This window comes from Xanthomonas sp. 4461 (assembly GCF_024806475.1).
Classification (GTDB): domain Bacteria; phylum Pseudomonadota; class Gammaproteobacteria; order Xanthomonadales; family Xanthomonadaceae; genus Xanthomonas; species Xanthomonas arboricola_F.
Genome location: NZ_JANTYV010000003.1, coordinates 1 through 230,686 on the forward strand (window position 1 = coordinate 1; position 230,686 = coordinate 230,686).

Sequence of the window (230,686 nt, forward strand, 5' to 3'; positions counted from 1 at the left end):
AGAGGAAGTTGCCGCCGCTGCACCTCAATCCGCCGTAGCGTCTTTCCGTGTAGCGAGCCGCCCATCATAGCCGGCTTTTTCGTTTCGTCAACACCTTGTGATGTTTTCGATTCGACCCGTTCGTTGTTGCGGTGCTTGAAGAAGCGCCGCCGTCCTGAGCGAGGCCGCGCAGTTTATCGAGCCTGCGCAGAAGTGCAAGCACTTTTTGACACGGCCATGACAGCAGCATGTTTTTTTTGCGTGTCTGTGCCTCGCTATGGCAAGAGCACAAGCACGCTCCAACGAAACCACTCTCCAGAGTTCGCTCTATAGAAGCGCGCTGCAGTACCGCCGATGGGATGGCGCGGTAAGAATGCATGGCCCGGAGGAGCCATTCGATGCCGCCAGCCCGCAACCTGTTCCGCGATCTGTCCCTGTCTGCGATTGCAGCGGGCTTTGTCACCGTCCTGGTGGGGTTTGCCAGTTCCGCGGTGATCGTGTTCGAGGCAGCGCGGCACTTGGGTGCCGATCAGGCACAGATCGCATCGTGGATGTGGGCGCTGGGCATCGGCATGGGCGTGACCTGCATCGGGTTGTCGCTGCGCTATCGGGTGCCGGTGGTGACGGCCTGGTCCACGCCGGGTGCGGCAATGCTGATCGGCAGCGCCGCAGGGGTTCCGTTGCGCGAGGCGGTCGGTGCGTTCGTGGTCGCGGCGGTGCTCGGACTGGTGGCCGGGTTCTCGGGCTTGTTCGAGCGGGCGATCAAGCGCATGCCGGTATCCCTGGCGTCGGGCATGTTGGCCGGGGTGCTGCTGCGCTTCGGACTGGATCTGTTCGTGGCGATGCAGAGCCAGCGGGTGCTGGCGGTGGCGATGCTGGCAACCTATCTGGTGGGCCGGCGCTGGTTTGCGCGCTACGCAGTGATTGCGACCCTGCTGGCCGGCATCGCCATTGCGGCGGGCAGTGGGCTGCTGCACTGGGACGGCGTGCAGCTGGAGCTGGCCCATCCGGTCCTGGTGGTGCCGTCGCTGTCGTGGGCGGCGGTGGTCGGGCTGGCGATCCCGTTGTTCGTGGTCACGATGGCCTCGCAGAATGTGCCCGGCGTGGCGGTGATCCGCGCGTCCGGCTACACGGTACCGATCTCGCCGACGATCGGCTGGATCGGGGCGGTCAATGCATTGCTGGCGCCGTTCGGCGGCTTTGCATTGAACCTGGCCGCGATCACCGCTGCGATCTGCATGGGCAGGGAGGCGCATGAAGACCCGGCCCGGCGTTATGCCGCTGCGGTGAGCGCAGGCGTGCTGTATCTGGTGATCGGTTTGTTCGGGGCGACCGTGGCGGCGGTCTTTGCGGCGTTCCCGCGCGAGCTGGTGATGGCGATTGCCGGAATTGCGCTGCTGGGCACCATTGGAAACAGTCTGGCGGCCGCCTTGCGCGAAGACGGCGAACGCGAGGCGGCATTGATCACCTTCCTGGTGACGGCCTCCGGGCTGACCTTGGGCGGAATCGGTGCGTCGTTCTGGGGGCTCGTGGCCGGAACCATCACCTTGTTGCTGCTGCGGCCACGCAGTTGACGAAGCGGTTGCCTCCCGGCGACGGCGGCGATGCCGGCGCTCGATGTGCTTTGCTGTGTTCTCTCCGGCTTTGAGTAGTACGTCCACTCATCGACACGCAGATGCTCAATCCGTGATCTCGACGCGGCGCATCGCTGGCCGGGTCGCTGGTGATGCGGCCCGTAACGACTGATGCGGCGACGGCGCCAGCATGCACCCCCATCTCCACGTCGGTGTGTCGCGCTGCGCCTATTCCGGATCGCGCAGCTGCAGCAGCCAGTGGGCGATGACGCCATTGGGGCTGGGCAGCGGTTCGAGGTGGAATTGACGGTAGATGGGCGAGCCATCGTGCACGCGCAACGGCAAGGTGACGTAGGCGGCGCGCCCCAGGCGCAAGGCGTCCTCGAGCAGTTCGACCTTGGATCTGGCGGCATCGTCGGCCACCAGGGTCAGGATGTCGCGCCCGATCAGGTCGGCGACCTCGGTCTGGCTGAGGTCGGCGAATGCCGGGTTGACGAAGATCAGCCGATGCGCGGCAGCGTCGGCGCCCCGCTCGATGATGGCCACGCCATCGCGCAGACGCGACAGCGAGGCTTCGAGCAGGGTGAAGTCCTGCTGGAAGCGCTTGCGCTCCATCAGTTCGATCAACACGCGCAGGCTGCGCGCCGATTCCAGGTGCAGCGGCGACCAACGCCGCGCGCGGCCGCGCACGGTTTCCTGCCACAGATCGAAGCTCTTGCGCGGCGACAGGCGTGAGTTGGGAATGTCGGCCAGCTTGGCCAGCTGCGGATTGCCGGCCCAGTTGACCGTCTGCACCTTTTCGCGGCGGGTCCACAGCAAGGCGCTGCGCGACTGCGGCATCAGCGGCACGAAGATGAAGCCGGCGGCCAGCGGTGCGAGATCGGCCAGTTCAGGGAATACCTCGCCGATCGCCTCCACATGCAGGGCGCCGACGGCATCCTCGCGCAAGGCATCGTGGTGCGCCGATTCGATATGGTCGCGGATGCGCAGCAGCGCGGCTGCATCGGGCACGCTGCCGTGCCGGCTGATCTCCTTGCCATGGAAGATCGCCACGCCATCGGCATCGACCACGTCCATCAGGTCCGGTGCCATGTCGGCGAGCATCTCTACCGTCATCTGGGCGGCGTCGTTGAAGTCGGTGATCAACTTTTCGCGCACGGTGAGCAACACCGATTCCATGCGCGCGCGCTCGACCGCCTGCAGGGCGCCGATGCGACCGGACAGCGCGCGGGTCACCGCATCGGTGGCATCGCGCATGGCATGGCTGGTGAAGTGCGGGCTGTAGTGGTGACAGGCGATCAGCCCCCACAACGCATCGTTGACCACCAACGAAGAGACCAAGGTGGCGCTCACGCCCATGTTGGCCAGGTATTCCAGATGTACCGGCGAAACGCTGCGCAGGCTGACATCGCTCAGATCCACCGGAGTGCCCAGGCGCGGATGCAGGGTGGGCACGATCGGCGACGACTGGTAGCCGACATCGGCGATCTGGCGGACGCGGTTGCGCAAATACAGCGCGCGCGCCTGCGCCGGGATGTCGGTGGCGGGATAGCGCTGGCCAAGATAGGCCAGCAGCTCGGGGTTACGCGCTTCGGCGATGACTTCGCCGTTCCACTCTTCGTCGAAGCGGTAAATCATCACCCGGTCGAACCCGATCATGCTGCGCAGGCCCTTGGCCGCCCGCACCGCCGCTTCGTCGATGCCGGGATCGCGTTCGATGCTGCGCAACAGCGGCAGCGCTTCGCGCAGGGTGACATCCATCAGGCGGGCGTCGCGCGGCTCGATTTCGACCAGCCATTGCTCCGGATACAGATGCCAGGCAGCCACCCAGGCGTGCTCGGGCGGCACGGCGCGCGCGGGAAAGCGCGCCTCGGCGTGCAATAAATGCTGGGGCTGCGCATCCACCGCGAATGGCTGCGCCTCGGGCACCTCCAGCACCTGGACGTACGGCATGCCCAACAGCGTCTGCAGCGGCACGCCGAGCAGGTCGGCGGCGGTGCTGCTGGCCTGCACGATGCGACCATCGGCCGGTTCGATCACCAGCAGCACGCCGTAAGGCTGGATCATGCCGGGGATGTGGATCGGCTCGCGCGCGCAGACATCCATGTCCAGGGGTTCGGTGGGCTGATTCACGGGCGCGGCTCCGCTGCGAGGCAGGTATGGAAGTGGGCGAACATGGCTTGCGCGCCCTCGATGGCGCCCGCGCGCGCGCGCGGGCTGTCCAGGCAGTGATCGAGCACCGTCTGGAAACGGCGCCAGCCGGCGGTATCGTCGTCGGCCAGCTCGAAATATTTCAGGGCGTCGGCCAGCGCGGGGCGATGCCGGCGCAGGCTGCGGGCAATCATCCGGCCGCCCAGCTGCGAGCCTTCGATCACGTACAGCATGCCCCAGCGCGTGGCGGCGTCGGCGCCGGCCGGTGGAGCCAGCGGCGTATCCGGTGCCTGGTCGAGCGTGCGCAGATCCGTGCGCAAGGCCGGCGCACGCCGGCGGTAATGCCAACCGTTGCCGACCAGGGTGTCCAGCCAGTCGCCAAACCGGTCTTCGAAACCGGCCAGCACTGCGTGGTGTCGGCGCAGGATCAGCGCGTAGCTGGCGCGCTCGACCTGCCCCTGCCCGAGCGCCTGCATCAGCGGGATTGCTTCGACCAGACGATGCGTGTCCTGGGTGGCATGGCGCAGCGCGCGCGCAGCCGAAGCGGGGACGGCCAGGGTGTCGGAACGCATAGGAAATCGAGGCGGTGCCGGAGCACGGGAGACACCAGCCTAGCAGTGCCCGCGCAAATCAGAAAAAGCGGGCGCGAGCATTATATGAATGCGTTGCCATCAGCCAGGTGCCGCATCGGCCTGACCACGGTCGCGCCCCGCCCTTGCCCATGCCATCAACCACCCGGCGGCGAGCAGTACGCCGGCCAGCAACCACGGCGCGCCGGGCAGGTGTAACGGCGCGCCGCTGCCGATGAACCAGGCAAACACGTTGGCGAACAACAACGGCCCGGCGATACCGGCCAGACTGACCAGGCCGCTCAAGGCGCCCTGCACGCGGCCTTGCGCATCGGCGCCGACTTCGCGGGTGATCAAGGCTTGCGCGGCCGGCGCGGCGATCGCCCAGAACGCGCTGATCGGTACGCCGATCAGGAAGGCGGTACCGCTGTCGGCCAGCCCGTAGATGACGAAGCCCACCACCCCGCAGCCCAGACCGAGCAACAAGGCGCGACGTTCGCCCAGCCACCGCACGATGCGGCCGACCAGCAGCGCGTTGACGATGATGCTGCAGACCCCGACCCCGGCCAGCACCCAGCTCACCTCGCGCGGGCCCCAGTGATACTGGTAACCGGCGAACAGCACAAAGATGCTGGGATAGACGTAATGCGCCAGGTTGGCCAGAAACACCACCGCCGCCAGACCGAACACCTGCGGGTAGCGCCGCAATAGCTTTAGCGCGCCCAGCGGGTTGGCATGCGCCCACTCGAGCCGCGCGGTGCGGCGCTCGGGTGGCAGCGATTCGGGTAGCACCAACCAGCCGTACAACACGTTCAACAGGGCCAAGCCTGCGGCAAACCAGAACGGCCAACGCAAGCCGATGCCGCCCAGCCAGCCACCGATCAACGGGCCGGCGACGAAGCCAATGCCGAACGCGGCGCCGAGCATGCCGAACGCGCCGGCGCGTTTGTCGGCCGGAGTGACGTCGGCGATGTAGGCATTGGCCGTGGAAAAACTGGCCGAGCAGATGCCGGAGATCACCCGTGCCAGCAGCAACATCGGCAAGCTGTGGGCGATGGCCATCAGGATGAAGTCCAGCCCCAGCCCCAGGCACGAGAGCAGGATGACCGGGCGACGGCCGAACCGATCGGACAGGGCGCCTTGCAGCGGCGAGCAGACGAACTGGATGGAAGCGAACAGAAAGCCGAACCAGCCGATCCAGCCGGCGGCCACCACGTAGTCGCCACCGGTGAAATGGCGCACCAGATCCGGCAGTACCGGGATGATCACGCCGAAGGACAGCACGTCGATCAGCACGGTGATGAAGATGAAGATCAACGCGGCGCGGCGACGCCCCGGGGCTGGAGCGGAATCGGCGGAGGGAGACATCGCGCGGCCCAGGGTAGCGAGGCGGGAAGTGTAGCTGCCGATTGGGTCGGATCGGACCTGGATGCGTGACGCGGCCCCGATGGAAGAAGGAGGTTGGGCGTGCGAGGTGTTTCTAGTGCCCCTCGCCTGCCGACCCCGAGACAAGATTCAAAAACCTGCTGGACTCGGCTGGGCAGTTGCAGAAACCGTGCCCTCATCCGCCCTTCGGGCACCTTCTCCCGGTGGGAGAAGGGAGGTGGGCGTGCGAGCTGTTGTTAGTGCTCCTCCTCCTGCCGGGTGAGGGCTTGGGGTGAGGGTGCGGCGGCGCGTGTGGTGAAGCTGGGCTGCTTACCCCCGTCGGGAGGCCGCGCGGCCGATCTGGATCTTTCGCCCGTCTGAAGTCTGCCGGCTTTCGCCGGCTACACCCCTCTAGCAGGTTTAAGACACTGCACGACGATCAGACGGAGCGCGCTCGGTCGCAACGCTCCGCTCCAGATCGACTGGATGCGACATCAACGCGCAAGCATCCATTGACCAGCCGCCGTCGGTAGACGATCTGCGCGCCCGGTTGGGTGGCCGCGGCGGCAACGACCGATGGGTTATTCGACGCTGATGGTCTGGCTCAGGGTATGGCTGGCGCCGGGGGCCAGTTCGATCACGTCCGGGCCGGCGTTGGCCGCTTCCAGGCAGACGTAGTTGCGCCAGCCCTCGCCCACGTCGGCCATCTTCTTGCCGGCCTCTTCGCCCGGGTTCCAGGCCACCAGCGAGCGGCTGCCCTCGGTGGCGATGACGATGCGGCGGCCGAGCACCGGGTCGGTCAGGGTATAGCGGCCGCCGGCGTTGACGTAGATGCGGTCGCTGCGGCCGGGGTCGCGCGGATCGCGCAGGCTCCAGTCGCCTTGCTGGCGGTGGGCGGTGGCGTAGTTCTCGTATTTGTCGAGGTAGTCCAGCCCGTCCAGGCCCTGCACGCTGACCTTGAGTGCGTCGCCGACGCGGAAATAGTTGTGCAGCGCCTGGGTGAAGCGCACCGGAGCGGGGCTGGTGTTTTCGGTGATCAAGCGTTGTTCGAGGGTGCGGCCGATGCGCAGGGTCATGCGCAGGCGCAGCGCCAGGTCGTCGAAACTGGGCGGGGTCAGCGTGAGCACCAGCGTGCCGTCGTCCTCGCGCCGGCTCTCGGTGAGCTGCCAGGGCACGGTGCGCACGAAGCCGTGCGCAGGGACCTCGCCGGTCTGGTCCTGGCGGCCGAAGTACGGCCAACACACCGGGGCGCCGCCGCGGATCGGGGTGGGCGGCTGCTTGGCGAGCGGCGACAGCCACATCACGTCCTGGCCGCCCTTGGGCACGAACGACAGCAGCTGGCCGCCGAACAGGCTGATCGCCGCAGTGGAGAACGGGGTGTCGATCAACAGTGAGGGAAAACCGTGGAAGTCGCCTGTGGTCAGGCCGGTGGTGTCGGACATGGGGGATGCCTTGTGGACGATGGGAGATTGGGCGAATGCGGGATAGGCGGCCGGCAGCTTGAAGGCGGTGCCGCGCACGGCCGCCATTCCGGTGAGAGGCGGCGCGGCGCGCAGGGCGGCGAGGATGCGCTGGCCGGGGCGGCCATCGGCCGGCTGCAGGCCCAGCCGGGTCTGCTCGACCTGAATGGCGCGGCGGGTGGCACTGCCGACCATGCCGTCGGCCTCGCCGATCTGGTGGCCGCGGGCCAGCAGCAACTGTTGCAGGTCGCGGCGCTCCGGGCGACCCAGGCCGGGGTCGTCGGTGGGCCAGGCGGCGAGCAGGCCGGGGCCGCCGCGCAGGCGATCGGCCAGCAACGCGATCGACAACGCGTAGCTTTCGGCGGCGTTGTAGGCGTAGATCGCATCGTAGTTGCGGAATACCAGGAATGCCGGACCGGTCGCGCCGGCCGGCAGCAGCAGGGCGGCCGGAGTTTCTGCGGGCAGGCCGGCCGGCGCCAGCACCTTGCCGTCGGTGCCGAGCAGACCGGCGCTCTGCCAGGCCTGCAGCGGCTGGCGCCGGGTACGGCCGGCCTTGCTGGCGTCGAAGCCGCGCGGCAGGGTGACTTCCATGCCCCACGGGCGGGCGCGCTCCCAGCCGGCCTTGACCAGGTAGTTGGCGGTGGAAGCCAGCGCGTCGGGAATGCTGGCGACCAGGTCGCGGCGGCCGTCGCCGTCGCCGTCCACCGCGATGCGGGCATAGGTCGAGGGCATGAACTGGGTCTGCCCGAAGGCGCCGGCCCAGGAGCCGGTCAGGCCATCCGGCGACAGGTCGCCGCGTTGCAACAGGCTGAGCAAGGCCAGGAACTCGCCGCGGAAGAACGGTTGGCGGCGGCCTTCGCACGACAGCGTGGCCAGCGACACCAGCAGCGGGCGCTTGCCGGTGACCCGGCCGTAGTCGCTCTCCACGCCCCAGACCGCCACGATGGTGGCCGGGTCGACGCCGGTCTGCTCAGACAGGCGGGCGAGCAAGTCGCGGTGGGTGACCAGCATGGCTTGGCCATCGGTGACGCGCTGGCTGTCGACCAGGCTGGCCAGGTAATCCCAGATGGGCGTAGTGAACTCCGGTTGCGCGTCCAGCAGCGGCAGGACACTGGGATCGGGCGCCAACCCGGCGGTAAAGCGCTGGAAATCTGCGGTGTCCACACCTTTGGCGGCGGCCTGGGTCTGCAACCCCGCCAGGCAACGGTCGAAGCCCGGATCGGCGCAGGCGACCAGCGGCAGCAAGGCCATCAACAGCGGCAAGGCGCGCCGGGTCGGCGTCATGGCGCGGTGGCCGGCGGGTGGACGGAGGTCATGCGGTACTGCACTCCAGCGGTGAGTCGATCCGCGAGGATAGCCAACCTGGCTGGATCCAGGCGTGCAAGCGGCGGTGCCGGGAGCAATGCGGTGGCTGCCGCGCGAGGCGCTGCGAGCGTGATGGAGGCCAGACCGGCGGGCTGGCTCGGCGGCTGCGGGGCTGGCGCCGGGTGTCTGCTGCCACCGAATAACGACAAACGCCCGGTGCCAGGACCTGTCCACCGGGCAACCGCTCCACTCAGGAGTGTGCTGGCTGCGGCCTGCTTGCCATTGCGGCTGGGGTAAAGCGCGCCTCAGCGGTGACCTATCAGCTGCGGTCGCCGGTGATGCCGCTCAGCAGCGACAGCGCCGGCGTGGAGGTGCCGGACTCGGCGACGCGGCGGGGACGTGCGCGGCGCGGCGCATCGTGGCGCGGCCCGAAGCGGACCATGCAGGTGGCCAGCAACGCCGGCAACACGATTGCAAAGACCACCACGGCCATTAGCGCCCACTGCCAGAAGTTGAAGGTTCCCATGATCGCTGTCCGCCCCCGCGGCGAGCTCCGCCGCGCGGCAAGCTTCCTGGATCGGCTGCGAACGCCGTGTCGACAAAGTGGCGCCATGGGCGCCGTTGGTCGGGGAACGCGGCGATGGGCGAGGTGCGCGGAGTGAGGTGCACGATGCCTGTTTGCGACGGCGCCGGCTGGAGGCGGCGGGGCCCGGCTGGAAGACGTCAGGCCGGGGTGCAACGGCAGAGCTGGAGGCTGTTGTCCGCCGACGGCTTGGGGAATGTGCCTGGGTTGGCGTGGAGCGCCAGCGCTGGTCCGCGCATCGGGCAGCTCCTGCTTGCGCACACTCCGGCGCGGCTGGCTGCGCTCAGCGCGCGTCGAGGTAGTACCAATGTCCGTGTTCGCGCACGAAGCGGCTGTGTTCGGTCATGCGCACCGCGCTGCCGCCGCCGATGCGGTAGCGGGCCAGGAACACCACCTCGGCGGTGTCGGTGCCGGTGACGATGGCGCGTTGCACGGTCAGGCCGAGCCAGGTGGTGCGGCCGCCCTCGTCCAGCGACAGTTCGGCCGGACGCGTGGACGGGTGCCAGCTGGCGAGCAGGTAATCCACATCGCGGCGGACGTAGGCGCTGTAGCGCGCACGCATCAGGGTTTCGGCGTCGGGTGCGGCCGCGCCGGCGTGGTATTGCCCGCAGCACTGCGCGTAGTCGGCGGCGCGGCCGCAGGGACAGGGATCGGTGGGGATGGAGGTCGGCATCGGGCAATTGTGCGGGAATTGGGAATTGGGAATTGGGAATTGGGAAGTGGGAATTGGGAAGTGGGAATTGGGAATTGGGAAGTGGGAATTGGGAAGTGGGAAGTGGGGAACGGGGTTTCTGCGCGTTTATGCTGTCGCCCCTGTCGTGCGGAGCGCCGCCTTGCTGGACCTGATTCCCACCGAGTTGCCGTGGCTGCTGTGCATCGCCTTCGTCGCCGGGCTGGTGGATGCGGCGGTGGGCGGCGGTGGCCTGATCCAGTTGCCGGGTTTGTTCGCCACGCTGCCGCAGCAGGCGCCGTCGCTGATTCTGGGCACCAACAAGTTCAGCGCGATGTTCGGCACCGGTGCGTCGGCGTGGCGCTATGCGCGCAATGTGCGCTTTCCGTGGCGGCCAGTGCTGTACGCGACGGTGGCGGCGTTTACGTTTTCGTTTCTGGGCGCGACTGCGGTCAGCCTGATGCCGAAGCAGGCAGTGCGGCCGCTGATCCTGGCGCTGCTGATCGCGATGCTGGTCTACACGCTGATCAAGAAGGACTTCGGTGCGCTGCATCGGCCACGCCAGATCGGCCGGCGCGAACTGGTCACTGCCCTGGCGATGGGCGCGGCGATCGGGTTCTACGACGGGTTCTTCGGTCCGGGCACCGGCAGTTTCCTGATCTTCCTGTTCATCCGCTTTTTCGGGCTGGACTTTCTGCGCGCCTCGGCCGCGGCCAAGGTGGTGAACCTGGCCACCAACCTGGCGGCGCTGTCGTTCTTCCTGCCCAGCGGCCAGGTGATGCTGGCGATCGGCATTCCGATGGCGGTGGCGAACGTGGCCGGTGCGGTCGCCGGCACGCGGATGGCGCTGCGCGGTGGCACGCCGCTGATCCGCAAGTTATTCCTGGTGCTGGTGATCGTGCTGATCGGCAAGATGGGCTGGGATCTGCTGCACTGAGGCCGCAGGCGAACACGTGACACGTGATGCGTGACCGCTGATGCAACCCGATGGTGCACACGCATGCCTCAGGCGAACAAAAAGACAGCGTCGGTGCGCGCTGTCATCCGCTTCATGGAACCGATCGAACACGCTGCCCATGCGATGGCGATTGTTCGGAATCACGGGGTTGCATCCGTCCGTTGCGGCGGCGGGGCACCGGCCGCACATCGGGCAACCGCCTGCTGCCGCACCGACAGGATTTAAAAATCCACGCTCAGCGTCGCCGACAAGGTGTGCGGTGCGCCTGGATAGTTGGTGGTCTGCGTCACCGGTTGCTCGATGTAGAACCGGTTGGCGACATTGCGCAGCATCAGCGCCAGCTGGTACCGGCCGCCGAAGCGGTACGCCGCCGAGGCATCGAAGCGCGTGTAGCCGGCAATGCGGTAGCTGTTGGCGAGATCGCCTTCGCGCTCGCCCACATGCACCGCGCCGGCGCCCAGGGTCAGGCCGTACAGCGGTCCGCTGACGACGTGATAGGTGCTCCATAGACTGGCGCTGACCCGCGGCACGCCGCGCAGGCGATTGCCGACCGGGATGACGGTGTCGCGGGTGACCTGGGCGTCCAGATAACCGGCGCCCAGGATCAAGCGCCAGTTCTGGGTGAGCTCGCCGGTGATGTCCAGCTCCAGCCCGCGCACGCGCTGCTGGCCGGTGACCAGCACGAAGCCATCGTTGTCCGGATCGCTGCTGGCGACGTTGTCCTTGGTGATCTGGAATGCGGCAGCGGTGGCGAGCACCCGGTTGTCGAACAGCGCGCTCTTCAGCCCGACCTCGTACTGGCGGCCGGTCTCCGGTGGCGCGCTGCCGCCGGAAAACAGCGAGGCGCTGCGCGGCCGAAACGAGGTGGAGGTGTTGGCGTACAGCGACAGCTGCGGCGCCGCCTTCCACACCACGCCGATGCGCGGAGATGCACGCCGGCCGTCTTCGCGGGTGCGCGCGCCGTTGTCGATGGTGGTCTGCTGCACATCGTCCCAGCGCACGCCGGCCAGCACGTCCCAACGCTCGCCGATGCTGATCTGGTCCTGCAGGTATAGCGCGGCATAGCGCGCATCGACGTCGATCTCGCGCGCCGGCACATAGGTACCCGGCAAGGCGCCCTGCACCGGGTTGCGCAGGCTGATGCGGGCCAGCGGCGCGCGCGCTTCGTCGGTGTGGCGATGCGCATCGACGTACTCGGCGCCGGCCAGCAGCTGATGGCGCAGCGGGCCGGTGGCGAAATGCGCCAGCGCTTCGGTCTGCGAGGTCGTTGCGCGCACCTGCTGGTCCTGGCGCACGGCGCGGCGCTGCAAAAACGCGCGGTCGGCGCTGAAGCCGGTGAAGTCGGCCACGTCGCGGCCGCTGTCGCCGTCCTGGTGGTTGAGGATCTGGCGCAGCGTCAGCCAGTCGGTGGCGTCGTACTCGATGCGGCCGCGTGCGGTGCGCGCGCTGCCGTGATTGCGCGACCACGGCTCGCCGAAGCTGCGCTGCGCCGGGCCGCGCACCACCCCGTCGATGGCGACCAGCCCGCGATCGCCCGGGCTGGTCTGGCGGGTGTATTCCAGATCCAGATCGGCGCGCAGCTGCGCGGTCGGCCGCCAGGCCAGCGAGGGCGAGACGAACACGCGATCGCCATCGGCCTGCGCGTCCCGGAAGCTGCCGGTGTCCTGCGCGGCGGCGCTGAGCCGTGCCGACAGCGTCGGGCTCAGCGGGCCGGTGAGGGTCGATTGCACGCGGCGCAGGCCGTGTTCGGCCACCTGCACCGAGGCGTTGCCGCCGAACACCGCGTCCGGGCGCAGCGTGACCAGATTGATCACCCCGCCGGGTTCGCCGCGCCCGTACAGCACCGCCGCCGGGCCCTTGAGCACTTCCACCTGGGCGACATTGGCCAGATCGCGCACGGTCTCGGTGAAGTTCTGCGCCGGGTTGAGCAGGATGCCGTCGACCGCATACGAAGACGCCTCGAAGCCGCGGATGACGAAGGTCTCCGACCGATTGCCCTGGGTGCCGCCGGGCTGCACGTTGGAGACATTGGCCACCACATCCACCAGCCGGGTGAGCTGCTGTTCGTCGATGACCGAGCGCGGCACCACCTGGATCGCCTGCGGAATGCGCTCCACCGGGGTCTGCGTGCGGGTGGCGCCGGCGGCTTTTTCGGGCCGGTACAGGGCGCGCTTTTCGCTGACCACGATGGCATCGAGCAGGCTGGCCTCCTGGGCGGCGGCCGGCAATGCAGCAAACAGGGACACGAACAACAGGTGGCGAGGCGCAGGCAGTGGGGTCATCGGGATCTTCAGCGGGGCGATGCGCGCACTGGCGAGCACATCCGGGCCGATAATGATAACGATTCTTATCTGCGCATGCCGGCTTGCGGTGCCCTGCCGCATGACGCCTGCGACCGCTGCGCGGTGAGGCAGGCTTCCCGGGAAGCGCGCTCAGCGTTTTCCGCGCGGCTTGCTTGCAGACCCGCGCGTGGACGCAGGACGCCCTTTGGCTGTCGTGGTTTTGGCCGGCGCGGGCCTGGCAGCGCGCGCCGCGGTTGGCCTGGTTGCGCCACGCAGCGCCGTGGTGGCGCGTCTGCTCGCCGCGGCCGGCTTGGAAGCAGGCGACTTCGGCGCTGCAGTGGTTGTCGCGGCCTTGTTCGGCTTGGCAGTCGGCTGGACGGACGCGCTCGTGCGCCGGGAAGCCGCCCTGGTGGTTGCCGGCGTCTTGGCGGCTTTGGTCGGCGTTGCCGGCTTGCGCGGTGTGCTCGCGGCAGGCGAGGCACGCCTGGCTGATGCAGGTTTAGCTGATGCAGGTTGGGCGGATGCGGCCCTGGGCGCTGCGGTCTTTGCAGATGCCGACCGGGGTGATCCCGCACGTTCGCTGGACGCCGAAGTTTTCGAAAACTTCGGCGCGGCTTGAACGGCTGGCGCCGATGCCGACGCGACCTTGCTGGCGCGCTTGCTCGCCTTGGCCGCCACGTCGTCCTGGGCAGGGGCATCCTGCACTACCGCATCCTCTTCGCCAGAAGCGGGACCGACGCTGTCCACCGGCGCCTGGCCCTGGCCCGCATGCGCTGCATGCTCGCGCTGCGTAACGCTTGCAGCCTGCTCCTCGCTTGCAGGACCAGCCTCGTCCCCACGCGAGCGCTCGGGCAATTGGAGTCGCTGCGCCTGCGCGTCGTATTCGATCAGCAGCACGCCGGAGTTGTGCCGGCCGCTGATTTCCACGAAGCAGGCACCGCCGATGAACGGCTCCAGCGTCATCACCGATTTCAGCGGTGTGGCCACCACCATCTGGAACCCGAAGTTCTCGAAGATGTTCATCGCCAGCGCGGTGAATTCGTTGTCGGCCTTGTCGAAGGCTTCGTCCAGCACCACCGCGCAATAGCGCGGCAGCTCGCCGTCTTCGCCGCCGAGCTGGTAGCGCAATGCGGCGGCCAGGCAGGTGGTCGCCAGCTTCTGGCGTTGACCGCCGGATTTGCCGGCGCCGCTGCGGTAGATCTCCACCTGCGCGCGGGTCTGCGCCTCCAGCTCGACACCGATGAATTCCACATGCTGGCGCACGTCCAGCACCTGCTCACGCCAGCGGCGTGCGTCCGGTTCCTGCGCGCCCAGGCGTGCCACCAATGCGCGCAAGGTGGAAAACTGCGCTTCGGCCAGTGCGCGGTCTTCGGTCTGTTGATGCGACAGCACCGCGCGCAGCTGTTGCTGGAATTCCTGCACCTCGCCCAGGCGACGGTCGCTGACCTCGATGGTCAGCAGCGTGCCGCGATTGAACGGCACCTGCTCCAGGCTGGCATTGACCTCGTCCATGCGCTGCTTGATGCCCTTGTGGGCCTCGGCGGTGTGGCGCTGCAGGGCGAGCAGATTGTTCTTGCTCTGGGTCTGCAGCAGGTCGAAGAAGCGGTGCTCGTGGCGCGGCAGGCCATCGCTTTCCAGGCGATCCAGGCGCGCGAGAAAATCGTCGGCACTGGCCAGGCTCACGGTGAAATCGCCGCTGTCTTCCGGCCATTGCTGGCAGTACTTGCGGAAGCAATCGAGTAGCTGCGCGCTGAGCCGGCTGTCGCGGCCCTGGCTCTCAGCCAGCTGCTCGGCCAGGCCGCGCTCGACCACGCGGAAATGCGCTTCCAGGTTGTCCAGCGACAGCGGTGCCAGCGCCGCCAGGCGTTCACGCAGGCCCTGCAGCTGGGTGGGCGTGAGCGCGGCGGTGCCGGCACGGCTGGCACAGGCGGCGTGCTGCTGTTCCAGCCGGACCCGCTCGCGTGCCAGCTGCGCGCGCTCCAGCCGCACGTCCTCGTAGGTGCGCTTGGCCTGGTCGCGCAGGGTGCGTGCGGTCTCGATCGCCTGGCCGAGTGCGCGCAGGCCGCTGTTGCCTTCGCGCAGCTGCAGCAGCTGTTCGTCGATATCGCTCAGGCGCTGCAGCTTGGGGCCGACATCGATCTCGTCCCAGTCGCGCTCCACCAGCGTGTGCGCGGCCAGCTGCCGTTCCTGATCCTGCTCGCGTTGCTTGCGCAGCGCGGCCACGTCGGCATCGCAACCGGCGATGCGCTGGGCCAGCGTCTGCGCTTCGCGCTCGAACACCTTGAGCTTGTCGCGGTTGTCGTGGCCCAGCAACCAGCGCTTGCGGTCGTTGACCGCGTGGCGGTCGTCCTTCTCATAGCGATCGCCCGGATGCTTGACCTGCCCTTCGCGGGTGATGGCGCGGTCGGCATTGCGCAACGCGGCGGCGTTGTCGACGCATTCGTAATCGAAGCGACGCATCAACTCGTTGCGCAGCCACTCGGTAAAGGCATGCTCGCGCAGCTGCAGCTTGCCCGGCAATGCACGTGCATCCGGCGTGCGCACATGCAGCGCATCGTTGCGACGCACCCGGAAGTACACCAAGCGCGTGCCGATGTGGGTGCGGTTGACCCACTCGCTGACCTGCGCGTAATGCCGGTCATCCACCAGCAGCGACTGCGCGAAACCGCTCAGCACGCGCTCGATCGCACCGCGCCAGGCTGCCTGATCCTCGCGCACCTGCACCAGTTCGCCAACGAACGGCAGCGCCGCTTCGGCAATGCCGGTGTCCTCGCACAGGCGCGCACGCAAGGCCTGCATCGGTGCCGGCATGCTCGATGGCGCGCGCTTCAACGCCTCCAGTTCGGCGCGGATCTCGGCAAAGCGTCGCTCGTCGTCGCGGCGCGCGCCCATGCGCTCGGCAATCGCCTCATCCAGCGCGCTGGCGTCGTGCCTGCCGTTCTCGAGCACGGTCTGGGCATGCTCTACCTGGGCGGCAAAGCCGCTGGCGCCTGCGGCCAGGGCCGTGCCGAGCTGGCGGCAGGCCTGTTCGATCTGCGCGCGCCGCCGCAGTCGCTCGTCGCGCTCGCGTTCGACCCGTGCGCGCTCGCGCTCCAGTTCCTCGATCTGCTCGCCACCGGCGGCGCGTTGTTCGCGTTCCAGCCCGGCAAGTTTCTGTTCCTGATTGTCCAGCGATTCGCGCCGCTGGCCTTCCTCGCCGGCCAATCCGCGGTCCTGGCTGTCGAGCTCCTGCAGCCGCGTCTCCAGCAAGGCCAGACGCTGCTGTTCGCGGTAGCTGTCCACGCCCAGCTGCAGCTCGCGCAGCTCGCCGACGCTGTGACGCAAGGCCATCAGTGCCGCATGGTGTTCGCGTGCCGGGCTCAGCGTTTCCACCTGGCGCCGTGCGGTCACCACCGCATGATGGGCGCCATCGAGTTCGGCGAAGTCTTCCACCAGCCGGTCGGCGGCTTCGAACGTGCGCGGCTCGTCCAGCATGAAGCCGCGCAGGAACACATTGAGATCGCCCAGGTTCTTGGCCGACTGGGTCTTGTGCAGCAACCGCAACGCCATCTCGTTGCCGATGCCCAGCGCGTGCCGGAAGCGCTCTGCGTAGCCGGCGAAGCCGTCGAAATGCGCAACCTCCTCGCCCAGACGCGCCTTGAGCTTGCGCAGATCCAGGTCGAAGCCATCCAGCTCGCTGGCCACATCGAAGCTGCGCGGTGCGACCATGTAATGACGGCGCACATCGGCCGCGGCATTGCCGCTGCCGGCGATCCAGAACAGGCGAATCAGGCTGACCGTCTCGCCATGCGCGTTGCGGTACTCCAGCACAAGCGCCGACCAGGTGGCGCCCTTGCGCAAGTATTGGGTGGCGATCTCGCCCGAGGCGCTGTCCTGCTGATCGGCCCAGGCACCACGCACATACGACACCAGGCTGCGATCGCGCCCACTGCGCTCGGCCTCGCGTGCGGCAGCGTTGAAGTCGACGATGCTGGGCGGGGTCAGCAATGCCGACATCGCATCCAGCAGGGTCGACTTGCCCGACCCGGAGCGCCCGACGAACAGGAAGCCCTTCTCGGCAATCGGCACCTCGGTCAGGCCGTTGAACGTGCCCCAGTTGTGCACCTGCAACCGCCGCATGCGGAACTGCTGCGCGCGCTGCTCGGCAAGCGAATCAGTGAACAGGGACGCGCCCGGCTGCGCCGGCGACAGGTTGGACTGGGAATTCATGGCTCACTCACCAAAAACGGGATGACGGGTAACGCTGAGGACGAAGCACATCACGCATGTTTGAAGCGGGGTGTTGCTGGACAAGCATGGACTGCGGTGGCTGACGGTGATCGGGTACGTCCCTTCGCGGCCTGGGCCGCTCCTACGGGGCGCGGTGATCTGGATGGACACGGGTGAGTGACGAGAGCGGGTGCTGACCGATGCGCGGGACGCTGATGCCTCAGTGCCCGCCCATGAAGAAAGTCGCTTGCGCTTGACGGGGCGTGGGAGCTGACTTTCATCGCGCAACGCATGACGCACGGCTACACACACTCCAGACGTCACATATCAGGCATCGCGATCGGCCGTACCCTCATCCGCCCTTCGGGCACCTTCTCCCGGTGGGAGAAGGGATTGGACGTCCTGGATGCAGGCGACATCACTCCGACACAACGTCTCCCTCGCGCAAGCCGCGGTACGCCACCACCAGGGCCTGCACGTCCTCGGCCGAGAACAGCAACTTCAGCACCGGCGAGACCTCGTAGCGCTCTTCGCTGCCGCGCAGGCGCGACAGCAACTGGTTGTCGCGCATCTTGCCGATCGCCGTCATCACCCGTCGCGCGAATCCGGCGCGGTCGGTGGACACGTTTTTCTCGTAGACCGACAAGGCCTCCAACAGCTGTGCCTCGTCCACCACCGCACGCTCGCCGCGCGTGTCGGCCTCGGCCAGTTGCTGGCGCAGGAACAGCAGCAGCACCGACTCGATAAAGGTCAACGGCGCGCTGCGCAGCAGGGTCGGCGATTCCAGCTCGGCGGTATCGGCCTGACGGGTGAAGGCCACCCCGCCCTCGCGGTCCAGCACCAGTTCCAGGAACAGCTCGCACAACACCTGGCGGATCGGCGCTTCGTTGCGCAGCAGCGCAGGCCACAACGCACCGTGGCGTTGCGCGTCGATGCTGGGGCCGGCCAGCAGCTGGCACAGCGCGCGCCGCGCGTCGAACGGCAGCGTGCCGGTGTCGCCCAGAAACAGCTCGCCGCGCGGCTGTGCAGGCGATGGCTCCGTCAGCGGCGTGCGGCCGGCATCGGCCGACGCGCCCGTGTCCTCGTCCGCATCCAGGCGGGTGTCCTCAGACCAGTTCATTGCGTTTCTCCCGGGTGAACCACACCAGCGGAATGCGTGCGCGCCGCAGCGCGCCGTCGCCGCCTTCCCATTGCACCGTTTCCATCTGCCCGTCGATCACCACGCCATGGCGCGTGCCCAGCGACAGGTAGCCGATCACGCTGCCCAGGCCCTGCGCGGCCGGGCGCTGCTGCAGCGCATCGCCGATGGTGAGCCGCGGCTGTTGGCCAAGCAGTACGTAAAGATCGTTGCGCAAGGTGCGCACGTCGATCTCCGATTGCGCGACCAGATCGCCCACGCTGTCGAGCGAGATGTCCGCCGCATCGGCGGCCTGCACGCGGCCATCGACCTGGGTCAGGCGCGGGTCGTGCAGGCGCCATTGCGACAGCGACCGCAGGCGGGCAGCGCTCAACGCCTGGGTGTAGCCGGTGGCGGCGGTGGCGTGCAGGCTGTCGCGCAGCTGCAAGGCTTCGCCCTGCGCCTGCCTGAGCAATTGATTGAGCCGGCGCTGTTCCAGATAGCCGCGGCTCTGCACGAAACCGCGCAGGCTGCGCGCGAAGTGCTGCATCACCGTGTGCACCTCGCCGCCGCGCTCCAGCAGCGTGCCGGTCAGCCCGCGCAGGAAGGCGCGTTCGCGCCGGTCCAGCTTGCGCGCAAAGCCGCGTGCCAGCAGCGCATCCAGTGCCTGATCGAGCTGGCTGCTTTGCTGGGTGTCGTTGAGCAGGCTCCAGAACGCCTCGAAGGTGCGCCCGGCCTCGCTGTCGGCGATGACGTCCACGCCGTTGAACAGCTGCTCCAGCACATCGCCGCGCGCGCCCTCGTCGTCGATGATGCGCTCGCGGAACTGGCGGTTGAGCTGTTCGAAATCGTCGCGGACGCGATGGAAGTCCTCGGCCAGCTCGTCGGAGAGATGGATCAGGTCGCGGGCGCGCTCCAGCGCGCGCTTGCCGTCCAGCGCGGCCACGCGGCCCGAAGCCACGCGTTCGATCTCGGCATCGATGCGCGCGCGTTCTTCGCGCAAAGCGGCCAGGCGCAGCTCCGGGTCGGCTTCGGTCTGCCCGGCCAGCTGCACCAGCTGCTGGATCACCAGCGACAGGCGGCTTTCGGTGGCGCTGCTGCTGCTCTCGCGCAGGCCGACGATGAAGCGGATGGCCTGGGTGGCCGCGCGCGACAACTCGTACTCTTCTTCGGCCGCGCCTTCAGGCAGGCGGCGTTCCAGCCAGCCCTGCGCCAGCCAATGCGCCAGATAGGCCTGCGCGGTGCGCGGCAACTCGCGCGAGAGCTCGTCGGCACGCAGCACGTCGAGCTGGCGCTGCAGGCGCTCGTGCAGCACGGCCGAGGGCAGGCGGCGTTCGCCGTCCAGCAACACCGTCTGCAGCAGGCCGATCAGCTCCGGCGCGTGGTCGGCGGCCAGCAGTTTCCACACCGGCTGCTCGCGCAATTGGCGATAGCCGGCGATACGTGCCTGGTGCTTCATGGCGACGGCAACGGCTGCCTCAACGCTTGCCGCCCACTTCGATGAACTGCAGGAATTCGGCGCGGGTACGCGCGTCTTCGCGGAAGCTGCCCAGCATCTTGGAAGTCACCATGCTGACGCCGCGCTTGTGGATGCCGCGGGTGGTCATGCACTCATGCGCGCCTTCCACCACCACGCCGACGCCGCGCGGCTGCAGCACGTCCTGGATGCACTGGGCGATCTGCGCGGTCATCTTTTCCTGCACCTGGAAGCGCCGCGCATAGCTTTCCACCACGCGCGCCAGCTTGCTGATGCCCACCACCTTGCCGCGCGGCAGGTAGCCCACGTGCACCTTGCCGATGATCGGCGCCATGTGGTGCTCGCAATGGCTTTCGTAGGAGATGTCGCGCAGCACGATCAGCTCGTCGTAGCCGGCCACCTCTTCGAAGGTGCGTTCCAGGTATTCGCGCGGTTCCTCGCGGTAGCCGCTGAACCAGTCGCCATAGGCTTCGGCGACCCGGCGCGGGGTATCCAGCAGGCCCTCGCGGGCCGGGTCTTCGCCGGCCCAGCGCAGCAGGGTGCGCACGGCGTCTTCGGCCTGGGCCTGGGTGACGGAAGAATCGGGCTGGTCGGACTGGCTCATGCGCAGGGTGCACCCAAAGGGGGCGAGCATGGTACCCGAGGACGGGCCGGCGGCCCCAGTGGCGGTTGCGCCGGCTTACGCGGGTTCAGTGACTATTGATTCATTGTTGAATTGATAGCATCCTAACTATTATGACGGACAGTGTTCTCTCCCCTCGTGCCCAGCTCAGCTCCGGCCTGCTGGTCGCCGCCCGCCAGTGGCAACGGCTGGCCGACCAGGCATTTGCCGAATTCGACCTTTCCAGTGCCTGCACCGGCCCGCTGTTGATGGTCGGCCGCTCCGGCGGCGGCATCCGCCAGGTGACGCTGGCCCAGCAACTGGGCATGGAAGGCCCCTCGCTGGTGCGACTGCTGGACAAGCTGGCCGCGCAGGGCCTGGTCCGGCGCGAGGCCGACAGCAGCGACCGCCGCGCCAACCAGCTGTGGCTCACCGACGCAGGCCAGGCGCTGGTCGGGCGCATCGAGATCCGCCTGGATGCGCTGCGTGCGGAGGTGTTCGGCGCACTCAGCGAGGCGCAGGTGCAGACGGTGCTGACCTTGTGGGAGCAGATCGCGCAGGCGCATGCGCGGCTGGGCCAGTCCGACCCGAGCGGCTGACGGAACGCGGCTAACGGAACGCGGCAAGCGGGCGTGCGGCAGCAACCGACAGCGCGGAGGCACCTTCCCGTGCGCGGTACGTACCGCTTCCCCATTGGCCGCGCCGGCCAGCCGGCCTGGCGGCCACGCAGCAGGTTTGTTGGTCGCCAAGCGCGTCAAGCGTGCAAGGCGGCGCACCTGCGCTGCCCAGTGGTGGTTTTTTTCTTTAGCTATTGCAGGACGTCCCGATGTACGGCGAATTCAGTCTCTACGGTGTGTTCGTTCCCACCTTGCTGGCGTTGATGACGCTGGCCTACCTGCTCAACAGCGCCATCGGTGCGCTGCTGACCCGGGCCGGCGCGTACCGGCACATCTGGCACCCGGCGCTGTTCAACCTGGCGCTGTACATCGCGCTGCTGGGCGGCCTGTTTTCTTTTACCCGTTGGATGCAATCGTGAAAAAGCTGATCAAGAACGCGGGGCCGGCGCTGCTGACCCTGGCAATGGTGGTGGTGGCCGCGCTGGTGCTGCAGCACCTGTGGCGTTATTACATGGACGCGCCGTGGACGCGCGATGCGCACGTGGGCGCCGATGTAGTGCAGGTGGCGCCGGATGTGTCCGGGCTGGTGGAATCGGTGGCGGTGGCCGACAACCAGGCGGTCAAGCGCGGGCAGCTGCTGTTTGTGGTGGACCGCGCGCGCTATGCGATCGCGCTGGAACAGGCGCGCGCCGCGCTGGCCGAGCGCCAGGCCACGCTGAGCCAGTTGCGCCGCGAGATCGCGCGCGACCGCAGCCTGCAGGACCTGGTGGCCGCCGAAGATGCCGAGGTGCGACGCTCCAATGTGCAAAAGGCGCAGGCCGCCGTGGCCACCGCGCAAGCGGCGGTGGACCTGGCCCAGCTCAATCTGGACCGCACGCAGGTGCGCAGCCCGGCCGATGGCCACATCAGCGACCGCACCGTGCGCGTGGGCGATTACGTCAGTGCCGGGCGCCCGGTGGTGGCGGTGCTGGATACCGGCTCGTTCCGTGTCGATGGCTATTTCGAGGAGACCCGTCTGCAGGGCGTGCATGCCGGCCAGCGCGTGGACGTGCACCTGATGGGCGAGCCGGCCACCTTGCACGGGCATGTGCAGAGCATCGCCGCCGGGATCGAGGACCGTTACCGCAGCGGCAGCGCCGGCGCCTTGCCCAACGTCACCCCGGCGTTCGACTGGGTGCGGCTGGCGCAGCGCATCCCGGTGCGCATCGTGCTGGATCAGGTACCGGCGCATGTGCAGCTGATCGCCGGGCGCACCGCCACGGTGACGATCCTGCCCGATGCCACGCAGACGCCGTCCGCTGCCTCGCCTGCGCACGTGCAGGCAAAGGCCGCGCCATGAACCGCTTGCGTCTGCTCGGCCTGAGCGCTGCCGTCACCTTGCTGGCCGCCTGCACCACAGTCGGCCCGAACTATGCCGTGCCGGACGATTCGGCCTACCAGCGCCCAGCCGCCAACGCGGCGTTTCTCGACACCGGCAACGCGCAGGTGCAGGCCGGCGCGCCGCTGCCGGCACGCTGGTGGGCGCTGTATCAGGACCCGATGCTGGACGGCCTGATCGAACAGGCCTTGCGCGACAACGTCGAGCTGAAGGTGGCCGGTGCCAACCTGCGCCGCGCCGCCGCGGTGTACGAACAGGCGCTGGACGCGGGCGGCTTCGATTACGAGGTGGAGGCCGGCGTCAGCCGCGCGCAGGTGTCGGCCGAGGCCTTCCTGCAGCAGGAAAAGCTGCCGGTGTTCAACCTGGCCGACGGCAAGTTCGGGGTGTCGTATCAGTTCGATCTGTTCGGCAAGCTGCAACGCGGTGCCGAGGCCGCGCAGGCCGATACGCAGGTCGCCCAGGCCGCGATCGATCTGGCGCGCGTCAACGTGGCCGCGCAGGTGGCCGGCAGCTACGTGGAGATCTGCCACGCCAACCACGAGCTGCACGTGGCCGAGCATTCGCTGCAGTTGCAGCAGCGCAGCCGCGACATCACCCAGCGCCTGATCGCTGCCGGCCGCGGCACCCCGCCCGATCTGGCCCGCGCCACCGCACAGGTGGCGATGCTGGAAGCGGCGCTGCCGCCACTGCGCGCGCGCCGCCAGGCCGCCGGGTATCAACTGGCCGCGCTGCTCGGCAAGACCCCCGGCGAGGTGCCGGCAGGCGTGGACGGCTGTGCGCACGCGCCGGCCTTGCAGCAACCGATTCCGATCGGCGACGGCCGCGCGCTGCTGGCGCGTCGCCCGGATGTGCGCCAGGCCGAGCGGCGGCTGGCGGCAGCCACCGCGCGCATCGGCGTGGCCACTGCCGAGCTGTATCCGGATATCCGTCTGGGCGGCTCGATCGGTGCCACCGGCCTGCTGGCCGACTTCGGTGAGCCGGCCACGCATGCCTGGTCGTTCGGCCCGCTGATCTCGTGGACGCTGCCATCCGGCGGCGCGCGTGCACGCGTGCGCGCCACCGAGGCAGGCGCGGACGCGGCGCTGGCACAGTTCGACCACACCGTGCTGCAGGCGCTGCGCGAAGTGCAGACCAGCTTGTCGCGCTATGCGCAGGACTTGGACCGCCTGCACCTGCTGGAGCAGGCGCAGCAACAGGCCGAGCTGGCGTCGGCACAGAACCGGCGCCTGTATCAGGGCGGGCGCACGCCGTATCTGTCCAGTCTGGATGCCGAGCGCACGCTGGCCACCGCCGACATGACGCTGGCCAATGCGCAGGCGCAGGTCTCGCAGGATCAACTGCAGCTGTTCCTGGCGCTGGGCGGCGGTTGGGAAGCGGCCGCCGGCCACACCGACGCCACGGCCGCGCGATGAGTGCGCTGCTGCGCGACCGCCAGGCCTGGCTGTTTTCGGCCAAGACCTTCGCCGCCTCGATCGCGGCGTTGTACGTGGGGCTGGCCGGCAATCTGTCGCGGCCGTACTGGGCGATGGCCACGGTCTACATCGTCTCCCAGCCGCTGCTCGGCCCCACCCGCGCCAAGGGCGTGTACCGCGTGCTCGGCACCTTGCTGGCCGGCGCGGCGACCCTGGTGATGCTGCCGAACCTGGTGGAGACGCCGCTGCTGCTCAGTGCGGCGATGGCGCTGTGGCTGTCGGCCTGCCTGTTCCTGGCGCTGCTCAATCGCGGCCCGCGCGGCTATGCGTTTCTGCTGGCCGGCTACACCACCGCCTTCATCGGCTTCCCGGCGGTGACCGCGCCGGAAGGCATCTTCGACACCGTGGTGGCGCGCAGCGAGGAGATCATCCTGGGCACGGTGATGGCGGTGCTGTTCGCCGCGCTGGTCTTCCCCGCCTCGGTCAAGCCGATGCTCACCGCGCGCATCGGCAACTGGATGCGCGACGCCGCGCAATGGTGCCGGCAGGTGCTGCAGCGCGGCCCGTCGCAGGCACCGCGCAATCGGCTGGCCGCCGATCTGGTGCAGTTCGAGGCCTTGATCGCCTTCGTGCGCCACGACGACCCACGCCATGCCGGTGCCGTACCCACGCTGGAACAACTGCGCGCACGCATGCTGATGCTGCTGCCGGTGCTGTCGTCGATGGCCGATCGGCTGGATGCGTTGCAGCGCGATGGGTCGGCGTTGCCGGCTGAGATTGCAGCGCTGATGGAGGACGTCGCGGCCTGGGTGGATCAGGACGAGGACGCACGCAGCGATGCGGACGTCGACGCCTTGCGTGCACGCATCGCCGCACTGCGCCCGGCGGTGGACCAGGACATCGAGCATCTGCTGCTGGCGAGTTTGCTGCTGCGGCTGGAAGAGCTGCTCGACCTGTGGCAGGACTGCCGCGCGCTGCAGCAGGCGGTGGTGCACGGCACGGCGATGCCGGTGCTGCGTGCGATGCCGGCTGCGGCGAGACAAGCTACAACGGCGGATTCATCCGAACGGGCTGGCACTGCACAAAGCGAACCTGCTGTGCGTTCGCGCATGCAGCCTTCATTGCTGCAGCGCCTGGGCTGGCCACGACGCGATGCTGCAATGGCCGAATCACCCGAAAGGACCGAGGCTGCGCAACGCGAACCTGCCGCGCGTTCGCGCACGCAACCCTCGTTGCTGCAGCGGCTTACCCGGTCACCGCGCGACCCAACCGATGCACCGGTACCTGCCAGCGGCACGCGGCACATCGACTTCGGCATGGCCGCGTTTTCCGCGGTGAGCGCGGGCTTTGCGTTGATGGCGTACTGCGTGCTGTGGATCGGCATCGGTTGGGAAGGCGGCGGCAACGGCGCGATGATGGCCGCGGTGACGGCAGCGTTCTTCGCCGCGCAGGACGACCCGGCGCCGAGCATGCTGTCGTTCCTGACCTGGGCGGTAGTCGCCAGCGTGGTCGCCGGCGTTTACCTGTTCGGCATCTTCCCGGCCATCCACGATTTCCCGATGCTGGTGCTGGTATTGGCGGCGGTATTCCTGCCGATCGGCGCGTTGCTGCATCGCCCCAAGAGCATGTTGATCGCGCTGCCGCTGGTGGTAAACCTCACCGCCCTGCTCAGCCTGCAGAACACCTACAACGCCAATATCCAGAGCTTCGTCAACGCGGCGGTGGCGATGGTGCTGGGCATTGGTTTTGCGGTGGTGCTGACGCGATTGTTCCGTTCGGTGGGCGCCGAATGGAGCGCGCGCCGGCTGGTGCGCCAGGGTTGGCGCACGCTGGCCGATGCCGCCGAGGGCCGCGGCGTACAGAACCGGCAGCACTTTGCCGCCCGCATGCTGGACCTGCTTGGCCTGCTCGCACCCCGGTTGGCCTTGGCGCCGGAAGGCAGCGACCTGGCCTCGATGGACATGCTCAACGAAGTGCGCGTGGGCTTGAACATCCTGCAACTGCGCAGCGCGCGGCATGGCTTGCCGCAGTCGAGCGTTGATGCGGTGGATGCGATTCTGGCCGATGTCGCCGCACATTACCGGCAACAGATCGCGCACAAGCGGCCGTTGCCTGGGCCGGATGCGTTGCGTGATCGTCTGGATGCGTCGCTGGCGCGTGTCGGCAAGGTGCCGGCAGGTGCGCATCGCGATGAGGCGCTATTGGGTTTGATTGGTTTGCGTTACAGCGTGTTTGCACAGACGGCGCCGCACACCCAGAGAAACACCGGTGCTGAGCCGCCCTTGGCCCCTCTCCCCGCGGGGCGATAAGGCACTGCCTGCGCGTCACGGGTGCGCGTGCCTTGGAGCGCCCGCGCTGCTGGCGCGGGCCGGGGCGCGGAGCGGGGTTGGGGTGAGGGTACGTGTACCAATCCACGACCGCAGTATCGATGCTTCACCTTGGCGGCACGTGGCGACGCGCTCACCACAGTCGGCGTGCCAGTCACCGGAGGCGCACCCTCATCCGCCCCTCCGGGGCACCTTCTCCCGACGGGAGAAGGGAGCTAGATCTCAAGCTTGCGGTTGCATCAACACATCAGCGCTTGCGCTGATGCATCGCCGCTTCGTCGTCCAGCCAGTTGCTGCCCTTGTTGGTCAGGAAGAACATGTAGACCACCAACGACACCGCGATCACTGCCGTTGCGTAGATCACGAACTCGCTGACGTGGCCGGTCTTCAACGAGGCCTGGTACAGCAACGGCGCAGTGCCGCCAAAGGCGGAGTTGGCCAGCGCATAACCCAGGCCCACGCCCAGCGCGCGCACATGGGTGGGGAACAGTTCGGCCTTCACCACCGCATTGATCGAGGTGTAGCCGGTCAGGATCACAAAGCCCACGGTGAGGATCGCGAACGCGGTCAGCCAGTCGGTCTGCTTGGGCAGTTCCATCACCAGGAACCAGGTGTAGAGCACCCCGCCGATGCCGAAGAACACCAACAGGCTCTTGCGCCCGACGATGTCCGACAACCAGCCGCCCACCGGCTGCATCAGCATCAGCACCGTCAGCGCGACCAGGTTGATGATGGTGCCGGCCATCACGTCGCCACCGGCGAATGCGGTCTGGATCATCTTCGGCCCGGTCACCGAGTAGGTGTAGAACGCGATGGTGCCGCCGGCAGTGATCAAAAAGCACAGCAGCAACGGGCGCCACTGGTTGACGAACAGCTCGCGCATCGAACCCGACGCCTTGGCCTTGCCGGTGCGCGAATCGGCGATGGATTCGGAGCTCAGCGACTCGTCCATGGTCTGGCGCAGCCAGAACACCACCAGCGCACCGATGCCGCCCAGGCCGAACGCCACGCGCCAGCCCCACTCCGACACCTGCGGCGCATCGAAGAAATGCAGCATCACCAGCAGCGTGGTCTGCGCCAGCACGTGCCCGCCCACCAGCGTGACGTAATGGAACGAGGACAGGAACCCACGCCGGCCCGGAATGGCCGCCTCGGACATGTAGGTGGCGCTGGTGCCGTACTCGCCGCCGGTGGCAAAGCCCTGCAGCAGGCGCGCCAGCAACAGGATGATCGGCGCGGCGATGCCGATCGTGGCCACCGTCGGCGTCACTGCGATGACGAACGAGCACAGCGCCATCATCGACACCGAGATGGTCAACGCCAGGCGGCGGCCGTAGCGGTCGGCGAAGCGGCCGAAGTACCACGCACCGATCGGCCGCATCAGGAACGTCATCGCAAAGATCGCCCACACGAACATCGTGGCGTTCTTGTCTTCCTTGGAGAAGAACTGCGATTCGAAATAGGTGGCGAACACCGAGTAGACGTAGACGTCGTACCACTCGACCAGATTGCCGGCCGAGCCCTTGAGCGTGTTAGACACCGAACGGCGAAGGCTACCGGGCGCTGCGCCAGAACCGGCGGCGATCGGAGACGTTGGGGGTGCGCTCATGCAATCAGAACCTCGTGGGTGGGACACCCGGGGAGTATAGGTGCGCGCTTGTGTGACGCATGTAAGCATTTCGGCGCATAGGCAGGCGTCGTGCAAGCGGCTAGTCCGTCCGGTTTGTGCCTGGGTGGCGACCAACCCGGAGCGTTTGCCTGTATCGCTCCAAGGCGACATCTACCGAGATCTTTTTAGCGCTTCAGTCCGCTTTCGGCGTCGGCGCGGCAAGCGCTTTGCTGTACATCCCCGACCGATCGAAACAGCACGCACGCCGCTTGCCGGAGGCGAGCATGTCGCAGGCGGAGGCGATGCGCGTGACGCGCGTCTGGGCCTTTTTCCCCGAGACGATCCAGAAGATCCAGTCGCGCCGCGCCACCGCGGTGATGTCGTCCCAGGTCGAACGCGCGCCTGGGTGCGCGGCCAGCGCGGCGTGCAGATCGTCCGGCACCACCGGCTCGGGTTCTTCTGCGACCGGCGCGATCGCCAACGCAACCTGCGCGCCGGCTGCAACGCCTGCGGCCTGCTGCAATGCGTGTTCGACCTTGAGCCAGTGCCCACCCTGCCCGTCGGGCTGCAAGGTCGCCTGCAAGGGATGACCGGCCAGTGTGCCGTCCACGCTGACCATGCTGCGCGTCGGCAGCTTGTTGCTGGCGGTGGCGGGCAACTGCAGAAACAACCATGTGGCATCGGCCGGCGCTGCCGGTCGCAGCAGCGTCGCCTTGAAGCCGATGGTGGCGGCTGGCTTGACCATTGCGCGGACGATAGCACCGCGCGGACAGACGCGCAGCGACCAGGCACGCCGCGCGCAGAAGCCGCACCAGCGCCTTGCACACCGCCGGACAGCAGCACCGAACGCGCCTGCCCGGCGCTCAGGCAACCGCTCCATCGCCACCTGTAAACTGCGGCGTCCCGGGCACACGGATCGTCCAGCGCAATCAGCATGAGCAAGCACCACACCGAGACCAGCAAATTCCTCAGCTACGTCTTGCGGCATGCACCGGAGTCCATCGGGCTGGTGCTGGATCGCGACGGCTGGGCCGACATCGCCACGTTGATTGCGGCAGCCAATGCCGACGGCAAGGCGCTGGATGCGGAGTTGATCCGCGCGGTGATCTCCAGCAGCGACAAGCAGCGCTTTGCGCTGTCTGCCGACGGCCTGCGCATGCGTGCGGTGCAGGGCCATTCGACGGCGAGCGTAGCCCTTGCGCACGTGGCAAAGGCACCGCCAACGCTGCTTTACCATGGCACCGCCACGCGTTTTCTCGATGCGATCCTGCGCGAAGGCCTGCGCCCTGGCCAACGCCATCATGTGCATCTGTCCGCCGATTCGCAGACCGCCATGGACGTGGGCGCACGCTATGGCACGCCGGTATTGCTGATCGTCCATGCCGGACAGATGCACGACCAGGGCCTGCAGTTTTTTCAGGCCGACAACGGCGTGTGGCTCACCGACGCGGTACCGGTGGCATTTCTGACCCGCGCGAGCTGACGCGCGCACGCCGACAACTGCCGCTGTTCGCAGCGGCGTGTGTCACAGCACCGCGGCAGTGCCTCGCAACGCAGCACACGCGCCTGCCTTCACAACCCCCATGCCGCCCGCCTTGCCAGAATGCCGGCCGCTTGGGGCTGTCGATGGCAGGGGAACCGGAGTTGGATGCATGACATGGATCATCGTGGCCACGGTCGTCGCCACACTGGTGGTGGGGCTGCTGCTGCTCAACTTCGCCACGCCCGAGAAAAAGCTCGAGCACATCCCCAGCCACTGCTACGACGTCTCCGACCCGCAGTTCAAACGCGAGATGTCGGTATTGCTGGGCCCGGCGATCCTGCCGGGCAACAAGATCCAGGCGCTGCACAACGGCAGCGAGATCTTCCCGGCGATGCTGGCGGCCATCCGCAGCGCGCAGCAGACCATCACCTTCGAAACCTACATCTACTGGTCGGGCGAGATCGGCCGCGAGTTCAGCCAGGCGCTGTCCGAGCGCGCGCGTGCCGGGGTCAAGGTGCGCGTCACCATCGACTGGGGCGGCAGTTTGAAGATGGACCCGTCGCTGGTCGAGGAGATGACCGATGCCGGGGTGGAGGTGCACCGCTACCGTCCGCTGACCTGGTACAACCTGCACCGGGTCAATAACCGCACCCATCGCAAGCTGCTGGTGATCGACGGCCGCATCGGCTTCACCGGAGGCGTGGGCGTGGCCGACCAGTGGATGGGCGAGGCGCAGGACCCGGAGCACTGGCGCGACTCGCATTACCGCATCGAAGGCCCGGTGGTGGCGCAGGTGCAGGCCGCCTTCAACGACAACTGGATCAAGAGCACCGGCCGCGTGCTCAACGGCGCCGAGTATTACCCCGAGTTGTCGCCGGCCGGCGACAGCGACGCGCAGCTGTTCGTGGCCTCGCCCGCCGGCGGCAGCGAGAGCATGCACCTGATGTACCTGATCGCCATCGCCGCGGCGCGCAGCTCCATCGACCTGGCCGCCGCCTACTTCGTCCCCGATGCGCTGATCACCCGCGCGCTGCTGGAAGCGCGTGCGCGTGGCGTGCGCATCCGCGTGCTGCTGCCGGGCAAGCACATCGATGCGGTCTCGGTGCGGCTGGCCTCCAAGGCCAGCTGGGAGCCGCTGCTGCAGGCCGGCATCGCCATCCACGAATTCCTGCCCACCATGCTGCATACCAAGCTGCTGATCATCGACGGCCTGCTGGTCTCGGTGGGCTCGACCAACTTCGACATCCGCTCGTTCCGCCTCAACGACGAGGCCAGCCTGAATGTCTACGACCGTGACCTGGCCGCACAGATGACCGAGGTGTTCGAGCGCGACCTGCAACGGGCCGAGCTGTACACGCTGGAGCGCTGGCGTGCGCGGCCGCTGCGGCAGAAGCTGGGCGAGAAGCTGGTCCTTCCGTTCCGCTCGCAGGTGTGATGCCGCCTCGCCCGGGCCTCTTACACCCGTGCGGACACCCCGGCCTGCAGACGCAGCTGGCGCAGGCGCCACCACACCCCGCCCACGTGCACCAGCGAATACAGCACCAGCGCAGCGGCAATCCCCATGGTCAGCGGGCTGGCCTGCGACCCGGCAGCGGCCGCACCCTCGCTGAAGGCACCCGACGCCCAGCGCCAGGCCAGCCGGCCCAGCAGCACCAGCATCAACGCGCCGCCGATCCATGGATTGGGCGTGTACCAGCCCTGGCCGTCCACCCATTCGGCATGCGTATGGCGCAACGACAACGTACCCAGCCCGATACCGGCCGCCGTTCCCAGCGCGATGCCCAGCCGCACCTGCGGCAATCCGTAGAGCGCAAACGCCAGCGCGGCGGCGGCGATGACCAGCACGACCGCCCGCACCGCCGTGCTGACCGGCTTCCACTGCTGGCGGCCGAAGCTGCGGCGCAGGCGCCGGTAGTAAATGAAGGCGATGGCCGCCATCGACAGGTACGGGGTAAACGGCGCGATGGCAGCAGCGGGCATGACCAGTCCTTTGTGGGTGAAGTGACCGCTGCAGGATGAAACCCGCCCGCACCGCGGACAAGGTGCCAAGTGTCACTTTCTACGACCGGGCGCGTGTCGCCGCGGCGGGCACCCTTGCGGCCCGGCGCTTGCGGGCCGCCGGTGCCACCGCATCCGGTGAACGCCGCGCACGCGCGCCAGCCATTGCCACACGCGGATCCGGGCCGCGGCGGTAGACTTGCCGGCAGTACTCCCCCACCGCAGTGCCATGTCCACCATCAAGCACCACGCCCAGACGCTGATCGACACGCTGCCCGAGACGGCAGGCTGGCAGGACGTGGTGCGCGTCGTGGAGGCCGCCAGCTTCCAGGCCGCGGTGCTGGACGGGATTGCCGCAGCCGACCAGGGCGCCATCACCGCACCGGCCCAGGTCACCGCACTGTTCGCCAGATGGGGCGTTGATGTTGCGGCGTGACTGGACCGTCCCGGCCGCCAAGCAGCTCGCCCACGCCCAGGATCACTACCACGCGCTCAACCCGACCATTGCCGCGGCGATGGCGCGGCATGTGCTGGAAGCCACCCGCACCCTGGCCGAGCAGCCGGGGCGTGGCCATGCCGGCCGCGTGCCGGGTACCCGCGAGTGGGTGGTCAAGCACACGCCTTACGTGCTGGTCTACCGCGTGCGCGAGGACGCGCTGCAACTGCTGCACGTCCATCTGGACTCCGGCGACTGGCTACCCCGCAGCGAGCCGCTGATCGAACGCATCGAGCCGTGGATTGCCGCGCTGATCAGCGCGCTGCTGCATGTGCTGATGTTGCTGATCCTGCTCTCCGCCTCCACCCCCAGCATGACCCCGCCGCAAGGCTCGGCCAGCGGTGGGCGGACCAAGGTGGATTTTGTCGGCGACACCGACCAGCCGCAGCAACCCACGCCCTCGCCGACGCCCACCCCGCCCTCGCAGACCCCCGCGCCGGTGCAGCCGCCGCCGGCCGCGTCGCCGCTGCAATCGACGCTGGTCCAGAACGCCAGGAACCCGGTGCCGCCGCAGGGCGATACCCGCCGCGGCAGCCTGGCCGAGCAACGCCGTGCCCAACCGGTGCAGCGCCCCACCCCGCCGCAGCCGCCGGCCGAACCGTCATCGCCACCGCAACGCCGCCCGGAAACCTGGACCGGCCGCCCGCCGGGCATGCTCGACGAACCCGCCGACGCCGCCGAAGACGGCAGCGCCAACACGCCCACCATCAGCGAAGGCCGTCGCCGCGACCGCAGCAATGCCCAGCCCAGCATGGATATCGGCGGCTTCCAGGTCTATTACGACGTGCGCAGCGAAACCCAGCTGCGCGCGTGGAAGGAACAAGGCATGCAGGAGATCGCCATCATCCTGCCCGGCACCCAGCAACGCATGGTCTGCCCGCTGGATGTCGCGCTCAAGCGTGGCTCCAGCAAATGCCGCCTGCTGCCGCCGGATTCGCCGGAACTGAAATCCATCGGCGATGCCCGCGAGGTCATCAACATGATGGAGGTCTATCGCCAGGGCGAACCGGTCTGGCGTGGGCCGGGGCCGTATCGGTGAGAGGTGGGGGGCTGTCTGGTAGCGGTCTATCCCGATTCCCCTCCACGCACGCGTGCCGAAACCGCCATTTCGGTACCCCCCCCTGAAGTGCCGTGTTGAAAGCAGCGACCGCACGAGCCGATGCTGGCTTCGGCTCGTGCGTCGATTACCTGGCGGTCGCAGGCATCAGCTCCCCTGGTCTTTTCCGAGCTTTGTACCCAGTGCTCCCTTGAACGGCGCCGGATTGCTGGTCACCAGGCAGTTGTAGGGTTTGTCGCTGTTGAGAACCAGCACGGACGACTGCGGCCCCTTGAAATCCAGCCCGACCGAGAACAGCACATAGGTGTTGGGCAGCGCGCTCGGTCGAAACGCGCCGAAGGCATACTCCCCCGCCACGCCCAACGGCGGCAGCGGCACCGTCAGCATCAGCGGCTGTGTGGCCACAGGAGAGGGCAGCGACGAGGAAGCGGACATGATCTTAGACTGCACGTCGATCGAATACTTGGTCGTAACTGTCACTCCCAGGTATTTAGAACTCGGCGCCGAGACCTGCTTGCGACACGCCGCAATGTCCTCCGGCTTCTGATCCTGCTGTCCGGTCTGCAGCGTGGCAAAGACATGGGTCAGCGTGACCTTGTCCGTCCCGGTGACCGGTGCTGCAACGGCAGCATCCATGCACAACGCGGCGACGACGAGTGAGAGGCCGCAGGCCGCAAGTGCAGCGCGAGAGCTGGTTTTAGGTGTCATTTCGATCACTCCTTCATCTGTGATGCAAGGTGCCGACAGCCGCCAGTCGCGCGGCTGCCGCTTGCGCCTTGAATGGACAATCGCAACGGCACCTGTGCATACCGCCAAGCGGCAGATGATCGATTGCGTTCGATGACGACATGCGTCTGTGTGGGAGCGCCACACCTACGCCACCCAGCTGGCTGCGCCGCTGGTGTGTTCATCGTTGAAGACCCACACCTCGCAAACCCGTCAAATCGTCTCAACGACGTCGTTGCGTGATGCAGTTAGGCATTCAAAAGCGAGCACGGCGATGTCCATCGCTCACACCAAGCAGCATTGGAGGCAAGCCACCATCTGAAGTGCCTGGGGGCCTGCAGTTTCCAGTAATGCCACTGAAGTGTGGTCGCCTACTTGAAGAGGCATTGGAGTGCAGGAAGATCCCAATGCACACACTTGAATGCGCACACCTGGACGCGGCGCAAAGCGGTTCTCGCCAAGGCAAGCCTGACGATCCAGCTGAGCTATTCGGCAACCCTCAGGAGCCCGCAGTACGCTGGTATCGTCTGCATGGAAGCAGTGTTGCTGTGCCAGCCTGCCCGGAAAGGCTCAAAACCTCGCGGACATTCCATTCAAGTGAGTGGTTATCAGGAGAGCGCCATGCCCCGCATCGTACTGAAACGGTTGGCTGCAACACTTGCACTTACGGGGCTTGCGGCGGCCCCGCCTTCATCCTGCGCGACTGCAGATGCTGCACAGACAGCTTCGTCACGGCAGGACTCCATGAAATCCGGAGCCGGCCAGATGCTTGACGAAATCTATGCATCCAGAAAACCCGTTCGATTCGAACAGGTCGACGTTAGTCGCATCGTTGCCAAGTACGTCCCGGTGGGAACGGCAAAGTTGGTGGTGCTGGAGATGTTCGGCAACTCTCCAACGTCAAAGATTGTTGAAGACACCATAGGCAAGGTGGTCGTCAGGGACGACAAGGGGTCGGTGATGGACCTGTACAACTACGATGACGAGCCCCGCCCGGCCGATACCTCGACCTGGAAGAGCGGCTACCTGGGGTGCGACTTCATGCGCGCCAACCGGGCGGTGATCGACTTCGCGTCGGGCTTGCTCTTCATCAAGGCCGAGCCTTCCGCGCACCGCTGACCGCGCCGATCGCCAGGCACGGGCGGGTCTTCGCGCCGCCGGCGCGCCCGTGCCGACGGCGCTGGATGTCTGTGCAGGTCGCCGCGCCACCCAAACCAGCGCAGCAATTACCGCCACGCTGGCGCTCCACGGGCGGCGCGTTGCCGGTCGCGCATTGTGGGCAGGTCGCATGGAGCAACCTCATCTCGCGCCGCTGCCGCGCGGCAGGCAGGAAAGTGGCTACAGTCGGCCCAGGGCCATCGCGCCCACTCCATCCACTTGCGTTCCAAAGGATCTGCATGTCCCTGCATCGTCTTGTTCCCCGCCTGGGTCTGGCCATTGGCCTGTTATGCGCCTGCGCCGCACATGCCGCCGAGCCGGCGGCCGCGCATCGCCTGCTGCGCGTCACCCTGGGCGGCGCCACCGACCAGCCCGCCTCCGGGCGCCTGCTGGTGTTCGCCACCCTGGCCAAGGACGCGCAGGCGCAGGCCAAGGACGGCAAGGTGGAGGCGGTGGACACCAACCCGTTCCGTCCCAGCGACACCGCGGTGGCCGCGCAGGAGGTCGCCGGGCTTGCGCCGGGGGCCAGCGTGCAGATCGATCTGGACAACATCGCCTACCCCAGCGGGTTTTCCGCGCTGCCGGCCGGCGCCTATCTGTTTCAGGCCGTGCTGGACCCGGACCATAGCTACGGCTACAGCGGCCGCGATGGCGGCGACCTGCTCAGCGCGGTGACGCCGGTCACCCTGGGCAAAGGCGCAGCGCTGCCCGCACTGACGCTCAGCACGCAGCTGCCTGTCTCGGACGACCCGTGGCAGGTGTCGCCACGCGCGCCGCAGGCCGTGCGCGATGCCGTGCCCGAGGCCAAGCTGCACACCACCGATGCCTCGATGGTGAGCCCGTCGCTGAGCGCGTTCTGGGGCCGGCCGGTGTCGCTGCGCGCCCGCGTGCTCACCCCGCCCGGCTATGACGCCAAGGCCCGCACGCGCTACCCCACCGTGTATGTCACCCACGGCTTTGGCGGCAACTACGACCGCTTTGCCGGCAGCATCGCCGCCACCTGGAGCGCGATGGCGGCCAAGCAGATGCCGCCGATGATCTGGGTGTTCCTGGACCAGGCCACGCCCACCGGCACCCACGAGTTCGCCGACTCGGTCAACAACGGCCCCTGGGGCACGGCGCTGACCGAAGAGCTGATCCCGACGCTGGAGCGCCAGTACCGGATGGACGGCAAGGCCAGCGGCCGGTTCCTGACCGGGCACTCGTCCGGCGGCTGGGCCACGCTGTGGCTGCAGACGCGCTACCCCAAGCAGTTCGGCGGCACCTGGTCCACCTCACCCGACTCGAGCGACTTCCACGACTTCACCGGGCCGGACCTGTACGCACCCAATGCCAATGTCTACCGGCGCCCGGACGGCAGCCAGTTCCCGCTGGTCCGCGATGGGGGCAAGGTGGTGGCCGAGCTGGAAACCTTCGCCAAGCTCGAACGCGTGCTCGGCCCGTACGGCGGCCAGCTCACCTCCTTCGAGTGGGTGTTTTCCCCGCGCGGGCCCGACGGCCGCCCGTTGCCGATGTTCGACCGCGACACCGGCAAAGTGGACCCGGCCGTGGTGGCCTACTGGCGCACCCATTACGACATTTCGGCGCGCGTGGCTGCGCAGTGGCCCATGCTCAAGCCTGACCTGGACGGCAAGATCCACCTGATCGTCGGCACCGCCGACACGTTCTACCTGGATGGCGCGGCACGTAAATTCCAGGCGGTGCTGGACGGGCTGGGCGCCAGGAGCGACTTCCGCTATCTGGAAGGCCGCAGCCACTTCGACCTGTACAAGGAAGGCGACGACAGCAGCGCGCTGATGAAGAAGATCGCCGCGGAAATGTACGCCGTGGCGCGACCGAAGCAGTAAGAGCGGCTACTACAACGTCGCGCGCAGTGGCCAGGTGGATGTGGGCGGCGCGGAGGAACCGGCGGGTACCAGGGGTACATGCCGCACCGAGCACCGGCCGCACCCGCCTGGCAGTGAACACAGTCGTTCATGGGCCGCTCCAGGCACCTTCGTACCGCCGATGGCGCGCCGGCGGTACGCGCAGGAGTTTCGCATGGGCGGTTGACGCACTCCCGGTGCCGGCGATGCAACGCCGCAGGCGCAGCATCGCGTTCGTGCAAGCGCATGCACGGCCGCTGCATGCGTTAACGCGCATCCGCATCGCAATGCCTGCAACCCACTGCACAACGCGCCCGGGCAGACGTACACGCAGCGCGGCATTGGCCACGACGCAGCATCGCCGCGCCCCTACGCCGAGCGCTTGGGCAACTCCCATTCCATCTGCTGGCGCAATACCAGCAGCAACACCTTGAGGCTGCCGGCGCGCACCAATGCGGCGGGGGTCTGCCCATCCAGCGCGTTCATCGGCTCGCGAAACCAGCGGATCAGCGCCTCGTTGTTGCCGCCGTGCAGTGCCCAGGCGTGGCACACGATCTCGCCCAGCGCCTCGATCCCGGCACTGCCCAGCAACTTGAGATGCTCCGGGGTGAATTTGAACAGCGACAGCACCAGCTCGGCATCGGCGGCCTTGCCGTGGTCGGCCGCCATCTGCGCGCTGTGCGCGGTGCTGTAGCTGGACGGTTGCGCGCGCAGCGCTTCGGCCCGGCGCATGCCGATGAGCAGGGAGTCAATCAGGTCGGCGCGTTCCACGGTGCAGTCCGGCAGGGTGTTGCGCGCACGCTAACGGTGCCGATGACCGCGCTCAATCGGGAGTCTCCCGACAGCCGCGGCGTCAGTCAGCCGGCATTGCCATCGGCGGTCTTTAACGAACCCCTTGCTAGCATCTGGGCGCGTTGCTGGCGGCGCACCGGGTGACCCGGGCCGCCGGATCTGGAGTGCCATCTCATGAGGAGTCGCCGATGAACTGGAAGTCCGCCGTTACCCTGCTTGCCCTGTCCAGCGCCGCCATGCCGGCGCTGGCCCAGCCCGACCGGCAGGTCGCCGAAGACATGATCACCCGCTCGGCCAATGTCTGCCCCGGCCATAGCACCGACCGCACCAGCCCCACCGTCAAGGCCGTGCCCGTGGGCGCGCTGCGGGTGATGCTGGAGCGCGGCCTGGTCATGTGCCCGGACCGCCGCCTGGATGCCGCCGCGCCAGCAGTGTTCTACGGCCGCCTGGGCGTCTTCGCCTGGAACCCGGAAGTGCCCGCCGCCACGACAGTGATCGTCAAGCAGATCGGCAGCATGACCCGCAACGATGACTACCCGGTCGAGACGCTGGTGTGGGATGCCAAGGGCACCGCGCTCAAGCAGCAGACCGTGCCGATGTTCGAGCCCCGGCCGGGTGCGGCGGTGTTGTACAAGGTGCGCTAAGCCGCGTCTGCGCCTCGCACCGGGGCCGTTTCAGCCGGCGTCCATGCCGACGCCGGCACCCGCCGCGGCTGCGGACAGACGCATGTGCCGGCGCGCGGCGTTGGCGTTGGCGATTGCGCTCACCACCACATGGATCAGCAACGGCACCGCCCAGCTGGCCCATAGCAGCGCCGCGATCGTGCCCGGCGACGGCGCAATGCCGGCCCCCACCGCCGCATAGAGCGCGATGCGAAATATCACTGGCGCCAGGGTCACCAGATACGCCCGCACCATCCAGCGCCGATGCCGGCCAACCTGCCCGCGGCGGATGGCCACCAGGCCGACGGAGGCCACCACCAGCCACGCCGCTTCCGTCGCCGCGAAGGCCACGCGGATGACCATTGGCGCTGGCGAGCTGGCGATCAACCCGGTGGCGCCAAGCATCGCCACCAGCATGCCGACGAAATAGGCACGCCCCACCCAGCGGTGCACCCATGCGTGCCTGCGCCAGCGTTGCGTGAGGAACTGCAGCGTGCCCAGTGCGATGCCGGCGGCGCCGCCACCGAGGTGCAGCCACAGCCAGCCACGCCGAGTGAGGAACATGGCGTATGCCGGCGACTCCAGCGCGGCGTACTTCAGGTACACGTGGCGCACGAACTCGGCCGCGAATGCGGCCAGCGCAAGCCACAGCAGCGCCCACGCCACGCGGGCGACCGGCCTGCCACCAGCAACCGCAACACCGTCGCGCATTGGATCGACCCGCATGCCCCGCTCCTTCGGCCAGCCGGCTCTCGGCAGCGGCACGCTAGCATGGACACGCCGCGGGAGCGCTGGCGCAGATCCTGGGAGCGATGCGGGACGAAGGCTTACGCGTGCCGCTGCACGTCATGCGGCAGGTCCCGCCACTCGCCGCCGAGCCGCTGCTCATAGATTTCGTCCACGACACTGCGCGCTGCACGGGCGGCATTGAAGATGCTCTCGCCCAGAACCGACAAGCTGGTGGCATCCAGTGGCTTGCCGCTGCACACCGCCACCATGTCGCTTTGCGCGGTGATCGTGCGCAGCAGCGTGTGGAACTGGTCGATCTGCTGCAGGGTGACGCCGAAGGTGAAAGGCTCTTGGTGCGGTTGCAGCTTGGCCGCTGGCGTGGCGCGTCGCCGAGCGGTAGTCGAAAGGGCTTTCGAAGCAGTCATGGCGTCCATCCTCGACGTGAGCGGACGGGATGTCCGCAAGCCAGCGTAACGCGCTCTTTCGAATATCTGAAAACCAGATATTTCGCCTGGATTTCCAGCGAAATGGACGCTCGCGTCTCAAACCAGTTTTGTCGGTCCGACCGTCGCGATGAAGCGCCGAGGCTCACCAGTGATCGGGTCATCGAACGCCAACGTATGCGCGAACAACTGCAGCGGCCGCTCCGGATCATCGGGCCGCTGATCTTCCAGTTCTGGATAGAAACGGTCATGCAGGATCGGCGCGCCCAGCGCGGCCATGTGCACGCGCAACTGGTGCTTGCGCCCGGTGACCGGCTCCAGTCGGTACGTCCACATATCTACGCCACGCGCTACCACATCGATCACCGTCTCGCTGTTCGGCTCGCCCACGCCCTCGCGCATGCGGAAGAACGGTTCGCCCGGCTCCAACCGGCTGCGATGCACATACGGAAACGTCAGCCCAGGTAGCGGCGGCGCCACTGCCAGATAGTGCTTGCGGATGCGTCGCTCGCGGAACAGCGCCTGGTAGATCCCGCGTGTTGCGGGATTAGCAGAAAACAACACCAGCCCTGCAGTATCGCGATCAATGCGGTGCAGCGGTACCAACGCGGGATTATCGAAGCGGCGCACCAAGCGCGTCAGCAACGTCTCGCGCACATACGCGCCGGCTGGCACCACGGGCAGGAAGTGCGGCTTGCAGGCAACGATCACGTGCGCATCGGCATGCACCACGGTTTCCGTCGCCGTGATGATCGGCTCACCCGCTACTTCGCGGAAATAATAGATTTCTGCACCCAAGCGATACGGCGCCGACACATCCAGCACCTGCGCATTCGCGTCCAGCACACGCCCACGCGCGAAGCGGTCACGCCATGTGGCCGCATCGATGCTCGGGAAACACGCGCATAGTGCCTCCAGTACCGTCGCCCAGCTTCCCACCGGGAGCTGGAACTGGCTGGCGGCCATGCCATCAAGGATCGGGCGTGGTGGAACCATGGCGGCAGCGATGCGCACTCAAACAGATAGGGCTGGATCGTACCTTGCCCGCGTTGGACTATTGCGCAATCTGCGCAAAGACATGCGCACCTTACCGGCGAAGAATGACTTTCGGGCGATACGCGCGACGCCGCGTTAGGCAATGCTGCGGCTCTTTGCCGAGAGAGGGAACTCGATGCGCCGTCCTACGTTCTACGCGGCCCTTGCCTGCCTTGCGGCATTCCTTGCGCCGCTTGCCGCCGCAGCGCAGACGCCGCCGTCGTCATTCACCGCCTGCACCGACGCAGCACCGCACACACCGCTGGCCGGTAGCGAATGCCTGCTCGCCCAGGTGCCGCTGCGTCACGAAGCACCGGATGCCGGCACCATCGACCTGTTCGTCCGCCGCTTGCCAACACCGGACCAGCGCAAGCGACGCGGCGAGGTGTGGCTGATTGCGGGTGGGCCAGGCGAAGCCGGCGCCTCGCTGTACCCGATGATCAGCACCTACCGGCGGGCATTTCCCGGCTATGATCTGATCATTCCGGACCATCGCGGCACCGGGCGTTCCACCCGCCTGTGCCCTGTGCAGGAAGCGCCGCAAAGCGCAGACGGCGTGGGCCTGGCTGGTGCCGAATGGGGCCCGTGCATCGGGGCGCTGTATGCCGACGCGCAACGCACCAAGGACTTCACCATCACCGAAGCTGCGCAGGATCTCGCACTGCTGGTCCGCCAACAGCGACGCAAGGGCAAGGTGCTGCTGTACGGCGTGTCCTATGGTACGCAACTGGCACTGCGCACCCTGCAAGTGGCGCCCGTGCCACTAGATGGGCTGGTGCTGGATGGACTGGTGCCGCCGGAAACTGCAACACAATGGGACTTGAGCCACCGCACTGCGGTGGTCGATGCAGTTGGGCGCGCGCTGCTGGATGACGCACACATCGCCACCTATCGCAGCGTGCTCGATCGCAGCGACAGCGCCGCATGGCACACGCAAATTCCCGGCAACGACCTCAAGCGCTTTCTCGGCATGCTGCTCAATTTCCCCACCCTGCGCGACCGGATCCCCGCGATCATCGATGGCTTGGCCCGCGACGACGCCACGTTGCTCACTGCCACCATCGCCGATCTGAAGGCAGCGCTTGCAGCGATGGGCCAAGGTGGCGACAACCAGCCCGCATTGCCGCTGGTCATGCTGATCGCCGGGTCCGAAAACAATGCACGGCCAAACCTCACTCACGAAACCGTCGCGGCCGAAGCCAAGGACGCCCTGTTCGTCAGCCCCATCCCCGGCCTGCTGGTGGACACCGCCCTGCCCATCTACCCGCGCGACGCCTGGTTCGGCCGCAGCCCCACCACCCTGCCGCGCACGCTGATCATCCACGGCACGCTTGACCCCAACACCCCGTATGCCGGCGCGCAGGCGCATGCCACATTGCTACAGGCGGCAGGCCCGGTGACCTTCAGCACCGTTGAGCGTGGTGCGCATTGGCTGGCGTTTGCTGCGCCTAAGTGTTTTGCGAGTACGGTTGCGAAGTTTGCGGCGGACCGAAAAGTTGCTGGGCGCTGTCGTGAGCCTGGGGAATGATGATGGGTTGCAAAAATCCCACTGTTGCTCAGGGCACTGCCAGTCTGCGGCGCTCGAAGATCGGCTATAGCAACACAAGCAAACTCAAGCATTAGCGTGACGGCAAGCTCTACCGCTTCGTATCGCTTGATGCGGCGCATTTGATGGGATGCGGATCACAACGACGGTTGGTTTGCTGACAAGCCTTGTTCCAGCGGTTATGTTCGAACCTGGAACGGGGGTTCTGGCATGGGACGCAGAAAGAAGCAAAACGGGTTTGAAGCGATGGCTGCATTGCCGTGGCCGGTTGGCTTCGTTATGGGAGTCGCTGCGTATCTGGTGGTGCGCTACGGCATCGGCTGGTGGTTCTCTCATCAGGGCGGAATGCTGTCGCAAGGCTTCGCCCAGCAATCGAGTGGAATGTTCGCGCCATTGGCGTGGACGCTGCTCGGTGTCTGCTGGCTTGCTGCGCTGTTCTCCTACCTGGGCACACGCAGCCGGCGGCGCTTTCTGGAGACGCGTACAAGCCTGCAGAGCCTGGCCGCCGGCGGCTGGCGCCAGTTCGAACAATTGGTGGGTGAAGCATTTCGCCGCCAGGGCTACAGCGTCGAAGAAACCGGCCTGGGCGGCGCCGACGGCGGCATCGACCTGATCCTGCGCAAGGACGGTCGCCGCACGCTGGTGCAATGCAAGCAATGGACGCGCCAGCGAGTCGGCGTCAGTGTCGTACGCGAAATGTTTGGCCTGCTCGCTCATCACCAGGCCCATGCTGTAAAGATCGCCTGCATCGGCACCTATACGAAGGACGCAGAGCGCTTCGCCGAAGGCAAGCCGATTGAGTTGATTGGCGGCGAGCAGTTGTTGGACCTGATCCAAGCGGTGCAACAACAGGCGACAGCGCGGCCGATGCCACAAGCAGCGCGCGTCGAACCTATCTTTTCTTCAACTGATTCCGCCGCATACAAATCTATCGTCGCGCCGAGCTGCCCAAGCTGCGGCAGCGCGCTTGTGCAGAGAACGAATCGGCGCACTAGCGAGAACTTCCTTGGCTGTAGCCAATTCCCAAGGTGTAGAGGTACTGCGTAAGTGAACCCGTCTCCTTTTCCCAAGCCAGAAACAGGCGCACCAGTGAGATTTTCCTAGGGTGCAGCTAGTTTCCCACACGCAGAGGAAACGTCTGAGTGAACCTGATTCACCATCTTAATAACGAAATATGATTGAGGCACAGTAATGGAAGAAACTTTTACCATCAATGCGTTGAGACCTGTACTTTCTCAGTTTCGGCCGAAAAATTCTCACAACCAAGTCGACATTCGAGAATCAATTGCTCTCGTTGACTTTCATGTTCGCCTTATATACACGCTTGATGCTTCTTTCAGTAAACGTCCCGAAGGCACCCCTATTAGGATTTCAGCGACTCCCGGTTTCGGGACTATGCTGTCGAGAGTTCGAGAATATGGCTCTCATAAAGAGCCAGGCCCGTCATGGATCCCGCATCTCGTATGTGCATGGTCCAAAGAGACCACGATTGCAATAGACCGCTTTAAAGCACCTCGGTACAGCTCGTTTAAATCTCTCCGAGACCGCCTTTCACATGGCCAACCGCTTCCCAGCGATCCAGCCATCATTTCCTCTATTAACCAAGAGCTTTTGAAATTATTAGAAAAACTTGAGGAAATCTTAGGACGCCACCTCTCGGACACTACAGTGGCCCTGCGTGATGATAGGCTAATCCTGCATAAGCCAAAAGAAAAGTCGACGTTTGAAATTTCACCACTGTGGTCTTGGTCAAGCGTTCACGACGCAATTCAAATTTACTCACACCTGTCTAGTGACGGGCTTCACTACATCGCACCCGACGGTGATATCTTCTCTGAAAACTCGGATTTAAAAATAACAAAGTTCAAGAGGGCGTATCTTGGGGATGGAGCAGCATCCCAAGCAAGCTTGGGACGGCTTTTAAAGGACGTTCTTGCTGACATCGGCGCTTATACCGAAGATTACTCAAAACCTAGCTATTTCTTCGGCGATGACGTCGACATTGGCGTGCTTTTTATTCCTTGGACTAGATCCACTAGTGAAGACAACGTCCCGCGCATCGACGCTTTTCGCATCGGATTGGACGACCGCAGGGAGTGGCGGCGCAAGCCTAACGAATGGGTCACCTATGCTGAGTTTCTAAAGCATATTTCAAACTGGGAAGTTCTCGCTCGAAGAATGGCGATAGGGCTTGATGTTTTTTCACAGGAACGAGCCGAAGAGGAAAAATCCCGACTTGGATTTCCAAAGCGCACGGCTGTCCGCGGCCCAACTCTCATTAAAGAAAAAAAGGAGACCGGCCTCGCATCTGATCATAAAGAATTCGATCTGGTAGCTCGAATTGATGATTCGTGCCGCATCGTGAAACCTTCGACGTCAGTCTTTTTTTTGATTGGCCAGGCAGGCCTAGGAAAAACTGAATTAATGGTGTCAGCAGCAATGAGGCGGGCGAAAGAAATCGAGGCAGATCCAAAATCTATACTACCCCTTTATTTATTCATTTCTTCTTCCGGACGTACGCTTTCCAGTTTGGAAGATGCAGTAAACAGCGCACTGACTATAACTAAATTATTGTCTAGCCATAGCGCCAAAGCGCTCTGCAGAAATGGACTACTTGTTTTGCTAGTTGATGGCTTCGATGAACTTCTTGGCAGCAGTGGTTATGAAAACGCATTGGGGTCCTTGGAGCCTTGGTTCAATGAACTAAAGGGCAAGGGTGTGTTAGTTGCTTCTGCGCGCTCTTCATACTATCTCACGCAGTACAGAAAATCTTTGGCTCAAGCCACACATCTAAATGTAGACCATACTTTGGTAGAGCTACAACCTTGGTCTAAGACAGAATCGAAAAGATATCTTCAATCCATGGGTGCCACGGAGGCAACTCTTAGATCTGTTAAAGAAAGAGAATGGCCAGTTTTAAGTGTTCCATTCTTTGCCAAAGCGTTCGCGGCATGGCTCGAAAGGCAGTCTACTTCCGAAGCATTTTTACCTTCCGTCTATGAAATCGTGATTGAGCAGTACCTTGAGCGAGAGGCAATGAAGCTTAAGGATCCAAATGCGGGAGAACTTCTTAGCGCTAACGAATTGCGAGAGCTGTTCTCGGACATTGCGGAAACGATGCAGGCCAGTACTAGCCGTGAAATTGAGCAAAGTGATCTCGCCGCATGTGCAGAAGCCGTCGTCGGCACATCGTCGTTAGACCAAGCCCGACCCGGATTAAGCAGACGACTCTCTTCGCTATGTGGCCTTGGAGTTGCATATGACACCTCAGGACAGAGCCAGTTTAGCTTTTCTCACGAAGTTCTTTTTGATTGCTTTCTTTCTCTGGCGTTGCAACGAAAACTTTCGGGCGTCGTGAGTGTGCCGTCGCTACTACGATTGCTCGGCACTAGCAAAGTCAATCCAGTTGCATTTGAGTGGCTTATCGAGAAAATGCCAACTGCAATAACAATTTTAGCGAATAGCGTGAATTTTTCAGTTGAGCGTGGGCAGGAAGGGACTGTCATTTCCTCGAACTTGGGGGCTTTATGGGAAGCAATGTTATCTGCCCGTTCAGGAGTTCCACCGACTCCGACAGCGCTAGGTCTTCAACTAGATAATCCGAACTTTGCCGAGAGCGGATGGAGCGTTCTGGACCTCAGTCGGAGTAACATTTCTTCTTTGGCCGTTCCTGCTGAGTCCCCAGTTACCCTAAAGATCAATGAAACCACTATCGAATTTCTCAGCGCAAGAACGGAAGATCAAGCATGCAAAGTACTTAAGGGGGTCGAGTCCGCAAAGATTCTAAGCCTTCACATTGGGGAGAGATTCGCGGACAATAACTCAGAGATACGAGATTTTTTCGAGGGCCTTGGGCTCATTACAAGATCCGCACAACCTGATGATGATGGTTTCAGGGAATCTGTCAGCTACTTCATCGATCGCCTTACACGCAAATCCGAGACTCCTGTCGTTTTCGATCGAGGAGACTACAGTGCGGAGGACTATCGATTGTCGTGGATAGCACACGCTAATCAGAGTGACTGGCGTAGATTTCTGGATATATTGCAACGGTCTGAGATGGCGAGATTGGAACCAATTTCTGCTTCAGGTTCAGCGAAAGTGAGGCTTGCCTTCAATAAACCGCTAGCTTCTCTACTTGAGCCTGAAGTAAGCCCTGAGGCTTCGGCATTTTGGGCGATGATTCCTTAGACTTCAGAGGATCTGGTGGTCTCCGCCGAGCGGTGCCCAGCGGGGCATAAGGTATGGGCTTCGTTCGAATTCGAGCAGCCGCTGCAGGAGACTTTGACCCTTTGTACATCCCCCACACGCCATCCTCGCCGCAGCCTCAACTGGAGAAACACACGATGATGAAGTGGATGGGCACCGCGCTAGCCGCGGCACTGTTGGTGAGCGGTTGCGCCAAGGAGGAGGGCGAGAAGTTCGTCGGCCACTGGGTCAACGTGCAGACGCAGGAAGAGACGATGGACATCGAGCGCAATGGCGAGACCTTCATGGTCCGCAGCACCACGCCGAAGTTCTTCAGCCGCAAGCCCAAGACCGAGAGCTACCCGGCGGTCTACAAGGACGGGGCGCTGGAGGTCACCAACGATGGCGAGACGGTGAACTTCGCCATCGACGCGGCCAACGGCCACCTCAACACCGGCGGTGAGCAGTACCAACGCGTGGCCGCCAAGTAGGGCCGCCGCTGTCGCCAACGCACGCGGGCGTTTTGCATTTGTGGCTTTGCCGGCCGCGCCTAGGGGGGACGGCCCCCACTACGTTGAGCAAACGCCGGTCCGGACGCACCGCCCGTCGCCCGGCATCGCTGTCCCAGGGGTAAGCGGGGTCAAGTTGAGTTTCCACCTGAAGGCAGTTGCATCCAGCACTCGGGCCAGCACTTCGAGGCGGCGTTTGGCGCCCATAAGCCCCACCCGCTATCGGTACCAAGGCCCTAGTTAGAAAGAGCGCACGATGATGAAGCGAATGGAATGACACTGGCTGCGGCGCGTTGGAGAGCGATGTGCCAAATTGGAGAGATAAGTTCGCCGGCCGCTGAGTCGAGCTTCCAGACAAAATTTTCAGCTGCTCAGACCATTCGATGTTGGGGCGCACTCAGCTGCTGTTGATCCTGCTGCTGGCTTTGCTGCTGGGTCTGTTGCTGCTGCTGCGTTTCGCTCAGCGCCTGCAGCTGCGAAAGAGATTGCTCCACAGGCTGTGCGATAGCGGCGCTCGTCTTCATATGCGCCATCAGGTGAGCGGGGTTATCCAATGCGCCCTGGACGACAAACACGTTTTCGCCGCGTCCCACGGACGCTGTCTGATTGCTCAACACGACATGGTCGATCTGCGTCAGTCCGTTCGCTTTAGCCAGGTGGGCGCTACTTGCCGCCAGTCGCGCGCTGTTGTCGTCATAGTCACGGCCAAGGCTCTGCTCCAGGCGGCGCACAGCGTCTTCGGCCTGACGATGTAGCGGGTCTTGCGAGGGCACGGCGCCCTGGATATTGCGGTAGGTTGGCGCAGCATTGTGATCTTCCCGGTTCAACTCGGGCGGGAAGGTACGCGGGGCAATCTGCTGCAATGTCGCAGGGTCGATATCTCCCGTTCGAGAGAGACCATGCGCCTGCTGGTAGTTGATCACTGCTGCCTGCATCGACAGGCGGTAGACGCCATCTTCCTGAAGTGGCTGATTGTCTGCGCCGCGATACCCTTCGGCGTTCAAGGTTTGCTGCACCTTGCGAACCATCTCGGACGATTCACCGATACGAAGTGTTCCGTCATCCACGAACGGCCTGGGTTCAATGCCACGATCCCGCCTTTCTGCATCGATCGACAGGCGGCCGCTGACCAAATCGCCTATGTAGTTCTCGTAGTGTTGGTAGTAGCGAGTATCAACTTCCATGTGTACGTGGATCTTTGCAGTTGATTGCTTGCTCTGGACGCCTAGTGCCTGACCGTACTCGACCTGATCACCAACCTTTACGTGAAGTGGAGACATGTGCCGGACACGCAGGATGACGTCACCACCTTGTCTGTCCCGAACCTCCACCAACCCCCCGGTCGTATCGACGGCGCCTACTACTCCCGCAACAGGTGATGGGACATCGAGGGCTCTTGAAGCCGGCCCGGTGGGGGACCTGGAATCTTCAAGTATGAAATCCTTCTTCAACAACACCTGGTCAGCACGAAGGCCATAGGACTTGCCCGGTTTGGCGACCTCAATTTCCTGCATTTCTCCCCCAATCAGCCCCATCGTGCGACCTGGCTCACCGCCAACAGCGCTACCGTTGACTAGGCGAGCGAATCTGTTGCTATTTGGGTGGTGAGTTACTAAGCCGTCGAAGTTTTCGACAGGCTCGTTGGTATATCCCTTCTTAGCTTCCCATTCGAGTTGGATGACGCGATACGGGACCTGCTGGTTAGCATCTGATGTTGCCATGGACCAACTCCCTGTCAGTCTCTGAGGTTGATTACGCGAGTCAAGTACCAGCAGCCCCTACTTCGCTTGAAGACATAAGTATCCATCTCATACTCCATACCAAAGTCCACCCTGCGCCCGTCGCCGGCGGTCGCCTCAATGGACATTGGATAGCCAACCTCACTTTGTCGCTCGGGACCCTTTGCCCCTGGAATAGTTTGATCAAAGACTTTTGCATCCTTGAAATAACGAAAAGGGAATAGGTCGAGGCGAGAAGGTCCTTTCCGCTTGGAGATGTGCGTGGCCGGCGATGATGGCGTTACGTCTTGGACAGTGTAAGTCGGGACCTCATACTCCAGCGGATCATCCGTGAAGCGGCGACGTACGTCATCGTTTGCAACATCGGCATAGCGCTGAAGAAATGTGGCGAACTCCTGCGAGGGACAAGCGACCGACGCTTGCCTGTTGTTCTGCCTCGGATGCTCGCGCTGCGGGGCGACTGCCTGGGCGGGCGATGTGCATCCCGCCATAGAGAGACAAAGCACCGCAGCAAAGGCGATAGATGGATTCAAGTGGTAGACACCCATGCTCATCATTCTTCCTTTATTCATGGCGGTGGCATCTGAAAGACCCATCTCGGCGGCTGCTTCAAGACCACCTCAGCTTACCCATAGCTCAAGCCGTTTGGTGATCTTCCATCCTTTCCCGGTGCGCTCAAGCAGATAGAGCATGCCCGTGCCGCACCGTCCGCCGCAACGCTGTTCCGCATACGCCAGGGAGTGGGATCCATCGACGACGACCGGCACACTGAGTTGCAGATATCCGGCTGTACCCGGGTAAGCCTGATAAAAGGCAGGCCAATTGATATCCGTCAGCAGTGCGTCGACGTGATCGGTAGATGCCCCATGGACATAGGTGCTCTCTGGCAGCCGTACCTGCACCTGCGCTGCATTTGCCAGCAATAGCGCCTGTCGCGCGTTTGCTGATACGAACCTATGTGCAGCAGTGGACGAAAGTAACTTCTGATCCAGATTCGAGCTGCACGCCTTCTCTGCCCTCTCAACAGGACAGGTCTGGGTAGACCGATCGAGCAACACCACGGGTTTGCGTTTTGCACGCACGCGAGACTGGTCCACCTCTGACGCACCAGCATAGACGGGGTACCGCTGCTCAGCGACTGCTGTCCAGATCAGGATCACGTCCTGCTTTAATAGAGCTGCAGGCGGCGACGGTAATGCTGGTTGTTCGGCAGATCCTGCAATTGAGGAAGTGATCGGCTTTGCCAACAGCACGATGGCGAGCAACGGCGCAAAAAGTAAACAAACACGCAGGATGCGAGGCCAGCTTATCCGCCTTGGCGACAGGTCGGCTGGTGACGATGGATGCACAGCGTGAGTGTCGTTGAAGGGAGACTCCTTGGACATTTTGTGTTGTTCCGACTCGTGTGGCGGTAGTTGAGAGGTCACCGGTTGTTCTTCGTAGGGGATTGGTCGAAACAGCATGTCTTTGCGGCGGCTTGGCGAACGTCACCGGGCTCGCGACGGCACCGCTAGCTTCCGCTCGCTCCTGAAGGGTTGGCAAGTCAGATCGGTTTTGGCACGTCATCGGACCGGGCGGAGCGTCGTTGCCAATGAAGCATTCGAGACGTCGGTGGTTTTCCCCTGGGAGCATTCCTGTCCCTTGACCTGCCGTACATCCCCCACCCGCCATCCTCGGCTCCATACTCAACTGGAGAACACACGATGATGAAGTGGATGGGCACCGCGCTGGCCGCGGCACTGCTGGTGAGCGGTTGCGCCAAGGAGGAGGGCGAGAAGTTCGTCGGCCACTGGGTCAACGTGCAGACGCAGGAAGAGACGATGGACATCGAGCGCAATGGCGAGACCTTCATGGTCCGCAGCACCACGCCGAAGTTCTTCAGCCGCAAGCCCAAGACCGAGAGCTACCCGGCGGTCTACAAGGACGGGGCGCTGGAGGTCACCAACGATGGCGAGACAGTGAACTTCGCCATCGACGCGACCAACGGCCACCTCAACACCGGCGGCGAGCAGTACCAGCGCGTGCCGGCCAAGTAAGCCCGACGCTGCCGCCAGCGCCCGCGTGTGGACCTTGCCGGTCGCACGCGGGCGTTTGCGTTTGCGGCCCTGCCGGCCGCGCCGAGGGGCTGCTGGCGCTTGCTACGTTGATCAAACGCCGGGCCTGACGTACCGCCTGTCGCCCGGCCTTGCGCTGCCGCTGCCATTCCACCCCGCGCAAGCCGTACAGTGCGCAGGCACGCCAGGGTCATGGCGCTGCCCGACCGATCAATCCAGCAACTACGAGGGTGTCATGAGCAAGGGGATGGACCAGAAGAAGAGCCAGAAGAAAGAGCCGACCAAGACGCTGAAGGAAAAGCGCGCGGCCAAGCAGGAAAAGAAGGGCAAGTAAGCCGCCCGGGCTGCGAAACGGCAGACGAGGTCAGGCGCAGGCCTGGCCTCGCGGTGTGATGCCGTGCCAGCCTCAATGACCGCCCAGGCGTAATGGGTGCTCAGGGTTATCACGGATGAAGCGATCGACCTCCGACAGCTTGGCTGGGAGAGCAACGCACGGGTGGCTGCGGTAACTGAAGAACCGAAAGCCTGCGCGATACAGGCGCTCGACCTTGCGCCATTGCGCCTGGTTGCGGGCTGCGGGTGCCTTGAACGAACGCCCCATCACGCACAGCGCGTTACCGCAGCCGGGACACGGAGCCATCTGCTCGCGCGGAGCGATCTTGAAACTTCTGCGGCAACCGAAGCAGGCGTGCGCCAGCCGATAGGTGGCGCCGGTGACGGGCGCCTTGGCCACACGCGGCTGACGAGCACCGACGGCATAACGCAATGCGGTGCGATGCGCTTTGTCGGTGGAACTCACTGGCGGACCTCCGCGCCGACCATGGCGGGCTGACGCTGCACGACATACCAAGTACTGCCATCGCATGACGCGGTGCCAGCCCGATGCGTGGCGGGCAGTATCGCTGCAACCTCGACAGGCAGAGCCTGCTGCCAATCCAGGTTAGGGAAGGTTGCAGGGAAGGTCGTGCCGTTCGGATTGGCAGAGTGCGCGTAGATGCCCGTGTCCACCGTGTCCGAATTGAGGTCTGCCCACAGCTGCACCGCTGCCCCACGATGCGCCAGACGTTCCTCCAGGTAGCACAGCACACGCACTGCAACCGCGTTCACCATCTGCCGATCTTCCACAGAGGCGCGGCCGCGACCGTCCCAGTCCAGATGCGTATGCCACAGATCGAACCAGCTCTCCTGATCCAACCGGTCGACCGCTGCACGTGCCTTGGCTTCTGCACGCGCCCAATAGCGCTCCATCCGTTTGCGGCGACGTCGGTCCATCGGTGCGGTCCTGTTCCGGGAGCGCAGTTTCCGTCAAAACACGGCACAGCGTCACCCGCGCTGGCGTCCCAAAGCTCTGCAATCGGTCAACCAGCCCAGATGCGCTAATGTGGGTTTGTGGATTTAGGAGCTCGTCATGGGCCGTTTGATCATTGTTCTGAGCGCCCAGCAGCACCAGAGCCTCAAGGCGTTGGCCGCTCTGCAGGGCAAGACCATCAGACAATACGCGCTTGAACGTCTCTTTCCTGGCGAAGCGAGCGCCAATCAGGCATAGCGGGAGTTGGAAAACCTGCTTGAGGGACGCGTCGAGGAAGGCCTTGCCGGCAAGTTTTCCACCAAGAGCGTCAGCGCCATCCTGGATGAAGAGTTGGCCGAGAGCCGTCGCGGCTGATGCATGGCTAAGTCCTTACCGACGCAGGCGAAGCCGATCTACGCGGAATCATCAGTCACATCTCAATAGGCCGGGCGAGGCCAGGTTCGCCTATACATCGCTGACCTATCGAGGTGTGATCTCGAGGATGTTGGATGTAGCAGTCTTCAGAGACACCATGTCGGCTGAGGTGCTTTTACTTTTTGATCCCGATTGCTCCCGATAACGCACAAATGGTTGGACCGCGACCGATTTATGGCTTTGGCTCGCGTTTTCTATTGGGGACCTGACGCTTCGGCACTTCCTGCACAGCCTCCGTTTCGCGCAAGTCCTCGTTGGTTCCGTCCACCCGGTCTCCTGCATCAAGCTGCTGCAACACGCGATCGAAATCGCTCACGAACAGCTGGTCCTGCACGATGCGGTACTTTTCGAACTCGCTTTCCGCATGAGCTTTGGCGATCTCGGCGGTGACGCGCCCTGTGTCCTGCAACACCTGCCGGTCGGTCGCTTCGATGAAGCGATTCAGACGTATTTCCCAATCCTGCATGGTCATCGGAATTTGCCGCAATGCCATGTCCTCGGCCAGGTCAAGATAGGCCGATACGAGGCGTTACAACTGCGCCATCTCGCCGGTGGTCAGGTAGTTCTTGGCGACGGCCACATCGAACTTCTGGACCTTCCAACGTGGTGCATCGGCCCAGGTGGTCAGACCCATGTGTTGCTTGCCGGCATCGGCACGGTGGTAGACGACTTCCGCCGCGGTGCGCCCATGGATGGCCCAGTGCAGCTTGTTCTGCACTGTGGCGAAGAACCGCTGGGTTGCCTGCGCGGTGGCATCGTAGTCCAGGGCGGTGGCGTAGATGTCGGTGATCTTCTGGTAGAACTTGCGCTCGGAGAGACGGATCTCGCGGATGCGCTGCAGCTGCTCTTCGAAGTAGCGCTTGCCGAGCACTGTGCCATCATTCTTCAGGCGCTCGTCGTCCATCGCGAAGCCCTTGATCGTAAAGGACTCGATGATGGAGGTGGCCCACTTGCGGAACTGCACCGCGCGCTCTGAATTGACCTTGTAGCCCACGGCGATGATGGCCGCGAGGTTGTAGTGCTTGGTGTCATAGCTCTTGCCGTCGGCGGCAGTTATTCGAAAATTTCGAATAACTGCATCTGCCTGCAACTCGTTGTCAGCGAACACCTTTTTCAGGTGGTAGTTGATGGTGTGGGTTTCGACATCGTAGAGCTGGGCCAGCATCTTCTGCGTCAGCCAGACGTTTTCGTCGGCATACGCCGCCTGTACGCTGCCCTCGCCTGCGGCGGCCACGAAGGTCAGGTATTCGGCCGCGGACGAGCGGACGAGCGAAATTTCATGCTTTTTCGCCATCGATGCCTCCCATGCTGGCGATACCGCACAACCAGGCCTTCTTCGGCCACGAGGTTATCCGGGCACGCCCGATGACGGTGATAGGCGAACGTGCCGTTCTTCCGTAAGTGATGCTGCCATTGCGCCGGCTCGCGTCCATCAGAACAACGACCCCTGTACGGGCATGACAGTGGATGGTTCTGCTGCTTGCGTAGCGGGTGCCGCCTGCTGCTGCGCACCCAGCCGCCACGCCAGGCCCGAGATGCGTGCGGCATGCCGTGCCAGCGCGGCGCGGATGACCGCTTCGCTGCCGGCCAGGTGCAGGGCGCGGCGGGCGCGGGTGATGCCGGTGTAGAGCAGCTCGCGGCTGAGCACGCGGGCGTCGCGGGTGGGCAGCTGCAGCCAGACGGTGTCGAACTCGCTGCCCTGGGCCTTGTGCACGGTCATGGCGAAGGCGCTTTCGTGCGCGGGTAGCGCGGCGGGGTGGAAGCCGCGCACCTGGCCGTCGCCGTCGCCTTCGAACCAGGCGACCAATGGGCCCTGGGCACGACTGTCTGTGCCTGGGTCGTGGCGGTTGGCGGTGGCGCCGGACTGGCTGGGCCCTGAAGACGGGCTTTCGTCACTGCGCCCCGAAGAGGGACTCGCGTCGCTTCGCAGGCAGATGCCCACGTCGCCGTTGAACAGGCCGTGGCGGTAGCTGTTTTCGGTGATCAGCAGCAGGCGGCCCTGGAACCAGGGCGAGGCGCTGCCGAGGCGGCGGGCGGCGGAGCCGGTTTCGGCCAGCAGTTGTTCGATACGGGCGTTGAGGCCGCGCGCGCCTTGCGGGCCGGCGCGCACGGCGGTAAGCAGGCGCAGGCGCGCGGCATCGCGCAGGGCGGCGGCCGGGTCGTGTGCATCGGCCAGCGCGCGCCAGTGCGCGAGCAGTGCGTCGCGGCCCAGGGTGAGCGGGTCTTCGCCGTCTTCGTGGAAGTGCACGCCGGCCAGCTCACCGCTGCGCAGCAGGGCCAGGGCGGTGTCGGCATCGCCGGCGCGCACGGCGTCGGCCAACGGGGCGAGTGCGAAGTCGTGCGCTTGCCGGTAGCCGCGCAACAGGTGCACACGGTGGCCGGCCAGGCCGCCGCTGTGGGTGGCGGCAGGCGTGGTGCCGCCGGGCGCGTTGCCGAGCAGCGCTTGCAGCGCCTGTGCATCCTGCGGCTGCAGGGTATCGCCGGGGCCGGCGGCCTGCAGGATGGCGGCGAGCACGTCACCGGCTTCCACCGAGGGCAGCTGGTCGGCGTCGCCGAGCAGGATCAGCTGGGTGCCGTCGGCCACGGCTTCGACCAGCTTGCACATCAGTGGCAGGTCGACCATGGAGGCCTCGTCGACGACGATCAGGTCGAATGGCAGCGGGTTGTCTGCGGTGTGGCGGAACTGCGGGGAATCCGGGATGACGCCGAGCAGGCGATGCAGGGTGCTGGCGCCGGTGGGCAGGGCGTCGGCCAGGGCCGGGTCGATGCCGCCAGCGATGGCGCGCGCAACCGCAAGGCGCAGGCTTTCGGCCATGCGCTCGGCGGCGCGGCCGGTGGGCGCGGCCAGGGCGATGCGCGGGGCCTGGGTGTTGGCTGCGTGTGCCTGGGCGATGCGCAGTAACAGCAGGCGGGCGATGGTGGTGGTCTTGCCGGTGCCGGGGCCGCCGGTGACCAGCAGCAGGGCGCGGCGCAGGGCCAGGGCGGCGGCCTGGGCCTGGCGGTCTTGGGGGTGGGATGGGGCGGGCGGGACCGTGCCTTCTTGATGGACAGATGGCTCGGGCAGGCCCGTACCCTCACCCGCCCTTCGGGCACCCTCTCCCGGGAGAGGGGTTGGGTCCACGGGGTGAGTGGCTGGGGTCGCGTTTGGGAACAACTGCGCGAACAGCGGGGCCAGCGTGGCGGCGTCGAAGGGCGGCGGCGACTGGGCGGCGATGCGTTGCAGGCCCAGCGCCAGGCGGCGTTCGTACTCGCGATAGCGGCGTAGGTAGAGCAGGCCGTGTTCGAGGACTAGCGGGCAGTCGGCGGCGGCGGGGTCTTCCTGGTTCGGTTGGTCGACCCAGCGCGAGGCGGCGAGCGCGCGTTGCCAGTCGGCCGGGTCTGGCAGGGGGGGCGCCGGGCCGTCGCGTTGGTCCAGCAGGATGCTGGCGCGCGCCGGGTCCAGCCCGGCATGGCCGCTGGTGACTGCCAGGGACGCGAGGGCGGCACCGGCCAGGACCAGGGCGTCGGTCTCCGGAGCCATGCGTTGCAGGCTTTGGGCGAAGGCCAGGTCCAGCGTGCGCAGGGCTTCGGCCTTGATCAGCGCGCTGAAGAGGTTTGGGTGATTCATGAGGTGAAGGCCTGACGGGCGGACGGACCCTCACCCCAACCCCCGCTCCGCGCCCCAGCCCGCGCCAGCGGTGCGGGCGCTCCAAGGCATGCGCGCCAGTGGCGCGCAACCAGTGCCTTATCGCCCCGGGAGGAGAGGGGCTTTGGTGCGTCGGCGCTGACCGGGTGTGCACTCTCCCGGTGCGAGCGCGGCCTTGGTGCATCGGCGGTCAGGAGCTGTGCACTAGTGGGCATCGGGCGTGCCTGGGTCGCTGGATATCGGCTCCGGGGCGCTGCCGGCGAACAGGGCGTCCAGGGCGTCGACCAGGATCGGGTCGAAACGCCAGGCGTGGACGCCGGGGGCCGGGGTGCCGGGATCGGTGGAGGCCGCCGCGTCCAGGCCGCGGCAGAACAGGTAGCGCACGCCGCCGAAGTCGCGGGTGTAGTCGTAGCCGCCACCGTCGGCGGCGTCGCCCAGGCGGAAGCGCAACCAGCGGTGCAGCGCGACCGTGTAGATCAGCGCCTGCAACGCGTACTCGCTGTGCGCCATGGCGCGGGCCAGAGCATCGGCGTCGTAGCTGGGCAGGCGGTTGGACTTGTAGTCGAGCACGTACCAGCGCCCGTCCACGGTGTAGGTGAGGTCGATCAGGCCGGTCATCAGGCCTTCCAGGCGCTGGCGCGCGCCGAAGGCCTGGCGCTCGCCGACCACGCCAAACCGGTGCAGCAGTGCCAGCAGCGCATCGACCCGGGTGGGCCGCATGGCGAAGTGGAATTCCATCTCGTTGCGGCGCTGCGGTTCGGGGACCGCGGCCAGGGGGGTGCCTTCGGGCAGCACCACGGTGAGGGTGTGGCCGATCAGCGCGGTGAGCAAGCGCAGGCCGTCGTCGAGTTCGTCCTGGGCATAGCCGCCGCGTTGCAGGGCCTCGACGATGGGCGCGGCCTGGCCCTCGGGCGCGGGTTGGCCGGGCTGCCACGCGTGCCAGGCGGCAAAGTCGCAGCGCTCGAACACGTCGTGCATCACCACGCCGAAGCGATTGCCGGCAAAGCGCGGGTCGAACGGTTCGGCCTCGGTGGCAGCGGCGACTGCCACCGCCTCGCTGCCGGCCGGCTCGTCACTGCCGCCGCTGCCGACCACCGTGGCGCTGGCCATCGGGTCGCTGGCGGCGCCGGCATCGGCATTGGCCAGCTGGGTGAAGCTGTAGACCCACCAGTCCGGGGCGATATGCCGCTGCGGGGCGCGCGCGGGCGGCACCTGCGCCTCGACCGGCGGCGGCAGGCGCGGCAGGTTGGTGGGCGGCGTGGACGTGTCCACCACCACCGCGCCCTCGCCTGCCGCGCCCTGCAGCGCGTCGAGCGCGCGCAGCATGCCGGACAGGGCGGTGCGCTCGTGCTGGTGGAACGGGCCGCTGGCGATCCACAGCGCGTGCTCGGCGCGGGTCAGGCCGACGTAGAGCAGGCGCGCGTCTTCGGCACGTTGTTCCTGCTTCCAGGCGGCTTCGGCGGCGCTCCAGCTTGGGTCCTCTTTGTCTGTCTTCCAGTGCAGCTGGCGGCCGAGCTCGGGCGCGTGCACCACGCAGTGACGGCCGGCGCCCTTGTCGCTGCGGCCGATGCCGATGTACGGCAGGAACACCAGCGGGTATTCCAGGCCCTTGCTCTTGTGCAGGGTGACGATCTGCACGCGGCGCGCGTCCGATTCCAGCCGCAGCTGCTGGGCTTCGTCGTTGTCGTCGGCATTGGCGATGCGGCGCGACAGCCAGTCGACCAGGCCATGCGGGCCGAGCGCGCGGGCGTCGGCTTCCTGCAGCAGTTCGGCCAGTTGCAGGTAGTTGGTGAGGCGGCGTTCGCCATCGGTCAGGGCGAGCAGGCGTTGCCCGTGCGCGGCGCCCAGCTCGCCGATCAGGGCGAGCGGGCCGCCGCGTTGCCAGCGCTCGCGCCAGTCCAGCGCCTGCTGCTGCCAGCGACGGTGACGCTCGCCATCGTGTGCAAGCGCGGCGATGGCGGCGGCGTCCGCGCCGATCAGCACGGTGGCCAGGGCGGCACGCAGGCGGCTGTCGTCGCCCGGGTCGAGCAAGGCCTGCAGCAGGGCCAGCAGCTCCAGCGCCTCGTCGGTGGCGAACAGGCTCTGTTTGCCGGCCGCCACGGCGGGAATGCCCACCGCGCCCAGCGCGTGTTGCATGCGCGTGGCCTCGCCGTGGCTGCGCACCAGCACGGCGATATCGCCGGCCTGCACCGGGCGCGCGTTGATGGTGGCGGTGCCGTCGCGGCCACCGGCCAGCCAGCCGCGGATCGCCGCCACGCAGGCGGCAGTGGCCAACTCGCGGGCGCGGCCGGCGCTCCAGGGTTTGGGCTTGCCTTTCGCAGGCGGCGGCGGTTCCGGCGCGCGCCACAGCGTCAGCGCTGGGGCGGTGGCGCCATCGCGCTGCAGGTCGGCATCCACCCGCTTGGTGCCGGGCCGCACCGGGTGGAAGGCGATGCCATCGGTGAGGAAGGCGTCGGTGTAGCCGGCCTGCGCGTACAACGCGTCGATGGCCGCCAGCACGCCGGGGCGCGAACGGAAGTTGTGGCTCAGCGGCGGGGCGAGTTCGGCAGTGACTGCAGCAGCCAGATAGGTACGCACGTCGCCGCCACGGAAGCCGTAGATGGCCTGCTTGGGGTCACCGATCAGGAACAGCGCCGGTTCCAGGCCGGCCGCACGTGCGAGCGGGCCGTCGCCGAACACGTTCGAGAAGATCGCCCACTGGCGGTCGTCGGTGTCCTGGAATTCGTCCACCAGCGCGATGGCGTATTGCGCGCGCAGCCGAGTGGCCAGGGCCTGGGCCTGCGCGCCTTCCAGCGCGTGCGCAACGCCATCGACCAGGTCGTCGTAGGTCTGCACGCGGCGCTGGCGCTTGAGCAGGGCGAGCCGTGCGATGGCGTCTTCGCGCAACGCGTGCAGCAGACGGATGCGGCGACGCGTGCGCCATTGTTCGACACGCGCCAGCGCGGTGAGATAGCCGTCGATCTCGTGGCTCAGCGGCGAGGCCGGCGTGCGCTCGACGAACTTCTTGTTGGTGCCGGCGGCCAGTTCCGCGGCGGTCAGCTTGATCAGTTTGGGATGCGGGGCGGTGTTGACCGATGGCGCGGCGGCGAAGCTGTCGAACCAATGCCACAGCGATGCCAGCCACTCGGGTTTGTAGCTGACCTTGCTCAGGATGCCGCCGTCGATGGCGGACATGATGGATTCGAAAAACGCGGTGCCCTGCGCGTAAAACGCACTTGCCAGCGCGCGGCTTGCATCGTGCACGGCCTGCAGCAGTGCGTCGGCATCGTCGCTGCCAGCGTCGGACGCTGCCGGCAGGATCGCCGGATGCCGCACCAAGGCGCGCAGGTCGGTGGCCAAGGCCGGCGGGCCGCCCGACCACAACGCGATCAGGTCTTCGGCCATCACCGCATCGGCCGCGCGTTGGCGCCACAGGTCGGCGGCGACTTCGCCGAGCAGTTCGCGATCGTTGGCGAGCAGTTCCGGTGCGGCAAAGGCCTGGCCGCTTTCCAGCGCGTGCTCGCGCAGCACGCGCGCGCAGAAGCCGTGGATGGTGAACACCGCGGCCAGATCGATTTCTTCCACCGCCTGTTGCAGGCGGCGGCGCAGGGCGGTGGGTGTTTCGGTGCCGTTGGCCAGGTGGGTGGCGAGGATAGCGCGGGTGAGCAGGACGTCGGGCGGCTCCTGTAGGAGCGGCCCCGGCCGCGACGGGTCGTCGGCCAGGTCGGTCGCGGCCAAGGCCGCTCCTACGGGGGGGGTGGTGCTAGTGAGCAGGACCTCGGGCGCGTCCTGTAGGAGCGGCCCTGGCCGCGACGGGCCGTTGGCGAGGTCGGTCGCGGCCGAGGCCGCTCCTACACGAGCCGATGCGCCATTAGGCGCAGGCGTTGTGGGTTGGTCGGTCGCGGCCGGGTCCGCTCCTACGGGAGCGTCGGGGACCAGGGTCGCGGCCAGCACCAGGCGCTCGCGGATGCGGCGGCGCAATTCCTGGGTGGCGGCCTCGGTGAAGGTGACTGCCAGGATCTGGCCGATGCGCAGGCCGCGCTCGACCACCAGCCGGGTGAACAGCGTGGCCAGCGTGAAGGTCTTGCCGGTGCCGGCGCTGGCCTCGATCAGGCGCACGCCGTGCAATGGCAGGTGCAGGTACGGGTCGGTGACGGGGTTGGCGCTCATTCGGCGTCTTCCTGCGCGCCGTGCCAGTGGCGCCAGCTCTCGATCAGACGCTCCGGCTCCAGCGTGGCATCGGCGTTGCCGCGCTCGAGCAGGTCGTAGACACGATGGCTGGTGATGGCGAACTCGGCGAAGCGCTGCGCATCGGCGAACGGGTCGCGGCCGCGGTGGACCAGGCGCAGTTCCGGGCTATGCGATTCGCTCCAGCCGAAACCGGATTGCCACTGCCCGGCGGCGTCCTTGATGGCCTTGTCCAGGTCGTCGCCGCGTGCGGCCTGGTGGTATTTCCAGCTGCTGTAGGGCGCGAATGCCAGCGGCATGTGCAGGCCATGGCGATACAGCTGCAACAGCTCGCCCAATGCGTGTTGCGCCTGTGTCTGCGACAGCGGGTCGGCGTCGATGGGATGCGGGCCCAGGCCGTCGTCCTGCTCGAAAAAGCGCACATACGGCACGCGCTCGCCGGCGGCGCGCAGCAGCAACCATTCCAGGCCGTAGCGGATCGCGCTGCGGCCACTGAGCGCACCGACCTGCACGCGCCCCACGCCATCGGCATACCAGCCGGGCACGCGACCGTGGACGTCGGTATCGCCGATGCGCACCTGCAAGCGGCGCGAATCGGCCGGCGCATCGCCGCGCCACTGCCGAAAGGCGTCGGCATACGGGCGCAGCTGCGCCACGCGTTCGTCGAGTTGACGACGGCCGAGCGGGCCCGATGGCAGCAATGCGCGCGCGCGCAGCCGCTCGTACAGCCCATCGACCTCGCCCGCCAATGCCGCCTCGAACACCTGCTGCTGCAAGCCGTATTGGTCCAGCCCGCGCGTGGGCGCGAGCAGCGGTTCCAGATCGCTGTCTTCGCTGGCCGGGTCGGGCAGCCGCATCCCCAGGCGATGGCGCAGGAACTGCCCGGCCGGGTCGCCGAACAGCCGGCGCAGATCGTCGATGGACACGCTGGCAGGCAGGCCGATGTGATCGGCCGGCAATACACCGGCCACCCACGGCGCCAGCGGCTGGCGCTGGCCGGCAAGGCTGTCCACGGCCGGGCGCCACTGCCGGCGATAACTGAAACGGCGCGGGTCGGTGCCGTGATCACCCGCCGCACCGAAGGCCGCGGCGGCAAACGGCTGCAACGGGTGGTGCACCACCAGCGTGTCGATTGCCGCCGGGTCGGCGTGGTACTGCGCAGCGCTGCCCAGCAGCTCGCTGACCAGCACCGACGGTTCGCGCGCGCTGCCGTCGCGCGCATCGGCACCGAGATAGCTCAGGTAGAACACCTCCTGCGCGGAGGCGAACAATTGCAGGAACAAGAACCTGTCGTCCTCGCGGGTTGAACGATCGCCATGCCGGCGGCGCTCGGTGCCCAATTCTGCAGTGAGGCGATTGAGCCCGGCGGCCGGGTCGCGGCGCGGAAAGTCGCCATCGTTCATGCCGAGCAGGCAGATCACCCGGAACGGCAGCAGGCGCATCGGCACCATGCGGCCGAAGCTGATGCCACCGGTGAGCAGCGGCGCGCGCGTGTCCGACTCGCCCAGCACCGCAGCGAAGTGCGCACGCACCACCTCGGCCGGCACCTTGCCGGCGTACTCTGCACGCACCGCATCGCGGGCGAACTGGTCGATCAAGGTGCGCAGCCGATCCAGCGCGCGCTGCGCACGCGGGGCCGATGGCGCGTTGGGAATCAACGCCTCCAGCAATTCAAGCAACCGCTCGCGCCATAGGCCGGGCGGCATCGGCTCGGCCAGGATGGACTGATGGCGTTCGAGCACGCGCAGCAGGCGCAGCAGCGTGTCCAGTGCGGCCACCGCGCTGCCTTCCAGCTGCGGCCAGGGAGCCACGCCATCGATGTCGTCGTCGGCGCCGCTGGCATGACCGAGCAGCAGCCGGTCCAGCGCGAAGCGCCAGGTGTAGGCGTCGTCGCCCGGTGCCTGGTGCTGACGCCGATGCGCCGCATCCAGCCCCCAGCGCGCGCCGGCAGCGTGCAGCCAGGTCCGCAGGCGTTCAAGCCCGGCTTCGTCCAGGCCGGCGGCCTCGGCAATCGGCGCGCTGGCCAGCAGGTCCAGGATTTCATGCAGCCCAAAGCGTGCGATCGGCAGCTTGAGCAAGGTCAAAAACACCTCGGCCAACGGCTCGCTGGCCAAGGGGCTGGCATCGGCCAGCGCGTACGGCAGCGCGTCGTCGTTGCCGTGGCTGCCGAACACCGCGTCCAGGTACGGCACGTACGGGTCGATGTTGGGCGACAACACCGCAATCTCGCGTGGCTGCAAGGGTGGGTCGAAGCGTGGGTCGTCGAGCAAGGCGCGCAAGTGGTCGTGCAATACCTGCAACTCGCGCAGGCGCGTGTGGCAGGCGTGCACCTGCAGGCTGGGGTCGTGCAGATTCACCGTCGGCAACACTGCAGGCACGCCTGGTGCGCGGCGGTGGAACAGGTCGCTCTGCATGCGCCGCAGCAGGCTGTCGCCCAGGCCGCCGTCGGCCAGTGCGCGGCGGCCGGACTCCAGCGGATCGGCATAGGCGGCGATCTCGGCCAGCGGATGCACCACCTCGTAGTCGCCGACCAGCGCCATGAAGTCGCGTCCGGCCGCGCCCCAGGCCTGTAACAGCGGATTCTCTTGCACCTGATCGGCAAACAGCTGCACGGCGCCGTCTTCGCGGCGACGCTGCCACAAGGTCTGCAGATCGCCCCAGTAGCCTTGCGTGGGCGTGGGCAGGTAGAAATGCAGCGTGCCCACGCGCGCCTGCGTGGCCAGTACGCGCAGCACGTCGGGCGAAATATTGAGGATGGCGAACGCAAACAAGCGCTTGGGCAGGCCCTGCGGCAACGGCCCATCGGCGCGCGCGTAACGGTCCAGATACTGGCCGATGCGCCGCGCGCGGTATTGCCGCCCGGAGGCGATGCTGCGCCATAAGCGCGCCTGCGGGTCATCGGGGTCCGCGCCGCCTTCCCAGCGCAGCAGCCAGTCGCGTCGCCAGGCCTGGTATTTCTCGAACACGTTGCCCAACTCGCCGGCCAATGCCCAGGGCTTGAGCGCATCGCCGTCGGACAGATAACCGGCCAACGGCGCCAGCGCCGCATCGCTGCCCAGGTCGGCCTGCAACGCGGCGTACAGGCGCCACTGCGTGGTGGCCATGTCCAGATCATCGTCGGCCGCGCCGAGGTTGCACTCCAGCGCGCGCGCCACGAATTCGCCGGGAGTGAGGAATTCCAGATTCGCCGCCACGCCATGCTCGGCCGCCAGCGTGGACTGCAGCCAGCGCCGCATCGCCACCTGCGGGATCAGCACCACCTCCGGCTGCAACACCGGTTGACCGCGCACCGGCTGCCGCAACTCCTGCGCGAGCAAGGCAGCCAGGGTATCCAGCGCATTGGAAGGATAGAGACGGAAATCGGGCGCGGAGGTGGCGTGCATGCGTGGGCGCATTGTGCCGGATGCCGAGGTAATGCGCGTTGACCTGCAGGGTGCAGGCCCGTCGATGTGTTCGCTCCTGCTGCGCAGATGCGCGGCGTGCGTGGAATGGACATGCAGCAACGCTCAGGCGAGCGCGGCCAGTGCCTGCGGTCGGTATCGCGTCGTCGGTGCGCTGGATGCGCGAATGTTCATGCATTCGCCGACGTGCTTGCTGCCTGCGCGCATGGTCAATTCCACGCGACAGGCAAGAGCCGCTCTGGTCCAGACAGACGTCAATGACGGGGTTGCCGCCGCACTGTGCGGGATCTGCCATGCCAGCTCGCCGGTGCGGGTGCCTGTGCGATCGCTGCACTCCACCGGCCACGATTGCAGCGGCCGCAAATGCGATGGGCCGAGCATTGCCCGACCCATCGCATGGCCTTTACTGCGGCGCGTGCTGCGCGATCAGTATTTCTTTTCCAGATTGATCATCCAGGTCTGGTCGTTGCCGCTGTCGCCATCGGTGATGCCGCGGTATTCCAGGCGCGTGGACAGGCCTTGTTCGGTCAGCAACGCCGCGCCGATGCCCACCATCAGGCGATTGCGATCGAACGCGCTTTGCCCGGTGCGATAGAACGGCCCGCCAGACAGATCGGCGTAGCTCAGCGTGGCATCGCCGCGGCCCTGGAAGTCGCGCTGATATTCCACGCGCAGCTGCGGGGTCGGGTGTCTACTGGAGGCTACTGCCAACCACGCTAGAAAGATGCCGATCTCCTCTATCCACGTCAGCTGCAGAAAAGAGACGCGAGACCCACTGCGCAAAATCTAGGGTCAATAGCGTCATTGCGATCTTTGTGCGCCCTTCCACTGCCGCGCTTGCATCTGCATGATGCCGCAGGCTCTCAGCAGGTAAACCCTACCGCCGCGTATGTTGAACCGCGATGCCACGCCGTGCGGCAGTTCGTGCGTTGCGGGACACGCTGTTACGCAGATGGCGACATGGTCGGCCACATCGCCCGCGGCATGAATGCGACAATACTGCACGCAGCGGTTCGGTTATGTTCAGCCGTGTGACGGCTACTCTATTGCGTTGGAATTCTGTTAAAGGCTTCGATGACGGCGTCCGCCTCTCCTGTCGTGCAATTGTCCGGTGTCCGCATCGATCGCGGCGGTCGCACGATCCTGCGCGACGTTTCGCTCGATGTGCCGCGCGGCAGCATCACTGCCGTGCTCGGTCCTTCCGGTAGCGGCAAGTCCACGATGCTGGCGGCGTTGACCGGCGAACTGCGCCCGGTGGCCGGCACGGTGACCTTGTTCGGCAACGCGATCCCACAGGGGAGCCGTGCGCTGCTGGAGATGCGCCGCAACGTCGGCGTGCTGCTTCAGGGCAATGGCCTGCTGACCGACCTGAGCGTGGCCGACAACGTCGCGCTGCCGCTGCGCACGCATACCCGTCTGCCGGCGCCGGTGTTGCAGCGCCTGGTGCAGATGAAGCTGCATGCGGTGGGCCTGCTGGCTGCCGCCGATGCCTGGCCGCGCGAACTGTCAGGCGGCATGGCACGGCGTGTGGCGCTGGCGCGGGCGCTGGCACTGGATCCGCCGCTGATGATCTACGACGAACCGCTGACCGGGCTGGACCCGATCGCCTCGGGCGTGATCATGAGCCTGATCCAGCGCCTCAACGACAGCCTGGGCCTGACCAGCATCATCGTCAGCCACCACGTGCACGAGACCCTGCCGATCAGCGACCAGGCGGTAGTCATCGCCAATGGCGGGATCGTGTTCGCCGGCACGCCGGCGCAATTGCAGGACAGCACCGATCCGCTGGTGCAGCAGTTCCTGCATGGCCAGCCGGATGGGCCGATCGCCTTCGACGCGGCGCCGCGGCGCGACCGGAGTGCTGCCTGATGGCCATGGTCGAATCGATCCGCGCCTTCGGCCGCGCCGGGCTGTTCTCGCTGACCGTGCTGCGCGGCTCGGTGCCCACGCGCGACTTCATCGCCGAGCTGGTGCGCGAGATCTACAAGGTCGGCGCGCGTTCGCTGCCGATCATCGCCGTCGGCGGCGCCTTCGTCGGCCTGGTGCTGACCCTGCAGGGCTACCGCACGCTGACCACCTACGGTGCGTCGGATGCGCTGTCCACCTTGCTGGGGCTGTCGCTATACCGCGAGCTGGCACCGGTGCTGACTGCGCTGTTGTTCATCGGCCGCGCCGGCAGCTCGATCGCCGCCGAACTCGGCCTGATGCGCGCCACCGACCAGATCAAGGCGCTGGAGCTGATGGCCATCGATCCGGTCGCCAAGGCGGTGGCGCCGCGCTTCTGGGCGGCGGTGCTGACGGTGCCGCTGCTGACCGGCGTGTTCTGCTCGCTGGCCATTACCGGCGGCTACTTCGAAGCCGTGCACGTGCTGGGCATCGACAACGGCACATTCTGGTCGGGGTTGAGCAACAGCGTGGACTTCTGGGACGACTTTGGCGTGGCGATGCTCAAGTCGGCGATCTTCGGTGGCACCGCCGCGCTGGTGGCCGCCTACGTGGGTTTCCATGCCGAGCCGACCATCGAAGGCACCTCGATCGCCACCACCCGCGCGGTGGTGAACGCCTCGCTGCTGGTGCTGATGTTCAACTTCGTCCTTTCTGCAATGTTGTTTAGGTGAGATAGCCCATGGCCATGCGTGGACCACGACTCGAATTCGCCGTCGGCGCCTTTTTGCTGCTGACCCTGGCCTCGCTGCTGGTGCTGGCGGTGGCCTCGACCAACCAGCGCTGGGGCTTCGGCTCCAGCCAGTACACGCTGACCGCGCGCTTCAGCCAGATCGGCCAGCTGCGTGCGCAGGCGCCGGTGAAGATCGGCGGGGTGACCATCGGCAAGGTGGCCGATATCAGCCTGGATCCGACCAAGTTCGATTCGGTGGTGACGCTGTCGCTGGACACCAAATACAAGGACCTCCCCGCCGACACCTCGGCCGGTATCTTCACCAGCGGCTTGCTGGGTGAGAGCTATATCGGCCTGCAGCCGGGCGGCGACCCGGAAACGCTCAAGCCGGGCGAAGAGATCGGCTTCACCCAGCCGGCGGTGGATCTGCTGCAGCTGGTCGGCAAGTACATGTTCAGTGGTGGCGGTAGTGGTGGCAGCAATGCCCCGGCCGCCACCGATGGCCAGGCCCCCGCGCCTGCCCAGCCCGCTCCTCCCTCTACGGAACCACACCAATGAAGATCACCCTGCTCTCCACCATCCTGGCCTCGACCCTGCTGGTGTGCGCACCGGCCACCGTGCTGGCGCAGCCGGCTGCCGCCAGCGCGCCCGCGCAAGGCGCGGCCACCAAGACCGTCATCGACAGCAGCACCCGCATTCTGACTACGCTGGACCAGCGCCGCGCCGAGTTCCGCAGCAACCCGGCCGCCCTGCGCCAGTACATCAACGGCGAATTGAACAAGGCCTTCGACCGCGACTACTCCGCCCGCCTGGTGCTGGGCGTGCACGGCCGTGGCGCCTCCGACGCGGACATCAAGCTGTTTGCCGACGCACTGGCCGAGAACCTGATGCAGCGCTACGGCACCGCGCTGCTGAACTTCGAAGGCAAGCCGACCTTCCGCGCCAAGTCCGAGAGCGCGCTGCCGGGCAACCGCGGCGTCAAGGTCTCCACCGACCTGCTGCGTGCCGGCAACGACCCGACCCCGGTCGATTACCTGATGCGCAACAGCGGTGGCCAGTGGAAGATCTTCGACGTGATGATCGAAGGCATTTCCTACGTACAGACCTTCAAGACCCAGTTCGATGGCCCGTTGCGCGAGAAGGGCATCGCCAAGGTCGCCGCCGATCTGCGCAGCGGCAACCTGCAGGTTGGTGCGGCACCGGCCAATGGCAAGTAACAGCACCGTGCAACGCAACGGCGACACGCTGGCGCTGAGCGGCGTGCTCGACCGTACCGCGGTCACTGCGGCCTGGCCGCAGGCGATCGCCCAGCTCGATGGCGTTCGCACGCTGGACCTGACAGGTGTACAACGCCTGGACAGTGCCGGCGTTGCGATGCTGGCCGAACTGGCCGCGCGGCTACGCGGCAACGGCACGGTGGCGGTGGTGGGCGAGGCGTCCGGTCTGGACGAATTGCGCGCCGCCTATCGCTTGTCTCCCACTCTCGATTTTCAGGCCTGAGCGCCACGCCATGACCCAGTTACGCCCCCTCCCCTTGCTGGCCTGCCTGTTGCTGGGCGCCTGCGCCAGCCAGGCGCCGAAGTCGGCGCCGCCGTCGGCCAGTGCCGATACCCCATCCAGTACGGAAGCACCGGTGCGTGACGATTCCGGAGTGACCGCGCAACCGGCCGCCGCCGGTTTTGCCGCGCCCGATGCGGTGCCTGCCAGCGTGGCCGCGGCACCCGCCCAGCAACCCGCTGGCGATGCCGGTACCGACGCGGCAGGTGCGCCGACCTCGGCCGAAGACGACTTCGCTGCGCTGTATGGCACAGCCGCCCCGCAGGCCGGCGCCGACGGTGCGCCGGCACAGCCGGGCGCCGCACCGGCCTACGACCCGTGGGAGCGCTACAACCGCGGCATGCACCGCTTCAACCTGGCGGTGGACCGCGGCGTGGCGCGTCCGCTGGCCACCGGCTACACCAAGGTGGTGCCGCGTCCGGCCCGCCTGGGCGTGACCAACTTCTTCGACAATCTCGGCACGCCGCTGACCATGGTCAACCAGCTGCTGCAGGGCCACCCGGTGTATGCGGTGCAGTCGCTGGGCCGCTTCGTGATGAATTCCACGCTGGGCGTGGCCGGCCTGTTCGACCCGGCCTCCGCAGCCGGCATTCCGCGTCGCAGCGAAGACTTCGGTCAGACCCTGGGTGTGTGGGGCTGGCGCAATTCGCGCTACTTCGAATTGCCGCTGTTCGGCCCACGCACCGTGCGCGACACCTTCGGCCTGGGCGGCGACATTCCGCTCTCGCCGTTGCGTCAGGTCGACGACAGCGGCGCGCGCTTCGCCCTGCAGGGCCTGCAGTTGGTGGATACGCGCTCGCAGCTGATGTCGCTGGATTCGCTGCGCGACCAGGCACCGGACGAATACGCACTGACCCGCGATGCGTGGATGCAGCGCCGCAACTACCAGATCGTGCGCGATCTGCGCAGCCATCGCGACAAGAACAACGAGCTGCCCGACTACCTGCGCGAAGACAAGGACAGCACGGTGCCGGTGGATGCGATGCCGATCCCCAACTGGGTGCGTTGATCGGCTGCGCTGCGGTTTGCAATCAATACGAAAGCCCGGGAGCGATCCCGGGCTTTTTTTGCTTCGTGTGGATGTCCATCATTGACTGCCGCGTGGCCGCGCTTGATTCCCGTCCCTGGCCTGGTCCGACGGACTCGATGCAGACGTCTGGTCTCGTTCTTCGATCGAAAGACCACCGAAAAACTGTTTAGGCGTGGTCACATCCGCTTGCGGAGACCTTGGATTTTGAACGAGAGCCACGAAGACAACAGGCAAAACGCAAAACCGACCACAAGCGCAACCGCCACCATTGGCCATCCTGTGGTCCATTGGACACGGTAAAAGCAAGTTGCCGGCTCGCTATTGATGAGCGCGCCATCAGGACATGGATTGGCCAGGCGGCTGTGATACAGCAGCACCACGCCCGTTACACAGGCAAGGGCGCTGCTCAGGATAAGCATCAGAACACCGGCTCGAACGAGTAACTTGCCTGGCATTGAAGGACGACTGCCTGCGTCATGCAGTGGCGGCCAGTGCCGCATCCACTGCCTGACGCAAGCGCGCATCGTCTGCCGGCACGTCGGGAGCGAAGCGCTCGATAACCGTGCCGTCGCGGCCGACCAGGAATTTTTCGAAGTTCCACAGCACGCCCGGCGCGGGGTTTGCGGCAATGCCGTAGCCGGCGAGTTTCTCGCGCATCGGGCCATCGCCGGTGGCGCTCGGGCGTGCGCTGGTCAGGGCCTGATACAGCGGATGGGTGTCGGTACCGGTGACGGCGATCTTGGAGAACAGCGGGAAGGTGACGTCGTAGGTGAGCTGGCAGAACTGCGCGATCTCCGCCTCGCTGCCGGGCTCCTGTCCGTTGAAGTCGTTGGCTGGGAACGCCAGCACTTCCAGACCCGCGGCGTGCCTGTCGCGGTACAGCGCTTCCAGGCCTTCGTATTGCGGGGTGAGGCCGCACTTGGAGGCGACGTTGACCACCAGCAGCACCTTGCCGCGGTAGTCGGCCAGCGTGGCGGGCTCACCGTCGATGCGGGCCACGGGGATGTCGTACAGCGTCTGGCTCATCGATACGTCCTGGACAGGTAGAGCCGAGAGCATAAACCGCCACTGGCTCATGGCGCTTGCAGTTATCTCCAGCGACGCGCACGGGCCAAGCGGCTGATCGGCCCGTGCAAGCGCTTGGACATATTTGAAGCCATCAATCGATGCACAACGCGGCCTGGCCCATGCCGCCGATCACTTCCTGGCGGCAGCCGAAGCGGTCGCTGTCGCGCTGGCAGGTGCCGGTGGTGGCGGTACCGGTCGGCACGATGCTGGTGGCCAGGCAATCGCCGCTGCACTCGGCATTGTCGGTGCAGGTCTTGCCGGCATCGGCATACGGCACGATACAACGCGGAATCTGCATGCGGCCTACCGGACGCAGTTGGCCGCCTTTTGCGGTGCAGGCGGCAGCATCATCGGTGGAACCTGCGTTCGCAGCCGGTGGCGCGCTCGCTGCAACGCCGGACTTGGCGGCAGGCGTATTGCTACATGCGGCCAGCAGCAGCGCGCACAGCATCGGGTGGATCCATCGGGCCGCCATGGGAATCTCTCTGGGACAAGGGGCCTACAAGCATCGCGGTGGCGATGTCTGCGTGGCGTGGTCGGCATGGGACGCCCAAAAAAATCTGCCGTTGTAGGAGCGCACCTGGCCGCGATGAGGCGTTATCGGCAATGCCCTGTCGCGCCCGGGTGCGCTCCTACGGTGTGCTGTCTGTTGACTGTTGCGATGCCATCTGTGGATCGCTGCTGCCTGTCGCTGGAAGTAGCGCCAAGCCATTGCCGTTTGCTGCAGCCGGCGTTGTAGGAGCGGACCTGGCCGCGATGGGGCGTTATCGGTAATGCCCTGTCGCGCCCGGGTGCGCTCCTACGGTGTGCTGTCTGTTGGTTGTTGCGATGCCATCTGTGGATCACTGCTGCCTGTCGCCGGAAGTAGCGTCAAGCCATTGCCGTTTGCTGCAGCCAGCGTTGTAGGAGCGGACCTGGCCGCGATGGGGCGTTATCGGTAATGCCTGTCGCGCCCGGGTGCGCTCCTACGTGTGCTGGGTGTGGGCTAGCGTCTGAGGGTGGATCATTCCTGCTCGTCGCCGGGGTCGTCGTCGATGCCGTTCGCGGCATCGTCCAGCAGCGCCTGGGATTGGTCGCCGGAGAGCGTTTCCACGCCACGCAAGCGGCGTTCGATGGTGCGGGTCTTGCGGCTGGCTTCGCCCAGGCTCTTGCCGACGGTGCTGATCTGCCGCTCGGCCTTCTCCAGAATGCCGGCGAACTTGCCGAACTCGCTCTTCACCGCGCCCAGCACCTGCCAGACCTCGCTGGAGCGCTTTTCGATCGCCAGCGTGCGGAAGCCCATCTGCAGGCTGTTGAGCAGGGCGGTAAACGTGGTCGGGCCGGCCAGTACCACGCGATGTTCGCGCTGCAGCAGATCGACCAGGCCGGCGCGGCGGATGACCTCGGCGTACAGGCCTTCGGTCGGCAGGAACATCACCGCGAAATCCGTCGTGTGCGGCGGGCAAACGTACTTGTCGCTGATGGATTTGGCCTGCACGCGGATGGCGCGCTCCAGCTGCGCGGTGGAATTCTTGATCGCGTCCAGGTCGCCTTTTTCCTGCGCGTCGATCAGCCGTTCGTAGTCCTCGCGCGGGAACTTGGCGTCGACCGGCAACCACACCACCGTGTCATCGCCGCGCCCTGGCAGGCGGATCGCGAAGTCCACTGCTTCAGCGCTGTCGGGTTTGACCCGCACGCCGCGCGCGTACTGCTCCATCGTCAGCGTCTGCTCGAGGATGTTCTCCAGCTGCACTTCGCCCCAGCCGCCGCGGTCCTTGACGTTGCTCAGCACGCGCTTGAGATCGCCGACGCCGGTGGCCAGCTGCTGCATTTCGCCCAGGCCGCGCTGCACCTGCTCCAGGCGCTCGGAGACGAGTTTGAAAGACGCATCCAGCCGTGTGTTGAGCGTGGTCTGCAGTTTTTCGTCGACGGTGGCGCGCATCAGTTCCAGCTTGCTGGCGTTGTCGTACTGCAGGTTGGCCAGCTGTTGTTCCAGCGTGGCGCGCATTTCGCCGATGCGCAGTTCGTTGCGCTGGGTGAGTTCGGTCAGGCGTTGGCCCAGCGCCTCGGTGAAGCGCTGCTGCGACTCGCCGGCCTCTTGCCGGCTCTTGCGGGCATCTTCGGCCAGCGCATCGCGCAGCGCGGCCATATGGGTGTCGGTGCGTGCGATCAGCTCGGTCAGTTGCTGGCCGAATACCTGGATGCGGGTTTCCTGCTGCTGGCCGAAACCGTCGAGCTGGGTGCGCAATTCGGTGAGCCGCAGGGTGAGCAGTTCGCCGGTACGTTGTTGCGCGAGGGCGCTTTCCTCGCGCGCCTTGCGGGCGTCTTCGCCAAGCGCGTCGCGCAGCAGGTCCAGGCGCTGGTCGGTGCGGGTGGACAGTTCGGTGAGATTGCGCGCAAAGGTTTCCAGGCGGCCGTCCTGCTGCCGCGCCAGGCCTTCGAGCTGCTCGCGCAGTTCACCGCGGCCGTCACGTTGTTCACTGCGCAGCGCATGCTCCAGCGCAGTGGTGGAGGGACGCCGCAGCAGGGCCAGCAGCTGCAACACCAGGACTACCACGAGGAGTCCGAGAAGGATCAGGGATTCGGATGACATGCGTGCAGTGTAGCCGGGCCGGTCGCAGCGGCTGCGTCGGTGCGAGGCGGCCTGGGTGGTCGGTGATCAGGCCGCAGGCGCTCGGGACGTTGCGCCTGCGGCAATGCGCATCGGCGACTTCAGTGCGGCTAGCGACGTGGCGAGCCGGGCCGTGCGCCACTTAGCTTGTCGGTAGCCAATCGTTGCCACGCGCCGACAGCTGCGATCTGCAAGCGGTGGCGATCGCCTGCGCGCGGGATGAGCGCGGCGGTCGTCGCAGAAGACCATGCAGGCCATCCGGCAACGACATCGCTTCGGTCGCATCGTCGCACCGACACGATCGCCGCATGACGTACTGCGACGCGCGCAGTCGCCCACGACGACCTGGCGCATATCGCTCCGCAATGCACATCGCCCAGCGGTGCGCGTGCGCAATGCCGTGTCTGGCGATCGCACGACCTGCGCCCGGCAGGGTCGCACGCGGCGACACGTCGCCACAGACGCTGACGCGTAGCGGCTCCCGGGCGCTGCACGTCGGCGATTCCGGGCGGCGGCTGGACACTGCAGTGCGCCGCGTCCTGTGCATCGCGCTGCGCCCGGCCCTGTTCGAGGCCGACCCCGCCCAGACGCCCGCTCTACGGCAAGCACGCATTGCTCGGCGCACCGGAACATGGCGCGATCCATGCCTGGCTGCAGTCAGAACCCTTCCAGTACCAGCTTGCCGCGGGTGCGATGCGATTCCAGGGCGGCGTGGGCGCGGCGCAGGTTGTCGACGCTGATGCGGCCGTAGTGCTCGCCCAGCGTGCTGCGCAGCGTGCCGCTGTCCACCAGCGCGGCAACGCGGTTGAGCAGGTGGTGCTGGGCGATCATGTCGTCGGTGGCGAACAGCGAGCGGGTGAACATGAATTCCCAGTGCAGCGACGCGCTCTTGCGCTTGAGCGGCAGCACATCCAGCGTGGCCGGGTCGTCGATCAGCGCCAGCTGGCCCTGCGGCGCGAGCACGTCGACCAGCTGGGCGAAATGCTGGTCGGTGTGGGTCAGGCTGGCCACATGCTGGACCTGGGCGATGCCGATGCGCTGCAAGCCCTCGCTGAGCGGCTGGGTGTGGTCGATGACATGGTGGGCACCGAGCGCATACACCCAATCCTGGGTCTGCGGGCGCGAGGCGGTGCCGATCACGGTCAGCCTGGTCAGCGTGCGCGCCAGCTGCACCAGGATCGAACCGACCCCACCGGCGGCGCCGACCACCAGCAGGGCCTGGCCGTGGCCGCCGCCTTCGGCGATGCGCAGGCGGTCGAACAGCAGCTCCCAGGCGGTGATGGCGGTCAGCGGCAGCGCGGCGGCGGACGCGTCGTCGAGCGTGGCAGGCTTGCGGCCGACCAGGCGCTCGTCCACCAGGTGGTATTCGGCATTGGTGCCCGGGCGGGTCAGCGCGCCGGCGTAGTACACCGCGTCGCCAGGTTGAAACAGGCTCACCTCGCTGCCCACTGCATCGACCACGCCGCTGGCATCCCAGCCCAGCACGCGCGGCGACTCCACCGGCGCATTGGCGCGCACCTTGGTGTCGACCGGATTGACCGAGATGGCATGGATGCGCACGCGCAGGTCGCGCGGGCCGGGCTCGGGCAGCGGCAGCTCGAGTGCGACCAGCGCGCGCGGGTCGTCGATGGGCAGGCCGTGTTGCGGATAGGCGATGGCTTTCATGGGGCTGACCGTTGGGCGGGGAACTGCAGGGTGCGCCATCGCGATTCCCGGAAAAACCGGCAAACTGCGCAAGCAGTTTCACCACTGGAGAGAAGATGGTCCGGTTCGATGACCTGGCAATGTTCGTGCGCACCGCCGCGCTGGGCAGTTTTTCCAGCGCAGCGCGCGAGGCCGACCTGCTTCCCGGCCAGGCGAGTGCGGCCGTCGCCCGGCTGGAGCGGGCGCTGGACCTGCGCCTGTTTGCGCGCTCCACGCGCAGCCTGCGGCTCACCGCCGAGGGCGAGCAATATCTGCCCTACGCACGCCAGGTGCTGGAGCTGCTGCGCGATGGGCGCGAGCAGGTGCGCGGCGGCGACCAGGCACTGCACGGGCTGTTGCAGGTGACCGCGCCTTCGGATCTGGGACGCAACGTGCTGCTGCCCTGGCTGACCGCGTTCCGCGCGGCCCATCCACGGCTCACCTTGCGCCTGCACCTGTCCGACCAGGTGGCGGACCTGTATCGCGCGCCGGTGGATGTGGCGTTCCGGCTCGGGCGCATCGACGATGCCGAGCATGTGGCGCTGCCCTTGGCACCGGACAACCGCCGGGTGCTGGTGGCCGCGCCGGACTATCTGCGCCGGCATGGGCGACCGGACACGCTGGAGGCACTGCGCGACCATGCCTGCCTGCTGTACGTGCTGGCCGGGCGCCCGTATGAGCGCTGGCAGTTCGAGGTCGATGGCCGCCGCCAGACCGTGCCGGTACGCGGGGCGATGCTGTGCGACGACGCCGACGTGGTGCGGCGGTGGGCGGTGGCCGGCGAAGGCATCGCCTACAAATCGTGGCTGGATGTCTGCGCCGATGTACAGGCGGGGCGCCTGGAGGTGGTGCTGCCCGTATACGGCGACCGGCTGCCGCTGCAGTTGGTCTGCCCACATCGCAAACAGTTCTCACCCGCCATCCGCCAGCTGCATGCAGAGTTCGCGCAGCGCTGCCAGGCGATGACGGCGTTGTACCCGCTGGCTTCCGATGCGCGTTGACCTGCTGCGCCGGAAGATGGACGCAATGGATGGACACGCGCTTCGGCAAGCCGCGCGTATCGTTGGACGGGCCAGGCGCATTGCGCCCGCAGCGGATGCATCGGCGTTCCTGCGCCCGCTGGTGCGGGATCGATACGCTTCGGTGGTGGATTCGGCGGCCTCGCCAGGGGCGATTCCGTTGAGGAAGGCGAAGCGTCGGTTACGACCAACATGCCATCGCAGCGCGGCATAGGTCTGCGCGACTGCCGCGCTCGTTGAGGCGCCCGTCACTGCGCGGCTTCCGGCCTGCGTGCATGTCAGCCCGCCGCTTGCCGTCGATGCAGCGCTACGGCAATCGCCAAGGCCACTCCGGCGTGGTGGCCTATGCGTCGGCAGACGGAGCGATCGCCGTGCGCTTTGGCAGTGGCCAAACCTATGTGTACACCGCCGACAGCGCCGGCGCAGAGGTGGTGGCGACCATGCAGCGCCTGGCCAAGGCGGGACGCGGCTTGAGCACGTATATCAGCCAGAGCGTGCGCGACAGGGATGCGGACAAGAGTGCGTTGTAGCCGAGCGGCGACGGAGCAGGTTGCACGCGTCGCTCTGCACGGTTGCACGAAGATACAACTGCACATTGCAGCAGCCGCTGCGTTGAACACAGACGCGGCAGCCGTGCTGCTGCGATGATGCATCGACGCATTCGCAAAACGCAGCGCAGCAACCAGCGCCGTCGTCTCCGCGCACTCACCACATCCATCCTCGGGCGCCTATGCTGGATATCTACGGAAAGCCGACATCGATCAACGTGCGCAAGGTGCTGTGGCTATGCGACGAGTTGGCGCTGGACTACCGCCTGCATGCCTATGGCAGCGGGTTCGCCTCGGTAGACACACCCGAGTTTCTGGCGCTCAACCCGAACGGCCTGGTTCCGGTGATGCGCGATGGCGACCTGGTGTTGTGGGAGTCCAACACCATCTGCCGCTATCTGGCCGCACACAACCAGCGCGCGGATCTGCTGCCGGCCGCGCCGGCCGCGCGCGCGCTGGTCGAACAATGGATGGACTGGCAGGCCACCGAACTCAACACCGCCTGGCGCTACGCGTTCATGGCCACCGTGCGCGGCAGTGCGGCGCATACCGATCTGCACAGCATCGCGACCAGCGTGTCCGAGTGGAACCGGCACATGACCATCCTGGATGCGCAGCTGCAGCGCGCCGGGCCTTATGTGCTGGGCGCGGGCTTCACCTTGGCCGATATCGTGCTGGGCGTGTCCACGCAGCGCTGGTTCGCCAGTCCCATCGAGCGCCCGCCGCTGGCGGCGGTTGCGGCGTATTACGCGCTGTTGAAGACCCGGGCTGGCTTTCAGCGCCACGGCTGCACGGCGCCTTGAATGCATCGCGCCATGGCCGCAGGGCGCATGCCAGACGCTGCGAGTGCGCATGGCATACGGCAGATCGTGCGGTCATCGCCGTCGCGCGGGTCGCTGCATGGCAGCGTTGGCCTGGCGGCCCCGCAGCGCCTGCATGGCCGTGCCGATCGCAGGCACACACCCGGTAAGCAGCGCCCGCCACCACGCCGCTCGCGCTCGGCACCTGGGCCACGTCCCGCCAGATGCTTGCGCATCCTGCCTGTGCGTGCGCCCGAGCCGGACGCAGCCCCACAAGGTCTGCACCGACTGTTTCGGCCCGGGCGACGGCGCGCTCGTTGCGGGAATCGCGGCATGGAGGGTGCGACTTGTCGCTCTGCTGCCAGGCGACGCGCGCGCCCTGCCCACTTCGGCCGCATGACCTTGGACCGATAGCTTTGCTGCAGCGCGTTGGGCGACACTCGGGGATTCTTTTGGTTCCTTCGAGGTCCGCATGTCGTCTTGGCTCAGGCGCAAATCCATCGATCAGGTCACCGTGCACGAGGCTGGCCGGCAACTGGTGCGCAGCCTGAGTTGGCCGCACCTGATCGCGCTGGGCATCGGCGCGATCGTCGGCACCGGCATCTACACCTTGATCGGCGTGGGCGCGGACAAGGCCGGCCCGGCGGTGCTGCTGTCGTTCGTGGCGGCCGGCATCGTGTGCGCCTGCGCGGCACTGGCGTATGCGGAGATGGCCACGATGATGCCGGCCGCCGGCAGCGCCTATACCTACAGCTACACCGCGCTCGGCGAGAGCATCGCCTGGGTGGTGGGCTGGAGCCTGGTGCTGGAATATTCGCTGGTGGTCAGCACCGTGGCGGTGGGCTGGTCGGGCTATTTCGTCGGGTTCCTGCAGTGGTTGGGGGTCAATCTGCCGCATGCCTTGATTGCCGGGCCGCATGCCGGCGGCATCGTGAACCTGCCGGCGGTGGTGATCACCTTCCTGGTGGCCGGCATGCTGATGGCCGGCACCAAGGAAAGCGCCACGCTCAACGCGGTGCTGGTGGTGTTGAAGATCATTGCGTTGGGCGTGTTCGTGGCGATCGCGCTGCCGGCGTTCAACAGCGCCAACCTGCAGCCGTTCATGCCGTACGGCTTCTCCAAGGCGATGGGCCCGGATGGCGTGGAGCGCGGGGTGATGGCGGCGGCGGCGATCATCTTCTTTGCCTTCTACGGCTTCGATGCGATCTCCACCGCGGCCGAAGAGACCAAGAACCCGGGGCGCGATCTGTCGATCGGCATCGTCGGCTCGATGATCGGCTGCACGCTGATCTACGTGCTGGTGGCGTTGTCGGCGGTGGGCGCGATGAGCTTTACCGTGTTCGGCAAGAGCCCGGAGCCGTTGGCGCTGATCATGCGCGAACTCGGCCACGGCAAGGCGGCGCTGGTGATCGGTGCGGTGGCGATCATCGCGCTGCCGACGGTGCTGCTGGCATTCCTGTACGGGCAGAGCCGGATCTTCTTCGTGATGTCGCGTGATGGCCTGTTGCCGCGCGGCCTGTCCAAGGTCAACGCACGCACTGGCACGCCGGTGGCGATCACCTTGTTCACCGCGGTGCTGGTGGCCGCGTTGGCGGGTGTGGCGCGGCTGGACGAGATCGCCGCGCTGGCCAACGCCGGTACGTTGGCCGCGTTTACGGCGGTGGCGGCGTGCCTGCTGGTGTTGCGCGTGCGCGAGCCCAGCCGTGCGCGGGCCTTCCGCACGCCGCTGGCCTGGGTGGTGGGACCGGTGGCGATCCTGGGCTGCCTGTATCTGTTCTGGAGCCTGCCGAGCACCACGCAGGGCTGGTTCCTGCTGTGGAACGCGCTGGGCGTGCTGGTGTACCTGGCCTATGGGCGGCGCAATAGCCGGCTGGCGAAGGTGCAGTAGTTCTCCCGGCGGGACATTGTCCCCCTGCATGGGGGAGAAGGGGGCCCGAAGGGCCGGATGAGGGGACGGGCGAAGCCTGGTGTCATCCACCTTGGTCAGTGGCTTTGCCCCGTACCCTCACCCCAACCCCTCTCCGCCAGGAGAGGGGCTTCAAGCTGCACACTACTGGTCCGCGCCTGCGCCGCGGGTGCTCCAGCGCACGCGCGCCACGGCGCGCAAGTAGCGCCTTCTCGCCCGAAGGAGAGCGGCTCAGGCCAGGCGTCGCTCGCTCGACGCAGCGACGCTTGCGCTCACTGCGCTGCTGCAGGTGTGGCGCAGAACGAGGTTGGACGTGCATCCGCCTGGGTGCCCCAGCCTTGCGTGGGTGCCTGCCTGGTGAGCGCAACCGACAGCGTGCCGCCCTGCTGCAGCTGGGCCCAGTCCAGGAACACCTGCCGCTGCGGTTTACCGTTGAAACGCACGCTGTCCACGTATTGCAGCGCGCGGCCGTCCGCGCCGGGTGCGTCGATGCGCAGGCGCTTGCCGTTGCCCAGCTCCAGCGTGGCGCGTTTGAAGCGCGGGGCGTGCAGCAGGAACTGCCCGCTGCCCGGCACCGCCGGATACAGGCCGAGCGCACTGAACAGGTACCAGGCCGACATCGTGCCGAGGTCGTCGTTGCCGGTGACGCCGTTGGGTGCGTTGGTGAACAACTGCTGGGCGGCGCGCACCACGGTGGCGGTCTTCCACGGCTGGCCGATCAACGTGTACATCCACGGCGCATGCAGGTCCGGCTCGTTGTTGGGGTTGTAGCGGTACTGGTTGTAGTAGCTGTACGGGCCGACCACCCAGTGCGTGCGCGCGCCGTTGAGCGGATCCTTGAGCAGGTCCTCGTAGGCGAAGAACGCATCCAGGCGTTTGCCGGCCTGCTCGGTGCCGTGCATGGCCTGCAGCATGCCGGGAATGTCCTGCTGCACCAGCCATTGGTATTGCCAGGCGGTGCCTTCGTGGAAGCCGTGCTGCGAGCGTGGGCTGTAGTGATCGTCCGAGGGTGCGTACCAGCTGCCGTCTTCCAGCCGCGGGCGCGGAAAGCCGCTGAAGCCGGTGTCGGCATCGCGCACGCCGGCGTCCCAGACGTTGTGCCAGTTGCCGCCGCGTGTGCGTAGCAGCGCGCTGTCGTCGGGGTGGCCGAGCGCCTGCGCCATCTGCGCCAGCGCGCAATCGGCCAGCGCGTATTCCAGCGTGGCCGAGCCGCCGTGGTGCGGGTCCACGTCCATGCCCTTGGAAGGGAAGGCGCGGTCGTATTGCACGTAGCCATTGGCAAGATAACTGGCGTTGCCCGAGCGCCCCGAATGCCGCGAGTTGATCGGCGGCTGGCCGAAGGCGTTCTGGCGCAACGCGGCGTAGGCCTGGGCTTCGTTGCCCTGCAGCGCGCCGAAGCGCCACAGGTCGACCATGAAGGGCGTGACCGGATCGCCGGTCATGATGTTGGTGTCGAAGTTGGCATAGCCCCAGCGCGGCAGCCAGCCGCCCTGCTCGTGGATGGCCAGCAGCGAGCGGCCGATGTCGCGCGCGCGCGCCGGTTGCAGCAAGGCGAGCAGCTGGTTCTGCGAGCGATAGGTGTCCCACAGCGAGAAATACTCGTAGTAGGTCCAGCCGTCGGCCCGATGGATCGCATCGTCGAAGCCGCGGTAGCGGCCATCGGCATCGCTGCCGGTGAGCGGCTGCAGCAAGGCGTGATACAGCGCGGTGTAGGCCACCGTGCGATCGTCGACGCTGGCGCCGGCCAGCTGCAGGCTGGCCAGTTCCTTGCGCCAGGCCTGTTGCGCGCGCTGGCGCATCTGCTCCAGGCCCAGCAGCTTGCCGCCGAGCATGCCGTCGGCGCGCAGGTTGTTACGTGCACCCTCGGCATCCACGTGCGAGATGGCGCTGACCACGGTCACCGCGCGCGCATCCTTGCCCTTGCCCAGCGGGAAGCTGAGCCAGGCGCCGTTGGGCTTGAGTTCGCCGCCCATGCCGTGGCGCGCACCGGGTACGCCGCCGTCTTCGCCCCACACTCCGTGCGCGGTGAACGGACGATCGAACTCCAGCCGGAACCAGCTGGTGTATTCATGGCCGCCGCAGAAACTTTGCGTGACCAGCTTGCCTTCGACCACGCGGTCGCCAACGATCTGCACCTGGCTGCCGATCACCACGTGGCGGTCGTTGGCCTGGGCCACGTTGATCAGCACATGGCCGGTGTCGGCGCCGGGCGCGAAGGTGTAACGCTCGGCAGCGGCGCGGGTGAGCGCGCTGGCTTCGGCGTCGATGCCGCCGTAGTCGGTGAGCCGCACCTTGTAGTAGCCGGCCTGGCCCACTTCGCCGTCGTGGGTGTAGCGGGCGGCGTAGCGCTTGTGGTCGAAGGCCTTGGCGTCGCTGGTATCGAAATCGCCGCCCGGGCCGATGCGGCCGGTGACCGGCAGCACCGAGACCTGCCCACCCTGCTCCCAGCAGCCGGCCCCCGACAGGAACGAATGGCCGAAGCCGCGGATGCTGGGGTCGTCGTAGCGCCAGCCGGCGTAGTGGGCGCCGATCGGGCTGACCTGGATCAGGCCGAACGGGGCCGACGCGCCGGGAAAGGTATTGCCGTCGTCCTTGCTGCCGATGAAGGTGTTGACCTGTGCCGGGTCCTGCGCAGCCAGCGGGCCGGCCAGCGTGACGCCGAGCAGGCACAGGCCGGCGGCGGCGCGGCGCCACCAGGAGCAGGACGGGGACGATGCAGCGGTGGCGCAGGACACGACAGACAACATGCGGGAATCACCTCGGGGGAGAGGGCGGCGCGAACGTCGCAGGTGGGAAGCGTGCCTGCCGCGCCGGGGCGCCGGCAGGCACGCGCAACTGCGTTCTAGAAATCGAACACGTATTCTGCCGCGATCTCGCGGCCGACCGGGCGGAACAGGCGGAACAGGCGGCTGTTGTAGAACTCGTGATCGAGCTTGTACGGGTCCTTGTGGTTGTAGCCGGTGCTGTTGAAGAGGTTGTTGACGTAGAGGTTGAGCTTCATCGCCGGGGTGATGCGGTAGCCAGGATTGACGTTCCAGGTGATCGCCGGGCTTACGCGGCCGTAGTACTTGCGGGTGCTCTAGCCGAACGCAAAGAGTAAGCATTCGGCGTCCGATGCTCCACGCCGCGTCGCAACAAGGCTGGCGGCCTCAAGCAGACTCTTCGGATTGGAGTTCAATTGGATCAAGGCCTTGATCGGTTCAGTCCTGGTGCCAGGCCTGTTGTCGGCAGAACCAACGGGTGAGCTGGCTTGAGTGCATGGCGGATCCTTGCTGCACGCAGCCGGGTGGGTAGCCATTGCCGGACAGGCGCTGTGGATCTACCCGGAGGCGCTGCGGGGGAATAGCTGAAACTGCAAGCGCAGGGCGAGTGGCGGCGAGCGGTGCCGGCCGCCGTTGCAGCAGACGTCTTCTGATACGTGTGCACGGCAGAGGACGAGGTCGGTGGGAGGGAGCGGCGGGTATTGCCCGTCTATGAGCCGCCCATAAAAAAGCCCGGTCGTCGGACCGGGCTTGGCGTCAGGGCGGCAGTGGGAGGGTCCGCCGCCTGGCGGCCGTGACTTACCAGCGCATGCCTTCGAACGGGTTGAAGCTGGTGCTGCCCTTCACCTTGTCCAGGTAGTAGGCGTAGTTGGCGCTCATGCCGGCCAGCAGGGCCAGCGGGATGCTCAAAGCATTGCCCAGCGAACCGGGCAGGAACGAGGCAATGATGCCCACCACCAACCCGATGCCGATCAAGCCCAACGCCTTGCGCCACAGGCCCAGGATGAAGAAGTAGATGAAGCCGAAGAACAGCGCATAGAAGTTCATGCCGACCTTGAGCTTCTCGCCGAACGGCAGTGTCTTCAGCGCTTCCTTGTAGGCAGGATCCTTGGGGCCGCCATGACGGTCGAAGAAGTCGAAGCGGAACTGCCACTTGGGGCTGAGCTGGGTGCGGTCAAAGGTGTCCATTCCAATCCATGTAGTTGAAAACGGTTACATGATAGGCGATTGCGTATTCAGCGGCACGTGTTTTACAGCGAGCTCGACACCAGCCGGCCCACACATGAGCCGGCGATTGCCCGGCCGACTCCCTTCCCGCAAGGCTTGCGCTATCGCTGCTCGCTGACACCGGTGCCGGGGCGCGCGCGGCGGCGGAGCCGGTCAGCGCACGCGGGCCAGGGAGTGCCCGGCCGACTCCAACACGAGGCCAAGGCCAGGGTCCTGCAAGGCCAGCCGCTATCGCTGCTGGCTGACACCGGTGCCGCGGCGCGCGCGTCGGCGCGCGTAGAGCGCATGGTCGGCGCGGTCGACCACCGCAGTCAGCGCTTCGCCTTCCTGGCGCAAGGCCGTGCCCAGCGTGAACTGGATCGGCGCGTTGTCGCCGGCGGCCAAATAGGTGCGCACCAGCTCTTGCAGCTGCTGCTCGCTGGCCTGGTGCAGCAGCACCAGGAATTCGTCGCCGCCCAGCCGCACCAGGTGGTCCTGGCGGCGCAGCGGATCGTTGAGAAACCAGGCCATCTGCACCAGCACTTCATCGCCGCGCTGATGGCCATAGGTGTCGTTGACCAGTTTGAACTTGTCCAGGTCCACCACCACGCAGCCCCAGCGCACGCTGGCATCGCGCCTGTCCAGATCGTCCAGCAGGCGGCGATTGGAGCAGTTGGTCAGCGGGTCGGTGAACGACCATTCCAGCAACTGTTTTTCCTGCTGATACTGGTTGGTGATGTCCTGGGCGTGGGCCAGGACCAGGGTGGCGTCGGCTTCCACGTCGAGCACGTTGTGGTACTTCCAGTGACGCAGGCTGCCATCGCCGGCCACCAGTTCGATCACGCCCGAATCCTGGCCGTCCAGCACCATGCGCGACAGGTAGCCGCGCAGGCCGCCATGTCGCTCCGGGCGGATCAGCTCGAACAGCGAGCGGCCTTCCATCTCTTCCACGCTGCGGCCCAGCGAGCGCGCCGCCGCCGGATTCACGCTGATCAGCCGGCCCTCCATGTCGTGGGTGCAGATCAGCCCCAGGCTGTACTGGAACATCTTGCGGAACTTGCGTTCGCTGGCCGCCAGCGCATCCACCGCACGGTGCCGGTCGGTGACGTCCTGGATGGCGCCGACCAGGCGCATGCGGCCATCCACATGTTCCACCGCGCCGGTGCTGTGCACCCACAGGTGGCGACCGGTGCTGCTGATCAACGGCAGCTCCAGATCCCAGGCAATGCCCTCATTGACGCAGGCATCCACCGCCTCGGTGATCACCGCGCGCGCTTCCAGCGGATAGAACGCGATGGCTTCGCCGAGGGTGGGCTGGTAGCCCGGCGGCAGGTCGTGCAGCCGGCAGGTTTCATTCGACCAGGTCAGCGTATTGGTGCCAACGTCCACTTCCCAGCCGCCCACGCCGGCCACCCGCCCGGTGCGTTCCAGGAACGCCTCGCTCTCACGCAGCCGCTGCTGCAGCCGGGCATTGGTGTCGGCGCGCTCGAGCATCTCGCGGCGCTGCTCCAGGCCTTCGGCGGCGACCTTGGCAAGCTGTTGCAAGGCCGCCAGCTGGGCCGGCTCCAGGTGACGCGGGCGCTGGTCGATCACGCACACCGTGCCCATGCGCAAGCCGTCGGACAGCACGATCGGGGCACCGGCGTAATAGCGGATGCCGGGCGCATCGGTGACCAAGGCGTTGTCGCAAAAGCGCGGGTCGGCCGGCGCATCGCGCACTTCCATCACCGCATCGCTCTGGATGGCGTAGGCGCAGAACGCCAGCTCGCGCGCGGTCTCGGACACGCCGGGCAAGCCGATATTGGCCTTCCACCATTGCCGATGCTCGTCCACCAGCGACACCAGCGCGATCGGCGTGCCTGCGATGGCCTGCGCGGCCGCCGCCAGCGCATCGAAGAACGGTTCGGAGTCGGTGTCGATCACCTGCAACAGCGCCAGCCGCGCCAGACGCTGCGCTTCGCGGGTGGTGGATGACGCAACGGTGTCGCGCTGATTCAACGGCAAGCTCGCTCGTGCCCGGTAATCCGCCCAGTCTATCGGACCGGGCATACCTGTTAGCGACGGCCGCGCGACGTTCCGTGCGCCATTGCACACAGCGGCGCCGGGGCGTGCCGGTGCCGGGTTGCCGGCGCGCCGTCAGGTGTGGGCATCGGCCTGCGGGGCGGCGCCGTCATCGCGCATCTGCAAGGCCAGATACAGGCGTACGCAGTCGTCGGTGTTGCGCAGGTCCACGCCACACAGTTCTGCGATGCGCTGCATGCGGTAATCCAGCGTATTGCGGTGGATGGCCAGTGTCTTGGCAGTGGATGCCATGCGCATGCCGGCACCGAACCAGACCGACAGGGTCTGCAACAGGTCGCCGCGACGATCCTGTGCCAGCAGCGCCTGCAGCGGCTTGCGCAGTTCCTCGGCCTGCCAGGCCTGGCGCAGGTCGTCCACCAGCACCGGCAGGCGATGGTCGTCGTAGAAGAACGCATCGGCCTGCGGCGCGCGCGCCTTGCCGATGCGCATGGTGGTGCGCGCGATCTGGTGCGACAGGGCCAGCCCGCCGGGCTGCGGGAAGTACTGCCCCAGCGCCAGGCGGATCCGCAGCGGGCTGCTGGCGCGCATGCGCTCGAGCAAGGTGTGCGCGCGGCGGCGTTGTTCGTCCACGTCCCAGTGGCCGCGGCGGTCCAGTGCGGGCTTGAGCACCACCAGTTCGTTGAGCGCGGTGGCGGCGATCAGGTTGCCGCGCTCGGGCGTGGACAGCAGCGTGTGCAGGCGCTGCAGTTCCACCAGCATGGCGTCCAGGTCGAGGGTGTCGCTTTCCACTTCGATGACCGCGGCCACGCGCGGCAGGTCCAGCGCGATGCCCAGCCGTTCGGCCCAGCCGGCCAGTGCCGGGGTGGGGCCGTCGGCGCGGATCAGGCCGAGCGTGACTTCCTCGCGCAGGCGCGCATCGCGGGCCAGCAGGCGCAGCAGGCCGGCCTGCTCCAGCATGGCTTCGGCGGCCATGCGCACCAGTTCGGCCTGTTGCCCGATCCGCTGCGGGTCGCCGGTGAGCCCGACGCAGCCGACGATGCGGCCATCGGCGATCAGCGGCAGGTTGACGCCGGGGCGCACTGCATCGAGTTGCTGCGCCAGCGCCGCATCGATCTCCACCCGGCCCTGCCTGGACAGCACCAGCAGCGCGCCCTCGTGCAGCTGACCGAGGCGCGCCGGCTCGCCGCTGGCGATGATGACGCCGGTGTGGTCCATCACATTGACGTTGCCGTCGAGGATGGTCATCGCGCGGTCGACGATGGACTGCGCCAGGGTGCGGTCGAGCGTGAGCATGGGCTGGGGTCTGTTGACGCGATCGAGGGAGTTCACGGTGCCATGGTCGGCGCATGCATGTTCGATACGTGTGTGACGGTGCAGGGTGCGGCGGCGGGTGCTTCGACCGCCGTTGCTGACAGCCTGCCGCGCGCGGTTCGATGCGGATGCGTCGGGCGAAGATGCGGCGCGCTGCGACGCCTGCTGCCGGCACGCTGCGCACCCGTCGTCGGTGAGCAGCCGGCTTCCCGGAATCGGTGGCAGTCAAACCGGCAACGCGCCGCGTCGCGCGGTCGCCCTGCGGGCGCCAGGCCTGCTCTGCGCGGCGATGTGCTGCAGCGGGACAGGTGGCACGAGGAGGGCCTGCGTCAGGAATCCATGCGCTGCCGTCAGCGGCCGTCTCCGGCTGCCGGCGCCGGCGCCAACGCCCTGCCCACCTGCAGCGCCGCCGCCACATTGCGTGCGGCGATGCGCACGTTGCCGGCGGCTTCGGCCAGCGCCTGCTCCACCGTGCAGGCGCGATGCACCACCGCGAACATCGCATCGATGCCATGCCCATGCAGCAGCGCGGCGCCGTTGCCCAGGCAACCGGCAATGGCGATCACCGGCTTGCCGTGCCGCTGCGCCACCCGCGCCACGCCCACCGGGGTCTTGCCGTGCAGGCTCTGGCTGTCCAGACGGCCTTCGCCAGTGATGACCAGATCGGCCTGGGCGATCAGCGCATCCAGCCCCAGCGCCTGCGCCACGATCTCCACCCCCGGGCGCAACTGCGCGCCCAGGTATGCCACCAGCGCCGCGCCCAGGCCGCCGGCCGCACCGCCGCCGGGCAGGTCGTGCAGCTGCACACCGAGGTCGCGCTGCAGGAGGTTGGCGTAGTGCTGCAGGTTGGTATCGAGCTGGCGCACCATGCTGGGGGTGGCGCCTTTCTGCGGGCCGAACACCGCCGAGGCGCCGGTCGGGCCGATCAGTGGGTTGTCCACATCGCAGGCCACTTCGAAGTGGCAGTCCTGCAGGCGCACGTCCAGGCCGTCGGTCTCGATCCGGGCCAGCGCCGCCAGCGCGCCGCCGCCGGGGCCGATCGCCTCGCCGCGCGCATCCAGCAACCGCACGCCCAGGGCCTGCGCCAGGCCGGCGCCGCCGTCGTTGGTGGCGCTGCCGCCGATGCCGATGATGAAGCGCCGCGCGCCGGCATCCAGCGCGGCCAGGATCAACTCGCCCACGCCCGCAGTACTGGTGCGCAGCGGCGCGCGCTCGGCCGGCGGCAGCAGCGCCAGACCGCTGGCGGCGGCCATTTCGATCACCGCGGTGCGGCCGTCGCCGGTCAGGCCGAAGAACGCCGGCACCGGGGTGCCGAGCGAGCCGCTGACCGTGCAGGCGATCACCCGCCCGCCGGTGGCCGCCACCAGGGCGTCGACCGTGCCCTCGCCGCCATCGGCGACCGGCACCTTGCTGTAGTGCCAATCGGGAAACACCTCGCGGAAGCCGGCCTCGATCTGGGTGGCCACCTCCAGCGCGGACAGGCTTTCCTTGTAGGAATCGGGGGCGATGACGATCTTCATGGGGACACTCGCCTGGATGGACATCACTGGTTCACCGCGCGTGCCGGCACCCGCAGCACCAGCGCCGCGCCCAGCAGCATGGCCCCGGCCAGCACGTACAGCGCCAGCTCGGTGCTGTGGGTGGCGTCCTTGATCCAGCCCACCAGGTACGGGCTGACGAAGCCGGCAACCTGGCCGGTGGAGTTGATCAGCGCCAGCCCGCCGGCCGCAGCCGCGGCGGTGAGAAAGCCGTTGGTCAGCGGCCAGAACAGCGGCAAGCCGCTGACCGCGCCCATCGTGGCCAGGGTCATGCCGAACAGGGCCAGGCCCAGGTTGTCGGTGACGCTGGCGGCGATGCACAGGCCGGCCGCGCCCATCAGCAACGGGATCACCAGATGCCAGCGGCGTTCGCCGCGGCGGTCGGCCGAACGGCCCATCAGCACCATGAATACCGCCGCGGCCAGATACGGGATGGCGCTCATCAGGCCGATCCGGGTCGGGTCGGTGACACCGCTGCCCTGGATGATCGAGGGCAGCCAGAAATTGATCGCATACACCCCGCTCTGGATGCAGAAGTACACCGTGCCCAGCATCCACACCGCCGGGTTGCGCAGCACCGCGCCCAGCGAGGTGGAGGCACCGGCCGGCTTGCCTGCTTCGTCGGCGGCCAGCGCGCGGGTCAGTGCCTGCTTCTCCTGCGGGTCCAGCCAGCTCGCCTGCTGCACGCCGTCGCTGAGCAGGAACCACACCCCGATGCCCAGCAGCACGGTGGGCAGACCCTGCAGCAGGAACATCCATTGCCAGCCGGCCAGACCGCCCTGCCCGGCCGAGAAGTGGCTGAGGATCCAGCCCGACAACGGCCCGCCCAGCACCCCGGAGATCGGGATGGCCGACATGAAGACGGTCATGACCCGGCCATGCTGCGCGCGCGGAAACCAGCGCGTCAGGTACAGCACGATGCCGGGGAAGAAGCCGGCCTCGGCCGCGCCGGTGAGCAGGCGCAGGGTGTAGAAACCGGCGGGGGTGCGCACGAACATCAGGCAGGTGGAGAGCAGGCCCCAGCTGACCATCATGATCGCCACCCAGCGGCGCGCACCGATGCGCTGCAGGATAAGGTTGCTCGGCACCCCGCAGGCCAGGTAGCCGATGAAGAAGATGCCCGCGCCCAATCCATACACCGTCTCGCTCATGCCCAGATCGCCCAGCATCTGCAGCTTGGCGAAGCCGACATTGACCCGGTCCAGGTAGTTGAACAGGTAGCAGACGAACAGGAACGGGATCAGCCGCCACAGGATCCTGCGGTAGGTCGGGCCCAGGCCGTCGGAGGGCGGCAGGGGCCGGGAGGCTTGGGTCATCGCACGCTCCAGCAGTCGGTGGGCCCACCGGCGCGCAGTGCCCTGGCACCGGCACCACACAGGGGTCGGCGCATTCTAGTTGGAGGTTTTTCCCGGAAGCATCGTCAGACTGCTGCCAATCTGCGGGCAGGCAAATGCCGGTTTTTGTGCAAATGCCCAAATCAGCCACAACCGCTCCCGGCGTTTGCCGGGCTCGGAACGCAATAGTAACCATGCTGTTGGTGCAAGGCTGGCGACCCCGATGCTGCGACGGCGCCCCGCCCCCAACCACCTGGCTGACAACTAGCGCCGGCGCACTCCGCGCGCGCCCCAATCAGCCCATCCGGCGAAGAAGCCCGCAGCAGCACCCCAGCCCTGCACTCACAACCAAACCGGCGCCCCACCGCCAAGCCCGACACAGCACCCAGCCCCGCACGACAGACCGCCTCGGCTTTGCGAATCCCGAATCCCCAATCCCAACTCCCGCGCTCTACCGATTCCCCACTCCCGATTCCCGATTCCCCACCGCATACGCCTGCGCCTGCCCCATCACCCGCAGCAGGTTGCCGCCCCAGATGCCGGCGATCTGCTGCTCGGTGTAGCCCTTGCGCAGCAGCCAGGCGGTGATGCGCGGCAGGTCGGAGACGTCTTCCAGGCCGACCACGCCACCGCCGCCGTCCCAGTCCATGCCGATGCCCACGTGTTCGGGCCCGACCACCTTGAGCACATGCTCCAGATGGGCGAAGAAATCCTCCTCGGTGGCGCGCTTGATCGGGTAGCGCGCATCCAGGTCCTTGAGCGCGGCGCTCAGGGCGGTGCCGTCGGCGATCTTGATGTGCTCCCAGCCGCCGTATTGCTCGGTGAGCGCCTTCTCGGCGGCCTTGCGCTCGGGGCTGGCGCCGCTGTCGACCAGGTAGCCGCCGTAGGAATTCACCTGGATCACCCCGCCGTGTGCGGCCAGCACCTTCAGCCGCGCGTCGTCGATATTGCGCGGATGGTCGAACACCGCACGCGCGCCGCTGTGCGAGAGCACGATCGGCACCGGCGACAGCGCGATCAACTGGTCGAACACCGCATCGGAGGCATGCGATTGATCGATCACGATGCCCAGCGCCTGCGCCTGTTGCACCAGTTGCTTGCCGGCCGGGCTCAGGCCCTTCCATTCCGGCCCCTTGGGATCGGTGGCCGAGTCGGCGAACTCGTTGTTGAGAAAATGCACGGTGCTCATCAGCCGCAGCCCCTGCGCGTAATAGAACCGAAGCAACGTGGGGTCAGCCACCAGCGGGCTGGCGTTTTCCATGCTGATGTACACCACGCGCTTGCCATCGGCCTTGATGCGCGCCGCATCGGCAGGCGTGGTGGCGAAGGCGAAGCGCTGCGGTTGCGCGGCCAGCAGCGTGTGGATCTTCAACAACCGTTGCAGGCCGGCATCGCGATCGTCCAGGTGCGCGGCCGCACTGCGATTGCCCTGCCCGGTGTAGACCGCCCAGAAGCCACCATCGAGCGCGCCTTCGACCATGCGCGGGTAATCCACCTGCGACAGCCGGTTGCCGGCATGCGCCTGCAGGACGTCGAAATCGGGGCGCTCCAGATTGGCCGGCGTGTCCAGATGCGAATCCAGCGTGACCAGGCGCTGTTGCAGCGCGGTGGCGCGCGCCAGCTCGGCCTTGGAAAACTCCAGCGCGTGGCCGGGTGCGGCCACGGCCAGACTCAGCGCGATGGCGGTGCACAGGCGATACAGGGTCATGGCAGCTCGCAGAAGGTGGGGGTGTATCGATCATAGCCGCGCAGGGATCGGCCGATCCCTGCGCAGAACGCAGAACGTGAGTGCACGGGGCGCGGGCTGACGCGATGCGCAGTCGCAAACATCACCTCTTGCGACCACGCACCAACGCGTCACTTGCGCTCGAAGAACTCGTGATACGCCTTGGATTTGCCTTCCGGCGACTTGCCCACGCCATTGCGGATCAGCGTCTTGCCGTCGGCAGAAAAGGTCCAGAACTCGCCGACGATCACGTCGTCGTCCTTCATCTTGAGGATCTGGTAGGTATCGGCGCCGGTCTTGCTCACCGCGATCTGGTTGAAGCGCGCCTGCTCGTTGAGCGGGCTGGGTTTGCCATCCAGCGTGGTGACGTAATCGACCTTGTACGGCGTGTCCGGGCGGGTGGTGTTGATGGAGTGGTATTCGATGCGGTTGTCGGAGAACTGCACGTTGATGGTCAGCCGCATGCCCTTGGGAAACTTGCCGTCGCTCCAGTTGGATTTGGATTCCACCAGGGTCCAGGCGCCGTCGTGCGGATCGGCCGCCGATGCGGCGAACGTGGCAGTCAACGCCGAGACGGCGAACAAGGCGGCGGTCAGAAAGGTGCGCATGGGCGGTGTCCTTGGATGCTGGGATGGTGGGCGGTGCGGTCGGGTAGCTGCTTGGAGTTGGGCGATCGTCGGGAGTTGGGCATCAGAAGTCGGTGCGCGATTCCAGGTGCTGTTCGACCTGCTCGCGCGTGGTCCACAAGGTGCGGAACTCGCCCCTGGACAGCAGTGGCAGCTGGTCGCTGATGTGCGCCGAACCAGGCTGGCTGGCATTGCCGTAGCTCATCAGCCCCTTGGCCTTGAGCGGCGTGGAAAACTCCACCAGCGAGACCCAGGTTTCGCCGTGCTGCGGCAGGCGTTGGCCATCGGCGTTGGGCGGGTTCCAGGTGATGACGTCGAACGCGCCGAGATTGCCGAAGCCGCCGCGGCCAGGCACATCGACAGCGCCCAGATGGAAACGCGACACCTCGCCGTACGGCCGATCAATCGCGCCATAGGTCTTCTTGGTGCTGGCGACGGCCTGCTTGAGCTGACGCAACGCCAGCGCCGGATCCTTCAGGCCGCTGGGTGTGGTCAATGGCGCCTCCAGTGACCACGGCGTGGCATAACCGGCCTGCGAGAGGTAGCGCGCATCGCCGGTGAACAGGCGCGCCCATTCCTCGAACAACAACGCGCCACGGCTGTCGGCTTCGAAGTGGCGGTCCCAGGCCTTGAGCACCTTGATCGCGGCGAGAATGTCCGGATCGGTGCTGTCTGCGGCGGCAGCGTACAACTGCGGCAATGTACGATCGGCCGCCAGCGCCTGCGCGGTGCGCTTGAGCGCGACCAGCTGATCGAAGTCGATCTTGTCGTGTTCGGCCAGCATCTTCACCGAGTTCTGCGCCCGTAGCGACATCGGCCCGGTGGGTGCGACATAGGCCGGAAATGCGCTCGGTTCCAGCACGCGCGGCCAGCTCGCCAACCACGGCGGGTCGTTGGTGTTCTGCACGAAACCGCCGGCCGGGTTGATCACCTTGGGCAGCTCGTCGTAGCCGTGTACCTCGCTCCACAACGTGGACGCGGTATCGCCCGGCACCAGCCCGCTCCAGTACTTCAAATCGCCTTTCGCGTGTTTGGGCAGGATGCCGTTGTCTAGGAACAGCACATTGCCGGCGTTGTCGGCATAGACGATGTTGAACATCGGCACCTGCAGCTGCTTGAGCGCGCGCTGGAACTGCGCAAAGTCCTGCGCCTTGCCCATGTCCCAGTACTGCTTGAGCATGTCGGGGCGATCCAGGCCGGCCACACGCAGCGCCACGGTGCTGCCGTCGTAACGCTCGAACACCGGGCCCTGCATCGCATGCCGCACTTGCAGCGTTTCTTCCTTCAGCGAGCCATCGGCCTGACGAACCTTCAGCGCTTTGGTTTCACGCTTGAACGGCAGCACCTTGCCGTCCAGCAGATACCCCTCGCCCGACAGCGTGAGTTTGTAGGTGGTCTGGCCCAGCAGCGTGTTCACCGTATTGGTGAAACCCAGCTGCTTGTTGAAACCGAAACGCAGGATCGGCAGGCCGACCTGGGTGGCGCCGTACAGATCCACACCCGGCCCGTTGAGATGTGCTTCGTAGTAGGTGAAAAAGCCACTGCCCCAGGGCAGATGCGGGTTGGCCAGCAGCATGGCGTGGCCATCGCGGGTTTTCTTTGGCATCAGCGCCCAGGCGTTGGAGCCATCGCGCGCCTGGCCATCCTTGGGCGGCTCGCCCAGCACCTTGGCCGGCGAGGCGATGTAGACGTAATTCATCAGCCGGTGCGCATGCGCCACCACGTCCACGCCGGTGATCGGCAGCACCACCTTGACCTCTGCATCCAGCGCCTCGGGATGTGCGGCCGCGTAGTCGTTGATGCCTTGCGCGAAGGCGTCCAGGTCGGCACGGAAGCCCGGGGCCTGCTGTCGGTACCACTGCTGCGCGCGTGGGTAGACATCGTTGCTGGCCAGCCAGCGATCCTGTTCGGCGTACTTTTCGCCCCAGTATTCGGCCGCGCGGCCGCGCGCTTCGCCGTAGAGATGCAGCAGCAGATTGCCGTGGCTGTGGGTCTGTGCCCAACCGAAGCCGTAGAAGGTGCCGGCTTCGGTCCTGGCATAAACATGCGGCACGCCGTAGCGGTCCCACAGGATCTCGCCGGTGTCCTTGCCGGCGCCGGCAAGCGCCGCCAGCGGGGCGCAGAGCAATGCGATCAACAGCCCTGCGCAGATGGAAGCGCTGCGCGCAGGCGCCCGCATCGAAGAAAGTCGCGGCACTGGATCACTCCTCAAAAGGTGTAGGTCAACTTGGTGTAATAGGACCCGCCGGTGAAGCCGTACGGCACGCTGGTCACATAGAAACCGCTGCCGGTGCTGGCGACCGCGCCGATGTTGTTCGGGTATTGGTTGAACAGGTTGTTGGCGCCGAGCGTCCAGGTGATGCGCCCGGACAGTGCGTAGGACGCTTCCAGATCGGTGATCCATTTGGCCGGCACGTGCTCGTCGTTGGCCGGGTTGTTTTCCAGCACGTCGAAACTGCCGAAGCGGTTGACGCGCACGTTGAGGGCGAAGTCGCCGATCACCCAATTGCCGCCCAGCAGCAGCTTGCTGCGCGGGGTGCGCGACAGATAGCCACGCGAGGCGCGGTCGAACAGTTCGTAGCCGGCGCCCAGCGAGTCCAGTGCGGCCGGGTTGTCGGCGATGCGGGTGATCTCGGTTTTGTTGTAGTTGTAGCCCAGGTTCCAGTTGACCCGGCCCCAGTCGCCGGCCTCCATGCGCCAGGTCGCCACCACGTCCACGCCTTCGGTGCGGGTGTCGATGGCGTTGGTGAAGTACTGCGCGCTGTCGACCCCGGACACGCCGGCGCGGGTAAGCAGGTCGGTGATCGCCGCACCGGTGATGTAGCCGGTCATGCCGATGCGGTCGTCCAGATCGATGCGGTAGGCATCCACGGTGAGGCTGAGCGCGCGGGTGGGGTTGTAGGTGAAGCCGATGCTGGTGTTGGTGGATTCTTCCGGCTTCAGCGGTTCGGCCCCCAGTGCCAGCGCGGCGGGAGAATCCACCGGCAGCGTCTTGGCCAGGAACAGTTCGCGGTCGCCGTTGTCCAGCGTGCGCCAGCTGCTGTTGGTGGCCGCGTACAGGGCCTGCGCCAGGGCCGGCGCGCGGAAGCCGGTGCTGGCCGCGCCACGCAGCGCGAAGGTCGGGGTGATGGCCCAGCGCGCGGTGAACTTGCCCACCGCGGTGTCGCCAGCCGAATCGTCGAAGCGCTCGTAGCGGCCGGCCAGGCCCAGCGATACGCTGTCGGCCACGTCCCAGGTCAGGTCGACATAGGCCGCGCCGCTGTTGCGATCCAGGCTGCCGGCTTCGTCGGGCTGGAAGGTGATCGCGCCCTGCGCGCCGGGCGGCGGCGCCTGCCCGGCGCGCGGATGCCCGGCCGGAAACACGTAGCTGCCGGCCGCATAGGCCGCCTGCTCGCCGGCCTGGATCTCGTATTTCTCGTAGCGATGCTGCACGCCCAGCGACACCTGCAGCGGGCGCTCGGCCAGCTGCAGGCCGCGGGTGATGTCCAGGCTGGTGGTCCAGTCGGTGGAGGTCAGCTGGCCGAGATAGAACTCGGTGGGGCTGGTCGGCCCCAGGCTGGCGTTGAGCGTGTGCAGGCCGTCGCGTTCGGAGGCGTTGCTGCCGTAGCTGGTGGTCAGGTCCCAATCCCACTGGCCCCACAGGCCCTTGATGCCGGCGGTGAACTCGTAATCGGTCTCGTCGATGCGCAGGCGCGGGCTGTACCCGTCCGGATAGATCTCCTGCAGGGTGTTGTTGGCGTTGGGATTGCGGAACGACCATTCCAGGTCGCTCAGGCGGCGGCTGTAAGTGGCATAGGAGTACCCGCGCAGGTCGCCGCCCAGGCCCAGTTCGGCGTTGTAGGACAGGTTGGCGCCCTTCTGCCAGGGCTGGCCGAAGTTGCGCGTGATCAGCCGGTTGGCGGTGGCCTCGCGCGGGTCCGGCTGGCCGTTGACCGGGTAGTACAGCCGGTAGTCGTCGGCCACCGGCACCGCGCGGTTGGAGGTCTGTTGATAGCGGGCGTCGGCGGCCAGATAGACGAAGCCGTCGCTGCCCAGTGCCAGGCCCTTGCCGATGCTGGCGCTGCTGCTGTCGCCATCGGCGCGGTCGATGTTCTGGCCCCACAGGATGTCGGCCTTGCCGCCCTCGGCATCGGACTTGAGCAGGATGTTGATGACGCCGGCGATCGCGTCCGAACCGTATTGCGCGGCGGCGCCATCGCGCAGCACCTCGATGTGATCCACCGCCGAGACCGGGATCAGGCTCATGTCCACCGGCACCGAACCGCGGCCGACGATGCCGGCGATGTTGATGCTGGCGGTGCGATGGCGGCGCTTGCCGTTGACCAGCACCAGGGTGTGATCCGGGTTGAGCCCGCGCAGCCCGCCGGTGGCGATCACATACGAGGTGCCGTTGCCGGATTTGGCCGGTGCATTGAACGAGGGCACCAGATCGTTGAGCGCCGACAGCAGGCCCGGGCGGCCGGTCTTTTCCAGTTCCGCCGCGCCGATCACATCGATCGGGGTGGGACTTTCGGTGACGGTGCGCTGCACGCCGCGTGCGCCGGTGACCACCACTGCATCCAGGTTGCCGACTGCGGCGTCTGCGGGCGGTGCGGCGGCTGGCTGCGTGGTTGCGGATGCATCCACCTGTGCGTAGCCCACACCGGGATGCCCGTGCAACCCGGCCGTCAGCGGCTGCGCCGAGGCCAGGGTGATGCGTTCGCCATCGTCTTCGACCACGCTCAAGCCGGTGCCGGCCAGCAACTGCCGCAATGCCACGCGCGATTCCAGCGTGCCCTGCACCGCCGGGGTGCGTACCTGCTGCAGGTATTCGCCCGGTGCCACGATCTGGACGCCGGCCTGCCGCGCGAATTCGGGCAATGCCGCCACCGCATTGCCCTCCGGTAGCGAGAACGTGCGCCCCTGCGGTGACGCTGCCACCGCATGTCCCGCTGCCATCATTGCGGTTGCCGCCGCGATTGCCTTGCTCAAACGCCTGGTTGCTGCATGCATCACTGGTCTCCGCTGGCGCGCGTGCGCCGCTGTCTGGTCGTCGTCACCGTTGTTGTCTTGCTCGCATGTGGTTGGATGCGCAGCCGCCGCGTTTCCGCCATCGACATCGACATCGCAGCTGCCGGCGGCCTGGCTGCAGATCGATGGGCATCACTGCGCGATTGCCCCGCGCAGATGGATGCCGCCACGGGTGTGTTCGATCTGCAGGCCCATGCTCAGTGCGACGGCGCGTGCGAAGCCTTCCGGATCGTTGGCCGAGTACAGGCCGACCACGGTGCGTCGCGCTACGGCGGGGTCGTCGATCAGGATGCGCATGTCGTTGTAGCGGGCAAATTCGGCGGCCGCCTGCGCCAGCGTGTCGCCATCGAAGGCGATCATGCCGTCGCGCCAGACCAGCAACTGCTGCACGCGTTGCGCATCCAGCGGCTGCAGCTGCACTGCCCGCGTCGGGCTGACCATGGCCAGCATGTTGGCTGCCACCCGTTGCGGTGCGCGCTGGTCGGCATCCACTTCAACGGTGCCTTCGCGCACCACGACCTTGACTGCATCGTCCTGGCGGCGGCGCACGCTGAAGCTGGTGCCCACCGCGCGCACTTGCGAGCCTGCCGCCATCACCACGAATGGGCGGTGGCGATCCTTGGCCACATCGAACAAGGCCTCGCCACGCAGCAACTGGATCTGGCGCCGGTTGGCGCTGAACTCCACCACCACTTCCGAGCCGGAGTTCAGCGTCACTGCCGAGCCGTCTGCCAACGGCAGCCGCAGCACCTCGCCGATGCGGGTGAGGTGATGGCCGCTGCCGGGCGCTTCACTGCCGGGCGCGCCATGTCCGGGAACGGACTGCTGCAATGCCAGTATGCCGGTGGCCGCAGCGACCACGCTGGCAGCGAGTGCAGCCAGCCAGGTGCCGCGTCGATGCGTGCGGCGTGCTTGCGCCGCTTCGGCGGTAAAGCCCTGCCCCAACGCACGCGCGCGATCGAAGTGCAGGTGCACTGCATGCGCACGCGCATAGGCGCCGCGATGGCGCACATCGGCGGCCAGCCAGCGGTCGCGCTGTGTGCGCTCGGCCTGGGTCAGGCGGTCGCCGTCCTCGCGTCCCACCCAGGCAGCGGCGATGTCATCGATTTCGCTCATGCCTAGTGCCCGTGCTGCTCTTCGACGCGCTGCGACGCCACAGTGCCGGCAGTGGCGGCCGGTGCGGGGGCGGCACTGCGGCCCATCCGGGCCATCAGCAAACGCAGTCCCTTGACGATGTGTTTTTCCACGGTGTTCTCGCTGATTCCGAGCCGCGCGGCGATCTCGCGCTGCGACAGGCCGTCGACCTTGCGCAGCACAAATACCTGGCGACATTTGTCCGGCAGTGCCGCCAGCGCTTCACCGATGCGGCGCAGCTCCTGACCGGCAATGGCGTGGCGCTCGGGTGAGCGCTCGTCCTGTGTGATGTCCAGGCGCTCGATTTCCGCCACGCTTTCGATCGAAACAATCCTGGCGCGGCGCACCTGCTGCAACAGCACCGACTGCGCAGCGGTGAACAGATAGGCGCGCGGATTGGCGATATGACCCACCTCGCCCAGCCCGGCCAGGATGGCGTAAGTCTCCTGGATGACGTCGTCGCAATCGACGTTGCCGGGGGCGTGCTTGCGCAGCCAGCGCCGCAGCGCCGGCTCGTGCGGCAGGATCTGCGTCGCCAGCCAGGCGGCGCGCTGTGAGTCGATGGCCGGCATCTAGGCCATGGCCTGTGCGGTGTCGGCACGCTGCGGTGAGGACGTCATTGCATTCTCCGAGTGTCGAGCCAATCCCCTGCTCCCTTGTCAACGATGGACCAGGGGCACCGATCCGCCATTGCGTATGACGGGTGGGGTGACGTTGCGGCACTACCCGCCGCATCAATCGCGGTAGGTACGGGATTCGAGCCCTGGGTGCTGGGAGCAGGCGGGCCTGGCGCACTGACTGCGCGATCGCGCCAGATGCGAGCGCACGTCAGCGTTGCGTGCGCGGCCGATCGTCGCGATCGCTCAACGTATCCACAGATGCGCATGCGGCAGACGTGCGTCACGTATCGCCATCGCGTCGCTGCCGTACCGGAGCGCACAACTCCGACCCGCGCCACAGCACGAGCGATGCACGCGTTGCAGTTCGGAAAAATACATCATTGAATCAATTGCGCGGTGCGCGCGGCTCCGCACACTTGCGCAGTCCCCGCTGCCGGCGGCATTCCCCAGCTCACTCAGACGCCACGCCCGACTGCTTGCGTGTGGCTGCGCGTGCGTCTTCCATTCCCTGTCTGCGAGAGCATTGTCATGTCCACCGCATCGTCCCCGCTGCCGCGTCGGCAGCTCACCCGCCGCCTGTTGGCCGCCACCATGATCGCCACCGGCCTGGGCGCGGCCTCCAGCGCCAGCGCGGCGTGCACGGCCGGCAGCTGGGTCGCGCGCGTCAATGAAGTCGGCATGCCGCCGGTGCGCTACGAAACGGCGCACTTCGCCTTCCGCTGGAATGGCAACGGCGTCTCCGATGCGGACGTGCGCGCCGCCGGCGAGCACCTGGAAATGGTCTGGGACACCTTCATTAATCGCCTGCAGTTTCCCGAGCCGTTCTGCAACGTGGCCACCAAGTACAAGGCCAACCTGCATCTGGACCCGAGCTTCGGCCTGAGTGGCGGTGCCACCGGCAGCGGCGGCATGGGCATGTGGATGGCGCCGGGCGGCCTGCGCGACCATTGGGGTCTGGCGCACGAACTCACCCATGCACTGCAGTACCAGGCCGGCGGTTTGCAGGAGTCCGAGTACACCGGCTGGATCTGGGAATCGCACGCCAACTGGATGACCCATCAGCTGCCGGAATTCCACAGCAGCGACGTGCATTGCTCCAGCATGCTGGTGAATTACCCGCATGTGTATCTGGGCTCCACGCGCGACCGTTATTGCAACTGGCAGTTCATGGAGTACCTGAAGAACCGCTACGGCTACGCCATCATCAACGACATGTGGAGCAAGGCGCCGCGCATCGACAACCCGGCGCGGCGCAGCGCCGATCCGTTCTCGGTGATCAAGGCCAACATGGGCTGGACGCAGTCGCAGATGAACGATGTATTCGGCGACTGGGCGATGCGTAACGTCAACTGGGATTACACCAATCCCGACGGTAGCGACCAGGGCGTGCTGTATCGGGCGCGCTACGGCAGCAATCTGTCGTTCGACCCGCAGCGCACCCAGGACTGGGACAACCGCGACCGCGCCTTGCGCATGACCGTGCTCGACCCGGTGGCCGGCCAGGCCAACCGCTATCGCGTGCCGTTCGAATGGGCGCCGCAGCGCTGGGGCTACAACCTGGTGCAGCTGATCCCCGCCAGCGGCGCCACCACGATCCAGGTCGCCTTCGAGGGACAGGTGCAGAGCGCACCTGCGGTCACCAGCCTGCCCGGCCTGCTCAACGACCCACCCAGCATTCCCAACCCGGACTCGGACTGGCGCTGGGGCGTGGTGGCCATCGACAGTACCGGCAAGGCGCGTTACAGCACGCTGCAGCGCGGCGCCAAGGCCAACGTCAGCGTGCCGCTGAAGAGCGGCGACCGCGCGGTGTATCTGATGGTGATGGGCGCCCCCAGCACCATGCAGCAGATCAAGTGGGACCAGTCCTACTACGCGATCTACCGCTACCCGTGGAGCGTGACGTTGACCAATGCCGCGCCGGCCGGCAGCCAGCCCAACGCGCCCACGCCCACCCCGGTGGGGCGTCGCCACGCCAACGGCGGCGGCTGGGTCGCCAACACCGCCAACGTCGCCTCCACCGCTTACGTGGGGCCACGCGCACGTGTGCTGGCCGGCAATGTGCTGGGCAATGCGCGCATCGATGGCCGCGCCACGGTGATGGGCGGCACGGTGCAGGGCAACGCGGTGCTCGGCGGGCTCACCGTGTGGCATCCGGGCGCCACCATCGGCGCCAATGCGCAGGCGCATACGGTGTTCATGGGGCCGGGCGCGTTCGGTGCCATCAACGTCGGCGGCACCGCGCAGTTGCGTGGCGATGTCGAAGAACAAGGCGCCTCGCCTGTGCAGGGGGTGTTCTACGGATTTATCGATCCGGCCACGATGACCAACCCGGAGTTCGGTGCTGACCTGCGCCAGGCGGTGCCGGAAATCACCGCGCAACCGGCCGGCTGGTGATCTGGCGCAGCTGCACACAGCAACTGCGCATCAGTCCGACAAGACACGACAGACAGGCCAGGGACAGCCATCGGTGGACGCGCGCAACGCGTACACCGATTGCGCGCGTCACTGGCAAGTGCGGGTCGCCTGGCCCGGCACGTCGGCTATGACTTGCCTGTTCCAGTCACGTCACCGCATCACCGCTGCCACCCGTTCGAATCGGCGTGCGGTCCTGCGCGATGGGTGGGGTTGCCTGCGATCGCCTGCAGGCGTGCGTCTGCTGCAGCGCCAAGGCCGCATGCGCACCAGCGATGCAGGTTGGCGCTGCCATGCATCGCTGCACGTTCGACGCAGGCTCAATCCTCGAGTTCGGCCAACCGCGTGCGCACGCTGTCCACATCGACGTGCTCGCGCAGATGCAGCCACTGCCGCGCCCACACCGAGCGCAGCACGATCCAGGCGCCGAAAACGCCCAGGCAGGTCGAGCCCAGCGCCAGCGTCAACGGGTGCAACGGCGAGCCGCTGCCGGTCTGGAACAAATACATGAAGGCCCCGGAAAACAGCAGCCATACGCCGAACACCGGCCAGTTGCTGGCCAGCAGGCTGGCATGGGGCCGCTCGATCTCGCGCAGCAAACGGCGCAGTGCCTTGCGTTCGTCTTCGTCGCTGGACCTCATCGGCTGCCGCTCCCTAGTGAATGTCTGCGTCGAATCTCGGCTGCAGCGCGCTGCGATACACCGGTGCCGTCGCGCACGGGTTACGCCTGTTGCACGATGGACCACAGTTGCATCGCGTCATCCGCGCTGCATGCACCATCACACGCCAGGCGATGCGGTGGCCACTTGCCAGTGCCCGCCCTGCACCGCTTGTCGGCAGCCGCCGCCGCCGCCGTGTGACGTCATCGTTTGGCGGCCACGTCTGCAATGCCATTGACCTGCACAAGCACGCAACGGGCGCTACGCATCGCCCGCTGCCTCACGGCCACCGCCATCACACCACGCGGCAGAACACCGCCTTGAGATAGCGCGATTCCTGCACATGCGCCATGAACGGATGGTCGGGGCCAGCGCCTGCCACCTTCAGGATCTGGATGGTGCGCCCGGAGAAGTACGAGGCGCGGCGCAACATGTCCAGGAACTCCTGCTCGGCCACCAGCCCGGTGCACGAGAAAGTGGCGAACAAGCCGCCAGGCTTGACCACGCCCAACGCCAATTTGTTCATGTCCAGATACTTCTTCAGTGCCGGAATCACCTGCTCGCGGTCGCGGGTCATCTTGGCCGGGTCCAGGATCACCACATCGAACTGCTCGCCGCGGTTGGACGCATCGCGCAGCCACGGGAAGATGTCGGCCTGCACGAACTTGGGCCGCACGTTGTTGAGCTTGGCGTTGCCCTTGGCGATGGCGATCACGTCCTCGTCGATGTCCACGCCCAGCACCTCGGACGCACCGCGCGCGGCCGCGTACACCGCAAAGCCGCCGGTGTTGCAGCACAGGTCCAGCACGCTCTTGCCTTCGACCTGCTCGCTCAGCCACTGGCGGTTTTCGCGCTGGTCGGCGAAGAAGCCGGTCTTGTGCGCACCGGCCGGGTCGGCGCGGAACTTGATGCCGTACTCGTTGATCACCGACGCTTCGGTGGTGGTATTGCCGTGGAAATCGAAGCTTTCCTGCTTCTGCACGTGTTCGTCGGCAAAGCTGTGGAAGCGGCAGCCCGGGAACTGCTCGCGCAGCGCGGCGTAGATCCATTCGCGGTGGCGGAACATGCCGGCGGCGAAGAACTCCACCACCACCAGATCGCCGTAGCGGTCCACCACCAGGCCGGACAGGCCGTCGCCTTCGCTGTGCACCACGCGCCAGGCATCGGACACCGCGTCGAGCTTGAGCCAGTCGCGGCGCAGGCTCACTGCCGCGGCGATCTTGCGCGAGAACCAGCCCGCATCCACCGGCACCGACTGGTCGGTCTCCAGGATGCGCACGGCGATGCGCGAGTGGCCGTTGTAGAAGCCGCGGCCAACCCACTCCCCATCCACGCCGACCACATCGACGATGGTGCCGGGTTTGGGCTTGGCGGCGGGCTTTTCCACCAGCTTCTGGAAGATCCACGGGTGGCTGGAGCGCCACGCATTCTTGAGTCGGACGACGGGGACAGGAGTATTCATTCACCTATTGTATCCGGCTGGATTGACGTGCCCGGCCCCTGCCCGCAGAATCGGCGGCAGAAGGGGAGTAGCTCCCAACGTTGTCGCCGTCATGACGAGTCCTGCCAGCCAGGCTCCGGTGCAACGGCAACCGGCCAGGCCGGTTGCGAGCGAGACCTTCGCCGCGCAGGCGAAGGTCCGTCACCCGGAATCCACGATTTCCGTGTCACAAGGCCTCAGCCCACCGGCTGTCCAGGTCGTTTCACTTTTCGGGATTCTTTATGCAAACCATTGGCAATGTCTGGTTATGGGGCGGTTTCGGGGTCGTGGTGATCGCCGCGCTGCTGATCGATCTGGTGCTGATGCGCCATGGCGGCGCCCACAAGGTGACCTTCAAGGAGGCCACCTGGTGGAGCATCGGTTGGGTGCTGCTGGCGCTGGCCTTCAACGCCGGGCTGTGGTGGTACCTGCAAGGCACGCTGGGCGATGCGCAGGCAGACCAGATCGGGCTGCAGTTCCTCACCGGCTACCTGGTCGAAAAATCGCTGGCGGTCGACAACATCTTCGTGTTCCTGATGGTCATGACCTACTTCGGCGTGCCGGAGGAACAGCGCCAGCGCGTGCTGATCATCGGCGTACTGGGCGCGATTGTCCTGCGCGCGATCATGATCTTCGCCGGCTCGATGCTGCTGGCCAAGTTCCATTGGCTGCTGTACGTGTTCGGCGCGTTCCTGCTGCTGACCGGTATCAAGATGTGGTTCTCCGCCGGCAAGGAGCCGGATCTGGAAACCAACCCCGTGTTGCGCTGGATGCGCAGCCATCTGCGCCTGAGCCCGCAGTATCACGGCAACCTGCTCAGTGTGATGAAAGACGGCAAACGCTGGTTCACCCCGCTGTTTGTGGTGTTGATCCTGATCGCGGTGATCGATGTGATCTTCGCGGTGGACAGCATCCCGGCGATCTTCGCGATCACCACCGACCCGTTCATCGTGCTGACTTCCAACGTGTTCGCGGTGCTGGGCCTGCGCGCGATGTTCTTCCTGCTGGCCGGCATGGCCGACCGCTTCCACCTGCTGCCGTATGGTCTGGCGGTGATCCTGGTGTTCATTGGCACCAAGATGATGATCATCAATTTCTACAAGATCCCGGTGCTGGTGTCGCTGGCGGTGGTGGTCACGATCCTGGTTGCCACCATGGTGCTGAGCCTGCTGCGCCCGCCCAAGCCGGCCGGGCACTGAGGGGCTGGGATTCGGGAATCGGGAATCGGGAACGGTAGTTCCATGTGCATTGCTGGCAACTGCGCACACCGACTCTCTCGACTGGTCCCTGCCTGCCACCGTCGCGGGACCTTACGCGGCATGGATGCCGCGTAAGAGCCTACAGGGACGTACTTGCGGCGTGTCCCGCGACGGTGGGCGGGCAAGGGCCCTGCAGCCAAGCCGCAGATCGTCCGCCCTACGACCGACGCATCCCCGCCGTTCAATCACCTCTCAAGGCCGCCAGGATTTCAGGCTCCACGTCGCCGGGGCGTTTCCAGGCTGCACTGGTAAGGGCGGGATGCGGCAGCGTTCGGTGTCGCGCCCCGGCCACCTCCACGGACGGATTCACGGCGTGTCCCGCGACGGTGGGCGGGCAAGGGCCCTGCAACCAAGCCGCAGATCGTCCGCTCTGCGACCGACGCATCCCCACCGTTCAATCACCTATCAAGGCCGCCAGGATTCAGGCTCCAGGTCGCTGGGACGTTCCCGGGCCGAACCGGTGGGGGCGGGATGCTGCGGCACGTTCGGTGGCGCGCCCCGGCCACCTGCGTGATGTCACGTAAACCGCTGTGCCAATGATCGGCGGCGGGACTGGATTATCCCGTCGCCGGGCCTGCTTATCCCGCGCCGGAGAGGCTTGTAAAAAAACCCACGCGACGCCATCCGTGAAGGTATGACACCGCCTCCTGTTGCCACCGACGACACCACCACCCAAGACCGCCTGGACCGTTCCAGGATCTTGCGTGCCTTCAACTTCAGCCTGGCGGCCGTGTTGCTGCTGGTGGCGGTGTTCACCGCGCAGGGCATGTTCGACTGGCGCGCATGGGCGGTGGCACCACTCCAGGCAGACGGCCTGATCGGCATCCTCACCGCACCGCTGTTGCACGGCTCGCTCGCGCACCTGGGCGCCAACGCGGCGGCGCTACTGATCCTGGGCACGCTGGCCGGCAGCGTGTATCCGCGCGCCACCGCCATGGCATTGCCGTTGCTGTGGCTGGGCTCGGGCCTGGGGGCGTGGTTGTTGGGCGAGCCTGGCAGCCGCCATCTGGGCGCCAGTGGCGTCACCCACGGGCTGATGTTCCTGGTGTTCGTGCTGGGCCTGCTGCGCCGCGACCGCCCGGCGATCGCCACCAGCATGATCGCCTTTTTGTTCTACGGCGGCATGTTGGTGACCATCCTGCCGCACGAAGCCGGCGTGTCCTGGCAATCGCATCTGGGTGGCGCAGTGGCCGGCCTGATCGCCGCGCTGCTGTTGCGCCTGCGCGACCCGCAGCAGGCCAGGCCGCGCTACAGCTGGGAAGACGAGGACGAAGACGCTGCGTGGGAAGTGAACAACCCCGAACACGCGATGCTGGAACCGCCACCTCCACGTCAGGTACCGGTGCTCTGGCAACGCCAGGAAGACGGCTCGGAAAACGTGGTGCTGCACTTCCCGCCGCGCGAGCGCCCGCCGGGAACGTAGGAGCGCGCTTGCGCGCGATGGGGCGTTCCCGATAAAGCCCCATCGCGCGCAAGCGCGCTCCTACGGACCGCATATGCGTCCAACGTTTAACGCGTTGCATGCTCGCTCAACGCACGCCGTGCCAAGCCCGGATCGTCGGCAAAGAACGCATCGATACCGGCATCCAGATACGCCTTCAACTCGGCCAATGCACCGGCCTCGTTACGCTCGGTCACCGCAGCACTGCTGCGGTTGTTGGCGGCCAGAAAGTAATTCTCCGGGCGGAAGGTATACGGCTGCACCTGCAGTCCTGCCGCATGCGCGTCGTGCACCAGGCCGGTCGGCGTGCCCAGGCGTTGCTGCGCATCCAGCGGAATGATGCTGCGGATGTCCGGGCCGATCGCATCGGCGTAGCTGGCGACCTGCTTCAGCCCTTCGGGCGTAATCATCTGCGCGTAGGTGCGCGGCGCATTGCCCACGCCCGCATCGGGCAGCGCCATCTGCGCGCCGCCCAGCAGCTGCAGCAAGCGAATATTGCCGTTGCGCCCGATCTTGCCGCGCAGGTAGCGCAGGTTGCCGGTCTCGAACGACTGGATCACCACCGGCGCGGTACGGGTGTAGGCATGTGCCTGCAAGGTGGTCAGCACCTTGTCTTCCATCGCCAGATTCAGCCCACTGAAATAGCTCGGGTGCTTGATCTCCGGAATCAGCCCGATCGTGCGGCCGGTCGCGGCAGATTCGGCTGCGACGAAATCAATGATCTCGTCGAAGGTCAAAATCTGAAACTGCCCGTCCCAGCGCGTGCCACGCAACTGCGGCAAGCGCTCGCGTGCGCGCAAGGTCTTCAATTCGGCAAGCGTGAAGTCCTCGGTGAACCAGCCGTCCATTGCCTGACCATCGATGGTCTTGCGCGTCTTGCGCGCGGCAAACTCCGGATGGCTGGCCACATCGGTGGTGCCGCCGATCTCGTTCTCGTGACGCGCCACCAGCACACCATCCTTGGTGGACACCAGGTCCGGCTCGACAAAATCCGCGCCATCGGCAATGGCTTTGGCATACGCGGCCAGGGTGTGCTCCGGGCGCAACGCGCTGGCACCACGATGCGCAAAGATCTGCACCGTTTTCGCCAACGGCGCCTCTGCCAACGCGGGCCCGCTCATGCCGACCATCATCGCTCCCAACACCAACACACGGTGGAACTGCATCATGCCTTTCTCCAACGAAAAAGCAGCCATCAACACCCACTGCGTCACTGCCAGGCGAGCTCGGCCGATGATCGAGGCGGCGTGTACGACCGCACACCCCGCTTGCTCCATCGTCCGCACCCGCCTGACAACCACGCGCCAAGCCTTGCCAGCCACTCTAAAACCATCCACACCGATCGACACGGGAATCAGTCAGCAGCAACAAGACCCGCTATTACCAATCCCCAATCCCGACTCCCCAATCCCGTGGTCAGAACTTGGCATCCAGCGTCAGAAACACCTGCCGCGGCGCACTGGCGTGAAACGCCAGCTGCCGGCCATTCGGATCGCTGTTGGCGAACGCGGTGAGGTTGGAAGCGTAGCGCTTGTCGGTGAGGTTGGTGACGTTGAGCGAGAGCTTGAGCGCCTGCAACACGCCGACCTGGCCGAATTCGTAGCCGGCGCCGGCATCGAACGAGGTATAGCCGCCAAAGCCCTGATCGTTGGTGTAGGTGTAGAAGCGCTCACCGGTGTACTTGCCGCGTAGATTGACGTTCCAGCCGGCGTAATTGAAGGCGATTTCGCTGGCGAACATGCGCTTGGGCGTATCGACCGTGGTCTTGCCGGCAGTGGGAATGATCACCCCGTTCTGCACGTAGTTGTCGTCATAGGTGGAGCGGTTGATCGAGGCCGAGTTGTACCACTGCAGGTAGCTGGTAGGCTTCCAGATCACCGTCAATTCGCCACCGCGGCTGCTCACCGAGCCAACGTTGAAAAAGCGCGTGGTGCAGGCGGGCGTGGTGCCCTGCTGGATGCTGGCGCAGGGGTTGAGCGAGAGCAGACGGTTGTCGAAGGTGACGTCGTAGCCGACCAGCGAGGCTTCGAAACGGTCGCGTACAAAGCGATAGCCCGCTTCCACGGTGCGCGATTTTTCCGGCTCCAGCGCACCGACGCTGGCATCGAACGAGGCCTGCGTCACCAGCAGCGGACCACCGGCACCACCGCCCTGGAATGCGGCGATGTTTTCTGCATAGGAAGCGAACACTTCCTGGCCTTCGGCCAGCCGATAGCCCAGCCCGATCTGCGGCAGCACCGACTCACTGGCCTTGATCGACCCGGTCGCCACCGGCGCTTCCACCGCGATGCCCGGCGTCTCGCGTGCGGTCATTTCGGTGCTCGGGCTCTTGATGCCCAGATCCAGGCTCAGACGCTCATCGAGAAACTTGAAGTTGCCCTGCACATAGAACTGCCGCGTGGTGATCACGTAGTTCTGCGAGAACAGGCGGCGGTTGGGATTCTGCAGGAACGTGTCGTCGCTGACCGGGCCATCGATCCAGTAGAAATTGCGCTCTACATCGTGGTGGTTGCGCTCGTACCACAGGCCGGCTTCCAGATGATGCGGGCCCAGGTCCCAGCCCAGCGAAGCGATGCCGCCGGTGCGGTTGATCCAGTAGTTGGTGCTGCGGATGGAGATCGGCAGTGCCTGCGGCGTGCCCGGATTGGAGGCCTGGCCCGGCGACCACCAATGGCCCTGACCCTTGTTTTCGTGGTGATAGACCTGGGTGTGCAGGCTGATCGCATCGTTGGGTTGGAAGTCGCCGGCCACGTAGAACAGGTCGTCGTCGCGCAACGCACGGCTCTGGTAGTACGCATCGTCCACGTTGTCCACGCCACCGCTGAAGCCGCAGCGTGCGGCATTGCGCGTGGCCGGCGCGCAGTACGCTGCCGCCAGTGCACGGTTCCAGTCCGGCGCATACAGGTTCCAGTCCCAGCCCAGGCCGCGCGCCATGCCGCTCTTGGACAGATAGGAATAGTCGGCCTGCGAGGTGCGCGAGGTATCGGCAAAGGCGGTCAGTTTTCCGCCATCGAATTGATACACACCCTTGGCGTTGAACTGCCGCGTAGTAGTCGGCGATTCCGGGCGCGCCCACATGTCCGCGGTAGCTTCGATACCCGACAGATACGCAGAAAATCCGTTGTAGTCGCCGGTATCCACGCGCAGGAAGGTGCGACGGTTGGCATCGGACCCCACCGTCTGCGACACCTGCCCACCGAACACGCTGGACGGGTCGGCCGAGTAGTACTGGATGGTGCCGCCCAGGTTGCTGGTGGACGCGGTGCCCAACGCACCGATGCCCGACGCCAGCTCCACGCCGCCGAAGTTTTCTGCGATCAATGCGCGGCTGATGTTGAGGCCGTTGTAATTGCCGTAGGCGTTATCGCCCAGCGGCAAACCGTCGAGCGTGTAGCCCAGGCGCGTGCCGTTGAAGCCGCGCAGGCTGATCGTCTGCGACTCTTCATTGGCACCGAAGGCATCGTTGGATTGCACGTTGACGCCCGGCATCCGGTTGAGCAGTTTCTGAATGCTGGTGCCTGGCGGCAGCACCGGAATGTCCTGCTGGGTGATGCGCTGCACCTGGCGCGTTTCGCCCTGGCCAATCACCGATACCGCATCGAGTTGCTGCACGGTGGAACCGGTATCGGCGGGCACCTCGGCCGGCGTATCGGCGGCACGTGCGGCTGGCGACAGCACAAGCGCGGTAAACACGGCAGCACTTAACAGATGGGTCTTGGGCATGAGAGGCATGGGGAAAGAGTCAAAAGATGACGGCAAGCGTGCGACAGCTGTCTTGCGTCGATGCGACGCCCAGATGACAGTGCCGAGACAACTGCTGCGTATCCCGCGCTGCGACTGCGTTGTGCTGGCATGTGCGTGTCATCTGCACGTCGTAATCTGCGCGCTCGTCCAGTCGTGCTGCTTCGAGGAATCGTCATGGTCCACCGCATCGCTCGCCACTGCCAACAGACGCTGGCAAGCCTCGCCCTTGCCGCCTTGTTGATCGGCAGCGGCGTGGCCACTGCGCGGCAACCGGCAAAGCCGGCGGATTCGGTGCTCGCCAGCGACGCGCAGGGATATATGGAAAAACCGCAGTTGCCCGATAGCCTGCAGCTGGTGCCGCCCCCGCCGCAGGACGGCAGTGCCGCGCTCGCCAACGATGAGGCCATCGCCAAGGCCATGCTCGCGCTGCGCGGCACACCGCGCTGGGACCTGGCCACGCGCGACGCGGTACTGAGCTTTCCCGATGCCGCCAGCCACTTCAGCTGCGCGCTCGGCGTGCAGATCGACCAGGCCGGCACACCGCATCTGCTGCGCCTGCTCGAACGCAGCATGCGCGACGCCAGCAGCAGCACCAGCGCCGCCAAGGCACGCTATCAGCGCCCACGCCCGTTCATGCGCAACGAACAACCGATGTGTACCCCGGCCGACGATGCGGCCCTGCGCAAGAATGGCTCCTACCCGTCCGGCCACACCGCCATCGGCTGGGCCTGGGGCCTGATCCTGTCGGAACTCGCTCCCGCCCAACGCAACGCGCTACTGGCACGCGGCCGCGCCTTCGGCGACAGCCGCCTGGTGTGCAACGTGCATTGGCAGAGCGATGTCCTGCAGGGCCGCATCATGGGCGCGGCCACCGTCGCCGCGCTGCACAGCAACCCGGAATTTCAAAAGGATCTTGCTGCCGCACGCGGGGAGATCGCAACGGCCAAGCCTGTCGCACCGGATGCATGCGCAGTGGAAACAGATGCCTTGCAGGCCGTGTTGCCAGAAGTGCTCTAGGTAGCAGCGAAGCCTGCTCTGTAAGCAGGCAGCTGCCGTCCCGACCTGAGCACACTGATCTCGGCGCAGTGTTCTTGTCGAACTAGTCGGCCAGCGCTCATCAGGCACCATGCCGCCGACGCAGGTGCGACAGCGACGCGGGAGCCTCCGCGCGCCAGGAGCGCTGGCAGCAGCGCGCTAGCGATGATCGATGCGCCACTGATTGATGGATCGGGCAGCCAAGCCACGCAGGACCGGCATCAGGCCGGACAGTGCCGTGCACTTTGCTGCTGGCGCTCCAATCGAATTGGACGCCGCTTCAAGACCGCGCTCTGAATGTAGTGCCGATCCAGCCTGGTTTCCCTGATCGGTGGACCCGCGCTGCCTGGTCGCACAGGGTCGATAGGTACGCATCTCTCGAGCAGGCGCGATGCCTGTTCCGCAATATCCGATGCAGCACGCCACCGCCGCTGGCCTCGTACTGCTTCGACCGCCTCGCCCCCGCCCCAGCGGCACCGATCCAGCGTCGATGCACGACGACCGAGTACTTCATTTCCTTACAGCATCCGCGCGTCCAAATCCCGGCCCAAAAGCACCGAATTTGCCAAAGTTGCCGGAGGATGACATTTTTGTACATATTCGATTAATCTTCAGACAGGCTTCAGGAATGTGACATCCATTCAGGTTGTCTACATGACGTCCTGAATCCCAGTTCCCCTCGACTGCGCTCGCAGTCGAGTCCCACGTCTGCAGTGTTCGCGACCGAGTTCATCAGGAGAGAGAGGAATGACGCGTCCAGGGGTCCGTAGTTCGTTATCCAGCAACATCAAGCGCAGCGCGCTGAGCCTGGCGCTAGGCATGTGCGTGATCGGAGGAGTGCAGGCGCAGAGCGCGGTTGGCTCCATTTTCGGTAGTGGGCAGCCCGGCAGCACAATCGCTATCCAGAGCCCGCAAACGGGCGTCAGCCGTTCTGCCACCGCCGCTGCAGATGGCAGATTTACCTTCAGTCAGTTGCCGCCAGGCAAGTATGTGATCACTGCGGACGGGGTAACGCGCGAGGTCGATGTCAAGGTCGGTAGCGGCTCGCAGGTGCTGTTCGGCAAGCAGACAACCGAGTTGGACAGGATCAATGTGGTGGGCACTCGCGCGCTCAATCCCATCGATGTGTCCTCGGTGGAATCCACCACGGTATTCACGGCCGAACAGATGATCTCGTTGCCTGTGGCCAGCGACGTTTCCTCTGTCGCCTTGCTGGCTCCTGGTGCCACTAGAGGCGATGGTGGCCTGGGCGACAACGGTCTCGGCAATGGCAATCTTGCATCGTTCGGTGGCTCCTCGGTGGCTGAAAACGGCTATTACATCAACGGCTTCGACGTCACCAACATGCGTACGTTCCTGTCGTTCGCCAATGTGCCGTTCCAAGGTATCGCACAGCTGCAGGTGAAGACCGGTGGTTACGGGGCCGAGTACGGTCGCTCGCTGGGCGGCATTGTAAGCATCGTGACCAAATCCGGCTCAAATGACTGGCACTACGGTGGCAGCGTCGAATGGGCCCCGGATTGGGGGGCTGCGAAAGGGAAGAACGTGCGTGACCGTGATCCGGATGCTGCGGATCCACTCTATCAATATCGCAGCGACAACCAGTTCGACAGCACCATCTATTCGGCTTATGCGAGTGGTCCGATCATCAAGGACAGATTGTTCTTTTTCGCCATGGCCGAGGGCCGCAATGAAACGATCGATATCTTCAGATCGGTCAATAGCGAACGTCGGCGCGACACCACGCCGCAAGGTCTGGTCAAGCTCGACTGGTACATCAACGACAGCAACTTGGTGGAGTTCACCGGCATCTACAACCAGGCCAAGACCAAGTACAGCACTTACGAATACAACCCGGATGCCAACGGTGAAAGCCGGTACAACGTCGGTCGACACGAAGCGCCGATCGAACGGTACGAGATGGAAAACGGCGGCAAGGTCGGCATCCTCAAGTACACCGGCTATTTCACCGACAACTTCACCTTGTCGGCGCAATACGGATATCTGAGCAATCTCATTGATTCACGCTTGCCGACCGATCCGGCCGGCAGCGAATGTCCGTGGGCCTATAGTTTCGGCCTGACCACCAGCGTGGTCGATCGCTACATCGGCTGTAATCCTGGCACGATCTCAACGGTCGCCGATCGTGATGCCGAGCCGGATGAGGACATCCGCAAAGCATTCCGCGTTGATGGCGAGTGGGTTTTGGGTGACCACCGCGTGCGCTTTGGTGTGGATCAGGAGAAGTACGAGTCAAGTCATCGCGGTCAGACCTACGCCGGCGGAATCAACTGGGCGTATTACACGGTTCCCGGCAGTGCCGTGGCCACTGGCGCTTTTGCCGGCCAGCCGGGGCGGACGGTGAATGGTCAATTGGTGCCACGTGGTGCGCTCTACGCGCGTTCCCGTGTCTATCAGACCAGCAGCTCCACCTATGAAAACATCAACAGCGCCTTCTACGTCGAAGACAATTGGCAAGTGACGGAAAACTTCCTCGCGGTGCTCGGTCTGCGCGGCGAGAAGTTCGAGAATAAGAACGGCGATGGCATCGCTTGGGTCGAATCCGACTACAAGCTCGCCCCACGGCTTGGCTTCTCGTGGGATGTGCTAGGTGATGCCAGTTTGAAGCTGTTCGGGACTGCAGGTCGCTACTACATTCCGGTCGCTACGAACTCGAGCATCCGTGCAACGGGGGCGGAATCCACGGTTTCCAACTGGTACTACGTCAACGGTTGGAGTGAGGCCGACGGCACGCCAGTCGGCCAGGGCGCGCAGATCGGTGCAACCCAGACCAACGGTTCGCTGGTTGCGCCGAACCCGGCTTCAGTTGCATCCACCAATCTTTCACCCATGTATCAGGATGAGGTGATCCTGGGCGGGCAACTGCAACTGACGGAAAACTGGATGGCGGGCGCACGTATGATCCGCCGCGAAGTGAAGTCCGGCATGGACGATACCTGCACAACCAATCCGTGGATTGATTGGGCAACAGACAATGGCTTTACCGACTTCGATCCGAGTTCGGTTCCCAGCTGCTATTTCCTGAATCCGGGTAGCGACGTCACCATCAATGTCGACTTGAATGGCGATGGTGAAGTGGAACTGGCGACCCTGCCAGCCTCGTATCTCGGCCTGCCCGAGTACCGGCGTATTCACACCGCACTGGAGTTCTTCTGGGAGCGCACCGGGGAAAAGTTCAACTTCCAGGGTTCCTACACGTTTGCCAGAACACGCGGCAATGTGGAGGGCTACGTCAATTCCACCCTGGAACAGGAAGATCCGGGCCTGACTCAGGACTTCGACCACCGTCTATTCACCGACGGCACCTACGGGCCGACACCGAACGATCGCCAACACACACTCAAGTTGTTCGGCGCTTACGCGCTTACACCGGAATGGCAGCTTGGCGGCAACCTGATTCTGCAATCCGGCCGTCCGGTCAATTGCCAAGGTTATATCCCGCTGGACGATATCCCGCAGCCCGACCAAGGGTCGCTGACCAACTACAGTGGCTCAAGTTTCTATTGCTTGGATGCTGAAGGCACACGTGTGCTGCGTCAGCGTGGTGACGAAGGGCGGACACCCTGGACCTGGACGTTCGACCTGGCGGCGGTATACATGCCGAACTGGGCGGATAACAAGCTGCGTATCAAGCTCGATGTCTTCAACCTGTTCAACAACGACCGCGTTACCGAGTACAACGAGTTTAGTGAAGCCTCTCGCGACGTGATCAGTCCGAACTATTTGAACGATCAAAATTATCAGACGCCTCGCTCGTTTCGCCTGACCGCTCGCTACGACTTCTAAGTCGCAGCGGCAGTGTTTGCCCAGTACATCCGGCCTCGAATGAGGCCGGATGTTTTTTGGCACCAACCGATGTAGCGAAGTCGCGGCATGTTGCGCCGTACCCGCCTCATTTGCCGATACAAAAGCTCGAAAAGATCTTGCCCAGCAACTCGTCGGCGCTCAGCTTGCCGGTGATCTCGCCGAGCGCTGCATGCGCAAGCCGCAGCTCTTCGGCGGCAAGTTCGAGTTGTTCGAACCCCAGTTCCAGATCGGCCGCGTCCGCATGTTGCTCGGCACGTCGTAGCGCATCCACATGCCGGGTGCGTGCGGAGAATTCGCCGCCCGCACTTTCGATGCCGTCGCCTAACGCCAGCTCGCGCAGGCGGGTATGCAGCTGCTCCAGTCCCAGGCCGGTCGTTGCCGAGACTGCCACTGCGTTGGCATCGAGCAGCGGCGCGCTGTTGTCCAGCAGATCGCATTTGTTATGAATCCACAGCTGACGCGGCACGGCGTCGATGGCATCGCCGATGGCATCGCGCGCGGCCCGCGGGTCGCGTGCGTCGAGCACCACCAGCGCCAGATCGGCACGCTGCAATTCCGCACGTGCGCGACGCATCCCCTCGCGTTCGATCGCATCGCCGCCATCGCGCAGGCCGGCGGTGTCGACCAGGGTCAACTCGAACCCATCGAGCTGGATCGCTTCATGCAAGGTGTCGCGCGTGGTGCCGGCGACATCGGTGACAATGGCACGATCGCTACCGGCCAGCGCATTGAGCAACGAGCTCTTGCCTGCATTGGGCGGTCCGATCAACACCGCATGCAGGCCATCGCGCAGCTTGCGCCCGCGTTCGGCATCGCGCAGCAGCTGCGCCAGCAATCCACGCGCCTGCTGCAATCCTTCGCGTACCTGCGTGCCGCCCAATGTATCGAGCGGTTCGTCGGCAAAGTCGATCGCCGCCTCCACATGCACACGCAAGCGCGTCAGGCGCTCGCCCACCGCATCGATGCGGCGCGAGAACACGCCGTCCAGCGAACGCCGCGCCGCACGTGCCGCACGCGCATCGCCGGCAGCGATCAGATCCGCAATCGCTTCGGCCTGGGTCAGATCGAGTTTGCCGTTGAGAAATGCGCGTTCGCTGAACTCGCCGGCACGCGCCTGGCGTGCGCCCAGTGCAATGCAGCGTGCAACCAGTTGGCGCAACACCACCGGGCTGCCATGACCCTGCAGCTCCACTACGTCTTCGCCGGTGAAACTGCGTGGCGCGTTGAACCACACCGCGATGCCGTCATCGATGACATCGCCCTGCGCATCGCGAAAGCGCGCGTAGTACGCATGCCTCGGCTGCAATGGCGCAATGCCCAGCTGCGTTGCGATCTGTACCGCCTGCGGCCCGGACAGCCGCACGATGCCCACCCCGCCGGTTCCGGCAGCACTGGCAATGGCAACGATGGTGGACGTGGAAGCGGACATGGGCACTGCTCTTGCGTGGACTGGAAATCAGACAGGTGATCGAACCACCGGCATCGCGTTCAGGCGCATGACCGGTGGCCGGGCTTTAGATGGCACGCGTTTTTCTTCGAAAGTGCACATGCCCATGCTGCTCGCCACCATGCATCAAAGCGACTGCAACTGCGCACGCGCCTGTGCCGCACCGCTGCCTTGTGGCTGCAGTTCCAGATAAGTCGAGTACGCCTTGCGCGCCTTGTCGCGCTCGCCCGCCTTGGCGTAGGCATCGCCAAGATTGAGATAGGCCACCGCGCGCGATGGATCGATCTTGAGCGTGTTTTCCAGCCAGCGCGCCGATTCGGCAAAGCGCTCCTGGCGGTAATACACGAACCCAAGATTGTTCGCCGCCAGCGCAAAATCCGGGCGTAGCTTCAAGGCTTCGGCAAATTGCTCGGCAGCTTCGGCATAGCGTTTTTCCTTGTACAGCTGCAGACCACGCTCGTTTGCCAGTTGCGCACGTTGGCGATCGCTGCTCTTGACTGCCGTCGGCAAGACCAGCCTGGCTTCGCCACCTTGCAAGGTCTTTACGGTGACCGGCGCCGCCGCCACCGCCGCGCCGGTGGTCGTGGCGGCAGGACGCGCCGCATCCACGCGTCCGTTGAGCGCGATCGCATCGGCCGACAACTGCGCAGTGCCCGCAGTCAGGAATTCTTCGCCGCTGGGCACCTGGAAAACGAACTCGCCGCCTTGCGATCCCGGCAGGCTGCCAAATGCCGGCGTCTGCGCAGACACCGCCGATACTGCCGGCGCGACATACGCAGCCAGCTCGGTGCCGGTGATCAATCCATCGCCATTGAGATCGCCCTTGCCGGCCAGCGCCTGCAGCAGCACCCAGGTAAACACCGAATGTCCGTTCGGGCCGCTATCGGCCACTTGTTGATCGGCTCCACCGGCGGTGAGCATCTGGCGCGCGATCCGCCGCGCGTTCTCGCGCAGGTAGGCACTTGAGGTCGGCCCGCCACGCGTCAACCCAAGCCCGCTGTAGCAGGCATCCATCACGAACAAGACGTGCTTGGCCTGCAGGCTTTCGGCGATATTCTGCAGGTCGCTCATCGCGATCGCATCGCTGGCCAGATGCTCCGGGTCCGAATCGACCGGAATGATGTAGCCCAGGTCGCGTCCGGAGGCGAGCCGACGCGTGGCACCGTGGCCGGCAAAGAACACGAACACGCGGTCGTTGGTCTGCGCGCGCCCCTCCCCAAGTCGGTCATGGAAGGCGGCAAGGATATTGTTGCGGGTGGCTTGGCTGTTCTTCAGCACGATCACCTGCGAGGACGGAAATCCCAGCGGCCCGGTCAGGGTGCTGGCGATCGCCTGCGCATCGTTGGCTGCGTATTCGAGCTTGGGCCAGTGCGCGTAGTCGTCGATACCGATCACGATGGCCCACGACTTGGCGTAACCGGTGGTCACCGTTGCGTCGGCTACCGCACTGGGTGCCCGTGCCACCGAAAACTCGCGGCCGTTCCAGCCTGCGAACTGATAGCCGTCGGCGATCAACCGATCCAGGATCTGCGGCAAGGCTTTCACCGCGCGGTCGTGAATATCATGGAATAGCACGATGCCGCGCTGCTCCTTGTTTACCTGGTCGAGCACGCGCTGCACGATCGATTCGGGGACCGGGTCGGCCCAGTCCAGCGAGTCGATGTTCCACATGATCGATTTCAACCCGGCTTCGCCCAGGAGCTGCAGCCCTTCCGCATTGCGCGCGCCATACGGAAACCGGAACAGCGGCGCACGTTTGTCGTCCACCGCACGCAGCAAGGTGTCGGTATCGAGCACCTGGCTGCGCAACGCATCGCCGGTGGTCTTGGACAACTGCGCATGGGTCAGGCTGTGATTGCCCACCGCATAGCCTTCCTCCATCAGCGTGTGGCTGATCTTGGACAATGGCGCCAGCTTCGGCTTGCCGTCGGCGTCCAGACTGCCGAGGTTGCGCCCCACTTCGAAGAACACGCCAGGCACGTCGTAGCGCTTGAGGATCGCCACGATCTCTTCGGTATAGGCCTTGTGCGGGCCGTCGTCGAAGGTCAGCACCACCGTCTTGGGCGGCAGGTCGCGGCCGAATACTTCGCTGTCGCTATCGCGCGCGGAGAACGGATACGGTTCCACCACGCCGTGGTCGCGCAGGATGGTTTCGCGCGTGTACAACTTTCGCAGATGCGCCACGTAGTCGTCCCACTTTTCGCGCTTGGGCACGATCGCCCGGCTGCGATCGAAGCGACTGAAGATCTGCGTCAGCTCGGTGTTGTAACTGCGCTCGATCTCATCCAGCGCCTCCAGGTCCTCGCCGATACGTTGATGCAGTTTCACTGCCGGCAGCGCCGAATCCTTGCCGATGCGCGCATGCAGTTCGCGCAGTACCTCGGCAAACGCCAGGCGGTCGGCATCGAACAGATCCGGCGCCGATTCCACTTCGTCCAGCACCGCGCCGATCGTCGCGAACCGGCTGGCATCCCTGGAGATCAGCACCGTCTCGAACGCTGCTGCGATACGTTCGCGTTGTTCCAGATTTTCATGGAACAGCTGCTGTCCCACGCTGCTGGAGGTGGCGCGATCGCGCGGGCTCTGTTTGTCCTCGTCGGCCAGCAACACGATGATGCGGCGGTGCCGATCCAGCTGTTCGCGCAGCTGGGCAATCAGCGCACGCGCATTGGCGGCGTCGCCCGTTTGCGCAGCGGCATCGGCAGCGCCACCGGTCGCCGCTGCCGAAGCAGGTGCCGCGGTGCCGGCATCGCGCTTGCCGCAGCCGGCCAACGCCAGCAGTCCCACGCAGCTTGCGCACAGCAACAGGCGATGCAACGGCAATGGCTTCACGATGGCGTCCTTGGCGATGGCAACAAACGGAAACGGGCGTGCATGCAGAAAGCCCGCCTTGCGGCGGGCCTTCTTGAACTTACTTGGCGTTGGCCTGGATGATCTTGCTCGGCTTCTCGCCGTGCTGGCGGATCATCCACCACTGGATCAGCAACCCCAGGCCGCCGTTGACCACCCAGTACAGCACCAGGCCGGCCGGCATGAAGGCCATCATGACGCCGAACACCAGCGGCATGAACTGCATCATCTTGGCCTGCATCGGGTCCATGCCCGGGGTCGGGGTCAACTTCTGCGTGGCCCACATGATGGCGATGTTGAGCAGCGGCAGGATGAAGTACGGATCGCGCGCAGTCAGGTCCTGGATCCAGCCCAGCCACGGTGCCTGACGCAGCTCCACCGATTCCACCAGCACCCAGTACAGCGCGAAGAAGATCGGCATCTGGATCAGCAGCGGCAGGCAGCCGCCCATCGGGTTGATCTTTTCCTTCTTGAACAGCTCCATCGTCGCCTGCTGATACTTGACGCGATCGTCGCCGTAACGCTCCTTCAGCTGCGCCAGGCGCGGCTGGAAGCGGCGCATCTTGGCACCGGACTTGTACTGCGCAGCCGACAGCGGATACAGCGCCAGGCGCAGCAGCACCACCAGGCCGATGATGGCCCAGCCCCAGTTGTGCAGGAAGCTGTGCAGATGGCTCAGCACCCAGAACAGGCCCTGGCCGATGATGGCCATGATCGAGAAGCGGCTGTAATCGACTACGCGATCCAGGCCCTTCACGTCTTCCTTGGCGATCAGGCTGACCAGCTTCGGGCCCACCCACAGGCGCGCTTCGGTGCTGGCGGTCTGACCCGGGGCCACGGTGAAGGCCGGCCCACGCAGCTCGGCCACGTCGCGCGGGCCGTCCTGGTTCAGCACATACAGCGAAGCCTGGTCCTTCTGCGGGATCCACGCGGTGAAGAAGTGGTGCTGCAGCAACGCCACCCAGCCGCCGGTGATCTGGCGATTCAGGCCGCCGTCGTCCATGTAGTCCTTGAACGCGCGACGCTCGTAGCCTTCCTGGGGGCTGTACCAGGTCGCGCCGTTGAAGCTGAAGGAATCCGGATTGGTCATGCCACGGCTGAGGATGGTCGGCACCCGGCTCAGCTTGCGGAACACATAACCGTTCCACGGCGCGCCGCTCTTGTTGATCACCTCGTCCTTGATCGAGATCGCATAGCGACCGCGCTCCAGGGTGAAGGTGCGGCGGATCGACACCCCGTCGGGGCCATTCCACACGAACGGCACCACCAGGGTGTTCTGACCCTTGGCCAGTTCGAACGCGGTGCCCGGCTGCTCGGCGCGGAAACCGCCCACGCCCGGCACCGGCGAATGCTCGCTGGCCCAACCGCTGGTGGCGTTGTAGGGATGCACGGCGTCTTCGGTCAGCAGACTGACCGGCGCGGTGCCGTCCTTGGTCTGCGGAAACTGCAGCAGCTCGGCATCCAGCACGCTGCGGCCATCCAGCTTCAGGCGCAGCACGTCGGAGGTCAGCGTGATGACCGGCGCGGCGCCGGCAGCCGCCGGCGTAGCCGTGGTGGTGCTGGTGGCCGCCGGTGCGGCACCCGGTACGCCCGCCTGCGGGATGGCCGGGGCGGCGGACACATTGGCCGTCGGCGCCGTGGCATCCAGATCGCGCGCAGCCGGTACCGATTGCGTGGCGACTGCAGCAGGTGCGTTGGCAGCCGCCTTGTCCTTGCCCCACTCCATCCACAGCAGCGCCGCGACCATCAGCCAGGCAAAAATCAGGAAAACACGGGTCTGGTTCATCGGGCAGCAACTCGCTCAGTCGGAACTACAGTTCCGGCTCTGTCGGGGAAAGGGAGGATGGGTGCATCGTCTTGGCGGGCGGCATTGTGCCGGGCGCAGCAGGTGGGGGCAATGCGCCGGCACGGCGCAGCAGGCGCACAAAGGCGTCGCGAATCTGTGGATTGGTCGCTTTCGCAGCTGCGGACCGGGCCACAATCACGTAATCGCCGCCGGCAAGCTCGGGCAGCAGATGCCGCATGGCGTCGCGCAGGACGCGTTTGATGCGGTTACGGCCCACCGCACGCGTGTCCACCTTGCGCGACACCGCCATGCCCAGACGCGGCGGCGTGTCGCCGGTGCGCCAGTGCAGGCTGAGCAGCGGATCGGAGGTGCGACGGGCTGTGTCGAAGACGACCGTATATTGCGCACGCGTACGAACCCGCGCAGAGCGAGGAAATCGCCTGCACGGGTTCGATGCGTTCACTGTAGGACATGCCTCGGCCGCGGAGAGCGGCGCGGCAATCAAGCGCTCAGGCGCTTGCGGCCCTTGGCGCGGCGGCGAGCCAGGATCTTGCGGCCGTCGGCGGTTGCCATACGTGCGCGGAAACCATGGTCGCGTGCTCGCTTCAGGTTGCTGGGTTGGAAAGTACGCTTGGTGGCCATGGGGCCCTCTGCATGGATGGAGACGAATAGAACCGGAAATTCTATAGGACCGCTGCAGGGCGGGTCAACTCCCCGGACGCCTTAGCCACCATGCCACTACGCGCACCCTGTGGATGGACCTGTGAATAAGTCTGGGAAAAGCCTGCCCACGGTGCTAGTCTGGCCCATCCTCTTTTCACTTCCGGGCTGCGTGCACGGCGCCTTGCTGCGCGCCGCAGCCAGCAACAGATGATCACACTTTGATGGATGCTTGGCCCCGCTGTCTGGAACGTCTCGAAGCCGAATTCCCGCCCGAAGACGTTCACACCTGGTTGAAACCCCTGCAAGCCGAAGACCGCGGCGACAGCATCGTGCTGTATGCCCCGAATGCCTTCATCGTCGACCAGGTGCGCGAACGTTACCTGCCGCGGATCCGCGAACTGCTGGCGTACTTCGCCGGCAACGGCGAGGTGGCACTGGCGGTGGGGTCGCGCCCGCGTGCGCCGGATCCACTGCCGGCACCGATGATCGCCCCCACCAGCGCGCCAGTGGCCGCGCCGATCGTGCCGTTTGCCGGCAACCTGGATTCGCATTACACCTTCGCCAATTTCGTGGAAGGCCGTAGCAACCAGCTCGGTCTGGCAGCGGCCATCCAGGCCGCACAGAAGCCGGGCGATCGTGCGCACAACCCGCTGCTGCTGTACGGCAGCACCGGCCTGGGCAAGACTCACCTGATGTTCGCCGCGGGCAATGCGTTGCGGCAGGCCAATCCGGCCGCCAAGGTGATGTACCTGCGCTCGGAGCAGTTTTTCAGCGCGATGATCCGGGCGCTGCAGGACAAGGCGATGGACCAGTTCAAGCGCCAGTTCCAGCAGATCGATGCGCTGCTGATCGACGACATCCAGTTCTTCGCCGGCAAGGACCGCACGCAGGAAGAGTTCTTCCACACCTTCAACGCGCTGTTCGACGGCCGTCAGCAGATCATCCTCACCTGCGACCGTTACCCGCGCGAGGTCGAAGGCCTGGAGCCGCGGCTCAAGTCGCGCCTGGCCTGGGGTCTGTCGGTGGCGATCGACCCGCCGGACTTCGAAACCCGCGCGGCCATCGTGCTGGCCAAGGCGCGCGAGCGCGGTGCCGACATTCCCGACGACGTGGCGTTTTTGATCGCCAAGAAGATGCGCTCCAACGTGCGCGACCTGGAAGGCGCGCTCAACACCCTGGTGGCGCGCGCCAACTTCACCGGGCGCTCGATCACCGTGGAATTCGCCCAGGAGACGCTGCGCGATCTGCTGCGTGCCCAGCAGCAGGCGATCGGCATCCCCAACATCCAGAAGACCGTGGCGGACTACTACGGCCTGCAGATGAAGGATTTGCTCTCCAAGCGGCGCACCCGTTCGCTGGCACGCCCGCGCCAGGTCGCGATGGCGCTGGCCAAGGAGCTGACCGAACACAGCCTGCCCGAGATCGGCGACGCGTTTGCCGGCCGCGACCACACCACCGTGCTGCATGCCTGCCGGCAGATCCGCACGCTGATGGAGGCCGACGGCAAGCTGCGCGAGGATTGGGAAAAGCTGATTCGCAAGCTCAGCGAGTAGGCCGTGGACGGCCCTGACGGCCCGCTTGGAGAAAAGCGTGGAAACGTTGGGGTCAAATGCGGGAGAATCTGTGGATAACGTTGCCCTGCAGGTCGGACGGAAAACTATCCACAGGTTTTACCGCCAGACCAGGGGCACTAGTCCAACGACTTTCAGGCGCTAAATTGTCTTTGGAAACAAACAGTTATGGTGGTTATCCGCTGAAAACGGCCCTACCATCACCACCAAGCTTTTGATTTATTCCATTATCTTTTAAAGCATAGGGGCACGGAACCACATGCGTTTTACACTGCAGCGCGAAGCCTTCCTCAAACCATTGGCCCAGGTGGTCAATGTGGTCGAACGCCGTCAAACACTGCCGGTTCTGGCCAATCTGCTGGTGCAGGTGAAGGACGGACAGGTCTCGTTGACCGGTACCGACCTGGAAGTGGAAATGATCTCGCGCACGATGGTGGAAGACGCGCAGGACGGCGAAACCACGATCCCGGCGCGGAAACTGTTCGACATCCTGCGCGCCCTGCCCGATGGCAGCCGCGTCACCATCTCGCAGACCGGCGACAAGGTCACCGTGCAGGCCGGGCGCAGTCGCTTCACCCTGGCGACGTTGCCGGCCAACGACTTCCCGTCTGTGGACGAGGTCGAAGCGACCGAACGCGTCGCGGTGCCGGAAGCGGCGTTGAAGGAGCTGATCGAACGCACCGCGTTCGCCATGGCGCAGCAGGACGTGCGTTATTACCTCAACGGCTTGCTGTTCGACCTGCGCGACGGCTTGCTGCGTTGCGTGGCCACCGATGGTCACCGTCTGGCGCTGTGCGAAACCGAGCTTGAAAAAGCCGGCGGTGCCAAGCGCCAGATCATCGTGCCGCGCAAGGGCGTGACCGAGCTGCTGCGCCTGCTGGAAGCAGCCGACCGCGAGGTCGAGCTGGAAGTCGGTCGCAGCCATATCCGTGTCAAACGCGGCGATGTGACGTTTACCTCCAAGTTGATCGACGGCCGTTTCCCGGATTACGAAGCGGTGATCCCGATCGGGGCCGATCGCGAGGTCAAGGTTGATCGCGAGGCGCTGCGCGCGTCGTTGCAGCGTGCGGCCATTCTGTCGAACGAAAAGTACCGCGGGGTTCGCGTCGAAGTGTCGCCTGGCCAGCTAAAGATCAGCGCGCACAATCCTGAGCAGGAAGAGGCGCAGGAAGAAATCGAAGCCGATACCAAGGTCGACGACCTGGCGATCGGCTTCAACGTGAACTACCTGCTGGATGCGCTGTCGGCATTGCGCGACGAACATGTGGTGATCCAGCTGCGGGATGCGAATTCGTCCGCGCTGGTGCGTGAGGCGAGCAGCGAGAAGTCGCGCCATGTGGTGATGCCGCTGCGTCTCTGACGCTGCGTTCCACGTGGAACATGAGAGCCCGGCGAAAGCCGGGCTTTTTTGTATCTGGAGTTTGGTGGGTTACCCCCGCTAGATTGGAAAAACGCGACTGGCAGGGATCTGCCAACGGGATCTGCCGCGTCAGGCGAAGACTCGGCCTGGGTTTGCTCGCCAAGTCTATTGACGAACGATCGGAAGCCGAGCGGGGGGATAGCTATGCACGCGTACGCGCCATGCGGGTTGTGAGTCGCTGTCTCGACGCTGACCGCTTCAGTTGCATCAAGCCGCAATTGCGGTATCGGAAGCCGCTCTGCAAGGAGAGCGTTGCAAGCGCATCCGGGCATGTTGGGGTGCTGCAGAGCGGCGCGGGAGAAGGCTGCATTGCGAAGGCACGATCAGTGGCTCTCGCACTGCCTCCGTACGAACAGGCGCGTCGAGACTGGCGCTCTGCGTTCCTCGAAGTAAGTGCCCCTCATGGTCATGTTCGACGGTGCATGCATGGAATTTCCCAAGTCCCATGTCTGCCCAGGCAGTACACGACACAATGGCGTTGGAATTGCAGAAAACCACGGCCAACTGGAGGCAACCAATTGCAACTGTCTCATGGAAGAATGAGATCGAAGACGTACCCGCCGTGACACCTGCACGGTGCGACCGCCCTGCCAAACAATGAACATGTTCAGCAAAAGCCGACATCTGGAATCTCTCCCCCTCGATCCATTCCCTCTGCCCCGACGTGCTTTTTGAGTTATGCACATCTAGCTTTGCTTTTAAAAATAGAAATAACTTAAGAGCTTGGTGGTGATGGTAAGGCCAGATTTCACGCAAAAGTAGGTCAAGCTGTTGTTTCTGCAGTGTTTTTACGGTGCGAAACCCTGTGTTTTACCCCCTGTTTTCGATCCGGCAACCTGTGGATAAGGTGATGAGCCTGTTCAACCCGCACTTTTGTCCCCAAGTTATCCCCAGGCTGCCCGCTGATGCTTGGGCTGGGTCTTCGCACGTGTGTCGGGCCAATCACGTATCCTGCGCACCGCCCGGGAACCCGGACCACAGCCCGGAGCAGATTGATCGATGCACGTAGTGCGGTTGTCCATTCATCGGCTTCGCCGCTTTCAGACGGTCGAGCTCTACCCTACTAGCGCCCTGAACTTGCTGACCGGCGACAACGGTGCGGGCAAGACCAGCGTGCTCGAAGCGCTACACCTGATGGCCTATGGCCGTAGCTTCCGTGGGCGGGTACGCGATGGGCTGATCCAGCAAGGCGCCAGCGACCTGGAAGTCTTTGTCGAATGGCGCGAACGCACCGGAGAAGCCGGGGAACGCACACGGCGCGCAGGCTTACGTCACAGCGGGCAGGAATGGACGGGGCGGCTTGATGGTGAAGACGTCGCGCAGCTTGGCTCGCTCTGCGCTGCGTTGGCGGTCGTCACGTTCGAACCGGGGAGCCATGTCCTCATCAGCGGGGGCGGCGAGCCGCGCCGCCGGTTCCTGGATTGGGGTTTGTTCCACGTGGAACCCGACTTCCTGGCCCTCTGGCGCCGGTATGCGCGGGCGCTCAAGCAGCGCAATGCGCTGCTCAAGCAGGGGGCACAGCCGCGTATGCTCGATGCCTGGGACCACGAACTTGCAGAGTCAGGGGAGACGCTGACCTCCAGACGCATGCGCTACCTTGATCGCCTGCAGGAACGCCTGATACCGGTCGCCACTGCGATTGCGCCCTCGCTTGGGCTATCTGCGCTGGAGTTTGCGCCGGGTTGGAAGCGCCACGAGGTGTCGCTGGCGGATGCGCTCCTGCTGGCACGCGAACGTGACCGTCAGAACGGCTATACCTCGCAAGGCCCGCATCGCGCCGACTGGGCGCCCCGCTTCGACGCGCTTCCGGGCAAGGATGCGCTGTCGCGCGGACAGGCCAAGTTGACTGCCCTGGCCTGCCTGCTTGCCCAGGCCGAGGATTTTGCCCACGAGCGCGGCGAGTGGCCGGTGATTGCACTGGACGACCTCGGCTCGGAACTGGATCGTCACCACCAGGCCAGTGTCTTGCAGCGTCTTGCTGCAGCACCAGCGCAAGTGCTGATCACCGCGACGGAAACTCCCCCAGGCCTCGCAGACGCCGGCAAGCTGCTGTATCGGTTCCACGTGGAACACGGCAACGTCACTGCGGAGGTCGCAGCAGGCTGAGGGCGCCTGGTGATCGTTGCCAAAAGCCATCGGACGGCTGCAGAGGGCGCGATGAGACCGAAGTACACATCAGGTCTGCCGCGCCGAGTCCTGGCCGCTCTCACTTGGCGATAAGGACGGCGGTGTTGATTGCCGCCCCAAGCTCCACGGCCAGAGCGGGCCGACTGGTATAATTCGCGGGCTATCCCCCTTTTCCCACGGTGCGAAGCGGCGTGTTGCCGTTTGCGCCCGTGTTGTGGAGTTAACGGCACGCGCATGACCGACGAACAGAACACCCCGACGACACCCAACGGCACTTACGACTCCAGCAAGATCACCGTGCTGCGTGGCCTGGAAGCCGTCCGCAAGCGCCCCGGCATGTACATCGGCGACGTCCATGACGGCACCGGCCTGCATCACATGGTGTTCGAAGTGGTCGACAACTCCGTCGACGAAGCCCTGGCTGGCCACGCCGACGACATCGTGGTGAAAATTCTGGTCGATGGGTCGGTCGCGGTGTCCGACAACGGACGCGGTGTGCCGATCGACATCCACAAGGAAGAAGGCGTCTCGGCTGCCGAGGTGATCCTCACCGTGCTGCATGCCGGCGGCAAGTTCGACGACAACAGCTACAAGGTCTCTGGCGGCCTGCACGGCGTGGGCGTGTCGGTGGTCAACGCGCTCTCCGAGCACCTGTGGCTGGACATCTGGCGCGACGGCTTCCACTACCAGCAGGAATACGCGCTGGGCGAGCCGCAGTACCCGCTCAAGCAGCTGGAAGCCTCGACCAAGCGCGGCACCACTTTGCGCTTCAAGCCGGCCGTGGCGATCTTCAGCGATGTCGAATTCCATTACGACATCCTGGCGCGTCGCCTGCGCGAGCTGTCGTTCCTCAATTCCGGGGTCAAGATCGCGCTGATCGACGAGCGCGGCGAAGGCCGTCGCGACGATTTCCATTACGAAGGCGGCATCCGCAGCTTCGTTGAGCATCTGGCGCAGCTGAAGTCACCGCTGCACCCGAATGTGATCTCGGTGACCGGCGAGCACAACGGCATCGTGGTGGACGTGGCCCTGCAATGGACCGACGCCTACCAGGAAACCATGTACTGCTTCACCAACAACATCCCGCAAAAAGACGGCGGCACCCATCTGGCCGGCTTCCGTGCGGCGTTGACGCGTGTGCTCAGCAGCTACATCGAGCAGAACGGCATCGCCAAGCAGGCCAAGGTCGCGTTGACCGGCGACGACATGCGCGAAGGCATGATCGCGGTGCTGTCGGTCAAGGTGCCCGACCCCAGCTTCTCCTCGCAGACCAAGGAAAAGCTGGTCAGCTCGGATGTGCGCCCGGCGGTGGAAAACGCCTTCGGTGCGCGCCTGCAGGAGTTCCTGCAGGAGAATCCGAACGAAGCCAAGGCCATCACCGGCAAGATCGTCGACGCCGCACGTGCACGCGAAGCCGCGCGCAAGGCGCGCGATCTGACCCGCCGCAAGGGCGCGCTGGATATCGCCGGCCTGCCGGGCAAGCTGGCCGACTGCCAGGAAAAGGATCCGGCGCTGTCGGAACTGTTCATCGTCGAGGGTGACTCGGCAGGTGGTTCGGCCAAGCAGGGCCGCAACCGCAAGAACCAGGCGGTGCTGCCGTTGCGCGGCAAGATCCTCAACGTCGAGCGTGCGCGTTTCGACCGCATGCTGGCCTCCGACCAGGTGGGCACGCTGATCACCGCGCTGGGCACCGGCATCGGCCGCGACGAATACAACCCGGACAAGCTGCGCTACCACCGCATCATCCTGATGACCGACGCCGACGTCGACGGCTCGCACATCCGCACCCTGTTGCTGACCTTCTTCTACCGGCAGATGCCGGAGCTGATCGAGCGCGGCTACATCTACATCGGCCTGCCGCCGCTGTACAAGCTCAAGCAGGGCAAGAGCGAGCTGTATCTGAAGGACGACGCAGCGCTCAATGCGTATCTTGCCAGCAACGCGGTCGAAGGCGCGGCGCTGATCCCGGCCACCGACGAGCCGCCGATCACCGGCGAGGCGCTGGAAAAGCTGTTGATGCTGTTCACCAGCGCCAACGAGGCGATCGCGCGCAATGCGCACCGTTACGACCCGGCCCTGCTCACCGCGTTGATCGACCTGCCGCCACTGGATGTGGACAAGCTGCAGGCCGAAGGCGACCAGCACCCCACGCTGGACGCGCTGCAGGCGGTACTCAACCGCGGCACCCTGGGTACTGCGCGCTACCAGTTGCGTTTCGATCCGGCGACCGAAAGCTCGGCTGCGACGCTGGTTGCCATCCGCCGGCACATGGGCGAGGAATTCACCCAGGTGTTGCCGATGGGCGCGTTCGAAAGCGGCGAGCTTCGTCCGCTGCGCGAGGTCTCGCTGGCACTGAACGACCTGATCCGCGAAGGCGCGCAGATCGTACGTGGCAACAAGACCAACCCGATCACCAGCTTCGCGCAGGCGCACGCCTGGTTGCTGGAAGAGGCCAAGCGCGGCCGTCAGGTGCAGCGCTTCAAGGGCCTGGGCGAAATGAACGCCGAGCAGCTGTGGGAGACCACGGTCAACCCGGACACGCGCCGGCTGCTGCAGGTCCGTATCGAGGACGCCGTGGCCGCCGACCAGATCTTCAGCACCTTGATGGGCGATGTGGTGGAGCCCCGTCGCGATTTCATCGAGGACAACGCGCTGAAGGTATCCAACCTGGATATCTGAGCCGCCTGTGTCGCACCGGCGCAACGCTACGGCGTTGTGCCGGCGACCCGGTGTTCGCAGGACGACGATGAGCACAGACCTTCCGCCCTCCCCGGCACCGTGTGGTGCTGCCGGCCGCCCCCCGCTGCCGTCCGTGTTGCTCGGTTTTTTCATCGACGTCCTGATCGCCGTCGGCCTGTTGCTGAGCCTGAGCGTGGCCGGTTTTGCGATCTGGGGGGCGATACGGGGTATCGGATATGCGCAGACCGCCAAGGCGCAGGGCCTGACGCCCTCCGCTGCCGAGGTGATGGCCGCGATCGGCCAACCCGGGGTGATGGTGCAATTGCTCACTGCCCTGGTCAGCACTGCCACACCAGCAGTGGTTCTGTATTTCTGGCGTCGCCGCGCCACGTCCGCCGAGCAGGCGGACTCGCGCGCCGCCACGCGCCGTGCGTCCACCTGGGGGTGGACCGCGCTGATCGCCGCGGCGGTCTTTGTGCTCAGCAACCTGGTCAGCGTGGCGGCTTCGGCACTGGGCATCAAGCCGGTGCCGACCAACCTGCCGTTGATGGAAGAAGCCATCCAGCAGTGGCCGTTGGCCCTGACGCTGTTCGCGGTGGTGATCGCCCCGGCCTACGAGGAACTGTTGTTCCGGCGCGTGTTGTTCGGTCGCCTGCTGGCTGCCGGCCGCCCGTGGCTGGGAATCGTCCTGAGCGGCGCACTGTTTGCATTGGTGCATGAAGTGCCCGGCATCAGCGGCAATGGCCCGGCCGCCATCGCCCAGCTCTGGCTGGTCTACGGCAGCATGGGCGCGGCCTTTGCCTGGCTGTATTGGCGCACCGGCACGCTGTGGGCGCCGATCGCCGCGCACGGTATCAATAACGCCACTGCCTTGGCCGCGCTGTACTTTTTCGGGATCGGATAAGCCGGCTCAGCGCCACGGTGGTATCTCGCCAGGCCATCGCGGTCGGTGTTTTTGATCCATGCGTACCCAGCGCATACGGCGATGCAGGCCGCACCATGGGGTTTACCTGAGCGCCAATCGCTGCGTTTTGCTGGCCGATTCAGGCCGCTTGACGAAAAGTTAAGACGAGCCTGCCAAAATGGCCGCCTGATTCAGGGGGATCGAATGAAAGCCAGGCTGTTGATCGTTGTTGCCGTCCTCGCGTTGACGGCATGTGCCACCACCACCTCGCCGACCGGCCGCCGTCAGGTGGTGGGTGGCGTGTCGCAGGAGCAGCTCGACCAGTTGGGCGCGCAGTCGTTCGCGCAGACCAAGGCCAAGGAAAAAGTCAGCACCGACGGCAGGCAGAACGCCTACGTACAGTGCGTGGTCAATGCATTGGTGGCGCAATTGCCGCCGCAGTGGCGCCAGACCCAATGGGAAACCGCGTTGTTCGTCGATGACGAAGCCAATGCGTTCGCCCTGCCCGGCGGCAAGGTCGGGGTCAACACCGGCATCTTCACCGTGGCCAAGACGCAGGACCAGCTGGCCGCCGTGCTGGGGCACGAAATCGGGCACGTCATTTCGCGCCACCACGAAGAACGCATTACCCGCCAGCTCGGCGCCCAGACCGGCCTTGGCATCATCGGCGCCCTCGCTGGTGCGGCCTACGGCGATGGCGCAGCCAGCGCGGTGAATCAGGTCGGCGGGATGACTGCGCAGACCGTGTTCCTGCTGCCCGGCTCGCGCACCCAGGAGAGCGAAGCCGACGTGGTGGGGCAGCGCCTGATGGCCCAGGCCGGTTTCGACCCGGCCCAGGCAGTCACGCTATGGCAGAACATGATGGCTGCCAGCGGCAATCGCCAGCCGCAATGGCTCTCCACCCACCCCGACCCGACCAACCGAATCCGCGAGCTGCAGGCCGACGTCAACCAGCTCGAACCGGTGTACCAGCAGGCTCGCCAGGCTGGACGCGCCCCAAAGTGCGGTTAGACCTGATAGACGTGACGCTGCAACCGGTGCCGGCGCGTGCCCGCGCCCGTCCGGTTGCCTGCTACGGCAGGCGCGCAGTGACATGCAGCCCGCACCGCCCGCTCACTTCCGATGCCTTACCGTTAGCCGCCCTAAGCAACCGCCCCACGTCCCGATTGCCGCACCACAACATGGAAACCGTTTTCGGGAACTGAGACTTTCTGCTAAGTTTGCCGGCTCAGATTTTTCGTACAGCGTCCATTCCGCTTTTCGTACCGCCCAACGGCGGCTCGTCCGAGGTGAAACATGAAACTGCTCAACCGCAAGCAAGCCCTGTTGTCCCTGTTCATCGCAGCGTCCCTGGGCGGGGCGGTGGTCACCGATGCGGTCGCGCAGTCGGACCGTTCCTCCGAGCGTGCCGCGCGTAAGTCCAAGGGCAGCGGCAAGGCCGAAGAGCTGTACCCGCAGTCGACCCGGCAGGCACCGACGATCAAGCCGTCGTCCAAGTTGAGCAGCAAACTGCAAAAGCTGATCGAAACCTTCAACAAGGGCGAAGACTACGCCGCCGTGCGCAGCCAGGCCGACGAAATCCTGGCCAACAGTGCTGCCAACGAAGCCGACAAGGCGCTCGCCGCCCAGTTGGCCGCGCAGGCCGCCTACAACCTGGACGACACCGCCAGCGCCAAGAAGTACCTGCAGCAGGCCATTGGCCTGAATGCGCTCGACAACAACGGCCAGTTCCAGTCGATGCTGATGCTGGCCCAGCTGCAGATGCAGGACGACCAGCAGGCAGAAGGCCTGGCCACGCTGGACAAGTATCTGGACGAGAGCAAGTCGCAGCGTCCGGAAGACCTGATCCTCAAGGGCCAGGCGCTATACCAGGCCGAGCGCTACAAGGAAGCGATCCCGGTCCTGAAGCAGGCCATCGCCGCTTCGCCCGAGCCGAAGGACACCTGGAACCAGTTGCTGATGGCGTCCTATGCCGAAGCCGGCCAGACCGGTGAAGCCGTGGCCGCTGCCGAGGCGCTGGCCGCCAAGACGCCCAACGACAAGAAGGCCCAACTCAATCTGGCCAGCATGTACATGCAGGCCGATCAGATGGACAAGGCCGCTGGCGTGATGGACAAGCTGCGCGCTGCCGGGCAGTTGACCGAAGAAAAGGAATACAAGCAGTTGTATTCCATCTACGCCAACACCGAGAACAAGGAAAAGGACGTCATCGCGGTCATCAATGAAGGTATGCAAAAAGGCATCCTCAAGCCTGATTATCAGACATACCTTGCGCTGGCCCAGTCGTACTACTACAGCGAGGACGTGCCCAAGGCGATCGAGAACTGGCAGAAAGCCGCACCGCTTTCCAAGGACGGCGAGACCTATCTGAATCTGGCCAAGGTGCTGCATTCGGAAGGTCGCATCCCGGAGGCCAAGCAGGCCGCGCAGCAGGCGATCGCCAAGGGCGTCAAAAAACCCGAAGACGCCAAGAAGATCATCAACCTGAAGTAAAAAAGAAAATAAACCCCCGAAATCCCTGTGTTTTTAGTGGTTACAGGACTCGGGATTGGTATAAGCTTGGGAGTTCCTGCGGTGTCAAAGCCGTCCGAAAACCTGGGGATCATCACAGTGATCCGGGCCCCCACTGAAAGAGCCATTGGCGCATGACGGAACAACTCGTTATCCACAGGCATGACTATGATGCCGGGAACCAGGGTCTGAGCTGGGCCCGCATTATCGGTATTGCTTTTGTAATTGCCCTGCACCTCACTGCACTGATGATGTTGCTGATCCCTGCAGTGGCGCCGAAGGCTCCGGCAGAGAAGGAGCGCACCACCATGGTTACCCTGGTGGATGCACCGCCTCCTCCCCCGCCGCCGCCGCCGCCGCCGCCGCCGGAAGACAAGCCGCCACCGCCGGTCAAGAATCTGTCGCCGCCGAAGCCGTCACCGGTTCCGCCGCCGCCGGAAGCTCCGGTGGTCGACGTTCCCGAACCGCGTCCCAGCGATATCGTCACGCCGCCGAGCCCGCCGGCTCCGCCGCAACCGCCGAGTGACATCGGCGCCAGTGTCGATATCTCGTCCAAGAACATGAACCCGCCGAAGTACCCGCCGGCTGCATTCCGTGCCGGCGTCCAGGGCGAGGTCATCCTGATCGTGGATGTGGATGCCAGCGGCAACGTGACCAACGTGTCGGTCGAAAAGTCCAGCCGCAACCGCGACCTTGACCGTGCCGCGATGGACGCAGCACGCAAGTGGAAGTTCAACGCCTCCACCGTCAACGGGCAGAAAGCCGCCGGACGCGTCCGCGTCCCGGTCAACTTTGCTCTGAACTGATCCCACGGGCCGGCCACGGCCGGCCCAGGATCCTGTCTTCCTTTCGCTCCACCCTTCATCACCACACACAACAAAGGTAAGCGTCATGCTGCAGGAATTCTTTATCGCCGCCGCTGCAGGGGGCTCCAATCCGTCGGCCGCTCTGTCGCAGATGGGCTTCGAGCACTTGATCACCGAAATGACCTCCAGCCCCGGCGACTTCGCCGTGTCCTGGGTCGTCCTGATCACCCTGATCGCCATGTCCGCCGCCTCCTGGTACTGGACTGTCATCAACATCTTCCGCGCCACCCGTCTGAAGAGCGCGGCTGACCGCGTCACCACCGCGTTCTGGGATGCCCCGAATGCACAGGACGCCATCCGCGCCATGGAAGAGCAGCCGGCTTCCGAGCCGTTCTCCAAGATCGCGCTGGACGCAGCCCAGGCTGCCGCTCACCACCAGCGTGCCGAAGGCAACACCGGTGGCCTGGGCGAGAGCCTGAGCCGTTCGGAGTTCGTCGACCGCGCCCTGCGTCAGGCCGTGACCCGCGAAAGCACCAAGCTGCAGTCGGGCATGACCCTGCTGGCCACCGTGGGTGCGACCGCGCCGTTCGTCGGTCTGCTCGGTACCGTGTGGGGCATCTACGGCGCGCTGATCAAGATCGGTGCAACCGGTTCGGCCTCCATCGACGCCGTTGCCGGCCCGGTGGGTGAAGCGCTGATCATGACCGCGATCGGTCTGTTCGTCGCTATCCCGGCCGTGTTCGCGTTCAACTTCTTCTCCAAGGTCAACAGCTCGGTGATCGCCAAGTTCGATACCTTTGCCCACGACCTGCACGACTTCTTCGCCACCGGTTCGCGCGTTCGCTAATCCGGTTGTAAAGAACGCCTTCGCAACGATTTAGACGGAGCCCGTTATGGCCTTCAGTAGTGGAAACAGCGGTGGCCCGATGGCCGACATCAATGTGACGCCCCTGGTGGACGTCATGCTGGTGCTGCTGATCATCTTCATCATTACGGCACCGCTGATGTCCCATAAGGTCAAGGTGGAGCTGCCAGAGGCCAACTTGATCCAGAAGGAAGATGCGGAGAAACGCGCCGCGCCGATCACCCTGGCCGTCAAGGAAGATGGGTCGCTGTACTGGAACGACGAACCGATTTCCAAGGAAGCCCTGGAGTCGCGCCTGTCCACCGCTGCACAGCAGACCCCGCAGCCGCCGCTCAACCTGCGCGGTGACCGCACGACCAAGATGCGCACGATCAACGAGATCACCAAGATCGCGCAGGGTCAGGGCATGCTGGACGTCGGTTTCGTTGCAACCAAAGTGAAGGGGCAGTAAGCCATGGCATTTAGTACTGGTGGAAGCCGTGGGCCGATGGCCGACATCAACGTCACGCCCCTCGTGGACGTGATGCTGGTGCTGCTGATCATCTTCATCGTGACCGCGCCGATCATGACCTACCCGATCGCCGTGGATCTGCCGCAGCGGGTGCTCAACCCGCCACCGCAGACGACTGAGCCGCCGCCGCCGATCGAATTGCGGATCGACGCCAGCAACCAGGTGTTCTGGAACAACAGCCCGACACCGGTTGATCAGTTGCAGCAGAAGATGGAAGAAGTGGTCCAGGCCGATCCGACCAATCAGCCGGAACTGCGCATCGATGCAAATCAGGATGCGGAGTACGAAGTGATGGCGAAGGTGCTGGCCGCTGCGAAGAACTCGCAGATGAAGAAAATCGGCTTCATGCAGCAGTAAACGCATCTGCAATACCGCAACACAACAGTCATGACGCGACTGCAACGCCACCGGAAACGGTGGCGTTTTTTTATGTCCGCGAGCTCCGTGCTCGCCGCCAGGAGCTGCAATCTCACCCACGCGATTGCATGCCAAAGCAGATGGATTATTCACCTTGGCAACGCGCGGTAACCAGAATCTGCAGCCGTGCCTCGTTACGGAAGATGGGTGCTTGCAGAGAATAGAAAATCGAGGCCACTTTCTCGTGCCGAGATAATCCTTGCTTAATCCACGCCATTTTTCGAATGGTTTGGATACACGACGGCGCCTACCGCTACTGCGGGCAAGGCGACACATCTGCGGATACAGATCTGGCGTTGCGCATAGCCGGACGACTGCCGGCTCGACAGCGACGTCGAATGGGTTCGGATCACAGAGCAATACGCTTGGGCGATTGACTAGACATCAGTTCGCACTACACCGACGTTGCATTCGTCGGCGTCACCGGCCAGCACGTCTGTTCCGTCGGTCACGCGTTTAGGTTGGCACCCGATTCATTGCACAGATGCGCCGTCGCCAGGTTCAAGGCACTCAAGCGCTGGCGCCTACTTCACTGCCTCTTCCACCGCGTGCCGCCAGGTGTATGCTCGGCCATGCAGCACCCACGATCACAACAGCACCGGAGGCAGTCATGGCTTTCAGTACGGCAGGGAATCGGGGACCACTGGCGGAGATCAATGTCACGCCGTTGGTGGATGTCATGTTGGTGTTGTTGATCATCTTTATCGTCACTGCACCGATGGTGACGCGCACGATGACGCTGGATCTGCCGCAGCCCACCAAGCAGCCGTCCGTGCAGCTGGAGCCGCCCGAACCGATCGCCTTGCGGCTGGATGCCGACGGCCAGGTGTTCTGGAATGCCAGCCCGGTGAGCTTGCAGGACCTGCAGCCGCGTTTGATCGAACAGATGCGCCAGAGCTCAGGCAATCAGCCCGAGTTGCGCATCTCCGCCAGCCAGGAAGCCGAATACGCCGTCCTGGCCAAGGTGCTGGCAGCAGCCAAGAACGCGCAGGTGGAGCACATCGCCTTCGTGCAATAGCCGGCGAAGACAGCGCTTGTGGCGCAGGCGACCAACTGGCTCACGCAGTAGCTCAGTGCACTGCGTGAGCCGCTTTGCGATGGATGCGCAAGCACCTACCCACCGCTCGTCTCTCTGCACGCCTGCCTTGCGCATCGTTGAGAGGGTTACGAGATATCGGCCGCACGCGGTGTGGGTTGGTCCCCGCTCGCCGCCGGGATGCGGCCATCACCTGGCGTGATGCCAGCCGGCGTTCTTCGATGCACTGGCCCGTCTGCGGCCAATCGTCAATGCGACGTGGCGAGCGAAGCCCGCAGTTCGGGAGCGGTCACAGATCTGGTGAGCAGCCGCCAGGCCGCCGCTGCTACCCGATGCATCATGGACCCTTCAGTGCATTCCGGTTCTGAGCTCGCCATCCTCACTCATCTGACGACTGCCTGCTGCGCTCTGGACGCCTTGGAAGGCGCGCGCGATTACCGCCACCACTGAGTGCGCCGCGCCACGTTGGCAAACCAGCTACCGACGACGAAAAACCCCGCAGTTGCCTACGTCGACGTCTCAACGCCACGTAGCAGCTGCACATAGGCGCGCACGGTTGCGTCCAGACCCGCGTACAAGGCCTCGCTGATCAGCGCGTGGCCGATCGACACCTCCAGCACGCCGGGCACTGTGGCGAGAAAATCGCCAAGGTTGGCTTGCGACAGATCGTGTCCCGCATTGATTCCCAGCCCGGCAGCGGTGGCACGCCGCGCGGCGTCGGCAAACAGGGGCAGTTCGGCCTGCGGCTGCCCGCGTGCGTAGGCGTGCGCATACGGGCCGGTGTACAACTCGATACGGTCCGCACCCAGCGCAGCGGCGTGGGCAAGACGTGGATTGCCGGCATCCACAAACAGGCTGACCCGGCTGCCCAGTGCCTTGAACGCAGCGATCAATTCGTCCAGCTGGGTGGTGTCCTGCGCAAAATCGAAGCCGTGGTCGGAGGTCAATTGCCCATCGGTGTCGGGCACCAGGGTGACCTGCTCCGGGCGTGTGGCGCGGCAGAGCTCCAGCAGCCCCGGATAGCCGGTGCGCGGCGGTGCGAATGGATTGCCTTCGATATTGAACTCGACACCGTGGTCGCGCGTGAGCGCGCTCAGCGCCAGCACGTCGTCGGCGCGGATATGCCGCTGGTCCGGCCGCGGGTGCACGGTGATGCCGTGCGCGCCGGCGGCGATGCAGGTGCGTGCCGCCTGCACCACGTCCGGGTCGTGTCCACCGCGCGAATTGCGCACAACCGCGATCTTGTTGACGTTGACGCTGAGCTGGGTGGTCACGACATCGTTCACTAGGCTTGCGGCTCGCCGTCGCGGGTCGCTGCCAGCGCGGCGGCCTTGCGGGCCTCGGCAATCTCGCGCAGCCGGCGCAGTTCGGCCGGGTCGATCATGCTGCTGGTATCGCGCTGGGTATCGTCCATACGCGCGGCGAACCAGCCACGGGTCCACAACAGCAGCAGCACCAACGCCACCAACAGCGACACCACCAGCAACCACACGTGCGGCGTGCTGAAGGCCAGCACCAGCGCACCCAGTGCCATGAGCAGAAACAGCCAGTGCATGACGAGCTCCCCAATGAGTGGCGGCAGTGTAGCGCCGCGCCCGCTCCGGTTCCACGTGGGACCGGGGGCGGCTCAGAGCAACGGCGACAGCAGCCGTGCGAAGGCCTCGGGCAGGCGTGAGCGCCAGAGCGGACGGTGACGCACGAAGCGCACTTCCTGCGCCTGCTGCATGTCGGTGTCGATCATCCCGGCCAGCTCGGCGGCCACCGCCTGGTCGCGGAACAGCATCGACAGTTCGAAGTTCAGCCGGAAGCTGCGGCTGTCGAAATTGGCGCTACCGACAATGCAGACCTCGTCGTCGGCCAGCAGCGCCTTGGTATGCAGCATGCGCGGGCCGTATTCGTAGATGCGCACGCCGGCTTCGAGCAGTTCGTCGAAGTACGAGCGCGCGGCATAGGTCACCAGGCGCGAGTCGCTGACGCGCGGAACCAACAGGCGCACGTCCAGGCCGCCCAGCGCAGCCGAGGTCAACGCCATGCGCGCGGCCTCGCCCGGAACGAAGTACGGGGTGACCAGCCAGACCCGGTGCTTGGCCTCGTGGATGGCGGCCACCATCAGGCGGTGGATGGCTTCCCAGGAGGAGTCCGGGCCGGACACCAGTACCTGTGCGTCCACCGTGCCCTGTGCACGCGTGGGCACGTCCTCTGGCCAGAGCTTCTGACCGTGGAAGGCGGCGCGTTCCTGCCGGGTGGCATACAGCCAGTCTTCCAGGAAGACCAGCTGCAGGCTGCGCACCACGTGGCCTTGCAGGCGCACATGCAGGTCGCGATACGCATCGCTGCGCACCCGCTCGTTCTCTTCGTCGGTGACGTTGATACCGCCGGTGAAGCCGATCCTGCCGTCGACCACGACCACCTTGCGGTGGGTACGCAGGTTCAGCCACGGTCGCTTGAACGGCTTGAGGAACTGCGACGGATGGAACCAGGCGGTCTCCACGCCCGCCTCGCGCAGCGTGCGCAGGGCGCGCCGGGTCATTGCCGACGAGCCGATCGCATCCATCAACAAACGCACCTTCACCCCGGCACGGGCGCGTTCCATCAGCGCATCGCAGATCGCGGTGCCGCTGTGGTCGGGCTGGAAGATGTAGTACTCCACATGGATGTGGTCACGCGCGCTGCGGATCGCCTCGATGATGGCGGCATACGTCGCCGCGCCATCCACCAGCCAGTGCACTTCGGTGGCGCTGCTCGGCGCCAGGCCGGTAGTGGACTGGGCGATCTTGGCCAGCTCGGTGCAATCGGCATCCGGCGGGCAGACGCTGCTGTAGCTCTCCATGCCCGAACGCGAGCGCCCGCGTCGCAGCCGTTGCCGTTTCACTTTCTGCGGGCCGAGCCAGTAGTAGATCAGCAGGCCCAGGTACGGCAGCGCGGCCAGCGACAGCACCCAGCTCAGCGTGGCCACCGGCTCGCGCTTTTGCAGCACGATCCAGCTGGCGATCCACAGCAGGTAGAGCACGTAGGCGGCAAGAAGGAGCGCTTCGAGATGGGGAATGTTGGCCAGCCAATCCCACGCGCCCTGAGCAAGTGCGAGCATGGGCGGATTCTACGGCGCCCACGCCGTGCTGCGATGACCGTGGCGCCAATGCCGTGGTGCCTGGGTAGCGGCCTGAAAGCTTCATCCGGTCGAACGCCCCGTCGCGGCGGATGAGACCTGCCGGCCGTACGATGCGCCGATGGCAAGCGCAATCAAGGGCCGGGGTGCGACCGGTTATCTGCCCGGACGGTTCGAGGTCACCACCGAGCATGCGGTGGACGATGGCTGGCACGTGGACGACAGCGAGGAGTTCGCTGCGGGCGTGCTGCGCACGCAGGTCACCGAGGAGACCGCGCGCAGCATCATCAGCCGCAACCAGTCGCCGGATATCGGCTTCTCGCAGTCGGTCAACCCGTACCGCGGCTGCGAGCATGGCTGTAGTTACTGCTTTGCGCGACCCTCGCATGCGTATCTCAATCTGTCGCCCGGTCTGGATTTCGAGACCAAGCTGTTCGCCAAGACCAATGCACCGCAACTGCTGCGGCGCGAACTGGCGCGGCCGAGCTATGTGCCCAGCCCGATCGCGCTGGGCATCAACACCGATTCGTACCAGCCGATCGAGCGCAAGCACGCACTGACGCGGCAGTTGATCGAGGTGCTGTGGGAAACGCGGCACCCGTTCACGCTGATCACCAAGAATGCGTTGGTGACGCGCGATCTGGATCTGCTTGCACCGCTGGCGCGCGAGAACCTGGTCAACGTGTATTTTTCGGTGACCACGCTGGACTCGCAGGTGTCGGCCAAGCTGGAGCCGCGCGCTGCCGCACCGCATGCGCGTCTGCGTGCGATGCGCACCCTGCACGAGGCCGGCGTGCCGGTGGGCGTGATGGCCGCGCCGGTGATCCCGTGGATCAACGACCATGAACTGGAAGCGATTCTGCAGGCTGCCGCCGACGCGGGCGCGAGCAGCGCCGGCTACGTGCTGTTGCGACTGCCGCACGAAGTGGCGCCGTTGTTCCGCGACTGGCTGCAGACCCATCACCCGCAGCGCGCTGCGCATGTAATGAGCACCATCCAGCAGCTGCGCGGCGGCAAGGACTACGACAGCACCTTTGGCACCCGCCTGCGTGGGCAAGGCGTCTATGCCGACCTGCTGGCGCGCCGCTTCGCGCTGGCGCATCGCCGCGCAGGGTTCGAAACCCGCACGATGCCGGCACTGGACTGCAGCGCCTTCCGCCGCCCGGCCGCCCCGGCCAGACCGGTGCCCGACTCGCCGCAGGGGCAGTTGTTCTAGTTGCGGGGATTGGGGAGTGGGGATTGGTAACGGCAATGGCGTTGCGACCGATCAGTCCGATTCCCGCCATGCGCTGCCGATGGTGCCGGGACCGATCCAGCGGATTGCCAAACGTCGCTGTCGCTCCTCACGGCAATGCGTGTCACTCCAGACGGCTGTTCCGGCAGTGGCAATCAGCTGTAAACATGAAAGCCACCAGGACACAGCAACGCAGCGCCGCCGTTGCCCTTGCGATTCCCCAATCCCGATTCCCTATTCCCCGCCGTACAACGCCTGCGCCGATTGGAACAGGATCCAGCTGGTGGCGATGAACTTGTCGCCGCCGACCGGACGGTTGCCGCGGTGGGTGTGGGTGAACGCGGTCGGTGCGATCAGCAGGCTGCCGGTGCGCGGGCGGGCCTTGCGTTGCTGGAACAGGAACTCGGTTTCGCCGTGTTGGAACTCTTCGTTGAGATACAGCGTCCACAGCAGGTGCCGATGCAGCGTGTCGGCGCTGGCATCGCGTGGATACAGCTCGCAATGCCAATACGGGTAGCCGCCCTGGTCGGCGGTGTACCACTGCAGGTTGATCGCGCCCGGACGCAGGCAGGTGCGCGCCAGATCGCCCAGCGCCTGGTCGCTCATCTGCGCGATATCCTCCGCCACCAGCCGATGCGGTGTGCCGTCGGCGGTGGTGACCTGCAGCATCAACGGCGAGATCAGCGCCTGCGGATACTGCCGCAGATAGGTCAGCACGCCTTCGAACACCGCTTGTTGCAGGCGGCTTTCCACCTCGGCCCACTCGGCCACACCGCTGATGCGCAGATCGCGGCTGTGTTTGAGTTCGGGAAACACGCCGCCACCGATGCGGCCCGGATGCAGCTGCCGACTGTCGCGCATGCGCTGCACGATTGCCGCGCAATCGGCGGCCGAGACGGCGTTGTCGGTGATCTGGATGAAGTCGGGTTGGCTCATGCGCACGACCATAGCAATCTGCAGCGTGGCCTGCACAGCCTGCTGAGCAGGGCGCAGCAACGCACGGTGCAGGCAATCGATGCGCGTGCTCGAGGCGCGGTTTCGACCGCAAGGCGTGCGTCCTCGACGCACTCGCAGTTACGCAGTGCGTGTTTGCTCGATCGCATCGGCATGGCGGTGATGGATGCCGTGATTGGATCGCAGCGCCAGTGGCCTGGCAACAGCCCCTAAAGAAAAACCCCGCCGAAGCGGGGTTTTTCATCGTACAACGCCGATTGCGACGATCAGAACTTGTAGTTGATCGAAGCGGCCAGCACGTCGCCCTTCACCTTGTAGCTACCTGCCAAGCGGTCGCCGGTGGCGCTGCGGGTATCGCTGGTCGGGTCGCTGGTGAACAGGTGGGTGTAACCGAAGTTGTATTCGGCCTGCTGCGACGGACGCCAGCTCAGACCCAGCGAGACCCACTTGCGGCTGGCATCGGGCACGCGCACGTCGCGGTGCTCGGCGGTGGTCGGGGTCTGGTCGTACGCCAGGCCGCCACGCAGGGTCAGCGTGTCGCTCATGCGGTAGTCGGCACCGATCGAGGCGAAGGTGGTGTCGCGGTAGGAGAAGTCCAGCACGCTGTCGGGCTGGTTGGACGCGAAGTCCACGGTCACCTGGTCGAACTTGCTCCAGGCGGTGCGGGTGACGTCGGCCATGATCGACCACTGCTCGTTCACGTTGTGGGTGAAGCTGGCGGTGGCGCTGGCAGGCAGCTTGACGGTGGCGCGGCCCTTGGTGTCGACGAAGGTGCCCGGTGCGGCAACGCCCAGCACGGCAGCGGCGTTAGGCGGGGTGGTGAAGTCGGCGGTGCCGTCGGTGATCTTGTGCTCCACTTCCGAGCGGTAGCTGAAGCCGATATGGGTGTTCTCGTCGATGCTGAACAAGCCACCGAGGGTGAAGCCCACTTCGGTGCTGTCGCCCTTGATGCGCGAGTAGCCGTCGGCGCTGCCCGGTGCAAAGCCCGGCACGCGGCGTGCGGCCAGGATGCTGCCGAAGTCCACCGCGTTGGCCAGGTCGATGTCCAGACGCTCGGCGAACACCGAGGCGCCGAAGGACACGTACGGGTTCACGTCGTAGGAGAAGGCAACGTTGAAGTCGATCGCCTGCAGCTCGGTCTTGGTGCCGTGGTAGCGGCCTGCCCAGTCGCGGTCGTATTCGGTCTTGAAGCCGAACGGCACAGTGAGCGAGGTGCCCAGGTGCATGTTGTTGTTCTCGCCTAACGGCACATGGAAATACATCGCCGGGACCGGCGCGATCATGCCGGCGTCGCCGCCGTTGCCGCCGGAGACCGGGGCGCCGTTGGCATAGTTGGCGGTGTCGGGATCGAACTTGGCCGAGAAGCTGATGGCGCTGACGTCGGCCTGGAACAGGCGGCCGTCCAGCTGGCGCATGCCGGCCGGGTTGTTGGCGATGATCGAGGCGTCGTCCGGGGCGCTGCCCGAACCTGCGAATGCGCGGCCGAGGCCCTTGGCGCTGTTTTCCTTCAGCTGGAATGCGGCGCCGTGTGCCTGGCCAACGGCCAGAACGCCAGCGATACCAACGGCCAGCAGGGTGGCGCGGCTGAGAGTGGAAGCGGTAGACATGAGTTGTAGCTCTCCGGATAAAGACTGCAATGGTCGGTTCAGCGCCCGCGCCCAGCACCAATCCAGTGCCTGGAGCGCGCCGGAGACCCCCCCCCGACATACGACGCCGTACGCAGTATACCCACCACGATTAACCGAACAATAACGACCTTGGTCCTGAACACGCGGCTGGGTTGGGTCTGGGTTCAGGCCCGTGGACCGGCTATTGTGCGACTCCGATGTTCGTCTCCCTCCCCTCCCGCAAGAAACCCACCCCCCGCTGGGCGGTGCCGCTGTTGTTCGCCACGGTGTGGCTGGCCTATCTGTGGTCGATCAGCCGACCGGGCGAAGCGCGCAATACGCTGTGGCTGGACTGGGGCGCGCTGTCCAGCGGCGTGTCCAACCTGGGTGACTGGTGGGCGACGTTGCGCGACGGCAGCGTGCTGCGGTTGTTCACGGCGCTGTTCCTGCATGCCGATTGGTCGCACCTGCTCGGCAACCTGGTGTTCCTGCTGATCTTCGGGCTCCCGGCCGAGCGCATCCTGGGGCCGTGGCGCTTGCTGTTGCTGTTCCTGGTCGGCGGCGCGGCCTCCAACCTGGCGGCGATCTTTGCGATCGGCACGCCGGACCGGGTGATCATCGGCGCCTCCGGCGCGGTATCGGCCTTGATCGGCACCTACCTGGCGTTGTTTCCCGGTGCCAAGCTGGGGGTGGTGCTGCCGCTGGGGCTGTTCCTGGAATTCATCCGCGTGCCGGCGCCGCTGCTGATCGGTGCCTGGGCCCTGCTGCAGGTGGTGTTCGCCTACATCGGCCCGGCCTTCGGCATGGTGGCGTGGTCGGCGCACATCGCCGGGTTCCTGTTCGGCATCGTCTACGGGCTGTATGTGCGCGCGGCCATTGCGCGACGCTTGCGCAAGCGCCACGGGTTTTAGCGCGCGGCAAGCGCCACAGCGCGGAGGCATGCACCTGCCGGCGCGCTGCGCTGCGTCCATGGCAATGGCGCGCCTATAATCGGCGCATGTCCAAGCCCCTGTACAAAGTCACCTTTCTCAATCACGGCAAGGTGTACGAGCTCTACGCGCACGAAGTGACCGGCAGCCATCTGTGGGGCTTCAACCAGATCGGCGAGTTGGTGTTCGACGTGCACGACGGCCTGGTGGTGGACCCCACCGAAGAACGCCTGCGCGAGGAGTTCGGCAATACCAGGACCCTGCATCTGCCGATGCAGAGCATCGTGCGTATCGAAGAAGTGGAAAAGAAGGGCCAGTCGGTGATCCGCGATGCGACCACCGGCGACAAGGTGGTGACCTTTCCGGTGCCGACCAAGCCGCGTTGATGCGTATCCTGGTGCCCGACGATTACCAGGGCGCGGTGCGCCACCTGCCCTGTCTGCAGGGACTGGAGGGGCACGATGTGCAGGTGCTCGGCGCGTTGGCCACCGATCCCAACGAATGGGCCGAGCGCCTGGTCGAAGCCGAGGCGCTGGTGCTGATCCGCGAGCGCACCCGCGTGGATGCGACGCTGTTGCGGCGGTTGCCGCGGCTGAAGCTGATCAGCCAAACCGGACGCGTGGGCACGCATGTGGATGTGGCCGCCTGCACCGAGTTCGGCGTGGCGGTGGCCGAGGGCATTGGCTCGCCGGTGGCGCCGGCCGAGCTGACCTGGGCGCTGATCCTGTCGGCCAGTCGCCGCCTGAGCGAGTATCAGCGCGCCCTGCACCAGGGCCGCTGGCAGGCGACCGGCGACCCCGACCTGGGCCGATCGCTGCATGGCCGCACCCTGGGTGTCTGGAGTTATGGGCGGATCGGCCAACGCGTGGCCGGGTTCGGGCGCGCGTTCGGCATGCAGGTGCTGGTGTGGGGCGGCGACGCGTCGTGCGCGCAGGCCGCGCGCGATGGGTATGCAATTGCGGGCAGTCGCCAGGAGCTGTTCGAGCGCAGCGACGTGCTGTCGCTGCATCGCCGGCTGACTGCGCAGACGCGCCACCAGGTGACTGCGCAGGATCTGGGCCGCATGCGCACCGACGCCTTGCTGGTCAACACCAGTCGCGCCGAATTACTCGCACCCGGCGCATTGCTGGCCGCGCTGGATGCCGGCCGGCCCGGGCAGGCGGCGGTGGATGTGTTCGAGCGCGAGCCGGTGCTGGACCCACGCGACCCGCTGCTGCAGCACCCGCGCCTGCTGGCCACACCGCACCTCGGTTATGTGGAGCGCGACAGCTACGCGCTGTATTTCGAAGCCGCCTTCGACAATGTGCTGGCGTTCGCCGCCGGCACGCCGCGCAATCTGGTCAATCCGGAAGTGCTGGCGATGACGCGCTAGCGCGTTTGCGCGGTGAGTCCCAGCATGCATGCGCGAAGAACCAGACACACGGATGCCGTCAGCAACGCGCACGGGAACGCGTGGACGGGTTTGCAAGCGCGCCGGAGTTTCAGGGCGTCTGCCGAACGCTGCATGCCCAAGACAACGCACGCAATCGGCCAATCCTCAAGCAGCGATGATGGCGCGATCAACGCATGTCTGATCAAGCGATTGAACGCTGCAAACGCGCGCCTGCTCACGCACACACATCCGGGCGTAGCGTGCGAAGACATTCCATCCGCAATGGCGATGACGCCTCTGGCAAGCGGCGTCATGCATACCGCTGGTGCTCTCCCTCACGTACAAGATGACGGAGTTCCCCCACAGCGCGCGTAACAGGCGTGTTTTGCACTGCAGTCGCCAGCGGAGGCAGCGTCAAACGCGATGACCGCAGCACGCATTGCCTGTCTTGCGACGCATCGACAAGTCTGCTCGGACACGCTGCGCACATGGGCGCACACGCTGCGGATGGCACGCGTGCGATCCGCATCCGGCCGATCGCACGCGCATCTGCGGGCGGCGCTTACCTGCTCGGTTCGACCGGTGCCGATTTGTCTGCAGGCGCGGCTGGCTTGGCCGGTTCGGCAGGGGTCTGCTTGTCCGCAGGCGCGGCCGGCTTGGCTGGGTCAGCTGGCTTGGCCTTGTCGGTCGCCGCCGGGCGCGCTGCTGCCGGCTTCGGCTCGGCGGCTGCCTTGGTGGCCGCCTTGGCCTTCTGTGCGGCCTGGGCTTTTGCCTTGAGCGCGGTTTGCGCCTTGGCGGCCGAGCCGGGCTGCTTGAGTTCGGACAGGGCCGCGGCGATCGGGCCATCGCCCGGCAGCACGTCGCCGGCGCTGTAGCCCTCCTCGCCTTCGTCGTCGCCACGCAGGTGGCCCGGCAAGGTGGCTTCGCTGTAGTCGGTCAGGCTGGCCGGCACGTCGGCGTCGCCCGGCTGCGGTTCGGGCGTGAGTTGCACTTCAGGCACGATGCCGCTGGCCTGGATCGACTTGCCGCTGGGTGTGTAATAGCGCGCGGTGGTGAGTTTGACCGAGTCGCCGTTATCCAGCGGCAACACGGTCTGCACCGAGCCCTTGCCGAAGGTGCGGCTGCCGATGATGCGCGCGCGCTGGTTGTCGCGCAGCGCGCCGGCCAGCACTTCCGAAGCGCTGGCCGAGCCGGCGTCCACCAGCACCACCACCGGTGCGCCGCCGAGCAGGTCGCCCGGGGTGGCATCGAACTTGGCGTCGCTGATCGAGATGCGCCCGCGGGTGCTGACGATGTTGCCCTTGTCCAGCAGGTCATCGGCCACCTGCACTGCCGACGTCAGCAGCCCGCCCGGGTTGCTGCGCAGGTCCAGCACCAGGCCGCGCAACTTGCCGCCGGCCTGCAGCTGCTTGAGGTTCTTCTGGAAGTCGGCGCCGGTGTCGGCCTGGAAGGTGCTGATGCGGATGTAGCCATAGCCCGGCTCCAGCAACTTGCTGCGCACGCTGGCCACACGGATGGTCTGGCGCTGCAGGGTCACATCGAAGGGCTTGGGCGCCTTGTCGCGCACGATGGTCAAGGTGACCTTGCTGCCGGATTCCCCGCGCAGCGGTTCCATCGCCTTGCTGGCATCGATCGGCTTGCCGTCGATGGCCACGATCACATCGCCTGCGCGGATCCCGGCGCGCGCCGCCGGCGTGTCGTCGATCGGCGCGATCACCTTGAGCGTGTTGTCCTGTTGCTGCAACAGCTCCACGCCGATGCCGTCGTAGGCGCCGGTGGCCTGTTCGTCGAAGGCTTCGGCATCTTCCTTGTCGAAATAGGTGCTGTGCGGGTCCAGGTCCGAGAGCAGGCCGCGCACGGCTGCGTGCATCAGCTTCTTGTCTTCGACCGGGTCGACGTAGGCCTGCTTGACTGCGTTGTACACCGCCACGAAGCGGCGGATCTCGTCCAGCGGTACCTTGGAGACGGCGGCTTCGTTGGCTTCCGGGTCGTCCGCAGTGGCCTGGGCGGCGGCGGGACTGGCTTTCTGCGCCCAACCGGGTGAGGCGAACAACGCCAGCGACAGGGCAACGGACAGAACGGCTACGCGCATGAAGCACTCCGGCAAAGAGACAAGACGCCCCGCACGACGGAGCTGACCGGATTATGCGCGAAGCAGCGGTAAATCCGCGTTGAATTGCGCGCCGGCTGCAGAGGCAGTTCGGTGGCGGCCAGCTGGCAGCCGACTTGAAAGGTGGATGTGCGGCGTCCTGGCGCCGGCAGGCATCTGCCATTGGCGTGCGGCCAGCGCCATGGTGTCTGACTCCGCATCCGCGCGTCAGCGACCGACCGCGGTGTACGCACGCTCCGCGATGTCTGCGAACACCATGGCGCTGCCGGATCACCGGGATCGGTCGGCCTGTCGCAGCGGCCAGGCAGGCCGCATCCGCGCAATACCGCTGCCACGCACTGGCCGGCAAAGCCTGGTCGATGCAATGACCAGGCGCTGGGCCAGAACCAATCCACGCTGATCAACCACTTCGGCAACGCTCTGCAGCACGTTTGCGCTCGGTGCGATGCGCAGCGTCTGCACGCGCGCACCACACGCCACCGTCAACGCCGCTGCAACCAGCTTGATGGGTCGACGGGCTGCCCATTGCGCCGCAACTCGAAGTACAGCGCCGGCACGCCCTGCCCGCCCGAGCTGCCGACCTTGGCCACTGCCTCGCCGCGTTTGATCGCCGCGCCGGCATCGCGCAGCAAGGTGTCGTTGTGCGCGTACAGGCTCATGTAACCGTTGCCGTGGTCCACGATCAGGATCATGCCGTAGCCGGTCATCCAGTCGGAGAACACCACCGTGCCGTCGGCCACCGCAGTGACCGTGCTGCCCTTGGGCGCGCCGATCAAGACGCCCTTGCTGGTGTGCCCATCGGGCAAGGTGGCATTGAAGCGTGCCAGCAGATTGCCCGACACCGGCCAGCTGAGCCCTCCGACCTTGGGTGCAGGTGCGCTGGCGATGACCTTGGGCGGGGTTTTGCCGGGGCGCTCCGGGCGATCGGTCTTGCCGCGTTTGGCCTGCGCCGCGGCCTCGGCGGCGGCGCGCTTTGCAGCCGCGCGGCGTTCGGCTTCGGCCTTGGCCGCGGCCGCACGCAGATTGGCGAGCAGTTGCTCCAGCGACTTGGCATCCTGGCCCAGCGCCTTTTCGCGCTCGGCGCGTTGTTTGTAGCGATCGTCCAGCTGCGCCACGGTGGCCGCCTGCTGCGAACGGTCCTTCTGCAAGGTGGCGGCCTGCGCCTTCTGCTGCGCGCGCGCGGCATCCAGCGCCTGGCGCCGGGTGGCGATGTCCTGTTCCACCTTGGCCAGGGCATCCAGTTGCGTGGTCAGCGCATGGATCCGCTGCGCGCGTGCGTTCTGCACATAGCGGTGATCGGCGAGCATGCGGTTGGCATCGCCGACCGTGTCCTGCGACAGCAACACCTTCAACGGTGCGTTGCGGCCCACCTGGTCGGCGGCGCGCAACAATGCGGCCAGCTGCGTGCGCTGGTTCTGCAGGCCGCGCTGCAATTGCGCACGGTCCTGCTGGAGCGTGGACAGATGGTGTTCCTGTGCGCGCATCGCCGCTTCGGTTTCGCTCAGGGCACGCGCGGTCTTGGCGACCTTTTCGTCGGCCTGGCGCAGTTGCTGGGCCGCGGTGCCGCGCTTGCCTTCCAGCTCGCGCCGGTCGGCACTGATGGTCTTGAGCTCATCGCGCAGCTGCTGCAGCTTGCGCTCGGTCTCGCGCTGGTTCTGCGCGCCCGCGCCGACGCTGCCGAGCAGCATGCAGGCCAGCACGCTCGCAGCCAGCCACCTGCGCCCCACGCCGGTGGCGGAGACGAGCGGCGGACGCGACAGCGGTGCGGGCGAAGGGGCCAACGAACGATCCAGTGACTTCAGGCAGGTGCGCGATTGTAGCCAAGCATGGTGTGATCGCCGCCACGCCCAAGACAGCCGCCACCGCGCGAGGTTCAGCATGAAGCCCCAGTCTCTACTTCTGGCATTGTCCCTGGCCTGCTCGACCGCCTGGGCCGATGATGACATCAGCAAGGTCAACGGCCGCATCAGCGCCGAGGCCGGCAAGACCTACGGCGGCCTGGAAACGGTCAACGGCTCCATCGAGATCGGCGCCGGTGCGCAGACCAAGGATGTGGAAACGGTCAACGGTGGCATCAAGATCGGCGATGGCGCCCGCACCGGCGATGTGTCCACGGTCAACGGCGCGATTTCCCTGGGCCAGAAGGTCATCGTGTCCGGTGGGCTGGAAACGGTCAACGGCAGCGTGCTGGTGGAGCGCGGCAGCCAGGTCAGCGGTGGGGTGGAAACGGTCAACGGCAGTATCGGGCTGGTCGGAACCGAGCTCGGCAAGGGCATCGAGACGGTCAATGGCGACATCACCGTCGGGGTGGGCTCGCATGTGCGCGGCGGCATCGAGGTGACCAAGCCGAACTTCGGCTTTTCCTTCAAGCCCTCGCGTAAACCCCGCGTGGTGATCGGCCCCAAGGCAGTGGTCGATGGCCCGCTCCACTTCGAGCGTGAGGTGGATCTGTATGTGCATCGCACCGCCAAGGTCGGCGCGGTCACCGGTGCCACCGCACGTAGCTTCGATTCGGACGTGGCACCCAAGGACTGACGCGCTCACCACACGCACGTTCTAAGATCGGAACTCCGTCGCACGAGGAGTTCCGATGCCCCGCAAGATCCTGTTGTGCCTGGCCGCGACCCTGGCCCTGGCCGGTTGCAAACGCGAATCGGCCGACACGCCGTCCGCACCGGCCGAGCAGACGCCGGCCGACGCCACGCCCAGCGCACCGGTCAGCCGGCACGCGTTCTCGCCCGAGCTGACCGGCGGCGACTTTGCCGAACTGGTCAAGACGCTGGCCTCGGACGACTTCGAAGGACGCGGACCGGGCACGCCTGGCGAAGAAAAGACCGTGACCTATATCCGCGACCAGATGCAGCGCATCGGGCTGCAGCCGGGCAATGGCGACAGCTGGTTCCAGGACGTGCCGATGGTGGAAACCACCGCCGATGCGGCCACCGCGCCCAGCCTGCGTAGCGGCGAGCAGACCCGCACCCTCGCCTTCGGCACCGACATCGTGGTCGGCACGCGCACCGGCCAGGCCGAGGTCAAGCTGGACAACAGCGAGCTGGTCTTCGTGGGCTATGGCGTGGATGCGCCCGAGCAGCAGTGGAATGACTACGCCGGCCAGGACTGGAAAGGCAAGACGGTGGTGATGTTCGTCAACGACCCCGGCTTCCATACCAATGATGCCAAGTTGTTCGACGGCAAGCGCATGACCTACTACGGGCGCTGGACCTACAAGTTCGAAGAGGCCGCGCGCAAGGGTGCTGCTGCCGCACTGATCGTGCACGACACCCCGGGTGCCAGCTATGGCTGGGACGTGGTCAAGAACTCCTGGTCCGGCCCGCAATACGATCTGCCGGCCAAGGACGACCCCGATCCGCGCCTGCCGGTGCAGGGCTGGATCAGCGCCGACACCGCCAAGCAGCTGTTCGCCAATGCCGGGCTGGATCTGGCCCAGGCCTACAAGGACGCCAGCAAGCGCGGCTTCAAGCCGGTGCCGTTGAAGGCCAGCTGGTCGGTGGACCTGAAGAGCACCATTGCCGAGAAGACCTCGCGCAATGTGGTCGGCGTGCTGCCGGGCAGCAGCCATGCCGACGAGGCGGTGCTGTACATGGCGCACTGGGATCACCTGGGCAAGCATCCGGGCGAGAGTGGCGACAACATCTACAACGGCGCGGTGGACAACGCCACCGGCGTGGCCGGCATCCTCGAAATCGCCGATGCGTTCGCGCATCAGGACCCCAAGCCGGCCCGCTCGGTGGTGTTCGTGGCGGTGACGCTGGAAGAATCCGGCCTGCTCGGCTCCAAGTATTACGTGGCCAACCCGAGCTTTCCGCTGGACAAGATCGCGGCGGTGATCAACCTGGATGCGATGTCGGTGGCCGGGCGCGCACGCGATGTCACCGTGGTCGGCATGGGCAGCTCGGAGCTGGAAGACATCCTCAAGCCGATCGCCGCGATGCAGGGCCGCACGCTGCACGCCGAAGCCACGCCGGAAAGCGGCTCGTACTTCCGCTCGGACCACTTCAACTTCGCTAAGGCCGGCGTGCCGGCGCTGTATGCCGACGGCGGCGAAGACCTGCGCGAGGGTGGCACCGCTGCCGGACGTGCGGCAGCCGAAGACTACGGGCGCCATCGCTACCACGCCCCCGGCGATGAGTACGATGCGGCCACATGGAAACTAGACGGCACCATCGAAGACCTGCAAGCGGTGTACGGCGTGGGCAAGGAAGTCGCCGCCGGCGACCGCTGGCCGAACTGGTACCCCGGCAACCCGTTCAAGGCTGCACGCGACCGTATGCTGGCCGGCAAGCCGGGCACCGGCACGGCGGCAGCGCAGCCGGGCGCAGCCGAGAACGCTCCGAACAATGCCAAGCCGAACAAGGCCAAGGATTCGGACGCAAACGACGCCGCGCCTGCGCGGTGAGGCGCTTGCCGCTGCTGCGGTGGGCGATGCAGATCGCGCCGCCGTGCGAGCGGTCGCAGCCTAGGCGACTGCCTGCATGACAAAGGGCCCCCGATTGGAGGCCCTTTGCTTTTCATCCATGCTTCGTGCGGAACGGTAGCGAGCTGGCTGAAACACACTCGCGGCATCGCCGGGATCCAGATCAGGGTCGGTACGGGCCAAAACTGCTGTTCGGCGCGCAGCTCAACCAGCGCGTTGCCCTACCCGCCCGACGACGCGCGCCCTCAGGCACTCAATCGTTGTCGACACTGACCACGTGCCCATCGTCGGGATCCACGTGCAGCTCGACCTTTTGCCCGTTGCGCTTTGCATCGGCCTTCCACAGGCCATCCTTGAACTTGAGATCGTGCACGTCCGCGTAGCCGCCGGTGGACAATGCCGCACGGACGTCGGCTTCGCTCAGCCGCGAGGTGGTCTGGTCGCCATAGACGCGGCCAGTCACCGGATCGATGTGGACATCCACATCCTTGCCATCGCCGCTGCGGGCATCGGCAGTCCACACGCCGTGCTCGAACTTGACGTCGTGCACCTTGGTGTAGCCCTTGGCGGTCAACATGCTGGTCACCTCATTGGAGGTGAGGGCCTTGGCCGGCTTGGCGGCGTCCTGCGCGAACGCGCCCTGCGAAACAAGCGTCAATGCGCCGATCAGCGCGGTGGTCATCATGCGACGTGCCATGGGTAGGCTCCTGCTGTGAAGTGCCGCCATGCTGGCTGCCTCGGGATCGTAGCCGGGTGAAAACAGGGACGATTCGATCAGGGAAATTCAGTTAACTGAAACCTGGTGTCGCCCTTCATCGCTTCTGCACTGCGGATTTACATTTCAATTCCAGCAAGTCCGCACTGCGGGACACGTAGCGGCTGCGGCCGCTCGCGCAGCCCCAACGAAAAAGCCGCCTTGCGGCGGCTTGTCATCTCGTGGCGCGTATTCAGCGCTTGGTGCGTGCCGTAGAGGCAGGTAGACGTGCGGCGGTGGTGCCGGGTGCACGGGTTGCGCGTGCGGCCTGCGGCGAGAGGATGGTCATCTGCGGTTTGTCGGTGCCGTCCTTGTTCGGATGCACGTTGTAGGCGTAGGACAGGTTCCACCACGAACCGGCCGCCCACCACGTCCAACCCAACCACACGTCTGCATTGCTCTCCATGTAGCCGAGCATGCCCTGCAGCGCTTCGTTGCAGACCTGATTATTGGCGGTACCGAACTCGGCCAAAAAACCGCGCTTGCCATTGGTGCGCAGCCATTCGGTGAAATTGCGCAAACGCTCGGCGCCAACAGTGGAACTGACGCAGACGCTGCTGGTGCCGCTGGAATCGGCGTCCAGGTATTGATGCACTTCGAACGCGTAACGGTTGAGCGGGTCGTAGATGGACGCCAGCGCAACGGCGTTGGAATAGCCATCGCTGGTGGGCGAGTACCAGCTGTGCGCCCCGGTCCACGAGGCGCCCGGTACCAGGATCAGATTATTGGCACCGGTTCTGCGAATTGCATCGATGGCGGCTTGCGCGGCACCAGCCCATTGGCTGGAGGAAATATTATTGGGTTCGTTCATCAACCCGAAGATCACCGCATTATCGCCATTGAATGCCAATGCGAGACGGCGCCACAGGTCGCTAAAGGTGGCCACCGGCACTTCCGGCCCGCCAATCTTGTAACCGTAGTACTTGGCGTAATTGTGGATATCGATCACCAGATACATGCCCGCAGCCTTGGCGCGCGCCACTGCCTGCTGCACCAGCGCCAGCTGCGCCGGATCCAGCTCGCCGCGCGCGCTGGGCTGCAGACGTTCCCACAAAATGGGCAAGCGGATCGTATTCATTCCGACCCCGGCGAAATACGTGTAATCGCTGGCCGAGGCGTACATGTAATCCTTGTTGAGCACGCCGGGTTTTTTGGAGGATGCGAATTCTGCACCGGATAAATTGACGCCGGCGTAAGTCAGCGCACGTGTTTGCGCATGCGCCGACGACAATCCGGCCAGCAACATGAAACACAGGGCGCACAGGGAAAGATGGCGTAGTGAGAAGGACGGACGTGACATGAAGCAACTCCTGACGGGGAAGATGCGTCGCCGCCCCGATGGCGTGCGATCGGCGCAAGTTGCGCTGCATCTGTGTGTTGCAATGCATCACGTGTGCCAAAGCGCGGCATTCCAGCGATTTAGCCAAAAAGTGCGAACCAATCCGCACTTAATAAGGAAGCGCGCGTTTATGCGTGCATACCGGTTATCAATAAACTGTTGGGTTTACCGGATACGTACCGGTATGTGCCGAGATACCGGCGTTATTGAGCGATGCGTCATTTGCGTGGCGCCATCGCAGTGGCGCAGCCATGACGCATCGCAATCAATGCGGTGCCGTCGCGAGGAGGGCACCGCTGAACAGGGCAATTCACCTAATGGCGATGCGCCTGTAAGACGCTGCGGCCTGCGGCCGGAATCGGCGTGTAGCACCTCTACACGCCGGTTCCCGAGTGCCGGCAACGGCCTGGCAGCCTCTCACCAGGGTTTCCTGATCGCTCCAGGCGAGTTTGGGTGAATCAGCGCGCGATGCGACGCGCATGCGCGCTCAGGATGGGAAGCTGCGGTTTGTCGCGTCCGTTGCCATCCGGCTGCAGCGTGAACGGGTAATCGGCGCGCCACCATGCGCCAGCGGCCCAGACGCTGGAGCCCAACCAGACATCGCGGTTGGCTTCCAGATAACGCAGCATGCCGTCCAGCGCGAGCATGCAGGTGCGATTGCTGGATGACCCAAACTCGCCCAAGAATCCGCGCTTGCGCTGGCTACGCAGCCAACCGGTGAAACTGCGCAGGCGCTCCGCACCGATGGTAGCGCTCACGCAACTGGCGCTGGTGCCGCTGGAATCGGTATCCAGATACTGGTGTACCTCGATGGCGTAACGGTTGAGCGGGTCGCGAATACTGGCCAGCGCAACTGCGTTGGATTGCCCGGCGATGGTGGAATACCAACTGTGCGCTCCGGACCACAGCGCGCCAGGCACCAGGATCAGGTTGTTGGCGCCGGTGGCGCGGATGCCGTCGATCGCTGCCTGTGCGGCGGCGGCCCAGTTCTGCGGCGCAATGTCGTAGGGCTCGTTCATCAGCCCGAAGATCACCGCGTCATCGTTCTTGAACGCCACGGCCAACCGCTGCCACAGGTCGGTGAAGGTGGCGATCGGCACGCGCTGGGTACCGATCTTCTGCCCGTAATACTTGGCGTAATTGTGGATATCCACGATCAATACCATGTGCGCTGCCTTGGCATTGGCCACGGCCTGTCGAATCAGCGCGAGCTGTGCGGGGTCCAGCGCGCCCTGGCTCTTGGGTTGTAGTCGCTCCCACAACACGGGCAGGCGCACCACATTCATGCCGGTGTCGGCGAAGTGCTGGTATTCGCCCGGAGTTGGATAGCGATAGTCGACATTGACGATGCCGGGACGTCTTGCCGAGGCGATTTCGGCACCGGAGAGATTGATGCCTGCATAACGCAGTGCACCGCTTTGCGCCTGCGCGCGTGGAAGCGCGGCCAGCAATAGCGCGGCCAGCGCACAGCACAGCAGCTGGCGCGGCCAGGTGGGGGAGAGGGACATGGGGGAACTCCTGAAGCATCTACGGGGGGGAGATGCGTTGCATCGCAGTTGCTCGCAAGCGCAACGCATCGATCGCCAGCCTATGCGCATATGCGGCGCGCAACTACGGATGCGAGGTATCACTGCATCAAGCTGTGCAGTGCTTCGCAGTTGCGAGCTGTTTTCTCGATGCATCGCGCGCGTCGCGAGAATGCCTTGAATCCGAAGCGCCGCTGCAACTTCGCAATGGTATTGGTCGCATCAATGCATCGGTGTTGATGCGATGACAGGAGCTGCGCCAACGACCGCATGCAGCTACACGCATGACACGTTCCTGCACGGATGCGCCTGGCACTGCAACCACGGCGCACGCAGTGGGGTGAGCGTGCGTTGCGGGTGTAGCGCGCGATGCACTGCCATGATCGTGTTCGATCGCGGTGCGTCCATCTTCAAGAGTCAGCGCCCCCGGTGACAGCGACAGCTGCATCCACCGAAGCCAGACGTGCATCATCGATGCACCGAGACCCCCATCGCGCCGACTTTCGTTCACCGCCTGGATGCCATCGATCTGCTGCTGCGCCGCCCAACAACCAGCGCCAGCCGTGGACACTCCAACGCGGCGCAAAAAAAAGCGGGCGACCTGCACAGCATCGCCCGCGTCCTGCCGCTTGGACCGCTGCCCTCAGTGCTTGCCGGCGCGGCGTGCGTACTTGCTCAGAATCCTGATCTGCGGCTTGTCGCTGCCGTCCTTGCCCGGTTGTACGGTGAAGAAGTAATCCGGCTTCCACCAGGCGCCCGCAGCCCACCAGGTCCAGCCCAGCCACACGTCGCTGTTGTCTTCCATGTAGGTCAGCATGCCTTCCAGCGCCTTGTCGCAGACCGGGTTGTTGGCGGTGCCGAATTCGCCCAGAAAGCCCTTCTGCTTGTTTTCGCGCAGCCAGTCGGTAAACCCGCGCAGCTTTTCTTCGCCGACGCTGTCGCTGGTGCACTGCGGCTTGGTGCCGCTGTAGTCGTTGTCCAGGTACTGGTGCGCTTCGAAGGCCAGGTTGTTGCCGGGGTCCTTGAGGATGGCCAGCGCCTTGGCGTTGGAGCCGCCATAACTATTGCTGCGCCAGCTGTGCGCGCCGGTGTACGCCGTGCCCGGCACCAGGATCAGATTGCGGGCGCCGGTCTTGCGGATCGCGTTGATCGCGCCTTGCGCGGCTCCGGCCCAGTCGGTTGCGGAGATGCCGTTGGGCTCGTTCATCAGCCCGAAGATCACGGCCTTGTCGTCCTTGAATTCCAGCGCGAGCCGGCGCCACAGATCGGCCAATGCGGCAGCGGACACCTCGTCGGTGCCAAGGCGCTTGCCGTTGTATTTGGCATAGTTGTGCAGATCCAGGATCAGGAACTGCTTGTTCGCCTTGGCCGCTTCGAGCGACTTCTTGATCAGCCCGAGCTGCGCGGTATCCAGCTCGCCGTTGAGTTCGGGTTGCAGGCGCTCCCACAGGAACGGCAGGCGGATCGTATTCATGCCCTTGCCGGCGAAATAGGCGAAATCCGACGCGGCCGGATAGGTGTAGTCCTTGAACAAGGTGCCGGGCTTCTTGCGCGAGTTGAACTCGGCGCCGGATAGATTGACGCCGACATATTTCAGGCCGGCGGACTGCTTCTTCGGACCATCGGGCTCTTTGGCGTGCGCCAACGGCATCGCGGCCAGCAAGGTCAGTGCGAGTGCGACGCGACGCAAACTCGGGAATTTCGGGGGAGCGCGGAACATGGAAGCCTCCTTCGGCATCGACGTGGTGGCCGCAGGGGGAGGGCACGGCCAGTTGGGATGGTGCAGGGCAAGGCGCTGCCTGGTCAGCCTAGGAGCTTGGGCGTTAGCAGACCATTCACGCGTGCAACGCAGCGTTGATCGCGTGCAAACGGGCGCAGCCGGTATCATGCCGGCTCGGTAGCGTTCGCTGCAGAACAGCCAACATGCATCGCCACAGGCGTGCGAGAGGCCGCTGTTCCGGCGAATCACCGCCTTTGTCGTCCGACTCCTGCGCGGACGACGCAACACCGGAGTCCTGACCCCATGAGCCAAGCCCACGCCTTTGCCGCCCAAGCCGCCGACCAGCCGCTTGCCCCGTTCGTGTTCGAACGCCGCGCGCCCGGTCCCGACGATGTCCAGATCGAAATCGCCTACTGCGGCGTGTGTCACTCGGACCTGCATACCGCCCGCAACGAATGGCATAACACGCGGTATCCGTCCGTGCCGGGCCACGAGATCGTCGGCCGTGTGACTGCCGTCGGTGACGCCGTCACCGGCTTCAAGGTTGGCGACCTCGCCGGCGTCGGCTGCATGGTCGACAGCTGCCGCAGCTGCGCCTCCTGCCAGGAAGGCGAGGAGCAGTACTGCGAAGCCGGCTTCACCGGCACCTATAACGGGCCGATGTTCGGCGGCGGCGAGAACACCTATGGCGGTTACTCCGACCATATCGTGGTCGACCAGAAGTACGTGTTGCGCATCTCCCACACCGACAATCTGGCCGCCGTGGCGCCGCTGCTGTGCGCCGGCATCACCACCTACTCGCCGCTGGCGCACTGGAAGGTGGGCCCGGGGCAGAAGGTGGGCGTGGTCGGCCTGGGCGGCCTGGGCCATATGGGCGTGAAGATCGCCAAGGCGATGGGCGCCACCGTGGTGCTGTTCACCACCTCCGAGAGCAAGCGCGCCGATGCGATGCGCCTGGGCGCCAGCGAGGTGGTGATCTCCAAGGACGAGGCGCAGATGGCGGCGCAGTACAACACCCTGGATTTCATCCTCAACACCGTGGCCGCCCCGCACAACCTGGACCCGTTCCTCAACGCGCTCAAGCGCGACGGCGCGATGGTGCTGGTGGGCGTGCCCGAGGAGTCGCACCCGTCGCCGGCGGTGTTCAACCTGGTGATGAAGCGCCGCACCCTGGCCGGCTCGCTGATCGGCGGCATCCGCCAGACCCAGGAAATGCTGGACTTCTGCGCCAAGCACAACATCGTCTCGGACATCGAAACCATCCGCGCCGACGAAATCAACGCCGCCTACGAGCGCATGCTCAAGAGCGACGTGAAGTACCGCTTCGTGATCGACATGGCGACGTTGGACAAGGCGGCCTGAGTCGCGGTTGCAGCGGCGCGTGATGCCATCGCTTGCGTTGTTGTTGTATGACGCAAGCGGTGGCCGAGTAGGGCGTGTCACGCGCGCGGCTATCAACCATGAAAAAGTAGATGCACCAACCTCTGTGCGCATCGAATTGTCTTGCCCAGCCTAATATCTTTACGGATTCTTGTCAGTATGTCGCGACCCGCGTACGAGGAAAGAGATACTGAACAAGAAGCCAGACAAGCATGCGATTGCGGCGACATAAAGAATTAAAACAGTAGACCAGTACCCAAACGGCGCGTCAGAAGCAGAGAAAAATCCAGCGTTACAGCGGCGACACGATACCGCGCCAGTCACCAGAGCTTCCCAGACCAGTAACGCTGGTGTCGCCCGAAGGCCGAATGCTAAGGCGGCTCCGAGCACGACACGAGAGCGGACGACAGGCCTTGCATATCTGCCCTAGAAAAATCTATGCGCAGCCAAAATCATTAGGGGGAACGCTGCTCCGAAGCACCAAAGAGAATTTAGCGCCATAATGCCCACGGTGATCTAACGCCCAATGTCATCGCTACGCTTCCCAGCGGCATGAGGCATTCACTTGCTAGGGTTGCTTGGTCATTTGCAATGAGCGGTTGAACGCCTCCAGATGGCTTCCGCCGAAATGGTTGGCTGCGATACACTCGCCAATTTGCGCGCCATACCTCTGTGCGCCCTGGCGCGAACCGATCACAGCGGGAATCGCAATCAGATTATTCGTGGCGCAGCGCTCAAACAGCGGCTCGAGAATGACGAGGCAGTCCTGGCGGCTGCCATTCAAAGACCGTTGCAAAGGAGAATCCGCACATAGGGCGGATAACGCAACAGACTTGAATCGCGAAAGCCACACATCTCGCGACATACCTGCCGCTGATTGACGCTCCGCCGCCGATTTATTCCAGCCGCTTACCACGCCTCTACCCACACCGAAAATGACAAAGAGTGTGCAAAAAACCATGAAGGCCAGCGTGGCGTACTTCAGAAATTTGCGCATAAAGGGTGTTGATCTAATGGTACAGCAGCTGAGTTGAGCCAATCCGCGAGGCGGCGGGGGCCGGACGAATCGTCAACGGACATTATCCACAATGGCGAATCAAGCGAAACGGGTATTACAGCGCGTAGTAAACACCGACCCTGAAATTAACTGAGCCGCGACGCGCTTCGATCAGAAGAATTGTTAGGCCTATGAGACTCGAGTGCTCAGCACGCCAAGGACACATTTTCCTCGAACAAGCGCATAACCCCAGGCGAATGGCTTCCCACTTGCAGGCCAAAGCTGCTCATAAGCCACGAAGTAATCGCCGGAGCGGTACTGCTTCTTGAGCCACAGCCAATCTTTGTTGCCATAAGCAAACGGCACCTGAGGCGCCTTCGTACTTGTTGCCGCGTACTTGAGACCAATCTCTTCCATCTGCACGATGGAAAGAGGCAGGCCATCAAGACGCAGATTGTCCGACTCCTGGCATGTTGTGGTCTGCGCCGCAGCCACGCTACCGGCAGTAAAGATCAGCAGACCGGTAACGAGTGACCTGAGCATGCCTAGCATCCCTTAAGCAGCAGCCGGCTCCTTGACCTGCGCTTTGACCCCAAGCAGCTGCACGATGCTGCCCGCCGCATCGCGGCCTTCGGCCACGGCAGTGACCACCAGGTCGGCGCCGCGCACGCAGTCGCCACCGGCGAACAGGCGCGGGTTGCTGGTCTGGTAGGGCAGGCGGCCGTTGTCGTCGGACGGTGCGACGATGCGGCCGTTGCTGCCGGCTTCCACGCCCTGCGAGGCCAACCAGTCCGGCAGGGTCGGCGAGAAGCCGAAGGCGATGATCACCACGTCCGCTTCCAGCAGCGATTCGCTGCCTTCCACCGGCACCGCGTTGCGGCGGCCGCTGGCATCGGGTTCGCCGAGCCTGGTTTCCACCACGGTGACGCCGATGGCCTCGTCGTCGGCGCCGGATTCGATCGACAGCGGCTGGCGGTTGAACAAAAAGCGTACGCCTTCTTCGCGCGCGTTGGCCACCTCGCGCGCCGAGCCCGGCATGCTGGCCTCGTCGCGGCGGTACGCGCAGGTGACCTTGGCCGCACCCAGGCGGATCGCGCTGCGCACGCAGTCCATGCCGGTGTCGCCGCCGCCCAGCACCACCACGCGCTTGCCGTTGAGGTCGGGCAGCGCCATCTGGTCTTCCCAGCCGGCGATCGGCCGGCCGTGCGGGTCGTTGCCGCTGACGATGCGGCTGTTCTGCACCAGGAACGGCAGCGCCGGCAGCACGTTCTTCAGATCCTGCCCGGGCAGCCCGCCATCGGTATAGCGGTAGGCACCGGTGCCCAGGAACACCGCGTCGTATTCGCCCAGCAACTGCTCGATGCTGATGTCGCGGCCCACTTCCACGCCCAGGCGGAACTGCACGCCCATGCCTTCGAGGATCTCGCGGCGCTTGCCGATCACCGACTTGTCCAGCTTGAAGCTGGGGATGCCGAACTGCAGCAGCCCGCCGATCTGCTCGTAGCGGTCGTAGACCACCGCCTCGATCCCGGCACGCACCAGGCGGTCTGCGCAGGACAGGCCGGCCGGGCCGGCGCCGATCACCGCCACCCGCCAGCCGCTCGGCTGCACGTTGCCCAGGTCCGGCCGCCAGCCCATCTTGAAGGCGGTATCGACGATGTATTTTTCCACCGCGCCGATGGTGACCGCGCCGAATTCCTCCAGCGTGCAGCTGCCTTCGCACAGGCGATCCTGCGGACACACCCGCCCGCACACTTCCGGCAGCGGATTGGTGGAATGGCACAGCGCGGCGGCTTCCTCGATGCGGTTTTCCTGCACCAGCTGCAGCCACTGCGGAATGGCGTTGTGCACCGGGCATTTCCAGCTGCAATACGGATTGCCGCAATCCAGGCAACGGCCGGACTGGTACTGCGCGTCGGCCTTGTCGAACTTGCCGTACAGCTCGCCCCAGTCGCCGGAGGTACGCAGCTCCACCGGAATGCGCGTGGGCATGGTCCGGGGCAGGTCGAGGAATTGGAAGGCTTGCTTGCGGCTCATAGAGAAATCCGTGGCTGATTCCCTTCTCCCGCCTGCGGAAAAAGGTGCCCCGAAGGGGCGGAAAAGGGGCGGCGGGGCCTGTGCCCTCACCCCCGACCCCTCTCCCGCCAGCGGGAGAGGGGAGTACTGCGACGACTCTGACGATGTGCTGCCAGCATTGCGACTGCAGTCCTTCTCCCGCGTGCGGGAGAAGGTGCCCCGAAGGGGCGGATGAGGGTTGCGGGCCACCGGCCCTCACCCCCGACCCCTCTCCCGCGAACGGGAGAGGGGAGTACAACTCAGGCGGCGCGGCGCAGCGACTCGGTCAGCGACTCGATGCTGGCGGCCTTGGGTTTGACCAGCCAGAACTTGCCGATGTAGTCGCGGAACTCGTCCAGGATCTGCTGCGCCCAGATGCTGCCAGTCAGCTCGCGGTGGCGGCTGATCAGGGTGTGCAGGTGCTGGCGGTGGTTCTCGAAGCCCTCGGCGGAGACGCGGTGGATGTCGATCAGTTCGTGGTTGTAGCGGTCCACGAAGTCACGCTCGATATCCAGCACGTAGGCCAGCCCGCCGGTGAAGCCGGCGCCGAAGTTCAGGCCGACCTTGCCCAGCACCAGCACCACGCCGTCGGTCATGTACTCGCAGCAGTGGTCGCCGGCGCCTTCCACCACCGCCAGTGCGCCGGAGTTGCGCACCGCAAAGCGCTCGCCCGCCCGCCCGGCCGCGAACAGCTCGCCGCCGGTGGCGCCGTACAGGCAGGTGTTGCCCACGATCGGCGTGCTGCGCGCCTCGAAGCGCGCGCCGCGTGGCGGACGCACCACCAGCCGGCCGCCGGCCATGCCCTTGCCGACATAGTCGTTGGCCTCGCCTTCCAGCTCCAGCTGCAGGCCACCGGCGTTGAACGCGCCAAAGCTCTGCCCGGCGGTGCCGCGGAAGCGCAGGTTCAACGGCGCATCGCTCATGCCGTGGTTGCCGTGCACGCGCGCGATGGCGCCGGACAGGCGCGCGCCGATCGAGCGGTCGGTGTTGTGGATCAAAAAGCGATGGTCGCCGCCGGTCTTGTTGGCGATGGCATCGGCGAGCAGGCCGTCCATCTGCGTGGCCAGGCTGTCGGGCGATTCGTACAGGCGCTGGGCGGCGCAGTGGCTGCCGTCGTAGCGCGCGTGGGTGAGCAGGCGCGACAGGTCGACCTTGACCCCGGCGCGCGGAGCGACGTCCAGCTGCTCCAGCAGGTCGGTGCGGCCCACGATCTCGTCCAGCGACCGCACGCCCAGGTAGGACAACCACTGGCGCACTTCCTCGGCCAGCAGGCGGAAGAAATGCTCCACGCGCTCGGGCAAGCCGGTGAAGTAGTTCGCGCGCAGGCGCTCGTCCTGGGTGGCCACGCCGGTGGCGCAGTTGTTGAGGTGGCAGATGCGCAGGTACTTGCAGCCCAGCACGATCATCGGCGCAGTGCCGAAGCCGAAGCTGTCGGCGCCCAGCAGCGCGGCCTTGACCACGTCCAGGCCGGTCTTCAGGCCGCCGTCGGTCTGCAGGATGGTGCGTGCCCGCAGGTCGTTGGCCACCAGCGCCTGGTGCGACTCGGCCACGCCCAGTTCCCACGGCACGCCGGCATAACGGATCGAGCTGACCGGGCTGGCGCCGGTGCCGCCGTCATGGCCGGACACCGTGATCAGGTCGGCGCCCGCCTTGACCACGCCGGCGGCAATGGTGCCGACGCCGGCATGCGCCACCAGCTTCACCGACACCAGTGCGGTGGGGTTGACCTGCTTGAGGTCGTAGATCAGCTGGGCCAGGTCTTCGATGGAATAGATGTCGTGGTGCGGCGGCGGGCTGATCAGGCCGATGCCGGGCTTGGCATAGCGCAGCCGCGCGATCAGTTCGTTGACCTTGTGGCCGGGCAGCTGGCCGCCTTCGCCGGGCTTGGCGCCCTGGGCGACCTTGATCTGCAGCACCTCGGCATTGACCAGGTATTCCGGGGTCACGCCGAAACGGCCCGAGGCCACCTGCTTGATCTTGGAGCGTTTCTCGGTGCCGTAGCGGGCCGGGTCTTCGCCGCCTTCGCCCGAATTGCTGCGCCCGCCCAGGCGGTTCATCGCAATGGCCAGCGCCTCGTGCGCTTCGGGCGACAACGCGCCCAGGCTGATTGCGGCGGTATCGAAACGGCGCAGCACATCGCTGGCCGGGGCGACCTCGTCCAGCGGGGTCGGGATATCGGCACGCTTGAGCCGGACCAGATCGCGCAGCGTGGAGGCCGGGCGCGCATGCACCGCGTCGACGTACTTCTGCCAGTCGCCGGCATCGCCGGTGCGGGTGGCGCGCTGCAGCGTCATGACCACGTCGGGGTTGTACATGTGGTACTCGCCGCCATGCACGTACTTGAGCAGGCCGCCCACTTCCGGCTTGAGCTGGTCGTTCCAGGCGCGTGCGGTGAGCTCGCGCGCCTCGGTATCCAGCCGCGCCAGGCCCACGCCGCCGATGCGGGCGGGCGTTTCGGCAAAGCACAGCTCCACCACGTCCCGGTCCAGCCCGACGATCTCGAACAACTGCGCGCCGCGATAACTGGCAATGGTGCAGATGCCCATCTTGGAAATGATCTTGGACAGGCCCTTGTAGATGCCCTTGCGGTAGCGGCGGCCGATCTGCGACTGCTCGCCGCCCTTGCTCAGCTGCAGGATGCCGCGCCGGCCCAGGTCGAACAGCGTCTGGTAGGCCAGGTACGGATACACCGCGGTGGCGCCGAAGCCGAGCAGGCAGGCCATGTGGTGCGCATCGCGCGCCGTGCCGGTCTCGATGATCAGGTTGACGTCGCAGCGCAGGCCCACCTTGCACAGGTGGTGATGCACCGCGCCGGTGGCCAGCAGCGCATGCGCCATCGGCCGGTCCGGCACCGGGTAGCGGTCCGACAGCAACAGCATGACGGCACCGTCGCGCGCGGCCGCTTCCACTTCCTGGCAGATGCGTTCCAGGCCGGCCTTGAGGCCTTCCTCCACGCTGTAGGACAGGTCGATCAGGCGGTTGCGCTCGACGTACTGCTCCATCTTCAGCAGCTGGCGCAGCTTGCGCTGGCTGAGTACCGGCGAGTTGAGGATGACGTGGTTCACCGTCTCCGCGCCGGCATGGAAGATGTTGGTCTCCTTGCCGAGCTGGGTGGTGAGCGACATCGCGATGCCTTCGCGCAGCGGGTCGATCGGCGGGTTGGTGACCTGCGCGAAGGCCTGGCGGAAATAGTCGTACAGCGGCCGGGTCTGGCGGCTGAGCACCGCCATCGGGGTGTCGTCGCCCATCGAGCCGGTGGCTTCCTGCTCGGTCTCGGCCAGCGGGCGCAGGATCTGCTCCACTTCCTCGGTGCTGAGCTGGAACAGCTTGTGGTAGCTGCGCAGGGTCTGCTCGCTGAAGGGTTCTTCCACCAGCGAGGGGTCGATCAACTCGGTCTGCAGGTAGGTCACGCCCTGCTGCAGCCATTGCTTGTACGGCGCGCGCGCGCGGTTGATGCGGTCGATGGCGTCCGAGTCCAGCAGGTCGCCGCGCTTGAGATCGATCGCCATCATCTCGCCCGGGCCCAGCTTGCCCTTGCGGGTGATGCGCTCGGCCGGCAGTTCCCACACGCCGGCCTCGGAGGCCACCAGGAAATGGCGGTCGGAGGTCAGCATCCAGCGCGCCGGGCGCAGCCCGTTGCGGTCGAGCATGCAGGCGGCATAGCGGCCGTCGCAGGCGACGATGCCGGCCGGGCCGTCCCACGGCTCGGTGTTGAGGCCGTAGAACTCGTAGAACGCGGCCAGGTCGGCGTCCTTGAACTCCAGCGACTGGGTCGCCGGCGGCACCAGGATGCGCAGCGCCTGCAGCAGGTCCATGCCACCGGCGATCAGCAGCTCGAGCATGTTGTCCAGGCTCTGCGAATCGGAGCCGTGCATGGAGATCACCGGGTCAAACTCGGCGATGTCGAAGCGCGGGGTCTGCCACACCTTGCTGCGCGCCTGCGCCCAGCGGCGGTTGCCTTCGATGGTGTTGATCTCGCCGTTGTGGGCGAGCAGGCGGAACGGATGCGCCAGCGGCCAGCGCGGCAGCGTATTGGTGGAAAAACGCTGGTGAAAGACAATCGCGCTGGAAGACAGATCGCTGCGCTGCAGGTCCGGGTAGAACGTGCTCAGCTTGTCCGGCAGCACCATGCCCTTGTAGCTGATGCCGTTGGGCGAGAGCGTAGTGACGTAGAAGTCCGCCACCTCGCGTAGCGCCTGCTCGGCGCGGCGGCGCGCCAGAAACAGCGCCAGGGTGAAGCCGTCTTCGCTCTGTTCGGCGCCGGCATCGACAAAGACCTGCTCGATGCGCGGCAAGGTGTCGCGCGCCAGCTGGCCGCAGACACTGTCGTCGGTAGGCACCACGCGCCAGCCGCGGAACTGCACGCCGGCGCTGTGCAGCTGGGTTTCCAGTTCGGCACGACATCGGGCCGCATCGGCTTCGTCCAGCGGCAGGAACACCACGCCGGCCGCGTAACGCGTGCCCACGGTGATGCCGGCATCGCGCGCCAGCCCGCGCAGGAATGCATCGGGTTTGCGGATCAGCAGGCCGCAGCCATCGCCGGTGAGTCCGTCGGCCGCCACGCCGCCGCGGTGGGTCATGCGCGAGAGCGCCGCAATCGCGGTGTCCACCAGCGAACGGGAAGGTTGGTCGTCCAACTGGGCGACCATGCCAAAACCACAGGCGTCGCGTTCGTCGCGCACGCTGTCGTAGAGACCGTAGTCGTTGAGCCCTTGGCGAGTGCGGGGGGCCATGTCTGCCTCTTTGCGATCTGGGAGAGCGGCGACGACGTTGCAGCGCTCGATCCGTGGAGCGTTTCGAAGAGGTCACCGGATGATCGACTAGACCACAGTTGATGCGGTGCCGCAATACACCGTTACAGCTGCAACGAGACCCGCTGCAATCCCTTGTGCCAGCAGGCTTGGCGCCTGTCCAATCACAGGCGCCAGCGCAGGCTCAGCCGCAGCGCACCGCGGTGATGACGTTCTTGGCATCCACTTCCAGATTGAGCCGTTCGCCGTTGAATTCCATCGTCACCATCTGGCCGGGCTTGAGCACGCGTACCGACTTGGCGCCGGCATCGCTGCGAGCCTGCTCGCCGACTGCATCGGTGATGGGCTGGCCAACCAGCGACTGCACCTGGGTGGCATCGCAGCTGCCGATCGGCGGCGCTTCCGGCGCTGCATCCGGCACCGGCGCGGACGCTTGCTCGGCCGCCTGTTGTGCGTTGGCCGCAACGGCTTCCTGTTCATCGGGTTGCGGTTTGTTGCAGGCAGTCAATGCAGTCAGTACGACCAAGGTGCAAGCCAGGCGGGCAATAGGCAGGACAGCGCGCATCGATGACTCCAGCAAAGGGGGATGCCCAAGCATAAGCACAAAGTTGCGCTGCGGGCATCGCTTGCCCACACGGCGTTGTCGTTGCGTTGACGCGGCCTAGCGCTGCGCGGCCCAACAATCGGTGCCAGTCCTTCGATCCGTGCGCAATGAAAGCCAAACGTGTTCTTCGCAATGCCGCAACCACGGCCAGCACCGCCGGCAAGCTTGCCGCCGCCGCCACTGGTGCGGTGGTCGCCACGGCCGCCGCCACCGTGGCCGCCGTCGTTCAGGCCAAGGCCACCGCGCGCGCGGCCGGGCTCACCTATGTCAACGATCAGCAGCCCGGCATCAGCCGCCGCAAGGCCGGCAAGAGCTTCAGTTACCGCAGTGCGGACGGGCAACGCGTCGCCGATGCGGACACCTTGCAGCGCATCCGCTCGCTGGCCATTCCACCGGCCTATACCGAGGTGTGGATCTGCGCCAAACCCAATGGCCATCTGCAGGCCACCGGGCGCGACGCGCGGCGCCGCAAACAGTACCGTTACCACGCCGATTGGGCGCAGGTGCGTGGCGAAGGCAAGTTCGAACGGGTGATCGCCTTCGGCCAGGCGCTGCCCAAGTTGCGCCGCCGGCTGCGCCGCGATCTGGTGTTGCCGGGATTTCCGCGCGAGAAGGTCCTGGCGATCGTGGTGGCGTTGTTGGCCGACACGCTGGTGCGCGTGGGCAATGCCGAATATGCGCGCAGCAACCGCTCCTATGGGCTGACCACCTTGCGCAACCGGCATATGGAGTTCTTGAAAGGTGGACGCGCGCGGCTCAAATTCCGCGGCAAGAGCGGCCAGGATCACGACATCGAAGTGGACGACAAGCAGTTGGTCAAACTGATCCGGCAGTGTCAGCAATTGCCGGGGCAATCGCTGTTTCAGTACCGCGACGACGATGGCCAGCTGCAACCGGTGGATTCGGGCGAGGTCAACGATTACCTGCGCGAGGCGATGGGCGAGGATTTCACCGCCAAGGACTTCCGCACCTGGGGCGGCACGCTGGCCGCGCTGCAACGCCTGGCACGGCTGCCGCTGCCCGAGCGCATGAGCGAACGTGCGTTGACGCAGGTGCAGAACGATGTCATCCGCGAGGTGGCCGATGCGCTGGGCAACACGCCATCGGTGTGCCGCAAGGCCTACATCGACCCCTGCGTATTCGAAGGCTGGCGCGCCGGGCAACTGCAGGCGATGGCCAGCGGGGTGCGTGGCGAGCGGCAGTGGGAGGCGGCCACGCTGCGCTTTTTGACCGACTCACGCAGCAAGCAACGCAAGGCCAACGCGCCAGGTACGCCAGCCACACGCAATCCCAGCCGCCGCAAGCGTGTTGCATGATGCTGCGGTTGGGTGCGAGAGCGCTGGCGAGATGGTCGCGAACCACAGACTGCTGGCGCTGATTGGCCAGCGGTGGATCCAGCGCGTGGCCGCGTCCGCCGCGTGGTGCCGTATGCAGCGGACTGGCAGCAATCAATCGTCTGCAATCTGCTTCTGGCGGCGCTGGCCCCAGGCATCGCGCACGAAGGTGTAGTCGTCCACGGCATCGCGTTGCATCGCGTCCATCGGCAGCATGCGCGCGCGGCCATCGGCCAGTTGCAGGCCGATCAGCGAGTTGGCGATACGTGCATTACCCACGTAGGTGATCGGCGTGAGCCGCTGATCGCCGACACGACCTAGCGTATCGCGCACGGTACCGGGTCCCAGCAGCGGCATCACCAGGTAGCGCGAGTTATCCCAGCCCCATGTCGCAAATGCTTGTCCTAGGTCCTCGTTGTATTTGGGCATGCCCAAGCGGCTGGCCGGATCGAACAGCCCGGCGACCCCGACGGTGCTATTGATCACGAAGCGCCCGAGTGACTGCGCCGCCTTGACCGGGTGGCCCTGCAGCACCTGGCTGACGGCGGTACCTGGCTGGCCGAGGTTTCCAAACATGTTCCTGATACCGGTCTTGACCGGCCTGGGTGTGACCTTGTCGTAGGCCACCGCGACGGGACGGAACAGCACCTTGTCGGCACCGCGATTGAAACCATGGATCTTGCGGTTGTAGGACTCCCACGGGTCGCGTACCGGTGTCGCGCTGTACAGCGCTTGGTCGTCCTGCTCGGCGGCGGTGGCCGCCGCGGCCGACGTGGACATGGCAGGGTCCGTACGCGCTGCATCCGGCACCTCCTGCGCGGCGTCGCGACGGAGGGAGGCCGCGCTCGCCACCATCGGCTGAGCGGATGGGCCGGAGGCAGGCGGCGAGGCTGGCGGCATCACCAGTGTCGCCGTCGGTGCCGGGCCGATGGACGTCGGCACCGATGTGTGTTTCGCGGCGGGGCCGCTCGCGCAGGCCGAGAGCAACAGCAGCGTGCAGGCGGCCGCCAGGTAACGGGGAATCGTCATTGCATGGTCCTTGAAGGGTGAAGTGATGCAAGGGATGGGGCGCCCGACACAACCGCGACCAGCTGCGTCACCGCTCTATGCGAGCAGGCGGCACATGCACGACCACAGCAACGGGCCGGCCCACAACGCAGCGACTGCCCCGCCGGCAATGCCCGCCATCCAGCGCAGTTGCGTCAATCGCCGGCGCCTGGCGTGGTGATGCTGCAGGTCCGGCAGGTCGTGCCATGCCTGCCGATTGCTGGTGGGCGATGGCCGCCGGGAGAGGGTGGAAGGGCGTTGGGAAAACATGCTGCGCTCCGAAGAGAGAAGGCTGCAGTCGGCCGACACTGCACCGGCATCTGGCGAGCGGCCAGATGGATGCAAGCAGCGGGTTAGGGCACTGCAGCGCAGTTGCTGGAAGCGATCCTATGGATTCACTGCGGATCGCGTTTTAAGAGTTTTTTGATCGCTCGCCACCGGTAGGTATGCGTTCACGAATCCCCTCGACGAACGGGCGCAGGACGGCCCGATCCACTACGCATGGACGCTATGGGTGAGGCGTGGGGTGGTAGCGCTGATGCGCCGCTGTGCGGGATTCGCGTAAGGCGTATGGACGTCGCGCAGCACGGCCGGAAAGACGCTTCATTCGAGGTGCTGCCGAAACCCCGCTACGGCGCGCACGCCAGAGTCAGCACCGTGCGTCGTTCCATCGCCGTACGTACGCACGGCCATCGATGCTGGCGCAGGGAAGGACATAGGGCGCAACCAGCCCAGTGATCGATGTCATCACTGCAGCGCAACCTCTACCGGCTAGACGTTCATCGACGTGGTGCGTGATTTCTTGCGTATCGAAAAGAACACCACGCATTCCAGTGCGACCAGCGCTGCGGCGATCACCATGCCGGTGACCAGCGGATCGTGTCCGGTTCCGCGCAGACAGAAGCCCACCAGCAAAAAGCACGCGTTGTAGCCGGCAATTCCAAGCGCTGCGGCCAGCAGAAAGGTCCAGAAGCGCACCCGGATCACGCCCGCCGGCAACGCCAGATAGATCCGCGCCACCGGGATTGCCTGGCCGGCCAGCGTGACCCGGAAATCGTTGCGGCGATAAGACAGCGCAAGGCGGTCGTAGGTCGCAATGCGTAGGAACACGAAGCGCCCATAGTTGAGCATCAGGGTGCGCACGCGATCGTTGCCGAGCGCGCGGCCGATCTTGTACCAGCTGACCGTTGCCAGCAACGATCCGGTCACGCTGATACCCCAGACCGCCAGCAGCGACGGCACGCCATCGGCGGTCATGCCGATCACCATCAGCATCAGATAGGAGGGCACCACCGGGATGAATTTTTCGATGTAGGACATCGCCAGCACGCCTGGCAGGCCGAAGCTCAACACCAGCGTCAATACGTCGTTGGTCTGCATGTTGGCTAGCGCGTGTAGGTGCGGCGTTGCAGACGGTAGGTCGTCGCTGGCGGAATGTTCCAATAGGTCCGCCCGATCTTGACCGCCTCCAGATCGAGCGCATCGAGAACATGCGCCGGCACCGAGCATTTGAGGCCATAGGTAAACAGATACATGCATCCGCCCGGCTTGAGATGCATGAAGGCACCACGCACGATGGCGGCCACCTGATGTGCGCGCATGTTCAAGAAGCCAAGACCGCAGACCACTGCATCCACGTAGGCCCCATCGAAGCGGGGTAACGCTTCCAGATCGGAAACGTCCATCTGCAGCACAGTCGCGTGCGGGAAGCGGCGCGTGAGCAACGATGAGAACGTCTGGTTGTATTCGAGCAGGAACAGGTTCTTTTCGCGCACGCCCTTGTCGAGCATCGACTGGGTGAATGCGCCGGTACCGGGGCCAAGTTCGAGAACACGCCCGGTACGTTCCGAGAGCTCGGAGGTGATGCTGGAGGCGAGTGCGGGCCCGGAGGGAAGGATCGCGGCAACCGAGCAGGGAGCTGCGATCCATTCGCGAAAAAACGAAGCCATATACGAACGTGCCATCTATCCTCACAGCGTTGAAAGAGTTGAGCCCAATCTGCGGGACACAATCGCCATCCGCTCGATGGTGACACGCATTCGGCGCCACAACGCTAAGGCGTCAATCTGTCCGCAGTCTGTCGTTAATGCCGGACCATGGCCGGAAATTCAGCCACGCATCAGCATCGACCGCATGACGGCAATGCTGCCTCTGCTCGACCTTTGCGACTGCGCGAGATAACCCACGCTGCAAGTGATCGACGCTGGCTGACGTTGGCTGAATGCACTGCGCAACGTTGAACTGAACACGGTCGCAGACAGGCTATCGACAGACAGCGCTGCCAGCATGCGTGGCAATCAATTCCTTCCCTTTGTCGTTGCACTGCCGCCTCGCCATGCATGGAAGCGGGGCGCGTTGCTGCCGCACAACACTCCATGAGAACACGATGAGACTTTCAGCCAGCATCGCTTCGGCGATGGCATTGCTGGTGCTGGGTGGCTGCGCCAACCTGGCGCCGCGCTACGTGCGGCCATCGCCGCAACTCCCGCAAGCACAAGCGACATCCGAAGATCGCTTCGCGGGCAAGGCGCTGGGCGAGGTGTTCGTCAACCCGCGCTTGCGCGATACCGTGGCGCTGGCACTGGAGCGCAATCAGGACCTGGCGCTTGCAATGCTCAATGTGCAACGCGCCAGGGCGAGCTACCGGTTGCGTGATGCCGACACGCTGCCGACAGTGACGCTAGACGGTACCGTGGCCGATGCCAGCCATCAGCAATCCCAACTTTCGGTCTCGTTCGGGTTTGCCAGCTATGAGCTGGATTTCTTTGGGCGGGTGAAAAACCTGAAAGAAGCGGCCCTGCAGGATGTGCTGCGAAGCGACGAGAACCGACGCAGTGCCTCGCTGAGCCTGATCGCCGAAGTGGCCACTGCATGGCTGAGACTGGACGCGGACCAGCAACGCCTTGCGCTGGTGAACAAGAGCGCAGGCAACCTGCAACGGGTGTACGAGTTGACGCTGGCCCGTTACAACCAGGGTGCGGTCAGTGGGCTGGAGTTGGCGCAGGCGGACACCGCGTTGGCGCAGATCGGCGCCGAACAGGCTGGCCTGGACGCGCGACTCCAGCAGGACCGCAATGCGCTGACCCTGCTGGCCGGTGTCGAGGTGCCCGAGACGCTGTTGCCCGATACCGACGCGCGTGATGCGCGTGGCGAGGCAGTGCTATCGCTCAACGGTCCGTTGCCGGCCGGCGTTCCCTCATCATTGCTGCTGCGTCGCCCCGATGTCATGGCCGCAGAGCATGCGTTGATCGGCGCCAATGCCAATATCGGCGTTGCACGCGCGCGGTTCTTTCCCCGCATCGCCTTGACCGGCAGCTATGGCACTGCCAGCACGGCGTTGTCCACGCTGCTTGGCGCAGGTAGCTGGAACATCGCCACCTCCGCAGCGTTGCCGCTGTTCGATCACGGCGCCAATCGCGCCAACCTGAAGGTGACCGAGCTCGATACCCAGATAGCCCAGGCGCAGTACCAGAAGACGCTGCAGACCGCATTCCGCGATGTGGCCGATGCGTTGGCCATCGGTAGCAGTATTGCCGGGCGACTGCAGGCACAGACGCAACTGATCGATGCCGCAAGCAAGCAGGCGCGCATCGCCGCCGCCAGATACGAGCGCGGGCAGACCGGATTGGTGGACCTGTTGAATGCGCAGCGAGCGTTGTATGCGGCGCAGCAGGGCATGCTGGACACCACGCTGCTACGCGACAGCAACCTGGTGACCGCCTATCGCGTGCTGGGTGGTGAATGGATGCAGGTATCCATGCAGGGAGGCATCGCGCCATGAGCCGCCCGATGCCGTGGTTGCAGCGCCTGCGGCGCTACCGCTGGTGGTTGATCGTCGCTGCATTGCTGCTGGTCGGCTGGCTGGTGAAGCTGCAGTTCCTTACTCCAGCGAGCGCACCGCAGGTGGCCAGTTCGGCAGTGGTGCTTGGAGATATCGAAGAGACCGTGCTGGCGACTGGCAAAATCAACGCCTCGCAGTTGGTGAGCGTTGGCGCGCAGGTCACCGGCCAGGTGGTGGCGCTGCACGTCAAACTCGGAGATTCGGTCAAGAAAGGGCAGCCGATCGCCGAGATCGACGCGTTGCCGCAGCAGAACGCGCTGCGCACCGCGCAGGCGCAAGTGCGCAGCGCGGACGCCAGGTTGACCGCACGGCTGGCGAGCCTGCGTCAGGCCACCCTGGCAGACCGGCGCCAGCGTGCATTGATGGCCGACGATGCGGTGGCCAGGGTCGATGCCGAGGCGGCGGAAGCTGCACTGGCGACGGTGCGTGCGGATGTGGAGGCATTACGCGCGGAGCGCGAGCAAGCCACGATTGCAGCAAGCACCGCCGAGCTCAATCTGAGCTACACGCGGGTGGTGGCGCCAATGGATGGCGAGGTGGTGGCGATCGTCACCGAGCAGGGGCAGACGGTAAACGCCAACCAGAGCGCACCGACCATCATCAAGCTCGCACGTCTGGACACCATGACCGTCAAGGCGCAGATCTCAGAAGCCGATGTCACCCGGGTGTCGGCCGGGATGGGCGTCTATTTCACCCTGCTGGGCGACCCCGACACCCGCTATCGGGCAGTGCTGTCTGCGCTGGAGCCTGGCCCGACCACGATCGCCAGCGATGCCACCGGCGCATCGACAGGCCAGGCGACCAGCGCTGGCAACAACGCGGTGTACTTCAATGGCATCTTCGATGTGCCCAACCCGCAGCGCATCCTGCGCATCGACATGACCGCGCAGACCACGATCGTGCTGGCGCGCGCACGCGCTGCACGCCTGATCCCCAGTGGCGCGCTGGGCGAGCGGACTGCCGATGGAAGCTACGTGGTCCACGTGCTGACCGCCGATGGTGAGCGGCAGGTGCGACGCATTCGTGTGGGGCTCAATAACCGCATCAACGCGCAGGTGACCGCAGGCCTTGAACTGGGTGAGAGGGTAATCACCAGCGACGTCGATCTGCCTGTGCAGACGCCTTGATGCGCCGCCGTACCGGAACGGGCAGGCGCGCATCCCATGCCTGTTCCCGATCATCCACTGGAGCCTGAGTCATGCCCGCCCTGTTGCAAGTCAGCGCGCTTTGCAAGGAGTTTCCGTCTGCCGACGGCAGCGTTGCGATCCTGCGCGATGTCACGTTGCGCATCCATGCCGGCGAGATGGTCGCCATCATGGGTCCATCGGGCTCGGGCAAATCCACCCTGATGAACATCCTGGGCTGCCTGGATCGCCCGACGCGCGGGAGCTACGAAGTCGCCGGGCAGGACATCGGTCAACTCGATCCGGACAGCCTGGCGCGTTTGCGGCGTGCCCATTTCGGCTTCATTTTCCAGCGCTATCAGTTGCTGGGGGAGCTGGATGCGATCGGCAATGTCGAGATTCCTGCGATCTACAACGGTACCGCGGCCGATGCACGCCGTGCTCGCGCGCAGGCGTTGCTGGAGCGCCTGGGATTGGGGACGCGGCTGCACCACCGGCCCGGCCAGCTGTCCGGTGGGCAGCAGCAACGCGTGTCGATCGCCCGCGCGCTGATGAACGGCGGCGAAGTCATTCTGGCCGACGAGCCGACCGGTGCGCTGGATCAAGCCAGCGGCAAGGAGGTCATGGCGATATTGCAGGAGCTGCATGCGGCAGGCCACACCATCATCCTGGTCACGCACGACCCGGAGGTGGCGGCGCACGCGCAACGCGTGATCGAGATTCGCGATGGCCGGATCGTGGCCGACCGCCAGCTGTGCCCGGCGACCCCTGCCGCCGCGATCAGGGACGCGCCGGTCGCCGACAGGGCGGGGCGCCTGGCGGACCTGCTGGGACGCTTTGGCGAAGCCGGCCAGATGGCGCTACGTTCGATGTTCAACCACCGTCTGCGTACCTTGCTGACCATGCTGGGCATCATTATCGGCATTTCGTCGGTGGTGTCGGTGGTCGCGCTTGGCGAAGGTTCGCGGCGCTCGATCCTGTCCGACATCGATGCGCTGGGCACCAATACGATCGAGGTCATGCCCGGGACCAGCCTCGGCGATCGTGATGCCGACGCGGTGCGGACGCTGAGCGCCGACGATGCCGCCGCGATCGCCGGGCTGGAGTACGTGGACAGCGCTACGCCATCGATCTCCACCAGCGCTGGCCTGCGTTATGGACGCCACGATGTCGCCGCCAGCATCACCGGTGTCGGCGAGCAGTTTTTCAGGGTACGTGGTTACGCGTTTGCACAGGGGCGTGGCTTCGATGCGCATGCCATCCGGGCCAGGGCGCCGGAGGCGGTCATCGACCAGGCCACCGCGCGTGCGCTGTTTCCAGGCAGCGCATCGGCGTTGGGCAAGGTGATTCTGCTGGGATCGGTGCCGTTGCGGATCGTCGGCGTCGCCGCCAGGCCGAGCGCAGCGTTTGCCGGCGACAGCGCGCTCAATGTGTGGCTGCCCTACACCACGGCGATGGCGCGGGTGTCCGGCGATACGCGCGTGCGCAGCCTGACGGTGCGCGTGTCGACGCAGGTGCCAAGCGAGGTAGCCGAGCGTGGTATCGACGCGCTGCTGCTGCAGCGGCACGGGCGCCGGGATTTTTTCCTGTCCAATTCCGACAGCGTGCGCAAGACCGTCGAGCAGACCACTCGCACCATCACCTTGCTGATCTCCTCCATTGCGCTCATCTCGTTGCTGGTCGGCGGCATCGGGGTGATGAACATCATGCTGGTGTCGGTAACCGAGCGGATCCAGGAGATTGGCGTGCGTATGGCGGTAGGGGCGCGTCAGTCCGACATCCTGCGCCAGTTCCTGATCGAAGCGACGCTGGTTTGCCTGGTTGGCGGCACCCTGGGCGTGGCGCTGGCCCTGGGTACGGGCGTGCTCGTTGGCTGGTTGAGTCCGGGTTTCGGAATGGTGTTCTCGCAGTGGTCGATCATCGGTGCGTTCAGCGTGTCCACGGCGATCGGCGTGGTGTTCGGCTTCCTGCCGGCGCGGCGTGCGGCACGCCTGGATCCGATCAAGGCGTTGGCGCGCAGCTGATATGCGGTGACGTGGACGAAGACGGCCCGCCGCGGCCGTCATCCACGTCAGATGGCGCAGGGCTGCCGGCGCTACGCCGCCGCCGCAAACACCAGTCGGAAGCAGGCGCCTGCGGCGGTATCCGGGACCAGCAGGACGCTGCCGCCGTGGTGGCGCATGATGGTTTGCACCAGATCCAGTCCCAGGCCCGCGCCACGGCCGTCCTTGCTGTCGCGATGAAACGCCTCGAAGATGCGTTCGCGCTCGGAATCCTTGACCCCGCGTCCTTCGTCGGCCACATCCACCGTGCCTGCTGCCGAAACCCGGATCGTGATCGTTCCCTGACGTCCGCCATAGCTGATCGCATTCTGGATCAGGTTGGTGAGCGCACGTTCGATGGACACTTCATCGCCATCCACGTGCACCACCGCAGAATCGGTCTCGAAGGCCACCTCGTAGCCTGCTGCGAATGCCAGCGGTGCCAGGTCGAGCACCACCCGTTCTGCGATCGCCGCCAGATTCAGACGCGAAAACACCATGGTTCCGGAGTCGAGCCGCTGGATGTCCAGCAGCTGCCCGGTCAGTGCGCCGAGCCGCACGGCATCTTCCATCAGCCGTGTCCGCAAGGGGCCGGCCGGCAGCGCAGACAGGCGCGTGGTCAGGATCGCCACCGGTGTGCGCAGCTCGTGCGCAGCATCGGCGATGAAGCGCTTGTGCTTGGCCAGCGCCGTGTCCAGGCGCTGCAACGCATCGTTGATGGCGGTGACGAACGGGGCGACCTCGGCGGGGACTTCGCTGAGGGTCAGGCGCTGTCCGGTGCGATGGAAATCGATCGTGCTGGCCTCCTGCGCCGCCGTATCCAGACCCCTGAGGCCGCGCTTGACCGCCAACGGCATCACCAGCATGGTCGAGACGGCGACCAGCGCGATGATCAGCAGGGTCTGCCACAACACCGGCGATGCCAGCCGCATGAGTTCCCACGCACTCACCGGCCCTTGCCCCCAGAACGCGATCTGCACGCGTCCGGCGTCGGTCTCCACCCAGCCCACGCTGGCGCGATTGTCGGTGCTGGAAGCACCGGCCACATCGAAGGTTGCCGACTCCACCAGCGGCAGCAGCGACAGCGCCGCGCGGATCCTGGACGGCGGCGTGCCCTCGGACACGCTCTGCCCGTGGGTGTCCCTGATCACGAACCACAGACCGGTCGACTTGGCGCGCAGCGCGGCCATGTCGGCGCTTGCACGCATGAATAGCCGGCCCTGCCGATCGCGCGCCACCGACTGCGTGAGCGTCTCCAGGGTCTGCGACTCGTAGGCCACATTGCCGTTGGAAAACTCCACCGTCGCCTTGATGACCAGCAGGAAGATGACCAGGCCTGCCACCGCGATCATCGCGGTCTGCGCCGCCGCCAGGCCCCGGACCAGGCGCCAGCGCAAGGAGGGCGGGCGGGATGTCACGCCTGCGCGCTCAACATGTAGCCGACCCCGCGCACCACATTGATCGCCAGCGCGCTTTGCGCATCGGAGAGCTTTCTGCGCAAGCGCGAGACATGCGTGTCCAATGCGTTCGGCTGCACATCGTCGTCCATCGAGAACACCGCCTGCATCAGCGCCGCGCGCGGCACCATGCGACCGAAGCGCTTGAGCAGCGCTTCGAGCACCAGCAATTCCCTGCGTTTGAGATCCAGCACGGCGCCATCGATGGTCGCGGCCCGGTTGACGAAGTCGTAGGACAAGGCACCGGCGGTGACGATATCGGTTTGCAGATGCGCTGGGCGACGCGCCAGTGCGCGCAGCCGGGCCACCAACTCCTCCACGGCGAAGGGTTTGGCCAGGTAATCGTCGGCGCCGACGTCCAGGCCGACCACGCGTTCGGATAACTCGCCCAGCGCCGTGAGCACCAGGACAGGGGTGACGTTGCCCTGCTCGCGCAGGGTTTTCAGAAACCGCAGGCCATCGCCGTCGGGCAATTGCCGATCGAGGATCACCACGTCGAAGCTCCCCAGGGCGGCGGCGCTGTCGGCGGCCGCCAGCGTCGGCGCGTGGTCCACCAGCATGCTGTAGTTCGCCAGGACGTCACGGATGGCCGATGCCATCTCCGGTTCGTCCTCGACCAAAAGTACCTTCATGAGCTTCCTCCCGCCGCCGGTGGCCCCGTCCTTCTACACCAGCGACCTGTCTTGAACATGTCCTGGCACGCCGGAGCCCCAGGCTACCCTGATGCCGCTGCGACGGGCAGGCGGGCAGGAAGCGTGCTGGAGTGCCGCTGGGCTCGCCGTAGCGGCGCCGGCTGGCGGGGACACATCCTGCGCGCCCTGTCGCGCTGCAGCCGGGCCACGGCGCGCCGCTCCGATCGCCGGGCGTCTTAATGCAGAATTAAACCCGCCCTGGAATGCTGGCCCCCCACTTTGCGCACGCACGCGGACGGAATGAAACTGCTCCTTGTCGAAGACGACGCGATGCTGGGCGACACCATCTGCGATGGTGCGCGGCAGGGCGGCTGGGATGTGGACCATGTCCTGGATGCGGCCGCGGCCAACGCGGTGCTGGTCGAGCATCCGTATTCGGCGGTGCTGCTGGATCTGGGGCTTCCCGGTGACTCCGGGCTGTCGGTGCTGCGCGGCATGCGCGCGCGCTGCGATGCCACCCCGGTGCTGATCCTGACCGCGCGCGGCCAGCTGAGCGAGCGCATCGTCGGGCTGGATGCGGGGGCGGACGACTACCTGGTCAAGCCGTTCCAGTTCGATGAGTTGTGGGCACGGGTGCGTTCGGTGATCCGCCGCAGCCAGGGCAGCGTGGTGCCGATCTTCAGCTTCGGCGAGGTCAAGGTCGACCGCAGTCGTCGCACGGTCAGCCGGGGTGGCGTCGATGTGGTGCTGAGCGCGCACGAGTACCGCACGCTGCTGGCGTTGATCGAACGGCCCGGGCACGTGCTCACCCGCGACCGCCTGCAGGACCTGGTGTACGGGCCGAGCAGCGAGCTGGAGAGCAACACCATCGCGGTGTTCGTCCATCAGCTGCGGCGCAAGCTGGGCGAGGACCTGATCAGGACCGTGCACGGCCTGGGGTATGTGGTGGGGCAGCCGGGCGCGTGAGGCCGAAGTCCATCACCGCGCAGCTGTTCATGGTGATCGTCAGCGTCATCGCCCTGTGCTGGGTCGCGGTCATCGCCCTGGTGCTGACGCTGCTCTCGCTCAATCTGGAAAGTACCTGGGACGAAAAGCTCGAAGCCATCGCCACCCAGATGCTGATCACCATACCGGCCAAGAGCCGGTTCGACACCAGGGCTGGCCCCGGCCTGCAATTGCCGGACGGCTTTACCGGTGCGCGTGAAAAGCTGGTATTCCAGGTCTGGATCGATCGCACCAGGATGGTGGCGCGCACGCCGGGTGCGCCCGATTCGGCACTGCAGCCGTCGTTTACCGATGGAGCGGCCACCACCGTCGTCGATGGAGAACAATGGCGGGTGTCGGCGATCACCGACAAGACCGGGCGGGTCAGCGTGCAGGTCGGCAACCCGCAGAGCGTGGTCGATGCGGACCTGCGCCACGAAGCGTGGCACGCGCTCGCCCTGGCCACGGTGTTGGTGGTGGTGGCAGGCGCAGTGATGTGGTTCGTGGTGCGTCGCTCGCTGCAACCAGTCAGAGCGCTGGGCAAGGCATTGCGGCGGCGCAAGAACCTGGACCTCACGCCGTTGCCGTTGTCCAGGCTCCCGCGCGAAATACATGCACTGGTGGCGTCGTTCAATCATCTGCTCGAGCGGCTGGATGCGGTGATCGAAGGCGAACGCCGTTTTATCGGCGATGCCGCGCACGAGCTGCGCACCCCGCTGTCGGCACTGCAGGCGCAGGCCGAAATCGCGCTGGGCGCACCGGATCTGCACAGCAAGAACCAGGCGCTGGTGAAGCTGCTGCGCGTGGCCAGGCGCAGCACGCGCCTGTCCGAACAATTGCTGGATCTGGCGCGGTTGAACGCAGGACGTAGCGCATCGCTGCATCAACCGACCGAACTCAGCGTGCTGGTGCATCACGTGGCACAGGAATTCGAGGTGCATGCGACGCAGAACGGGCGTGAGCTGTATCTGGACATCCACAGCTGTGTGGTTGCGTGCAACGTGGACGAGATCGGCATCCTGCTGCGCAACCTGGTGGATAACGCGATGCGTTATACCTCCGAGGGCGGCAACATCCTGGTCAGCTGCGGCTATGTTGTCGATGCGGGCGAAGATGGCGCAGATGCCCTCAGCAATGTCTATCTGCAGGTGGCCGACGATGGGCCGGGCGTTCCCGACTCCGAGCGCGATGCGATCTTCGTCCGCTTCCATCGCGTGGCCGGCACCCCCGTCCGCGGCAGCGGCATCGGGCTGTCGTTGGTCGCCGGTATCGCGGATCTGCACCAGGCGCGCATCGAAACCGGGCAAGGTCTGAGCGGGCGTGGGTTCAGCGTGCGCATCGTCTTTCCAGGCAGCGCCAGGGGCTGAATGGGTGCTCCGACGTGGGGCAGGCACGGAGTGCGGGACTTCGCTGCGCGTGCTGGATGCGCTGGAGTGCACTGCGGCGGCCGCAGTGCACGGCGATGGGAGTTTGCAGGTCGCCGGCCTGGCACCGATCGACGCGACCGCGCTGGCGGCCAGGGCTGAACACTTCGCACAGCCACCCCGGTGCGCTTAAAGAATTCTTCAACCGACTAAAAGTTCTTTAACGGCTGCTTGCAACGATGCCATCCAGCCAGCGGTTCGCTGGCGCTTGCGATGCGCTGATCGCTTCCCCGCTGCGCCGAGCTTGCCAACGTCATCGCGTCGGCAGCGTGGGCGCAACGGCAGAGGTGGTGCGACCGCTACTGCCCTTCGGCGCCACGCGGCCGATCGCCACGCGCCCATGCGCTCGGAGGCTGTCCGGCGTGTTGATGTCCTTTCCCTTGCCTCAGATCGCGTAACCACCATGACCCCAACCGACACGACAGCGCGCGCGCGTACCCCCGCTGCGGCACCCAGGCGCGGACCGCGACGCTTCGCAACGCCGCTGCTGTGGTGTCTACTGGGCAGCGGTGCCATCGCCTCGGGCTGGTGGTGGTCCACGCGCGCCCAGCCAGCACCCATCAACGCGCTTCCGATCACCGCGTTGTCGGTCACGGCGATAACGGCACGTCAGGTGGAGTGGCCAAGCACGCTGTCGGCCACCGGGATCGTGGCGCCCTGGCAGGAAGCGGTGATCGGTTCGCAAAGCAACGGGCTGCGGCTGGTGACGCTCAACGTGGCGGTCGGCGATGTGGTGGCGCGCGGGCAGCTGCTGGCACGTTTCGATACCGCAACCTTGTTGGCAGCACGCGCAGAACTGCGCGCAGGCCTGGCCAAGGCGCAGGCGGCCGCGCATCAGGCCGATACCAATCGCATGCGCGCCGTGCGCGTGCAGGCGGCCGGGGTGATGAGCGATCAGGAAGTACAGCGCTACGTGACCGAAGCGGTCACGGCCAACACCCAGATCGCGGTGGCGCAGGCGCAGCTGGATGCCAACCGGCTGCAACTGCAGCAAGCCGACATCACCGCCCCGGACGATGGTTTGATCAGCGCGCAGAGCGCGACGCTGGGCGCGGTGGCCAGCAGCGGCCAGGAACTGTTCCGCCTGGTGCGCCAGGGGCGCCTGGAGTGGCGCGGAGAGTTCACGCCCGAGCAGATCGCGCGGATCGCGCCGGGCCAGCCGGTTCGGCTGCGGCTACCCGACGGCAGCACCGTGGGCGCACGCGTGCGCCAGATCGCGCCGCTGCTGGATGCGCGCTCCCGGCTTGGCGTGGTGTATGCGGATATCCCGCCCGACAGCCTGTTGCGCGGCGGGATGTACGTCGATGGTGCGGTGGCGCTGCCGTCCAGCCGCGCGCTGGTGGTACCGGCGTCGAGCGTGGTGGTGCGCGATGGCCGCAGCCTGGTGTTCCGCGTCGTCGGCAGCGGCGCCGCTGCCAGGGTGCGCGCGCAACCGGTGACGGTGGGGCGGCGCTTCGGTAGCGAGGTCGAACTGCTGCAGCCGTGGACTGATGGCGAGCGCATCGTGGCGCAGGGCGCGGGATTGCTCGCCGATGGCGATACGGTGCTGGTCAGGACCACACCGGCCGGCCCGCTGGTCGGCATGCAGCTGATTCCACGTGGGCCACGATGAACTTCGCTACCTGGTCGCTGCGCAATCCCATTCCTGCGGTATTGCTGTTTTTCCTGCTGACGCTGGCGGGCGTGTACGGCTTCCGCAATCTTTCCATCCAGGCGCTGCCGGATCTGGATCTGCCCACCGTCACTGTCGTCCTGACACAGCCGGGGGCGGCACCGGCGCAGTTGGAAACCGATGTGGCGCGCAAGGTGGAAGACTCCCTCGCCACCGTCAGCGGCCTGCGTCACCTGCGCACCACCATCAGCGATGGACAGGTGCAGATCGTGGCCGAATTTCGCCTGGAGAAGTCGCTGTCCGATGCGTTGATCGAAACCAAGGATGCGGTCGACCGCGTGCGTTCGTCGTTGCCGCCGGAACTGCTGCAGCCGGCCATCAGTGCGGTGACCGAAAACAGCACGCCGATTCTGACCTATGCGGTGACCTCCACGACGCTGGATGAGACCGCGCTGTCCTGGTATGTCGACGACCGCGTGAGCAAGGCGCTGCTGAAGGTGCCAGGTGTGGGCCGCGTGCAGCGCCTGGGCGGCGTGCAGCGCGAGATACGGGTGGAGGTGGATCCGGTGCAGATGACGGCGCTTGGGGTGACCACCTCCGATGTATCGCGCGCGTTGCAGCAGATGCAGCAGGACTCCTCCGGCGGACGCGTGCAACTGGGCGGCGCCGAGCAATCGGTGCGCACGCTGGCCGGTGTGCGGCAGGCCGCGCAGCTGCCCGGCATGTCGATTGCGCTCGCCAGCGGCGGCAGCGTGCGCCTGGAGCAGATCGCGCGCGTGCGCGACGGCATCGCCGACCGTCGGCAGGCCGCGCTGCTGGACGGCAAGCCGGTGATCGGGCTCAGCCTCTATCGCACCAAGGGCTTCGACGAAACCAGGATCGCCGCAGGTGTCGCGCAGGCGCTGCAGCAGTTGCAACGGAGCGACACCTCCCTGCGCATCACCCCGGTCTCCGGCACCGTGGCCTACACCCTGGAGCAATTCGAAGGGTCGATGTCGATGCTCTACGAGGGCGCGTTGCTGGCGGTGCTGGTGGTGTGGCTGTTCCTGCGCGACTGGCGCGCCACCCTGATCGCCGCATCGGCGCTGCCGCTGTCCATCCTGCCGTCGTTCGCGGTGATGTGGTGGCTGGATTACTCGCTCAATACGCTGACCTTGCTGGCCCTGGCAGTGGTGGTCGGCATCCTGGTCGACGACGCCATCGTCGAGATCGAGAACATCGAACGTCACCGGCGCATGGGCAAATCCGCGTTTCAGGCCACTGCCGACGCAGTCAACGAGATCGCCTTGGTGGTCATGGCCACCACCGCCACCCTGGTGGTGGTGTTCGTGCCGACCACGTTGATGGGCGGCATCCCGGGATTGTTCTTCAAGCAGTTCGGGTGGACTGCCGTGATTGCGGTGGTGGCCTCGTTGATGGTGGCGCGGCTGATCACCCCGATCATGGCGGCCACCTTTCTCGGCGCGCGGCACGACAATCCAGCCGAACCGACGACCGGCGTGGTGACTGCCGGCTACCTGCGGCTGGTGCAGTGGAGCCTGCGGCATCGCGCAGCGACCCTGGGCGCGGCCGGCGTGTTCCTGCTGTTGTCGCTGGCGTTGTTGCCGCTGCTGTCCAAGGGTCTGGTGCCGCCCAGCGACCGCGGCTTCATCACCGTCAAGGTCGAGCTGGGGCCGGAAAGCGACATCGGGCAGACCCGCCAGGTCACCGAACGGGTGCGCGCGGCGGTAGGCCGCATCGACGGCGTCGGCGCGGTGTTCACCAGCATCGGCGGCGATGCGGGTGGACGCGATGCGCAGGTGGCGCAGGTGCGCAACGCCGAGATGACCTTGGTGCTGTCGCCGCGCAAGACGCGCGCGGCGCAGGCGCAGATCGAGCGCGCAGTGCGGCAGGTCGTGGTCAATATCACCGGCGCACGGGTCACCGTGAGCGGCGGCGGGCCGGGCGAACACCTGTCGATGATTCTCACCAGCGAATCGGAGGACGCCCTCAACGCCACCGCCACTGCGTTCGCAAGCCAGTTGCGCGCGGCCGGCCTGTCGGGTGTGCGCACCACTGCAAGCCTGCAACGGCCGGAACTGGTTGCGCGGCCGATCCAGAGCCAGACCGCCCGTTACGGCGTGAGCAGCGCCGATATCGGCCAGACCCTGCGCACCGCGACCAGCGGCGATTTCGAACCGCAACTTGCCAAGCTCAATCTGGACAACCGGCAGATCAATATCCGCGTGCAGGTTCCCGACCGGGTCAGTGCCGATCTGGAGGCCTTGTCCAATCTGCGCGTGCCATCGCGCGATGGCCTGGTGCCGTTGTCCAGCGTCGCGGTCCTGGCAGTGGAAAGCGGCCCGACCGAGATCAACCGCTACGATCGCCAACGCTACGTCACGGTGAGTGCCGACCTGGGCGAGATGCCGTTGAGCAAGGCGCAGGCCTTGGCCACCACGCGTCCGGCCATCCGGCAACTGCCTGCAAACGTGGCGCTGATCCAGTCCGGCGATGCCGAAGTGGCGGCGGAGCTATCGTCCGGCCTGCTGCTGGCGATCGTGATCGCCACCTTGTGCATGCTGTGCGTGCTGATCCTGCTGTTCAACGACTTCTTCCAGCCGTTGACCATCCTGTCGGCCATTCCGCTTTCGCTCGGCGGCGCCTTCATCGCGCTGTTGCTGTGCGGCAGCGAGCTCGATGTGCCGTCGATGATCGGCCTGGTGATGCTGATGGGTATCGTCACCAAGAACTCGATCCTGTTGGTGGAATACGCGGTGATCGCAATCGGCGATGGGGCAGCCTGCGTCGACGCCGCGTTGCTCGATGCGTGCCACAAACGCGCGCGTCCGATCGTGATGACCACCGTTGCCATGATCGCCGGCATGCTGCCGATCGCGTTGGGCTTCGGCGCCGATGCCAGTTTCCGTCAGCCGATGGCCATCGCAGTGATCGGGGGATTGATCAGTTCGACGCTGCTGTGCCTGGTCGTGGTGCCTGCGGTGTTCAGCTGCATCCACGATGGCCAGACATGGCTGCATCGGCGTTGGCGCGACGCGTTCGGCCGGGTTGATGACGATGCAGCCGGCCAGGCGCGTTCGGCAGACTGAGGACGACTGACGAAACGACGACGCAGCCACCAGGCGAGCGCGGCCCGTGCCCGCAGTGACGCGTTGGCTGTGTGGTTGCCCGGTGCCGACTCCCGCTGGCAACGGCGTGCCCGCCGCTGTGGCAGCGCGCCAGGTACTTCCGGATGACCGGCCGGCGGACAGTACCTCGGGACCGGTGCGCTGGTCGTCCGTGCAGGGCCGCAAGGGCAGCGCAGCTGCAGCCACCGTCACTTTGCAGTCCGGGGCCATCGCCTGCGCAGGACTCGCCAGACCAGGCCGCTGCGATTGCAACCCGCCGCTTCGCCGCCAGGCGTTGCCGTCAGCCGCAATACACCGCGGTGATGTTGTTGTACGGGCCGGTTTCGATGCTCAGGTGATCGCCACCGCTCTCGCTGGCGCCCTGCGCCGGGTCGGCCAGGCCGCTGGCGGTGGTGCCGCCGGTGGCGCGTTCGCCGCGCCGCACGCTGACCTGCAGGCTGTCGCTATCGACGCGTGCACGCTCCACCGTCTGCGCCGCTGCGGCCAGACCCACGATGCCGCGGACCTTTTCGATATGGCACTGGCCGGAGATCGCGCCATCGATGGGCTGTACCTGCGCCACCTGGTTGGAGGCACAGGCCGAGAGCAACAGGACGGCAGCGAGCGGGGCGAGGGTGCGGATCATCGGAGATCTCCAGCGGAAGAATGGCGCAAGCGTGAAGAATCCGTTGTCGGCGCGGCATGAAGGCTGCCCGCCGGGGCGCACGGCAACGCCGAGCTGTTCGCGCTGGATTGGTGGCCGGGAGCGACCAGCATCTGGATCACCGAGCGAAAGTCCCCGGGCAGCGCTCCCGTCCCGAGCGCGCGCACGGCGCAAGCGGTGCGGCCGCTGCGCCAGTCGCGCGTGCCGGGAAGATCATGTGGAGAGGATTGCTTCAATTTCTGGACGACTGCACTCCAAATGTCCCGGCTAGTCGATCAATCGGCGCGTCTCTACGCTTTGCATCACCGGAGCAGCTTGCTCCACCACCGCAAAGAGATCTGTCATGAACGCACAACTGGCCCCCGTCTATGCCGATCAGCCGCAGCGCGCGCCAAGCGTGCAGGTCCCGCCGCGCCCAGTGGTGTTTCGCACCCGCGGCACCACCCGCGGACCGATCACCCGGCTGATGAGCCCGGGCGATCTGGGCCAGCTGGTCAAGCCGTTCGTGTTCCTGGACCTGTTCACCGTCAAACCGTCCGCAGGAGCCGCACCGATGGGCATGCATCCGCATTCGGGCATTGCCACGCTCACCTACCTGATGGAGGGCGAGGTCGGCTATGAGGACAGCACCGGCCAGCAGGGCACGCTGCCCACCGGCGGGGTGGAATGGATGCGTGCCGGCAATGGCGTCTGGCACGACGGCGTGCCGGTGGGCCAGGCGTCGGCCAAGGGCTTCCAGCTGTGGGTCGCACTGCCGGCGGCCGAGGAAAATGCGCCGGCGCAGAGCCAGTACCTGTCGCCGGAGGATGTGCCGGTGGCCGGCCCGGTGCGCGTGCTGCTGGGTCGCTACGGCGCGCTGGAAAGCAGGATCCCGGCACCGGCCGACATGACCTACCTGAGCGTGCAGTTGCGCGACGGCGAGACCTGGCGCTACGTGCCGCCAGCCGGCCACAGCGTGGCCTGGATCGCGGTGCACGGCGGCCAGCTGGAAGCGGCCGAAAGCATCGGCGCCGGCCAGATGGCTGTGTTCAAGGATGCCGAGCAGGCCATCGAGGTGGTGTCGGTGGGCGCGACATCGTTCGTGCTCGGCTCGGCGGTCAAGCATCCGCACGAGCTGGTGATGGGCCACTACTCGGTGCACACCAGCGCGGCGGCACTGGCCCAGGGCGAGGCGGAGATCCGCCGCATCGGCGAGCAGTTGCGCGCCAGGGGCCGCCTGGCCTGATGCAACCGCCGCGGGCAGCGGATGCAGGGCGGCGGCGTGGCCGGCTCACGGTACACGCGTTGCCCAGCAAACCAGCGCACTGCCGATGTTGCTGAGAGCCGTGCGCTTTGAAAAGGCGCGCCCTGCGCGCGTCAGAGCTTCAACGACGTCCATCACCACCGTGTCGATGCGTGGGCGCTACCGCCACGCATCGTCGAACCCTCACACCCCCTACGTTTCCAAAGGCATTCCAATGAAACTGCTCCATCTCGATTCCAGCATCCTCGGCGCTTACTCGGTCAGCCGTCAGCTGTCGGCGGCCACGGTTGCCAGGTTGCAGTCCGGCAACCGCGATATCGCAGTGACCTACCGCGATCTGGCCGCCACGCCGCTGGCGCACCTCTCCGGCGCGCACCTGGCGGCCCAGCAGAATCCCACCGGCGACCAGAGCCCGGAACTGGCAGCCGAACTGGCCACCAGTGCAGCGGTGCTGCAGGAATTTCTGGAGGCCGACACTGTGGTGATCGGTGTGGCGCTTTACAACTTCACCATCCCGACTCAGCTCAAGGCATGGATCGATCGTGTGCTGGTGGCCGGCAGGACCTTCCGCTACAACGCGCAAGGCCTGCCCGAAGGGCTGGCCGGCAACAAGCGGGTGATTCTGCTGGTGGCGCGTGGCGGCTTCTATGGCGCCGGCTCGCCGATGGCATCGCTTGAACATGCAGAGACCTACATGCGCACCGCGCTGGGCTTTGTCGGCGTGCACGCCCCCGAGGTCATCGTGGCCGAAGGCCTGGCCACTGGCGCAGACGCCCGCCAGGCGGGGATTGCCAGCGCCCAGCAGCAGATCGAAGGGCTTGCAGCCTGAGTGATGCAGCACGCGATGCCCGTCCGGGGGGCATCGCGTGCGCTGGCGATCATGTCATCCGTTTGCACGGTGCCGATGGTTCAAACGTGCCGACCCTGCATCGAGCGGACAACGTGCCGCTCGATGCAACGCGTTGCCCGCGCGGCAGGGCGTCAACCGCTTTCAAGCAAGGTCGGCGCGATGTTGTGCGCGCCAGGTGCGCAGACTGGATCGAATCAAGGCGTTGAAACCGCCGCACTCCGCAGCGCCACGATCACCGCACGCCCGGCATGGCGGCGCTGTTTGCCAAGCCAGCCACCTTTTTGCATTCAGCTGCATTCAGTCGCGTCGCCACGGCCTGGATAAACGCCGACACCGCGCGCGGCAGATGGTGCCGGCTCGGATACAGCGCGTACAGGCTCTGGCCCTTGCGTTGAAAATCCGGCAACACCACGGTCAGGCGACCTTCGTGGATATCGGGCCAGGTGAGCGCCTGCGGCAACAATGCGATGCCGAGTCCGGCCACCGCCGCAAGCCGCAGCGCGCGCGCAGTGGTGGCGGCCATGCGCGCCTGCACCTGGACGTCTTCGGCAAGCCCGGACGGGCCGACCAGCGTCCAGGTGGCGTACCCGCTCGGATGCGGGAAGCTGAGGCAGTCGTGCTGCGGCAATTCGTCCAGCCGCAGCGGCCTGCCGCGTGCCTGCAGGTAACCGGGGCTGGCCACCAGCACATCGTTGGTGTCGGCCAGGATCTGGCGGCCGACATAGCCCAGGTCCGTCACCACACCGCCGCGGAAGGCCACATCGATGCGCTCGGCGATCAGGTCGGCCTTGCCATCGCTGAGCACGAATTCCAGGCGCACGCGCGGATGCGCGGCGAGAAACTCGCCCACCCATTCGACGCGGAAAAAATCCAGGAAATCCGCAGGCGCCGCCACCCGCACCAGACCGGCGGCTTCATCGCCACCGGCCACCAGGCTCTGCCCGGCCGAGGTCAACCCGTCCACTGCGTCGGCGCAACGCTCGTAAAAGGCTTGGCCGGCGTCGGTCAGGGTGAGCTTGCGGGTGGAGCGTTGCATCAGGCGTGTGTCCAGCTGCGCTTCCAGCTGCTGCACGCGCCGGCTCACGCTGTTGGGCGCAGTGCCTAGCCGGCGTGCGGCCTCGGCAAAGCTGCCGCTGCGCACCACCTGCACGTACAACGCGATGTCATTGAGATCGATCACCAGCGGCCTTGGCGCGTGTAAACGCGGAGTCTAAGCGTGGCGCCTGCGCGTCGTCGATCATGGTGGTGTGGAGTGCTGTCTGCGGTAACTCGGCCACTCAGAAGTGGCGAAACAGTGCGGAGGGGTCAGGCGCAGAGCATGGACGCTGCGGTTTGGCTGCAGGGCCCTTGCCCGCCCACCATCGCGGGACACGCTGCAAGTACGTCCCTGTAAGCTCTTACGCGGCATCCATGCCGCGTAAGGTCCCGCGACGGTGGGCGGGCAAGGACCGGTCGAGAGGGTCGGTGTGCATCGCAAGAGCAAGTACCGTGCCCTGCAGTTCTGACAAGCAAGCGTCCGCTAGTCTCCTAACGCGAGCCGATCAACGGACAAGCCCTTTAAGCGAACAACCGACCAATGGTCTGGTGCGGTGTCCTTGCCGCTTGCGGGACCGTGTGGCGGCATGGATGCCGCCACCGAGCCTACAGGGACGTACTTGCGGCGTGTCCCGCGAGCGGCGAGGGCACCGCGCGCTCGACTCACTCAGCTTTTGACTGTATCCAAATGCCTCTATGACTCAAATCTTTGGCTGCTTTTGCATCTTGTGTCCCGATGGAATTGGATATTTCGGATAGATCAGATGCAGAGCGAATGGCCTGCGGCCTGATTGCAGGGCCCTTGCCCGCCCACCCTCGCAGGACACGCCGCAAGTACGTCCATGTAGGCTCTTACGCGGCATCCATGCCGCGTAAGGTCCCGCGACGGTGGGCGGGCAAGGACCGGTGGAGAGGGTCGGTATGCAGGGTGCAAGCAATGCATGACGTGCCCCACTGAATGACGACGCATCCGATCAGTGTGCCAATGCAAGCCGAGCAACGGACAAGCTTTTTAAGAGAGCAACCGAATACCTCTCTGGTGCGGTGTCCACGCCGCTTGCGGGACCGTGTGGCGGCATGGATGCCGCCACCGAGCCTACAGGGACGTACTTGCGGCGTGTCCCGCGAGCGGCGAGGGCATCGCGCGCGCGACCGACTGAGCAGTTGACGCTGTACCAAAACGACGCCAAGCCGCACCTCTCGCCGGCTCAGCGGTGATGACCGCTGCGATGGGTCGGTTGCAGCTGAGCGAAGCTACGGTTTGGCGACGGCGCCTTGCCCGCTCCGAAGCCTGTTTACCAGACGACGAGACCGTGGAGACGGCCTGCACGCTCACTGCGCGCGCGTCAGCCCGTGGCGGTGCAGCAGCTGCCGCAAGCGACGCTGCACGCGTTGCAGATCGGCTTCGGCCGCCTCATCCAGGATGCCTTTGGCCAAGGCATCGAATTGCGGCCAGAACTGGCTGGGGTCACGTACCCGTTGCGGCCACACCGACAACATCCTGCCCAGGTCGGAAAGCTGGTGATTGGTGTGGGTGCGTGTGCGCATGCTCATGTCGCCTCTCCCGGCCAGTCCAGGGCGACAGCGTGGACCTCGCCGTCGTCGACCAGGGTGAAAGCAAGCTCGGCTTGCGTCACTCCGTCGATTTCCAGCCGTGGCTGGACCCCCGGGCGCTGGGTGACGTCGACGACGTAGGTGCTGCTGCCGAAGCGATAACGCAGCTGATAGCCCGGCCAGCCGGCCGGGATGCACGGCACGATATGCATGCGGGTGCCATGCCGTTGCAGACCAAGCAGCGATTCGGTCAGCAGCCGGTACATCCAGCCGGCCGCGCCGGTGTACCAGCTCCAGCCGCCGCGGCCGGCGTGCGGCGCCACTGCGTAGACATCGGCCGCCAGCACATAGGGTTCGGCCTTGTAACGCTGCGCGGCGTCGGCATCCAGGGCGTGGTGGATCGGGTTGATCATCCCGGCCAGTTGCCAGGCGCGCGCGCTGTCGCCGAGGTGGGCGAAGGCCATCGCCGCCCACACCGCCGCATGCGTGTACTGGCCGCCGTTCTCGCGCACGCCGGGTACGTAGCCCCGGATATAGCCCGGGTCGTGGCCGGTACGATCGAACGGCGGCATCAGCAGTTTGACGATGCCCGCATCGGCATCGACCAGGTGCTGGTACATGGCCTGCATCGCCTGCGCGCTGCGCGCCGGATCCATCGCTCCGGACAGCACCGACCAGCTCTGCGACAACGAATCGATGCGGCATTCGTCGGAACTGTGCGAGCCCAGCACGGTGCCGTCGTCGAACCAGGCGCGCCGGTACCACTGCCCATCCCAGGCGTGTTGTTCCAGCGCTACGCGCAAGGCCTGCGCATGGGTGTGGCAGCTGGCGGCGAAGACCGTATCGTCGCGTTGCGTGGCCACGGCTGAAAAGCGCAGCAGGGTGTCGTAGAGGAAGAAGCCCAGCCAGACGCTTTCGCCCTTGCCGTCCTTGCCGACCCGGTTCATGCCGTCGTTCCAGTCGCCGCTGCCGATCAGCGGCAGGCCGCGCTCGCCCAGTCGCGTCATGCCGCGCTGCAGGGCGAGCACACCATGTGCGTACAGCGACTGCACGTTGCCGGTGAGCTGCGGCAGGTCGTAATACGATTCCTCGTCGGGCTTGAGCGCGCGCCCGTCGATGAAGCCGACAGGTTCGTCGAGCACGCTGGTGTCGGCGGTGGTGTCCAGATAGCGGCATAGCGCCTGCGGCAACCACAGGAAGTCGTCCGAGCACTGCGTGCGTACGCCGCGATCTTGTGGCGGGTGCCACCAATGCTGCACATCGCCCTGCACGAATTGATGCGCGGCGCTGCGCAACAGATGGGCGCGGCTGAGCGCCGGTTGCGCGTGCACCATCGCCATGCTGTCCTGCAATTGATCGCGGAAGCCGAACGCGCCACCGGACTGGTAATAGCCGCTGCGCGCCAGGAAGCGGCAGGCGATGGTCTGGTAGAGCAGCCAGCCATTGGCCAGCAGATCCACGGCAGGGTCGGGCGTGCGCACCTGCACGCTGCCGAGCACCTGTTCCCAGTGCCTGCGCACGTCCAGCAATGCGGCCTGCGCGGTGGCCACGCCGCGGCTGCTGCGCGCCAGTTCCAGCGCAGCGTCGCGGTTGCTGGCCGCACCCAGCCGGAACACCGTCTCAAAGCTCTGTTCGGCCGCCAGCGTCAGCGGGATCTGGATCGCCGCGCATGGGTCCAGGCCGGCACCCACGCGCCCGGACAACCGCTGCCGGGCGAGCGCGGCCGGTGCGGCCAGGCTGCCGTTGCGGCCGATGAATTCGCTGCGGTCGGCGGTGATACTGCGGCTGGGCGCATCGGCATCGAAGAACGCCACGCGCCCGTCGAACTCGGTGTTGTACGGGTTGCGTGCGGTCAGCACGCTGCTGCCCAGGTCGACCTCGCTGACCACATGCAGCTGCGAGCGCGTGCGGATGTCACCTAGCACCCATTCCACATAGCCGGTCACGCTGAGACGGCGTGGGCGCCCGGACAGGTTCTTCAACCGCAGATGGCTGAACTTGATCGGCCGTTGCGCATCCACGAACACCCACAACTCGCTGCCGATGCCGTGTGCGGTATGGCTGTAGACGCTGTAGCCGAAGCCATGGCGCACCGTGTAGCGGCCGCTGCCGCGGCACGGCAGCGCCATGGGCGACCACACTTGCCCGGTGTCTTCGTCGCGCAGATAGAACGCTTCGCCGGAGGCATCGCCGACCGGGTCGTTATGCCATGGCGTCAGCCGGAACTCGTGCGCGTTCTCGGCCCAGCTGTAGCCGGCGCTGCTGTCGCTGACCACGCTGCCAAACTGCGCGTTGGCCAGCACGTTGCACCACGGTGCCGGCGTGGGCATGCCCTCGTCCAGGGTGATGCGGTACTCGCGGCCGTCGGCGGCGAACGCGCCCAGGCCATTGTCGAACAGCACCGCTTCGTCGGATGCGGCCTGCAGGGTGCGGTCCAGATAGGCGGCGTGGGTGCTGGCCAACGCGTCGGCGCTGTCCAGCTGCTGGATCGGCTCCAGCAGCGGCGGCTGCGCGCGTGCGCTGGGGTGGCGCTGCAGTTGCGCGTCCAGCGTGCCGTTGGCATCGCACAGGATCGCGCGCGCCACGGTCTGCAGCAGCACGCGGTCTTCCTGCGAAATGTGTTCGATGGCGCGAACGAAGATGCCGCCGGGACGGTCGAGGACATTGGCTTCGGGATCGGCGGCGATCAGGCCCAGGATGGCGTCCTGCAACTGCTGGCGATAGCCGGCCTGGCTTTCGTTCCAGATCACCAGATCCGCGCGCAGGCCCTTCAGGCGCCAGTACGCGTGTGCCTGCACCAGCTGGCGCGCCAGGTCGAGATTGTCCGGGTCGGTGATGCGCAACAGCACGATCGGCAGATCGCCGGAGATGGCATGACTCCACAGCGCCGACTGGCCACGATGGTTGTGCAGCAGTACTTCGTTATCGGCGCGCAATTGCGGGTCGACGAACAGCACGCGCGCGGCCAGCCGCTCGTAGAGCATCGCGTCTTCCAGCGAGGCGTCGATCTGCCGGCGCGTGACCTGGCTCTGGGTCAGCGCCAGGTCGAACACCCGATCGGCCAGACGGCGGTCGCGGTATTTGTCGATCAGCGCGGTGCAGGCCTCGCGTTGGGTCCCGACGCCATAGACCATGTCCACCTGCGCCTGCTGGTCGGGCGCCAGCGAAATGCGGCAGCGGATCGCCACGATCGGGTCCAGCACCGAGCCGGCCGCGCCGGACAGGTTGGCGTGCGCGTGCAAGGCAAGCGGATTGCGGGTGCTGCGCCCGCGCCCGACGAAGGCGGCGCGATCGGTCTCGTAGGAAATCGTCGCCACGTCGGCATCGTGCACGGCCACCAGATGCAGCATCCACGGCTGCGCCTCGTCATGCCCGCGCGGGCGCCGTGTACAGAGCAGCGCCTGCTTGTCGGCCAGGATCTCGGTCTGCACGAACAGGTTGCTGAAGGCCGGATGCGCCTCGTCGGCCTGCGCCGGCGCCAGCACCACTTCGGCATAGGTGGTGATTTCGATCACGCGCGTCTGCCGCGAGCGGTTGCGGATGCGCAGCCGGCGCAGCTCCACGTCGTCCTCGGCGGAGATGGCGATTTCCAGATGGCTGTCGTAGCGCTGGTGGCTGCCCTTGAACTCGGCTTTCGCGTCGGAAAAGATCGCTTCGTAGCGCTCCACCGGCACGCAGGTGGGTTGATGCGCGGCCGACCACACCGCGCCGCTGTCCACATCGCGCAGATAGCAGAAGGTGCCCCAGTGGTCGCGGGTGCCGTCCTCGCGCCAGCGGGTGACCGCCATGTCGCGCGCGCGGCTGTAGCCACCACCGGCCGAGGTCAGCATGCCGTGGTAACGCCCGTTGGAGAGCAGTTGCAACGCCGGCTGGGCCAGATCGGGGTCGCGATGGATGCGCAAGGCCATGCCCGCCTCGGTGGGAACCGGGCGCTCCGCGGCCTGGGTCAATCCCTTGACGTAGACGCCGGCACGCGGCGCGCGCTCCTGCAACAGCAGCAGCGTGGCCTGGAATTGCGGATCGGCGACAAAGCGCTGTTGCATCGGCGCATCGCGCAACACGTGGTCCAGTGCCAGCAGCGCCATGCCCTGATGGTGCGACATGAACGAGCGGACCACGGCGTGTTGTTCGCCACGCGGCACCCGCGATGGGGTGTAGTCGATCGCCTCGTACAGCCCGAAGCGGCCGCCGAATCCCAGCGCCTGCAATTGCTGCAGATTGCGGCATGCCGCATCCGGGTCGACCATCAAGGCCATCGCGCTGGCATACGGGGCGATCACCAGATCCTGGCCCAGGCCACGCTTGAGTCCGAGCCCGGGCACACCGAACGCGCGGTATTGATAATTGCGTCGCGTATCGACCGTGTTGTAGCCCGATTCGGAAACGCCCCAGGGCACATCGCGCGCGGCGCCGTAGCGGATCTGCGCCTGCACCGCGCCGCGCATCGAGCGGTTCAGCAGCGTCTGCGGATAGCTGGGCATCACCAGGTCGGGCATCAGGTATTCGAACATCGAGCCGCTCCACGACAGCAGCGTCGGCTCGGCACCGGTATCGGTCAGGGTGCGCCCGAGCGCGAACCAGCTGTCCTGCGGCAGCTTGCCCTGGGCGATGGCCACGAATATCCCCAGGCGCGCCTCGGAGGCCAGCAGATCGTAATGGCCGCTGTCCAGGCGACGGTCGTCGACGTTGTAGCCGATCGACAACAACTGCGGGGCACGGTTGTAGAGAAAGTCGTAATCCATCTGCGCCAACTGCCCGGCGCGATGCGCCAGCCGGTGCAGTTCCTGCACACGGTTGGCGGCCCAGCTCTGCACGTTCGGTGCGCAGTCGCTGGCGGCCAGTTGCCGCAGCGTGGCGACCATGGCGCCCGTCGTCCCTGCTGCGTGCGGATCGGTGTCGGCAAGGGCCGGTGCGCAGTGACTCAACTCGGCCAGGGCGGCCTTGCAACTGGCCACCAGCCGCTGCGGCCACGGTTCTTCGTCGTCGCCGCTGACCGGCATCAGCGACAGGATCCGCTGGCTTTGCGCCAACAGCAGGCGCAGCGCCTTGTCGGCCTGGGGCGGGCTTGGCGCGGGCTGGCTGCAAAGGCCCTGCACGCCCTGCGCCATCGTATCCAGCGCATCCAGCGCATCGGCGGTGACGTTGCGTGCCCTGGCGTGCGATGCCAGCACACTCAAGGTGTCGGCCAGCCCGTCGAACACCGCCATCGAGACCGCCGGCGCCTCCACCAGCGCCAGCAACCCTTGCCGCAGCGTCAGCAGATGACCGGCCAGATTGCCGCTGTCGACGGTGGAGACATAACGCGGCAGCAGCGGCACCAGCGTTTCGGTGTCGTACCAGTTGTAGAAATGGCCGCGGTGGCGCGGCAGCGATTCAAGGGTGGTCAGCGTATCGGCCACGCGGCTCATGACGCCGGCCACCGTCAGGTAGCCCAGATCGTAGGCGGCCAGGTTGGCCAGCAGGCCCAGCCCGATGTTGGTCGGCGAGGTGCGGTTGGCCACCACCGTGACCGGATATTCCTGCACGTTGTCCGGCGGCAGCCAATGATGCTGCGCGGTGCAATGGGTTTCGAAGAACGCCCAGGTGCGCCGCGACAATCCGCCGAGGAAAGCGCGCTGCTCCTGCGACAATTGCGCCACCGGGGCGGCGGGCTGCCCGCCCAGCCAGGCCATCAGCCAGGGCGCGCCCATCCACGCCACGCCAAGCGGCAGTGCCACCCACAGCGCCACCGGCGACCACCACGCAACCGCTGCAACCACCAGCGCCGCGGCGCAGGCGGCGCCGGCCATCAGGCGATGCTCGGCATTGCCGCTGCGCGCGCTGCGTTCCACTTCGCTGGATGGCGCCCACTGCAACAGATGGCGATGGGTGATGGCCATCCGCACCAGCGTGCGGGCGATGGCCGCCAGTTGCAGCCCGGCCTCGAACGGCAGGCAGGCCAGCACCACGCCGGTGCGCAACAGGTATTGACGCAGCCCCACGCCGACCTGGCGCGCGTGATGGCGCAACCCCAGACCTTCGGGCGGGTGCGCCAGCGCATAGAGCGCCGAGCACAGCCCCGGCAGCAGCCACAGCACCAGCAGCCAGGCTGTCCAGCGCAATGGCGTGGGCGAGCACAGCCAGCCGATCAGCAGCAGGCCGAAGGCGGCCGGCGCCACCAGGCTGCGGCGCAGGTTGTCCAGCAGCTTGCCGCGCGATAGCCACGACAACCGGTTGCGCGCGCGCTTGCCGCCGCGATCGGGCACCCACGGCAGCAGCCACGGCAACAGCTGCCAGTCGCCGCGGACCCAGCGCGCGCGGCGCTTGGCATCGGTGGCATAGCGTTGCGGATGGCGCTCGTACAGGCGCACGTCGCTGAGCAACCCGGCGCGGACATAGCAGCCTTCCAGCAAGTCGTGGCTGAGCACGCGGTTGTCGGGGAAGCGCCCGGCCAGCACCTGCTCGAAGGTCGCCACCGCATAGATGCCCTTGCCGATGAACGAGCCTTCGCCGAACAGGTCCTGATACACGTCCGACACCACCCGCGTGTACGGATCGATGCCCGGTTCGATCCCGAACATGCGCGCAAAGCGCGATTCGCCGCCCTCGCTCATGCCGGTGCCCAGGCCGGGCTGCAGGATGCCGTAGCCGGCTTCCACGTACTGCCCGGACGCATCCAGGCGCGGCATGTTCAACGGATGCGACATCGCCCCGACCAGGGCACGTGCCGCATCCCTGGGCAGATGGGTATCGCTGTCCAGCGTGATCACATAGCGCACCCCCACCAGGACGGCGACATCGCCCTGCACCTGCAGGAAGTCGCTGGCGGCCTGCAGCGGCGCATCCTCGGCGCACAGCAGGCGGTTGAGCGCTTCGAGCTTGCCGCGCTTGCGCTCGGCGCCCATCCAGCAGCCTTCGCCCGCATTCCACTGGCGGGCGCGGTGCAGCAGGAAGAACCGATCGCCGTGCGCGTCGGCATAGGCCGCGTTGAGCCGGTCGATGTGCTGCGCCGCATGCGCCACCAGCGCCATGTCCGCCGGCAACAGCGCCTGCGCCGCATCGAGAAAATCGGTGAGCAGCGCGAAGTACAGCTGCGCGTCGCGGTTGGCCAGGTAATGCACCTCCAGCGCACCGACCAGCTCGTCGATGGCATCGGTACCGGCCAGCATGCTCGGCATCACCACCAGCGTGCGGCAATCGGGCGTGATGCCGGCACGCAGGTCCATGCGCGGCAACGGGCGCGGGCGTACCCACAGCGTCGCCACCCAGTTGACCAGGGCAATGCCCAACTCGCTGGCCGCCAGCAGCGCGATGCCGGCAGTGATCCACCACAGCGCCGGCGGCAATGCGCCGGCCCACTGCAGCAACACGCCGGTCCACAGCGCCGCGATCGTTGCGATCGGCAACAGGTACGTCGGCAGCGCGACGCGACGCACGCGCAGACGCGGTGGCGTCGGCGTGCCGGGCGTGGCCGGATCGCCCAGCGCGGCACGCAACAGCGGCAACCCCGCATCCACCAGGTAGTAACCCACGTGCGCGGCCACCGGTTCGGCCGCGTGCGCTTGTGCGGCCAATCGCAGCACGGTGTCGGCCACCGTGGGTTCGTCGCACTTCATGCGGTGGGCCAGATGTTCCACCACGTGCCGGTACGCATCGCGGGTCTGGAAATCCATGCGCGCGTACACGACGGCCGGATCCTTGCGCAGGATCTGCTCGACCACGCTCATGGTTTCGACAAACTCGCGCCAATCCATCTCGTCCAGAAAGCGCAGGCTGCCGATGCTGTTGCCGATCGATACCTGGTCGGCCGCCTGGCGCTGGCTTTCGGCATGCACCATTCCCTCGACGCTGTGGCCTTCGCTCGCCAGCCACTGTTCCACCCAGGCGCTGGCCATCGACAGCACCGGGCCGCGGCCCTGGATACCGCGCGTCAGTTCGGCGACGAACGCGCCGCTGGCCGGCGGCTGCGAGCGCGCCATGTCGGCCACCACTCCCACCACGTCCTTGGGCTGCGCGGCGGCCGTGGCGTTGAGCATAGCGGCCCAATGCGCAGCCAGAGCCGTGTCGCGCCCGTCGTGCATGATGCCGTCGGCAACGCGGCGCAGGTTGTCGATCAAGGCCAGCCGCAACACGATCGGAATGGCCCACAGTTCGCCGAGCTTGAGCGGTGCCACCTGTTGGTAGGCCGCGATGAAACGGCTCAGCGTGATCGCATCCACGCGCCCATCGCCATGCGCCACGACCTGCAACCCCAACTCGTAGACCCGCGGCAGACCGATGGAGTTCGGCGTGCGCAGGCGCGGCAACTGGCGGCTGTAACCAGGCGGAAGATGCTGGCGCGCTAGGCGGATCTGCTCTTGGACCAGATAATCGTTATCCAGCAGCCATTCGCCGGCAGGGTGCAGGCGCACGCCAGCGGCCGCCATCTCGTTCAGGCGCGATGCCGCGCTTTCGAGCGCGCGTTGATTGGACTTCAGTCCCGACAACAACAGCTCGCGTGCCGGGCCGGTGTAGAGCGTGTGCGTCGTTGCCAGCGCGCGCGCCAGCATTTCCATCTGCTCGTCGCCGAGCAATGCAGCGCCGGGCACGGCCGCATCCCGAGCCGGGTGCGTCTGCAGCGATGGTGCTGGTTGGGTAATCGATTGCCACCAGAGAGAGAACGCAGACGCTTTCCGCTTTGGCGGCATGGAGACATTGCCTGTGCGGCATCAGTGCCGCTAGAACCGCGATCATGCGCGCTCGCGCCACGGCGCATGTGAAGGCAGCATTCCGCGATGCTGCAGGCGATGCATGCATGCATGACGCGCGATGCCATGGCATATCGGCTGTCGATGGTTGCGCATGCGACGCCTGGCATCGTGCGAATGCGCACGTACAGCATGCGATCAAGCCGACACGACAGTCCTGTGGGCGTGTGCCTGTGCATGCAACGCAGGGCACGGCACTGCAGCCACACTGCATCGCAGCCGCCCCCGGCACGATTCGCTTGCTGCGCCGTGCATTCTGCAATCCGTGCAAGCACACGCCGCCAATGCGGCACGCTGCACGGCTGTCGGTGTCATCGTGCAGGCGTGCAGGCGTGCGGCATCGTCCTTTCTGCAGTCACAAGGCCTCATCCATGCTCCACACACCACACAGGTGGGCGCTGTGCCTGCTGCTGAGCAGCCTGAGCCTGCATGGCAATGCCGCACCAGCGTCGTCGCCATCGCCATCGTCCATGGCAGTGGCCGGGCTGGAGCAGCCGGCGCAGATCCGCGTCGATCGTTGGGGCGTGGCGCACATCTACGCGCGCACCGATGGCGACGCGTTCTTCGTGCAGGGATTCAATGTCGCGCGCGACCGCCTGTTCCAGCTCGATCTGCTGCGACGTAAAGGGCTTGGCCATCTGGCCGAGGCGTTCGGGCCGGCCTACGTCGCCCAGGATCGCGCCTCGCGGCTGTTTCTGTATCGCGGCGATATGCACGCCGAATGGGCCAGTTGCGGCCCCGACGCACAGCGCGACGTGAGCCGATTCGTTGCCGGCATCAATGCCTATATCGCCTGGCTGGATGCGCATCCACAGGCGCTGCCTTACGAATTCCGCACCTTCGGCTATCGTCCGCAGACCTGGTCGACCGAGGATGTGTTGCGCATCCGCAGCACCGGCTTGAGCCGCAACGTCAAAAGCGAGGTCGCACGCGCCAAGGTCGCCTGCAAGGCTTCGCTGCGCATCGACGCGATCCGCCTGAAGCTGCAGCCGGCCTGGACCACCCACGTGCCCGAAGGATTGGACCCCTGCCTTCCGGACGCGGTATTGAAGGTCTACGAACTGGCCACGCAGAGCCCCAGGCTGAGCGCCGATACCCAGCCGCGCAGCGCCATCGCCGACAGCGCGTCGCTGCGCCCGGAAGAACAAGCCGCTGCAGAAGGCAGCAACAACTGGGTGATCGCCCCGCACAAGTCGGCCACCGGTCATGCGGTGCTGGCAGATGATCCGCATCGGGCCTATACCGTGCCCAGCCTGCGCTACTTCGTGCATCTGAGCAGTCCGGGGCTGGACATCATCGGTGCCGGCGAGCCCACCGCGCCGGGGATCGCGATCGGCCACAACCGTACCAGCGCCTTCGGCCTGACCATCTTCAACATCGACCAGGAAGATCTCTACGTCTACCGTCTGAATCCGGCCGATCACGCGTCCTATTGGTATCAAGGCTATTGGGAGCCGATGCGTACGCAGCGCGAATCCATTGCCGTGCGCGATGGCAAACCGGTGCCGGTGGAGCTGCAATTCACCCGGCATGGGCCGGTGGTCTATGTCGATGCGGACAAGCACATCGCCTACGCCATTGCCTCGGTCTGGAGTCAACCCGGCACGGCGCCGTATCTGGGGTCGCTGCGGTATCTGCGCAGCGCATCGTTCGAGCAGTTCAAGGGCGCGCTCGCACACTGGGGCGCGCCGTCGGTCAACCAGGTCTATGCCGACGTGCACGGCACCATCGGTTGGGCGACGGCCGGCACGCCCCCGCGCCGCGCGCACTCCGATGGGCTGCTGCCGGTTCCCGGCGATGGACGCTACGAGTGGAGCGGCTTCTGGCACAGCGATGTGCTGCCGTCATCGAAGAATCCCGCTTCCGGTTTCATCACCACCTCCAACGAGATGAATCTGCCGGACGGCGATCCATCCCTGGCACGCAAGATCGGCTTCGAATGGGCCAACGACGCGCGGCACGCCCGCATCACCCAGGTGCTCTCGCAGCTGCCCAAGGTGACCTTGCAGGATTCGCAGCAGTTGCAGAACGACCAGGTGTCGTTGCCGGCGCAGCGGCTGGTGGCGCTGATCCAGCCGCTGCACGCGCAGGACCCGGCGACCAACGCGGCGTTGGCACTGCTGCGGCCGTGGAACGGCGAAGTCAGCGCAACCTCTGCCGCTGCCGCGCTGGAGGAAGTGTGGTTCAGCAGCGACCTCGGCGCGGCCTACAAGGCCATGGTGATGGGCCCGGCGGAGGCAGCCACGTTCGGCATGCCCGACGCCGCGGTACTGCTGGAGGCGCTGGAGCATCCGGGCGCTGCGTTCGGGCCCGACCCTGTCGCGGCTCGCAACCGGTTGCTGCTGGAGTCGCTGCGCAGCGCCTATCAATCGCTGGTCGACAGGCAGGGCTCCGATCCGGCGCAATGGCAGTGGGGCAAGCTGCACACCAACACCGTCACCCATGCGATGAGCGCAGCGCTCGGCGCCGAACGCGCGCGGCTGGATGTCGGCCCCTTCGCCAAGGGCGGCAGCCCGTACACGCCCAATCAATCCAGTTACGATCCCAGCGACTTCCGCCAGACCATCGGCCCGTCCGCACGTCTGATCATCGACCTGGGCGATTGGGATAATTCGCGCGCCATGAATTACCCCGGCCAATCCGGCGACCCGGCCAGCCCGCATTACCGCGACCTGGCGCCGCTGTGGCTGCAGGGCAGCTACTTCCCGCTGCTGTACACGCGCGCTGCGGTGGATGCGGCAACCGAGCAGGTTGTCGACCTGCTGCCTGCCGCAGCGCGTTAGTCATGCCGTCTGTGCGTAACGGGACGACCGGAGCCAGCTGCACGGGCGTTGACAGGCGAGTGCGATGCCTACAGGCGAACCCCGCGCATCCGTCCAGGCGACTGGGTACCGAATCACTGAGCTGTCGTCGTTCCATCCGGCAGCCGGGGGGCGCATGCCGGGGTGGCGCGTCGGGCCGACACGGGCCGACACGGGCCGATAGCGCCAGACCGCAGGTTGGCTAGTTCGCCATGTGCGGATGCAGCGGATCAGGCGATGGAAGCCCCTGACGTCGCTGCCTGCGATGGCCGGATCGGATCTTCCGGCGCTGGCAGGTGCGCTGCTGTAGCGAAGATACAGCGCGGCGTGCATGGCTGGCGTCGCTGTGGCAGTGAGGATCACTCGGTCGCCGCCATCTTCGGCAGCGGGTAGACTGGGTCGGTCGCCACGAGGAGCATGGAATGGGCCGGTGCCAGTCGTTGCATCCAGGTACCGATAGACCGCCGACGGTACAGCGCGCCCCGGGCATCTGCGCCGTCGCCTGCCAACGGCCCTGATCGTCGCCACGCGTCGTGCATATCATCCTGGCTACCGAGTCGATTCGACACCCGCTTACCGGGGTCGGACGTTATACGCAGGAACTGGCGGTGCACCTGGCTGCACTGCCGCAGATCGAATCGTTGCAGTACCTGCATGGGCGACGCCTGCTCCAACAGCGACCGAGTCCCGGACCGGCCTCGACCGTTGCGTCGTGGATGCGTGATCGTTTCTCGCGGATCGAAGCGGCGACGGACGTCTATCGACGCCTCGGTAATCTGGCCAAGGCGCGCGCCCTTCGCGGCCAGGAGCCGGCGCTGTTGCATGGCTGCAATTACTACCTCCCTTCGTATGGCGGTCCCAGCGTTGCGACCTTCCACGACATTTCGATCTACCGCTGGCCCGAATGCCACCGCGCCGACCGGGTGCGCTACATGCGCAAGGAATTGGCACTGGCGGTGCAACGCGCGCAATTGATCGTAACTGTCTCGGAATTCTCGCGGCAGGAGATCGCTGCGCACTTTGCCTTGCCGCTGGAGCGTATCCGTGCGATCCCGCTGGCAGCAGATCCGGCGTTTCGGTCGCATCCCCCGGCCGAGCTAGCCGCACCGCTGCAGGCGCTGGGCCTGCAGGCCGATGGGTATTGTCTGTGCGTGAGTACCATCGAACCACGCAAGAATATCGACATGCTGCTGACGGCGTACGCGGCCATGCCCGCCGCCCGGCGTGCGCGCTACCCGTTGGTGATCGCAGGCCACAGCGGCTGGTCCAGCGAGGCGTTGCATGCGCGCATGCGTAATGCCGAACAGGCCGGTTGGCTACGCTATCTCGGCTACGTCCCACAGGACTGTCTGCCGGCGCTGATGGCAGGTGCCCGTCTGTTCGTGTTTCCCTCGCTGTACGAAGGGTTTGGCCTGCCGGTGCTGGAGGCCATGGCCAGCGGTACGCCCGTGCTTTGCTCATCGGCGTCGGCATTGCCGGAGGTGGCGGCCGATGCAGCGATGCTGTTCGATCCTGCCGATCCCGGCGCATTGGCCCTGGCGTTGGCAAGGGGCATGGACGATGCGGCCTGGCGTGACGCCGCGCGGCAGGCGGGGCTGCAGCGCGCAGCCCAGTTCAGCTGGCAGCGTTGCGCGGCGGCGACGGCCGATGCATACCGTGACGTGTTGGCCGCTTGAGCCTTGCATCTTTCCCGCTACGGGTGCTGCACGTCTACAAGACCAGCTTGCCGGAGACCATGGGCGGAACCGAACAAGTGGTGCGCACGCTCGCTACGCAGTCGCATCGGTACGGTGTGGACAGCGAGGTGGTGACACTGTGCGCCGATGGACGCCTGGCGGGTATCAGCATGCAGGGACCCTACACGCTGCACCGCTTTCGACGCGACTTCGAATTGGCATCGATGCCGGTGTCGCTGCGCTTGCTGCGCCAGTTCGCGCGCCTGGCCCGCGGCTTCGACCTGATCCATTATCATTTCCCGTGGCCGTTCATGGATGTGCTGCACCTGGCGAGTGCCGTTCGAACGCCTTCGGTGCTGACGTATCACTCCGACATCGTGCGGCAACGACGGTTGCTGCGCCTGTATCGGCCGCTGCAGCAGCGGTTCCTCGACCGCGTCGACCATATCGTTGCGACATCGCCGAATTACCGCGCCACCAGCCCGGTTCTGGCCGATTTTCAGGCCAAGCTGAGCGTGATACCGATCGGACTGGACCAATCCAGCCACCATACTCCGGACGCCGAACGTGCGCAGACCTGGCGCATGCGCCTGGGCCCGCGATTCCTGTTGTTCGTCGGCGTGTTGCGCTACTACAAGGGTCTGCAATACCTGCTGCAGGCCCTGCGCGAGACACAGATCCCGGTGGCCATCGTTGGAGACGGACCGGAAGGCGCGCGCTTGCGCCAGCAGGCGCGGCAGCTCGGCCTGGCCCACGTCCACTTTCTGGGCGTGCTGGACGATGCCGACAAGCATGCCTTGCTGTCGCTGTGCGAAGGGTTGGTATTTCCATCGCATCTGCGCTCGGAGGCGTTCGGCATCACCTTGCTGGAGGCGGCGATGCATGCCAAACCGATGATTTCCTGTGAAATCGGCACCGGGACCAGTTTTGTGAACGTGGCGGGACAGACCGGCCTGGTGGTGGCGCCTGCAGATCCGGTGGCCTTACGCGATGCAATGCGTTATCTATGGAACCATCCGCAGGTGGCCAACGCATTGGGGCAGGAGGCGTTGAGCCGTTATCGGCAGTACTTCACCGGCGCGGCGATGGTGCGTTCCTATGCCACGCTTTATCGCCAGGTGCACGGTGCCGCGAGCGGAGCTGCCACTCTTGGAGGAAACCAGGGATGAAGGGAGAGGAATGCTGATCCATCCACGCGTAGGCTCGACTGTCCATCGCCAGGCTGCGGTCACTGGATGAGCTCGCTCGATCCACTGCTGCCGCGCGCCGCCGTTGTGCCCAGGCGATCTGGTGATCTGCTTGGGTCAGTTGCCGGTCTGGCGAAAATCGCCGACATGGGCGTGGTGGTCGGCACCGGGTTGTTTGCCTATGCCATGCGAGTCGGTCAACCGGCATTGCCGCAGGCACCCCGCTATACGTACGCGCTGCTCGCTGCCGCGGCGCTGACGCTGCTGGTGTTCGGGCGCCTGTCGCTCTATCGCCAGGGGCCTCAGCTGGCGCCGACGATGGTAGCGGGGCGCGTGTTGACGGGGTGGGCGATCGTGCTGAGCGTGTTGATGTCGATCAGCTTTCTGAGCGCAACCGGCGCGGCGTTCTCGCGTCTGTGGTTCCTTTACTGGGCTGGATGCGGCGGTATCGGTCTGCTGGGCGTGCGACAAGCCATGAAGGGTGCACTTGCCTGGTTGTATCGCCACAACATCGGGCGGCGGCGTATCGCCCTGCTCGGTCCGCCCGAGCGCACCGCCGAGCTGGTGACGAGGATCCAGCAGCAGCCGTGCTCCGGGATCGAATTGCTCCAGGTACCGTCTGACCTCGCGCTCGGCAGCATGGCTGGATTGTCGTGCTGGCTGGAAGCCCGGCATGTCCGAGACGTGTGGGTCACATGGCCGATGCGCGAAGAGGCGCGGCTTCGCCAAAGCATCGCCCAACTGGATGCGTGCTGCGTGGATGCACGCTGGATTCCGGATCTGTCCGCAGTTCGTCCGGGTCAGTCGTGCCTGGAAGACGTAATTGGCTTGCCGATGATGTCACTGTCGGTACGCCCGCTGACGGGCATGTCGCGCATGCTGAAGGAGGCGATGGACCGTGTGTTGGCCACCGCGATCGTGGTGATCAGCGCCCCGCTCATGCTGGCTCTGGCCGCGGGCGTCAAGCTCTCCGGCCCCGGGCCGGTGCTGTTCCGGCAAATGCGTCATGGATGGGACGGGCGCCCGTTCCAGTTATGGAAGTTCCGCAGCATGCAGGTGCACGATGCGGCAATCGCAGCGCCGCAAACCAGGCGGGGAGACCCTCGGGTCACCCGCTTCGGGGCGTTTCTGCGGCGCACCAGCCTGGACGAATTGCCGCAGTTCCTCAATGTTCTTCAAGGGCACATGGCCATTGTTGGCCCGCGTCCGCACGCGGTCGCTCACAACGCGCAATACCAGCAATTGGTGCCGAACTATCTGCAACGTCAGCGGGTCAAGCCGGGCATCACCGGCTGGGCGCAGGTCAACGGCCTACGCGGCGAGACCGATACCGTGGAGAAAATGCACCAACGCGTCCAGCACGATCTTTCCTACATCCAGCATTGGTCGCTCTGGCTGGATCTGAGCATCATCGCGCAGACCTGCGTGATCGTGCTGTTTGACCGCGACGCCTATTGAACCCGGATCGGGAGTCCCATGCACATCACCTATGTTCTCGGCACCCGCCCGGAAATCATCAAACTGGCCTCGCTGATCGCTGCCAGTCTGCGCGATGGGCTGCATTTTTCGATTGTCCATACCAATCAGCATTACGACGAAGCGATGGACCGGGTGTTCTTCGACGAGCTGGGCCTGCCTCCGGCCGATTACAATCTCGGCGTAGGCTCCGCGCCGCATGGCGTGCAGATCGGACGGATGCTGTGCGGAATCGAGCCGGTGCTGGCGAAGCTGCAGCCGGATGTCGTGGTGGTGCAAGGCGACACCAATAGCGCCTTGGCTGGCGCCATGGCTGCCAACAAATTGGAGATCGCCGTTGCCCACGTCGAGGCCGGGCTGCGCAGTCGCGATCGCAGCATGCCCGAGGAAGTCAATCGCGTTCTGATCGACCACTTGTCCGATTACCTGTTCTGCCCAACCGCACTGCAGGCGCAGATCCTGCACGACGAAGGTCTGACCGGTGCACGCATCCGCATCACCGGTAACACCGTCGCCGATGCGACGCTGGCGCACGCCCAGACCGCACTGCGACGGTCGACGATCCTGCAACGCCTGGGGCTACCTGAAGGCGGCTATCACCTGCTCACCTGCCACCGCCGGTCCAATACCGAAGACCCCGCGCATTTTGCTGCCCTGATGCAGGCAGTCACCTCGATCTCCGAGGCCGAAGGCCTGCCGTTGGTGTTTCCGATGCACCCGCGCCTGGACGCGCTGGGAAGCGCTGCGGCCCAGCGGCATCGGGCGTTGCGCGCGATTGGGCCGGTCGGCTATCTGGATATGCTGGCACTCCAGCAGGGCGCGGCCCTGATCATGACCGATAGCGGCGGTATCCAGGAGGAGGCCTGCATCCTGCAGCGCAAATGTCTGGTGCTGCGCACCAATACCGAGCGGCCGGAAACCTTGCAGATCGGTGGGGCGGAACTCCCCCACGGCCTGGACGAGGTTGCGCTGCGCTCCGCCGCCGATCGTCTGCTGGGACGCTCGGTGACATGGCGCAACCCGTTCGGCGATGGGCATGCGTTTCGCTGCATCCTCGATACGCTGCTGGCGCGGGACGAACGGGCCTACGCGCCGCCTCAACGCCTGCAGCACGCGTGAGCATGGCGCATCGATGGCACTGACTGCGCAAGCCGATTACAACGACGCCAATTCGCTCAGTGCGCGTCTGCGTGCACGGCGCTTGCGCGTGTTCCTGGAAATGGTACGCGCCTGCCATCGGCGCCAAGGCCATTGCCGGGTGATCGACGTTGGCGGCACGCTCGCCTACTGGGCGCACGTGCCGGATGCCTTCTTCGCCGAACACGCCTGCGAAGTGACCGTGGTCAATCTCGACAACTCCGCGCAGCCCACCGCGCGCCCGTTTCTGCGTGCGCAGCAGGGCGACGGCTGTGCGTTGGCGTTCGCCGACAACGCGTTCGACATCGCTCACTCCAATTCGGTGATCGAGCACGTGGGCGATGCCGCGCGCACGCGCGCATTTGCAGACGAAATCCGTCGCGTGGCCCCGCAGTACTATGTGCAGACGCCCAATTACTGGTTTCCGGTCGAGCCGCATTATCTGGCGCCCGGCGTTCAATTCCTGCCACGCGCCTGGCAGGCAGAGTTGTTGTACCGGGTTCCCCTGGGCCGCATCGATCGACCGCAGACGCGGGCGCAGGCGCGTTGTTTCGTGGACGATATCCGCCTGCTGCGCAGGCGCGACATGGCGCGCCTGTTCCCGGACGCTGCGCTGGTCGCCGAGCGCTGGTACGGCCTCAATAAGTCCTGGATTGCGGTGCGTCGCTGAGCACGCTGTGGCGGGCGTACAGCAGGGCGAGGGTCAACGCCGCATGCAGGGAAAAGGGATAGAACAACAGATAGAAATCGAACACGTTCAAGCCGGCCAGGAACAACAACCAGATCAGCGCCCAGCCGCGTTCGGCGGGATTGCGTAGCAGCGGTGCCCAGAGCGCCCACAGCAGGCACAGACATGCCAGCAATCCGCATAGGCCGGTTTCCGACAGCACCGCCAGCAGACCGTTGTGCGCATGCAGTTCGCCACGATCGAAGCGGCCACCGGTGTAATCGGGTACCAGAAACTGGAACACGCCAGCACCGAGCCCGAACCAGGGATGGCTGCGCCATGCCTCGAACGCGCCGGACCACAGATAGGTGCGTCCCAGCGTGAGCGCGGTCAGCGTGTTTTCGTGCACCGCACTGGTCATCTCCGCGTAGCGTTGGCGCAGGACGAAGGCGGCAACGGCCAGCAGGCCGAGCGAGGCGATCCAGGCCGTGCGTCGGACAGGGCGTGGCCCGCCGCGGCGCGACCACGCCCACCAGGCGATCAACGCGGCCACCGGCAACAACGGGTTGCGCACCTCACTCAATGCCAGCGCGGCGACGGCAGCCATCACTGCCGCAGCCAGCACCTTGCGACCGACCTCGTTGCGCTGGTACAGCTGGATCGTCAGCAACGCCACGATGACGGAGGTTGCCGCCAGCAGTGCCGGATGGTCGTACATGCCTGATACCCGCGGCAGGTACTTGAAGCTGTCCTGTGCATGGAAGGCCAGCGACCACTCCAGCGCTGGCGGCCACTGCAGCCGCACGGCCATGCCCAGCGCCAGATTGATCCATACCGCAATCAACGCAGCCAGTGTTGCCGCGCGTGGCCAGCGTGGCGAAGCCACCGCCAGATTGAGCAATGCCCATAGCCACAGCAAGGCGGTGGCGTAACGCACGGCATACTTGAATGCCAATGCCGGGTGGTCCGATGCCAGGACCGACGCTGCCAGCGCGGCCATGCACAGCAGGATCGACAGCAGTGGCCAGCGCAGGCATGCGGGAACGCCATGCCGCCACAGCGCCCATGCGCTCAGGCCGAGCGCGGCGCCGCGGATGGCCATCGATCCCAACGACAGACCGACCCCGAAGTAGCGCCCGGTCACCACGACTTGCTGCAGACAGAACAGCAGATAGATGCCCAGGCAGATGGCCACCAGCCCGGTCTGCGCTGGCCGGGGCGCAGCCGCGCCCGTTGTCATGTATTCCAGGTCGTCAGCGCCTGCGCGCGGTAGCGTCTGCTGAGACGCGCGCGCAGCAACAGCAACAGATACGCACCATTGGTGCGCAAATAGCGCCAGGCCAGGCGGCGTGGTTCCAGCGCGAGCCGAAACAGCCACTCCATGCCAAAACGCTGCATCAGTCGCGGTGCCCGCGGCAACATTCCCGACAGCACGTCGAACGAGCCGCCCACCCCCATGGCCACCGGGATACCCAGCGTCTGCCAGTGTTTTTCCAGGAACAGCTCCTTCTTTGGCGAGCTGATGCCGACGAAGAGATAGCGCGCACCGGACTGACGGATCGCCGCGACGACCGAGTGTTCTTCGGCATCGCTGAAATAGCCATCGCGCACGCCGGCAATATGCAGCCCGGGCCACGCTGTGCGCAGGCGCTCGGCGGCGGCGGCCACCACCGCCGGACGGGCGCCGAGCAGATAGACCCCGTCGCCGCTGCTGGCAGCCTGACTGCACATGTCCTGCATCAGATCGATACCGGCCCGGCGCGAGGGTACGTCCGCCCCGAACCAGTGCAAGCCCAGGCTGATGCCTGCGCCATCGATGTGCACCACTTCGGCCTGTTCCAATGCCTGTCGCAACGGCAACTGGGCACGCGCATCGATCAGCTTGGCCACGTTCAGGCCCTCCACCCGGATCGGCGCGCCGCCTTCGGCGGCATGCTGCGCACGCAGCAGGATCTGCGTGGGGGGAACGAGGTCCAACGGACATCCGAAAAAGGACAGGCGAGCAGGTGGTCTGGTCACGTTGCGGGTTCCTGTGCGGCCTGCCCATCGTACAGTGCCAGCACCTGCGCTCGCAGGCCTTCCCAGGTGAAGTCCGCCTGGACGTGCGCCATACGTTCGGGCCCGATCCTCTGCTGTCGCTGCACGTCGATGCATGCGGCCAGCGCAGCGCTGTCGCCGAGCCGGTGCAATGCCGCCTGCAGGCCGATCTGGGCAAGGATCGAGCGATTGCCGGGAATGTCGCTGGCAACCACCGGGCAGCCGAGCAGCAGCATTTCGATCAATACGGTCGGCATGCCTTCCACTGCCGAAGGCAGAACGAAGACATCGGCCAGTGCCGCCATCGTCGCCACCTCGGCATCGCTGACGAAGCCGTAGAAGTGCACGCGTGCGGAAACACCCAACGCCACCGCACAGGCCTCCAGACGTGCCCGATCCGGTCCGCGACCCACGACGTGCAGCACTGCCGCGTCCATGTTCGGCTCGGTGAGCGCTGCGATCGCATCCTGCAGCCGTTTGACCGCATCCAGTCGGCCGACCGACAACAGCGCAGGCGTGCCGCGCAGTGGCGGGCTCGCCGTCGCGGGCAGGCACTGCTCGGCGGCCAGCACGGCATTGGGCAGCAGCAGTGCCCGCCTGGGCGACAATCGACGTCGCGAGAGATAGTCCAGCCAATAGGCGGATAACAGCACGGTCGGTAGCGCGCTTTGCAGCAGCGGCTTCTCGACGAGGTGGTCCCAGCACCACTTGCGCACGCGCTTGCTCATCGCAGGATCGTCGTCGTAATAGCAGTGAGGGGTGTAGATCAGACGCTTGCCGCGCAGCCGGGCCACTGCGGCGGCGGCGGCGGCAATGGGGGTGCGCGCACCGTGCACGTGCACCACATTGGCCCAGCCGACGTGGTGCCACAGTTGCCATGCCGTCGCGCGGACCACCGCGTAGCCCTGCGGCGAGACACTGCTGTCGGTCAGCGGTGCCAGGATCCGCAGTGTATGGCCGGCCTGGGTCAGGATCACCGCCAGCCCATGGATATGGCGCGCCACCCCACCTCCACCGCCATGGGGGGCGAAATCCTTGTACACGTGCAGGATGCGCATCGCTTAGCCCGCGGCCATGCCGGTGGCCGGCGCTGCCCGCGTTGGATCGCCTCTGCGCGTGCGCCTGAGCGGCTGTCGGGACGGAAGCAGGCAGTGGCAGTGACGCAAGGCACCACCGAGCAGCAACCAGAATCCCCCGGCGCCGGACACGGTCATCGCGTTGTCGGAGGAGATCAAGGTCGTCGCCATGCCACCCAGCAGCCAGAACATCGCCAATGCCAGATGGTCGTCGTGTTGGCGATAGGCGCGCCACAGCACCTGCAGGCCCCAGCCGATAAAGGCCAGGAACAACAGCGCTGCGGGTAGCCCCATCTGATACGCGATGGTGAACACGGCACCTTCGCCGCCGCCCAGGTCGGTCAGCGCCTGGCGTGCGGCCACCGCACCCTGCCGGCCAAGCCCACCGCCCCAGAACACGACCTGGTGCAGATCGGCCAGATTGCGCTGCAGCGCCCACCAATGGCCGATGGTGGAGCCGTCGCGAAAGTTCACGGCGGTGACCACGATGCCGTAGGACGCTGCAGCCAGCATCAGCGCGACGCCACCTACGAGCAGCAGCCGTGCCCACGCCGACCGCACCAGTCCGCGGGAACTGACCAGATAGCCCAGCACCCCCACGATGCCAGCCAGCATGGCGCCGCGCGTGCCCGACATCCACACGCCCACCAGCAACGCCAGGCACACCAGCAGGGCGCGCCACGGCCAGCGCCGCTGCCAAAGACCCAACGCGGTCAGTGCCGCAGTGACGAGGAACTGGCCTTGCGCCAAGGGGGCGGCCACCAGCCCGCCGGCCCGGCGGGAGTAATCCTCGCCGCCAAAGAAGTTCCATGGCAGCCGGGTGTCCGGATCGGTGTCCTTGGGAAGCACGCCTTTCACCTGCGCCAGGTAGTCCGGCAGCCGCACCGTATGCACCCAGAAATCGGTGTGTGCCAGGTCCCATATGCCGAACAAGGCGCTGACGATGCCCAACCACACCAACCAGCGGGCAGCTTGTCTGAAGTCCGCCCGATGCGGCATGCACCAATAGCCGGCGAGCACCAGCAGCATCGGTAGCAGGAGCGTTCCAAGCGAACCGATGACGATGCCGAGCGGCAATCCGTGCGCGTACCCGACCGGTGCATAGGCGAGCGCGATCAGCCCGAACATCAGGATCATTGCCAGCAACACACGTGGCATGCGCACCGTCACCAGCGCAATGCCGGCCAGCACGATGAGCGTGCCATCCCGCAACGGCCGCAGCATGGCGGCAGCCGGCAGCGCGCCGCCATGGTAAAGCCACGCGACCAGCAGATCCCCCAGGTGGACCCATAACAGCACGGCCAGCAGCAGGTACGCGCGCTTCACGATGCCGCTTCCAGGCGTTGCGGCCATCGGGCATCGGCGACGAAGGTCTGCTGCAGCCAGTGCCTTTGCTGCGCGGCGAATCGCACCCGCGCACTTGCATCGCTGCGCAGCGCACCGACCAACGCGAACAGCGCGTCGGCATCGGCGACCTGTTGCAGCGGCCGCCCGACCGCCAACGCATCATGGGAGGCGGACGCGGGCCAGGCCATGCCGATCACATAGTGGCCGCGGCAGGCGGCTTGCAGCAACGCGGTCGAGCAGAAACCCACCACCAGCGCCGGAGGCCCACCGGGTTGCAGGACCGCGTGTGGCGGGCGTTGGCAGCGCTGGCGCAGTGGCTGGTCTGCATAGGGATGCGTGCCGCGCACTTCCTCCGGGTGCAGCAGGATCCGCACGGCCACGCCGCCGGCCTCCAGCGGCAGCAGAGCGCGTGCCAGGGCCAGCAGCTGCGCGGCCAGGGTAGGCCCGTAGATTGGCGTGTGGCTTTGCGACATCAGATACAGCGTTGTCGGCGCCGTGCCGGTATCGAGATCGGTCAGTGCAACCGCCGGCCCGAAGCCGATGGCCGCCGGAGCGACGCCATGCCTACCGTAGACCTGCGCGCTGCTGGGTCCCCAGAGCAGATGATGCCGAGCCTGGACCGGGAAGAATTCGTCGGTCGGCAGGCCATGCTGGACACAAACGCTACGCCAGCCGTCCCCGGCGGCCTGCAATGCCGCGGCCGCGTACATGTCGAAATCGTTGTGCAGCAGCAGCGTGGCTCCGCTGGATGGCGCGCGAAGCGTACGTTGCCAGGCACCATGCCAGAGGCGCTGCCGGAACACGCAGGCGCGCACGATCCAGAGCGGGGCCACTGCCGGTTCGGTCGTCTGGCGGGGCAGGCCCAGCGCGCGCAGCGCCGATTGCCAGCTGGCCCAGGTCGGTCGTGCAGGCAGCTGACCATCGACGCTGCCCCGTAACCGGGGATGGATCAGCACCGTGCACTCAGCACCCTGCTGGTGCAGATCGGCCAGATAGGGAGCCAGCGCCCCCCAGCCATTGCTGCCCGGCAGTGTTGCCAGCGCTGTCCAGGCGGACAGCGCTGGCGCATCGTGCGGCAGCCGCAGACACAGCCAGACATCGCGCAGCACGGCCAGCGCGGCCCGCAGCCACGCGCCGCGACGGCGACGGGCCAGGAAGTAGATTTCATGCCGCACCGAGGCGGCCTCTGCGCCAAACTGGGCATGCACGGCCTGCTGGAACTCAGCGAAGCGCATCGTTTGCCTGTTCCTTGCGAAGCTGTCGGTATCCGCGCCAGCGCTGCAGCTCACCGAACAGCCCTCTGCCGAGCACGCGCATCAGGCCGTGCTTGAGCCGCCGCTGCAGTCGATCCCGCCTGCTCCATCCCACCTGGTCCAGGCGTGCATCGACCGTGGCAATTTCGTGCGCGTCCGCCATCGCCAATGGCGCTGCGCTGCGCCGCTGTGCGGGTTGCCGCAGCTGTAGCCAGATGTTGCCGGCCAGGACACCGCGATCGGAATACGGGCCGCAGGACACGACCTCCAGGCCTGCCGCCTCGACCAGGCGCCGCAGCAATGGCACCGAAAAATAGCTCAGGTGGGCTGGGTGGACGTAGTTGCGCGAGCGCCATCCGCTCATCAGGTCCGGGACTTCGATCCAGGCCTGTCCCTCGGGAACCAAGATGCGCTCCAATGCCGCCAGAAACGCGCGCGGGTCGGTCAGGTGCTCAAGCACATGGAAGGCGACAACCGCGTCGAATTGACCATCGGCAATTGCGTCCAGTGCGGGCAGGAACGTCACCGCGGCGCCGTCGAGCAATCCGTCGCGATGCGCAGCATCCGGCTCGCAGGCGGACAGGTGCAGGTCCGGACGCAGGGCGGCAGCGGCACCGAGGAAGGCACCGAAGCCGGAGCCGACCTCCAGCACCCTGGCTGCCGGCGCAAGCGCGGGCGCGATCCGCTGCAGCCGGCTGCGCGCGATCCAGCGATCGCCGCGCCAGGCGAAGAAACGTGCTTGGCTACCCCAGGGGATTTCTGCGGGAAACAGCCGGCGATAGTCGTGGACATAGAAATGCTGCAGCGCCGCCTCGGTGAGGTCCGGTGCCAGATACACCGCTGCACACGCGCCGCAGCGGCGCAGTTCCTGGCCTGTTCCGACATAGACCTCTGCCCAGATGGTGCGTTGCGCCTGCGTACCGCCACAACAGCGGCAATGCCCATGATCGGGCGTCCAGGGTTCCTGCGATGTCGCCAGCGCGCTACGCATACACGCTCCGATACCACAGTGCGACCGAGACTGCGAACCACAGCGTGCTGTGGGACCGGCCGCTGGCAAGCTCCCTGCGGAGCCGCGCCACATCCAGCAGCGCGTTCACCCCTGCCGGCAGCGTTGCCAGTGCCTGCTGCAACGGCATGCGGTCGACCAGGAATTGCTCGGCATGCCCGAAGCCGGTGCTCTTGCGCTGCGTGGTCACGCGCGCCGGCAGGCGATCGGCGAACGCGTGTCGCAGCATCGCCTTGCCATGGTAGTCGCCCATGCGCTGCTGCGCCGGCGTCGACAACGCGCGTTCGACAACGCGGTAGTCCAGGAACGGCGCACGCACCTCCACGCCGGCGGACATGCTGTTGCGGTCGGTCATGCGCAACACCATCGGCAGGTTGGTCGACAGCACGTCGCTGCGCAGGCGCGTCTGGACGTCCGCCCGCCGATCAACCTGCAGCAGTCGCAACCGGGCCGCCTGGTCGTGCCACAACGCCGAGGACATGCAGGCCACGCTCGGCCGATGCCGGCGCAGCAGTGCGCCCAGCGGGCCGACCGGCAGATCCCATGCAAGACGATTGAGCAGCAGGCGCGGGTCCACTGCACCGGTGGATAGCAGCCCGATGGCGGTCGGCAGCCGTGCCTGATGCAGTGCACTGCGTGCGCTCAGGGCCAGGTAAAGGCGCACGTATCCACCGAACAGCTCATCGGCGCCTTCGCCATTGAGCACCACCTTGTAACCGGCGGCGCGGATGGCGCGATACATGCGGAAACTCGCCAGTATCGACGGCGTACAGAACGGCTCTTCCTGTGCCTCCACCAGTGCCAGCAATTCCTCCTCGTCGGGAATCGCGTGGACGCGATGAAGGAAGTGACGCTCGCTCTGCCCGAGGCTGCGCATCAAGTCAGCGGCCGCGTCGGTTTCGTCGAAGCCGGCCTGTTCGGTGTCGTGGTAGCCATAGGTGAAGGCGCCGGCGAAACAGGTGCGTGGCAGCGCACCGGCCTGCACGCTGAGAGTGGTCAGGATCGAGCTGTCCAATCCGCCCGACAGCAGCGACACGGTGGGAGCATCCGAGCGCAGCCGCAGGCGGGTGGCGTCTTCGAGCAGCGCACTGGTGGCTGCGGCATCCAGCGGTGCAACTGTACCGGGCAGTGGCCACTGGTGGTACGGCGTGCGCCGGCTGTGACCAGCCGGCGACACCCGGTACAGCCAGCCGGGCGGGACGGCGCGGATGCCCGCGTAGAAGGTCTCGCCGGTGTGGTCGGACAGGCCGGTGACTAGAAAATCGAACACCGCCGCGGGATTGGGTGGCGGGTAGCCCCCCAGGCAGGCAGCGATGGCGCGAATCTCGCTGGCCAGCACCAACTGCCGGCCGTCGTGGTGCAGATACAAGGGTTTGACACCCATCCGGTCGCGGCAATAGATCAGGTCGCCGCTTGCCTGGTCCAGCAGCACCAGCGCCCACATGCCGTTGCAACGTGGAAACAGGTCCTCGCCCCAGGCGCGCCAGCCGTGCAGGATCACCTCGGTGTCGCTGTCGGTGCGGAATCGGTGACCCAACGCCTCCAGTTCGCGGCGCAACTCGAGGAAGTTGTAGATCTCGCCATTGAAGACCACCGTGTTGCCGGTCTCGGTGCAGCGCATCGGCTGGGTGGCGGCGTCGGTCAGGTCCAGGATCGCCAGGCGACGGTGGCCCAACGCAGTGGGCACCGGCTGCTCCAGGCACAGCAGACCCTGCGCGTCCGGACCGCGGCGGGACAAGGCATCCAGCGCGCGTTCGGCGCGTGCCTGCAGCGGCGTTTCCGCCACGAAGCTACGCAGCGCGACTATGCCGCACATGGTGGCCTCCGATTCTGGTGGCTGGACATCTCAATCAAGGTGCAAGCGGGCATTACGCGCGCGCCGGCAAGGTGGTGTGCAGCAGGCTGCGACATCGCCACACCATCCACGCCACCGGCACCAGCAGCAGCGCCGCCAGTGTCATGGCCACCGGACTGCCACCGAGCGAGACCGCCAGCACTGCCGACAGCAGCGCCGCATAGCCGCCGGCGTTCAAGCGTAATCCGCACAGGTGCAGGCTCGCCGCCGCGATGGCGAGCACGCACAGGAATCGCAGCCATAGCAGCCATTGCGGCGCATGCGCCGCTGCCGCCGCGATCTGCACAAGCGCGCTGCAGCACACGCCAACCAACAACAACGGAACCAGCGTCGCCTCGCGATGGCGTCCGATCAACAGGGCCGACAGCACGCTGCCGAGCAATGTGGTCGCGCCTGCGGCCAGTACCGGGGTGACCCATGGCAGCCATGCGCGTTGCTCGGCACTGCCCCAGGCGGCGGCTGCCAACAGCAGCACCAACGCACCCACGGCGGCTGCGCCAAGCACCAAGGAAACCAGCGTGCCGGCCCAACGCTCTCCGGCCGGGCCGCGCGCTTCGGCCACCAACAGGCGATTGAACTGGTTGAACACACCGCTTGCCCCATTGAGCAGATAGTTCAGAAACAAATACACAGGCAGGAATGCCGGCGCGACCGACGCCAGCAGGAACGGCGTCAATCGATCGTGCAAGGTGCCGGCGATGCTCAGCAACGACAACTGCAGCGCCGGGCGCAGCATGCGCCGACCGCCACCGCAGCGCGGCCACAGCAACGGCAGCGATGCACCGAACACGGCAATGTTGACCAAGGCCTGCAGCAGATACCCCAGGCTGACCGCCACTCCGGCGCCGAAACCGCCGTTCCAGCCTGGCAGCCGTTGCAACGCCAGCCAGACGAGGATCGTCGCCGGCATCGCCACCTGCTGCACCATGAATCCCGCCAGCCGCCGCCCTTGTGCAAGCAGCGGTGCCGAATAGCCCACCAGCCCGAACACCGTCGCCGGAAGCGCCGCCAGCAGATAGTGAAACCCCTCGCCCTGTCCGCGGCTCCGCCACCAGGCACCGGCGATCCACAGCAGGTCCAGCAGCACGGTGGCGAGCAGGCGGTGCCAGAGTGCCTGGCGCCAGCGTTCGTTCCAGCCCGCGGCGTCGGGGTCCTCGCGCAGGAACAGCGAGGCGTAGCCCAGATCGGCCAGGAACAGCAGGGTGAGCAGGCCAAGGTGTGCCAGTCCCACCTCGCCGTAGCTCTGCAGGCCGAACCGGCGCAGCAACAGCCACTGGAACAACAGGGCGCAGCCCTGACCCAGCGCGTACAGCGTCGCGCCGGCAACGAATCCCGCGCGCATGCGCTGCGCGGCGGTCATGGCTGCGGGGCAGGTGCAAGCGTCGGGACATGGCACAGAAAGGCACGCGAGGCGGCGCCATAGGCGAACCAGGGTTCGAACGCGATGCCGAAGCGAGCGGCGCACTCCTGCAGCGCCCGGCGCTCGCCCTGTTGGTGGTCGGCGCGAAATAGATCGTAGTCGTCGCACAGCATGACGCTGCCCTGCACCAGACGCGGTGCGATCAGGGTCAGGGCGTCGTGTGCCGAGCTGTAGAGATCGCAATCCACATGCACGATCGCCGCATGCGTGTGGCCGATGGCGTGCGCATTGTCGGCGAACAATCCAGGTACCAGTTGCAGATCCGGCGCCTTCAGACCGACCGCCGCACAGCGCGCTTGCGCCTGTGCCTGCGTGGCAACAAAGCTGCCGGCAGCCAGGCTGTCTTCGCCTTCCAGATTTGCCGGCATCCCGGCAAACGTGTCGAAGCCGTAGAAGCGTGGGCGCTGCGCCAGAAACGCAGACACCGTTCCCTGCCTGCGGTAAGGCAGCCGCGCGCTGTGCTCCAGATGGCGCCGATGATGGCGATAGCTCAACCACGCGTGGGCGAGACTGTTACCGCGATACACGCCAAATTCGTAGTAGTCGCCTGCCAGCTGGGTCGCATGCACGTAAGCCCATGCACGAAACAGTGCGCCGAGTGCATCGTTGCGATGCAGGTTCGCGCCCCCACGCAACCGATGGTAGGCGAACTTGAGGCGTTCGATGGTCGTCACAGACAAGCCAGACACCTTCGCAGGAACGGGGGAACCATGCGATAGGAGTATCCGGGCTGGGCGTGCGGCAACGCAATGGTCACCGTTATGCTCACCATGGAGACGGTGGATCGCGTCTGGCCAGCGCCAGATGCCGGACGTGGCGCGGCTCGGTTCCTCTGCAAACCTCGTCTTTGATCAAGTACGCAACAGGCATCGCGGGCAGATCGGCGGCAGACAGCATGACCGCGTTGAGCAGGCTCACACGTGTTGTCCGGCGGCCGCGTCGGTCGCCGCCAACACGCGCTGCAATGCCTGGCGCAGGTTCCAGCGTGCGCGCCACCCCAGCACGCGGGCCGCCTTGCCCGGATCGCCCAGCTGGTGAAGACGGTCGATTCGCCGCTGACGTTGTGGGTCCACCTCCAGGCGCGGTGATCGCCCAAGCAGCGCACCGATCTGCTCCACCAGTTCGGCGACCGAATGCTCCACCCCGGAACATAGATTGAATACATCGAAGGCCGGGTCCGGCCGCGCGTCGTCAAGCAGCGCGATCAGTCCTGCCGCGGCGTCGTCTGCATGGATGTAGTCCCGGCACGGCTGCAGGTTGCCCAGCTGCAGCCGTGGCGTTTCTGCCGGATCGGCGGCCAGTTGCGCCAGCACGTCCGGTATCAGATGCGCGTTGGGATCGTCGTGGGCAATCGTGTTGAACAGACGTGCGGCGCGCCCGCGTCGGCCAGTGTCGGCAGTGCACCACAGCCGCAATTGCGTTTCGTTGCAGAGCTTGGACAGCGCGTAGTTGTCGCGCGCTTCGGTCGCGCTGTCGTGTTCGTCCAGCGCGCCCTCGCCCCAGGCGTAGACCGCACCGCTGGAGGCGATCACCACGTGTCGCACGGCCGCGTCGCTGGCGGCGTGCAGCACGCTTTCGGTGCCAACGACGTTCGCCTGCAGGCAGCGCATGCGTTGCGTCTCGCAGGTAGGGATGTGATGCATGGCAGCCAGATGGACCAGCGCATCGGCACGGAACTCACGCAGTGCGGCAGCGACCGTCTCGCGTTGGCCCACGTCGGCGACGATCGCCGCATGCAGATCTTCCGGAAACGGCATGCCGCTGGACAGATCGTCCAACCCCGCCACCGCATCGCCACGCTGCAGCAACGCGCCCGCCACGCGTCGCCCGATCATCCCGGCTGCGCCGGTGACCAGCACCCGCTTCATCCAGGCCCCTGCGTGCGTGCACCTGCACGCCCGAGCAAGCTGCGCCGCGCGCGTTGCGGCAACCAGGCGAATAACGGATCGTCATGCGCTGACCATGGCGCGTGACGGTCGCCGTGGCGACGCGCAATCACGTAGACCGACAGCGCCATGGATGAGAGCACCAGCACTCCCAGGAACACCGCCAGCCCGACCAGCACCGGCTGGCGGGAAGGTATCGGCGCCGGCGACAACGCGGGGATGGCGCGGTAGCGCACCAGTTGCGCGCGCCAGCGCTGTTGCGACAGCGCCAGGTCGATTTCGCTGGCGACCTGCGACAGCGACGAGCCGGACGGAGTGCCGGTCCCGAACACGGCCGCTCGGCAGCTCTGTACCCAATCTGCCAGTGCGCGGCCCAGATGCAGCGCCTGCGCGCGCTGGTCCACCCGCGTCAGGAAGCGCTGCTTGCCATCCAGCTGTTCCAGTTCGCGCTCTACCTGACGCAACTTGGTACGCGTCTCGGCGATGGTGGACTGCAATGCGACAATCTGCGCCAGCGGCGAAAGGTAGCGTCCGCCGCCATCGCCGACCGACACGACCGTGTTCACTTCGTTGCGCCGCAGTTCCGGATAACGCTCCAGCAACTGCTGCATGTCGGCGGCCTGTCGCTCGTTCTGTTCGATCGCGAAGCGCTGCTGAACCTGGTCGATCTGTAGTTGCGGGCGTTGTTCGAGCGCCTGCTGACGCAGGCTGTCCAGATAATCGCGTAGCCCGACCCACAACACGACCTGGCGCACATGCTGCGCAATGGCGTCCAGCTGCTGGTTCGCGGCTGCATCGTCGCGTGCGTACAGCGACACCTCCAAGCCCAGCGCGCCGACGCTCTTGGCATCGATGTTGACCTGTTGGCGGATGTCGTCGCGTTCGACCGCACTGCGGTAGGTCACGCGCGTATCCCAGTAAGTCCTGCGCACGAACGCGCGTTGCAGACGTTCGCGCTGCTCGGCCGGTAGATCGGTCATGCCCGCGAGAGACGCCGCTACCAGCTGGCGGTCGGCAAGCATGGGCTGCAGCTTGCGCCATTGCTCCAGCGTCATCTGCGGTGTTTCCAGCAACGCGGTGAGCGCATGCAAGGGCCGCATGGCGACAAGCGCGCCGGCCAACAGGCCGAACAGCAATGCCACCGGGATCAGCAGGCGGCCAAACTCTCGGTAGAAGCGCAGTACCTCCAGCAGCAGATCGCCCAGGGAGACCTCATCGCGGCGTTCAGGGATCTCATCTATTCCCGGCATTGGGTCTTCGCTGTTGTTCAAGGAGACATGGGAGCGCCACGCCGCACCGGCAGCACTGTGCCACAGCGATTGCAACGGCGGCAACGCACCTACGCGTGGGCGCGGCCGCGCCCTGCAACGCGCAACCCGCACCATAACGTGGCGGTCAGCGTCGCTTCGGTGGCGATCACGGCGATGGCTGCCCCGTGCACACCGTACTGACGGGTAAGCAGCAGGTTCAGTGCGATGTTGACCACCGCCGCCAGACCGGCGCCGAGCACGTACCAACGCTGCCGGTCGCTGGCGATGGCGGCCTGGGTCAGCACATAGTTCGGCAGGACGAACACGAACGCAGCAAACAGCCAGCCGAGCAATTGCCCGGCCACCACGCGATACGCCGCTCCGTACAATAACTCCATCAACCAGGTACCGAGCCAGGCACCGGCCGCTGCCAGCGCCAGCCCTGCCGCACCGGCCAGCCACAGCGCGCGATCCTCCAGACGGCGCGCACGCGTGGCCTGCGTGCGTTCCAGCCGCAACTGGCGGAACAGCAACAAGGCAACCGGCATCGCCAGTAACAGCACGCCATCGAACACGCGGTACGCCGCGGCGTACTGCCCAAGCTCCGCCGCAGGCACCATGTGTTGCAAGATCACCACGTCGCTGCGGCGGTACAGGCCGGTGGCCGCATCGATCCAGAAGAAGCCGGCCGCCGCGCGGTACGCCAGCGGCTGCGGCCGCCACTGCGGTCGATCCCGCAGGCCTCGCCCCAACAAGAGATAGGCCAGCACCAGACCGCATCCCCAGGCAGCGAAGACCACGCCGGGGTCGTGACCAAGCAACAGGACCGTCATCACCACCAGCACCGCGCTGAGCGCACGCGCACCCGCCAGCCAGCTGGCGTCGCGTTGCCAGCGGCCCGCCGCCTTCAACTGGGCGGAGACCAACTGGGTCAGCGTCACCGCACCGAAGCACAGCACCGCCCAGACCAGTGCGGGATCGCCGCCGGCGTGGCGCGCTGCCAGGCTGGCGGCGGCCAGCAACAGCGTGGACCACAGCAAGTGCCCGCGTGCCAGCCCAGGCAGCGCGCGCGCCATCGGCGCGGGGATACCGGCCGCAACCCCTTCGCGCAGCACCAGGGTACGCATGCCGGCATCCTGCAGCAGCGCCAGCAAGGTCGCCAGATTGAGCAGGTAGGCGTAGCGGCCGAAGCCGGCCGGACCCATGCCACGCGCCAGCCACACCGACAGCGCCAGCGAGACGGCGGCGGTGAACAGGATCGACACCCACTGCGCCGACAATCCACGCACCAGGCTGCGCCAGGCAGGCGGCAGACGCGGTTTCACCGTGCGCCGATCCAGACCGGCGCCACCACCTGCCATGGGCCCTGCGCCACCAGCCGCCCCTGGTCCAGGACCAGCACGGTATCGGCCTGTTCCAGCAACGCCAGCCGATGGCCGATGAGCAGCACGGTTATGTCCCCACGCAGGCACTGGATGGCGCTGCGGATGCGTGTCTCGTTCTCGTGGTCCAGCGCGCTGGTGGCTTCGTCCAGGATCAACAACGCCGGACGTTGCAACAGCGCCCTGGCCAGAGCCAGCCGCTGGCGTTCGCCCCCGGACAACGGCATGCCGCCATCGCCGACCGGGGTGTCCCAGCCCTGCGGCAGCGCATGTACAAACTGGGCGGCGGCCTGCTCCAAGGCCGCATATAAGGCCGCCTCACTGGCATGCGGGCAAACCATCAACAGGTTGTTGCGCACGCTGTCGTTGAGCAGGAACGCGTCCTGCGACACGTAGGCCACCGAGCGGCGCCAACTGCGCCGGGCGGCCGCATCCAGCACCACACCATCGATCTCCAGCGTGCCCCCATCCGGGCTCAGCAAGCCGCTCAGGACGTCGGCCAGCGTGCTCTTGCCGGCACCGGAGGCGCCGACCACGGCGGTGGTGGTTCGCGCCGGCAGCCGCAGCGAAAGATCATGCAGCGCGGGCGTGCTGCGCCCGGCGTACTGGACCCGTACCGCGGACAGCGCGAGCGACGTGGTCAGGTGGATCGGTGGCGCGACGTCAGGCAGCGACGGCTCGGCCCACTCCCTGCTTTCCCGTAGCCGGCGTTCGATTTCGGCGAACGCCGCCGCCGCATGCAGGCAGTACTGGCGTTGTTGCTGCACTGTCGTCAACAGCGGGACCAGGCGAGCGAAGATCGCCACCAGGACGAGCAGCTCGGCCATCGCCATGTGCAGGAACTGCAGGCCGAGGTAGGTAAAAAACGCCAGCAGGATCGCACCGGCGCTCTGTAGCCAGGCTTTGGACACGCTCAAACCCCGTGCAAACCGCAGCTGCTGGTCGCGCATGGTCCGGGCCGTGCGTTCGAATGCCGCCAGATATGTTGTTTCGGCACCCAGGATCTTGGCCAAGCGCAGACCGGACAGACGGTCGTGCAGGCCCGCGTGCAAGCCCTGGTGTGCCTGCGTCAACTGGCGTCCAAGCAGCGCCACCTCGCGACGCTGGCTGCCTACCAACAACAGCAACGCAATCCCGCTCAGCGTGGCGACCAGCGCCAGCACCCAGGACAGCGCGAAGGCGGCCAGCAGATAGAGCGCGGCGGTGATCGCCGTGGAGACCATCGCAAGACCGTGTCCCAACCCGACTTCGGCGCGCCCCACATCACTCAGGATGAGACTGGCGTGGTCCCCAGTGCGCTGACCCGCCAACCAACGCCATTGCGCACCGAGCAGGGCAGCGAAACTGCTGATGCGCAGCCGCTTGCCGACGTCTTGCTGCAGCCGTGCCGCGAGCTGTTCGCGGCCGAACTGGATCGCGCTGCGCAGCAGCAGTGCCAGACAGAACAGAAGCAGCAACGGAATCGGCGAGCTTGCCCGGACACCAAGCGCCGCGAGCAGGCGCAACAGCTGGTGCGCCACTCCCGTGGCGGCGGCGTCGCCCTGCAGTGAACTCAGCAAGGGCACCAGCAACAGCACACCGATGCCCTCCGTCGCAGCGGCCAGCACCATCAGCATCAACAGCCCGATGCGCTGGTCGCGCGGTGCCAGACGCAATACGCCGGCGAGGAAGCGGAAGACCGTCATTGGGACCGCCATGCATATGGCACGAAGCAACCTACGCGGGCGAAGCGGTCGGTGCCGTGCCCGCCGGTCACGTGCTGGCTGCCGGCGACGACCCAGGCATGCGCTTGCAGCGCCGTCCCGTCTGCACAGCGCGCGACTCCCAGGCAGAGCACATGAGAGACCCGGAACACGTTCAGCAGGCAATGCGAAGCCAGCGCTTGCGCCAGGCAGTTGGATCGCCAGGGCGTATGGCGAGCAGCCAGTCTCACCGTCCGGCCGATCTGCAGGGCGCGACGTTGCGCGCGCTCGTCCAGGCGCGGCAGGGCCGGCGGTACCGCCATCTGGTGGCCCACCCAGCGGGCCAGGTGGCGGAAGCCGATCCACCGCACGGCGCCACGTGCCGCGCCCAGCAGCAGCCAGGTCGGCACCAGCAGCAGGCGCTCGAAACGAGGCAGGCGGGCGAACGCAAGCAGCCTGTGGCGCACGCCGGCGACAGCACGGGAAACACTCACCGCCAGCCGTCCTCTCTACAGCTGGCGGGCCGCTGCGGTAATGCCTGGCGGTTGCACCGCGTACTGGCGCTGGAACATGAGGTTGTCCGCTGTCGCACGTGCAGGACCCACCGCAGAAGGAGCATGGCAGAGACACGCTGTCGGAGGAGGGGCGGCCTGCGCGATCAAGCCCATGCCGGCACGCAAACCCGGAACGGCTTGCCGTGGCCGGTGGCTGCTAGCCTAGCAAACGCGCGCGCTGGCGTGCTGGCGTGGACATGATCGGAGGTGGTGCGGCTACGGCAAACCGAGCGCATGACCAAGCGATCGTCCGACGACTGCGATCAGCTGCCGCCGCGTTCGTGCCAGGCAAGAAATCCGCCGGTCTGCAAGCCGAACACCAGCATCTGCAGATAGGTTTCGCGTCTGGATTCGGCCGCCTGCGCATCGCGCGGCCAGTCGTCCATCAACGCCTGCAGGCGTGGCAGGTCGAGCACGCGGCGTGCCAGCGCCGAATCGCGTAGTGCATGGAGTTGCGCCTGCATGGCCGCGCGCTGTGCGGTGAGATGCGCGAACCAGTCGCCATGCTGCACGCCGACTTGCCGGTTGGCGAAGATTTCCGGCGGAGCGCCACGTGCGGCCAGCAAGCGTCGCGGCAACGAGCGGGTGACACCATCGCGCAGGAACTGGTCCAGCGGCAGGCTGCCGAAGAACTCGATGACGCGCCGGTCGGCGAGCGGCATGCGGAAATCAACGCCGGAGATCGCCCGCAGCGTGCCCCAACCATCCATCGCCGCTGCATGGCCGAGCAACCATTCGCGCAGGGCATGCGCAGAGCGATGGCGTCCGCCGAGTCGGATCCGGTAGCGATCCCGGTCCAGCTGACGGTGCATGCGAAGCTTGCGTGCCAAATCCGGATGCAACGCCGCGTATTGCATCCAGGGCGCGGCCGGCAAGCCGTGCCAATACCGCAGCGCCGCAATCGGTGCAAAGGGGCGCAAGACAAACCGCTGCAGCGCTTTACGCGAACTCAACCCCTGATTGCGGGCAAGCGCGCGCGTCTGCGTCAGCAGCGTGCGCCACTGGCGAGCGCATAGCAGTTCCGGCAGACGCACCAGACCGTCGTAACTGAAGAAGGCGTTCCCCATCTCGCCTCCGATCAACACATTTCCGCCGCGCGCGTGCAGGAATCGGTCCAGCGGAAAGAACCAGGCCATGTTCAAGGGCGAGCGCATTGGTTGACCATTGACCTGCCACCAGCGTTCGGCGTCGTACTCACCCCAGTCGCCGTCATCGTCGCCGACCATGTGCCAATCGATCCCCGGATGGCTGGCGGCCAGAAGACGGGCGCGCGGAGATTCGTCGTAACAGTGGGTGGCGTTCGCCGCCGCCGTGGTTGCTTGCGGCACCCGCGTGAGGGTGAGCAATGGGACCGACGCCGATTGTCGCGCGGCCGAGAGCACGACCGAACCGCTGTCGAGTCCGCCGGTGAGGCAGGCCGCTGCCGGCTTGCTGGCGCGCAAGGCATCGGCGACCGCGCGATCAAGCACGTCGGCCGCGGCGGCCTCCACATCGGCATCGCTGCCCAACTGCAGCGAGCCTGCCTCAGGCAGAAACCACCAGCGCTCGGTGCAGGTCGCCTCCGGTGTCAGTTGCATGGCATGCCCGGCAGGCACCCGGCCGATCGCGCGGTAGACCGTGCGCTGCGGCCGGCTGCGGTCCATCACGAGCTGGTCGGCCAAACTCTGCTCGTCCAGATCCCTGGGAACACCGGGCAGCGTCAGCAAGGCCGGCAATCGGGTCGAGAAGGCGATCAGGCGTGTTCCACGGTGTACGAACAGCGACCGCTGGCCGACCGGATCGCGCGCCAGCAACAGCCGACGTTGGTCCGGTCGATACAGTGCCAGGGCGTAGCTGCCGTGCAGCCGCGGTAACGCGGCCGTATCCCAGCGTTGCAAAGCCTCGAGCAACAACTCGCCGTCCGGCTGCGCGGGCAAGGTCGACCAGCCCAGCGCATGCACGAGCTCGCTACGCGCTACTAGCGAACTGTCGGCGACCAGTAACGCCCCGGATGCGCCGATACGAGGCAACCTTTCATCATCGTCTTCGGGAGTGAAGACATGCTGGCGATGCACCACTGCAAACTCGCCCGCATTCCAGATTCTCGCAGGGCCAATGCCACGTGCTTCCAGCGCATTCCCCAGTCGCTGGATCACGTCCGGTTCGACCGGGCGGCCATCCAGGTGCCAGATACCGGCAAAATCGCTCATCGATCTCCCGATCGGCCCGCACGATGTCGGGCCAGATGGTCTCAGGAGCCGGTGGTCGGACCTAGGCCATCGTTGCCGGTGGTTGCGTTGTTGGCGGTCTCGTCGATGGAGAGGAACGACACCACTGGCGTGGACCACACCTTGTGGCCTGGCTGCGGGGTGAGCCGGTCGGAAACTGCCGATTCGTTGGCGTTCATACGATGTCCTCGCGCAGAGAGCCGCAGCGGCTGCTGCGGGGGATGCATGCTTCGTATCATAAGCTGCATCACCATGTACGTCACGGTCACCTGTCACCAAGTCCAGCACGCCGCCGACGGCTGCGTTTTCTTTGCGCGGCGCTGCAGACACGATCAACGCCGGATTTGCCCTGGAGTGCCTGCATGAGCCCGCCACGGATGCCCTGGCATCGTCTGCTGAGCCGGACCGGCCTGCGATTGCTGTATCGAGCGGCGCGCAACCGCGAATGCAGGGGGTACGCCCGGCTGCAGCTCACGGCGCAGGCGCCCCTGTTCCAGGACTATGGCACCACGTCGTTGGATCGCTATCCGGCCCTGTTTAGCTACGTGCAGGGCGCGCTCGCCGGAACGAGCGCACCGCGGTTATTGTCCTTCGGCTGCTCGACGGGTGAAGAAGTGATCAGCCTGCGCCATTACTTCCCGGATGCCGAGATCACCGGGCTGGATATTCACCCCGGCCATATCGCGCTGTGCCGACAGTGGCTTGGGACGCACCCGGATGCCGGCCTGCGGTTCGCCGTGGCCGGCAATACGGCGGGAGAGGGCGAGGCGGGCTATGACGCCATCTTCTGTCTCGCGGTTCTGCGCCGCGGCGACCTTGCGCGGCACCGCGGCGCGCGGTGCGATCACCTGATCCGGTTCCGGGACGTCGAGGCGCAGCTGCAGGACTTCGCCCGTTGTCTGCGTCCAGGCGGGTTGCTGGTGTTGCGCCACGCCAATTTCCGTCTACGCGATACCCAGGCGGCGCGTTGGTTCGAACCGGTACTGAGCATGCCGACCCCGGCGCGCGCGGACACGCCGCTGTTCGGCCCCGACAACCGACGCCTGCCGGTACAGTCTGACGACCAGGCCGTGTTCCGCCGCCGTGCGGTTCCCCGCGATTGAGTGTCCGTCGAAGCCGCGCCGTCTTTCCAGTCACCGCGCTTCCCAGGTAAGGTTTGGTTTCCCACGCTATCGGCCCTGTCATGCGCATCGCTCCGACGACTCTGATCGCACAAGCCCCGGGGTGTCTTGCCGCCGAAATGGGCGAAGAACTGGTGATCATGAGTACCGAGCGCGGCCTGTACTTGTCGCTGGATCCGGTTGGCAAGGATGTCTGGACGCAGATTGCCTCGCCACGCACCCTCGGCGATCTGTGCGATCGGCTCAGCGCGGAATACGCCACGGCCAGATCCATCATCGAAGCAGACGTCATCGCGCTGCTGGAAACGTTGCACGGCGCCGGTGCGGTCGAGATCCGCACTTGATCCAGGGCCACTCCTGCGCAGCGGTGTCTGCCTCCGGGCAGATCCAGCACGACTATTTGCTGTGTGGCTGGCGGGTCCGCAGCACGTTGGCACTTCCCGAGCTCGCGCCCTGGTCGGGAACCAATCTGGCGGACGACAGAGATGGCGTGGATGTGACCATCGAGGAGGCGCCGGTGCCTGAGCGACTCGATCCGGCCCAGCCGCCCGGGTCGTGGTTCGAGGTCGGTCGCGACGGTTCGGTGCTGCTGCAGATTCCCGAGCTGGTCCGCCTCCACGTGCAGGCAGGCCGATCGATCCGTGTGCAGCGTTTGAACGCGCACGATGAGGGGTGGCGGCTGTTCTTGCTGGGATCGGCGCTGGGCTATCTGTCCCTGCAACGCGGACTGTTTCCGCTGCATGCGGCGTGCGTGCGCGTCGGCGGGAAGACCGTGGCCATCGCCGGCCATAGTGGTGCCGGCAAATCCACGCTATCTGCGGCCTTGCTCAAGCGCGGCCATGGTCTACTCAGCGACGATCTGACCGTCCTCCGTTGCGACGAGCGCAGCATCGAGGTGCTGCCGGCTTTCCCGCGGCTGAAACTGTGGCACGACGCGCTGCATGCTCTGCATATCCCCAGCGACGGCTTGTCGCGGGTGCGTCTGGGCATGGATAAGTTCGATCTGCGCCCGCAGGCGGGGTTCGATGCCACGCCTGCATGGTTGGACGCCATCCTGCTGCTGCAGGATGCGCCGGATCCGCAGTTGCAACGATGCAGTCCCGCCGCCGCGCTGCCTCTGCTGCACGCCAATCTGGCACGACCGCAGGCCGCCGCGCGCATGGGGCTGCGTGCAACCACATTCGCGCAGGCGGCGGCGATCGCCCGCCAGGTGCCGACCTGGCGCCTACGGCGGCCGCGCCGTTTCGATGCGCTGGCCGCCACCGCCGAACTCATCGAAAGCGGCCTGGTGTGAATCGGCGGGGGATCGTCTGGCTCGCGTCCTATCCCAAATCGGGCAACACCTGGGTGCGTTGCCTGATCTCCAGCTTGCAGAGCGGCGCGTCATGTGTCGATCTCGCCAACCTTGGGCAGGCGATGCCCAACGCCGCCTCGCGGACCTGGCTTGAACGCTACGTCGAAGTGGATAACGGCGATCTGCTTCCGGCAGAACTGGAGCACCTGCGTGCCAGCGCCTACCGATGTTGCGCAGCCCAGGGCAGCACCTTGCTCAAGGTGCACGATCGTTACGACGGGCGGCTGTTCCCGGCAGCGGCGACCCTGGGGACGGTGTATATCGTGCGCGATCCGCGCGACGTCGCGCCGTCGTGGGCCGATCACATGCGCGTCGACGTGGACACCGCGATCGCGCAGATGGGCGATGCGGACCTGTTCATGAGCCGGGGCTCGGCCGGCTATCAGCCACAGACCCCGCAGCGCTATAGCGCCTGGTCCAGTCACGTGGTGTCGTGGTTGCAGGAAGCACCGGGGCCCCATCTGTTGCTGCGCTATGAAACCTTGCTTGCACATCCATTGCGCGAAGCGGCGCGGCTGGCCGCATTCCTCGGCCTGCCCACCGCCCCGGCGCGGATCGCACGTGCTGTCGCCGCGTGCCGTTTCGACGCGCTACGCGCTGCCGAGGAACGCGATGGCTTCAGCGAGCGTCGCCGCGGCCAGCAGCGGTTCTTTCGCCAAGGCCAGGCCGGTGCCTGGCATGCCGCCCTGGATGCCGCACAGGTCACGCGCTTGCGCGCAGACCATGGTGTGGTAATGGCCTGGCTGGGCTACCACTAGCTAGCTCTGTGTCGCTGCCGCGGACCACGCCATGCGCCAGCTGGTATCGGTGTCGCCCACTGCCGTGAAGCCCAGCCTGCGGTAAAGCTCGGCCGCCGGATTGCCTTTGTCGACTTCCAGCAACACGCGCCGGCCTGCTGTCGCGGCCTGATCCTGGACCGCCGCCAGCAGCGCCGTGCCGACGCCACGGTTGCGATGGTCCGGTGACAACAGGATGTCCAGCACGCAGAGATCCCCGGCCGCGCTGTCGCCCAGATAGAGCCGGCCTGCCAGTCGCTCCCGATCCACCAGCACCAGGAACTGCCGGTGCGCGTAAGCACTGGTGTAGTGGCGCTGCTGCGCGTCGAACTGCTGGTCGAGCAAGACCTGTTTCGCCGCATCGTCCCACGGCAGCATCGCGAATTCTGCCCAGCGCTGCGCACTGAACAACGTACGCAGCGCCGGCAGGTCCATCGCGCACTCCGGGCGCACCGTCATGCCCCCTGCCAGCAATGGCGCAGGGCAGGCGAACTGCGGCGGCATCATGGCCGGGGCGGGAAGATGCCGTCGGTGGCGCAGATGCAGTAGCGAAACGTCGCGAACGGCTGGCGATTCTCGTGGGCCTGTGCCGGGGCCGCGGTGGGTGGAAACGGCGCTAGCGCGTTCGGCGCCAATTGCGTGAGCGGCGTGGTCGAGTTCGGCGCGAACGCGGCAGTGGTGACAGGTGGCGAAGGGGTCGGGTTGAGCAATCGCGACAGGTAGGCATTGGCACCCGGTGTACTGGTCGATGCACCCGGGGCAGTGCCAGGCGGCATGAACTTGCTGGTGATGGTGTGGGTGTGCGCCGGCAGTTGCATCTGCGAGACCAGCGCAATGCTGTCCGCGCCCTGCAACTGGCCGATCGTATAGTTGCTCAAGCCCGGCCCCTGACCCTGACCCAGCACGGCCCGACCACGCAGATCGGGCAAGCCGAACGTTGTGCGGTTGTCGCCGCCGTAGGCGAACCCGATGACCCCGAACAGCGCCTGGTATTGCTGCACGCTGACCGTCTGCCCCATGCAATCGAGCCAGCCTTCCGGCGCGAAATTGTAGGGAAACGCACGGATTTCACCAATGAAACTGTTGGACATGTCGAACTCCTTTGCGATGGCCGATCACGGCCGATCCGGGAACAATCCGTTCAGGCAGATCAGGTAGTTCAGCGTCTGTGTCGCCATGCGGTTGTCATGCGCCTGACCGGCGCCGCTGGGGCTCACCGCGTTGGTCGCCAAGGTGTTGACCGCGGGCGCGCTTCCGCTGGGCGGCGTGAAATACGACGCGTCGCCGTTCTGCGCAATGGCGGGCAACTGGTTGGCCGGCGTCAATGCGGTGGCTGGTGTGTTGAGTGCCTGCAAGGTATGCCGGTGCGCGGGCATTTCCGGCAGTT

General features: G+C 66.1%; 172 protein-coding genes, 1 other RNA gene and 3 pseudogenes (1 of these 176 cut by a window edge). 74 read left to right on the plus strand and 102 right to left on the minus strand.

Annotated features, from left to right (window positions below; genetic code table 11):
• Positions 1-377: 377 nt before the first annotated feature.
• Positions 378-1,553, plus strand: coding sequence for a benzoate/H(+) symporter BenE family transporter (locus tag FHY19_RS12430; protein ID WP_259166398.1), 1,176 nt, complete (start codon positions 378-380; stop codon positions 1,551-1,553).
• Positions 1,554-1,781: 228 nt separating this feature from the next.
• Here FHY19_RS12430 and bphP read toward each other — a convergent pair whose 3' ends face one another.
• The 6 genes from bphP to FHY19_RS12460 all read right to left on the minus strand — a co-directional run bounded on the left by bphP (position 1,782) and on the right by FHY19_RS12460 (position 9,659).
• A complete protein-coding gene (gene bphP / locus FHY19_RS12435) occupies positions 1,782-3,686 on the minus strand; it encodes a bacteriophytochrome BphP (protein ID WP_259166401.1) in 1,905 nt (634 codons plus the stop codon).
• Complete coding sequence (locus tag FHY19_RS12440; RefSeq protein WP_259166403.1) at positions 3,683-4,276, minus strand: biliverdin-producing heme oxygenase; 594 nt, start codon at positions 4,274-4,276, stop codon at positions 3,683-3,685. Before FHY19_RS12440 ends, bphP begins: the two co-directional genes overlap by 4 nt.
• Before the next feature lie 99 nt (positions 4,277-4,375).
• Positions 4,376-5,641 (minus strand): TCR/Tet family MFS transporter, encoded by a 1,266-nt coding sequence (locus FHY19_RS12445; protein WP_259166404.1) that lies wholly within the window; start codon positions 5,639-5,641, stop codon positions 4,376-4,378.
• 578 nt (positions 5,642-6,219) lie between these two features.
• Entirely contained in the window at positions 6,220-8,382 is a 2,163-nt protein-coding gene (locus tag FHY19_RS12450) for a lytic murein transglycosylase (RefSeq protein WP_259166405.1), read from the minus strand.
• 340 nt (positions 8,383-8,722) lie between these two features.
• Complete coding sequence (locus tag FHY19_RS12455; RefSeq protein WP_259166406.1) at positions 8,723-8,929, minus strand: hypothetical protein; 207 nt, start codon at positions 8,927-8,929, stop codon at positions 8,723-8,725.
• Positions 8,930-9,269: 340 nt separating this feature from the next.
• Positions 9,270-9,659 carry a YchJ family protein gene (locus FHY19_RS12460; protein WP_259158489.1) on the minus strand — a complete coding sequence of 130 codons (390 nt, stop codon included), beginning with the start codon at positions 9,657-9,659 and terminating at the stop codon, positions 9,270-9,272.
• 160 nt (positions 9,660-9,819) lie between these two features.
• Between FHY19_RS12460 and FHY19_RS12465 the strand changes: the two genes are divergently transcribed.
• Positions 9,820-10,593 carry a TSUP family transporter gene (locus tag FHY19_RS12465; RefSeq protein WP_259166408.1) on the plus strand — a complete coding sequence of 258 codons (774 nt, stop codon included), beginning with the start codon at positions 9,820-9,822 and terminating at the stop codon, positions 10,591-10,593.
• Positions 10,594-10,835: 242 nt separating this feature from the next.
• Here FHY19_RS12465 and FHY19_RS12470 read toward each other — a convergent pair whose 3' ends face one another.
• The 5 genes from FHY19_RS12470 to folE form a co-directional block, all read right to left on the minus strand.
• Positions 10,836-12,896, minus strand: a complete 2,061-nt coding sequence (locus FHY19_RS12470) for a TonB-dependent siderophore receptor (protein ID WP_259166410.1) — start codon at positions 12,894-12,896, stop codon at positions 10,836-10,838.
• A gap of 150 nt (positions 12,897-13,046) precedes the next feature.
• Positions 13,047-17,105: an SbcC/MukB-like Walker B domain-containing protein gene (locus FHY19_RS12475; protein ID WP_259166412.1), complete on the minus strand. Its 4,059-nt coding sequence runs from the start codon at positions 17,103-17,105 to the stop codon at positions 13,047-13,049.
• Between the two features lie 418 nt (positions 17,106-17,523).
• A complete protein-coding gene (locus FHY19_RS12480) occupies positions 17,524-18,225 on the minus strand; it encodes a DUF4194 domain-containing protein (RefSeq protein WP_259166414.1) in 702 nt (233 codons plus the stop codon).
• A complete protein-coding gene (locus FHY19_RS12485; protein WP_259166418.1) occupies positions 18,212-19,681 on the minus strand; it encodes a DUF3375 domain-containing protein in 1,470 nt (489 codons plus the stop codon). Before FHY19_RS12485 ends, FHY19_RS12480 begins: the two co-directional genes overlap by 14 nt.
• 19 nt (positions 19,682-19,700) lie before the next feature.
• Positions 19,701-20,303 carry a GTP cyclohydrolase I FolE gene (folE, locus tag FHY19_RS12490; RefSeq protein ID WP_259166419.1) on the minus strand — a complete coding sequence of 201 codons (603 nt, stop codon included), beginning with the start codon at positions 20,301-20,303 and terminating at the stop codon, positions 19,701-19,703.
• Positions 20,304-20,434: 131 nt separating this feature from the next.
• Here folE and FHY19_RS12495 point away from each other — a divergent pair, with 131 nt between their 5' ends.
• The 5 genes from FHY19_RS12495 (at position 20,435) to FHY19_RS12515 (ending at position 26,016) form a co-directional block, all read left to right on the plus strand.
• Positions 20,435-20,899, plus strand: a complete 465-nt coding sequence (locus FHY19_RS12495) for a MarR family transcriptional regulator (protein WP_259166420.1) — start codon at positions 20,435-20,437, stop codon at positions 20,897-20,899.
• A gap of 227 nt (positions 20,900-21,126) precedes the next feature.
• Positions 21,127-21,336, plus strand: coding sequence for a DUF1656 domain-containing protein (locus tag FHY19_RS12500; RefSeq protein WP_259166421.1), 210 nt, complete (start codon positions 21,127-21,129; stop codon positions 21,334-21,336).
• Entirely contained in the window at positions 21,333-22,256 is a 924-nt protein-coding gene (locus tag FHY19_RS12505; RefSeq protein ID WP_259166422.1) for an efflux RND transporter periplasmic adaptor subunit, read from the plus strand. The genes FHY19_RS12500 and FHY19_RS12505 overlap by 4 nt, the downstream gene beginning before the upstream one ends.
• Positions 22,253-23,707 carry an efflux transporter outer membrane subunit gene (locus FHY19_RS12510; protein WP_259166423.1) on the plus strand — a complete coding sequence of 485 codons (1,455 nt, stop codon included), beginning with the start codon at positions 22,253-22,255 and terminating at the stop codon, positions 23,705-23,707. The genes FHY19_RS12505 and FHY19_RS12510 overlap by 4 nt, the downstream gene beginning before the upstream one ends.
• Complete coding sequence (locus FHY19_RS12515) at positions 23,704-26,016, plus strand: FUSC family protein (protein WP_259166424.1); 2,313 nt, start codon at positions 23,704-23,706, stop codon at positions 26,014-26,016. Before FHY19_RS12510 ends, FHY19_RS12515 begins: the two co-directional genes overlap by 4 nt.
• A 265-nt stretch (positions 26,017-26,281) precedes the next feature.
• Here the strand turns inward: FHY19_RS12515 and FHY19_RS12520 are convergent, their stop codons facing one another.
• Together FHY19_RS12520 and FHY19_RS12525 are read right to left on the minus strand one after the other, a co-directional pair.
• Positions 26,282-27,643 carry an MFS transporter gene (locus tag FHY19_RS12520; protein ID WP_024939637.1) on the minus strand — a complete coding sequence of 454 codons (1,362 nt, stop codon included), beginning with the start codon at positions 27,641-27,643 and terminating at the stop codon, positions 26,282-26,284.
• Positions 27,644-27,836: 193 nt separating this feature from the next.
• A complete protein-coding gene (locus FHY19_RS12525; RefSeq protein ID WP_259166426.1) occupies positions 27,837-28,388 on the minus strand; it encodes a YdeI/OmpD-associated family protein in 552 nt (183 codons plus the stop codon).
• Positions 28,389-28,577: 189 nt separating this feature from the next.
• Here FHY19_RS12525 and FHY19_RS12530 point away from each other — a divergent pair, with 189 nt between their 5' ends.
• Complete coding sequence (locus tag FHY19_RS12530; protein ID WP_259166427.1) at positions 28,578-29,126, plus strand: RNA 2'-phosphotransferase; 549 nt, start codon at positions 28,578-28,580, stop codon at positions 29,124-29,126.
• 169 nt (positions 29,127-29,295) lie between these two features.
• The gene (locus FHY19_RS12535) at positions 29,296-30,561 is read left to right on the plus strand and encodes a phospholipase D-like domain-containing protein (protein ID WP_259166428.1); all 1,266 of its coding nucleotides are present in this window, start codon (positions 29,296-29,298) and stop codon (positions 30,559-30,561) included.
• 20 nt (positions 30,562-30,581) lie between these two features.
• Here FHY19_RS12535 and FHY19_RS12540 read toward each other — a convergent pair whose 3' ends face one another.
• A complete protein-coding gene (locus FHY19_RS12540; RefSeq protein ID WP_259166430.1) occupies positions 30,582-31,106 on the minus strand; it encodes a hypothetical protein in 525 nt (174 codons plus the stop codon).
• Positions 31,107-31,353: 247 nt separating this feature from the next.
• On the opposite strand from FHY19_RS12540, the gene FHY19_RS12545 reads away from it, so the two are divergent.
• Both FHY19_RS12545 and FHY19_RS12550 read left to right on the plus strand, forming a co-directional pair.
• The gene (locus FHY19_RS12545; protein ID WP_259166433.1) at positions 31,354-31,560 is read left to right on the plus strand and encodes a hypothetical protein; all 207 of its coding nucleotides are present in this window, start codon (positions 31,354-31,356) and stop codon (positions 31,558-31,560) included.
• A complete protein-coding gene (locus FHY19_RS12550) occupies positions 31,547-32,659 on the plus strand; it encodes a type II toxin-antitoxin system RelE/ParE family toxin (protein ID WP_259166434.1) in 1,113 nt (370 codons plus the stop codon). The genes FHY19_RS12545 and FHY19_RS12550 overlap by 14 nt, the downstream gene beginning before the upstream one ends.
• A gap of 165 nt (positions 32,660-32,824) precedes the next feature.
• Here the strand turns inward: FHY19_RS12550 and FHY19_RS12555 are convergent, their stop codons facing one another.
• Positions 32,825-33,313, minus strand: coding sequence for a hypothetical protein (locus FHY19_RS12555; protein ID WP_259159296.1), 489 nt, complete (start codon positions 33,311-33,313; stop codon positions 32,825-32,827).
• A gap of 507 nt (positions 33,314-33,820) precedes the next feature.
• Here FHY19_RS12555 and FHY19_RS12560 point away from each other — a divergent pair.
• On the plus strand, positions 33,821-34,522 hold the full coding sequence (locus FHY19_RS12560; protein ID WP_259166435.1) for a DUF6393 family protein: 702 nt from the start codon (positions 33,821-33,823) through the stop codon (positions 34,520-34,522).
• Between the two features lie 278 nt (positions 34,523-34,800).
• Positions 34,801-36,408, plus strand: a complete 1,608-nt coding sequence (locus FHY19_RS12565) for an alpha/beta hydrolase-fold protein (protein ID WP_259166436.1) — start codon at positions 34,801-34,803, stop codon at positions 36,406-36,408.
• Positions 36,409-36,412: 4 nt separating this feature from the next.
• Here the strand turns inward: FHY19_RS12565 and FHY19_RS12570 are convergent.
• Both FHY19_RS12570 and FHY19_RS12575 read right to left on the minus strand, forming a co-directional pair.
• Positions 36,413-36,488, minus strand: a non-coding RNA gene (locus FHY19_RS12570) — sX9 sRNA.
• 307 nt (positions 36,489-36,795) lie between these two features.
• Positions 36,796-37,197, minus strand: a complete 402-nt coding sequence (locus FHY19_RS12575; protein WP_259158615.1) for an antitoxin Xre/MbcA/ParS toxin-binding domain-containing protein — start codon at positions 37,195-37,197, stop codon at positions 36,796-36,798.
• 233 nt (positions 37,198-37,430) lie between these two features.
• On the opposite strand from FHY19_RS12575, the gene FHY19_RS12580 reads away from it, so the two are divergent.
• The gene (locus FHY19_RS12580; protein ID WP_259159298.1) at positions 37,431-37,862 is read left to right on the plus strand and encodes a hypothetical protein; all 432 of its coding nucleotides are present in this window, start codon (positions 37,431-37,433) and stop codon (positions 37,860-37,862) included.
• Between the two features lie 30 nt (positions 37,863-37,892).
• On the opposite strand, the gene FHY19_RS12585 is transcribed toward FHY19_RS12580, so the two are convergent.
• From FHY19_RS12585 to FHY19_RS12595, 3 genes are all read right to left on the minus strand, one after another.
• Positions 37,893-38,606 (minus strand): DUF2306 domain-containing protein, encoded by a 714-nt coding sequence (locus FHY19_RS12585; protein ID WP_259166437.1) that lies wholly within the window; start codon positions 38,604-38,606, stop codon positions 37,893-37,895.
• Positions 38,607-38,707: 101 nt separating this feature from the next.
• Positions 38,708-39,034 carry a hypothetical protein gene (locus FHY19_RS12590; protein WP_259166438.1) on the minus strand — a complete coding sequence of 109 codons (327 nt, stop codon included), beginning with the start codon at positions 39,032-39,034 and terminating at the stop codon, positions 38,708-38,710.
• Between the two features lie 117 nt (positions 39,035-39,151).
• On the minus strand, positions 39,152-40,048 hold the full coding sequence (locus FHY19_RS12595) for an RluA family pseudouridine synthase (RefSeq protein ID WP_259166439.1): 897 nt from the start codon (positions 40,046-40,048) through the stop codon (positions 39,152-39,154).
• Between the two features lie 175 nt (positions 40,049-40,223).
• Between FHY19_RS12595 and FHY19_RS12600 the strand changes: the two genes are divergently transcribed.
• The 4 genes from FHY19_RS12600 (at position 40,224) to FHY19_RS12615 (ending at position 46,312) form a co-directional block, all read left to right on the plus strand.
• On the plus strand, positions 40,224-41,615 hold the full coding sequence (locus FHY19_RS12600; protein WP_259166440.1) for an alpha/beta fold hydrolase: 1,392 nt from the start codon (positions 40,224-40,226) through the stop codon (positions 41,613-41,615).
• Positions 41,616-41,843: 228 nt separating this feature from the next.
• The gene (locus FHY19_RS12605) at positions 41,844-42,680 is read left to right on the plus strand and encodes a restriction endonuclease (protein ID WP_259166441.1); all 837 of its coding nucleotides are present in this window, start codon (positions 41,844-41,846) and stop codon (positions 42,678-42,680) included.
• A gap of 144 nt (positions 42,681-42,824) precedes the next feature.
• Positions 42,825-45,824 (plus strand): NACHT domain-containing protein, encoded by a 3,000-nt coding sequence (locus tag FHY19_RS12610; RefSeq protein ID WP_259166442.1) that lies wholly within the window; start codon positions 42,825-42,827, stop codon positions 45,822-45,824.
• A 155-nt stretch (positions 45,825-45,979) separates the two neighbouring features.
• Positions 45,980-46,312 (plus strand): hypothetical protein, encoded by a 333-nt coding sequence (locus FHY19_RS12615; protein ID WP_259166444.1) that lies wholly within the window; start codon positions 45,980-45,982, stop codon positions 46,310-46,312.
• A 389-nt stretch (positions 46,313-46,701) separates the two neighbouring features.
• Here FHY19_RS12615 and FHY19_RS22375 read toward each other — a convergent pair whose 3' ends face one another.
• The 3 genes from FHY19_RS22375 to FHY19_RS12630 all read right to left on the minus strand — a co-directional run bounded on the left by FHY19_RS22375 (position 46,702) and on the right by FHY19_RS12630 (position 49,454).
• Positions 46,702-47,514: a peptidoglycan-binding domain-containing protein gene (locus FHY19_RS22375; RefSeq protein WP_326521140.1), complete on the minus strand. Its 813-nt coding sequence runs from the start codon at positions 47,512-47,514 to the stop codon at positions 46,702-46,704.
• Between the two features lie 551 nt (positions 47,515-48,065).
• Positions 48,066-48,665, minus strand: coding sequence for a hypothetical protein (locus FHY19_RS12625; RefSeq protein ID WP_259166446.1), 600 nt, complete (start codon positions 48,663-48,665; stop codon positions 48,066-48,068).
• A 24-nt stretch (positions 48,666-48,689) separates the two neighbouring features.
• Positions 48,690-49,454, minus strand: coding sequence for a hypothetical protein (locus FHY19_RS12630; RefSeq protein WP_259166447.1), 765 nt, complete (start codon positions 49,452-49,454; stop codon positions 48,690-48,692).
• Between the two features lie 318 nt (positions 49,455-49,772).
• On the opposite strand from FHY19_RS12630, the gene FHY19_RS12635 reads away from it, so the two are divergent.
• Entirely contained in the window at positions 49,773-50,105 is a 333-nt protein-coding gene (locus tag FHY19_RS12635) for a hypothetical protein (protein WP_259166448.1), read from the plus strand.
• A gap of 424 nt (positions 50,106-50,529) precedes the next feature.
• Here FHY19_RS12635 and FHY19_RS12645 read toward each other — a convergent pair whose 3' ends face one another.
• Together FHY19_RS12645 and FHY19_RS12650 are read right to left on the minus strand one after the other, a co-directional pair.
• Complete coding sequence (locus FHY19_RS12645) at positions 50,530-50,922, minus strand: hypothetical protein (RefSeq protein ID WP_259166451.1); 393 nt, start codon at positions 50,920-50,922, stop codon at positions 50,530-50,532.
• Positions 50,919-51,395: a hypothetical protein gene (locus tag FHY19_RS12650; protein WP_259166452.1), complete on the minus strand. Its 477-nt coding sequence runs from the start codon at positions 51,393-51,395 to the stop codon at positions 50,919-50,921. Before FHY19_RS12650 ends, FHY19_RS12645 begins: the two co-directional genes overlap by 4 nt.
• Positions 51,396-51,531: 136 nt before the next feature.
• On the opposite strand from FHY19_RS12650, the pseudogene FHY19_RS12655 reads away from it, so the two are divergent.
• Positions 51,532-51,786, plus strand: a pseudogene (locus tag FHY19_RS12655) (antitoxin).
• Between the two features lie 232 nt (positions 51,787-52,018).
• Here the strand turns inward: FHY19_RS12655 and FHY19_RS12660 are convergent.
• From FHY19_RS12660 to FHY19_RS12680, 5 genes and pseudogenes are all read right to left on the minus strand, one after another.
• Positions 52,019-53,140: pseudogene (locus tag FHY19_RS12660) on the minus strand (virulence RhuM family protein).
• 138 nt (positions 53,141-53,278) lie between these two features.
• Positions 53,279-55,453: an exodeoxyribonuclease V subunit alpha gene (recD, locus tag FHY19_RS12665; protein WP_259166453.1), complete on the minus strand. Its 2,175-nt coding sequence runs from the start codon at positions 55,451-55,453 to the stop codon at positions 53,279-53,281.
• Positions 55,454-55,675: 222 nt separating this feature from the next.
• Entirely contained in the window at positions 55,676-59,620 is a 3,945-nt protein-coding gene (locus tag FHY19_RS12670; protein WP_259166455.1) for an exodeoxyribonuclease V subunit beta, read from the minus strand.
• Positions 59,617-63,021 (minus strand): exodeoxyribonuclease V subunit gamma, encoded by a 3,405-nt coding sequence (gene recC, locus FHY19_RS12675; RefSeq protein ID WP_259166459.1) that lies wholly within the window; start codon positions 63,019-63,021, stop codon positions 59,617-59,619. Before recC ends, FHY19_RS12670 begins: the two co-directional genes overlap by 4 nt.
• A gap of 444 nt (positions 63,022-63,465) precedes the next feature.
• Complete coding sequence (locus FHY19_RS12680; RefSeq protein WP_259166461.1) at positions 63,466-63,822, minus strand: autotransporter outer membrane beta-barrel domain-containing protein; 357 nt, start codon at positions 63,820-63,822, stop codon at positions 63,466-63,468.
• Between the two features lie 291 nt (positions 63,823-64,113).
• Here FHY19_RS12680 and FHY19_RS12685 point away from each other — a divergent pair, with 291 nt between their 5' ends.
• Genes FHY19_RS12685 through FHY19_RS12710 form a run of 6 tightly spaced genes read left to right on the plus strand, consistent with a single transcriptional unit; the run spans position 64,114 to position 68,222 of the window.
• The gene (locus FHY19_RS12685; protein ID WP_259166464.1) at positions 64,114-64,908 is read left to right on the plus strand and encodes an ATP-binding cassette domain-containing protein; all 795 of its coding nucleotides are present in this window, start codon (positions 64,114-64,116) and stop codon (positions 64,906-64,908) included.
• Positions 64,908-65,657 carry an MlaE family lipid ABC transporter permease subunit gene (locus tag FHY19_RS12690; protein ID WP_104535395.1) on the plus strand — a complete coding sequence of 250 codons (750 nt, stop codon included), beginning with the start codon at positions 64,908-64,910 and terminating at the stop codon, positions 65,655-65,657. The genes FHY19_RS12685 and FHY19_RS12690 overlap by 1 nt, the downstream gene beginning before the upstream one ends.
• Before the next feature lie 8 nt (positions 65,658-65,665).
• A complete protein-coding gene (gene mlaD, locus FHY19_RS12695) occupies positions 65,666-66,214 on the plus strand; it encodes an outer membrane lipid asymmetry maintenance protein MlaD (protein WP_259166465.1) in 549 nt (182 codons plus the stop codon).
• On the plus strand, positions 66,211-66,873 hold the full coding sequence (locus FHY19_RS12700; protein WP_259166466.1) for an ABC transporter substrate-binding protein: 663 nt from the start codon (positions 66,211-66,213) through the stop codon (positions 66,871-66,873). Before mlaD ends, FHY19_RS12700 begins: the two co-directional genes overlap by 4 nt.
• Positions 66,863-67,156: an STAS domain-containing protein gene (locus FHY19_RS12705; protein WP_259158728.1), complete on the plus strand. Its 294-nt coding sequence runs from the start codon at positions 66,863-66,865 to the stop codon at positions 67,154-67,156. Before FHY19_RS12700 ends, FHY19_RS12705 begins: the two co-directional genes overlap by 11 nt.
• A 10-nt stretch (positions 67,157-67,166) precedes the next feature.
• Positions 67,167-68,222 (plus strand): VacJ family lipoprotein, encoded by a 1,056-nt coding sequence (locus FHY19_RS12710; protein WP_259166467.1) that lies wholly within the window; start codon positions 67,167-67,169, stop codon positions 68,220-68,222.
• A gap of 197 nt (positions 68,223-68,419) precedes the next feature.
• Here FHY19_RS12710 and FHY19_RS12715 read toward each other — a convergent pair whose 3' ends face one another.
• The 5 genes from FHY19_RS12715 to FHY19_RS12735 all read right to left on the minus strand — a co-directional run bounded on the left by FHY19_RS12715 (position 68,420) and on the right by FHY19_RS12735 (position 73,566).
• Positions 68,420-68,662, minus strand: a complete 243-nt coding sequence (locus tag FHY19_RS12715; protein WP_259166470.1) for a hypothetical protein — start codon at positions 68,660-68,662, stop codon at positions 68,420-68,422.
• A gap of 55 nt (positions 68,663-68,717) precedes the next feature.
• Positions 68,718-69,269: a glutathione peroxidase gene (locus FHY19_RS12720; RefSeq protein ID WP_259166471.1), complete on the minus strand. Its 552-nt coding sequence runs from the start codon at positions 69,267-69,269 to the stop codon at positions 68,718-68,720.
• 133 nt (positions 69,270-69,402) lie between these two features.
• The gene (locus FHY19_RS12725) at positions 69,403-69,786 is read right to left on the minus strand and encodes a hypothetical protein (protein WP_259158737.1); all 384 of its coding nucleotides are present in this window, start codon (positions 69,784-69,786) and stop codon (positions 69,403-69,405) included.
• Positions 69,787-70,314: 528 nt separating this feature from the next.
• Positions 70,315-71,835 carry a DNA recombination protein RmuC gene (gene rmuC / locus FHY19_RS12730; protein ID WP_259166932.1) on the minus strand — a complete coding sequence of 507 codons (1,521 nt, stop codon included), beginning with the start codon at positions 71,833-71,835 and terminating at the stop codon, positions 70,315-70,317.
• Positions 71,836-72,558: 723 nt separating this feature from the next.
• Positions 72,559-73,566 (minus strand): zinc-binding alcohol dehydrogenase family protein, encoded by a 1,008-nt coding sequence (locus FHY19_RS12735; RefSeq protein ID WP_259166472.1) that lies wholly within the window; start codon positions 73,564-73,566, stop codon positions 72,559-72,561.
• 95 nt (positions 73,567-73,661) lie between these two features.
• Between FHY19_RS12735 and FHY19_RS12740 the strand changes: the two genes are divergently transcribed.
• From FHY19_RS12740 to FHY19_RS12755, 4 genes are all read left to right on the plus strand, one after another.
• The gene (locus tag FHY19_RS12740) at positions 73,662-74,585 is read left to right on the plus strand and encodes a LysR family transcriptional regulator (protein WP_259166473.1); all 924 of its coding nucleotides are present in this window, start codon (positions 73,662-73,664) and stop codon (positions 74,583-74,585) included.
• Positions 74,586-74,902: 317 nt separating this feature from the next.
• Complete coding sequence (locus FHY19_RS12745; RefSeq protein ID WP_259166935.1) at positions 74,903-75,133, plus strand: hypothetical protein; 231 nt, start codon at positions 74,903-74,905, stop codon at positions 75,131-75,133.
• Positions 75,134-75,333: 200 nt separating this feature from the next.
• Positions 75,334-75,954 (plus strand): glutathione S-transferase, encoded by a 621-nt coding sequence (locus FHY19_RS12750; RefSeq protein ID WP_259166474.1) that lies wholly within the window; start codon positions 75,334-75,336, stop codon positions 75,952-75,954.
• 469 nt (positions 75,955-76,423) lie between these two features.
• Positions 76,424-77,839 (plus strand): amino acid permease, encoded by a 1,416-nt coding sequence (locus FHY19_RS12755; RefSeq protein ID WP_259166475.1) that lies wholly within the window; start codon positions 76,424-76,426, stop codon positions 77,837-77,839.
• A gap of 290 nt (positions 77,840-78,129) precedes the next feature.
• Here the strand turns inward: FHY19_RS12755 and FHY19_RS12760 are convergent, their stop codons facing one another.
• The 13 genes and pseudogenes from FHY19_RS12760 to FHY19_RS12820 form a co-directional block, all read right to left on the minus strand.
• Positions 78,130-80,604: a GH92 family glycosyl hydrolase gene (locus FHY19_RS12760; protein WP_259166477.1), complete on the minus strand. Its 2,475-nt coding sequence runs from the start codon at positions 80,602-80,604 to the stop codon at positions 78,130-78,132.
• A gap of 95 nt (positions 80,605-80,699) precedes the next feature.
• Positions 80,700-80,945: pseudogene (locus FHY19_RS12765) on the minus strand (hypothetical protein); the annotation flags it as partial.
• 472 nt (positions 80,946-81,417) lie between these two features.
• A complete protein-coding gene (locus tag FHY19_RS12770; protein WP_259166479.1) occupies positions 81,418-81,807 on the minus strand; it encodes a DUF2628 domain-containing protein in 390 nt (129 codons plus the stop codon).
• Positions 81,808-82,074: 267 nt separating this feature from the next.
• Positions 82,075-83,823 (minus strand): diguanylate cyclase, encoded by a 1,749-nt coding sequence (locus tag FHY19_RS12775; protein ID WP_259166937.1) that lies wholly within the window; start codon positions 83,821-83,823, stop codon positions 82,075-82,077.
• Between the two features lie 138 nt (positions 83,824-83,961).
• Entirely contained in the window at positions 83,962-85,140 is a 1,179-nt protein-coding gene (locus FHY19_RS12780; protein WP_259166480.1) for a sugar diacid recognition domain-containing protein, read from the minus strand.
• Between the two features lie 368 nt (positions 85,141-85,508).
• The gene (locus FHY19_RS12785) at positions 85,509-86,678 is read right to left on the minus strand and encodes a glycerate kinase (protein WP_259166482.1); all 1,170 of its coding nucleotides are present in this window, start codon (positions 86,676-86,678) and stop codon (positions 85,509-85,511) included.
• Positions 86,679-86,701: 23 nt separating this feature from the next.
• Positions 86,702-88,012 carry an MFS transporter gene (locus FHY19_RS12790; RefSeq protein ID WP_259166483.1) on the minus strand — a complete coding sequence of 437 codons (1,311 nt, stop codon included), beginning with the start codon at positions 88,010-88,012 and terminating at the stop codon, positions 86,702-86,704.
• Positions 88,013-88,481: 469 nt separating this feature from the next.
• Positions 88,482-89,738, minus strand: a complete 1,257-nt coding sequence (locus tag FHY19_RS12795) for a dipeptidase (protein ID WP_259166484.1) — start codon at positions 89,736-89,738, stop codon at positions 88,482-88,484.
• 149 nt (positions 89,739-89,887) lie between these two features.
• Complete coding sequence (locus tag FHY19_RS12800; RefSeq protein ID WP_126943771.1) at positions 89,888-90,364, minus strand: hypothetical protein; 477 nt, start codon at positions 90,362-90,364, stop codon at positions 89,888-89,890.
• Between the two features lie 82 nt (positions 90,365-90,446).
• A complete protein-coding gene (locus tag FHY19_RS12805) occupies positions 90,447-92,579 on the minus strand; it encodes a penicillin acylase family protein (protein WP_259166485.1) in 2,133 nt (710 codons plus the stop codon).
• 11 nt (positions 92,580-92,590) lie between these two features.
• Complete coding sequence (locus tag FHY19_RS12810) at positions 92,591-95,353, minus strand: TonB-dependent receptor (protein ID WP_259166486.1); 2,763 nt, start codon at positions 95,351-95,353, stop codon at positions 92,591-92,593.
• A 171-nt stretch (positions 95,354-95,524) separates the two neighbouring features.
• Complete coding sequence (locus FHY19_RS12815) at positions 95,525-96,508, minus strand: FecR domain-containing protein (protein ID WP_259166487.1); 984 nt, start codon at positions 96,506-96,508, stop codon at positions 95,525-95,527.
• Between the two features lie 2 nt (positions 96,509-96,510).
• A complete protein-coding gene (locus FHY19_RS12820) occupies positions 96,511-97,098 on the minus strand; it encodes an RNA polymerase sigma factor (protein WP_259166488.1) in 588 nt (195 codons plus the stop codon).
• A 576-nt stretch (positions 97,099-97,674) separates the two neighbouring features.
• Between FHY19_RS12820 and FHY19_RS12825 the strand changes: the two genes are divergently transcribed.
• On the plus strand, positions 97,675-99,540 hold the full coding sequence (locus FHY19_RS12825) for an Svx/AvrXca family virulence/avirulence protein (protein WP_259166489.1): 1,866 nt from the start codon (positions 97,675-97,677) through the stop codon (positions 99,538-99,540).
• A 338-nt stretch (positions 99,541-99,878) separates the two neighbouring features.
• On the opposite strand, the gene FHY19_RS12830 is transcribed toward FHY19_RS12825, so the two are convergent.
• On the minus strand, positions 99,879-100,199 hold the full coding sequence (locus FHY19_RS12830; RefSeq protein ID WP_259166490.1) for a hypothetical protein: 321 nt from the start codon (positions 100,197-100,199) through the stop codon (positions 99,879-99,881).
• Between the two features lie 313 nt (positions 100,200-100,512).
• Complete coding sequence (locus FHY19_RS12835) at positions 100,513-101,679, minus strand: class I SAM-dependent rRNA methyltransferase (protein WP_259166492.1); 1,167 nt, start codon at positions 101,677-101,679, stop codon at positions 100,513-100,515.
• Between the two features lie 260 nt (positions 101,680-101,939).
• Here FHY19_RS12835 and FHY19_RS12840 point away from each other — a divergent pair, with 260 nt between their 5' ends.
• A complete protein-coding gene (locus FHY19_RS12840; protein WP_259166494.1) occupies positions 101,940-102,896 on the plus strand; it encodes a TerC family protein in 957 nt (318 codons plus the stop codon).
• Between the two features lie 694 nt (positions 102,897-103,590).
• Positions 103,591-104,379, plus strand: a complete 789-nt coding sequence (locus FHY19_RS12845) for a rhomboid family intramembrane serine protease (RefSeq protein WP_259158824.1) — start codon at positions 103,591-103,593, stop codon at positions 104,377-104,379.
• 86 nt (positions 104,380-104,465) lie between these two features.
• On the opposite strand, the gene FHY19_RS12850 is transcribed toward FHY19_RS12845, so the two are convergent.
• Both FHY19_RS12850 and FHY19_RS12855 read right to left on the minus strand, forming a co-directional pair.
• Positions 104,466-105,566 carry a glycerophosphodiester phosphodiesterase gene (locus tag FHY19_RS12850; protein WP_259166496.1) on the minus strand — a complete coding sequence of 367 codons (1,101 nt, stop codon included), beginning with the start codon at positions 105,564-105,566 and terminating at the stop codon, positions 104,466-104,468.
• 247 nt (positions 105,567-105,813) lie between these two features.
• Positions 105,814-108,120 carry a TonB-dependent receptor gene (locus tag FHY19_RS12855; protein ID WP_259166499.1) on the minus strand — a complete coding sequence of 769 codons (2,307 nt, stop codon included), beginning with the start codon at positions 108,118-108,120 and terminating at the stop codon, positions 105,814-105,816.
• A 195-nt stretch (positions 108,121-108,315) separates the two neighbouring features.
• On the opposite strand from FHY19_RS12855, the gene FHY19_RS12860 reads away from it, so the two are divergent.
• Complete coding sequence (locus FHY19_RS12860; RefSeq protein ID WP_259166500.1) at positions 108,316-109,158, plus strand: phosphatase PAP2 family protein; 843 nt, start codon at positions 108,316-108,318, stop codon at positions 109,156-109,158.
• 765 nt (positions 109,159-109,923) lie between these two features.
• Complete coding sequence (locus FHY19_RS12865; protein WP_259166501.1) at positions 109,924-112,983, plus strand: carboxypeptidase regulatory-like domain-containing protein; 3,060 nt, start codon at positions 109,924-109,926, stop codon at positions 112,981-112,983.
• 106 nt (positions 112,984-113,089) lie between these two features.
• Here the strand turns inward: FHY19_RS12865 and mnmE are convergent, their stop codons facing one another.
• From mnmE to rpmH, 5 genes are all read right to left on the minus strand, one after another.
• Positions 113,090-114,433, minus strand: a complete 1,344-nt coding sequence (gene mnmE / locus FHY19_RS12870; protein WP_259166502.1) for a tRNA uridine-5-carboxymethylaminomethyl(34) synthesis GTPase MnmE — start codon at positions 114,431-114,433, stop codon at positions 113,090-113,092.
• Between the two features lie 144 nt (positions 114,434-114,577).
• Positions 114,578-117,283, minus strand: coding sequence for a polysaccharide deacetylase family protein (locus tag FHY19_RS12875; RefSeq protein WP_259166503.1), 2,706 nt, complete (start codon positions 117,281-117,283; stop codon positions 114,578-114,580).
• A 79-nt stretch (positions 117,284-117,362) separates the two neighbouring features.
• Positions 117,363-119,087 (minus strand): membrane protein insertase YidC, encoded by a 1,725-nt coding sequence (gene yidC, locus FHY19_RS12880; RefSeq protein ID WP_259166504.1) that lies wholly within the window; start codon positions 119,085-119,087, stop codon positions 117,363-117,365.
• Between the two features lie 25 nt (positions 119,088-119,112).
• The gene (rnpA, locus tag FHY19_RS12885) at positions 119,113-119,550 is read right to left on the minus strand and encodes a ribonuclease P protein component (protein WP_259166507.1); all 438 of its coding nucleotides are present in this window, start codon (positions 119,548-119,550) and stop codon (positions 119,113-119,115) included.
• A gap of 38 nt (positions 119,551-119,588) precedes the next feature.
• Entirely contained in the window at positions 119,589-119,729 is a 141-nt protein-coding gene (rpmH, locus tag FHY19_RS12890) for a 50S ribosomal protein L34 (RefSeq protein ID WP_002805908.1), read from the minus strand.
• Between the two features lie 242 nt (positions 119,730-119,971).
• Here rpmH and dnaA point away from each other — a divergent pair, with 242 nt between their 5' ends.
• The 12 genes from dnaA (at position 119,972) to FHY19_RS12950 (ending at position 134,579) form a co-directional block, all read left to right on the plus strand.
• A complete protein-coding gene (gene dnaA, locus FHY19_RS12895) occupies positions 119,972-121,303 on the plus strand; it encodes a chromosomal replication initiator protein DnaA (protein WP_259166511.1) in 1,332 nt (443 codons plus the stop codon).
• A 277-nt stretch (positions 121,304-121,580) separates the two neighbouring features.
• Positions 121,581-122,681 carry a DNA polymerase III subunit beta gene (gene dnaN / locus FHY19_RS12900; RefSeq protein ID WP_005991691.1) on the plus strand — a complete coding sequence of 367 codons (1,101 nt, stop codon included), beginning with the start codon at positions 121,581-121,583 and terminating at the stop codon, positions 122,679-122,681.
• A 1,059-nt stretch (positions 122,682-123,740) separates the two neighbouring features.
• Positions 123,741-124,847: a DNA replication/repair protein RecF gene (recF, locus tag FHY19_RS12905; RefSeq protein ID WP_259166513.1), complete on the plus strand. Its 1,107-nt coding sequence runs from the start codon at positions 123,741-123,743 to the stop codon at positions 124,845-124,847.
• Between the two features lie 255 nt (positions 124,848-125,102).
• Positions 125,103-127,547, plus strand: a complete 2,445-nt coding sequence (gene gyrB / locus FHY19_RS12910) for a DNA topoisomerase (ATP-hydrolyzing) subunit B (RefSeq protein ID WP_259166514.1) — start codon at positions 125,103-125,105, stop codon at positions 127,545-127,547.
• Between the two features lie 67 nt (positions 127,548-127,614).
• On the plus strand, positions 127,615-128,451 hold the full coding sequence (locus tag FHY19_RS12915) for a CPBP family intramembrane glutamic endopeptidase (protein WP_259166516.1): 837 nt from the start codon (positions 127,615-127,617) through the stop codon (positions 128,449-128,451).
• Between the two features lie 204 nt (positions 128,452-128,655).
• Positions 128,656-129,462, plus strand: a complete 807-nt coding sequence (locus tag FHY19_RS12920; RefSeq protein ID WP_259158917.1) for a M48 family metallopeptidase — start codon at positions 128,656-128,658, stop codon at positions 129,460-129,462.
• Between the two features lie 285 nt (positions 129,463-129,747).
• Positions 129,748-130,944 carry a tetratricopeptide repeat protein gene (locus FHY19_RS12925; protein WP_259158919.1) on the plus strand — a complete coding sequence of 399 codons (1,197 nt, stop codon included), beginning with the start codon at positions 129,748-129,750 and terminating at the stop codon, positions 130,942-130,944.
• Between the two features lie 266 nt (positions 130,945-131,210).
• Positions 131,211-131,768 carry an energy transducer TonB gene (locus tag FHY19_RS12930; protein WP_016901836.1) on the plus strand — a complete coding sequence of 186 codons (558 nt, stop codon included), beginning with the start codon at positions 131,211-131,213 and terminating at the stop codon, positions 131,766-131,768.
• Between the two features lie 85 nt (positions 131,769-131,853).
• Positions 131,854-132,615, plus strand: coding sequence for a TonB-system energizer ExbB (gene exbB / locus FHY19_RS12935; RefSeq protein WP_029218134.1), 762 nt, complete (start codon positions 131,854-131,856; stop codon positions 132,613-132,615).
• Between the two features lie 46 nt (positions 132,616-132,661).
• Complete coding sequence (locus FHY19_RS12940; RefSeq protein WP_005912447.1) at positions 132,662-133,084, plus strand: biopolymer transporter ExbD; 423 nt, start codon at positions 132,662-132,664, stop codon at positions 133,082-133,084.
• A 3-nt stretch (positions 133,085-133,087) separates the two neighbouring features.
• A complete protein-coding gene (locus FHY19_RS12945) occupies positions 133,088-133,501 on the plus strand; it encodes a biopolymer transporter ExbD (RefSeq protein ID WP_039411682.1) in 414 nt (137 codons plus the stop codon).
• 670 nt (positions 133,502-134,171) lie between these two features.
• A complete protein-coding gene (locus tag FHY19_RS12950) occupies positions 134,172-134,579 on the plus strand; it encodes a biopolymer transporter ExbD (RefSeq protein ID WP_259166518.1) in 408 nt (135 codons plus the stop codon).
• 524 nt (positions 134,580-135,103) lie between these two features.
• On the opposite strand, the gene FHY19_RS12955 is transcribed toward FHY19_RS12950, so the two are convergent.
• The 3 genes from FHY19_RS12955 to cls all read right to left on the minus strand — a co-directional run bounded on the left by FHY19_RS12955 (position 135,104) and on the right by cls (position 137,685).
• A complete protein-coding gene (locus FHY19_RS12955) occupies positions 135,104-135,871 on the minus strand; it encodes a pyridoxine 5'-phosphate synthase (protein WP_259159305.1) in 768 nt (255 codons plus the stop codon).
• Between the two features lie 11 nt (positions 135,872-135,882).
• A complete protein-coding gene (locus FHY19_RS12960; protein WP_046962808.1) occupies positions 135,883-136,152 on the minus strand; it encodes a hypothetical protein in 270 nt (89 codons plus the stop codon).
• 72 nt (positions 136,153-136,224) lie between these two features.
• Entirely contained in the window at positions 136,225-137,685 is a 1,461-nt protein-coding gene (gene cls / locus FHY19_RS12965; RefSeq protein ID WP_259166519.1) for a cardiolipin synthase, read from the minus strand.
• Between the two features lie 139 nt (positions 137,686-137,824).
• Between cls and FHY19_RS12970 the strand changes: the two genes are divergently transcribed.
• A complete protein-coding gene (locus FHY19_RS12970; RefSeq protein WP_259166520.1) occupies positions 137,825-138,919 on the plus strand; it encodes a PA0069 family radical SAM protein in 1,095 nt (364 codons plus the stop codon).
• 252 nt (positions 138,920-139,171) lie between these two features.
• On the opposite strand, the gene FHY19_RS12975 is transcribed toward FHY19_RS12970, so the two are convergent.
• Positions 139,172-139,873 carry a 2OG-Fe(II) oxygenase gene (locus FHY19_RS12975; protein ID WP_259166521.1) on the minus strand — a complete coding sequence of 234 codons (702 nt, stop codon included), beginning with the start codon at positions 139,871-139,873 and terminating at the stop codon, positions 139,172-139,174.
• A gap of 284 nt (positions 139,874-140,157) precedes the next feature.
• Positions 140,158-141,498: an outer membrane protein transport protein gene (locus tag FHY19_RS12980; RefSeq protein ID WP_259166522.1), complete on the minus strand. Its 1,341-nt coding sequence runs from the start codon at positions 141,496-141,498 to the stop codon at positions 140,158-140,160.
• A gap of 218 nt (positions 141,499-141,716) precedes the next feature.
• Between FHY19_RS12980 and FHY19_RS12985 the strand changes: the two genes are divergently transcribed.
• The 3 genes from FHY19_RS12985 (at position 141,717) to FHY19_RS12995 (ending at position 143,799) form a co-directional block, all read left to right on the plus strand.
• Entirely contained in the window at positions 141,717-142,409 is a 693-nt protein-coding gene (locus FHY19_RS12985; RefSeq protein ID WP_046962787.1) for a rhomboid family intramembrane serine protease, read from the plus strand.
• Positions 142,410-142,495: 86 nt separating this feature from the next.
• Positions 142,496-142,813 (plus strand): DUF1820 family protein, encoded by a 318-nt coding sequence (locus FHY19_RS12990; RefSeq protein WP_259159004.1) that lies wholly within the window; start codon positions 142,496-142,498, stop codon positions 142,811-142,813.
• Positions 142,813-143,799, plus strand: coding sequence for a D-2-hydroxyacid dehydrogenase family protein (locus FHY19_RS12995; protein ID WP_259166523.1), 987 nt, complete (start codon positions 142,813-142,815; stop codon positions 143,797-143,799). The genes FHY19_RS12990 and FHY19_RS12995 overlap by 1 nt, the downstream gene beginning before the upstream one ends.
• Before the next feature lie 562 nt (positions 143,800-144,361).
• On the opposite strand, the gene FHY19_RS13000 is transcribed toward FHY19_RS12995, so the two are convergent.
• Positions 144,362-145,891, minus strand: coding sequence for a S41 family peptidase (locus FHY19_RS13000; RefSeq protein ID WP_259166525.1), 1,530 nt, complete (start codon positions 145,889-145,891; stop codon positions 144,362-144,364).
• A 500-nt stretch (positions 145,892-146,391) separates the two neighbouring features.
• The gene (locus FHY19_RS13005; RefSeq protein WP_259159011.1) at positions 146,392-147,690 is read right to left on the minus strand and encodes a peptidoglycan DD-metalloendopeptidase family protein; all 1,299 of its coding nucleotides are present in this window, start codon (positions 147,688-147,690) and stop codon (positions 146,392-146,394) included.
• Between the two features lie 97 nt (positions 147,691-147,787).
• Between FHY19_RS13005 and FHY19_RS13010 the strand changes: the two genes are divergently transcribed.
• Positions 147,788-148,444, plus strand: coding sequence for a hypothetical protein (locus FHY19_RS13010; RefSeq protein WP_259166526.1), 657 nt, complete (start codon positions 147,788-147,790; stop codon positions 148,442-148,444).
• Between the two features lie 55 nt (positions 148,445-148,499).
• Complete coding sequence (locus FHY19_RS13015) at positions 148,500-150,326, plus strand: M28 family metallopeptidase (protein WP_259166527.1); 1,827 nt, start codon at positions 148,500-148,502, stop codon at positions 150,324-150,326.
• Positions 150,327-150,597: 271 nt separating this feature from the next.
• On the opposite strand, the gene FHY19_RS13020 is transcribed toward FHY19_RS13015, so the two are convergent.
• The 4 genes from FHY19_RS13020 to FHY19_RS13035 all read right to left on the minus strand — a co-directional run bounded on the left by FHY19_RS13020 (position 150,598) and on the right by FHY19_RS13035 (position 155,683).
• Positions 150,598-151,041 carry a PepSY domain-containing protein gene (locus FHY19_RS13020; RefSeq protein ID WP_259159018.1) on the minus strand — a complete coding sequence of 148 codons (444 nt, stop codon included), beginning with the start codon at positions 151,039-151,041 and terminating at the stop codon, positions 150,598-150,600.
• Positions 151,042-151,291: 250 nt separating this feature from the next.
• Complete coding sequence (locus FHY19_RS13025) at positions 151,292-152,398, minus strand: glycoside hydrolase family 5 protein (protein ID WP_259166529.1); 1,107 nt, start codon at positions 152,396-152,398, stop codon at positions 151,292-151,294.
• A gap of 497 nt (positions 152,399-152,895) precedes the next feature.
• Entirely contained in the window at positions 152,896-153,888 is a 993-nt protein-coding gene (locus FHY19_RS13030; protein WP_259166938.1) for a glycoside hydrolase family 5 protein, read from the minus strand.
• A 718-nt stretch (positions 153,889-154,606) separates the two neighbouring features.
• Positions 154,607-155,683: a glycoside hydrolase family 5 protein gene (locus FHY19_RS13035; protein WP_259166533.1), complete on the minus strand. Its 1,077-nt coding sequence runs from the start codon at positions 155,681-155,683 to the stop codon at positions 154,607-154,609.
• Positions 155,684-155,986: 303 nt separating this feature from the next.
• On the opposite strand from FHY19_RS13035, the gene FHY19_RS13040 reads away from it, so the two are divergent.
• Positions 155,987-157,045 carry an NAD(P)-dependent alcohol dehydrogenase gene (locus FHY19_RS13040; RefSeq protein ID WP_259159025.1) on the plus strand — a complete coding sequence of 353 codons (1,059 nt, stop codon included), beginning with the start codon at positions 155,987-155,989 and terminating at the stop codon, positions 157,043-157,045.
• A gap of 586 nt (positions 157,046-157,631) precedes the next feature.
• Here the strand turns inward: FHY19_RS13040 and FHY19_RS13045 are convergent.
• The 5 genes from FHY19_RS13045 to FHY19_RS13065 form a co-directional block, all read right to left on the minus strand.
• Positions 157,632-158,060 carry a hypothetical protein gene (locus tag FHY19_RS13045; RefSeq protein WP_259166534.1) on the minus strand — a complete coding sequence of 143 codons (429 nt, stop codon included), beginning with the start codon at positions 158,058-158,060 and terminating at the stop codon, positions 157,632-157,634.
• 189 nt (positions 158,061-158,249) lie between these two features.
• Positions 158,250-158,603, minus strand: a complete 354-nt coding sequence (locus tag FHY19_RS13050) for a hypothetical protein (RefSeq protein ID WP_259166535.1) — start codon at positions 158,601-158,603, stop codon at positions 158,250-158,252.
• 12 nt (positions 158,604-158,615) lie between these two features.
• Positions 158,616-160,097, minus strand: coding sequence for an FAD-dependent oxidoreductase (locus FHY19_RS13055; RefSeq protein WP_259159036.1), 1,482 nt, complete (start codon positions 160,095-160,097; stop codon positions 158,616-158,618).
• A 278-nt stretch (positions 160,098-160,375) separates the two neighbouring features.
• Positions 160,376-164,848: a glutamate synthase large subunit gene (gltB, locus tag FHY19_RS13060; RefSeq protein WP_259166536.1), complete on the minus strand. Its 4,473-nt coding sequence runs from the start codon at positions 164,846-164,848 to the stop codon at positions 160,376-160,378.
• Between the two features lie 202 nt (positions 164,849-165,050).
• The gene (locus FHY19_RS13065; RefSeq protein WP_046962772.1) at positions 165,051-165,431 is read right to left on the minus strand and encodes an I78 family peptidase inhibitor; all 381 of its coding nucleotides are present in this window, start codon (positions 165,429-165,431) and stop codon (positions 165,051-165,053) included.
• A 56-nt stretch (positions 165,432-165,487) separates the two neighbouring features.
• Here FHY19_RS13065 and FHY19_RS13070 point away from each other — a divergent pair, with 56 nt between their 5' ends.
• Positions 165,488-166,786 (plus strand): DNA topoisomerase IB, encoded by a 1,299-nt coding sequence (locus tag FHY19_RS13070; RefSeq protein ID WP_259166939.1) that lies wholly within the window; start codon positions 165,488-165,490, stop codon positions 166,784-166,786.
• A gap of 132 nt (positions 166,787-166,918) precedes the next feature.
• On the opposite strand, the gene FHY19_RS13075 is transcribed toward FHY19_RS13070, so the two are convergent.
• The 4 genes from FHY19_RS13075 to FHY19_RS13090 form a co-directional block, all read right to left on the minus strand.
• Positions 166,919-167,584, minus strand: a complete 666-nt coding sequence (locus FHY19_RS13075; RefSeq protein WP_259166537.1) for a VacJ family lipoprotein — start codon at positions 167,582-167,584, stop codon at positions 166,919-166,921.
• Between the two features lie 324 nt (positions 167,585-167,908).
• Entirely contained in the window at positions 167,909-168,121 is a 213-nt protein-coding gene (locus tag FHY19_RS13080) for a hypothetical protein (RefSeq protein WP_259166538.1), read from the minus strand.
• Positions 168,122-168,622: 501 nt separating this feature from the next.
• On the minus strand, positions 168,623-169,231 hold the full coding sequence (locus FHY19_RS13085) for a VTT domain-containing protein (RefSeq protein ID WP_259166539.1): 609 nt from the start codon (positions 169,229-169,231) through the stop codon (positions 168,623-168,625).
• Positions 169,232-169,236: 5 nt separating this feature from the next.
• Positions 169,237-169,800 (minus strand): methyltransferase domain-containing protein, encoded by a 564-nt coding sequence (locus FHY19_RS13090; RefSeq protein ID WP_259166541.1) that lies wholly within the window; start codon positions 169,798-169,800, stop codon positions 169,237-169,239.
• A 437-nt stretch (positions 169,801-170,237) separates the two neighbouring features.
• On the opposite strand from FHY19_RS13090, the gene FHY19_RS13095 reads away from it, so the two are divergent.
• The 3 genes from FHY19_RS13095 (at position 170,238) to FHY19_RS13105 (ending at position 174,840) form a co-directional block, all read left to right on the plus strand.
• Positions 170,238-171,632 (plus strand): efflux transporter outer membrane subunit, encoded by a 1,395-nt coding sequence (locus FHY19_RS13095; RefSeq protein ID WP_259166542.1) that lies wholly within the window; start codon positions 170,238-170,240, stop codon positions 171,630-171,632.
• Positions 171,629-172,819 carry an efflux RND transporter periplasmic adaptor subunit gene (locus tag FHY19_RS13100; protein WP_259166545.1) on the plus strand — a complete coding sequence of 397 codons (1,191 nt, stop codon included), beginning with the start codon at positions 171,629-171,631 and terminating at the stop codon, positions 172,817-172,819. Before FHY19_RS13095 ends, FHY19_RS13100 begins: the two co-directional genes overlap by 4 nt.
• 71 nt (positions 172,820-172,890) lie before the next feature.
• Positions 172,891-174,840: a MacB family efflux pump subunit gene (locus FHY19_RS13105; RefSeq protein WP_259166547.1), complete on the plus strand. Its 1,950-nt coding sequence runs from the start codon at positions 172,891-172,893 to the stop codon at positions 174,838-174,840.
• A gap of 71 nt (positions 174,841-174,911) precedes the next feature.
• Here FHY19_RS13105 and FHY19_RS22380 read toward each other — a convergent pair whose 3' ends face one another.
• Together FHY19_RS22380 and FHY19_RS13115 are read right to left on the minus strand one after the other, a co-directional pair.
• Complete coding sequence (locus FHY19_RS22380; RefSeq protein ID WP_259166549.1) at positions 174,912-176,276, minus strand: HAMP domain-containing sensor histidine kinase; 1,365 nt, start codon at positions 176,274-176,276, stop codon at positions 174,912-174,914.
• Positions 176,273-176,947, minus strand: a complete 675-nt coding sequence (locus tag FHY19_RS13115) for a response regulator transcription factor (RefSeq protein WP_259166550.1) — start codon at positions 176,945-176,947, stop codon at positions 176,273-176,275. Before FHY19_RS13115 ends, FHY19_RS22380 begins: the two co-directional genes overlap by 4 nt.
• Positions 176,948-177,247: 300 nt before the next feature.
• Here FHY19_RS13115 and FHY19_RS13120 point away from each other — a divergent pair, with 300 nt between their 5' ends.
• The 4 genes from FHY19_RS13120 (at position 177,248) to FHY19_RS13135 (ending at position 184,056) form a co-directional block, all read left to right on the plus strand.
• On the plus strand, positions 177,248-177,913 hold the full coding sequence (locus FHY19_RS13120; RefSeq protein ID WP_259166551.1) for a response regulator transcription factor: 666 nt from the start codon (positions 177,248-177,250) through the stop codon (positions 177,911-177,913).
• Positions 177,910-179,298, plus strand: a complete 1,389-nt coding sequence (locus tag FHY19_RS13125; RefSeq protein WP_259166552.1) for an ATP-binding protein — start codon at positions 177,910-177,912, stop codon at positions 179,296-179,298. The genes FHY19_RS13120 and FHY19_RS13125 overlap by 4 nt, the downstream gene beginning before the upstream one ends.
• Positions 179,299-179,758: 460 nt before the next feature.
• Positions 179,759-180,967, plus strand: coding sequence for an efflux RND transporter periplasmic adaptor subunit (locus FHY19_RS13130; RefSeq protein ID WP_259166553.1), 1,209 nt, complete (start codon positions 179,759-179,761; stop codon positions 180,965-180,967).
• Complete coding sequence (locus tag FHY19_RS13135; protein WP_259166554.1) at positions 180,964-184,056, plus strand: efflux RND transporter permease subunit; 3,093 nt, start codon at positions 180,964-180,966, stop codon at positions 184,054-184,056. Before FHY19_RS13130 ends, FHY19_RS13135 begins: the two co-directional genes overlap by 4 nt.
• 319 nt (positions 184,057-184,375) lie before the next feature.
• On the opposite strand, the gene FHY19_RS13140 is transcribed toward FHY19_RS13135, so the two are convergent.
• Complete coding sequence (locus FHY19_RS13140) at positions 184,376-184,720, minus strand: hypothetical protein (RefSeq protein WP_259166555.1); 345 nt, start codon at positions 184,718-184,720, stop codon at positions 184,376-184,378.
• Between the two features lie 361 nt (positions 184,721-185,081).
• On the opposite strand from FHY19_RS13140, the gene FHY19_RS13145 reads away from it, so the two are divergent.
• Positions 185,082-185,963: a pirin family protein gene (locus FHY19_RS13145; protein WP_259166557.1), complete on the plus strand. Its 882-nt coding sequence runs from the start codon at positions 185,082-185,084 to the stop codon at positions 185,961-185,963.
• Positions 185,964-186,195: 232 nt separating this feature from the next.
• Positions 186,196-186,810: an NAD(P)H-dependent oxidoreductase gene (locus FHY19_RS13150; protein ID WP_259159066.1), complete on the plus strand. Its 615-nt coding sequence runs from the start codon at positions 186,196-186,198 to the stop codon at positions 186,808-186,810.
• Positions 186,811-187,063: 253 nt separating this feature from the next.
• Here FHY19_RS13150 and FHY19_RS13155 read toward each other — a convergent pair whose 3' ends face one another.
• The 3 genes from FHY19_RS13155 to FHY19_RS13165 all read right to left on the minus strand — a co-directional run bounded on the left by FHY19_RS13155 (position 187,064) and on the right by FHY19_RS13165 (position 197,954).
• Positions 187,064-188,011: a LysR family transcriptional regulator gene (locus FHY19_RS13155; protein WP_259166559.1), complete on the minus strand. Its 948-nt coding sequence runs from the start codon at positions 188,009-188,011 to the stop codon at positions 187,064-187,066.
• Positions 188,012-189,198: 1,187 nt separating this feature from the next.
• Positions 189,199-189,420: a hypothetical protein gene (locus tag FHY19_RS13160; RefSeq protein ID WP_259166560.1), complete on the minus strand. Its 222-nt coding sequence runs from the start codon at positions 189,418-189,420 to the stop codon at positions 189,199-189,201.
• On the minus strand, positions 189,417-197,954 hold the full coding sequence (locus FHY19_RS13165; RefSeq protein ID WP_259166941.1) for a glucoamylase family protein: 8,538 nt from the start codon (positions 197,952-197,954) through the stop codon (positions 189,417-189,419). The genes FHY19_RS13160 and FHY19_RS13165 overlap by 4 nt, the downstream gene beginning before the upstream one ends.
• 563 nt (positions 197,955-198,517) lie before the next feature.
• On the opposite strand from FHY19_RS13165, the gene FHY19_RS13170 reads away from it, so the two are divergent.
• The 6 genes from FHY19_RS13170 to FHY19_RS13195 all read left to right on the plus strand — a co-directional run bounded on the left by FHY19_RS13170 (position 198,518) and on the right by FHY19_RS13195 (position 207,093).
• Positions 198,518-200,929 carry a penicillin acylase family protein gene (locus tag FHY19_RS13170; RefSeq protein WP_259166561.1) on the plus strand — a complete coding sequence of 804 codons (2,412 nt, stop codon included), beginning with the start codon at positions 198,518-198,520 and terminating at the stop codon, positions 200,927-200,929.
• 551 nt (positions 200,930-201,480) lie between these two features.
• Positions 201,481-202,623, plus strand: coding sequence for a glycosyltransferase family 1 protein (locus FHY19_RS13175; protein ID WP_259166562.1), 1,143 nt, complete (start codon positions 201,481-201,483; stop codon positions 202,621-202,623).
• Complete coding sequence (locus FHY19_RS13180; RefSeq protein ID WP_276580832.1) at positions 202,620-203,792, plus strand: glycosyltransferase; 1,173 nt, start codon at positions 202,620-202,622, stop codon at positions 203,790-203,792. Before FHY19_RS13175 ends, FHY19_RS13180 begins: the two co-directional genes overlap by 4 nt.
• Positions 203,793-203,858: 66 nt before the next feature.
• A complete protein-coding gene (locus FHY19_RS13185) occupies positions 203,859-205,268 on the plus strand; it encodes an undecaprenyl-phosphate glucose phosphotransferase (RefSeq protein WP_259159076.1) in 1,410 nt (469 codons plus the stop codon).
• Positions 205,269-205,286: 18 nt separating this feature from the next.
• Positions 205,287-206,405 carry a UDP-N-acetylglucosamine 2-epimerase (non-hydrolyzing) gene (gene wecB / locus FHY19_RS13190; protein ID WP_259166564.1) on the plus strand — a complete coding sequence of 373 codons (1,119 nt, stop codon included), beginning with the start codon at positions 205,287-205,289 and terminating at the stop codon, positions 206,403-206,405.
• 13 nt (positions 206,406-206,418) lie between these two features.
• A complete protein-coding gene (locus FHY19_RS13195) occupies positions 206,419-207,093 on the plus strand; it encodes a class I SAM-dependent methyltransferase (RefSeq protein ID WP_259166565.1) in 675 nt (224 codons plus the stop codon).
• Here the strand turns inward: FHY19_RS13195 and FHY19_RS13200 are convergent.
• From FHY19_RS13200 to FHY19_RS13275, 16 genes are all read right to left on the minus strand, one after another.
• A complete protein-coding gene (locus FHY19_RS13200; RefSeq protein ID WP_259166566.1) occupies positions 207,062-208,330 on the minus strand; it encodes an O-antigen ligase family protein in 1,269 nt (422 codons plus the stop codon). The genes FHY19_RS13195 and FHY19_RS13200 overlap by 32 nt on opposite strands.
• Positions 208,327-209,067 (minus strand): WecB/TagA/CpsF family glycosyltransferase, encoded by a 741-nt coding sequence (locus FHY19_RS13205; RefSeq protein ID WP_259166568.1) that lies wholly within the window; start codon positions 209,065-209,067, stop codon positions 208,327-208,329. The genes FHY19_RS13200 and FHY19_RS13205 overlap by 4 nt, the downstream gene beginning before the upstream one ends.
• A 38-nt stretch (positions 209,068-209,105) precedes the next feature.
• Entirely contained in the window at positions 209,106-210,185 is a 1,080-nt protein-coding gene (locus FHY19_RS13210; protein ID WP_259166570.1) for a glycosyltransferase family 4 protein, read from the minus strand.
• Between the two features lie 3 nt (positions 210,186-210,188).
• Positions 210,189-211,529 carry a hypothetical protein gene (locus FHY19_RS13215; RefSeq protein WP_259166572.1) on the minus strand — a complete coding sequence of 447 codons (1,341 nt, stop codon included), beginning with the start codon at positions 211,527-211,529 and terminating at the stop codon, positions 210,189-210,191.
• A complete protein-coding gene (locus FHY19_RS13220) occupies positions 211,526-212,785 on the minus strand; it encodes a hypothetical protein (protein ID WP_259166573.1) in 1,260 nt (419 codons plus the stop codon). The genes FHY19_RS13215 and FHY19_RS13220 overlap by 4 nt, the downstream gene beginning before the upstream one ends.
• A complete protein-coding gene (locus tag FHY19_RS13225; protein ID WP_259166574.1) occupies positions 212,772-213,794 on the minus strand; it encodes a class I SAM-dependent methyltransferase in 1,023 nt (340 codons plus the stop codon). Before FHY19_RS13225 ends, FHY19_RS13220 begins: the two co-directional genes overlap by 14 nt.
• Complete coding sequence (gene asnB / locus FHY19_RS13230; RefSeq protein ID WP_259159089.1) at positions 213,787-215,628, minus strand: asparagine synthase (glutamine-hydrolyzing); 1,842 nt, start codon at positions 215,626-215,628, stop codon at positions 213,787-213,789. The genes FHY19_RS13225 and asnB overlap by 8 nt, the downstream gene beginning before the upstream one ends.
• 52 nt (positions 215,629-215,680) lie before the next feature.
• The gene (locus FHY19_RS13235; RefSeq protein WP_259166576.1) at positions 215,681-217,027 is read right to left on the minus strand and encodes a hypothetical protein; all 1,347 of its coding nucleotides are present in this window, start codon (positions 217,025-217,027) and stop codon (positions 215,681-215,683) included.
• On the minus strand, positions 217,024-217,761 hold the full coding sequence (locus FHY19_RS13240) for a TylF/MycF family methyltransferase (protein ID WP_259166943.1): 738 nt from the start codon (positions 217,759-217,761) through the stop codon (positions 217,024-217,026). Before FHY19_RS13240 ends, FHY19_RS13235 begins: the two co-directional genes overlap by 4 nt.
• Before the next feature lie 240 nt (positions 217,762-218,001).
• The gene (locus FHY19_RS13245; RefSeq protein ID WP_259159093.1) at positions 218,002-218,955 is read right to left on the minus strand and encodes an NAD(P)-dependent oxidoreductase; all 954 of its coding nucleotides are present in this window, start codon (positions 218,953-218,955) and stop codon (positions 218,002-218,004) included.
• Positions 218,952-220,223, minus strand: a complete 1,272-nt coding sequence (locus FHY19_RS13250; protein WP_259166578.1) for a hypothetical protein — start codon at positions 220,221-220,223, stop codon at positions 218,952-218,954. The genes FHY19_RS13245 and FHY19_RS13250 overlap by 4 nt, the downstream gene beginning before the upstream one ends.
• A gap of 89 nt (positions 220,224-220,312) precedes the next feature.
• A complete protein-coding gene (locus FHY19_RS13255) occupies positions 220,313-221,548 on the minus strand; it encodes a polysaccharide biosynthesis C-terminal domain-containing protein (protein WP_259159097.1) in 1,236 nt (411 codons plus the stop codon).
• Positions 221,545-223,290, minus strand: coding sequence for an ABC transporter ATP-binding protein (locus tag FHY19_RS13260; RefSeq protein WP_259166579.1), 1,746 nt, complete (start codon positions 223,288-223,290; stop codon positions 221,545-221,547). The genes FHY19_RS13255 and FHY19_RS13260 overlap by 4 nt, the downstream gene beginning before the upstream one ends.
• Positions 223,287-223,781: a lasso peptide biosynthesis B2 protein gene (locus FHY19_RS13265; protein ID WP_259166580.1), complete on the minus strand. Its 495-nt coding sequence runs from the start codon at positions 223,779-223,781 to the stop codon at positions 223,287-223,289. Before FHY19_RS13265 ends, FHY19_RS13260 begins: the two co-directional genes overlap by 4 nt.
• 323 nt (positions 223,782-224,104) lie before the next feature.
• Entirely contained in the window at positions 224,105-226,030 is a 1,926-nt protein-coding gene (locus FHY19_RS13270) for an asparagine synthase-related protein (protein WP_259166581.1), read from the minus strand.
• A gap of 41 nt (positions 226,031-226,071) precedes the next feature.
• The gene (locus tag FHY19_RS13275) at positions 226,072-226,227 is read right to left on the minus strand and encodes a hypothetical protein (RefSeq protein WP_259159107.1); all 156 of its coding nucleotides are present in this window, start codon (positions 226,225-226,227) and stop codon (positions 226,072-226,074) included.
• Between the two features lie 183 nt (positions 226,228-226,410).
• Between FHY19_RS13275 and FHY19_RS13280 the strand changes: the two genes are divergently transcribed.
• From FHY19_RS13280 to FHY19_RS13295, 4 genes are all read left to right on the plus strand, one after another.
• A complete protein-coding gene (locus tag FHY19_RS13280) occupies positions 226,411-227,151 on the plus strand; it encodes a class I SAM-dependent methyltransferase (RefSeq protein ID WP_259166582.1) in 741 nt (246 codons plus the stop codon).
• 80 nt (positions 227,152-227,231) lie between these two features.
• Entirely contained in the window at positions 227,232-227,513 is a 282-nt protein-coding gene (locus FHY19_RS13285) for a PqqD family protein (protein ID WP_259166583.1), read from the plus strand.
• The gene (locus tag FHY19_RS13290; protein WP_259166584.1) at positions 227,510-228,463 is read left to right on the plus strand and encodes a hypothetical protein; all 954 of its coding nucleotides are present in this window, start codon (positions 227,510-227,512) and stop codon (positions 228,461-228,463) included. Before FHY19_RS13285 ends, FHY19_RS13290 begins: the two co-directional genes overlap by 4 nt.
• On the plus strand, positions 228,460-229,281 hold the full coding sequence (locus FHY19_RS13295; RefSeq protein WP_259166585.1) for a sulfotransferase domain-containing protein: 822 nt from the start codon (positions 228,460-228,462) through the stop codon (positions 229,279-229,281). The genes FHY19_RS13290 and FHY19_RS13295 overlap by 4 nt, the downstream gene beginning before the upstream one ends.
• On the opposite strand, the gene FHY19_RS13300 is transcribed toward FHY19_RS13295, so the two are convergent.
• The 3 genes in view from FHY19_RS13300 to FHY19_RS13310 are tightly spaced (at most 44 nt apart) and all read right to left on the minus strand, a layout consistent with a single transcriptional unit that may run on beyond the window.
• Positions 229,282-229,758: a GNAT family N-acetyltransferase gene (locus FHY19_RS13300; protein ID WP_259166587.1), complete on the minus strand. Its 477-nt coding sequence runs from the start codon at positions 229,756-229,758 to the stop codon at positions 229,282-229,284.
• Between the two features lie 44 nt (positions 229,759-229,802).
• On the minus strand, positions 229,803-230,390 hold the full coding sequence (locus FHY19_RS13305; protein WP_259166589.1) for a tail fiber protein: 588 nt from the start codon (positions 230,388-230,390) through the stop codon (positions 229,803-229,805).
• Between the two features lie 24 nt (positions 230,391-230,414).
• Positions 230,415-230,686 carry the 3' portion of a tail fiber protein gene (locus tag FHY19_RS13310; RefSeq protein ID WP_259166590.1) on the minus strand. Its footprint extends 280 nt past the window's final position, so the window shows 272 of its 552 coding nt (coding positions 281-552); its start codon lies off the right edge, out of view; its stop codon occupies positions 230,415-230,417.

Excerpts from the sequence above, each read along its gene's own strand:
- FHY19_RS12430 (WP_259166398.1), top strand. The coding sequence starts at position 378 with ATGCCGCCAGCCCGCAACCTGTTCCGCGATCTGTCCCTGTCTGCGATT.
- FHY19_RS12440 (WP_259166403.1), bottom strand. The coding sequence starts at position 4,276 with ATGCGTTCCGACACCCTGGCCGTCCCCGCTTCGGCTGCGCGCGCGCTG.
- FHY19_RS12445 (WP_259166404.1), bottom strand. The coding sequence starts at position 5,641 with ATGTCTCCCTCCGCCGATTCCGCTCCAGCCCCGGGGCGTCGCCGCGCC.
- FHY19_RS12450 (WP_259166405.1), bottom strand. The coding sequence starts at position 8,382 with ATGACGCCGACCCGGCGCGCCTTGCCGCTGTTGATGGCCTTGCTGCCG.
- FHY19_RS12455 (WP_259166406.1), bottom strand. The coding sequence starts at position 8,929 with ATGGGAACCTTCAACTTCTGGCAGTGGGCGCTAATGGCCGTGGTGGTC.
- FHY19_RS12460 (WP_259158489.1), bottom strand. The coding sequence starts at position 9,659 with ATGCCGACCTCCATCCCCACCGATCCCTGTCCCTGCGGCCGCGCCGCC.
- FHY19_RS12470 (WP_259166410.1), bottom strand. The coding sequence starts at position 12,896 with ATGACCCCACTGCCTGCGCCTCGCCACCTGTTGTTCGTGTCCCTGTTT.
- FHY19_RS12475 (WP_259166412.1), bottom strand. The coding sequence starts at position 17,105 with ATGAATTCCCAGTCCAACCTGTCGCCGGCGCAGCCGGGCGCGTCCCTG.
- FHY19_RS12480 (WP_259166414.1), bottom strand. The coding sequence starts at position 18,225 with ATGAACTGGTCTGAGGACACCCGCCTGGATGCGGACGAGGACACGGGC.
- FHY19_RS12485 (WP_259166418.1), bottom strand. The coding sequence starts at position 19,681 with ATGAAGCACCAGGCACGTATCGCCGGCTATCGCCAATTGCGCGAGCAG.
- folE (WP_259166419.1), bottom strand. The coding sequence starts at position 20,303 with ATGAGCCAGTCCGACCAGCCCGATTCTTCCGTCACCCAGGCCCAGGCC.
- FHY19_RS12495 (WP_259166420.1), top strand. The coding sequence starts at position 20,435 with ATGACGGACAGTGTTCTCTCCCCTCGTGCCCAGCTCAGCTCCGGCCTG.
- FHY19_RS12500 (WP_259166421.1), top strand. The coding sequence starts at position 21,127 with ATGTACGGCGAATTCAGTCTCTACGGTGTGTTCGTTCCCACCTTGCTG.
- FHY19_RS12510 (WP_259166423.1), top strand. The coding sequence starts at position 22,253 with ATGAACCGCTTGCGTCTGCTCGGCCTGAGCGCTGCCGTCACCTTGCTG.
- FHY19_RS12515 (WP_259166424.1), top strand. The coding sequence starts at position 23,704 with ATGAGTGCGCTGCTGCGCGACCGCCAGGCCTGGCTGTTTTCGGCCAAG.
- FHY19_RS12520 (WP_024939637.1), bottom strand. The coding sequence starts at position 27,643 with ATGAGCGCACCCCCAACGTCTCCGATCGCCGCCGGTTCTGGCGCAGCG.
- FHY19_RS12525 (WP_259166426.1), bottom strand. The coding sequence starts at position 28,388 with ATGGTCAAGCCAGCCGCCACCATCGGCTTCAAGGCGACGCTGCTGCGA.
- FHY19_RS12530 (WP_259166427.1), top strand. The coding sequence starts at position 28,578 with ATGAGCAAGCACCACACCGAGACCAGCAAATTCCTCAGCTACGTCTTG.
- FHY19_RS12535 (WP_259166428.1), top strand. The coding sequence starts at position 29,296 with ATGACATGGATCATCGTGGCCACGGTCGTCGCCACACTGGTGGTGGGG.
- FHY19_RS12540 (WP_259166430.1), bottom strand. The coding sequence starts at position 31,106 with ATGCCCGCTGCTGCCATCGCGCCGTTTACCCCGTACCTGTCGATGGCG.
- FHY19_RS12545 (WP_259166433.1), top strand. The coding sequence starts at position 31,354 with ATGTCCACCATCAAGCACCACGCCCAGACGCTGATCGACACGCTGCCC.
- FHY19_RS12550 (WP_259166434.1), top strand. The coding sequence starts at position 31,547 with ATGTTGCGGCGTGACTGGACCGTCCCGGCCGCCAAGCAGCTCGCCCAC.
- FHY19_RS12555 (WP_259159296.1), bottom strand. The coding sequence starts at position 33,313 with ATGGATGCTGCCGTTGCAGCACCGGTCACCGGGACGGACAAGGTCACG.
- FHY19_RS12565 (WP_259166436.1), top strand. The coding sequence starts at position 34,801 with ATGTCCCTGCATCGTCTTGTTCCCCGCCTGGGTCTGGCCATTGGCCTG.
- FHY19_RS12585 (WP_259166437.1), bottom strand. The coding sequence starts at position 38,606 with ATGCGGGTCGATCCAATGCGCGACGGTGTTGCGGTTGCTGGTGGCAGG.
- FHY19_RS12590 (WP_259166438.1), bottom strand. The coding sequence starts at position 39,034 with ATGACTGCTTCGAAAGCCCTTTCGACTACCGCTCGGCGACGCGCCACG.
- FHY19_RS12595 (WP_259166439.1), bottom strand. The coding sequence starts at position 40,048 with ATGGTTCCACCACGCCCGATCCTTGATGGCATGGCCGCCAGCCAGTTC.
- FHY19_RS12600 (WP_259166440.1), top strand. The coding sequence starts at position 40,224 with ATGCGCCGTCCTACGTTCTACGCGGCCCTTGCCTGCCTTGCGGCATTC.
- FHY19_RS12605 (WP_259166441.1), top strand. The coding sequence starts at position 41,844 with ATGGGACGCAGAAAGAAGCAAAACGGGTTTGAAGCGATGGCTGCATTG.
- FHY19_RS12610 (WP_259166442.1), top strand. The coding sequence starts at position 42,825 with ATGGAAGAAACTTTTACCATCAATGCGTTGAGACCTGTACTTTCTCAG.
- FHY19_RS12615 (WP_259166444.1), top strand. The coding sequence starts at position 45,980 with ATGATGAAGTGGATGGGCACCGCGCTAGCCGCGGCACTGTTGGTGAGC.
- FHY19_RS22375 (WP_326521140.1), bottom strand. The coding sequence starts at position 47,514 with ATGGAAGTTGATACTCGCTACTACCAACACTACGAGAACTACATAGGC.
- FHY19_RS12625 (WP_259166446.1), bottom strand. The coding sequence starts at position 48,665 with ATGGGTCTTTCAGATGCCACCGCCATGAATAAAGGAAGAATGATGAGC.
- FHY19_RS12630 (WP_259166447.1), bottom strand. The coding sequence starts at position 49,454 with ATGTCCAAGGAGTCTCCCTTCAACGACACTCACGCTGTGCATCCATCG.
- FHY19_RS12635 (WP_259166448.1), top strand. The coding sequence starts at position 49,773 with ATGATGAAGTGGATGGGCACCGCGCTGGCCGCGGCACTGCTGGTGAGC.
- FHY19_RS12650 (WP_259166452.1), bottom strand. The coding sequence starts at position 51,395 with ATGGACCGACGTCGCCGCAAACGGATGGAGCGCTATTGGGCGCGTGCA.
- recD (WP_259166453.1), bottom strand. The coding sequence starts at position 55,453 with ATGAATCACCCAAACCTCTTCAGCGCGCTGATCAAGGCCGAAGCCCTG.
- FHY19_RS12670 (WP_259166455.1), bottom strand. The coding sequence starts at position 59,620 with ATGAGCGCCAACCCCGTCACCGACCCGTACCTGCACCTGCCATTGCAC.
- recC (WP_259166459.1), bottom strand. The coding sequence starts at position 63,021 with ATGCACGCCACCTCCGCGCCCGATTTCCGTCTCTATCCTTCCAATGCG.
- FHY19_RS12685 (WP_259166464.1), top strand. The coding sequence starts at position 64,114 with ATGACGGCGTCCGCCTCTCCTGTCGTGCAATTGTCCGGTGTCCGCATC.
- FHY19_RS12690 (WP_104535395.1), top strand. The coding sequence starts at position 64,908 with ATGGCCATGGTCGAATCGATCCGCGCCTTCGGCCGCGCCGGGCTGTTC.
- mlaD (WP_259166465.1), top strand. The coding sequence starts at position 65,666 with ATGGCCATGCGTGGACCACGACTCGAATTCGCCGTCGGCGCCTTTTTG.
- FHY19_RS12700 (WP_259166466.1), top strand. The coding sequence starts at position 66,211 with ATGAAGATCACCCTGCTCTCCACCATCCTGGCCTCGACCCTGCTGGTG.
- FHY19_RS12705 (WP_259158728.1), top strand. The coding sequence starts at position 66,863 with ATGGCAAGTAACAGCACCGTGCAACGCAACGGCGACACGCTGGCGCTG.
- FHY19_RS12710 (WP_259166467.1), top strand. The coding sequence starts at position 67,167 with ATGACCCAGTTACGCCCCCTCCCCTTGCTGGCCTGCCTGTTGCTGGGC.
- FHY19_RS12715 (WP_259166470.1), bottom strand. The coding sequence starts at position 68,662 with ATGCTTATCCTGAGCAGCGCCCTTGCCTGTGTAACGGGCGTGGTGCTG.
- FHY19_RS12720 (WP_259166471.1), bottom strand. The coding sequence starts at position 69,269 with ATGAGCCAGACGCTGTACGACATCCCCGTGGCCCGCATCGACGGTGAG.
- FHY19_RS12725 (WP_259158737.1), bottom strand. The coding sequence starts at position 69,786 with ATGGCGGCCCGATGGATCCACCCGATGCTGTGCGCGCTGCTGCTGGCC.
- FHY19_RS12735 (WP_259166472.1), bottom strand. The coding sequence starts at position 73,566 with ATGAAAGCCATCGCCTATCCGCAACACGGCCTGCCCATCGACGACCCG.
- FHY19_RS12740 (WP_259166473.1), top strand. The coding sequence starts at position 73,662 with ATGGTCCGGTTCGATGACCTGGCAATGTTCGTGCGCACCGCCGCGCTG.
- FHY19_RS12745 (WP_259166935.1), top strand. The coding sequence starts at position 74,903 with ATGCAGCGCTACGGCAATCGCCAAGGCCACTCCGGCGTGGTGGCCTAT.
- FHY19_RS12750 (WP_259166474.1), top strand. The coding sequence starts at position 75,334 with ATGCTGGATATCTACGGAAAGCCGACATCGATCAACGTGCGCAAGGTG.
- FHY19_RS12755 (WP_259166475.1), top strand. The coding sequence starts at position 76,424 with ATGTCGTCTTGGCTCAGGCGCAAATCCATCGATCAGGTCACCGTGCAC.
- FHY19_RS12760 (WP_259166477.1), bottom strand. The coding sequence starts at position 80,604 with ATGTTGTCTGTCGTGTCCTGCGCCACCGCTGCATCGTCCCCGTCCTGC.
- FHY19_RS12770 (WP_259166479.1), bottom strand. The coding sequence starts at position 81,807 with ATGGACACCTTTGACCGCACCCAGCTCAGCCCCAAGTGGCAGTTCCGC.
- FHY19_RS12780 (WP_259166480.1), bottom strand. The coding sequence starts at position 85,140 with ATGCTCACGCTCGACCGCACCCTGGCGCAGTCCATCGTCGACCGCGCG.
- FHY19_RS12785 (WP_259166482.1), bottom strand. The coding sequence starts at position 86,678 with ATGAAGATCGTCATCGCCCCCGATTCCTACAAGGAAAGCCTGTCCGCG.
- FHY19_RS12790 (WP_259166483.1), bottom strand. The coding sequence starts at position 88,012 with ATGACCCAAGCCTCCCGGCCCCTGCCGCCCTCCGACGGCCTGGGCCCG.
- FHY19_RS12795 (WP_259166484.1), bottom strand. The coding sequence starts at position 89,738 with ATGACCCTGTATCGCCTGTGCACCGCCATCGCGCTGAGTCTGGCCGTG.
- FHY19_RS12800 (WP_126943771.1), bottom strand. The coding sequence starts at position 90,364 with ATGCGCACCTTTCTGACCGCCGCCTTGTTCGCCGTCTCGGCGTTGACT.
- FHY19_RS12815 (WP_259166487.1), bottom strand. The coding sequence starts at position 96,508 with ATGAGCGAAATCGATGACATCGCCGCTGCCTGGGTGGGACGCGAGGAC.
- FHY19_RS12820 (WP_259166488.1), bottom strand. The coding sequence starts at position 97,098 with ATGCCGGCCATCGACTCACAGCGCGCCGCCTGGCTGGCGACGCAGATC.
- FHY19_RS12825 (WP_259166489.1), top strand. The coding sequence starts at position 97,675 with ATGTCCACCGCATCGTCCCCGCTGCCGCGTCGGCAGCTCACCCGCCGC.
- FHY19_RS12830 (WP_259166490.1), bottom strand. The coding sequence starts at position 100,199 with ATGAGGTCCAGCGACGAAGACGAACGCAAGGCACTGCGCCGTTTGCTG.
- FHY19_RS12835 (WP_259166492.1), bottom strand. The coding sequence starts at position 101,679 with ATGAATACTCCTGTCCCCGTCGTCCGACTCAAGAATGCGTGGCGCTCC.
- FHY19_RS12840 (WP_259166494.1), top strand. The coding sequence starts at position 101,940 with ATGCAAACCATTGGCAATGTCTGGTTATGGGGCGGTTTCGGGGTCGTG.
- FHY19_RS12845 (WP_259158824.1), top strand. The coding sequence starts at position 103,591 with ATGACACCGCCTCCTGTTGCCACCGACGACACCACCACCCAAGACCGC.
- FHY19_RS12850 (WP_259166496.1), bottom strand. The coding sequence starts at position 105,566 with ATGATGCAGTTCCACCGTGTGTTGGTGTTGGGAGCGATGATGGTCGGC.
- FHY19_RS12855 (WP_259166499.1), bottom strand. The coding sequence starts at position 108,120 with ATGCCCAAGACCCATCTGTTAAGTGCTGCCGTGTTTACCGCGCTTGTG.
- FHY19_RS12860 (WP_259166500.1), top strand. The coding sequence starts at position 108,316 with ATGGTCCACCGCATCGCTCGCCACTGCCAACAGACGCTGGCAAGCCTC.
- FHY19_RS12865 (WP_259166501.1), top strand. The coding sequence starts at position 109,924 with ATGACGCGTCCAGGGGTCCGTAGTTCGTTATCCAGCAACATCAAGCGC.
- mnmE (WP_259166502.1), bottom strand. The coding sequence starts at position 114,433 with ATGTCCGCTTCCACGTCCACCATCGTTGCCATTGCCAGTGCTGCCGGA.
- yidC (WP_259166504.1), bottom strand. The coding sequence starts at position 119,087 with ATGAACCAGACCCGTGTTTTCCTGATTTTTGCCTGGCTGATGGTCGCG.
- rpmH (WP_002805908.1), bottom strand. The coding sequence starts at position 119,729 with ATGGCCACCAAGCGTACTTTCCAACCCAGCAACCTGAAGCGAGCACGC.
- dnaA (WP_259166511.1), top strand. The coding sequence starts at position 119,972 with ATGGATGCTTGGCCCCGCTGTCTGGAACGTCTCGAAGCCGAATTCCCG.
- dnaN (WP_005991691.1), top strand. The coding sequence starts at position 121,581 with ATGCGTTTTACACTGCAGCGCGAAGCCTTCCTCAAACCATTGGCCCAG.
- recF (WP_259166513.1), top strand. The coding sequence starts at position 123,741 with ATGCACGTAGTGCGGTTGTCCATTCATCGGCTTCGCCGCTTTCAGACG.
- gyrB (WP_259166514.1), top strand. The coding sequence starts at position 125,103 with ATGACCGACGAACAGAACACCCCGACGACACCCAACGGCACTTACGAC.
- FHY19_RS12915 (WP_259166516.1), top strand. The coding sequence starts at position 127,615 with ATGAGCACAGACCTTCCGCCCTCCCCGGCACCGTGTGGTGCTGCCGGC.
- FHY19_RS12920 (WP_259158917.1), top strand. The coding sequence starts at position 128,656 with ATGAAAGCCAGGCTGTTGATCGTTGTTGCCGTCCTCGCGTTGACGGCA.
- FHY19_RS12925 (WP_259158919.1), top strand. The coding sequence starts at position 129,748 with ATGAAACTGCTCAACCGCAAGCAAGCCCTGTTGTCCCTGTTCATCGCA.
- FHY19_RS12930 (WP_016901836.1), top strand. The coding sequence starts at position 131,211 with ATGATGTTGCTGATCCCTGCAGTGGCGCCGAAGGCTCCGGCAGAGAAG.
- exbB (WP_029218134.1), top strand. The coding sequence starts at position 131,854 with ATGCTGCAGGAATTCTTTATCGCCGCCGCTGCAGGGGGCTCCAATCCG.
- FHY19_RS12940 (WP_005912447.1), top strand. The coding sequence starts at position 132,662 with ATGGCCTTCAGTAGTGGAAACAGCGGTGGCCCGATGGCCGACATCAAT.
- FHY19_RS12945 (WP_039411682.1), top strand. The coding sequence starts at position 133,088 with ATGGCATTTAGTACTGGTGGAAGCCGTGGGCCGATGGCCGACATCAAC.
- FHY19_RS12950 (WP_259166518.1), top strand. The coding sequence starts at position 134,172 with ATGGCTTTCAGTACGGCAGGGAATCGGGGACCACTGGCGGAGATCAAT.
- FHY19_RS12960 (WP_046962808.1), bottom strand. The coding sequence starts at position 136,152 with ATGCACTGGCTGTTTCTGCTCATGGCACTGGGTGCGCTGGTGCTGGCC.
- cls (WP_259166519.1), bottom strand. The coding sequence starts at position 137,685 with ATGCTCGCACTTGCTCAGGGCGCGTGGGATTGGCTGGCCAACATTCCC.
- FHY19_RS12970 (WP_259166520.1), top strand. The coding sequence starts at position 137,825 with ATGGCAAGCGCAATCAAGGGCCGGGGTGCGACCGGTTATCTGCCCGGA.
- FHY19_RS12975 (WP_259166521.1), bottom strand. The coding sequence starts at position 139,873 with ATGAGCCAACCCGACTTCATCCAGATCACCGACAACGCCGTCTCGGCC.
- FHY19_RS12980 (WP_259166522.1), bottom strand. The coding sequence starts at position 141,498 with ATGTCTACCGCTTCCACTCTCAGCCGCGCCACCCTGCTGGCCGTTGGT.
- FHY19_RS12985 (WP_046962787.1), top strand. The coding sequence starts at position 141,717 with ATGTTCGTCTCCCTCCCCTCCCGCAAGAAACCCACCCCCCGCTGGGCG.
- FHY19_RS12990 (WP_259159004.1), top strand. The coding sequence starts at position 142,496 with ATGTCCAAGCCCCTGTACAAAGTCACCTTTCTCAATCACGGCAAGGTG.
- FHY19_RS12995 (WP_259166523.1), top strand. The coding sequence starts at position 142,813 with ATGCGTATCCTGGTGCCCGACGATTACCAGGGCGCGGTGCGCCACCTG.
- FHY19_RS13000 (WP_259166525.1), bottom strand. The coding sequence starts at position 145,891 with ATGCGCGTAGCCGTTCTGTCCGTTGCCCTGTCGCTGGCGTTGTTCGCC.
- FHY19_RS13010 (WP_259166526.1), top strand. The coding sequence starts at position 147,788 with ATGAAGCCCCAGTCTCTACTTCTGGCATTGTCCCTGGCCTGCTCGACC.
- FHY19_RS13015 (WP_259166527.1), top strand. The coding sequence starts at position 148,500 with ATGCCCCGCAAGATCCTGTTGTGCCTGGCCGCGACCCTGGCCCTGGCC.
- FHY19_RS13020 (WP_259159018.1), bottom strand. The coding sequence starts at position 151,041 with ATGGCACGTCGCATGATGACCACCGCGCTGATCGGCGCATTGACGCTT.
- FHY19_RS13025 (WP_259166529.1), bottom strand. The coding sequence starts at position 152,398 with ATGTCACGTCCGTCCTTCTCACTACGCCATCTTTCCCTGTGCGCCCTG.
- FHY19_RS13035 (WP_259166533.1), bottom strand. The coding sequence starts at position 155,683 with ATGTTCCGCGCTCCCCCGAAATTCCCGAGTTTGCGTCGCGTCGCACTC.
- FHY19_RS13040 (WP_259159025.1), top strand. The coding sequence starts at position 155,987 with ATGAGCCAAGCCCACGCCTTTGCCGCCCAAGCCGCCGACCAGCCGCTT.
- FHY19_RS13045 (WP_259166534.1), bottom strand. The coding sequence starts at position 158,060 with ATGCGCAAATTTCTGAAGTACGCCACGCTGGCCTTCATGGTTTTTTGC.
- FHY19_RS13050 (WP_259166535.1), bottom strand. The coding sequence starts at position 158,603 with ATGCTCAGGTCACTCGTTACCGGTCTGCTGATCTTTACTGCCGGTAGC.
- FHY19_RS13055 (WP_259159036.1), bottom strand. The coding sequence starts at position 160,097 with ATGAGCCGCAAGCAAGCCTTCCAATTCCTCGACCTGCCCCGGACCATG.
- gltB (WP_259166536.1), bottom strand. The coding sequence starts at position 164,848 with ATGGCCCCCCGCACTCGCCAAGGGCTCAACGACTACGGTCTCTACGAC.
- FHY19_RS13065 (WP_046962772.1), bottom strand. The coding sequence starts at position 165,431 with ATGCGCGCTGTCCTGCCTATTGCCCGCCTGGCTTGCACCTTGGTCGTA.
- FHY19_RS13075 (WP_259166537.1), bottom strand. The coding sequence starts at position 167,584 with ATGTCCACGTCGGCCGCGGCGGCCACCGCCGCCGAGCAGGACGACCAA.
- FHY19_RS13080 (WP_259166538.1), bottom strand. The coding sequence starts at position 168,121 with ATGTTTTCCCAACGCCCTTCCACCCTCTCCCGGCGGCCATCGCCCACC.
- FHY19_RS13085 (WP_259166539.1), bottom strand. The coding sequence starts at position 169,231 with ATGCAGACCAACGACGTATTGACGCTGGTGTTGAGCTTCGGCCTGCCA.
- FHY19_RS13090 (WP_259166541.1), bottom strand. The coding sequence starts at position 169,800 with ATGGCTTCGTTTTTTCGCGAATGGATCGCAGCTCCCTGCTCGGTTGCC.
- FHY19_RS13095 (WP_259166542.1), top strand. The coding sequence starts at position 170,238 with ATGAGACTTTCAGCCAGCATCGCTTCGGCGATGGCATTGCTGGTGCTG.
- FHY19_RS13100 (WP_259166545.1), top strand. The coding sequence starts at position 171,629 with ATGAGCCGCCCGATGCCGTGGTTGCAGCGCCTGCGGCGCTACCGCTGG.
- FHY19_RS13105 (WP_259166547.1), top strand. The coding sequence starts at position 172,891 with ATGCCCGCCCTGTTGCAAGTCAGCGCGCTTTGCAAGGAGTTTCCGTCT.
- FHY19_RS13115 (WP_259166550.1), bottom strand. The coding sequence starts at position 176,947 with ATGAAGGTACTTTTGGTCGAGGACGAACCGGAGATGGCATCGGCCATC.
- FHY19_RS13120 (WP_259166551.1), top strand. The coding sequence starts at position 177,248 with ATGAAACTGCTCCTTGTCGAAGACGACGCGATGCTGGGCGACACCATC.
- FHY19_RS13130 (WP_259166553.1), top strand. The coding sequence starts at position 179,759 with ATGACCCCAACCGACACGACAGCGCGCGCGCGTACCCCCGCTGCGGCA.
- FHY19_RS13135 (WP_259166554.1), top strand. The coding sequence starts at position 180,964 with ATGAACTTCGCTACCTGGTCGCTGCGCAATCCCATTCCTGCGGTATTG.
- FHY19_RS13140 (WP_259166555.1), bottom strand. The coding sequence starts at position 184,720 with ATGATCCGCACCCTCGCCCCGCTCGCTGCCGTCCTGTTGCTCTCGGCC.
- FHY19_RS13145 (WP_259166557.1), top strand. The coding sequence starts at position 185,082 with ATGAACGCACAACTGGCCCCCGTCTATGCCGATCAGCCGCAGCGCGCG.
- FHY19_RS13150 (WP_259159066.1), top strand. The coding sequence starts at position 186,196 with ATGAAACTGCTCCATCTCGATTCCAGCATCCTCGGCGCTTACTCGGTC.
- FHY19_RS13160 (WP_259166560.1), bottom strand. The coding sequence starts at position 189,420 with ATGAGCATGCGCACACGCACCCACACCAATCACCAGCTTTCCGACCTG.
- FHY19_RS13165 (WP_259166941.1), bottom strand. The coding sequence starts at position 197,954 with ATGGAAATGCTGGCGCGCGCGCTGGCAACGACGCACACGCTCTACACC.
- FHY19_RS13170 (WP_259166561.1), top strand. The coding sequence starts at position 198,518 with ATGCTCCACACACCACACAGGTGGGCGCTGTGCCTGCTGCTGAGCAGC.
- FHY19_RS13185 (WP_259159076.1), top strand. The coding sequence starts at position 203,859 with ATGAGCTCGCTCGATCCACTGCTGCCGCGCGCCGCCGTTGTGCCCAGG.
- wecB (WP_259166564.1), top strand. The coding sequence starts at position 205,287 with ATGCACATCACCTATGTTCTCGGCACCCGCCCGGAAATCATCAAACTG.
- FHY19_RS13195 (WP_259166565.1), top strand. The coding sequence starts at position 206,419 with ATGGCACTGACTGCGCAAGCCGATTACAACGACGCCAATTCGCTCAGT.
- FHY19_RS13200 (WP_259166566.1), bottom strand. The coding sequence starts at position 208,330 with ATGACAACGGGCGCGGCTGCGCCCCGGCCAGCGCAGACCGGGCTGGTG.
- FHY19_RS13210 (WP_259166570.1), bottom strand. The coding sequence starts at position 210,185 with ATGCGCATCCTGCACGTGTACAAGGATTTCGCCCCCCATGGCGGTGGA.
- FHY19_RS13220 (WP_259166573.1), bottom strand. The coding sequence starts at position 212,785 with ATGCGCTTCGCTGAGTTCCAGCAGGCCGTGCATGCCCAGTTTGGCGCA.
- FHY19_RS13225 (WP_259166574.1), bottom strand. The coding sequence starts at position 213,794 with ATGCGTAGCGCGCTGGCGACATCGCAGGAACCCTGGACGCCCGATCAT.
- asnB (WP_259159089.1), bottom strand. The coding sequence starts at position 215,628 with ATGTGCGGCATAGTCGCGCTGCGTAGCTTCGTGGCGGAAACGCCGCTG.
- FHY19_RS13235 (WP_259166576.1), bottom strand. The coding sequence starts at position 217,027 with ATGACCGCCGCGCAGCGCATGCGCGCGGGATTCGTTGCCGGCGCGACG.
- FHY19_RS13245 (WP_259159093.1), bottom strand. The coding sequence starts at position 218,955 with ATGAAGCGGGTGCTGGTCACCGGCGCAGCCGGGATGATCGGGCGACGC.
- FHY19_RS13250 (WP_259166578.1), bottom strand. The coding sequence starts at position 220,223 with ATGCCGGGAATAGATGAGATCCCTGAACGCCGCGATGAGGTCTCCCTG.
- FHY19_RS13260 (WP_259166579.1), bottom strand. The coding sequence starts at position 223,290 with ATGACGGTCTTCCGCTTCCTCGCCGGCGTATTGCGTCTGGCACCGCGC.
- FHY19_RS13270 (WP_259166581.1), bottom strand. The coding sequence starts at position 226,030 with ATGAGCGATTTTGCCGGTATCTGGCACCTGGATGGCCGCCCGGTCGAA.
- FHY19_RS13275 (WP_259159107.1), bottom strand. The coding sequence starts at position 226,227 with ATGAACGCCAACGAATCGGCAGTTTCCGACCGGCTCACCCCGCAGCCA.
- FHY19_RS13280 (WP_259166582.1), top strand. The coding sequence starts at position 226,411 with ATGAGCCCGCCACGGATGCCCTGGCATCGTCTGCTGAGCCGGACCGGC.
- FHY19_RS13285 (WP_259166583.1), top strand. The coding sequence starts at position 227,232 with ATGCGCATCGCTCCGACGACTCTGATCGCACAAGCCCCGGGGTGTCTT.
- FHY19_RS13300 (WP_259166587.1), bottom strand. The coding sequence starts at position 229,758 with ATGACGGTGCGCCCGGAGTGCGCGATGGACCTGCCGGCGCTGCGTACG.
- FHY19_RS13305 (WP_259166589.1), bottom strand. The coding sequence starts at position 230,390 with ATGTCCAACAGTTTCATTGGTGAAATCCGTGCGTTTCCCTACAATTTC.